The organism is Mesorhizobium sp. M0626 (assembly GCF_040320665.1).
Classification (GTDB): domain Bacteria; phylum Pseudomonadota; class Alphaproteobacteria; order Rhizobiales; family Rhizobiaceae; genus Mesorhizobium.
This window is the reverse complement of sequence record NZ_JAMYQD010000019.1, coordinates 1-166956: the sequence shown is the minus strand read 5'-3', so window position 1 is coordinate 166956 and position 166956 is coordinate 1. Positions and strand designations below refer to the sequence as shown.

The 166956-nt window shown below is 63.1% G+C and carries 158 protein-coding genes, 2 tRNA genes and 1 pseudogene; 91 read left to right on the top strand and 70 right to left on the bottom strand.

Annotation, left to right across the window (positions count from 1 at the left end; all coding sequences use genetic code 11):
* Positions 1-308: 308 nt before the first annotated feature.
* From NKI37_RS24620 to NKI37_RS24540, 17 genes are all read left to right on the top strand, one after another.
* The gene (locus NKI37_RS24620; protein WP_023683302.1) at positions 309-1193 is read left to right on the top strand and encodes a flagellin N-terminal helical domain-containing protein; all 885 of its coding nucleotides are present in this window, start codon (positions 309-311) and stop codon (positions 1191-1193) included.
* 192 nt (positions 1194-1385) lie between these two features.
* Positions 1386-3026, top strand: a complete 1641-nt coding sequence (fliF, locus tag NKI37_RS24615) for a flagellar basal-body MS-ring/collar protein FliF (protein WP_023695749.1) — start codon at positions 1386-1388, stop codon at positions 3024-3026.
* Between the two features lie 3 nt (positions 3027-3029).
* Complete coding sequence (locus NKI37_RS24610) at positions 3030-3656, top strand: hypothetical protein (RefSeq protein ID WP_023695748.1); 627 nt, start codon at positions 3030-3032, stop codon at positions 3654-3656.
* Between the two features lie 31 nt (positions 3657-3687).
* The gene (locus NKI37_RS24605) at positions 3688-5034 is read left to right on the top strand and encodes a MotB family protein (protein WP_023683299.1); all 1347 of its coding nucleotides are present in this window, start codon (positions 3688-3690) and stop codon (positions 5032-5034) included.
* Positions 5031-6461, top strand: a complete 1431-nt coding sequence (locus NKI37_RS24600) for a MotC family chemotaxis protein (RefSeq protein WP_023695747.1) — start codon at positions 5031-5033, stop codon at positions 6459-6461. Before NKI37_RS24605 ends, NKI37_RS24600 begins: the two co-directional genes overlap by 4 nt.
* Positions 6458-7840 carry a flagellar hook-length control protein FliK gene (gene fliK, locus NKI37_RS24595; protein ID WP_352788575.1) on the top strand — a complete coding sequence of 461 codons (1383 nt, stop codon included), beginning with the start codon at positions 6458-6460 and terminating at the stop codon, positions 7838-7840. Before NKI37_RS24600 ends, fliK begins: the two co-directional genes overlap by 4 nt.
* The gene (locus tag NKI37_RS24590) at positions 7773-8360 is read left to right on the top strand and encodes a transglycosylase SLT domain-containing protein (RefSeq protein WP_444848970.1); all 588 of its coding nucleotides are present in this window, start codon (positions 7773-7775) and stop codon (positions 8358-8360) included. Before fliK ends, NKI37_RS24590 begins: the two co-directional genes overlap by 68 nt.
* A gap of 220 nt (positions 8361-8580) precedes the next feature.
* Positions 8581-9249 (top strand): response regulator transcription factor, encoded by a 669-nt coding sequence (locus NKI37_RS24585; RefSeq protein ID WP_023683295.1) that lies wholly within the window; start codon positions 8581-8583, stop codon positions 9247-9249.
* A gap of 91 nt (positions 9250-9340) precedes the next feature.
* Positions 9341-10594 (top strand): flagellar hook protein FlgE, encoded by a 1254-nt coding sequence (locus tag NKI37_RS24580; RefSeq protein WP_023691731.1) that lies wholly within the window; start codon positions 9341-9343, stop codon positions 10592-10594.
* Positions 10595-10770: 176 nt separating this feature from the next.
* The gene (gene flgK, locus NKI37_RS24575) at positions 10771-12225 is read left to right on the top strand and encodes a flagellar hook-associated protein FlgK (protein ID WP_023686357.1); all 1455 of its coding nucleotides are present in this window, start codon (positions 10771-10773) and stop codon (positions 12223-12225) included.
* 3 nt (positions 12226-12228) lie between these two features.
* Positions 12229-13272 carry a flagellar hook-associated family protein gene (locus tag NKI37_RS24570; RefSeq protein ID WP_023671892.1) on the top strand — a complete coding sequence of 348 codons (1044 nt, stop codon included), beginning with the start codon at positions 12229-12231 and terminating at the stop codon, positions 13270-13272.
* Positions 13273-13302: 30 nt separating this feature from the next.
* On the top strand, positions 13303-13650 hold the full coding sequence (gene flaF, locus NKI37_RS24565; protein ID WP_352788570.1) for a flagellar biosynthesis regulator FlaF: 348 nt from the start codon (positions 13303-13305) through the stop codon (positions 13648-13650).
* The gene (flbT, locus tag NKI37_RS24560; protein WP_023671894.1) at positions 13647-14090 is read left to right on the top strand and encodes a flagellar biosynthesis repressor FlbT; all 444 of its coding nucleotides are present in this window, start codon (positions 13647-13649) and stop codon (positions 14088-14090) included. Before flaF ends, flbT begins: the two co-directional genes overlap by 4 nt.
* The gene (flgD, locus tag NKI37_RS24555; RefSeq protein ID WP_023671895.1) at positions 14090-14497 is read left to right on the top strand and encodes a flagellar hook assembly protein FlgD; all 408 of its coding nucleotides are present in this window, start codon (positions 14090-14092) and stop codon (positions 14495-14497) included. Before flbT ends, flgD begins: the two co-directional genes overlap by 1 nt.
* A 24-nt stretch (positions 14498-14521) precedes the next feature.
* Entirely contained in the window at positions 14522-14788 is a 267-nt protein-coding gene (gene fliQ, locus NKI37_RS24550; RefSeq protein WP_023671896.1) for a flagellar biosynthesis protein FliQ, read from the top strand.
* A gap of 71 nt (positions 14789-14859) precedes the next feature.
* Positions 14860-16728, top strand: coding sequence for an asparagine synthase (glutamine-hydrolyzing) (asnB, locus tag NKI37_RS24545; RefSeq protein ID WP_023691732.1), 1869 nt, complete (start codon positions 14860-14862; stop codon positions 16726-16728).
* Positions 16729-16951: 223 nt separating this feature from the next.
* On the top strand, positions 16952-18595 hold the full coding sequence (locus NKI37_RS24540; RefSeq protein ID WP_023671898.1) for an MFS transporter: 1644 nt from the start codon (positions 16952-16954) through the stop codon (positions 18593-18595).
* 23 nt (positions 18596-18618) lie between these two features.
* Here NKI37_RS24540 and NKI37_RS24535 read toward each other — a convergent pair whose 3' ends face one another.
* From NKI37_RS24535 to NKI37_RS24500, 8 genes are all read right to left on the bottom strand, one after another.
* Positions 18619-18987, bottom strand: coding sequence for a cupin domain-containing protein (locus NKI37_RS24535; protein ID WP_081725355.1), 369 nt, complete (start codon positions 18985-18987; stop codon positions 18619-18621).
* Positions 18988-19045: 58 nt separating this feature from the next.
* Positions 19046-20431 (bottom strand): NAD(P)/FAD-dependent oxidoreductase, encoded by a 1386-nt coding sequence (locus NKI37_RS24530; protein WP_023695740.1) that lies wholly within the window; start codon positions 20429-20431, stop codon positions 19046-19048.
* Positions 20432-20481: 50 nt separating this feature from the next.
* The gene (locus NKI37_RS24525; protein WP_023683285.1) at positions 20482-21597 is read right to left on the bottom strand and encodes an ABC transporter ATP-binding protein; all 1116 of its coding nucleotides are present in this window, start codon (positions 21595-21597) and stop codon (positions 20482-20484) included.
* Entirely contained in the window at positions 21594-22391 is a 798-nt protein-coding gene (locus NKI37_RS24520; RefSeq protein ID WP_023683284.1) for an ABC transporter permease, read from the bottom strand. The genes NKI37_RS24525 and NKI37_RS24520 overlap by 4 nt, the downstream gene beginning before the upstream one ends.
* A complete protein-coding gene (locus NKI37_RS24515; RefSeq protein WP_352666925.1) occupies positions 22391-23260 on the bottom strand; it encodes an ABC transporter permease in 870 nt (289 codons plus the stop codon). Before NKI37_RS24515 ends, NKI37_RS24520 begins: the two co-directional genes overlap by 1 nt.
* A 22-nt stretch (positions 23261-23282) precedes the next feature.
* Positions 23283-24359, bottom strand: a complete 1077-nt coding sequence (locus NKI37_RS24510; protein ID WP_023686368.1) for an extracellular solute-binding protein — start codon at positions 24357-24359, stop codon at positions 23283-23285.
* A 37-nt stretch (positions 24360-24396) separates the two neighbouring features.
* Positions 24397-25050, bottom strand: a complete 654-nt coding sequence (locus NKI37_RS24505; RefSeq protein ID WP_027049833.1) for a helix-turn-helix domain-containing protein — start codon at positions 25048-25050, stop codon at positions 24397-24399.
* 90 nt (positions 25051-25140) lie between these two features.
* Positions 25141-25410 carry a hypothetical protein gene (locus NKI37_RS24500; protein WP_023683280.1) on the bottom strand — a complete coding sequence of 90 codons (270 nt, stop codon included), beginning with the start codon at positions 25408-25410 and terminating at the stop codon, positions 25141-25143.
* 170 nt (positions 25411-25580) lie between these two features.
* Here NKI37_RS24500 and NKI37_RS24495 point away from each other — a divergent pair, with 170 nt between their 5' ends.
* Positions 25581-25895, top strand: coding sequence for a hypothetical protein (locus NKI37_RS24495; RefSeq protein WP_156941226.1), 315 nt, complete (start codon positions 25581-25583; stop codon positions 25893-25895).
* A 39-nt stretch (positions 25896-25934) separates the two neighbouring features.
* Here the strand turns inward: NKI37_RS24495 and NKI37_RS24490 are convergent, their stop codons facing one another.
* Positions 25935-26234 (bottom strand): putative quinol monooxygenase, encoded by a 300-nt coding sequence (locus NKI37_RS24490; protein WP_023683279.1) that lies wholly within the window; start codon positions 26232-26234, stop codon positions 25935-25937.
* Between the two features lie 123 nt (positions 26235-26357).
* Here NKI37_RS24490 and flhA point away from each other — a divergent pair, with 123 nt between their 5' ends.
* The 3 genes from flhA to NKI37_RS24475 are packed head-to-tail and all read left to right on the top strand — an operon-like array spanning position 26358 to position 29579.
* Entirely contained in the window at positions 26358-28445 is a 2088-nt protein-coding gene (flhA, locus tag NKI37_RS24485; protein ID WP_023671908.1) for a flagellar biosynthesis protein FlhA, read from the top strand.
* Positions 28442-29194: a flagellar biosynthetic protein FliR gene (gene fliR, locus NKI37_RS24480; RefSeq protein ID WP_023714022.1), complete on the top strand. Its 753-nt coding sequence runs from the start codon at positions 28442-28444 to the stop codon at positions 29192-29194. The genes flhA and fliR overlap by 4 nt, the downstream gene beginning before the upstream one ends.
* A gap of 1 nt (position 29195) precedes the next feature.
* Entirely contained in the window at positions 29196-29579 is a 384-nt protein-coding gene (locus NKI37_RS24475; RefSeq protein ID WP_023671910.1) for a hypothetical protein, read from the top strand.
* Between the two features lie 141 nt (positions 29580-29720).
* Here NKI37_RS24475 and NKI37_RS24470 read toward each other — a convergent pair whose 3' ends face one another.
* Positions 29721-30485 carry a Stf0 family sulfotransferase gene (locus tag NKI37_RS24470; RefSeq protein ID WP_023671911.1) on the bottom strand — a complete coding sequence of 255 codons (765 nt, stop codon included), beginning with the start codon at positions 30483-30485 and terminating at the stop codon, positions 29721-29723.
* Between the two features lie 230 nt (positions 30486-30715).
* Between NKI37_RS24470 and NKI37_RS24465 the strand changes: the two genes are divergently transcribed.
* Positions 30716-31675, top strand: a complete 960-nt coding sequence (locus tag NKI37_RS24465; RefSeq protein WP_023686377.1) for a glycosyltransferase family 2 protein — start codon at positions 30716-30718, stop codon at positions 31673-31675.
* Here NKI37_RS24465 and NKI37_RS24460 read toward each other — a convergent pair.
* From NKI37_RS24460 to NKI37_RS24450, 3 genes are all read right to left on the bottom strand, one after another.
* On the bottom strand, positions 31605-32282 hold the full coding sequence (locus NKI37_RS24460; protein WP_352788565.1) for a polysaccharide deacetylase family protein: 678 nt from the start codon (positions 32280-32282) through the stop codon (positions 31605-31607). The two genes, NKI37_RS24465 and NKI37_RS24460, sit on opposite strands and share 71 nt — an antisense overlap.
* An 82-nt stretch (positions 32283-32364) precedes the next feature.
* Complete coding sequence (locus NKI37_RS24455; RefSeq protein WP_023823309.1) at positions 32365-33468, bottom strand: glycosyltransferase family 4 protein; 1104 nt, start codon at positions 33466-33468, stop codon at positions 32365-32367.
* Positions 33469-33671: 203 nt separating this feature from the next.
* Complete coding sequence (locus tag NKI37_RS24450; protein WP_023671915.1) at positions 33672-35012, bottom strand: glycosyltransferase; 1341 nt, start codon at positions 35010-35012, stop codon at positions 33672-33674.
* 236 nt (positions 35013-35248) lie between these two features.
* Between NKI37_RS24450 and NKI37_RS24445 the strand changes: the two genes are divergently transcribed.
* A complete protein-coding gene (locus tag NKI37_RS24445) occupies positions 35249-36334 on the top strand; it encodes a glycosyltransferase (RefSeq protein ID WP_023804730.1) in 1086 nt (361 codons plus the stop codon).
* Here NKI37_RS24445 and NKI37_RS24440 read toward each other — a convergent pair.
* On the bottom strand, positions 36276-37526 hold the full coding sequence (locus NKI37_RS24440; protein ID WP_352788562.1) for a glycosyltransferase family 4 protein: 1251 nt from the start codon (positions 37524-37526) through the stop codon (positions 36276-36278). The genes NKI37_RS24445 and NKI37_RS24440 overlap by 59 nt on opposite strands.
* Positions 37527-37807: 281 nt before the next feature.
* Here NKI37_RS24440 and NKI37_RS24435 point away from each other — a divergent pair, with 281 nt between their 5' ends.
* From NKI37_RS24435 to NKI37_RS24420, 4 genes are all read left to right on the top strand, one after another.
* Positions 37808-38380 (top strand): rod-binding protein, encoded by a 573-nt coding sequence (locus NKI37_RS24435; protein WP_023671918.1) that lies wholly within the window; start codon positions 37808-37810, stop codon positions 38378-38380.
* A 13-nt stretch (positions 38381-38393) separates the two neighbouring features.
* Positions 38394-38810 carry a hypothetical protein gene (locus tag NKI37_RS24430; protein ID WP_023671919.1) on the top strand — a complete coding sequence of 139 codons (417 nt, stop codon included), beginning with the start codon at positions 38394-38396 and terminating at the stop codon, positions 38808-38810.
* A gap of 28 nt (positions 38811-38838) precedes the next feature.
* A complete protein-coding gene (locus NKI37_RS24425; protein ID WP_023703995.1) occupies positions 38839-39387 on the top strand; it encodes a hypothetical protein in 549 nt (182 codons plus the stop codon).
* A 195-nt stretch (positions 39388-39582) separates the two neighbouring features.
* Positions 39583-39867: an SCP2 sterol-binding domain-containing protein gene (locus tag NKI37_RS24420; protein ID WP_023683274.1), complete on the top strand. Its 285-nt coding sequence runs from the start codon at positions 39583-39585 to the stop codon at positions 39865-39867.
* A gap of 72 nt (positions 39868-39939) precedes the next feature.
* On the opposite strand, the gene NKI37_RS24415 is transcribed toward NKI37_RS24420, so the two are convergent.
* Both NKI37_RS24415 and odc2 read right to left on the bottom strand, forming a co-directional pair.
* The gene (locus NKI37_RS24415) at positions 39940-40482 is read right to left on the bottom strand and encodes a GNAT family N-acetyltransferase (RefSeq protein ID WP_023804728.1); all 543 of its coding nucleotides are present in this window, start codon (positions 40480-40482) and stop codon (positions 39940-39942) included.
* 144 nt (positions 40483-40626) lie between these two features.
* Positions 40627-41760: an ornithine/lysine decarboxylase gene (odc2, locus tag NKI37_RS24410; RefSeq protein WP_023703997.1), complete on the bottom strand. Its 1134-nt coding sequence runs from the start codon at positions 41758-41760 to the stop codon at positions 40627-40629.
* A 539-nt stretch (positions 41761-42299) separates the two neighbouring features.
* Between odc2 and NKI37_RS24405 the strand changes: the two genes are divergently transcribed.
* From NKI37_RS24405 to NKI37_RS24390, 4 genes are all read left to right on the top strand, one after another.
* On the top strand, positions 42300-43499 hold the full coding sequence (locus tag NKI37_RS24405; RefSeq protein ID WP_023820666.1) for an amidase: 1200 nt from the start codon (positions 42300-42302) through the stop codon (positions 43497-43499).
* A gap of 2 nt (positions 43500-43501) precedes the next feature.
* The gene (locus NKI37_RS24400) at positions 43502-44401 is read left to right on the top strand and encodes a LysR family transcriptional regulator (protein WP_023671925.1); all 900 of its coding nucleotides are present in this window, start codon (positions 43502-43504) and stop codon (positions 44399-44401) included.
* 89 nt (positions 44402-44490) lie between these two features.
* Positions 44491-45159: a DUF1007 family protein gene (locus NKI37_RS24395; RefSeq protein WP_023804726.1), complete on the top strand. Its 669-nt coding sequence runs from the start codon at positions 44491-44493 to the stop codon at positions 45157-45159.
* 8 nt (positions 45160-45167) lie between these two features.
* Positions 45168-46334 carry a nickel/cobalt transporter gene (locus tag NKI37_RS24390; protein WP_502896334.1) on the top strand — a complete coding sequence of 389 codons (1167 nt, stop codon included), beginning with the start codon at positions 45168-45170 and terminating at the stop codon, positions 46332-46334.
* Positions 46335-46344: 10 nt separating this feature from the next.
* Here NKI37_RS24390 and denD read toward each other — a convergent pair whose 3' ends face one another.
* The 4 genes from denD to NKI37_RS24370 are packed head-to-tail and all read right to left on the bottom strand — an operon-like array spanning position 46345 to position 49278.
* Positions 46345-47328, bottom strand: a complete 984-nt coding sequence (gene denD, locus NKI37_RS24385; RefSeq protein WP_023683269.1) for a D-erythronate dehydrogenase — start codon at positions 47326-47328, stop codon at positions 46345-46347.
* A gap of 11 nt (positions 47329-47339) precedes the next feature.
* On the bottom strand, positions 47340-47546 hold the full coding sequence (locus NKI37_RS24380; RefSeq protein ID WP_352788581.1) for a hypothetical protein: 207 nt from the start codon (positions 47544-47546) through the stop codon (positions 47340-47342).
* A gap of 58 nt (positions 47547-47604) precedes the next feature.
* Positions 47605-48576, bottom strand: a complete 972-nt coding sequence (locus NKI37_RS24375) for a cation diffusion facilitator family transporter (protein ID WP_023683267.1) — start codon at positions 48574-48576, stop codon at positions 47605-47607.
* Between the two features lie 15 nt (positions 48577-48591).
* Positions 48592-49278 carry a GNAT family N-acetyltransferase gene (locus tag NKI37_RS24370; protein ID WP_023683266.1) on the bottom strand — a complete coding sequence of 229 codons (687 nt, stop codon included), beginning with the start codon at positions 49276-49278 and terminating at the stop codon, positions 48592-48594.
* Between the two features lie 83 nt (positions 49279-49361).
* Here NKI37_RS24370 and NKI37_RS24365 point away from each other — a divergent pair, with 83 nt between their 5' ends.
* Positions 49362-50546, top strand: a complete 1185-nt coding sequence (locus tag NKI37_RS24365; RefSeq protein ID WP_352788555.1) for a pyridoxal phosphate-dependent aminotransferase — start codon at positions 49362-49364, stop codon at positions 50544-50546.
* A 12-nt stretch (positions 50547-50558) separates the two neighbouring features.
* On the opposite strand, the gene NKI37_RS24360 is transcribed toward NKI37_RS24365, so the two are convergent.
* Positions 50559-51320, bottom strand: a complete 762-nt coding sequence (locus NKI37_RS24360; RefSeq protein WP_352536553.1) for an SDR family oxidoreductase — start codon at positions 51318-51320, stop codon at positions 50559-50561.
* A gap of 144 nt (positions 51321-51464) precedes the next feature.
* Here NKI37_RS24360 and NKI37_RS24355 point away from each other — a divergent pair, with 144 nt between their 5' ends.
* The gene (locus NKI37_RS24355) at positions 51465-51680 is read left to right on the top strand and encodes a hypothetical protein (RefSeq protein ID WP_352536552.1); all 216 of its coding nucleotides are present in this window, start codon (positions 51465-51467) and stop codon (positions 51678-51680) included.
* Here NKI37_RS24355 and NKI37_RS24350 read toward each other — a convergent pair.
* Positions 51651-52388 carry a tellurite resistance TerB family protein gene (locus NKI37_RS24350; RefSeq protein WP_352788552.1) on the bottom strand — a complete coding sequence of 246 codons (738 nt, stop codon included), beginning with the start codon at positions 52386-52388 and terminating at the stop codon, positions 51651-51653. The two genes, NKI37_RS24355 and NKI37_RS24350, sit on opposite strands and share 30 nt — an antisense overlap.
* A gap of 205 nt (positions 52389-52593) precedes the next feature.
* On the opposite strand from NKI37_RS24350, the gene NKI37_RS24345 reads away from it, so the two are divergent.
* Positions 52594-52956 carry a YybH family protein gene (locus NKI37_RS24345; protein WP_023817278.1) on the top strand — a complete coding sequence of 121 codons (363 nt, stop codon included), beginning with the start codon at positions 52594-52596 and terminating at the stop codon, positions 52954-52956.
* Positions 52957-52979: 23 nt separating this feature from the next.
* On the opposite strand, the pseudogene trhO reads toward NKI37_RS24345, so the two are convergent.
* A pseudogene (gene trhO / locus NKI37_RS24340) lies at positions 52980-53904 on the bottom strand (oxygen-dependent tRNA uridine(34) hydroxylase TrhO).
* A gap of 174 nt (positions 53905-54078) precedes the next feature.
* Here trhO and NKI37_RS24335 point away from each other — a divergent pair.
* Positions 54079-54717 (top strand): 2-dehydro-3-deoxy-phosphogluconate aldolase, encoded by a 639-nt coding sequence (locus NKI37_RS24335; protein ID WP_023817276.1) that lies wholly within the window; start codon positions 54079-54081, stop codon positions 54715-54717.
* Between the two features lie 138 nt (positions 54718-54855).
* Here NKI37_RS24335 and NKI37_RS24330 read toward each other — a convergent pair.
* The 3 genes from NKI37_RS24330 to NKI37_RS24320 form a co-directional block, all read right to left on the bottom strand.
* Positions 54856-54929: transfer RNA gene (locus tag NKI37_RS24330), tRNA-Gln, on the bottom strand.
* A 120-nt stretch (positions 54930-55049) separates the two neighbouring features.
* Complete coding sequence (gene mepK, locus NKI37_RS24325) at positions 55050-56876, bottom strand: peptidoglycan L,D-endopeptidase MepK (RefSeq protein WP_023817275.1); 1827 nt, start codon at positions 56874-56876, stop codon at positions 55050-55052.
* Between the two features lie 389 nt (positions 56877-57265).
* Positions 57266-58804: a sigma-54-dependent transcriptional regulator gene (locus NKI37_RS24320; RefSeq protein WP_352788549.1), complete on the bottom strand. Its 1539-nt coding sequence runs from the start codon at positions 58802-58804 to the stop codon at positions 57266-57268.
* Between the two features lie 145 nt (positions 58805-58949).
* On the opposite strand from NKI37_RS24320, the gene NKI37_RS24315 reads away from it, so the two are divergent.
* From NKI37_RS24315 to NKI37_RS24260, 12 genes are all read left to right on the top strand, one after another.
* On the top strand, positions 58950-60788 hold the full coding sequence (locus tag NKI37_RS24315; protein ID WP_023823295.1) for a M3 family oligoendopeptidase: 1839 nt from the start codon (positions 58950-58952) through the stop codon (positions 60786-60788).
* A 412-nt stretch (positions 60789-61200) separates the two neighbouring features.
* Positions 61201-61917, top strand: coding sequence for a helix-hairpin-helix domain-containing protein (locus tag NKI37_RS24310; protein WP_023671943.1), 717 nt, complete (start codon positions 61201-61203; stop codon positions 61915-61917).
* A 163-nt stretch (positions 61918-62080) separates the two neighbouring features.
* A complete protein-coding gene (locus NKI37_RS24305) occupies positions 62081-63226 on the top strand; it encodes an aminodeoxychorismate synthase component I (RefSeq protein ID WP_023671944.1) in 1146 nt (381 codons plus the stop codon).
* Positions 63175-63837 (top strand): aminotransferase class IV family protein, encoded by a 663-nt coding sequence (locus NKI37_RS24300; protein WP_031201292.1) that lies wholly within the window; start codon positions 63175-63177, stop codon positions 63835-63837. The genes NKI37_RS24305 and NKI37_RS24300 overlap by 52 nt, the downstream gene beginning before the upstream one ends.
* A 52-nt stretch (positions 63838-63889) precedes the next feature.
* Positions 63890-64813, top strand: a complete 924-nt coding sequence (locus tag NKI37_RS24295) for a heme-dependent oxidative N-demethylase family protein (RefSeq protein WP_023671946.1) — start codon at positions 63890-63892, stop codon at positions 64811-64813.
* A gap of 2 nt (positions 64814-64815) precedes the next feature.
* Complete coding sequence (locus NKI37_RS24290; protein WP_352788544.1) at positions 64816-66054, top strand: hypothetical protein; 1239 nt, start codon at positions 64816-64818, stop codon at positions 66052-66054.
* A gap of 127 nt (positions 66055-66181) precedes the next feature.
* A complete protein-coding gene (locus NKI37_RS24285; RefSeq protein ID WP_023691759.1) occupies positions 66182-67627 on the top strand; it encodes a homospermidine synthase in 1446 nt (481 codons plus the stop codon).
* 188 nt (positions 67628-67815) lie between these two features.
* Positions 67816-68193 (top strand): Omp10 family outer membrane lipoprotein, encoded by a 378-nt coding sequence (locus NKI37_RS24280; RefSeq protein ID WP_023671949.1) that lies wholly within the window; start codon positions 67816-67818, stop codon positions 68191-68193.
* Positions 68194-68390: 197 nt separating this feature from the next.
* Positions 68391-70418 (top strand): bifunctional metallophosphatase/5'-nucleotidase, encoded by a 2028-nt coding sequence (locus NKI37_RS24275; RefSeq protein ID WP_023832932.1) that lies wholly within the window; start codon positions 68391-68393, stop codon positions 70416-70418.
* A 156-nt stretch (positions 70419-70574) separates the two neighbouring features.
* The gene (gene hemH, locus NKI37_RS24270; protein ID WP_352788542.1) at positions 70575-71639 is read left to right on the top strand and encodes a ferrochelatase; all 1065 of its coding nucleotides are present in this window, start codon (positions 70575-70577) and stop codon (positions 71637-71639) included.
* Between the two features lie 158 nt (positions 71640-71797).
* Positions 71798-72748, top strand: a complete 951-nt coding sequence (locus NKI37_RS24265; protein WP_023686408.1) for an SPFH domain-containing protein — start codon at positions 71798-71800, stop codon at positions 72746-72748.
* Positions 72749-72844: 96 nt separating this feature from the next.
* Positions 72845-73309: an NfeD family protein gene (locus NKI37_RS24260; protein WP_023686409.1), complete on the top strand. Its 465-nt coding sequence runs from the start codon at positions 72845-72847 to the stop codon at positions 73307-73309.
* Positions 73310-73391: 82 nt separating this feature from the next.
* On the opposite strand, the gene NKI37_RS24255 is transcribed toward NKI37_RS24260, so the two are convergent.
* Positions 73392-74387 (bottom strand): KpsF/GutQ family sugar-phosphate isomerase, encoded by a 996-nt coding sequence (locus tag NKI37_RS24255; protein ID WP_023828225.1) that lies wholly within the window; start codon positions 74385-74387, stop codon positions 73392-73394.
* A 150-nt stretch (positions 74388-74537) separates the two neighbouring features.
* Between NKI37_RS24255 and NKI37_RS24250 the strand changes: the two genes are divergently transcribed.
* Positions 74538-76322, top strand: a complete 1785-nt coding sequence (locus NKI37_RS24250; protein ID WP_352788537.1) for an outer membrane beta-barrel protein — start codon at positions 74538-74540, stop codon at positions 76320-76322.
* On the opposite strand, the gene galU is transcribed toward NKI37_RS24250, so the two are convergent.
* Positions 76323-77228, bottom strand: a complete 906-nt coding sequence (gene galU, locus NKI37_RS24245; protein WP_023671956.1) for a UTP--glucose-1-phosphate uridylyltransferase GalU — start codon at positions 77226-77228, stop codon at positions 76323-76325. It abuts the gene before it with no gap.
* Positions 77229-77427: 199 nt separating this feature from the next.
* Here galU and NKI37_RS24240 point away from each other — a divergent pair, with 199 nt between their 5' ends.
* A complete protein-coding gene (locus NKI37_RS24240; protein ID WP_023691763.1) occupies positions 77428-78651 on the top strand; it encodes a lytic murein transglycosylase in 1224 nt (407 codons plus the stop codon).
* Positions 78652-78755: 104 nt separating this feature from the next.
* Positions 78756-79961 (top strand): SGNH/GDSL hydrolase family protein, encoded by a 1206-nt coding sequence (locus tag NKI37_RS24235; protein WP_023691764.1) that lies wholly within the window; start codon positions 78756-78758, stop codon positions 79959-79961.
* On the opposite strand, the gene NKI37_RS24230 is transcribed toward NKI37_RS24235, so the two are convergent.
* Positions 79958-81412 carry a glutamate synthase subunit beta gene (locus NKI37_RS24230; RefSeq protein WP_352788535.1) on the bottom strand — a complete coding sequence of 485 codons (1455 nt, stop codon included), beginning with the start codon at positions 81410-81412 and terminating at the stop codon, positions 79958-79960. The genes NKI37_RS24235 and NKI37_RS24230 overlap by 4 nt on opposite strands.
* A 140-nt stretch (positions 81413-81552) precedes the next feature.
* Complete coding sequence (gltB, locus tag NKI37_RS24225) at positions 81553-86304, bottom strand: glutamate synthase large subunit (RefSeq protein ID WP_352788532.1); 4752 nt, start codon at positions 86302-86304, stop codon at positions 81553-81555.
* Between the two features lie 508 nt (positions 86305-86812).
* On the opposite strand from gltB, the gene NKI37_RS24220 reads away from it, so the two are divergent.
* Positions 86813-87862 carry a threonine aldolase family protein gene (locus NKI37_RS24220; protein ID WP_023823287.1) on the top strand — a complete coding sequence of 350 codons (1050 nt, stop codon included), beginning with the start codon at positions 86813-86815 and terminating at the stop codon, positions 87860-87862.
* Positions 87863-87880: 18 nt separating this feature from the next.
* Positions 87881-88777 (top strand): MBL fold metallo-hydrolase, encoded by an 897-nt coding sequence (locus NKI37_RS24215; RefSeq protein WP_352794578.1) that lies wholly within the window; start codon positions 87881-87883, stop codon positions 88775-88777.
* Here the strand turns inward: NKI37_RS24215 and NKI37_RS24210 are convergent.
* Both NKI37_RS24210 and NKI37_RS24205 read right to left on the bottom strand, forming a co-directional pair.
* Positions 88774-89538, bottom strand: a complete 765-nt coding sequence (locus NKI37_RS24210) for a sulfite exporter TauE/SafE family protein (RefSeq protein ID WP_023695702.1) — start codon at positions 89536-89538, stop codon at positions 88774-88776. The genes NKI37_RS24215 and NKI37_RS24210 overlap by 4 nt on opposite strands.
* Before the next feature lie 157 nt (positions 89539-89695).
* Positions 89696-90163, bottom strand: coding sequence for an Hsp20 family protein (locus NKI37_RS24205; protein ID WP_023671202.1), 468 nt, complete (start codon positions 90161-90163; stop codon positions 89696-89698).
* Between the two features lie 458 nt (positions 90164-90621).
* On the opposite strand from NKI37_RS24205, the gene NKI37_RS24200 reads away from it, so the two are divergent.
* The 4 genes from NKI37_RS24200 (at position 90622) to NKI37_RS24185 (ending at position 93115) form a co-directional block, all read left to right on the top strand.
* A complete protein-coding gene (locus tag NKI37_RS24200; protein ID WP_023683237.1) occupies positions 90622-91581 on the top strand; it encodes an alpha/beta fold hydrolase in 960 nt (319 codons plus the stop codon).
* Positions 91582-91745: 164 nt separating this feature from the next.
* On the top strand, positions 91746-91916 hold the full coding sequence (locus NKI37_RS24195; RefSeq protein ID WP_023683236.1) for a hypothetical protein: 171 nt from the start codon (positions 91746-91748) through the stop codon (positions 91914-91916).
* A gap of 3 nt (positions 91917-91919) precedes the next feature.
* Positions 91920-92159 carry a DUF1127 domain-containing protein gene (locus NKI37_RS24190; protein ID WP_023683235.1) on the top strand — a complete coding sequence of 80 codons (240 nt, stop codon included), beginning with the start codon at positions 91920-91922 and terminating at the stop codon, positions 92157-92159.
* 125 nt (positions 92160-92284) lie between these two features.
* On the top strand, positions 92285-93115 hold the full coding sequence (locus tag NKI37_RS24185) for a helix-turn-helix domain-containing protein (protein ID WP_023683234.1): 831 nt from the start codon (positions 92285-92287) through the stop codon (positions 93113-93115).
* Positions 93116-93127: 12 nt separating this feature from the next.
* Here NKI37_RS24185 and hisN read toward each other — a convergent pair whose 3' ends face one another.
* On the bottom strand, positions 93128-93901 hold the full coding sequence (gene hisN, locus NKI37_RS24180) for a histidinol-phosphatase (RefSeq protein WP_023683233.1): 774 nt from the start codon (positions 93899-93901) through the stop codon (positions 93128-93130).
* Positions 93902-94238: 337 nt separating this feature from the next.
* Positions 94239-95180 (bottom strand): N-formylglutamate amidohydrolase, encoded by a 942-nt coding sequence (locus NKI37_RS24175; protein ID WP_023683232.1) that lies wholly within the window; start codon positions 95178-95180, stop codon positions 94239-94241.
* 164 nt (positions 95181-95344) lie between these two features.
* On the opposite strand from NKI37_RS24175, the gene cpdR reads away from it, so the two are divergent.
* Together cpdR and NKI37_RS24165 are read left to right on the top strand one after the other, a co-directional pair.
* On the top strand, positions 95345-95707 hold the full coding sequence (cpdR, locus tag NKI37_RS24170; RefSeq protein ID WP_023671195.1) for a cell cycle two-component system response regulator CpdR: 363 nt from the start codon (positions 95345-95347) through the stop codon (positions 95705-95707).
* Between the two features lie 114 nt (positions 95708-95821).
* Positions 95822-95896: transfer RNA gene (locus tag NKI37_RS24165), tRNA-Val, on the top strand.
* Between the two features lie 207 nt (positions 95897-96103).
* Here NKI37_RS24165 and NKI37_RS24160 read toward each other — a convergent pair.
* From NKI37_RS24160 to NKI37_RS24130, 7 genes are all read right to left on the bottom strand, one after another.
* Positions 96104-96391, bottom strand: coding sequence for a DUF982 domain-containing protein (locus NKI37_RS24160; protein ID WP_245260022.1), 288 nt, complete (start codon positions 96389-96391; stop codon positions 96104-96106).
* Positions 96392-96503: 112 nt separating this feature from the next.
* On the bottom strand, positions 96504-96926 hold the full coding sequence (locus tag NKI37_RS24155) for a DUF982 domain-containing protein (RefSeq protein WP_306413578.1): 423 nt from the start codon (positions 96924-96926) through the stop codon (positions 96504-96506).
* A 64-nt stretch (positions 96927-96990) separates the two neighbouring features.
* A complete protein-coding gene (locus NKI37_RS24150; protein WP_023671192.1) occupies positions 96991-97455 on the bottom strand; it encodes an Hsp20 family protein in 465 nt (154 codons plus the stop codon).
* A 407-nt stretch (positions 97456-97862) separates the two neighbouring features.
* Positions 97863-98069, bottom strand: coding sequence for a hypothetical protein (locus tag NKI37_RS24145; RefSeq protein ID WP_023686425.1), 207 nt, complete (start codon positions 98067-98069; stop codon positions 97863-97865).
* 81 nt (positions 98070-98150) lie between these two features.
* Positions 98151-99119 (bottom strand): GDP-L-fucose synthase, encoded by a 969-nt coding sequence (gene fcl / locus NKI37_RS24140; RefSeq protein WP_023686426.1) that lies wholly within the window; start codon positions 99117-99119, stop codon positions 98151-98153.
* Positions 99120-99128: 9 nt separating this feature from the next.
* Positions 99129-100199, bottom strand: coding sequence for a GDP-mannose 4,6-dehydratase (gene gmd / locus NKI37_RS24135; RefSeq protein ID WP_023701025.1), 1071 nt, complete (start codon positions 100197-100199; stop codon positions 99129-99131).
* Between the two features lie 104 nt (positions 100200-100303).
* Positions 100304-101458, bottom strand: a complete 1155-nt coding sequence (locus NKI37_RS24130; RefSeq protein ID WP_352788523.1) for a dihydrodipicolinate synthase family protein — start codon at positions 101456-101458, stop codon at positions 100304-100306.
* 230 nt (positions 101459-101688) lie between these two features.
* Here NKI37_RS24130 and NKI37_RS24125 point away from each other — a divergent pair, with 230 nt between their 5' ends.
* The 14 genes from NKI37_RS24125 (at position 101689) to NKI37_RS24060 (ending at position 117804) form a co-directional block, all read left to right on the top strand.
* On the top strand, positions 101689-102747 hold the full coding sequence (locus tag NKI37_RS24125) for a LacI family DNA-binding transcriptional regulator (protein ID WP_023686429.1): 1059 nt from the start codon (positions 101689-101691) through the stop codon (positions 102745-102747).
* The gene (locus tag NKI37_RS24120; protein ID WP_023686430.1) at positions 102744-103754 is read left to right on the top strand and encodes a Gfo/Idh/MocA family protein; all 1011 of its coding nucleotides are present in this window, start codon (positions 102744-102746) and stop codon (positions 103752-103754) included. The genes NKI37_RS24125 and NKI37_RS24120 overlap by 4 nt, the downstream gene beginning before the upstream one ends.
* Positions 103751-105352 carry an acyl CoA:acetate/3-ketoacid CoA transferase gene (locus tag NKI37_RS24115; RefSeq protein WP_352788521.1) on the top strand — a complete coding sequence of 534 codons (1602 nt, stop codon included), beginning with the start codon at positions 103751-103753 and terminating at the stop codon, positions 105350-105352. The genes NKI37_RS24120 and NKI37_RS24115 overlap by 4 nt, the downstream gene beginning before the upstream one ends.
* Positions 105345-106121 carry an enoyl-CoA hydratase/isomerase family protein gene (locus tag NKI37_RS24110; RefSeq protein ID WP_023828237.1) on the top strand — a complete coding sequence of 259 codons (777 nt, stop codon included), beginning with the start codon at positions 105345-105347 and terminating at the stop codon, positions 106119-106121. Before NKI37_RS24115 ends, NKI37_RS24110 begins: the two co-directional genes overlap by 8 nt.
* A gap of 11 nt (positions 106122-106132) precedes the next feature.
* Positions 106133-107644 carry an aldehyde dehydrogenase family protein gene (locus NKI37_RS24105; protein WP_023740947.1) on the top strand — a complete coding sequence of 504 codons (1512 nt, stop codon included), beginning with the start codon at positions 106133-106135 and terminating at the stop codon, positions 107642-107644.
* A 58-nt stretch (positions 107645-107702) separates the two neighbouring features.
* The gene (locus NKI37_RS24100; RefSeq protein WP_027049809.1) at positions 107703-108956 is read left to right on the top strand and encodes an ABC transporter substrate-binding protein; all 1254 of its coding nucleotides are present in this window, start codon (positions 107703-107705) and stop codon (positions 108954-108956) included.
* Positions 108957-109209: 253 nt separating this feature from the next.
* Positions 109210-110160, top strand: coding sequence for a carbohydrate ABC transporter permease (locus NKI37_RS24095; protein WP_023683220.1), 951 nt, complete (start codon positions 109210-109212; stop codon positions 110158-110160).
* A complete protein-coding gene (locus NKI37_RS24090) occupies positions 110157-111116 on the top strand; it encodes a carbohydrate ABC transporter permease (RefSeq protein WP_023671181.1) in 960 nt (319 codons plus the stop codon). The genes NKI37_RS24095 and NKI37_RS24090 overlap by 4 nt, the downstream gene beginning before the upstream one ends.
* A gap of 20 nt (positions 111117-111136) precedes the next feature.
* A complete protein-coding gene (locus tag NKI37_RS24085) occupies positions 111137-112252 on the top strand; it encodes an ABC transporter ATP-binding protein (protein ID WP_023671180.1) in 1116 nt (371 codons plus the stop codon).
* Positions 112253-112257: 5 nt separating this feature from the next.
* Positions 112258-113760, top strand: a complete 1503-nt coding sequence (locus tag NKI37_RS24080; protein WP_023671179.1) for a GMC oxidoreductase — start codon at positions 112258-112260, stop codon at positions 113758-113760.
* Positions 113757-114518: a 3-ketoacyl-ACP reductase gene (locus tag NKI37_RS24075; protein WP_023671178.1), complete on the top strand. Its 762-nt coding sequence runs from the start codon at positions 113757-113759 to the stop codon at positions 114516-114518. Before NKI37_RS24080 ends, NKI37_RS24075 begins: the two co-directional genes overlap by 4 nt.
* A gap of 12 nt (positions 114519-114530) precedes the next feature.
* A complete protein-coding gene (locus tag NKI37_RS24070) occupies positions 114531-116159 on the top strand; it encodes a GMC family oxidoreductase (protein WP_023671177.1) in 1629 nt (542 codons plus the stop codon).
* A gap of 20 nt (positions 116160-116179) precedes the next feature.
* Entirely contained in the window at positions 116180-116497 is a 318-nt protein-coding gene (locus tag NKI37_RS24065; RefSeq protein WP_023683219.1) for a Dabb family protein, read from the top strand.
* 89 nt (positions 116498-116586) lie between these two features.
* The gene (locus tag NKI37_RS24060; RefSeq protein WP_023725203.1) at positions 116587-117804 is read left to right on the top strand and encodes an MFS transporter; all 1218 of its coding nucleotides are present in this window, start codon (positions 116587-116589) and stop codon (positions 117802-117804) included.
* Positions 117805-117816: 12 nt separating this feature from the next.
* Here NKI37_RS24060 and NKI37_RS24055 read toward each other — a convergent pair whose 3' ends face one another.
* The 15 genes from NKI37_RS24055 to NKI37_RS23985 form a co-directional block, all read right to left on the bottom strand.
* Entirely contained in the window at positions 117817-118662 is an 846-nt protein-coding gene (locus NKI37_RS24055) for an EamA family transporter (protein WP_023683217.1), read from the bottom strand.
* Positions 118663-118669: 7 nt separating this feature from the next.
* On the bottom strand, positions 118670-119578 hold the full coding sequence (locus NKI37_RS24050; protein ID WP_352788517.1) for an endonuclease/exonuclease/phosphatase family protein: 909 nt from the start codon (positions 119576-119578) through the stop codon (positions 118670-118672).
* 88 nt (positions 119579-119666) lie between these two features.
* Positions 119667-121220, bottom strand: a complete 1554-nt coding sequence (locus NKI37_RS24045) for a cation:proton antiporter (RefSeq protein ID WP_023704038.1) — start codon at positions 121218-121220, stop codon at positions 119667-119669.
* 152 nt (positions 121221-121372) lie between these two features.
* Positions 121373-122437, bottom strand: a complete 1065-nt coding sequence (locus tag NKI37_RS24040) for an ABC transporter ATP-binding protein (protein WP_023683214.1) — start codon at positions 122435-122437, stop codon at positions 121373-121375.
* A gap of 30 nt (positions 122438-122467) precedes the next feature.
* Positions 122468-123259 (bottom strand): ABC transporter permease, encoded by a 792-nt coding sequence (locus NKI37_RS24035; protein WP_023671171.1) that lies wholly within the window; start codon positions 123257-123259, stop codon positions 122468-122470.
* Positions 123256-124170, bottom strand: a complete 915-nt coding sequence (locus NKI37_RS24030) for an ABC transporter permease (protein ID WP_352788514.1) — start codon at positions 124168-124170, stop codon at positions 123256-123258. Before NKI37_RS24030 ends, NKI37_RS24035 begins: the two co-directional genes overlap by 4 nt.
* 63 nt (positions 124171-124233) lie before the next feature.
* Complete coding sequence (locus NKI37_RS24025; RefSeq protein WP_352794576.1) at positions 124234-125340, bottom strand: ABC transporter substrate-binding protein; 1107 nt, start codon at positions 125338-125340, stop codon at positions 124234-124236.
* A gap of 239 nt (positions 125341-125579) precedes the next feature.
* Entirely contained in the window at positions 125580-126752 is a 1173-nt protein-coding gene (locus tag NKI37_RS24020) for an iron-containing alcohol dehydrogenase (protein ID WP_023683212.1), read from the bottom strand.
* 18 nt (positions 126753-126770) lie between these two features.
* A complete protein-coding gene (locus tag NKI37_RS24015; protein ID WP_023817251.1) occupies positions 126771-128156 on the bottom strand; it encodes an aldehyde dehydrogenase family protein in 1386 nt (461 codons plus the stop codon).
* Between the two features lie 13 nt (positions 128157-128169).
* Entirely contained in the window at positions 128170-128589 is a 420-nt protein-coding gene (locus NKI37_RS24010) for a type II toxin-antitoxin system VapC family toxin (protein WP_031244335.1), read from the bottom strand.
* Entirely contained in the window at positions 128586-129041 is a 456-nt protein-coding gene (locus tag NKI37_RS24005; RefSeq protein ID WP_023695631.1) for a DUF7662 domain-containing protein, read from the bottom strand. The genes NKI37_RS24010 and NKI37_RS24005 overlap by 4 nt, the downstream gene beginning before the upstream one ends.
* An 88-nt stretch (positions 129042-129129) precedes the next feature.
* Positions 129130-130500 (bottom strand): glutamine synthetase family protein, encoded by a 1371-nt coding sequence (locus NKI37_RS24000; RefSeq protein WP_352788510.1) that lies wholly within the window; start codon positions 130498-130500, stop codon positions 129130-129132.
* 79 nt (positions 130501-130579) lie between these two features.
* Positions 130580-132136, bottom strand: a complete 1557-nt coding sequence (locus NKI37_RS23995) for an amino acid permease (RefSeq protein WP_023671163.1) — start codon at positions 132134-132136, stop codon at positions 130580-130582.
* A 78-nt stretch (positions 132137-132214) separates the two neighbouring features.
* Complete coding sequence (locus NKI37_RS23990) at positions 132215-133759, bottom strand: amino acid permease (RefSeq protein WP_352788509.1); 1545 nt, start codon at positions 133757-133759, stop codon at positions 132215-132217.
* A 17-nt stretch (positions 133760-133776) separates the two neighbouring features.
* Complete coding sequence (locus NKI37_RS23985; RefSeq protein ID WP_023671161.1) at positions 133777-134595, bottom strand: N-formylglutamate amidohydrolase; 819 nt, start codon at positions 134593-134595, stop codon at positions 133777-133779.
* A gap of 147 nt (positions 134596-134742) precedes the next feature.
* Between NKI37_RS23985 and NKI37_RS23980 the strand changes: the two genes are divergently transcribed.
* The 3 genes from NKI37_RS23980 (at position 134743) to NKI37_RS23970 (ending at position 140030) form a co-directional block, all read left to right on the top strand.
* Entirely contained in the window at positions 134743-135567 is an 825-nt protein-coding gene (locus tag NKI37_RS23980) for a MurR/RpiR family transcriptional regulator (protein ID WP_023671160.1), read from the top strand.
* A 171-nt stretch (positions 135568-135738) separates the two neighbouring features.
* On the top strand, positions 135739-136902 hold the full coding sequence (locus tag NKI37_RS23975; protein ID WP_023691844.1) for an efflux RND transporter periplasmic adaptor subunit: 1164 nt from the start codon (positions 135739-135741) through the stop codon (positions 136900-136902).
* Positions 136899-140030 (top strand): efflux RND transporter permease subunit, encoded by a 3132-nt coding sequence (locus tag NKI37_RS23970; protein WP_023704042.1) that lies wholly within the window; start codon positions 136899-136901, stop codon positions 140028-140030. Before NKI37_RS23975 ends, NKI37_RS23970 begins: the two co-directional genes overlap by 4 nt.
* Positions 140031-140211: 181 nt before the next feature.
* Here the strand turns inward: NKI37_RS23970 and NKI37_RS23965 are convergent, their stop codons facing one another.
* From NKI37_RS23965 to NKI37_RS23955, 3 genes are read right to left on the bottom strand one after another with little or no spacing between them, the layout of a single operon-like run.
* Entirely contained in the window at positions 140212-141249 is a 1038-nt protein-coding gene (locus tag NKI37_RS23965; protein ID WP_023755046.1) for a zinc-binding dehydrogenase, read from the bottom strand.
* Positions 141250-141260: 11 nt separating this feature from the next.
* Complete coding sequence (locus NKI37_RS23960) at positions 141261-141563, bottom strand: zinc-binding dehydrogenase (RefSeq protein ID WP_084558271.1); 303 nt, start codon at positions 141561-141563, stop codon at positions 141261-141263.
* Positions 141466-142704: an acyl-CoA dehydrogenase family protein gene (locus NKI37_RS23955; RefSeq protein WP_023686451.1), complete on the bottom strand. Its 1239-nt coding sequence runs from the start codon at positions 142702-142704 to the stop codon at positions 141466-141468. The genes NKI37_RS23960 and NKI37_RS23955 overlap by 98 nt, the downstream gene beginning before the upstream one ends.
* Before the next feature lie 126 nt (positions 142705-142830).
* On the opposite strand from NKI37_RS23955, the gene NKI37_RS23950 reads away from it, so the two are divergent.
* The 3 genes from NKI37_RS23950 to NKI37_RS23940 are packed head-to-tail and all read left to right on the top strand — an operon-like array spanning position 142831 to position 145186.
* Entirely contained in the window at positions 142831-143646 is an 816-nt protein-coding gene (locus NKI37_RS23950; protein ID WP_023695624.1) for an SDR family oxidoreductase, read from the top strand.
* The gene (locus NKI37_RS23945; RefSeq protein WP_280790513.1) at positions 143643-144158 is read left to right on the top strand and encodes a MaoC family dehydratase; all 516 of its coding nucleotides are present in this window, start codon (positions 143643-143645) and stop codon (positions 144156-144158) included. Before NKI37_RS23950 ends, NKI37_RS23945 begins: the two co-directional genes overlap by 4 nt.
* Entirely contained in the window at positions 144155-145186 is a 1032-nt protein-coding gene (locus tag NKI37_RS23940) for a phosphotransferase family protein (RefSeq protein ID WP_023728438.1), read from the top strand. The genes NKI37_RS23945 and NKI37_RS23940 overlap by 4 nt, the downstream gene beginning before the upstream one ends.
* A 250-nt stretch (positions 145187-145436) precedes the next feature.
* Here NKI37_RS23940 and NKI37_RS23935 read toward each other — a convergent pair whose 3' ends face one another.
* Positions 145437-146138 carry a hypothetical protein gene (locus tag NKI37_RS23935; protein WP_023691850.1) on the bottom strand — a complete coding sequence of 234 codons (702 nt, stop codon included), beginning with the start codon at positions 146136-146138 and terminating at the stop codon, positions 145437-145439.
* Positions 146139-146385: 247 nt separating this feature from the next.
* Between NKI37_RS23935 and NKI37_RS23930 the strand changes: the two genes are divergently transcribed.
* Positions 146386-147030 carry a TetR/AcrR family transcriptional regulator gene (locus tag NKI37_RS23930; RefSeq protein ID WP_023671149.1) on the top strand — a complete coding sequence of 215 codons (645 nt, stop codon included), beginning with the start codon at positions 146386-146388 and terminating at the stop codon, positions 147028-147030.
* A gap of 186 nt (positions 147031-147216) precedes the next feature.
* Positions 147217-147450, top strand: a complete 234-nt coding sequence (locus NKI37_RS23925) for a DUF680 domain-containing protein (protein ID WP_023671148.1) — start codon at positions 147217-147219, stop codon at positions 147448-147450.
* Between the two features lie 140 nt (positions 147451-147590).
* Here NKI37_RS23925 and NKI37_RS23920 read toward each other — a convergent pair whose 3' ends face one another.
* From NKI37_RS23920 to NKI37_RS23895, 6 genes are read right to left on the bottom strand one after another with little or no spacing between them, the layout of a single operon-like run.
* The gene (locus NKI37_RS23920) at positions 147591-147821 is read right to left on the bottom strand and encodes a hypothetical protein (RefSeq protein WP_023691851.1); all 231 of its coding nucleotides are present in this window, start codon (positions 147819-147821) and stop codon (positions 147591-147593) included.
* 52 nt (positions 147822-147873) lie between these two features.
* Entirely contained in the window at positions 147874-148458 is a 585-nt protein-coding gene (locus NKI37_RS23915) for a sarcosine oxidase subunit gamma (RefSeq protein ID WP_023820628.1), read from the bottom strand.
* Entirely contained in the window at positions 148451-151444 is a 2994-nt protein-coding gene (locus NKI37_RS23910; protein WP_352788502.1) for a sarcosine oxidase subunit alpha, read from the bottom strand. Before NKI37_RS23910 ends, NKI37_RS23915 begins: the two co-directional genes overlap by 8 nt.
* Positions 151441-151752: a sarcosine oxidase subunit delta gene (locus NKI37_RS23905; RefSeq protein ID WP_023683197.1), complete on the bottom strand. Its 312-nt coding sequence runs from the start codon at positions 151750-151752 to the stop codon at positions 151441-151443. The genes NKI37_RS23910 and NKI37_RS23905 overlap by 4 nt, the downstream gene beginning before the upstream one ends.
* Before the next feature lie 12 nt (positions 151753-151764).
* Positions 151765-152187: a hypothetical protein gene (locus NKI37_RS23900; RefSeq protein ID WP_023710913.1), complete on the bottom strand. Its 423-nt coding sequence runs from the start codon at positions 152185-152187 to the stop codon at positions 151765-151767.
* Entirely contained in the window at positions 152187-153440 is a 1254-nt protein-coding gene (locus tag NKI37_RS23895) for a sarcosine oxidase subunit beta (RefSeq protein ID WP_352744509.1), read from the bottom strand. Before NKI37_RS23895 ends, NKI37_RS23900 begins: the two co-directional genes overlap by 1 nt.
* Positions 153441-153642: 202 nt before the next feature.
* On the opposite strand from NKI37_RS23895, the gene NKI37_RS23890 reads away from it, so the two are divergent.
* From NKI37_RS23890 to NKI37_RS23855, 8 genes are all read left to right on the top strand, one after another.
* Positions 153643-154011, top strand: coding sequence for a YrdB family protein (locus NKI37_RS23890; RefSeq protein WP_023683195.1), 369 nt, complete (start codon positions 153643-153645; stop codon positions 154009-154011).
* A 133-nt stretch (positions 154012-154144) separates the two neighbouring features.
* A complete protein-coding gene (locus NKI37_RS23885) occupies positions 154145-154903 on the top strand; it encodes an SDR family oxidoreductase (protein ID WP_352788498.1) in 759 nt (252 codons plus the stop codon).
* 105 nt (positions 154904-155008) lie between these two features.
* Positions 155009-155395, top strand: a complete 387-nt coding sequence (locus tag NKI37_RS23880; RefSeq protein WP_352443514.1) for an SET domain-containing protein — start codon at positions 155009-155011, stop codon at positions 155393-155395.
* Between the two features lie 176 nt (positions 155396-155571).
* A complete protein-coding gene (gene rpsU, locus NKI37_RS23875; protein WP_023671138.1) occupies positions 155572-155850 on the top strand; it encodes a 30S ribosomal protein S21 in 279 nt (92 codons plus the stop codon).
* Positions 155851-156053: 203 nt separating this feature from the next.
* The gene (locus NKI37_RS23870; protein ID WP_352788495.1) at positions 156054-156908 is read left to right on the top strand and encodes a tetratricopeptide repeat protein; all 855 of its coding nucleotides are present in this window, start codon (positions 156054-156056) and stop codon (positions 156906-156908) included.
* Positions 156909-157167: 259 nt separating this feature from the next.
* Positions 157168-157641: a DUF992 domain-containing protein gene (locus NKI37_RS23865; protein ID WP_023671136.1), complete on the top strand. Its 474-nt coding sequence runs from the start codon at positions 157168-157170 to the stop codon at positions 157639-157641.
* 89 nt (positions 157642-157730) lie between these two features.
* A complete protein-coding gene (locus NKI37_RS23860; RefSeq protein WP_023671135.1) occupies positions 157731-158210 on the top strand; it encodes a DUF992 domain-containing protein in 480 nt (159 codons plus the stop codon).
* 193 nt (positions 158211-158403) lie between these two features.
* Positions 158404-159840, top strand: a complete 1437-nt coding sequence (locus NKI37_RS23855) for an MFS transporter (protein ID WP_023735050.1) — start codon at positions 158404-158406, stop codon at positions 159838-159840.
* 121 nt (positions 159841-159961) lie between these two features.
* Here the strand turns inward: NKI37_RS23855 and coaBC are convergent, their stop codons facing one another.
* From coaBC to ubiE, 3 genes are all read right to left on the bottom strand, one after another.
* Entirely contained in the window at positions 159962-161428 is a 1467-nt protein-coding gene (gene coaBC / locus NKI37_RS23850; RefSeq protein ID WP_352788491.1) for a bifunctional phosphopantothenoylcysteine decarboxylase/phosphopantothenate--cysteine ligase CoaBC, read from the bottom strand.
* Between the two features lie 67 nt (positions 161429-161495).
* Complete coding sequence (gene ubiB / locus NKI37_RS23845) at positions 161496-163070, bottom strand: 2-polyprenylphenol 6-hydroxylase (RefSeq protein ID WP_023683189.1); 1575 nt, start codon at positions 163068-163070, stop codon at positions 161496-161498.
* A gap of 31 nt (positions 163071-163101) precedes the next feature.
* On the bottom strand, positions 163102-163878 hold the full coding sequence (gene ubiE, locus NKI37_RS23840; protein ID WP_352788488.1) for a bifunctional demethylmenaquinone methyltransferase/2-methoxy-6-polyprenyl-1,4-benzoquinol methylase UbiE: 777 nt from the start codon (positions 163876-163878) through the stop codon (positions 163102-163104).
* A gap of 134 nt (positions 163879-164012) precedes the next feature.
* Here ubiE and NKI37_RS23835 point away from each other — a divergent pair, with 134 nt between their 5' ends.
* The 3 genes from NKI37_RS23835 (at position 164013) to NKI37_RS23825 (ending at position 166429) form a co-directional block, all read left to right on the top strand.
* Positions 164013-164984 carry an adenosine deaminase gene (locus NKI37_RS23835; RefSeq protein ID WP_023704052.1) on the top strand — a complete coding sequence of 324 codons (972 nt, stop codon included), beginning with the start codon at positions 164013-164015 and terminating at the stop codon, positions 164982-164984.
* A gap of 128 nt (positions 164985-165112) precedes the next feature.
* Positions 165113-165742, top strand: coding sequence for a uracil phosphoribosyltransferase (gene upp / locus NKI37_RS23830; RefSeq protein WP_023671129.1), 630 nt, complete (start codon positions 165113-165115; stop codon positions 165740-165742).
* A 129-nt stretch (positions 165743-165871) separates the two neighbouring features.
* Complete coding sequence (locus NKI37_RS23825; protein ID WP_023740923.1) at positions 165872-166429, top strand: TIGR02281 family clan AA aspartic protease; 558 nt, start codon at positions 165872-165874, stop codon at positions 166427-166429.
* A 9-nt stretch (positions 166430-166438) separates the two neighbouring features.
* On the opposite strand, the gene NKI37_RS23820 is transcribed toward NKI37_RS23825, so the two are convergent.
* Positions 166439-166891, bottom strand: coding sequence for a hypothetical protein (locus NKI37_RS23820; RefSeq protein ID WP_502897521.1), 453 nt, complete (start codon positions 166889-166891; stop codon positions 166439-166441).
* Positions 166892-166956: the final 65 nt, after the last annotated feature.

Below are 166956 nucleotides of genomic sequence, written 5' to 3'. Positions count from 1 at the left end.
TTTTATCTATGTCTTGGTCTCTCTTAACTACTTCTATTACCCCCATACCCACTGGGGGCGGCCCACCCAACCGCGCGCCCCGATTCTTTTTGCGGCTGTTGATTTTCTTCCTAAATGGCGGCCGATTTTTGCTTCTGGCCAGCGCCCTGAATGGCTTGGTTTAACAGGCCATTAACCATATCCCGGTAGTCATGGTTAACCATTCCATGGCGGGCAGACCATACGGTCGATGGGCTTATGCCTACCCCCTTGATGAAGTTGATCCGGCGTGTGCGGGACACGCCAGTGTTTGAAAAGGGGTAAATATCTTGGCTAGCATCATGACGAACGCTTCGGCTCTGACCGCGCTGCAGAGCCTGAACAACACCAACAAGCAGCTTGAAACCACTCAGTCGCGCATTTCGACCGGCTACCGCGTCGCCACCGCCAGCGACAACGCCGCCTACTGGTCGATCGCCACCACGATGAAGTCCGACAACAAGGCGCTTTCGGCCGTTCAGGACGCGCTTGGCCTCGGCGCCGGCAAGGTCGACACCGCCTACACCGCCATCACCGACATCAAGGACCAGGTCGACCTGATCAAGGCCAAGCTGGTCACTGCACGCAGCGCCAGCAAGGACGACCAGCAGAAGATCGCCACTGAGATCAAGGCTATCCAGGACCAGATCAAGTCGTCGGTCACCAACGCCTCCTATGCCGGCTCGAACCTGCTGCAGAACGACGCTGCCGCGACCTCCGACCTGAAGATCGTCGCGTCCTATAACCGCACCGGCACGACCGTCGCCATCGACACCATCGACGTCAAGGCGGCCGACACGCAGGTCCTCGATCTTCCCGGCACCGGCGGCATCGTCGGCGCTCTGCTGGCGACGACCTTCTTCGATCCCAGCACAACCCAGGTCCTTCCGGCAGCCATCGACACCGCACTTGGCGCCGTTGAAACGGCGCTTGCCAAGCTGTCCACGGGCGCTGCCTATCTCGGCGCCGCCAAGTCGCGCATCGATACCCAGAAGAGCTTCCTGTCGAACCTGTCGGACTCGATCGACAAGGGCGTCGGCGCGCTGGTCGACGCCGACATGAACAAGGAATCGACGCGGCTGCAGGCCCTACAGGTCCAGCAGCAGCTCGGCATCCAGTCGCTGTCGATCGCCAACGGCAACTCGCAGTCGATCCTGGCGCTGTTCAAGCAGTAAGCCTGACCCGGCTTTCTCCTTCTTGAATTGAAGGGCCGCGCCGACAGCGCGGCCCTTTCGCTTTGTGGCTGTGTTTTGACGCATGTCGTTGACACGGAACCGCTGCACTTCCGGGCGACATGCTCTATCATCTTCGCACAAGCTTCGCGGTCTAGTGTTCCCACGGAATATCATGCTGGGAGCGCTTGAATCGTGCCGCAACAGATCCAGAGCATCATCTCGAATCTCAGGGCATTTGGCGTCAGGCGCCTTGCCATGCTGGCCGGCATTGCCGCATTGGTGATGGCCGTCATCGGCATCGGCTCGGTCTATCTCAACCGCCCTGCCTATGAGACGCTCTATGTCGGGCTCGATCGCTCCGACGTGAACCAGATCGGCCTGGTGCTCGGCGAGGCCGGCATCGGCTTCGACGTCGGCTCCGACGGCACCTCCGTGCTGGTGCCGGCCGGCACCACCGCGCAGGCGCGCATGCTGCTCGCCGAAAAGGGCCTGCCGACCAGCGCCAATGCCGGCTACGAACTGTTCGACAATGTCGGCTCGCTCGGGCTGACCTCCTTCATGCAGCAGATCACCCGCGTGCGCGCGCTGGAAGGCGAGATCGCCCGCACCATCCAGTCGATATCCGGCATCAAGGCGGCCCGCGTTCACATCGTCATGTCCGAGCGCGCCAATTTCCGCCGCGACGAACAGCAGCCCTCCGCCTCGGTGGTCATCCGCTACTCCGGCATCGATGCTGAAAAGAGCGCCATGTCGATCCGCCATCTCGTCGCCGCCGCCGTGCCGGGCCTGTCGGCCGACAAGGTTACCGTGCTCGATTCCAACGGCAATCTTCTCGCCGCCGGCGACGATCCCTCCAACACAAGTGCTGCCCGCACGCTCGGCGTCGAGCAGACCGTCGAGGCGCAGATCGGCGACAACATCCGCCGCGCGCTGACGCCTTATCTCGGCCCCGACAATTTCCGCGCCAGCGTCAAAGCCGACGTCAATACCGACACCCGCCAGACCGAAGAGACAATCTTCGATCCGGAGTCGCGCGTCGAGCGTTCCGTGCAGTCGGTGCGCGCCAACGAAAACAGCAATCAGAGGCAGGCCTCGACCCCGGCCACCGTCGAGCAGAACCTGCCCGAGACCCAGGCGACCAGCACCGATGGTCCGCAGACGTCATCGGCGAACGACCGCAAGGAGGAGATCACCAATTACGAGATCAACTCCAAGAAGATCGCCACAGTATCGAACGGCTATTCCGTTACCAAGATGTCGATCGCCGTCGTCGTCAATCAGCAGCGGCTGATGACCATCCTCGGCAAGGACGCAACGCCCGAGCAGATCGCCAAGCGCGTTGCCGACATCCAGAAGATGGTGGCTTCGGCCACCGGCTTCGACGACAAGCGCGGCGATATCATCGATGTCTCGGCGGTCGAGTTCATCGACGGGCTCGACGGCGAGGCGGTCGAGCAGCCGGGCATAATGGCGTCGATCGGAACCCATGCCGGTACGATGATCAATGCCGGCGCGTTCATCGTCGTGGTGTTCCTGGTCGCCTTCTTCGGCCTGAGGCCAATGGCCACCGCGCTGAGCGCGCGGCCGACGCCGGCACTTGCCGGTCCGAGCTTCGACGACGTCCAGCGTTCACTGCCGACACCCGAAGCCGCCAGCGCCGAACCGGCGCCGGCTGCCTTGCCCGGCAGCCGCCCCGGCCCGACTCCACTCGACGATCTTCGCCAGAAGATCAGGCCGGCGCCGCAGGAGCGGCTTGCCCGCATGGTGGACATCAATGAGGAGCGCACCGCGCAGATCCTGCGCAAATGGGCGGCCCAGGAAGCAGCGGTATAGACCATGGCCTCGGCAGCGCTTTTCGACCTTTTGCCGGATTTCGGCGCACGCAGCCAGCGTGCCGGCCAGCCCTCGCTCGCGGCCATGGCCGAGCCAAGGCCGGAGACGTCGGCGCCGCAGGCCGACATCGGCGCGCTGATCGCCGAAGCGGTCATCGATGCCGAAGCCGCCCTTGAAGCCCGCCTTGCCATCGCCCACCAGGCAGCGCTCGAGGCGCAGAGACAGGCCAATGCCGATGAAGCAAAGGCCTTTCTGGAAAGTTTCGGCGGCGATCTCGGCGCGGTCGTCACTGCCCGTATCGAGATCATGGAGGCCAAGGTCAGCGACCTCGTCGGCGCCACCATTGCGCGCATCATTGGCGGCCTTGTCAGCGACGATCTGCAGAAGCGTTCGCTGGAAGCCCTTGCCGGCACGATCCGCGAAGCCGTCGGCGACAGCGAGGCGGTGCGCATCGCCGTGCGCGGACCGCTGTCATTGTTCGAGGCACTGAAGGCTTCGCTCGGCCCACGCGCGGCCAATCTCGATTTCATCGAGGCGCCCGGCTTCGACCTTACCGTCTCCATTGACGAGGCGGTGTTCGAAACCCGCATTGCCGAATGGTCGGCCGCCTTGTCGGAGGCCCTATCATGAGCGGGGGCCCTATTATGAACGAGTGGACGTCATGAGCGTTGTCGAGGCCGCAGACGCCAGGCACGAGATCATCATCGTGCGGCGCAATCACGACGACCACGACGACGCCCACCATGGCGGCGTCTGGAAGATTGCCTTTGCCGATTTCATGACCGCCATGATGTGCTTCTTCCTCGTCATGTGGCTGATCAACGCCGCCAACGAGCAGACCAAGGCGGCCGTTGCCAGCTACTTCAATCCGGTCAAGCTGGTCGATCGCAACGCCAGCCGCAAGGGCCTCGAAGACCTCGGCGATGGCCCGAGCAAGGTCGGGCTGACGGCCGACGACCCGCGGGACAAGACCAGCAAGGCCGGACAGGACGGCATCGGCGGCGCCGGCACCTCGGACAAGAAGCAATCGAAGGAATCGGCGCCGAAGACCGATCTTTCCGACGAGCATCTGTTTGCCGATCCCTATGCTGTGCTGTCGGAAATCGCCACCGACACCGGCGTCATGCAAAATGTCAGCGAGAAGGGCGATGGCGGCGCGCAGGCGTCCGGCCCGGCTACCGGCGCATCCGGCGGCCAATCCTACCGCGACCCGTTCGCGCCGGATTTCTGGTCGCAGCAGGTGGCTGCACCAGGCGCCGAAGCCACCGCCGAACGCACCAAGATCGAAGGCGATCCCCTGAAGCCGGGTGACAAGGCGGCACAGACGCAAGTGGCGGAGGTGAAGGCCGTGCCGGCCGCGCCGCCAGTGGCCGCGGCGCCGCTCGAGCCGCTGGCGAAATCCGTTTCCGATAAGCCGCTGACCAAGGCTGAAGCCAAAGCAGAGGCCAAGGCTGAAGCAGCGAAGGCCGAAATTGCAAAGGCCGAAGCCGCCGAAGCACAACCCGCACCCAAACCCGAAGCCGCAGAAAAAGCGCCGACGGCCGCCACTGTTAGAGCCGCGGCGCAGGTCAAGCAGGAACTGGCCGAGGCCTTCAAGCCAGGCGACAAATTGCATGATGGCGTCTCCGTCGAAGCCACCGACAAGGGTGTCGTCATTTCGATCACGGACCAGTTCGATTTCGGCATGTTCGAGATCGGATCGGCTGTGCCTAGGCGTGAACTGGTGCTGGCGATGGAAAAGATCGGCCGCATCGTCAACGAGCAGAAAGGCACGATCAGCATCAACGGCCACACCGACGCGCGGCCGTTCCGCAGCGACACTTACGACAATTGGCGGCTGTCCACGGCGCGCGCCCATTCCGCCTATTACATGCTGGTGCGCGGCGGCGTCGACGAGCGCCGCATCACCGAGGTCGCCGGCTTCGCCGATCGCGAGCCGAAAATTGCAGCCGACCCGATGGCGGCCGCGAACCGCCGCATCGAAATCCTGATGGCGACCGACGGATGAGGCGCGCCGCGATCATCGGCCGCGCCGTCGGGCTGCTGCTGCTGAGCGCTGTCCATCCGCCATCGGCCTTCGCCGAGGACGGCTTGCAGCCCTATCAGCTGGTGCGCTCGCTGCAGCTTGTGCAGGACCGCATCGCCGCCGGCGATCACGCCGCGCTGCCGATGCAGGCCAAGCTGCTCGAAATGGCCGACACAAGGCTGCGCGCGGCGGACGCAGATGATTTCAGCGACCCGAAGAATTTTCGCGCCTTGCTGGTCTATGGCATGAGTGGCGGCAACCCCGTCACCGTCGAGGCGGCGGTGTCGCGCGCCAAGACCGACCCGCAAAGCCTGACCATCGCCAAGGGCATTGTCGATTATCTGAACGGCCGGCAGGCGGCTGCGATCGAGGCGCTGAAGCCGATCGATCCGATGACCCTGCCCCCCGATGTCGGTGCCTTTCTGGCGCTGGTCAAGGGCTCGCTTCTCGCCACCGAGCAACCGGTCAGCGCGCTTGCGCTGCTCGACGATGCTCGCCTGCTCAGCCCCGGCACGCTGGTCGAGGAAGCAGCGCTGCGCCGCTCGGTCGGCATCGCCGCCGCGCAAGGCGACGGTGCGCGTTTCGCGCTTGCCTCAACCCAATACGTCGAAGACTACCTCTATTCGCCCTATGCCAGCCAGTTCGCCGACGCCTTCGTCTCCGGCGTCATCACGCTGCACATGGCGATCAGCCAGGACAAGCTCGCCGACATCACCGCAATGATGGATCCAGAACGCGAGAAGGTGATCTATCTGCGCATCGCCCGCCGCGCCGCGATCGACGGCTTTGCCGATCTCTCCGCCTTTGCCTCGGCAAGGGCTGAACGGGGCCGCGACGGCATCCACAATCAGGACGATCCGCGCGCCCAGCTCTATTCCAGCCTGTCCACGGTAACGTCCGGCACCATCGGCGAGGTCCGCGCCAAGCTGGACAAGATCGATCGCAACCAGCTTTCGCAAAGCGACCGCGACCTGCTCGATGCCGCGCAGGCCGTGGCGGGTGAAGTCATCGCCCCGCCGGCGCCGCTGCCTGCCGAAAAGCCCGCACCTGCCGCGGCCAGGCAGGAGCCGGTCAAGACCGCGGCCGTGGAAAGACCCGACGAGCCAGAGCTGCCGCCGGTCGAAGGCGCGATGCCGGAACAGCCAGCCGCCACAACGTCGAGTGAACAGCCCGCAACCGACCAACCGAAGGCGGCAAGTGAGCCGGCCGCGCAGGCACCGAGCACGCCAGAGGCAAAGGCGGCGGAAACGCCTGCAGTCGCCTCGGCCAGCGATGCGGCTCCGGTCGTGCCGGCATCGGTGCCGGCCCCCGCCGCAGTAGAGCCTACCGATCCCACCGACGCCGCCATGGCGAGGACGCGTCACCAGCTCGATTTGATCGACCAGATGCTTGGAGCAGCCCCGAAATGACCACCAATGTTGGCCAGGCCCTGCCGGCTCCCGCGCACGCCGGATCGAAGCAGTCGGCCTCAAACGCCAAAGGTGGCGACAAAAGCTTCGGCGACATGGTGCGCGGCGACGACGATGCGCCGACACCGATAGGCCAGGGAGCAATTGAGGCCGCGTCGCACGAGCTGCATTGGGCCAAACGCAGCCCTGCCGGTCCCGGCAAAAGCGAAATCCCACACACCCAGTCTGGCAAGACGGGGACGAAATCCGCTGCCGGCAAGGCCGCAAAAGAACATGCCGATAGTCGCCCGGACAAACCATCCAACGACGCTGAAGTGGCCGGACGAGACGCGGATGCAGGACCGCTGCAGGATCATTTGCCATTGGTGCTGGCGCTGCACGATATCAGGCATTTCTCAACGGTCCGGACAAGCGGGAACGGCATCGCGACGAATGGACAGACTGGGCAACCGGCGCCCGCTGGCGAGGCCATTTCTGCACAGACGTCGCCTCTGAAGAGACACCGCGCAGCTTCCGGCATTGACGACAGACTCGACACGACGACGCGATCCGAACGGGCCAAGACCGGTACCAGCGTATCAGCACGGGATCAGGGGCAAAAGCTGCCCGCGATCGGGCTCCAGTCCGGCAAACTGCCGCATCAGGATGGTCCGACGCCTCCTCTACTGGCGGACCAGACGGCAAGCGACGTTTCGGCACCCGAGGCAAAACGGTCCGCGCCGTCGGCGAAGTCCGTCGATGGAGCCCATTCCGCGGCATCGTCCACACAGGGAAAACAGCCGCCATTCGCTGCGCGCGTCGACATTGTCGCCGAGCAGAGTTTCCCGGCCCCGGCGCAAAGCCCGATGAACCAGACGACTTCGGCGCTTATCGACGCGCTGGCTTCGGATAGCGGCCTGCGGCAAGCGGTTTCGACGCCGTCGACGACCGCCCAGACGGCCGGTTCTGTTGCCGTTCCGACACATATATTGAAGATCGAGCTTCACCCGGCAGAGCTCGGCATGGTCACCGCCAGTCTCAGGCTTTCCGGAGAACAACTTTCGATAGAATTGAAGCCCGAAACCCATGAGGCTTACCGCCGTCTCGCCACCGACAGCGACGCCATCGTGAAGTCGTTGCGCGGGCTCGGCTTCGATGTCGACAAGGTCACCATCCTGCAACCCTCGATAGCGATCCACGCAGCGGCCCGCAGCGATGCAGCGAACTCGCATATGCCGCAAGGCCGCGACCAGTCCGCTTTTCAGCCCGGAAACTCGAGCGGCAACAATACGGGTTCGGGCGGCCAGCAGTCGGGAAGAAGCCGCAATGATGATGCCCAGGAATTCGGCCGCGCTGGCGCGCCTGCTCGCGAGCGCGCTGGCGACGATATGTTTATCTAGCCTCGCCACCAAGCCGGCCACCGCCGCCACCAACCCTTGCGAGCCCGAGATCTTGCGTGCCGCCGACCGCTATGGCGTGCCCGCCGGCATCCTCTATGCGGTCGGGCTGACCGAGACCGGCAAGAAGGGTAGCTTGCAACCTAACGCCATGAATATAGAGGGAAAAGCGGTATTTCCAAGGAGCCGCACTGAGGCCCTAGCCGCCTTCGAAGCAGCCCGACGTGAGGGCAAGACGCTGATCGACCTCGGCTGCATGCAGATCAACCATCACTATCACGCCGCGCATTTCCGCAGCGTCGACGACATGCTCGACCCGCGCCAGAATGTCGACTATGCCGCGCGCTTCCTGGCCAGCCTGCATGCGCGTCATGTCAGCTGGTCGATGGCCGTCGCCCGCTACCACGCCGGCCCCGACAATGACCCCGCGCAGAAATTCTATGTCTGCCGCGTCATCGCCAATATGGTCGCCACCGGCTTCGGCAAATGGACCCCGAACGCCCGCAACTTTTGCAACCCTTAGGTGAATCATCTCTTGCGAACGGCTGCAAATCCACGCCCGGCGGGTGACGTGCCACGTCACCCGTTCGGCAACCAACGATACAACCTCCTGATTGCGGTTATTTCGAAACTCGAAATAACTCCCAAGAAAATAGCTACAAGAAATGATGGTTGTTCAGGATTCCCGGCACCGGTTACGGCTCTTCCCACGGGGCAGATGATCTGATTCGGGGGCGGGGCCGATGATTGTAATCGTTGACGAGCGAGAGCTCGTAACTGAAGGCTACAATTCACTTTTCGATCGTGAGGGCGTTGCCTGTGCAGGCTTCGCGTCCGGTGAATTCGGCGAGTGGGTGACATCGGCCGCCGACACGGATTTGCGATCGGTCCGAGCCTTCCTCATTGGCGACTGCCGCGAAGGCGCCATCTCGCCACGCCAGATCCGCGACCGCACCGGCGCTCCGGTCATTGCGCTGAGCGAACAGCACTCGCTCGAGAATACGCTGCGGCTGTTCGAGAGCGGTGTCGACGACGTCATACGCAAGCCGGTCCATATCCGGGAGATCCTGGCCCGCATCACCGCCATCCGCCGCCGCGCCCATGAGGACGTCAGCTACACCGAGATCGGCGCCATGCGCATCTTCATGGACGGCCGCGATCCCGAGATCGATGGCCAGCCGTTGCCTCTGCCGCGCCGCGAACGCCGCATCCTCGAATATCTGGCGAGCAACCGCGGACGCCGCGTCACCAAGACCCAGGTCTTCAACGCCATCTACGGCATCTTCGACGAAGAGGTCGAGGAGAACGTCGTCGAGAGCCACATCTCCAAATTGCGCAAGAAGCTGCGCGAAAAGCTCGGCCAGGACCCGATAGATTCCAAGCGCTTCCTTGGCTACCGGCTGGTGTTCTGATGGCGGTCTGCGCCAGCCTCGCGCAAGACAGAAATTATATCCTCGCGACCACAGATGGGCCCAACGATGTTGGGCATTGAGGAGACGTTCGATGAGCCTTTACGGAATGATGCGGACCGGCGTTTCCGGCATGAACGCGCAGGCCAACCGCCTTTCGGCCACAGCCGACAACATCGCCAATTCCGACACCACCGGCTACAAGCGATCCTCGGCCGAGTTTTCGACGCTGATCATGCCGCAGGTCGGCGGCGCCTATAATTCCGGCGGCGTCAACACCACCATCCGCTCGGCCATCAGCGCCCAGGGCGTGCTGCAGTACACGACCTCGGTTTCCGACCTTGCGGTCAACGGCAACGGTTTCTTCGTCGTCCAGGACCCCAGCGGAACGCCTTTCCTCACCCGCGCCGGCGCATTCGTTCCCGACGCTCAGGGCAGACTGGTCAACGCCGCCGGCTACCAGCTGATGGCCTACAGCTACGCCAACGGCACACCGGCTGCCACCGCCAACGGTTTCGAAGGGCTGGTGCCGGTCCAGATCTCCGACCAGGAAATGACCGCGACGCCCAGCACCGCGGGCAACTTCAACGCCAATCTGCCGGCCGGCGCCACGCCGCCCGCCGGTCCGCTGCCGTCCACCAACAGCCCGACGGCGGAATACACGTCGAAATCCTCGATGGTCACCTACGACAATCTCGGCAACAAGAAGCTGCTCGACCTCTATTTCACCAACACCGGGACCGGCACCTGGTCGGTCTCTGTGTTCGACCAGTCCCAGGCGACGCCGGGCACATCCTTTCCCTATACGGGCGGCGCGCTGGCCACGGCCAACCTGACCTTCGACACCACCACCGGCAAACTCACCGGCGCCGTCGATTCGATTACCATCCCCGTACCGGGCGGTGCGTCGCTCGACCTCGATTTGTCCAAGCTGACTCAGCTCGGCACCGGCTTCACGGTCTCCGAAGCCAAGGTCAACGGCAACGCGCCCAGCACGATCGAAAAGATCCAGATCGGCGAGGACGGAGTCATTTACGCCCAGTATCAGGACGGCTCGACCAAGCCGCTGTTCAAGATCCCACTGGCCGACGTCCAGAGCGCCGACAACCTCACCGCACTGCCTGGCAATGTCTATGCGCAGTCCACCGACTCCGGCACCGTGCGCATCGGCTTCGCCAATGAAGGCAAGCTCGGCAGCATCATCTCCGGCGCGTTGGAAAATTCCAACGTCGATATCGCCGAGGAATTGACCAACATGATCGCGGCGCAGCGCAGCTACACCGCTAACTCGAAAGTGTTCCAGACCGGTTCCGACCTCATGGATGTCCTTGTCAACCTGAAGAGATAAACGACGGGCGCCAGGGGAATGAACCCAAACCAGAGCAGCGCGGTGCGCGGATTTCGAATTCAAGGCCACACCGGCAAACCGGCCGGGGTGGTCTGGAATTGCAGGTTTCCGAACGCCGACGCCGCCGACAGGGCAGAGACGTCATCCCCTCCCCACTGGCCTCGTGAAAGACCCGCATGTCGCTGACTTCCGCATTGACCATAGCCCAACAGTCGCTTCAGACCACATCGAAGCAGACCAGCGTCCTTTCCCGCAATATTGCCGACGCCAGCAACCCCGACTATGCCCGCCGCACGGCGGTCGTCGTCAGCAGCGCGCCCGGCGCCCGCTCGGTCGAGATCCAGCGCGCCACCAACGCCCTGCTGTTTCGCCAGAACCTTAGCGCGCAATCGGCATGGAGCGGCCAGAGCACGCTTTACAGCGGAATTGACCGCCTCGCCGTTGCCGTCAACGGCGTCGACAACGCCTCCTCTGCCTCGACCGCGATCGGCAAGCTGCAGAACGCGCTGCAGCTTTACGCCGCTACGCCATCCAACCAGAACCTCGGCTCCAGCGTCATCGACGCGGCCCAGCAGGTGGTGCGCGCTCTGAACGACGGCACCAACGCGATCCAGGATTTCCGCACCCAGGCCGATGGCGAGATATCAACGGCGGTTAACGATCTCAACTCGCTGCTTAGTCAGTTCCAGGACGCCAACAAGGCGGTCATCTCCGCAACCCGTTCGGGTACCGACGCATCCGACGCGCTCGACCAGCGCGACGCTTTGCTGAAGAAGATCGCGGACTATGTGCCGGTGTCGACCTTCACGCGTGGCGACAACGACATGGTCATCACCACCAAGGATGGCACGACACTGTTCGAGACCATTCCGCGCTCGGTAAGTTTCACCCCGTCGGCGGGCTACACGGCCGGCACACCAGGCAACACCATCTACATCGACAATGTGCCGGTCAGCGCCGGGGCTGGCGGCAACACCAGCGCCGACGGCAAGCTCGCCGGGCTCATCACCTTGCGCGACGGCGTCGCGGCGACGATGCAGAGCCAGCTCGACGAAGTGGCGCGCGGCCTCATCACCGCCTTTGCCGAAACAGCACCTTCGCAGCCCGACCGAACCGGCCTGTTCACCTGGTCGGGTGCGCCCGCCATTCCGGCCGCCGGCACGCTGATCGACGGGCTTGCCGGCTCGATCAAGGTCAACGCCGCAATGGACTCGAGCGTCGGCGGCAATCCGGTGCTGCTGCGCGACGGCGGCGCCAATGGTGCGGCCTATATCGCCAACACTGCCGGCAACGCCTCCTATTCGCAGCTCTTGATCGGCTATGGCGACAAGCTCGACAAGCCGATGCCTTTCGACGCTGCGGCCGGCATCACCGTCACGTCCAGCGTGTCCGACTACGCCGCCAATGCCATTGGCTGGTTCGAAGGCCAGCGCCAGCAGGCCTCGAGCAACGCCGACGCCAAGGAAGCGCTGGCATCGCGCACCGCCGAGGCGCTGTCCAACGACACCGGCGTCAATGTCGACCAGGAGATGTCGCTGCTGCTCGACCTCGAACACACCTATCAGGCCTCGGCGCGCATGATGAAAACCGTCGACGACATGCTGTCGGCCCTGCTCGATGCCGTAGGATAAGCCATGAAAGCCACATCCGTCTCATCAGCCGCCCTCTCCAACGCCGCGCGCTATCAGCAGATGCGCATGCAGGCCGAACTGGTCAAAGCCACCAAGGAATCGACGACCGGCACCGTCGCCGATGTCGGTCTGGCGCTCGGCGCGCGCACCTCGCAGGCGGTCACCTTCTCGCGCGACCTCGACCGGTTGAACGTCATCATCGATTCCAATTCGCTGGTCACCGCGCGGCTGTCCTCGACGCAGGCTGCGCTTGGCCAGCTTTCCGACACTGCGCAGAATTTGCTGACCGCGCTGACCGCCGCCGGCAATTCCTCGAGCACCATCACGCAGCAAGCCGGCAAGGCCGCCGTGCAGCAGATGACCTCTATCCTCAACGCCAGCGTCAACGGCGAATATCTGTTTGCCGGCACCAACACCGACGTCAAGCCGATCGACGATTTCACCGCCGCGGGCTCGCCGGCCAAGGCGGCGTTCGACGCTTCCTTCTCGTCGTATTTCGGCTTCACGCAGGCCGATCCGCTCGCTGCCAACATCACCGCCGCCCAGATGGACGGCTTCATCACCAGCAATGTCTTGCCGCAGTTCATGGGCTCCGGCTGGCAGGCCAACTGGTCGAACGCCACCGACCAGCAGATCGTCAGCCGCATTTCGCTGGGCGAAACCACCCAAACCTCGGCCAGCGCCAATGACGACAGCATCCGCAAGCTCGCCATGGCTTCCGCCCTGATCACCGGCCTGCTGTCCGGCAATATCAGCCAGGCGGCGAAGACCACCGTTGTCGGCCGCGCCCAGGCGATGGTCGGCGAGGCGCTGGGCGGGCTAGGGCAACTGCAGGCCGAGACCGGCCTTGCCGAGAAGCGGGTCTCCGACGCCAGCGACCGCATGAAGACGCAGGTCGACCTGTTCGAGCGCCATATCCTTGATCTGGAAGGCGTCGACCCCGCCGAGGCAGCCACCCGCGTCGCGGATCTGACGCAGCATATCGAGACGTCCTTCGCGCTGACCGCGCGCCTGCAGCAGATGAGCCTGCTGAACTACCTGACCTGACAATCTCAACCGCAACGGTAGAGCCAAACGATGTACCAATTCTCCTACGCCGACATCCAGACCGACTCCGTTGCCGATGCGAAAGATCGCGAGCGGCAGCTTTTGACCCGCTCGATCGAAATGCTGGCGGCGGCGGCGGCGGTCGGCCACACCTCGATGGAGGCGGTCGAAGCGCTGCACTTCACCAACCGGGTCTGGACCACCTTCGTCGAGGATCTCGGTTCCAGCGACAATGTCCTGCCCAAGGAACTGCGCGCCAACCTCATCTCCATCGGCCTGTGGCTGCTGCGCGAGGCCGAGGACATCCGCCAGGGCCGCACCGACAATTTCGAAGGGCTGATCAAAGTGTCCCAGATCATCCGGGACGGCATTCAATGACCAACACGCTGAAGATATCGCTGAAGCCGAACGAGAAGATCTACATCAACGGCGCCGTCATCCGCGTCGACCGCAAGGTCACCGTCGAGCTGATGAACGACGTACAGTTCCTGCTCGAGAACCATGTCATCCAGGCCGACGATGCCTTGACGCCGCTCAAGCAGCTCTATTTCATCCTGCAGGTGATGCTGATGAACCCGGCCGGCGCCATCGAGGCGCGCGCCATGTTCCGCCGCTCGCTGCCCTTGCTTTTGGCAAGCTTCGAGGATGAGCAGATCAGTGGCGCGCTGAAGCAGATCGACCGCATGGTCGGCGAAGACCATATCTATGAAGCGCTGAAGGCTATCCGTGCGCTTTATCCGCTCGAACGCCGCGCACTTGGCGGCAATGACGATGTTCAGGGTGCGAAGCGCCCGCTGGCCGTGGGAGCACAATACTGATGAATGTGGACATGACGACGACGATCCCCACGGGCGCCAACCAGGGCACCCAGCAGACGTCGAAGACAGCGGTCGACTACCAGTCGTTCCTGAAGCTGTTGATCGCCGAGATGAAGAACCAGGATCCGACGAAACCGATGGATTCGACGCAGTATGTCGCCCAGCTCGCCACCTTCTCGCAGGTAGAGCAATCGGTGCAGACCAACACCAAGCTCGACCAGATCATGCAGTCCTCGGCGCTGTCGCAGGCCGATGCCTTGATCGGCCGCTCGATCACCTCGGCCGACGGCAAGACGACCGGCGTCGTGGCCTCGGTCAAGCTTGCAAGCAACGGCGTGATCGCCGTGTTGCAGAACGGCACCGAAGTGCCGGTCGGCGCGGGCGTTTCGATAAAGCCGGCCAGCTAGACAGTTCCATAGAGGCGCGCTCACATGAACGAGGCCGACGCACTCGACATCGTCCAGTACGCGGTATGGACGGTGCTTGTTGCTTCCGCGCCGGTGGTGCTGGTCGCCATGGTGGTCGGCATCGGCATTGCCCTGATCCAGGCCCTGACCCAGATCCAGGAAATCACCCTGACCTTCGTGCCCAAGATCGTCGCCATCATGCTGGTCGTGGCGCTGACCGGTCCGTTCATCGGCAGCCAGATCTCGGCCTTCACCAACGTCATTTTCGAGCGCATTGAAAACGGGTTCTAGGCAGCGCTTGCAGGCGGCTGTGTTCCGGCTAGATTGCAGGCCATGACTCAGGCAGAACTCACCGGCAGGCCATGTGCGGAATAGCCGGCGTCTGGCGCAAACGAAACCCGATCGACGCCAACGACCTGTCGGATGTCGCCAGCATGATGCAGGCGTTGGTACATCGCGGCCCCGACGATCATGACAGCTGGCACAACAATCGGCTGGCGCTCGGTCACCGCCGACTTACCATCATCGATCCCTCGCCCGCCGCCCGTGAGCCGATGCTGACTTCTTCCGGCGATGGCGTTCTCGTCTACAATGGCGAGGTCTACAATTACCGCTCGCTGCGCGAAACGCTGCAGGCGCAAGGCGTCGTCTTTCGAACCATCTGCGATGCCGAAGTGGTTCTCGAAGCCTTGCATCACTGGGGCCCCGAAAAAGCCGTGCCGCTGTTCGACGGGATGTTTTCCTTCGCCTATTTCGACGCTCGCAGCAGTGCGCTGTGGCTTGCGCGTGACCGTCTTGGAATCAAGCCGATGTCGGTGGCCGACACGCCGGAGCGAATCCTGTTCGCCTCGGAGGACAAGGCGATCCTCGCCTGCGACGGTTTTCCGCGCGACATCGACAGCCGCGAGATCACCTTGCGGCTTGCCTGGCAGAGCCGCGATTCCAGCTACAGCCTGTTCGACCGCATCGAGCGCCTGCCGCCCGCCGGCCTGTGGAAGATCACCGATGGCGTTATCGAGAAGCGCCGCTTCTGGCATGTGCTGGACGTGCTGGAGACCGCGCGCATTACCGGCGATGCATCCGCTGATGCTGAACACATGGCGACGCTCGAGGCGTTGCTCAAGGACAGCGTCGGACTTCACTGCATCGCCGATACCAGCGTTGCCACCGCCTGCAGCAGCGGTGTCGATTCCGGCCTGATAACGGCGCTGGCAAAGCGGTTCAGGCCGGAAGTCCACGGTTATGTCGTCGACCCGCAGCTCGGCAACAGCGAGGCCGAAGACGCCGAACGCACCGGCCGCCATGTCGGCGTGCCCTTGCGCCGGGTGCCGGTCGACAGGAACCGGTTTTTCGAACTTTGGCCAAGGGTAATCTGGCATCTTGAAAGCGATGGCTGGCACGCCAGCCATGTCGCACTGCTGGCGCTTGCCGAACGATGCCGGGCCGATGGCGTCAAGGTGCTGCTCACCGGCGAAGGCGCAGACGAATTGTTTGGCGGCTACCCCTTGCAGGCCTTGAGCATGAAGAAGTGGCGTTCCTGGTCGTGGCCCCGGCGCCTGGTCCATTCGAAGCGCTCGCTCGACCGGAGATTCGAGCAACAGCGTCATGCCCCCTACAAGGTCTCGGCTGGAAGCCACTCACAAATGGATCGCAGCATGGTCCTGCGTGCTTTGTCGCCGGAGCTGAATTTTCTGCAAACCGAGATCTTCGACCGCCTGGAGCCGGTTATGCCGCCCGCGGATCGCGCCTTTCTCGGTAGTTGCCTCTACGACCTCTATTCGCATCTGCAGGACATCCTGCACCGGCACGACCGGCTGAGCATGGCGGCGTCCGTGGAACTGCGGGTCCCGTTCCTGGAAAACCGCCTGATCGACTTCGCCATCCATTTGCCGAGGCGGCAGAAATACCGCGACAAAACAGGAAAATGGCTTTTGCGAAAGGTCGCTGAAAAGCATATTCCGCGCCAGAACGTCCAGGCGCGCAAGATCGGCTTCGAGATGTCGTCGCAATTTTCGGCCGGCACGGAGACTTTGCTACGCGGCGGTTTCCTGCGCGATGCCTTGAAATGGCCCGCCGCGAATTTGGAGGACATGGTCCAGTTGGCGCGGCGCGAGCAACCGTCCAGGCTGCGGCTTGTCGGCATGGAGCTTTTCCTGCGCCTTCACGCCGGCGGCGAGACGACAGGCACGCTGACCGAAGCCTTGCATACCGCTGCCCGGGACAGAAGCTGACTTCGCGCGCGGCCGACAGCCCCGCGCAGTGGACCAATGAGAACATCGCTCTGGGTAGCGGACCATTCCCGGCTGACGTATTTTCGCCTTGCTATCCTGTTGTTGGACCATGATCTTTTTCGAAGACGCGTTCGCCCTTTTGGATGTCGTGCTCTATTTCAAACGGATGCCATGATTGTCGTCCCCGCGGACGAAACCAGCACGTTAAGGTGGGACAGGTCTGATGATCGATGACGAGCCGGACAGCGAACGCGTTTCGGCGCTGGCGCCGTTCCGGCACGGCATCTTCCGCGCCGTCTGGTCGGCCAGCCTGGTGTCGAATTTCGGTGGCCTGATCCAGGGCGTCGGCGCCGCCTGGATGATGACCACCATCGCCACGTCGCCCTATCAGGTGGCGCTGGTCCAGGCCTCGGCCACTCTGCCGATCATGCTGTTTGCACTCGTCGCCGGCGCCATCGCCGACAGCTTCAACCGGCGCAAGGTGATGCTGATCGCCCAAATCTTCATGCTGGTCGTCTCTGCACTTCTAACGCTGTTCACCTGGAACGGCTGGATGACGCCGTGGACGCTGCTTGCCTTCACCTTCCTAATCGACAGCGGCACGGCGCTCAACAACCCGTCCTGGCAGGCATCGGTCGGCGACATGGTGCCGCGCAACAAGCTGCCGGCCGCGGTTGCACTCAATTCACTGGGCTTCAACCTGACACGCAGCGTCGGCCCGGCGATCGGCGGCATCATCGTTGCCGCCGCTGGTGCGGCTGCTGCGTTCGCCGCCAATGCGCTGAGCTATATAGGTCTCATCATCGTGCTCTTCCGCTGGAAGCCGGAGCTGCCGGTCTCGACGCTGCCGCGCGAGACGCTGGGCGCCGCCATGGGCGCCGGCCTGCGCTATGTCGCCATGTCGCCCAACATCGGCAAGGTGCTGGTCAGGGGCTCCGCCTTCGGCTTCAGCGCCGGCGCGGTTTTGGCGCTGCTGCCGCTGGTGGCGCGCGACGTCGTCAAGGGCGATGCCTTGACCTACGGCATCATGCTCGGCGCCTTCGGCATCGGCGCCGTCGGCGGCGCGCTGATAAGCGTGCGTCTCAGACAATTGCTGTCCAGCGAGACGATGGTGCGGATGGCCTTCGCCGGCTTTGCCGTCTGCGCCTTCAATGCCGCCATCAGCCTCAATGCCTGGCAGACTGCGGCGGGTTTGCTCATCGGCGGCGCCTGCTGGGTGATCGCGCTGTCGCATTTCAACGTCACGGTGCAGATGTCGACGCCGCGCTGGGTCGTCGGCCGGGTGCTGTCGGTCTACCAGACGGCGACCTTCGGCGGCATTGCGCTGGGCAGCTGGATCTGGGGCGTCGTTGCCGATGCGCATGGCGCCGAAACCGCGCTGATTGCGGCGGCCATCGCGATGCTTGTTGGCGGCGCCATCGGCCTGTTCCTGCCGCTGCCGCAGCAGACGACTCTCAACCTCGACCCGCTCAACCGCTTCAAGGAGCCGCATCTCGGCCTCGACCTGAAGCCGCGCAGCGGCCCCATCGCCATCATGATAGAGTACATTATCCGCGACGAAGATGTACCCGAATTCCTCGCCACCATGGCCGAGCGCGGGCGCATCCGCCGCCGCGACGGCGCCCGCAACTGGACGCTGGCTCGGGACCTAGAAAATCCCGCAGTCTGGATCGAACACTACCACACGCCGACCTGGCTGGAATACATCCGCCACAACCGGCGCGCCACCCATGCCGACGCCGTCGTCGGCGAGCGGGTGCGGGCGCTGCACAGCGGCGACGAACCGCCGCGCGTGCGCCGCCTGATCGAGCGCCCGACGACCGCCGGCACCGCGCTGGTCTCGCCGAAGGGGCCGATCGATCACTGAGCTCGCCATAGCCGTAGCGCCGGTCAGCCGGCGCTCTGGATCATGTAGAGCTTGCGCGTGGTCTCGCGTATCAGCCACTCGCCCTTCCAGCCCTGCGGCAGGACGAGGAGATCGCCCGGACCGAGTTCCCGCACCTCGCCATCGATGCGGCTCAGTTCCACGCGCCCCGAAATGATGTGGCAGATCTCCGACGAGTCCGAACGATCGGCGGTGAAGCGGCCGGGCGTGCATTCCCAGATGCCGACATCGACAGTCCCGTCAGGCGATTGAAAGAACGAGCGCACGGCCTCGACCTGATCGCCTTCAATCGAGCTTGGCTTAGGAGAGAACGCGCCGATCTCGGCCTTGGCGAGATCGTGGAAGGTCGAAAGATCGATCAAGTCTAGCTCCATGGATAAGAGCAATTCCAGGAAAGGGGTCTGCCCCGGAATTGCGTGAGAACAAATGGCTTTAGTGGCCGGTGATGCTGTCGGCCAACGCGGCCAGCTTCGAGGTGCGCGCAAGCCCTGCCGCCTCGCGGCCATCGGCAATGCGATAAAGCTGGTACATCGAATGCACGCCCAGCCAGCGGAAGGGCTCCGGTTCCCATGGCCTGACCTTGCGGTTGACCCAGGGCAGCTTCGTCAGCTCGGTGTTTGCCCCGAGAACAAGGTCAGCCAGCGTGCGCCCCGAAAGGTTGGAGCTGGACACGCCGAGGCCGACATAGCCGCCGGCCCAGCCGATGCGGGTCGCGGGATCGAGGCCGACCGTGGTGCACCAGTCGCGCGGCACGCCGAGCACGCCGCACCAGGCGTGATCGATGCGGCATCCCTTGGTCTGCGGCAAGAGCGTCGTCAGGATCGTGTGCAGCTGGTCGATCGTGGCCTGCTGCGTCTGGCCGTTGACGTCGGTGCGCGAGCCGTAGCGATAAGGCACGCCGCGTCCGCCCATCGTGATGCGTCCCTCACGCGTGCGCTGGGCATAGCAATAGGCATGCGCCGCATTGCCGAGCAGTTCGTGCCCTTCCCAACCGATGTCGCGCCACAGGTCGGCAGGCAGCGGCTCAGTCACGATCTGCGCGCTGTTGAGCGCCAGCCAGGTCCGCTCCTCGCCGGGGATGCCTGATGTAAAACCCTCGGTCGCGCGGATGATCGTCTCCGCCTGCACCGTACCGCGGTCCGTCGTCACGCTGCCCTTGGCGATGCTTGTCACCGTCGTCTTCTCATAGATCGGCACGCCCAGCCGCTCGACGGCATCGGCAAGCCCGCGCACCAGCTTGGCCGGCTGCACCCGCGCCTGGCCATGGACGACGAAGCCGCCCATGACGTTACGGATGTTGATGCGCGTGCGCGTTGAGGCGGCGTCCAGCATCTCGACGCGGTTCGGGTCGACATCCCAGGAACGGATCGTCTCGCATTCTTCGCGCACGCGCTCCAACTGCGCTGCGTTGGTGGCCACCGTCAGATTGTCGACGCGGCGAATGTCGGCGTCGATGCCTTCCTCGGTCGCGACCCGGATCACTTCATCAACGCAGCCTGCCATCGCCGCCTGCATCGCCATCACGCCTTGGCGGCTCGATGTCTTGAGATATTTTTCGCGCGACCAGCTGAAGCCGCCCGACAGCCAGCCGCCATTGCGCCCCGAAGCGCCGAAGCCGGCAAATTCGCGCTCGACGATCACGACGCGCAGCGATGGCTTCGCCTTTTTCAGATAGTAGGCGGTCCACAGGCCGGTATAGCCGGCGCCGACAATGGCGACATCGGCCTCGATGTTTCCAGGCAAGGACGGGCGCGGAACGGGAACCGCCCCCAGATCCGCATACCAGAACGATATGTCGCCGTTGCGCTTGGCTTGCATGGAATGACTTTCAGATGAGATCAGGCCAGATGGGATCAGGCCAGATGGAATCAGGTGAGTGTGGTGTCGGCGCTTGCGTCGTCCGCCAGCAGCTTGGCGTCGCTGCCGTCGAAGCAGAGCTCGACCTTGTCGCCGAGGCCAAAACTCTCGCCGGTCAGCGGTGAGCGCACGATCGCGGCCGAGCCGTCGGCGAGCTTAACTTCGTATTTCGATTCCGAGCCGAGATAGATGGCTTCCGCGATCGTCCCCGACAGGCGGTTGGCGCCATTGGCAGCACTTTGGCCGGCTCTTCGGATCGCGAGCTTTTCGGGACGCAGCAGCATCACCGGGCTGGCTTCTCCCGACAGCTTACGCGGTACCGTCACCGTCTCGCCGGCGATGCTCAGCGCGGTGCTGTTGCCATCGCTGCGCGCCTCGCCGCGCAGCACGGTGGAATCGCCGATGAAGCGGCCGACGAACAGCGTTGCCGGCTCGTCATAGAGCTGGCGGCCGGTGCCGACCTGCTCGATGTGCCCGCGGTTAAACACGGCGACGCGGTCGGACAGCACCAGCGCCTCTTCCTGGTCGTGCGTGACATAGACGAAGGTGGTGCCGAGCTCGCGGTGGATGCGCTTGATCTCGAGCTGCAGCCATTCGCGCAGCTTCTTGTCGAGCGCGCCGAGCGGCTCGTCCATCAGGAGCAGCGGCGGGTCGAAGACGATGGCGCGCGCCAGCGCCACGCGCTGCTGCTGGCCGCCCGACAATTCGCTGGGATAGCGATGCGCGAAATCGCCCATCTTGACCATGTCGAGCGCCCTTGCCACGCGTGTCTGCCGCGTCGCCTGGTCGACGCCGCGCAGCGTCAGCGGATAGGCGACGTTGCGGCCGACGCTCATATGCGGGAACAGCGCGTAATGCTGGAAGACGACGCCGATGTTGCGCTTGTGCGCCGGCACGCCGACGACGCTTTTTTCCCCGACCAGAAGCTTGCCGCTGGTGACATCGGTGAAACCGGCAATCACGTTGAGCGTCGTCGTCTTGCCCGAGCCGCTGGGGCCGAGCAGCGTCATGAACTCGCCGGGCTCGATGCGCAGCGACACGCCGTCCAGCGCCTTGAAGCCGCCATAGGCCTTGCTGATCGCTTCGAGATCGATCGCCGCGCCCTTGCTTGTCGGCTTCGGATTCATTGGCGTCCTTTCCGCTCGCGGCCAAGAAGGAGCATGCCGCCGCCGATCAGGATCGTGGTCGCGAAAAGCAGGATCGTGCCGACAGCCGCCACCGTCGGATCTGCGTCGCGCGTGATCGAGGCAAAAATCTGCACCGGCAATGTCTTGAGATAGGGGTTGGTGATGAACAGCGACACGACAATCTCGTCGAACGAGGTGGCGAAAGCGAACAGCAGGCCGGAGAGCACGCCCGGCGCGATCAGCGGCAGCGTCACCGTGCGAAACGTGGTCAGTGCGCCGGCGCCCAGGCTGGCTGCGGCTGTCTCCAGCCGGCGGTCGAACACTTCGAGACTGGCCGAGACCGCGATCAGCACGAAGGGCAGCGCAAGGATGGTGTGGGCCAGCACGAAGCCGAGCAGCGTCCCGACGAGCTGCGTGTCGAGATAGACGGCATAGATGCCGATCGCCAGCACCACGCCCGGCACCACCATCGGCGTCAGCATCAGCATACGCAAAAGGTTCGCCGGCCGCGCCTTCATGCGGTCGAGGCCGAAGGCGGCAAGCGTGCCGAGCACCGTTGCCACGACGGCAACGATGGAGGCGACTTTCAGCGAGTTCAGGAAGCTGTTCGACCAGTCCGGATTGGTGGCGAAATTCTGGTACCACTGCCAGGAAAAGCCTTGCGGCGGAAACGCCAGCGATTTGTTTTCGTTGAACGACATCGGCACCACGACCAGCGTCGGCGCCACCAGCCATATCGCCACCAGCAGGCAGACGAGCCCGAGAAGAACGCGGGTGAGCGGCTTCATCTCCATTAGCGCCGCCCCGCTTCCCGATGCCTGGACCGCATCACGGGTGCTGCCAGCGCCAGCAGCACGAAGGTGGTGACCAGCAGAACGACGCCCATGGCGCCGCCCCTGCCCCATTGCAGCAGGCTCAGCACCTGCGTCTGCACCAGCGTCGACAGCATGGTCGAGCGCGGGCCGCCGAGCAAAGCAGGCGTGATGTAGAAGCCGAGCGACAGGATGAAGACGATGATCGCGCCGGCATAGACGCCGGGCAGCGACAGCGGCAGATAGACGGTGAAGAACGCGCGCGACGGCCGCGCACCGAGGCTTTGCGCCGCACGCATCAGCCTGAGGTCGATGCCTTGCATCACGGAATAGAGCGGCAGGATCATGAACGGCAACAGCACCTGCGCCATGCCGATGACAACGCCGGTCTGGGTGCGGATCAGCTTGACGCCGCCGAACCCGACCGAGCGCAGCAACGAATTGATGACGCCCGAATCCTGCAGCAGGATCACCCATGACAGCGTTCGCACCACACCACTCACCCAGAACGGGATCAGCACGCAAAGCACAAGCACCAGCCGGACGCGCGGCCCGACCGCGGTCATCAGATAGGCATAGGGATAGGCCGCGATGACGCAGACCAGCGTCACCCAGGCCGAAATGACGAAAGTCCGCTGCAGCACTGTCAGGTTGACCGGCGCGCCGAAGAACCAGGCATAGTTCCGCAGCCCCCACTCAGGTTCCGACAGGCTGCGCAGTACGATGGTGAGCAGCGGGTAGCCGATCACCGCGACAAGCAGGATGAGCGCCGGCGCCGTGAGCGCGAACGGCCATGCCCGACCCGGCCGCGCATGGGCGGCGGGTTGGGCGATGGGTTCGGACGCGCTCACGGCCTGGCTCTCACTTGGCTGTTCAGTTGCCTGCCATCAGCGCCGACCACTTCTCCTGCGCCACCGGGAAGTTCTCGACCCAGAACTTGATGTTCTGCTTGTAACCCTGCTTCTGGCGCTCGGGCGTGTTGGTCAGGAAGGCGGCGACCGACGCATCGACCTTGGGCTGCGCGTCATTGTTGATCGGCGTATAGGAGGTCTGCTGCGCCAGGATCTCCTGCGCCCCCTTGCCGAGATAGGCATTGAGCAGCGCATAAGCCGCATCCGTATCCTTGACGCCGACCGGAATGGTCATCTGGTCCATCACCACCAGCCAGTCCTGCCAGGCCGGCGCATATTTGGCGCCGTTCTTCACCGCCGTCATGGCACGTCCGGTCCACATCATCAGCATGTCGGCTTCGCCAGATTCGGCAAGCTGCTGCGATTCAGCGCCGGTCTTCCAATAGATCGTGTCGGGACCGAGCTTGCGGATGACATCGATGGCCTTGTCGATGTCGGCCACCGTCATCGCCTTCGGGTCGCCGCCAGACGCCTTCAACGCCTGCTCCAGCAGGCCGCCCGTCGGGTCGCCCGAACCGTCGAGCGCGCGCGTGCCGGGGAATTTTGCCGTGTCGAAGAAATCGGCCCAGTTCTTGGGCGGGTTATCCCCATACTTCTCCTTGTTGTACATCAGCACGACGCCGTAGTTCATGGCCGGCACCGAGCATTCGCCGACCTGGCCCTCGGGCACCTTGGAGACGTCGAGCTTGCTGAAATCAAGCTTCTGGAACAGCTTGCCGCAATAGACGTAAGGCGGCAGGTCGGCGGTGTCGACGACGTCCCACGTGACGTTGCCGGATTCGACCTGCGCCTGCAGCTTGGCGATCTCTGTCGGCCCGTCATTGAGCAGCGTGGCGCCGGACTTTTCGACGAACTCCTTGAGCGCGGCGGCCTGGCCGTCCTGGTAGATGCCGCCATAGGAGACGAGCGTCAGCGTCTTGCCCTTGAGCGAGCCTTCCTTGACCTCACCCGCGACAGGCTTTTCCTGCGCGAACGCTGCGGTTGCCAGAACGCCGAGCGCCAGCACGGCGCCAAGGCCAAGATGTCTTGTTTTCAGCATGATTATTGTTCTCCCATTTGACCCGCATGGATTGAACCTACCTGGCTGCGAGCGGTTTCCAGGCCCTGTATTGATCGAGTTCGGCGCGCACCGAAGTCGGTGGCGCAATGATCCACATCACCTCGGCTCGGCCACTGCCGATGTTCTCTGAGCGATGTGCTGTCGATGTCGCGTATTCGATGCTGTCGCCCTCTTCCAGCACATGCCTGACATCGCCGAGCGAAACCTCGACGATGCCGCGCAGCACGACGAGCATCTCGTGCGCGTCGCCATGGGTGTAGAGCGCTGGGCCGGTCGAGCCGCCGATTTCGAACTCGCCGACATAGACTTCCATGTCGCTTAAAGGGGGACGCGAGAGCAGCATCTTGCGGCAGCCGTCGCTGGGCGGCAGGCTCGGCCGCTCGCTGCGCAGCAAGACCCCGCGCTGCCCGGCGGCACTATCCTCGAACAGCATCGCCACGCTCACCCCAAGCGCCGAGGCCATCTGGTTGAGCGAGGCGGTGCTGGCGCCGGTCAGGCCGCGCTCGAGCTGGCTGATGAAGCTGGCGCTGGTCCCGGTCAGCTCGGCGAGTTCGCGCAGCGAAAGCCGCCGGCCGAGACGCAGGCTCTTCAGCCGCTGGCCCAGCATCTGATGGGCATGCGTCGCCGTCGAGGCGACGCCATTCTTGACCGGAGCCTGGTCGGTGCTCATCCCGTCTTTTTCTCCCACTGAACAATTTGTACAGTGACACTGTACACGTGGCAAGCGCCGAGTAGGGACATTTAAGATGCCGGCCGAGGCCTAGTCTTCGCCCGACAGGTCGCGCCGCGCCTTGTCGAGTTCCTCGGCGTAGCGCCGTATCAGATGGCCCTCGGTCAAAAGCCCGACAACGGCCCGGTTGTCGAAATTCTCGACCACCGCCAGTTCCTCCGCGACGGCGCGCTGGATGGTTTCGGCGGTGGACTGGACGTTCATGGTCGGCACCAGCACCGCATGCCGGAATTTGGCCGGCGCCAGCACCGGCGTCTCACCATCGGACGGATCGCTGTGCAGTTCGGCGACGATCAGCACGCCGACATAATGCCGGCTGCTTGCGGCGCCATTCTGGCGCTGAGGAGCAGTCAGGCTTGCCGCCCCGCTTCAATTCCCCGCGAGCGTGTCGAGGTATATGAGCGATCGCTTACGCAATCGACGCAGCTGTGTTATTTTTGCCCGTCTCTATTTCCCTCAAGGAGGAGAACATGAGTGCGCGGGGATTTTTTTCATTAGCTGTTGGCATGATTTTTTTGAGCTCGTCTGCGGTGAGCAATTCAAGCATGGATATGCCGGTTAGGTCTGTTGTGTCACACCCGATGTCTCTTTTGTTGGCGGGAGGCAATCCGGAAAGCCAAAGCCGGCCGGCAAAGGAATTTATCCAGACTGCACAACAAGATGTTTGCTGTCCTGGCGGCTACCCTTGGTATCGCAATTCGACGAACACCTGCTACGGCAGCTATGAAGACTGCCACGATACCGATGGCGGCGGATGGTCCTGCAGACAGGTCAACGCCTGCTAGACTTTCTTGGGCCCACGCCTTCTTGACTGTGCCCGGTCCTCAGATCGGCTTCGGCTCGCCGGCCTCATAGAGCATGAGGTTGCGCTCGCCTATGCCGAGCGATGCCCAACTCGCCCGCCAATCGGCGATGTGAGGCGAGCGGAAATGCGCGTCGAGCGCGGCCCTGTCGCTCCACACCTCGGTTACATGGATGAGCCCGACGTCGAGCACGTCCTGCGCGTAGGAGTATTCGATGCAGCCGGGCTCCGCACGGCTGCCCAGTATCATGCGCCGCATGGCCGGCCTTGCCTCGTCGAGCCGTTGCGCAGGCAGGCGAATGGTGCCGATGATCACCAGCATGATCTCTCTCCTCAAGGCCTCTGTCGTCCTGGCAAGTAACCAGTCCTCCCACCCTCGCGCAAGCTTGACCGGTTAGGCTCGAAGGGCTGTCGCGTGCTCGGCAGGCTTGTGATTGGGGACGATATGGCCGTCAGCGAAAGCTTAGCGACAGGAACAGTGGCCAAGAACGGCCGCGATGTCTTCTTCGCCATCGGCATCGTCATCATCCTGGCCGTGCTGTTCCTCCCGATCCCGGCCTTCCTCATCGACATCGGCCTCGCCTTCTCGATCGCACTGTCGGTGCTGATCCTGATGGTGGCGCTGTGGATCCAGCGGCCGCTCGATTTCTCGTCCTTCCCGACCGTGCTGCTGATCGCCACCATGCTACGGCTATCGCTCAACATCGCCACCACGCGCATGATCCTGTCGCACGGCAATGAGGGCACGCACGCCGCCGGCTATGTCATCGCCGGCTTCTCCAAACTTGTGATGGCCAGCGATTTCGTCATCGGCCTGATCGTCTTCATGATCCTGATTGTGGTCAACTTCATCGTCATCACCAAAGGCGCCACCCGTATTGCCGAAGTCGGCGCCCGCTTCACCCTCGACGCCATCCCCGGCAAGCAGATGTCGATCGACGCCGACCTGTCCGCCGGCATGATCGACGACAAGACAGCGCAACTGCGCCGCCGCGAGCTGGAAGAGGAATCCTCCTTCTTCGGCTCGATGGACGGTGCCTCGAAATTCGTGCGCGGCGATGCCATTGCCGGCCTCATCATCACCGCAATCAACATCGTCGGCGGCATCGCCATCGGCTACATCAGGCACGGCATGGGCATGGGCGAAGCCGCCGATGTCTTCATCAAACTGTCGGTCGGCGACGGCCTCGTCACCCAGATCCCGGCGCTGATCGTTTCGCTCGCCGCCGGCCTGCTTGTGTCCAAGGGCGGCACGCGCGGCTCGACCAACCAGGCGGTGTTCGGCCAGCTCGGCGCGCATCCGCGCGCGCTCTATGTCGCGGCCTCGCTGCTCGTCCTGCTCGGCCTGATGCCCGGCCTGCCGTTCTTCCCGTTCTTCACGCTGGCTGCAGGCATGGCCGGCCTTGGCTACGTCATCCCGATGCGCGCCAACCGCGAGGCTGCCGCCGCCGAAGCGATCAAGGATCTGGAGAAGGCGAACAAAGTCGAGGAAGAGAAGAACTCGGTCAAGGCTTCGCTGACCACCGCCGAGATCGAGCTTCTGATCGGCAAGCAGCTGTCGACGCGGCTGCTGGTGTCGCATCAGGAACTGGTGTTCCGCATGGCCAAGATGCGCAAGAAATTTGCCACGCAATACGGCTTCGTTGTGCCGGAAGTGCGCGTCGCCGACGATTTCGGCATTCCGCCGAAAAGTTATCAGATCAAGGTCCACGGCACCGTCGTCGCCGAATACCAGATGCGCGTCGGCGAGATCATGGTGCTGCTCGGCAACCGGGATTTGCCCGACGTTCCCGGCGAGGAAATCCGCGAGCCGGCCTTCGGCATGCGCGCCTTCTCGGTGCTGGAAACCTTCGCCGAGGATCTGAAGCGCGAGAACTATACCTTTGCCGACAACATGTCGGTGCTGCTCACGCATTTGTCCGAGGTGATCCGCAACAACCTGCCGCAGCTTCTGTCCTACAAGGACATGAAGGCGCTGCTCGAGCGCCAGGATCCGGAATACCGCAAGCTCGCCGACGAGATCTGCACCTCGCACATCTCCTATCCCGGCCTGCAGGCGGTGCTGAAACTGCTGCTGGCCGAACGCGTATCGATCCGCAACCTGCATTTGATCATCGAGGCTATCGCCGAGATCGCACCGCATGTGCGCCGCACCGAGCAGATCGTCGAGCATGTCCGCATCCGCATGGCCCAGCAGATCTGCGGCGATCTCTCCGAGGGCGGCATGCTCAAGGTGCTGCGGCTCGGCAACCGCTGGGATCTCGCCTTCCACCAGAGCCTCAAGCGCGACGCCAAGGGCGAGGTGCGCGAATTCGACATCGACCCGCGCCAGTTGGAGGAATTCGGCCAGGACGCGACCAAGGCGATCCGCAAGCATCTCGAGGCCGGCGAGCGTTTTGTCCTCGTCACCGCGCCCGATGCTCGCCCCTATGTGCGCATGATCATCGAGCGCCTGTTCACGACGCTTCCCGTTCTCTCCCATGTCGAAATCGCCAAGGGCGTCGAGATCAAGGTGCTCGGGACGATCTCGTGAACATACTGTCGCAAGGCGTCGTCATCGCCGCCTTCCTCGCCTTCTGTCGCATCGGCGCCTGCTTCATGCTGATGCCGGGCCTGTCCAGCGCCCGCGTGCCGGTCCAGGTCCGGCTGTTCGCGTCGATCGCCGCCACCGGTGGCCTGCTCGCCTTCCTGTGGGACAAGATCTTTCCCTTCGTCGATGCGCGTCCGCAGGTGCTGGCACCGATGATCATCTCCGAACTTTTGGTCGGCGGGCTGATCGGCGCGATGACGAGGCTCTACATGGAGGCGCTGCGCTTCATGGGTTCGGCCATCGCCATGCTGATCGGCTATGGCGGCACCGGCGGCCCCGCCATCGAGGAGCCAGAGCCGCAGGCGGCCCTCGCCGCCATCATCTCGTTTTCAGCGTTGCTGCTGCTCTTCGTCTTCGATTTCGACCACGAGATCATCCGCGCTCTGGTCGCCTCCTACACGGTGGCGCCGGTCAACGTCTTCTTCAACCCGCAGGCCGCACTGGTCGATCTCACCGACACGGTGTCGGACGCCTTCTTCCTGGTCATCCGGCTCGGCAGCCCGTTCATCGCCTATGCCATCCTCGTCAATTTGACCATCGGCTTCGTCAACAAGCTGACGCCGCAGATTCCGGTCTACTTCATCTCGCTGCCTTTCGTCATCGCCGGCGGCATGATCATCTTCTACTTCGCCATCGGCACCATGCTGTCGCTGTTCGTCGACGGCTTTGTCGATCTGACGCTGGCGAGGTGAGATGAGCACGCGCAAGGAACGGCTGAAGAAACTGGTCAAGGTGCAGGAGCAGCTGAAGGCCCTGCACGAGACGCGCCATGCGGCCTTCCTGGCGGCAGCCGCAACCGCCGAAACCGAGGCCAAGGAACTTGTCCAGCATTTCGACGCCGACCAGTCGATGGCGGTGCTGTTCCCTGACCTCTACCATCGCCGCATCGCCAATGCGCTGGTCCGGCAGGAAGCGAGCCTGGAAAGCGCCAGGCAGGAGGTCACGCTCATCGCCACTGCGACGGCGCGCACCAACATGGTCGAACGTGCCTACAAGGACGTGCGAAGCCGCGACGAACGCGAACGCTCCGACCGCGACCGGCTCGATCTGATCGCGCAGAGGCGAGGCGGCGAGTAGCTGCGGTTCCAGTAAATGCAAGCATTTCCGGCGGCCTGTCGACAGGCTGGCTTGCGCGCATTGGACGTTCCGCGGTTTACCGCGATCTTAAACGCGTCAGCTTCGAGCGAGATGACCTCTGCATCTGCGCAGCCCGATATCCTACGAATAGGCTTTGGTTAGTGGCCGCTTTTTGAAGAACCGCCGAAGATTGGACAACGTCCTTACAGCTGGTCTCTCCTCAAGCAGCAGATCAATAATCCCGTTGGCTGCGGCATCCGATCGAAAACGCTCTGCCCATTCTTCTGTCAGGCCATCGCGCTGGATCTGAATCGAAGAAGCCGGTCTCTCGGCGGGAGCTCCAACACCCATATGCTCAGCGACCGCTTCCAAAAAAGGTGTCGGATCCTCAAACATCTCCTCATAGACGACATGCTTGTGGGGCAGCCCAAGCATGTCGAGATATTTCGACCAGAACGAGTACCCATCTTCAAGAGAAATGCAGGCTCGGGAGATCTCCGCGAAATCGTAGGCGGCTTTCGCTCCCGTTCCCCTTGCTCTGTTGGTCCATTGCCTGGAAACACTGGCGCGATAGTACGAAATGGCCTGTCGGAGCCGGTCTCGCCGTTCAAGGAAAATCAACCCGATTTCGTGCTTCTTCAGCGTTTCAAACAGAAAGTCTTTCTCAAACGTTTCTCGCGTTTCACGCAGATGGCCAGGGAACAGCTTGATGGCGAAACGCCCGTTTTCTGACAATCCGGCCTTGAGGACGGCGCTTTCCAGCTCGTCATAAGAGCGGGCCACGAATTTGAGATGGTCTGGATCCAGCCATTCCCCGAAACACCCCATGGAACCTGTGGCATTCGCAAGGCTTCCAAGCCATTCGGAGCCGCTTCTCGGTACGGTTAAAAGCGCAACGCCCTTCAAAGAGTATCTCCTCCAACAGCAATGGGTTTATAACGGCGTTCCTCGCAGAACAAATCTCAATTTGCCGCTAGGCAAAGCCGAACGCCCGAAAAACAGTCGCCGGCCGGCGAGCAAGCGAACCGGCGCGCTCCTGTTCACCGGAAAGTTGCCGCAAGAAGGCGCCCGCGCCAAACTGCGGCTTGACCCGAACCTGCAAATCGCAACTGCTGATGTCGGGTGGGGGCATACGGATGAAAGACATTTCAGTGATCATCCCTGCACACAATGCAGGGCGTTCGATCGCTTCGACGATCCGGTCGCTGGCTTCGGAAGCCGACCTCATCGAGGAAATCCTGATCGTCGACGACGGATCGACGGACGGCACCGCTGAAATCGCCGAACAGACCGGCCGGCAAAGCGGGCTTCCGGTGTTGGTCAAACGGGTGGACCGATTTCAGGCGGGCGCCGCCCGCAATGTCGGCATAAAGACGGCCGTCTCGCCATGGCTCTACTTCATCGACGCCGACGACATCCATCTGAAGGATGGGCTGCGCAACTTGCTGCGCAAGGGCACCGAGCATGGGAGCACCGGAATAGTGGTCGGCTCGTATATCAGGCGCACAGATGGCGTTGACCGGCTCATAGACGCGCCAGCCGGATATGGTCCATCAAAGCTCGAAAACGCAGGCAATTATCTCATTGACAAATGCGAGACGATCAACGTCGGCGCTGCCCTGATCAGAAGCCTGGCGATCGGCACAGTCCGCTTTCCCGAAGGCGTCGCCTACGAGGAGGACACACTGTTCTGGGCAAGGCTGTTGACCCAGGCCGGCGTCGACAAGGTGCCCAACCCGGTGCTGACCTACCAAATATCGACTGCACGGGCCGACAATCGGCTTTTGGTCCAGCCCGCTACGCAGTTTTTCATTTGGCGCAAGGCATTGCGCGAGCTTGGCACTGTTCGGATCGACGAGGATACATTGCGCAGGCGGGAAGCTCTTCTGGCCATCAAGATTGCCCGCGTCCATTACCTCCACGGCAGTTTCCGCACAGCTGAACGATTTCTCATGATCGCCAGGCCTTTGCCGAAGACCGCAAGGACGCAATGGCGGTTCTGGCGGTATCGGCTCAAGCTATGGCTCAATCGGTCGACGAGAACGCCTGAAGGGCCAGGTGGGTCGCACAAAGAGTCGCTGGATCTTCGAACGTAATCGGGCCGGCTTTCTTCAGGAGCGTGATGAACAGGTCGAAATTCTCAGCGGTTGTGGGCAGGCTATCGTGGGTGAGGATAACGCAATCCCGCTTCGCTCGAACTTCGCGAAGCGCGCTCCTGATCCACCCCTTCGGCTGGCGGTGAGGATCCCAATCGTTTGGATCCACATCCCACAGAAGGGTGCGATGCCCGAGTTCATCCGCAATCTCTGAAACGACCCGGCTCAAAGCCCCGAAAGGCGGACGAAAAATCTTCCCTCCCGGCGTGAATGCGGAAATCAGACTACCGGTGCTCTCGATCTCCTGGCGAACTTCCGCTGGTTTAAGCTCGGTCAGACGGCGATGCGAAAACGTATGGTTTCCGATCCGGTGTCCCGCATCGAAGACGCGCTGGACGATGGCCGGATGAGCGGCCACCTTTTCTCCAATCACGAAGAACGTAGCCTTGATCCGATGAAGGTCGAGCACCTTCAAAATCTGCTCGGTATGACCGGGCTCCGGACCATCGTCGAGCGTAAGCCAGACGCGCTTCGGCAATTTCTCGGCGTCACGCTTCCGGGCGTCAAACGGTGATGAGAAGCGTGGGATTTTCATCTTGCCGGCCATGCACCCCGAAATAGTCAGGTTTCTGCTCCAATGCCCAGCCCCCCTGAAAGCAACAGCCTCGGCTCGGCGCATGTGGCCGTGTCTACCAAAGCTCTCCGACAAACAGGCGCGCCGCTTCCTCGTGCCCATCGGATAAGGAGGGATCGCCGCCGAAAGCTTTGGCATGTGACGACCATGCTGCTTGCTGGCCCGGTGCTCGTGCCATGGCGATGGCTTCGACGAGCGCCCGAAAAGAGTACGCGCCGGCGATGACGACGCCGGCATCGGCCTTTTCGACCAAGGGAGCAAACCCGCACGTATCGGTGGTGATCACCGGAAGTCCATTGGCAAGGGCTTCGACGATGACCGTTCCCGTGGTTTCGATTCGGGCAGGATGAATGAGGAGATCCGCCGCCGCCATAACAGCCGGTATGTCGTCTCGGACTCCAATGATCTTTGTTCGGCCCCGGGCGTGTATTGTCACCTTCTGGATCAGGCGGCTGCCCATGCCGCTGACAGGCACGACGCCCACCACCACCCAGACCGAGTCGGGAAATGCCTCCAGCGCGGCCGCCACCCTGTCGAAGCCCTTTACCCAAGCCGAGGAGCCGATCGACAGCCATACCTTGCTGTTTGCCGCAATGCCCAATTCAGCCCGGATGCGTTCACGCGTTCCGTCAGTGCGTAGATGCGGCATTCGCCTCGCCGGATCGAGATTGGGCGAAATGCGTCGAAACCGACTCTCCGGCGTTTTCCAGACGCTCTGATACTCATTTTGCTGGCGCTCGGTCAGCATGATGAGGCTGGTACGCGAACTTGGCGAAAAGCAAAGCTGCTCCAGCCGCATCTGGGTTCGGTGGCGTGGTGAAAAAGGGCGCCACGCGCCTGTCTTGATCTTCGCGTAAGAGCGATCGCCGGAATAATAGATGTCGAGCATCGGAAGCTTGTTGAAACCGATGATCCGGTCAAACCCCTGGCGATGCGCCTTCAGCGCGGCGCCAAGCGCGATATCCCTTCCGGGATTGGTGCGATTGTTGGCTTCTACAATCTGGATCGAACAGCCGGGGTCTGCGATCGACCCGCGTATTTCCGTGGTCAGGATCGTAACCTCATGCCCCGCCGCCACGATATTCCTGGCGATAGAGAGGCAATCCCGTTGCAGCCCGCCGAAAGTCGACAGGTTGCTGATCGCTATCCCGAAGCGCATTCACCAGCCCTCGGAACGGAAGTAATCCCGGCAAAACACTATATTTGGCCCCCACAGTCGAAACGCTTTGAAAACAAAGGAATGCGACAAAAACAAGAATGTAGCGTTCACGCTTTGGTGAAAAAACCTCGGAGTTTTCGAGGCTTGTGAGGGGCTCCGGTATGCAATGGTGGATCGCGACCAACTGCGTGAAACACGTTGGCTTATAGGTACGCTATCGGCGTGTTCACTGTTGCATCGGCGTCCAGTTCGGATTTCGATGTCTGCGCAGTGTCCGGATCGACCATCGACCTTGCCAACGCTGCCAGATTGGAACGCACCTGTTCCGCGCCGTAAAGTTGGCGTGCCCGTTCCTCCGCTGCAGCGCCGATGCTGGCCGACCTTTCATCGCTGCTCATCAACTCGACCATCGCTTCGGCAAAGGCCCCTTCCTCATTGGCAAGGACCACTTCCTTGCCATCGATGAAACCGAGCCCTTCCGCTCCGATGGAAGTTGAAACGACCGGTCGGCCGTACAGCGCAGCCTCAATGATCTTGATCCGTGTGCCGCCGCCACGCTTGACCGGACAGACAACAACCCTTGCCCTCGCATAGGCAGATGAAAGATCCGTAACGAATCCTAGCGTCTCTACCCCTGCGCCGGCGTCATCTATTCCAAGTTCGCGGCCGCCATCACCGGCGATGAGGAGCCGCGCTCGCGGCAGCCGTGCCCGGACCAGCGGAAAAACCTTTCCAACAAGCCAGAGGATAGCCTCGGCATTCGGTGGATATCGGGTGTAGCCGACAAAAAGAGCCGTTGGCTCGGAAGGCATCGGGGAACGGCCGGTCATCACGGCAGCATTGGGTGCGACTTCGATGCGGGCGCCCGGCGAAAGCTCTTCGACGATTTTGCGATCATGCTCGGAACACACGAGGCCCACCGTCGCAAACCCCGCGACGAGTCTTTCTGTTCGGCGTGCGACCGCGGACACCAGGCTCAGTTTAAGGCGTTTCGCGGGAGAGCGCTCCATCTGGCGAGACCTGCCAAGGGCGACATGTTCGAGGTCATCGAAGTCGACGAGCACCGGAGGCAAATCCATCACCGTGCGGATCAGAGCCGCTGTCGACGCCAATCGATGCGCCAGGATGAGGTCGGGCTTCAACTCGCTGATCGCCTGCTCAAGCCGGGAAACTTCCGCCATACGGCTGGAACGCATCGTGACCCGGCCCTCCGTGAAACTGACTGCGCCGCGCGTCGCGGCGATCACGTCGCGGATGCCAAGATCGCGCGGCCAGCGCCGGAACCAAGACGGCAGAGCGGGCGGTGAAATCAGTATGATCCGCCCGGCAACAGACCATGACCGCCGAAAATCCTCGACGGATTGACGTTGCCGGTCTTCGTTTTCGGACCAGTGCAACGGCCACATGAAAACGAAATCGACGGAACCGACACTACCCAGCGCATCGGCGTGACGCCGGAGCCTCTGGAAGACGCCATGGACCATCTGGTCCGGCAGGTGGGGAAAATACTCCGACACGATCAGGGTTTTGATTGATTGCGTCACTTCGAATTGCCCGGTTGCGGAACTGAGGTTTACGGGCTCTTTGCCGAGTAAAGGCGACGCTTGTCCCTGCCGTCCAGCCACCCTGTGAAGCGCCACCATGAAAGGCGATTGTCTCGTAAAGATGGCGCTGGGAGCGGTCCCCCGTTTCCGCCGCCGTTGCAACGTGGTTTCGCAGCAGGCGGAAGAAGCGCTGCGGTCCCTAGGCAGGCGCTGCGGCTTGCAAAGCGGCGGGAGGAGTGACAAGCCTGCCGGTGAACCTGCTGTCCAGGGCCTGCAAGGCGCAACAGCTGCGCGTCGTGGCACCGGCTTTCAACGCAAGAGCCCTTATGTCAGAGCGAGCCTGTACGGTCATCATTCCAACCTACAATCGCCTGCCCTATCTGCTGAAGGCGGTCGCCTCGGTTACGGCTCAGACGTTCGGCGACTGGGAGTTGCTCATTGTCGACGACGGAAGCACGGACGACACCTTGGCCGCTATCACTGCGCTCTCTCTGGCCGAGCCACGTCTGCGCATTCTGCGAAACCCCGGCACGAGCGGACCGGCCGGCGCGCGCAACGCCGCGATTCGCGAGGCGCGCGGACGGTATATCGCGTTTCTGGACAGCGATGATCGGTGGGACGACGACAAGCTGGCGCAATTCATTGCGGCGGCCAACACCCGGCCCGACGCGATCCTGATTGGCAGCGACTATCGCATGGTCGACGAGCTTGCCGACACGTCCATGACCGCCTGCGACATGATCTTCGGTACCATGATGCCGTGGTGGGAAACCTATGATCGGACCGCATCTCTTCTGCCATGCCGGGAACTCAAGGCGGACCGTTCCCTGCTGGCCCGCTCTGATGTCGTGCTGACCACGACCATCGCCGGATACCTTTGGATTCACACCTCCTCGACGATGGTTCGGCGCGACGCGATATTGGCGGCGGGAGGGTTCGATGAAAGCCTCGCCCGCACCGAGGACATCGACCTTTGGCTGCGGCTCAACACGCGCGGACCCTTCGTCTATATCGACCGGCAATTGGCGACCTATGACGTCACTGGGCGCGATACGGCAGAAGGCGAACGCTACCAGACGCATTCAGAATCACGACATCATGACGAATACACGGAGTGGAAGCACCATCTCGCGCTCATGCTGCGCATTCGAAAACAATACCGGCTTTCTCCAGCGCTTAACGCTCTGATGGAAGACCGGCTCGACTATTTTGACAAAAATTGTGCCAGGGCCGCCTGGCGGACAGGCCGGAAAACCCTCTGGCTCAAGCACTGGATTTCGAGCCTGCGGCGGGCGATCGGGCTTGTGCGTTCCGATAGGTGAGAACGCGCGGAAATGGCTGCGGCAGGCCTGAGCCATCGAGCGGGATGTCAAGTGCCCTAAGGACCGCGGGCAAGCGTGCGCTGCGTGAGAAGCTGGTCGCCACGGTCTGCGCGGCAGCCTGACCAAGACGGCTCACCGTCGCTGCTTCGGCGTCCAGAAATTCCTTCAGCTTTTCGCCCAACAAGCTCGCCGTCGATATGTCGGACACAAAGCCGTTACTGCCGTCCTTGATCAGCTCCAGCGCGCTCGCCATGGGATGGGCGACACAGGGTAGGCCTGTGGCCATCGCCTCCAGCAGGCTGAGGGAAAAACCCTCGACTGAGCTGGCCAGGACGAAGAGGTCAAGCGCATGGTAGATCGCACGCGGATCGTTTTGCCAGCCGAGCAATTTGATCCGGTCAGCAGCTCCGGACGAGCGCACTTTGTTTTCCACTTCGGAGCGAAACCAGCCATCCCCGGCGATGATCAGAGCGACGTTGGCGGCGGGCCGACTCGCGCGAAGAGCCGAGAAAGCATCAATCAGCACGTCGATATTTTTTTCCGGCCCGAACCGGCCGACATAGCCGATCGTCCGCACATCGTCTGACAGTCCAAGCCGTTCGCGCGCTTGGCGCCTTTCATTGGCAGTCGGAGGTGCGAAGTTGGGGTCTACCCAATTGGCACAGACACGGACCTTATGGGGAGCCATGTCAAACTCTTTCGTCGCGATCTCTGACAATTCGCTCGACACGCCGATGGCGCGTTGGACGCAGGCGTTCATGACCGCGCCATATCTGCGCTTCGAAAACATGGATCGCCACGCGGCCTCGCGCGGCCTGTGTTCGATGGTGTAAATTCGCCGGCCCGCGGCCTTGGCCATGAGCAACTCGACGACAGGCGTTTCCGCGAAAGCACCACGGCAGAAAATGATATCGTGGCCGGGATGCCTGACCAGCACAGACCCCCAAAGGATGTATCTTGAGATCGGGAACCGTCTCGGTTTGACGATGAGCCTTTGATAAGAAAGGCCCTCGACAAGTTCTACATCGATTGTCTCAGGGGGAAGGAGCTCGGAAAAATAGTCGGTGTTGACGGAAATGATCTTGACGGGAAACCCAAGCGAAGCGGCGGTGTGGGCCACGTCGGCGGTATGGATATGAAGACCGCCAGGATCCCCGCTCCCGCCGACAAACAAGAGGCGTCTTCTTTTCACTTTGGGATCTCACTGAATCCGCCACTCTGGCGGTGATAAACCGCACAACGGGTGCGGTAAAGGATTGGGCCGGGATTACAAGTGGGATAGCCGCCTCGTCGAACAGGCTTCGGTAAGCAGGCCTTCACCGTCGGGGTCATTGAAGACCACCCGTGTGGACGGCCGCTATTGGCGCGTAGCAGACGAGCTGACAGCATTCCGCCTCCCCTCTCCCTCGCAAGCCTGCCACAAGCTTGTTGCGGCATGGTCGCTCAGGAAACCCGGCAAAGAGGCGGACTTTCTTGGCGATTTCTCCACCCAGTGACATCGTTCTCGATGTTGCCCGAGCCGTCGACCCGGCGGATATCGAGGCTGCCCGTGCCGCGCTGGCCAAGCGGGCCAACGGCGTTGGCGGTAATTTTTCTGTCGACATGGCTGCTTCGGTCGATGCCGGCTCGATCCTGTCGCGCGCTACCGCCGACAAGGCCGCCGCAAATGCCGATCCCGCCAGCAAGTTCAAGAAGTTCGAGGCGATGGTCTTGCAGACCTTCATCCAAAACATGCTGCCCAAGGACACCGAGGGCGTCTACGGCAAGGGGCTGGCCGGCGACATGTGGAAATCGCAGCTTGCCGAGCGTGTCGCCGACGTCATGGCCGAGCGCGGCGGGATCGGCATCGCCAAATCGCTGCTCGCCGACCACTACAAGGACGGCAAGCGCACCGTGCCGATCGGCCCGGTGTCAACCGGGCCGCACAAGACCGAGATCGACCAGCAGACCCGGCTGTCCACCTCGCTGGTCGAGGAATTGCAGCGCAAGGCCGCACGGTCGATGACCGGCGACGAGACGACCATCAAAACCGAAATCAAGATCTAGACCAGGATTTTCAATGGCCGATTTTTCAAAATACTCTTCCAACCTGCCGGCGCGTACGTCCGAAGCGCCGATCCCGTTTGCACGGCCGGGCAACCTTGCCGCCATCATCGGCCGCATCGAGGAAGCGGTCGAGGAAGAGACGGCCGGTTTGAAGAACGACACCAGCTATGATCTCAAGGCCTCCAACGCCCGCAAGAGCCGCTACCTCTATGAGCTGACCCGCGCCATGAAGGGCGCCAACGAGATCGAATTCCTGGAACAGCATCGCGACAGTCTGGCGCGGCTGCGCCAGAAGCTCGCGAAAAACGAGGCTGCAATCCTCGCCCACCTCAACGCGGTCAACGAAGTCGCCACGCTGTTGAAGAACGCCATTCAGCGCGCCGAAGCCGACGGCACCTATTCGGCCGGCGAATTCGGTTGGGCGAGCTGATGATTTCGGCAACAGGCGGGAACAACCGGTGATCAAATTCATCGCCGCCGCGATCTGGATCTGCGCCGCCACGCTTGGCGCGGTGTTCTATTCGTTCCAGGCGGCCGGTGAGCGCGGCGTCGGCGAGACGCCGAAACCGATGCTGGGTGGCCTCGACTACGTCAAGACCGACATCATCTCGGTGCCGCTGGTCCGCGATTCCAAGATCGACGGCTATTTCCTCACCAAGCTCGTCTACACGGTCGAGCCGGCCGAGATAAAGAAGATGTCGATCCCGGCCGAAGCGCTGATGACCGATCAGGTCTATTCCTATCTCTACTCCAATCCGCAGATCGACTTCACCAAGAAGGAAACCATCGATCTCGATGCCTTCCGCAAGGCCATACGCGACACCGTCAACGCCCGCGTCGGCGCCGACCTGGTGCATGAAGTGCTGATCGACCAGGTCAACTTCCTGACCAAGGACGAAATCCGCGACAACGCCATGCGCCGCCGCAAGGATCCGGCCACGCCGACCGAACCGGCCCCGGCGGAATCGGCCCAGGCCGAGGCGGCGAAGCCCGCTGCTGAACACTAACCTTCGTCGCAGGGCGAATGTTCTCTGCCGCATTCCTTCCGACTGAAACGAGATGACGCATCGCGCGTTGACGTTTACGTCAACTCGAAGCTATATGCGCCAAGCGACCAGGATCGCGGTACGCGCGAGACAGCGACTTCGGCGGAGGCCGGTCACTGAAGCGCGGCAAAACGCAACGAGACCAGGAGAACAGTCATGAGCGTTCAGGATATTGCCGAGAAGATGAGGTCGCGCGTGGCGAGCGCCGGGTTCGAACATTCCGTGAAGTTCGATACCGGCAGCAACGGCGTCATCGTCATCGACGGCGCAACCGTCTCGACCACCGACGCGCCGACCGACTGCACCATAAAGCTGTCGCTCGACGATCTGGATTCGCTGATCGCCGGCGACCTCAACCCGACCATGGCGTTCATGTCCGGCAAGATAAAGGTCGAAGGCGATATGTCGGTCGCCATGGCGCTCAGCCAACTGATCGGCTGAGCCCTTCGCAAAAACAAAACGCCGCCCTCGCTGAAATGCAAAGGACCGGCGGCGGCGTTTGTTTTTGGACAATCAGGCGGCCAGCGACAGCCTCTGTGCCTTGAGCTTGCGACCTGCAGCCTTCAGCGTGCCATGCGCGCCGTCGAGCGCACCATCGATCAGTTCCAGCGCCAGCAGGCGGTGCCGCTCGTACGGACCAGGCATGGCGAGCGCGCCGGTCTTCTCCGCCGAGAAGCCGAAGCGGCCATAGTAAGGCACATCGCCGACCAGCAGCACCGCGGCATGGCCGAGACGCGCGGCCTCGGCCAAAGCATGGCGCATCAGCGCCGAGCCGATGCCGGCGTTCTTCAGCGCCGGATCGACGGCGAGCGGTCCGAGCAGAAGTGCTCCCGGGCCACCCTCGCCCAGACGCACGTCCCACAGCCGCACCGTACCAGCAACCGCGCCGGCTGCATCGCGCACGATAAAAGCGAGGCCTTCGGAAGGCCGGCGGCCACGCCGCAGCTTCTCCGACGATTTCTTGCGCCGCATCGGCCCCATGGCGCGATCGAGCAACGCTTCACGCGATGCAATGTCTGCCGCAGTTTCGGCGACGATGGGAATGGCGCCGGCCATCTCCCCCTCGAGGGGGGAGAATCCAATGCCGTCAATGTAATTTACAATGTCCATTTCCGCGATCCTTCACGAGCGGAGCTTGTTCCACAGGCGAACCCGGGCGGACGCAAACGTCCGCCTGGGGTGATCTGAAGGCCGAAGCCGTCAGATCACGTAGGATCGGAGAGGCTCGAAGCCGTTGAAGGCGACCGCCGAGTAGGTGGTCGTGTAGGCGCCGGTGCCTTCGATCAGCACATCGTCGCCGATGGTCAGCGACAGAGGCAGCGGATACGGCGTCTTCTCGTACATCACGTCGGCCGAATCGCAGGTCGGGCCGGCGAGCACGCAAGGTGCGGTCTCCGAACCGTCATGGCGGGTGACGATCGGATAGCGGATCGCCTCGTCCATCGTCTCGGCCAGACCGCCGAACTTGCCGATGTCGAGGAACACCCAGCGCACATTGTCGTTTTCGGCCTTCTTCGAGATCAGCACGACTTCCGACTTGATGACGCCGGCATTGCCGACCATGCCGCGACCCGGCTCGATGATGGTCTCAGGGATCGCATTGCCGAAATGCTTGCGCAGCGCCGAGAAGATGGCCTGGCCATAGGCCTGGGCCGCCGGCACGTCACGCAGATAGCGCGTCGGGAAACCGCCGCCCATATTGACCATCTTGAGGACGATGCCTTCATCGGCGAGCGTGGCGAACACCTTCTTGGCGTCGGCCAGCGCACGGTCCCACGCCGTCAGGTCGGTCTGCTGCGAGCCGACATGGAACGACACGCCATAGGCGTCGAGGCCGAGCGTCCTGGCATGGCGCAGCACGTCGACGGCCATCGCCGGCACGCAGCCGAACTTGCGCGACAGCGGCCACTCGGCGCCTTCGCCGTCGGTCAAAACGCGGCAGAACACGCGCGCGCCGGGAGCGACGCGGGCGATCTTGTCGACTTCCTCGACGCAGTCGACGGCGAACAGCCGAATGCCGAGCTGGTAGGCGCGTGCAATATCACGCTCCTTCTTGATGGTGTTGCCGAAGGAGATGCGGTCCGCCGGCGCACCGGCATCCATCGCCATCTCGACTTCGGCAACGGAAGCGGTGTCGAAGGACGAGCCCATCGCAGCAAGCAGGCGCAGGATTTCCTGCGCCGGGTTTGCTTTCACCGCATAGTAGATCCGGGAATCGGGCAGCGCCTTTTCGAAGGCGCGGAAATTGTCGCGCACGACATCGAGGTCGACGACGAGGCAGGGGCCGGACGGACGTCGGGTGGCGAGGAAGTCGAGGATGCGCTGAGTGGCCATCGGGGTCTCTCCATTAACGCCTTGCGGCGCGCAATAAGGCTGCGGACGCGGGCTCTCGGCCTCGCGACGCGCGGTCAAACAAAGGCGGGACGGAAATTCATGGAACCAGCCGGTGGAGACCCCGGAACCATGAAACGCCGTCTCGCGGCGGTGAACCTTGGCCTTGCCCGGCCTCGGTTCGCTTTGTCTGCCTTGGCTTGGATGGGAGACCCGTCCGCACTGCCGGCAATGAAGGTGTGCCTCTTCAGTAACCCCGGTCTTTGGACGACCGGCAGAACACCAGAAAGGCCCGCACCGTCGTTGCTTCAAGGTGTCCTCGGGCTGGCGGTTGGCCGCTAGACCGACTGGAGGGGTTAGCTCCAGTTACCTTACCGATTTCCCTCACCATTCGAGGATCGGCGGACACCCACAGGCACGTGCGACTTTGGGCAAGCGCGATATAAGATCGAAAGATTTCACAATCAATAAAAATCGTATCCCAGGTTGTAAAATTTCCGGCATCGAACAATGCTGGGCCTACTGTGTACGGATATCGAACGATGCCAGGCACGCACGGCCCGCTCAACGCCTTTCTCGACCTGCGCCGCATGCCGGTCGCCAATGCGGAACTGGGGCCGCTGGCCGGGCTCAGGCTGGCGGTAAAGGACATTTACGACGTCGCCGGCTACCGCACCGGTTGCGGCAATCCGGTGAAGTTCGACGAGGCGCATGCCGCGTCCAGCACGGCACCGGCCGTGCAGATGATTCTCGACGCCGGCGCGCGCTTCATCGGCAAGACGCAGACCGACGAGTTCGCTTTCTCGCTGATGGGCCAGAACGCGCATTTTCCGTTTCCGGTGAACCCGGCCGCTCCCGATCGCGTCACCGGCGGCTCGTCCTCCGGATCGGCGGCGGCGGTGGCCGGCAAGCTTGCCGATATCGCCACCGGCTCCGACACCGGCGGCTCGATCCGTGCCCCGGCGAGCTTTTGCGGGTTGATCGGGCTGCGCACCACGCATGGCCGCATTTCGCTTGAAGGCACGATGAAGCTGGCGCCGAGCTTCGACACATTCGGCTGGTTCGCCGACGACATCGAGACCTATGAGACGATCGGCAAATTGCTGCTCGGCCGCGACCCGCATCCGTATCCGCTCACCCGGCCGCTTTCGATCCGCTGGCTGGACGCTTTCGTGGCCGGCCCCGCCGAGGCAGCCGAATATGCCAGGATGAGAGCGCTGGCCGCCAGTCTTGTCGGTGAGCCGGCGCCGGTGGAGTACAGCTTCGCTTCCTTCCCCGACGAGCTCTACTGGTGCTTTCGCCGCCTCCAGGCCGCCGAGGCCTGGCAGCAGCATGGCGCCTGGATCATTTCTGGCGAGCGCGATCTCGGGCCGGGCGTCGAGGAGCGCTTTGGTTTTGGCCGCACGATCGACGAAAAGACCGCGCGGGCCGAGGCGGTGCGCCGCCTGACCTTCCGCTCCGAGCTAGCCGCGCTGCTCGGCCAGGACGGGTTTCTTGTCCTGCCCACCGTTCCAGGCCCCGCACCTCTGGTCAAAAGCGAGCCGCAGCAGCTCCAGGCCTACCGCGAAAGGGCCTTGCATCTTTTGTGCCTTTCGGGTCTTTCAGGCTTTCCGCAAATCACCCTGCCGCTGGGCTCGGTTGACGGTGCCCCTTTCGGCCTCTCGCTGCTCGGCCCTCCCGGCAGCGACATTGCCCTGATACGGCTCGGCCGGCGAATTCTCGATGCGGCACGAAAGGCCTGATGATGGATACACTGACCCGCATGCGCGCCTTCATCGACGTCGTCGAGGCCGAAGGCTTTTCGGCGGCCGCGCGCAAGATCGGTCGCTCCAAGGCGCTGCTGTCGAAATATGTGCGCGAACTCGAGGACGAACTCGGCGCGCTGCTGCTCAACCGCACCACGCGGCAGTTCTCGTTAACCGAGGCCGGCCATACCTATTACAGCCGCGCTTCGGAAATCGTGCGCGAGGTCGACAGCCTGGCTGACGCCGTGCGCGAATCCTCCGGCGACGTGCGCGGCAGGATCAAGCTGTCGGCGGCGCGCACCTTCGCCGATGCGCCGATTGGCCAGTCGCTCATCGACTTCGCCAAGCAGCATCCCGACATCGTCCTCGACATCCATCTCGACGACCGCTTTGTCGATCTGGTCGAGGAAGGTTTCGATCTTGCCGTGCGCATCTCGCGGCTGGAGAACTCATCGCTGATCGCCCGCCGCCTGGGGCCGTTTTCGATCAAGCTTTGCGCCTCGCCGGAGCTGATCGCCAAGCACGGCAAGCCGACGCGCCCGCAGGATCTCGCCAACTTGCCCTGCATCGTCGACACCAATGGCCGCTCGCTCGCCAACTGGCGCTTCAGGGGCGATGGCGAGGAGTCAGTCAGTGTCAACGTATCGGGTCCCATCGAGGTCAACAGCCCGATGGCAGCGCGAGCCGCCGCCGTGTCCGGCCTGGGCTTCACCATCCTGCCCGATTTCATCGCCGCCCCCGACCTCGCATCCGGGCTGCTGGTGTCGTTGCTCGACGACCGCATCCAGTCGGGCAGCGGGATTTTCGCCGTCTACCCGCACCGTCGCTATCTGCCGGCCAAGGTCCGTGTCTTCGTCGATTTTCTGGTGCAGTGGTTCAAGAACCGCGAGAGCGCCTGACCCGGTCTTGCCGTGCCGCGGTCCCAATTTCGCCCCGTTTCTGGTAACCTCTCGAAATCTCTCCGAGGCCGATGGAACAGCGACCGAGAATGCATCTGAAACGGCACGCAATCATGCTGGCTTCGGCCTTGGCGGCGCCTTTTGCCGCCGTTGGAGCGGCTGGCGCGCATCCTCATGTCTTCGCCGAGGCCCGCCTCGACGTGATCCTCTCTCCGGATCACCAAAGTGTGAAAGCGCTGCGTCACCTCTGGCGTTTCGATGATCTGTTTTCGAGTACGGTGATGATGGAGTTCGACAAGAACTCCGACCTGAAGCTTGACGACAAGGAGCTGAAGGATGTCGCCGACACCGTTCATGCCTCGCTGGCCGAGTTCAATTATTTCCAGCTCGTCACCGTCGACGGCAAGGACGTGCCGATGACGCCGCCACCGCATCTTATGGCCAATTTCGAAAACGACCAGCTGATCATCCTGTTCGAATCCGAACCCAAGGTGCCGATCAAGCTCGCCGGCAAGATCGATTTCGGCGTCTACGATCCAACCTTCTATACGGCGATCGACTTCACCGAGGATAGCAACATCACGGTGGAAGGCCTGCCCTCGAACTGCACCAAGAGCGTCATCCGGCCTGATCCGGACGAGGCGATCAAGGAAAACCAGAAGACCTTGACGGACGCGTTCTTCAACGACCCGACAGGCACCGACATGAGCAAGATCTTCGCCACCAAGCTCGAACTGAATTGCCCGCCAGAAGGATAGATCCGGTGATGAAACCGTCCCTGCGTTTGGCATTCGGCCTCGTGGCCGCTGCCCTGCTGATGACGCACTTTCTCGGGCAGGCCCATGCCCAGAGTTCACTCGGCATCGGTGTCAATGACGGCATGGCGCCCACCACCGGCCCGTTCGCCCACATCCTGATGTGGATCAATCTGCGCCAGCAGGAATTCTACCGCGCACTGGCCACCGCGATGAAGGCGATGCGCGAGGACGGCAGCAAGATGTGGCTGCTGATCGGCCTGTCCTTCGCCTATGGTATTTTCCACGCCGCGGGCCCCGGCCACGGCAAGGCGGTCATCTCGTCCTACATGGTGGCCAATGAAGTGGCGCTCAGGCGCGGTATCCTGCTGTCCTTCGTCTCGGCGCTGCTGCAGGGCCTGACCGCGATCCTGGTGATGCTGCTTGCCTATTTCGTCCTGCGCGGCACCGCGATCTCGATGACCGACGCAGCCTGGTTCATGGAGATCATGAGCTATGTCTTCGTCACTTTGTTCGGCGCCTGGCTGCTGTGGCGCAAGCTCGGGCCTACGGTCCTGCGCTGGTTCGGCAAGGCGCCCGCCTACAGCCTGTCGGCAGCCCACGCCGGTCATTCCCATAGCGGCCATTCGCATGCCGCTCACAGCCACGCGGCGCATGCGCATGCCTTGCATGTGCATCACGACCATTCGCATGATCATCACGATCACGCCGCGCACGACCACGACACGCACGATCATTCCCATCACGACCACGCTCATCACAATCACGCCGCTCACGATCAACCGGCCGGCGAGGTCTGCGACACGTGCGGCCATTCGCATGCGCCTGATCCGGCGCTGCTGTCGGGCGACCGCTTCGACTGGCGCACGGCCTGGTCGGCTGTAGCCGCCGTCGGCATCCGCCCCTGCTCCGGCGCGCTGATTGTGCTCAGCTTCGCGCTGCTCAACGGCCTGTGGCTCGGCGGCCTGCTGTCGGTGCTGGCGATGTCTATCGGCACCGCCATCACAGTCTCGGCGTTGGCGACGATCGCTGTGACAGCCAAGAACTGGGCGGTCTATTTCGCCGGCGATGGCCGCATGGGCAACCGTATCCACACATTCGTCGAAATCGGCGGCGCCGCGTTCGTCTTCCTGTTCGGGCTGTTGCTGTTGTCGGCGAGCCTGTCCGGAACTGTATGACCTCGGCGGGTCAGGCCTGACCCGCGATCTTTCCGCCCAACTCATCCTCGATATGAGCGCGGATGATTTCATCGAAACTGTTTTCGGCGCTGAAGCCGAGGTCCCTTGCACGGCGCGCCTCGAAGCGCGTCGGCCAACCCTTGACGATCGCCCAGATGGTCTCATCCGGCTGTTCGCGGATCAGCTTCACGACGTCGGCGCCTGCAATGCGCTCCAGCGCCTCGATCTGCTCGCCGACGGTGACGGCAACGCCGGGCATTGTGAGGTTGCGGCGCGGCCCGACAGCGGCACCGTCGAGCCCGGCGGCATGGATCAGGAAGTTCACCGCCGAACGCGGGCTGGCATGGGTGTGCAGCACCGAGCGCGGCACCGGCAGGATCGCCTCGTGGCCGCTCAGCGGCTCGCGGATGATGCCGGAGAAGAAACCTGACGCCGCCTTGTTCGGCTTGCCGGGCCGCACGCAGATGGTCGGCAGCCTTATGCCGATGCCGTCGAAGAAGCCGCGCCTGGAATAGTCGGCCAGCAGCGCCTCGCTCATCTGCTTCTGGGTGCCGTAGGAGGTCAGCGGCGTCGGATGAAAGTCGTCCGGGATCACATCGGGGAACGGCGCGCCAAACACCGCGATCGACGAGGTGAAGACGAGGCGCGGCGAAAAGCCCGCCAGCCGGACCGCATCGAACAGAGCCCGTGTGCCGTCGAGATTGACGCGGTAGCCGAGATCGAAATTGGCTTCCGCCTCACCCGACACGATGCCGGCGAGATGGAACATGACGTCGGGGCGTGACGCCACCAGGCTCTCGGCAGCACCGGCGTCGGCAAGGTCGCCGGTATGCGTGGCGATGCTGACGCCGTCCATCGCCGGCGCCTGCGGCGGCACGATGTCGTGCAGGTCGAGCCCGGTGATCTTGCGGCCGTTGAGCGTGCCGTCCTTGGCCAGCCGGTCGACAAGTTTGCGGCCGACCATGCCGGCGGCGCCAGTAATCAGGATGCGCATTTCAAAGCCTCTTATTTGCCCTTGTTCTGGCTGCGACCCCGCAACCAGAACACCAGAAAGAATGCCAGCACGAAGGCGATGCCGATGATGCCGGCAAGTACGGTCGAGATATTGCCGACAGCCAGCATCACCGTCGGCAGATAGAACGCCGCGATGCCGAACAGCAGCATGATCCAGGCTGCGGCAATCAGCGCGTTTCGCGTGTCGCGATCCATCATGCCGTCCCGCCACAGCGGGAACTCGTCAACTCGGATGCCAATGCCATGAAATTCCCTGTCAGTGATAATGGCCGTGATGCGGTGGCGCACCATGGTCGTGGTCATGATCGTGCTCGTCATGGCTGTCGGCGCACTGGCCGAATTCCGGTTCGACCGTCGCGTGGCTGATGCCGTGTTCGGCGGCGAGCCGCTTCTTGATGGCGCTGACCGCCTGGTGCGGATCGACGCCATCGTTGAGGCAGGCATGCAGCGTCGCCATGTTGCTGGAGCCGTCCAGCGACCAGACATGCATATGGTGCACTTCGCGCACGCCCTTGACGGTGCCGGCAATGTCCTTGGCGATGATGTCGCGGTCGAGGCTTGCCGGTACGCCTTCGAGAAGGACGTGGGCGGCTTCGCGCATCAGCGACCATGCGGTGGACAGGATCAACACCGAGACCAGCACCGACAGAATCGGGTCGATCGGCGTCCAGCCGGTGGCCAGGATGACCAGCGCCGCCACGATCGCCGCCGCCGAACCGAGCAGGTCGCCCAGCACATGCAGGATGGCGCCGCGCATGTTGAGGCTGTCGTGGTCGCCGCCATGCAGCACGAAGAACGAGGCGAAGTTTACCAGAAGGCCGGCGATCGCCACCACCAGCATCGGCCCGCCCAGCACCGGCGCCGGCGTCATCAGCCGGCCCCAGGCTTCGTAGACGATCCACAAAGCAATGGCGAAGATGGCGATGCCGTTGGTGTAGGCGACCAGCGTCTTGACCCGGCCGAAACCATAGGTCAGGCGCACTGTCGCCGGCCGTCCGCCAAGATGGAAGGCGTACCAGGCAAGGCCAAGCGCGATCGAGTCGGCGAGCATGTGGCCGGCGTCGGCCAGCAGCGCCAGTGATCCCGTCAAAAGGCCGCCAAGCACTTCGGCCACCATGAAGCCGGCGGTCAGGCAGGCTGCGATCAGCACACGCTTCTTGTCGGTCGAGCCATGCAGGTGGCTGGCGCCATGCCCAGCAAGCGAACCATGATCATGGCTGTGCGCCATCGGAAAAAACTCCTGTTACGCGCCGAACTCGGCGCGGAAATCCTCGAGCCGCCGCTTCTGCCGGCCTTCGCCATCGAAATTGGCGGGATCGAGCCATGCCTCATAGGCTTTGCGCAGCGCCGGCCATTGCTTGTCGATGATCGAGTACCATGCGGTATCGCGGTTTTCACCCTTGACCACAAGATGCTGGCGGAAAATGCCCTCGAACTTGAAGCCGAACCGTTCCGCCGCGCGCTTTGACGGCTCGTTGCGGTTGTTGCATTTCCACTCGTAGCGGCGATAGCCGAGCCCGTCGAAAATATACTTCATGAACAGGAACTGCGCCTCGGTCGCTGCCGGCTTGCGCGAGATCAGCGGCCCCCAATAGATGTTGCCGATCTCGATGACGCCATAGGTGGGATCGATGCGCATCAGCGTCTGTCGCCCGGCGACCTTGCCGCTGGCCTTGTCGATGACGGTGAAGAACAGCGGGTCCTCGCTCGCCTCGACCTTGTCCAGCCATGGCTGGAAATCGGCGCGGGTTTGCGGCGGGTAGTCGGGCAGCCAGGCAAAGCGTCCATCGATGTCGGGCACGGACGACGCCTCGTACAACCCATCGCCGTGCTTTTCGGCGCTCAGCGGTTCGAGCCGGACATAGCGGCCGTCAATGGGCTTGCGCTCGGGCCGCGGACGCGCTTGCCAATCTTTGAGATTTTCCGACACGCAAAACTCCAATCCGTTTGACTTTTGTGAGCAGACGCTCACAAAAACGCGACCTAACAGCAAGAACCACACGGACGGGAAAAATGCTCCACACGATTTCGGCCTTCGACCGTCTCGGCGAGGAAAACGCCTTTGCCGTGTTGGCGCGCGCGACTGCACTGGCTCAACAGGGCCGCGACATCGTCAACCTCGGCATCGGCCAGCCCGACTTCAAAACGCCGCAGCACATTGTCGAGGCCGCGATCAAGGCGCTGCGCGACGGCCACCATGGCTACACCCCGGCCAATGGCCTGCTGGCGACGCGCGAAGCGGTGGTGCGGCGCACGCTGACCACTACCGGCGTCGAAGTCTCGCCCGAGAATGTAATGATCCTGCCCGGCGGCAAGCCGACCATGTTCGCGGCCATCTTGATGTTCGGCGAACCCGGCGCCGAGATCCTCTATCCAGACCCAGGCTTTCCGATCTACCGCTCGATGATCGAGTTCACCGGCGCCGCGCCCATTCCGGTGCCGATCCGCGAGGAGAACGGCTTTGCCTTCTCGGCAGAAGAGACGCTGGCGCTGATCACGTCGAAGACCAGACTGCTAATCCTCAACTCACCGGCCAACCCGACCGGCGGCGTCACGCCGCGCGCCGAGATCGAGAAGCTGGTAAAGGGACTGCAAGCGCATCCGCAGGTCGCTATCCTCTCCGACGAAATCTACGACGTCATGACCTATGACGGCGAGACGCATTTTTCGCTGCTCAATTTTCCGGAAATTCGCGACCGGCTGATCGTGCTCAACGGCTGGTCGAAGACATGGGCGATGACCGGCTGGCGCATGGGCTGGTCGATCTGGCCGAATGGCGACAAGGGCGCGCATCTCTACGACAAGGTGCGCAAGCTGGCGGTCAATTGCTGGTCCTGCGTCAACGCGCCGAGCCAGTTCGCCGGCATCGCCGCGATCGACGGCCCGCAGGACGATGTCGACAAGATGATGCGCGCCTTCGACAACCGCAGGAAGATCGTGGTCGAGGGGCTGAACGCGCTGCCCGGCGTCTCCTGCATAACGCCGAAGGGCGCCTTCTATGCCTTTCCGAATGTCTCGAAGACCGGCTGGAAGGCCAAGAAGCTCGCCTCGGCACTGCTCGAGGAGGCCGGCGTGGCGCTGATCGGCGGCCCCGATTTCGGCATTCTCGGCGAAGGCTACATCAGGCTTTCCTACGCCAATTCCGAAGAGAACATCTTGCGAGCGCTGGAGCGGATCGAGGCGTTTTTGAAGAAGTAGGCCTTCGGCTGCTCACCCACGCCCCACGAACGGCATCTTGGTCGCCATCACGGTCATGAACAGCACGTTGGCGTCGAGCGGCAGGCTGGCCATGTGGACGACGGCGTCGGCGACGCGTTGGACGTCCATCACCGCCTCGGCGGCGATGGTGCCATTGGCCTGCGGCACGCCGACCGTCATTGCGTGCGCCATATCGGTCAGCGCGTTGCCTATGTCGATCTGGCCGCAGGCGATGTCATAGGGCCGGCCGTCGAGCGCCAGCGTCTTGGTCAGCCCCGATATGGCGTGCTTGGTCGCGGTGTAGGGCACCGAGCCCGGCCGTGGCGCATAGGCCGACACAGAGCCATTGTTGATGATGCGGCCGCCCATTGGCTTTTGCTTGCGCATGACGCCGAAGGCGGCGCGAGCGCATAGGAACGATCCGGTGAGATTGACGCCGACAATATCGTTCCAGACCTCGACCGGGATCTCGTCGATGGGCGTCGACTTGTAGCTCATGCCGGCATTGTTGAAGAGCAGATCGACGCGGCCGAAGGCTGCGGCCACCGTCTCGAACAGATCATCGACTTCGCCGGCCTTGCTGATGTCGCAGGCAACCGCCAGCGCCTTGGCATCCGTTTTCCCGGCCTCGGCAATGGCGGCATCGAGCACCGCTTTGCGGCGGCCGCAAAACACCGTGTTCCAACCCGCCTTGAGCAGCGCCGTGGCGACGCTCTTGCCGATGCCGGTGCCGGCACCCGTGACGATGACGGTTTTCTCTGTGAGGGCTGTCATGGATTTTGCTCCTGCGCGCCGCGCATCCCCGGCACAGATCGGGGTGCATCCGAATGCACCGACCCATCGCAAATGAAGGCGATCATGGCAAGCCGGACACTAATGCATGTCGCTCAAAAGTGGCCCCGGTTTTGAGCGAACGACATGCATCAGGACAAAAACATGAAGCGCGACGCGCTTTATGTGATCGGTCCGACAAAAAGGGCGGTCATTGGCGACCGCCCTGATCTGAACCGGGCTTGGGAGGAGGAAAAGCCGATCCGACTGACTAAAATCATGCGCTTCCTCGGTAAACGAGAAGTTAACGCTTTTCCCGCGCGGCTGCGTTGTCTACCAGCGCGGGTTCGGCGCCGTGCCTGACGGAACCGGCACCTTGGCCGCCGACACCGTCGCCTCGACATGATCGACGAGCGCATCCGGCAGGCCGAGCCGGCCGGCGAGCAGGTCGAGATAGCCGCGTTCGGCGCGCGTATCGGGGTCGATCGTCAGTCGGGACGCCGTGTAGAGCTCGAGCCTCTGCTCATCGGTCTTGGCGCCTGCGACCAGCGTATCGAGGTCGAGCGGGCTGTCCAGCTCGGCCATCAGAAACTTTTCCGCTTCCGTGCCGATGCCGGCCAGACTGAGCTTGCCGGCGATCTTTTGGCGTTCCGCGTCATCGACATGGCCATCGGCCTTGGCCGCCGAGATCATCGCCCGCACCAGGGTCAGCGTGAACTCGTCCTCCCCCTGTGGCGCCTGTGAAGGATGAAAGCCGGTGTCGGCGGGCGGCGGCAGCAATTCCGGCTGGCCGGCCGCCGGCGCCTGCGCGGGTGCATTGCCGGCCTTGTAATTCTGGTAGGCCTTGTAGGCGAGACCGCCGATCGCAGCCAGTCCGCCGAGCTTCACGGCCGTGCCGGTGACCTGCCGTCCCGTGCCGGTTCCAAGCAGCACCGCGGCCAGCGCACCGGCGGCCAGCGGATTGTCCTTGGCCATCTGCACAGCCTGCCCGGCCTTGTCGCGAACGGTGCCGGTTGTGCCGGGAACTTGCGAGCCGAGCAGATCGTCGAGAAGCTTCTTGGGGTCGAACATGGTGCCTCCAGAAAAGGGCCCGCGCCAAACGTGAACGGGCAGGTTTTGGACGTTGCAGAGGTAGGTCCCGCACACTGGCATTACAATGACGGAGACGCGCTTTACTATCGGCGCCGGCAATGCCGCAAATCGGTGATCGGTGTGTCGATACCGGCCTCGGCTTGCGCTAATGTCGCCGCCGCATTGCCGAGGGAGGAACCTTGCCGTGACCGATCAACCTGGCCGGGAACCGGCGCGCGATCCGCAGGATCTGGAACGTTTGTTGATCGACCGGCAGTGGGCCGGAGACATTGACGGCATGGTGGCGCTGTTCCAACCCGATGCCGCCATCGACACCGGAGCAGCCGAATTGACGCGTGGCCACGAGGCGATCCGCGCTTTGCTCGAAGCCTTTGCCGCGAGCGGACGAAAGTTCCAGCGCGGCGAGCAGCGCCCGGCGGCCATTAACGGCGACCTCGCGTTGACGTCGACCAGGCTTGCCGACGGCTCGATAACCTCAGAGGTCGCGCGCCGGCAGGCCGACGGCACATGGCTGTGGGTGATCGACCGCTATTCTGTCGTGTGGTGATCCAGTCAGGGCGTCGGCGGCACTTAACTGCCGATATGTCCCCTGCCCCGCCTGCGCAAGTTCGACCTGGCGCTGGCGCTCGGCATAGCGGGTGCGATCCTCATCCGAGCGTGCCTCGTAACAATGCGGGCATGACACGCCGGTGGAAAAATGCGGCGACAGCCGGTCCTCCGGCGTCAGCGGATGCCGGCAGGCGCGGCAGAGTTCGGCCTCGCCTTCGGTCAACCCATGCGACACCGAGACCCGCTCGTCGAAGACGAAACACTCGCCCTGCCACAGGCTGTCTTCGGCCGGGACCTCTTCAAGATATCTGAGGATGCCGCCCTTGAGATGGAACACATCCTCGAAGCCGAGCGACTTCACATAGGCCGTCGCCTTTTCGCAGCGGATGCCGCCGGTGCAGAACATCGCGACCTTGCGGCCGTCGAGTTGGTCGCGGTGTTTTTCCACCCAGGCCGGGAATTCGCGAAAGCTCGACGTGCGTGGATCCACCGCACCCTCGAACGTGCCTATCGACACTTCGTACGCGTTGCGTGTGTCGATGACGATGGTGCCGGGGTCCGAGATCAGCGCGTTCCAGTCGGCCGGCGCGACATAGGTCCCCGCACCCGTCGCCGGGTCGAGGTCTTCGACGCCCATGGTGACGATCTCGCGCTTCAGCCGCACCTTCATGCGATGGAACGGCATTTCGGCGGCAGTGCTGTATTTGACCTCGAGATCGGCAAGACCCTCGATGGCCTCGAGATAAGCGATCAGGTCGGCTATGTCGGTTTCGCTGCCGGCGACCGTGCCGTTGATACCTTCCTGCGCCAGAAGCAATGTGCCCTTGATGCCGCGCCCGCAGCAGAAGGCGGCAAGCGGCGTGCGCAATTCTCGCAGCGCGTCGAAGTCGCCCAGCCTCGCAAATTTGTAGAGCGCAGCGACGCGCACGGGTTCACGGTTGGTCATCGCCAAGCCACTAAACCGTGGTCAAAGCGGATTCAAGGCAGAGCTAAAGACACCTTGTCGGTATTCGCCAGCAGGCTCGTTGGCCGACATGTGACATCGCGGCAGGCCGGGTTTCGTGGACTCGGAATCGGCCTTCTGCTAATCGGTTGAAATCACCTAGGGAGAGACAAGCCAATGCCCAGCAAGACCGAAAAGCTCCTGTCGCTGCTCAATGGCCAGCCGGTCATTCCGGTGCTGAAGATCGCCAATGTCGCGGACGCCGTCCCGCTCGCCCGGGCGCTCGCCGCCGGCGGCCTGCCGGCGATCGAGATCACGCTGAGAACCGCCGATGCGCTGGAAGCGATCCGCCGCGTCGCCGGTGAGGTCGAGGGCGCCATTGTCGGCGCCGGCACAATTCTCGATGCCAAGCAGTTCGACGAGGCAGCGGCCGCCGGATCGAAATTCATCGTCAGCCCCGGCATCACGCGAGAGTTGCTGGCGGCGACCAAGGACAGCGACGTTCCCTTGCTGCCCGGCGCCATCACGCCCGGCGAGATCATGGCTGCCCGCGAGGCCGGCCTGCGGTTCCTGAAATTCTTCCCGGCCGAACAATCCGGCGGCATCGCCTCGCTGAAGGCCTTTGCCTCGCCGCTGGCCGACGTGAAATTCTGCCCGACCGGCGGCATCTCGGCCAAGAACGCCGCCGACTATCTCAGCCTGTCCAACGTTATCTGCGTCGGCGGCTCGTGGGTGGCGCCGGACGAGTTGGTCAAGGCCGGCAAGTGGGATGAGATCGAGGCGCTCGCACAGACCGCGAGCAAGCTCGGAAAATAACCTCCGCTACTTTGTCTTTGCGCAATTCCCAAGGGAAGCGCTCCGCGCTTTTCCGGGAAAATCACAGTGTTCCCGGAATTGCACTCGGCACAAAAACCCGCCAGCTGCGCCGACCGGGTTTGCTACGCGTTGAGATTTTGGTTCCCGCTCATGGGCTCGAACCACGATTCACGCCTTCAAAGGGCGCTGTCCTACCATTAGACGAAGCGGGAATGCAGCTTGGTGGTTAGCATTCTGTGGCGATGGAAGCCAGTGCTCGAGATCTCGCTAAAAACAAAAGCCGCACAGGTTGCCCAGCGCGGCTTCGAGTCGATAACGCCCCGGTCACGCCCTTACTTCGTCTGGAAGCGGGCGACCGAAAGGAATTTTACGGCATTGCCGGTGAAGCGGTTGGCATCGGCCATCTGGTTGTCCGCCTGAAAGCCTGCGGTGTAGACCTCGCTCGGCGGCGTATGCACGATGTTGTAGGCATAGCGCGGCGCTGTCGTCGGGCTGGAAACGGTGGCGATGTTGTCGCCGCTGCTCAGCGCCCAGCGGGCCGCCTGCGGTTCGGCCGCCATCACCACTGCCTTCGGTCCTGGCTTCAGGTCGCGGGCCGAAGCCCTGGCTTCCTTGCGTGTCGTCTTGACGCCGGCGCCGATCACCGAGGCTGGATCGGTACCGGCGGGACGGGCAGCAATAGCGCCGCGCGGCGATGCGGCATCGACACCTGACGGATCGTTGAACGCCGAGCGCGGCTCAAGCGACGCAACCTGATAGTCGTCGGTAGCACCGGCTGTATCGGCGGCGCTGGCCTGTTCGAGAACCGCCTTGACCTCGTCCGGACGCTGCGACGGCAGCACCGAGAACGCGTCGGTTGCGGTCTGCTTGTGGGCAGCCGTATCGGCCAGCGCCAGCAGAACGCCCTTGTCCTGCGGCGCAAGCTCAGCCGGCGGCGAAGAGCGGTCGGGACGCCAGGTCGGCAACGGGACGTTGACCGCGACCTGCGCCGGAGCGGCAGCTTGATCGGCCCCCTGGTCGGCATTGCTCGCATCGGCCGTGCCGAACGGCACATTGGCCGGCGCCTGCGCCGTCGCCACCGTCTGTTCGGTGGTGGCATCGGCCACGCCGAACGGCACGGTCTCAGGTTGTTGCGCGCCGACATCGGCCTTCGGCCGCGGTGCGAAAGCGGGCAGCGGCACTTCCTTGGCGGGCAGCGCGGCGATGATCGTCTCCGGCGTGTCCTGCGGCTCCGCATCGTCAGCGCTGTCGTCGGCAAGCTGCGGAATGTTGGCGCGCTTGGCGTTCTGCGGCGACACGATCGCGATGCCAGGCAGATTGCTGTTGTTGTTGCTCGTGGCAGCCAGCACCGGCTTCACGCTTCTCGGCGGCGGCGCGGCGGTAGCGACATCGGCGCTGTCGTCGGCTTCGTCTTCACCGCCACCGCCAAAGAAAGCGGACAGGAAGCCACCGGATTTCTTGGTGCTGCCGCCTGCGCTGGCCATCATGATGGCAGGAGAACCGGCGCCCTTGCGCGCCTTGTAGGAGGCGAGCGCCTGGTCATAACCCGGCAACGGCCTGCCGTCGCTCGGCACATGCAGCGTCTTGCCATTGGGAAACAGGCTGACCAGTTCCTGGCGGCTGATGCCTGGCCAGTGCCGCACATTGCCGACGTCCATGTGGACGAAGGGCGAACCCGACGACGGATAGTAGCCGACGCCGCCGCCCTGCATCTTCAGGCCGATGTTGCGCAGCTTCTTCAGCGGCACACCCGGAATGTAGAAGTCCATCGCCTTGCCCAGCATATGCTGGCTTTCCTTGGCGACACCGCGGCTGCGGCTGCGCAGCATCGAATTGGTCGACGGCGAGCGATAGCCGCAAACGACCTGGATATAGTCGGTGGCGCCGGCCTGCCGATAAGCTTCCCACACCAGATCGAGCAGGCGCGGATCCATCTTGGTCGGTTCGTTGCGACGCCAGTCGCGCAGGATGATGTTGATCTTCCTGAGGCCTGCCGGATCGTAGCGGCCATTGCGCTTGTAGACGATCTCGGCCTTTTCGTGCGTGTGGAGGTGATAGAGCTTGAGCGAGCGCGTTTCAGCGCTGGCGCCGGCAGCAGTAGCGGCAAGGAAAGCGAACGCAACGATCACCGCTGCCAGCCATCTCGGCCAGACGCCCATGTGATCGCGCCGCCCGTTTCTGTGTCGTTCGACTTTGTTCAAATCAAAAGGCCTTGCAGGCTGCCGTTTGTCCCCGGATTTGTCCAAACGGATGCGTGGTTCTTACATCCGAATATCGATCCTAATGGTTAATCATCGCTTATTGAAGCCGAAATGCGGTAACACCGTGGCGATATCCCGTCAAAAATAATACACAGGATTTCTTGGTAAACTGCTGGTTTAGATCAAGATTCAGCCTTTTCCCGCTACACGATCTGTTACCGCTGGCCTTAATGCGTGAACAACGCTGTCCGCATCAGTCATATTCCCGCCCCAACCCTTATGCAGCGCCGGATTTGGCATGGCAAGCTGGTCCCGGCCTTGCGTTGGCAAGCTGTGGAATTCGGCGTTCAGGAGGCAAGGCGGTCGAGGCGGCCGGTTTCCGGGTCGATGCCGTATTCCTTGAGCTTGCGGTAGAGCGTCGAGCGGCCGATGCCGAGACGCCGCGCGACCTCGCTCATCTGGCCGTTATAATGGTCGATGGCGAGCTTGATCATTTCGAGTTCGACATCGGCCAGCGCACGCACATTGCCACGCTCGTCCAGCGCCCGCAGCGTGCCGAAACGCTGAAGCAGCCTCGCCGGAGGGGCGGGCTCGGCAGTTGCAGTACCGGCGTCGTCAGTCTGCGCGCCATCGCCTTGCGATCCGGTGCTCAAGGCCATGCCGGGGTCCGACAAGGACGCATCGGCGTCGAGATTGACGGTGCCGTCGACCTGCGCCCGGATCTGCGGAAATTCGTCAGTCGTGAGCACATCGCCTTCGGCAAGCACCGAGGCCCTGAACACGGCGTTTTCCAGCTGCCTGATGTTTCCCGGCCAATCATAGGCCTGCAGCATGGCCAGTGCGGCATCCGAGATGCCGTGCAGGCGATTGCCCGCCGGCGCCACCTTGTCCATGAAATGCTTGACCAGATAGGGGATGTCGTCGCGGCGGTCGCGCAGCGGCGGCACGACGATCGGGTAAACGTTGAGCCGGTAGAACAGGTCCTCGCGAAACTTGCCGTCCTTGACCTGCTGCAGAAGGTTGCGGTGCGTGGCCGAGATCAGCCTGATGTCGACCCTGACGGTGGAACGGCCGCCGACCGGATCGACCTCGCCATCCTGCACGGCGCGCAACAGCTTGACCTGCACGTCGAGCGGCAGGTCGCCGATCTCGTCCAGGAACAGCGTGCCCGAATGCGCCTCGACGAACTTGCCGGTGTGCTTTTCGGTGGCGCCGGTGAACGAACCTTTCTCGTGACCGAACAGGATCGATTCGACCAGATTGTCGGGGATGGCGCCGCAATTGACGGTGACGAACGGTTTTGTGCGGCGTTCGCCGCTGCCCTGGATGGCGCGCGCCACCAATTCCTTGCCGACGCCCGATTCGCCCTCGATCAGGATCGGGATGTTGGAGGCCGCAGCCTTCTGGCCGAGGCGGATCACCCGGTCCATCGCCGGGCTATGCGTGATCATGTCCTTGAATGTCAGGTGGCCGCCCCGACGCCGCGACGTGCGCTTGACCTCGTCCTCGACCGCCTCGACCTTGAGCGCGTTGCCGATCGCGGTCTGCAGCCGGTCGGGAGACGCCGGCTTGACGACAAAATCGAAGGCGCCGTGGCGCATCGCCGAGACCACCGTTTCTATGCCGCCCTGCGCAGTCTGCACAATGACGGGAACAGTGATGCCGCGCTCGCGCATCGCCTTCAGCACGCCGATGCCGTCGAGGCCCGGCATGACAAGGTCGAGGATGACTGCCGAAATATCCCTCGCATTGGGTCCGTCAAGCGCGCTCAGACCGGCCTCGCCGCCATCGGCAACGATGGCGCTGTGGCCGAATTTCGTCACCGCCGCTTCGAGCAGCCGGCGCTGCACGGGATCGTCATCGACTATAAGAATGGAACCTGTCATGACTGATTTGAGTTGCCCGCCTGGGAAATTCCCATGGATCATCTTGGCACAGGGTTCTAAACAAGGTTTCAAAAAACCCGGTGAACGAATTCCTTAGGATTTGACCGGCTTGTCCTTTCCCCTTGATTCCAGAAGGTAATTGTTGATGAGCAGGATTCTCGGTCGGCAGCTTGCGGCGGTAGCGTCCGGTCAGGGCGCGGCGGAACTTGGCGACCTGCCGGAATGGAATCTCGCCGATCTTTATTCCGGCATGGAGGCGCCCGAACTGAAGCGCGACCTTGCCAAGGCGGCGGCCGACGCCGTCGCCTTCGAGAACCGCTGGAAGGGCACACTGGCTGCGGAGGCCGGGCGCGGAAGCGCCGGCAGGCTTGGCGAGGCGCTGACAGCCTATGAGGCGCTGGAGGAACTGATCGGCCGCATCGTCTCCTATGCCGGCCTGATCTATGCCGGCAACACCGCCGATCCGCAGCGCGCAAAGCTCTATGGCGACATCCAGGAAAAGATGACCGACGCCAGCGCGCATCTTCTGTTCTTCGCGCTGGAACTGAACCTGATCGATGACAAGGCGCTCGAATCCGCCCTCGCCGCCGACGCCGGCTTTGCCCATTACCGGCCCTGGGTGCTCGACCTCAGAATGGACAAGCCCTACCAGCTCGAGGACCGGGTCGAGCAGCTGTTCCATGAGAAGTCGATCACCGGGCGCGGTGCCTGGAACCGGCTGTTCGACGAGACGATGACCGATCTGCGCTTCGACATAGACGGCGAGGAACTGACGCTGGAGCCGGCGCTGAACCGCCTGCAGGACGCCGATGGGGAGGTCCGCCGCCGCGCCTCCGAAGCGCTGGCCACAACCTTCCGCAAGAGCCTGCGCACCTTCACGCTGATCACCAACACGCTGGCCAAGGACAAGGAGATTTCCGACCGCTGGCGCGGCTTCGAGGACATCGCCGACTCACGCCATCTCGCCAACCGTGTCGAGCGCAGCGTGGTCGACGCGCTGGCATCGGCCGTGCGCGAGGCCTATCCGCGCCTGTCTCATCGCTACTACGCGATGAAGGCGCGCTGGCTGGGCATGGAGGTGATGAACCACTGGGACCGCAACGCGCCCTTGCCCGAAACGCCGCAAGCGGTGATTCCTTGGGATGATGCCAGGAACACTGTGCTATCGGCCTATCAGCGCTTTTCCCCCGATATGGCGGAGATCGCCCGCACCTTCTTCGACCGCAACTGGATCGACGCGCCGGTCAGGCCCGGCAAATCGCCCGGCGCCTTCGCCCATCCGACCGTGCCTTCGGCGCACCCTTACGTGCTGCTCAACTACATGGGCAAGCCGCGCGATGTGATGACACTGGCGCATGAACTCGGCCACGGCGTGCATCAGGTGCTGGCCGGCGGCCAGGGCGCGCTGATGGCTTCGACGCCGCTGACTTTGGCCGAGACGGCCTCGGTGTTCGGCGAGATGCTGACCTTCCGTTCGCTGCTCGACCAGACCACCGACAAGCGCGAGCGCAAGGCGATGCTCGCCCAGAAGGTCGAGGACATGATCAACACGGTCGTGCGCCAGATCGCCTTCTACGAATTCGAACGCAAGGTGCATGCAGAGCGCAAGAACGGCGAACTGACCTCCGACAAGCTCGGCCAGTTCTGGCTCGAGGTGCAGGCCGAAAGCCTGGGGCCGGCGATCAAGCTGCGCGAGGGCTATGAGGTCTTCTGGACCTACATCCCGCACTTCGTCCACTCCCCCTTCTACGTCTACGCCTATGCCTTTGGCGACTGCCTGGTGAACTCGCTCTACGCGGTCTACCAGAACGCTGAGCATGGCTTCCAGGATAAGTATTTCGAGATGTTGCGCGCCGGCGGCACCAAGCATCACTCGGAGCTTCTCGCGCCCTTCGGCCTCGACGCCACCGACCCCGCCTTCTGGCAGATCGGGCTTGGCGTGATCGGCGGCCTGATCGACGAGTTGGAAGCGCTCGACAGTTAATGCGCGCACCCATTGGACCGATGGCGCAGAGTGGCAGGTTCAGCAGCGGCCTCGACTTTGCAGAATCGCAGAACAGTTTAGCCGGAATGCATGTGACGGCAGCTCTGTTCTTGTTCTAAATATCTGTTCTTGAATAACTCTCCGGCGAAAATTCCGTTAGCTTTCCCGAAACCGTATGATAGCTTTCCGACTGAAGCTCAGCCGGGCGCGCGGCTTAAGGCCGGACAGTATCCCGGCCCATGGCAGCGGTCTGACGAATGCGACAGCGACGGTTGGCAATGGGCGGAAAGCCGAACGCCGACACTCGACGACAGACCGGCTGTTCCCTGAGCCGCCGAACCACATTGGATGATCCGATCTGCCAAGGTCATGACTTGGGACGGCGGCGGACGGATCCGACTGGAGAGAGACGATGACCTTCTTTTACATTGTCCTGGCGTTCCTTGTAGGTGTGTTGGTTGGCTGGTTTATCTGGGGCCGGCTGCGCGGCGAACTCGACAGCCTGCGCGGCGATCTCGACCGCACCCGCAGCGAGCGTGACAGACTGCGCGCCGACGCCGATCGCCTGACTGGCGAACTCGACGCCTGCGGCAAGACCCGCGCCGATCTCGAACGGCGGCTGCGTGAAACATCAGCTCCATCCGCCAAGCCTTCAAGTTCGGCGCCGGCCGCCCTGGTATCGACAGCGGCAACGGCCAAGTCCGCCCCGGCCGCGAAACCGACCCCCGCCAAACCCGCCGCGGCCAAACCAGCTGCGGCCAAATCCGCGGCCGCAAAACCAGCGGCCAGCAAACCTGCCGCCGCCAAGGCCGCGCCCAAAGCCGCGGCTTCAAAGCCCGCCGCCGTCCCGAAGAAGGCCGCCCCGGCAGCTGGAAAGGCCGACAATCTGCGTCGCCTGATCGGTATCGGCCCGGTCAACGACAAACTGCTCAAGGGCCTTGGCGTCACGACCTACGCGCAGATCGCCGGCTGGACCGCGGCCGACGTCAAGCGCATCGAGGACACGCTGAATTTCGACGGCCGCATCGCTCGCGAAAAGTGGGTCGAGCAGGCCAAGCTGCTTGCCGCCGGCGACGAAAAGGAGTTCGCACGCCAATTCCCGAGCGCCGGGACCGCCAACAACAGCTGATCTGTCATCGGCAACATAAGCAGAAGGCGGCGCTCTCGGGCGCCGTCTTTGTTTTTGCATTCGCCACTGTCTTTGCGCCCTGCGACGCCGCTCCCTCGATTGCACGCCGCCCGGCCCCCATATAGAGCGGTTCTGGCGTCATCGACCGCAGTACCCGAGCCCCATGCCCCTGCCCTCTGCCATTTTCCGCAACGATGAAAGCGGCCGTCAGTTGGTCTTCGACCACCCGGCCGACATCATCATTGCCTATGATGCCAAGGATTTTCTGCCGGCGCTGGCGGCTGCGCAGGCGGCGAGCGATGCCGGCAAATGGCTGGCCGGCTATTTCTCCTACGAAGCGGGCTATCTGCTCGAACCGAAACTCGTGCCGCTGCTGCCTGAAGGCCGGCGCGCGCCATTGGTTTGTCTGGGTGTCTTCAATGCTCCGGCCGAAGAGGCCGTGCCGCGCAACGATGCGCCGGCCACCAATGGCCCCATCTTCGACGCCAGGGCCAGTTGGTCCGCTCAGGACTACGCCAAACGCTTCGCGCGCCTTCACGACCACATCCGCAAGGGCGACTGCTACCAAGGCAACCTGACCTTTCCGGTCCGTGCCCAATGGTCGGGCGATCCGGTTGCTGCCTTCGACGCACTGACAGGACGCCAGCCGGTCAAGTATGGCGCACTGATTTCGCTCGGCGATCCCATCATCTTATCGCGTTCGCCCGAGCTGTTCTTCGAGATCAATGCCTTAGGCATGATCGAAACCCATCCGATGAAGGGCACCGCACCGCGCGGCGCGACCAAGGCCGAGGACGCGCGGTTGAAGTCCTTCTTGCGCAGCGACGAAAAGAACCAGGCCGAGAACCGGATGATCGTCGATCTCCTGCGCAACGACATCTCCCTGATCAGCGAGATCGGCACGCTGGAAGTGCCGGAACTGTTCCGCATCGAGAGCTACCCGACCGTCCATCAGATGGTGAGCCGTGTGCGGGCGAAGCTTCTGCCTGATCTCGGCATCCGCCAAATCTTTGGCGCGCTGTTTCCCTGTGGCTCGATTACCGGCGCACCGAAAATCCGCGCCATGGAAATCCTGCACGAGCTGGAAGAGACACCGCGCGACGTCTATTGCGGCGCCATCGGCTGGATCGCGCCTGGCGGCATGATGCGCTTTTCGGTGGCGATCCGCACCATATCGCTCTTTTCCAGTGGCGAGGCCGTTTACAATGTCGGCGGCGGCGTCGTCTTCGATTCGACGGCGCAAGAGGAGTATCAGGAGTGTCTGCTGAAGGCGCGCTTCGCGACGGGGACACCGCCGATTTCGAGCTGATCGAGACGATGCGCTGGGAGCCCGGCCAGGGCTTTCTGCGCTTCGAACGCCATCTCGCGCGCCTTTACGGCTCGGCGGAAGAACTCGGCTTTGCCTGCGATCCGCAGCCGATCGGCGAGGTGCTGGCGAATACTATCGGGGCGCAGCAGACGGCGCTGCGCACCCGGCTCGCCCTGCAGCGCAATGGCGAAGTGACCGCCTCGGTCCAGCCCTATGAGCCGTTCGCCGCCGACAAGGTCTGGCGGCTGCGACTGGCGCGGGTGCGGCTCTCTTCCTCGGACGCGCTGCTGCGCCACAAGACCAGCCGGCGACAGATCTACACCCACGCCCGCTCCGAATATCTGATCACCCAGGCCGACGAAGTGTTGCTCGCAAATGAGCGCAGCGAAATCTGCGAAGGCACCATCACCAACGTCTTCGCCGATTTCGGTGATGGCATGCTGATGACACCCAGGCTCGACTGCGGCCTGCTGCCTGGCGTATTGCGCGCCGAGCTGCTGGACGAAGGCCGCGCCCAAGAGGCGATCTACAGCTATGACGAGTTGAAATCCGCCAAAACACTGTTCGTCGGCAATTCTCTGCGCGGCTTGATCCCGGCAACATTGGCCTGATACGAAGCGGCTGCGAGAATAACCGCCGGCATTGGACACTTTCTAGCGAAGCATGAATTCTCGTCAGCCCACGCACACGCCCTATGATGGCTCCTCAAAGCTCTTCACCATCGGGCTGAAGCCGCTCGAACTCGACAAGTGGATCGAGGTCGACCGGTATCTCTTCGACCATCTCGCCGAAAAGCGCCGGCTGTATGCCGAAATTCCCGACAAGGTGTTTGTCGAGGAAGACGGCACGCGCGACGCCCAGCGCGAAGTGCGCGGCCTCCTCGAAGCACATCTGCTGTCGAGATTTCCCGGGATGTACCGGCGCACCAATGCCGGGGTTGAGGTCATTGGCGCCAAAGCCGACTCTGACGCCACCTTCCCCGATGCCCCGCTGGTCGCAGCGTCGCTGCTCGTCCAGGAAGACCTGATCCTGATGCGCCGTGACGACACCGGCTGGCGGCTCGCCGCCGGCTCGCTGTGTTTCCCGTCATCCTGGTCGCTGGTCGAGAAATTCGGCCGGCCGCTGCAGCAGATCCACGCACCGGTGCCGGGCTTCGGTCCGGGCACCAGGCCGGCCGAGCTCATCAACCGCATGTTCGACGGCCTGCAGGGTCAGGCTGTCGAACGCTTCAACTGGTCGATCCAGGCCGACGACGCGCTCTATCATCCGCTCTCCAATGTCGAGCGCATCGACCGTGCCACCAGGCGCCCCTCGCGATTTCCCGACGGCGACGTAAACGCCCACGCCTTCATCCGCGTGGAGCGCCAGACGCTGCGCAAACTGTCCGTCTCGCGCGACATCCTGTTCACCATCCGCATCCATCTCGACCCGTTGAAAGTGCTGGCGCGGCATCCCGACCGGGCAACGCTTGCCGCCTCTTTCGCGGCGCAATTGCAGGCGCTGGATGAGGCTCAACTCGACTACAAGGGGATGACATCAGACCGTGACCGGCTGGTGCAACGCCTGCAAACCATGGCTCAGGAGTGACGATGGTCCGACATGTTCTGAAGCTAGCCGTCCTGCTCGGTGCATTCCTGGCGTTGCCGGCAACAGCGCATGCGGAACCGGTGACCTATGCGGGGAAGCTCGGCAACATCGACATCGTCGTCGAGTTTACCGGTGATCCGGCGACGGCTGGAGAGGCACTGGCGGCGCGCTATTTCTACCGTTCCAAGGGCGTCGATATTCCTCTGCAGGCGAAGTCGAGCAAGGGCGCCACCTTTCAATTGGCCGAGGAAGAAGCCTGCGATGCCAAGAAGTGCGGCGACGGCCAGGCTCCACCCATCGGCGCCGTCTGGCGGTTGAGTTCCGCCGACAAGGGCAAGACGCTGGAAGGCACCTGGACGGCCAAAAAGACCCTGCCGCTGAAGCTGACAAGGATCGCCAGCCGTGCCCAGACGGAGACGCCGGCGACGACGCCACGCGATCTCTATGATTTCACCGACATGACATTCTCGGGCGACGATGCGCCGATCACCATGGCGGCATCGCCCTACGACTATCTCAAGCTGGATTTCGCGCCCAAGGCAGACGCCAAGGAAGGTTGGCCGGATGCAGCCTACAACTATGTCACCGATCCGCGCACCAAATTCGCCAGGCCGCGCCTCGTCGATCTCGCCGGCAGTGCGCCGATCGAAGCCGCCAATGCCTTGCTGCAGAACCGCCATTGGCATGACAGCCTCAGCGCCTTGACATGCGCGGCGCTGCAATATGCCGGTTTCCACGACGGGCCGCCGATGGAGGGCATGGACGACGATTCGCTTGGCGGCTATGAAGACACGACGTCCAAAGTTACGTCATTGACGCCGAAGCTGATGAGCTGGTCGGAATCCGGCAGCCTCTATTGCGGCGGTGCGCATCCGAACAACTATTCCGACGCCTATGTCATGGACGTGCGCCGTGGCGCCTTGCTTACCCTTCAGGACATGTTTTCCGATACGGTCGACGGCAAGCCAGGCCCCTCGCTGGCCACCTTCGTCAAGGAGAAGCGCAAGAAGCCAAGCGACCAGACCGAGGTGGATTACGAGGCCGAATGCGGCACCGACGATTTGATCGGCGACTATCTCGGCGCCAGCCTGAAGCGCGATGGCGACAGGCAGGTTCTGGTCTTCGGCCTGCAAGGTTTGCCCAACGTCATCCAGGCTTGCGGCGGCGATCTCGTTGAAATCCCGGACTCCGAAGCACAAGCGCTGCTCACGCCGGAATTCGCGAAACTGCTCGAACCGTAGGCGCATCTGCGCCGTCGGGAACTAACCTTATCCCTGCTTTTCGCTTTATTGTGACAATGATCTATGGTTTGTCGCGCGGCGGTCGAACGGCCGTTTTGGCGCGTTGCTTGAAGGAGTGCTCGATAAAATGGCGAATGAAAACTGGCCCGTTTACGGTGAAATCACCGGCCCTGTCGTGATGATCGGCTTTGGTTCGATCGGACGGGGAACGCTGCCTCTGATCGAGCGCCATTTCAAATTCGACAAGTCGCGCATGACGGTCATCGACCCGCTCGACACCGACCGCAAGCTGCTCGACGAGCGCGGCATCGCCTTCGTGCAGGAGCACGTGACCGAGAAAAACTACAAGAAACTGCTGACGCCGCTTTTGACCAATGGTGGCGGCCAGGGCTTTTGCATCAATCTGTCGGTCGATACCGGCTCGGTCGACCTGATGCGGCTCTGCCGCAAGCTCGGCGTGCTCTACATCGACACCGTCGTCGAGCCGTGGCTCGGCTTCTATTTCGACGCCAAGGCCGACAATGCCAGCCGCACCAACTACGCGCTGCGCGAAGCCTTGATCAAGGAGAAGCACGACAAGCCCGGCGGCGCTACCGCGGTTTCGACCTGTGGCGCCAATCCGGGCATGGTCTCGTGGTTCGTCAAGCAGGCGCTGCTGAACCTTGCCGGCGACCTCGGCCTCGAGTTTTCCGAACCCGCGCAGGACGACCGTGACGGCTGGGCGAAGCTGATGAAGAAGGCCGGCGTCAAGGGCATCCACATCGCCGAGCGCGACACCCAGCGCACCAAGAAGCCGAAGCCGATGAACGTGTTCTGGAACACCTGGTCGGTCGAAGGTTTCATCTCGGAAGGGCTGCAGCCGGCCGAGCTCGGCTGGGGCACGCATGAGAGATGGATGCCGAAGAACGGCAAGGAGCACAAGCATGGCTCCAAGGCTGCGATCTATCTCGAACAGCCCGGCGCCAACACCCGCGTGCGCTCCTGGTGCCCGACGCCGGGCGCGCAATACGGTTTCCTGGTGACGCATAATGAGGCGATCTCGATCGCCGACTTCTTCACCGTGCGCGGTAAGAAGGGCAAGGTCCAATACCGCCCGACCTGCCACTATGCCTATCACCCCTGCAACGACGCCGTGTTGTCACTCCACGAAATGTTCGGCGCTGCCGGCAAGCCGCAGCCGGTCCACCATGTGCTCGACGAAAACGAGCTGGTCGACGGCGTCGACGAGCTTGGCGTGCTGCTCTACGGCCATGCCAAGAACGCCTACTGGTACGGTTCGCAGCTGTCGCTGGCCGAAGCCCGCAAGCTGGCGCCCTACCAGAACGCTACCGGCATGCAGGTCACCTCGGCCGTGCTCGCCGGCATGGTCTGGGCGCTGGAAAACCCGGAAGCCGGCATCGTCGAGGCCGACGAGATGGACTACAAGCGCTGCCTAGAAGTGCAGTCCCAGTATCTCGGACCGGTCAAGGGCTACTACACCGACTGGACGCCGCTCGATAACCGTCCGGGCCTGTTTCCCGAAGACCTCGACAAAAGCGACCCGTGGCAATTCCGCAACATCCTCGTTCGATAGCGGTTCCATACCCCTGCATCACTGCCTTGCAATCGCCCGGAAATCGGGCGATTGAAGGGATGCGGACGAGCGCAGTGTGCATCCATTTGGACGCACGAGGGACGGCTCTGGAAACTTGAGGCCACGCACATCGTGTTCCCCAAAACGTCGTTTGACGATTGGGCCGATGCGTCAGGAGAGGATTTGATATGACGATTGCGCGCAAAATTCTTTCTGCGGGCGCGGCGGGCGTTCTTGCGACGATGCTTGCCGCCTGCACCACCGGCGGCTCCGACGGGCCACCGATCTCATCGCAGGCGCGAGGCGTCGAAGGCTCATGGCTGAACGCCGAAGGCAAGGCGGTCTCGACATTGAACGGCGGCGTCTTCACCACCGTTTCGGCGGAGACCGGTGAGAAATTCGCTGACGGCAGCTACACCAAGACCGGCGCCACCTCGGTCGAGATCAACGGAACCTCGCTGATCCGACAGCAGCCAATCGCTTTCAACTGCCTGCTGGTGTCCATAAACCAGCTGAATTGCACCAGCTCCGCCGGGCAGAACTTCGTGCTGACCAGGCGCGGCTGAACCTTTCCCATGCGGCTTTGCGGATGGCGGCGGCGCGATGCCGCCGCCTTTTTTATGCCGGCAAACCGATGCCGGTTATCCGCCCTGATTCTTCTTGCATCGCCACAACCGCGATGTGAACATACCCGAAATGCTGGCTGTTATCCTGCAGTCGGGCAAGAGCGTTAAACGCCTTTGATCATATCCGGGAGACGAAGATGAAGAAGCTCGCCGCCATTGCCGCCCTCTCTGCCTCGACACTCGGCCTGTCGGCCGCACCATCCTTTGCCGATTACACGTTGAACATCCTGCATTTCAACGATTGGCACAGCCGCATCGAAGGCAACAACAAATACGAGTCAACCTGCTCGGCCGAGGAAGAGACCAAGGGTGAGTGCATCGGCGGCGCCGGCCGGCTGGTCACCGCGATCGCACAGGAGCGCAAGAAGCTCGAAGGCCAGAACGTGCTGCTGCTCAATGCCGGCGACAGCTTTCAGGGATCGCTGTTCTACATCACCTACAAGGGCACGGCGGAGGAGGAATTCCTCAATCAGATCAAGCCCGACGCGGTGACGCTCGGCAACCACGAATTCGACGATGGCGAGAGCGCGCTGGTGCCTTATCTCGACAAGGCGAAGTTCCCGATCGTCAGCGCCAATGTCGTGCCCAACGACAAGTCCGGCGCCGCAGGCAAGATCAAGCCGTCGATTGTGCTTGAGGTCGGCGGCCAGAAGATCGGCATTGTCGGCGCCGTGACCAACGACACGCCGGAACTCGCCTCTCCCGGCCCCAACATTACCATCGAGGACGACGTCAAGTCGATCACCGCCGAGGTCGAGAAGCTGAAGGCGCAAGGCGTCAACAAGATCATTGCCGTCACCCATATCGGCTACAGGCGCGAGCGCGATGTCATCGCCAAGATCCCGGGCATCGATGTGGTGGTCGGCGGCCACAGCCATTCGCTTCTGTCCAACACCGACCCGAAGGCTGAAGGCCCCTACCCGACGATGGTCGACAACCCCGACGGCTCCAAGGTGCCTGTGGTGCAGGCCGCGTCCTATTCGAAATATCTCGGCGAATTCAAGGTCGTGTTCGACGACAATGGCAACGTCAAGGAAGCCAGCGGCGACCCGATCTTCCTCGACAAGTCGATCACTCCCGATCCGGCCGTTCTTGCCCGCATCAAGGAGCTTGGCGCGCCGATCGAGGCGCTGAAGAACAAGGAAGTGGCCGAGACCACCGAGGCCATCGACGGCAGCCGCGAAAGCTGCCGCACCAAGGAATGCGCGATGGGCAACCTCGTCTCCGACGCCATCCTCGACCGCGTCAAGGGACAGGGCGTCGAGATCGTCGTCTCGAATGGCGGCGGCCTGCGTGCTTCGATCGACAAGGGCACCGTCACCATGGGCGAGGTGCTGACCGTGCTGCCGTTCCAGAACACGCTGGCGACCTTCCAGATTTCCGGCAAGGATCTGGTTGCCGGGCTGGAAAACGGCGTCAGCCAGGTCGAGGACGGCGGCGGCCGCTTCCCGCAGGTGGCAGGTCTTAAATACTCCTTCGACAAGTCGGTCGCGCCCAATGCCGGCCGAGTCAAGTCGGTCGAGGTGATGCAGAACGGTGCCTGGGCGGCGATCAATCCGGACAAGGACTATCTGGTCGCCACCAACAATTACGTCCGCCAGGGCGGCGACGGCTACAAGGTCTTCGCCGAGAAGGCCAAGAACGCCTATGATTACGGCCCGGGCCTCGAACAGGTGGTCGCCGACTATCTCGCCGCGCACCGGCCCTACACGCCCAAGCTCGACGGCCGCATCACCGAGGTTGCCGCAACCGTAGCGGCTGCCCCGGCCGCCGAGCCGGCAAAACCAGCCGAACCGGCACCTGCTCCAGCGGAACCGGCAAAACCGGCCGAGGCTGCACCGGCGGAGCCGGCGATGCCCGCATTGCCGGCAGGCTCCGGCGACATCACCACCACGCCGCCGACTGTCCCGGCGGAAACCGCCCCGGCAACGCCGGCTCCGGCCGAACCGGCAAAACCGGCCGAAGCCGCACCTGCTCCGGCAAAGCCGGCTGACGCCGCCCCGGCCGAAGCCAGCCATGTCATCGTCGCCGGCGATACCTATTGGGATCTCGCCAAAAAGGCCTACGGCGACGGCGCCAAGTGGAAGGTGATCTCCGAGGCCAACAAAGGCTACGAACCACGCCGGCTTCCTGTCGGCGCGACCTTGACCATTCCGGCGAAGTAACCTCGCTTCGCACTTGCGACCAGCAAAACCCGTCCGGGTAACCGGACGGGTTTTTGGCTTTCAAGGTAAGGTGCGGCCAGACGCAGCATTGAAAACTTGCTCCGCATCGCTAGTTTCGCCCGACATCGTCGGTTTTCGCGGTGTCGGGAGACCTTCATGACGCTTTCCACGCCTGTCGACCCCAAAGCCGCGAAAGCGCTCGACCCGCTACCGGCCGGACATCCGCCGGTAAAGGCAGGCAAGATCGGCGTCATGTTGGTCAATCTCGGCACGCCCGACGGTACCGATTTCAAGCCGATGTGGCGCTATCTCCGCGAATTCCTGTCCGATCCGCGCGTCATCGAACTCAACAAGGCGATCTGGTATCCGATCCTCTACGGCTTGGTGCTGACCACCAGACCGAAGAAGTCCGGCGCCAATTACGCCAGGATATGGAACCGCGAGAGGAACGACTCGCCGCTGCGCACCTACACCCGGGCGCAGGGCGAAAAGCTGGCCGCAGCGCTCATCGACCTACCCGATGTCGTGGTCGACTGGGCGATGCGCTACGGCAACCCCTCGACCGCGAGCGTCGCTCAAAGGCTGGTCGAGCAAGGCTGCGACCGCATCCTGTCGTTCCCACTCTACCCGCAATATTCGGCGACCACGACCGCCACCGCCAATGACCAGCTTTTTCGCGCGCTGATGAAAATGCGTCGCGCACCGGCGGTCCGCAGCGTGCCGCCCTACTATGACGAGCCGGTCTACATCGAGGCGCTCGCCCATTCGATCGAACGGCATCTGGCAACGCTCGACTTCGAGCCGGAGGTGGTCATCACCTCCTATCACGGCATCCCGAAGCCCTACTTCGAAAAGGGCGATCCCTATCACTGCCACTGCCAGAAGACGACACGACTGTTGCGTGAACGACTGGGGTGGGATGAAAAGAAGCTGATCATCACCTTCCAGTCGCGCTTCGGCGTCCAGGAATGGCTGCAGCCCTACACCGACAAGACGATCGAGAAACTGGCGAAGGACGGCGTCAAATCGATCGCCATCGTCAATCCAGGCTTTTCCGTCGACTGCATCGAGACGTTGGACGAAATCGGCCGCGAGGCGGCCGAGACCTTCCATCACGCCGGCGGCGAGAAATTCGCCCACATCCCGTGCCTCAACGACAGTGCAGAAGGCATGGCGGTGATCGAGGCGATGGTGCGGCGCGAGCTGTCGGGCTGGGTCTGAGGCCGCCACGTTGCGGCGATCGACCGCCGCAGTTGCGCTATTCCATGCACTAATAATCAACGATCACCTGATTGTAACATTATTGAAACACACCTAAGTGTTTGGTGAAGTCGGTTGCATGGAATCAACGCCATGGCCGGCATCTGAGGGAGATTCAAATGGACTTCAGTGGTTTCGGTATTGCGATTGGTGCGCTTGCCTTTCTGGTATTGGTGCTTCTTATCAAAGGCATCCGGACAATCCCGCAAGGCTATAATTATACGGTGGAGCGCTTTGGTCGTTACACCAAAACACTAAGCCCCGGCCTCAACCTCATCGTGCCGTTCGTCGACCGCATCGGCGCCAAGATGAACATGATGGAGCAGGTGCTCGACGTTCCGAGCCAGGAAATCATAACGCGCGACAACGCCATTGTCGGCGTCGACGGCATCGCCTTCTACCAGATCCTCAATGCGGCGCAGGCCGCCTACCAGGTCGCCGGCCTGGAGAACGCCATCCTCAATTTGACGATGACCAACATCCGTACCGTCATGGGCTCGATGGACCTCGACGAATTGCTGTCGAACCGCGACGCCATCAACGAACGGCTGCTGCGCGTGGTCGACGAAGCGGCCCATCCGTGGGGCATCAAGATCACCCGCGTCGAGATCAAGGATATCAATCCGCCGGCCAACCTCATCGAATCGATGGGTCGTCAGATGACGGCTGAACGTAACAAGCGTGCGCAGATCCTCGCCGCCGAAGGCCTCAAGCAGTCGCAGATCCTCGAGGCCGAAGGCCGCAAGGAAGCCGCCTTCCGCGACGCCGAGGCGCGCGAACGCTCGGCCGAAGCCGAAGCGCGAGCCACCCAGGTTGTATCGGAAGCCATCTCCAAGGGCGACGTGCAGGCACTCAACTACTTCGTGGCGCTCAAATACACCGAAGCGATGGGCAAGATCGGTACCGCCAACAACAGCAAGGTCGTGCTGATGCCGATGGAAGCGTCGGCACTGATCGGCACGCTCGGCGGCATAAGCGAGATCGCCAGGGAGGTGTTCCGCAGCGAAGGCACCGCCGGCGCCGCCAGGCAGGCCGCCCGCCCTCCGGTGGTTCGCCCGAATGAGAACTGAGACCTGACGAGAACTGAGGTCGCGAGCATGATCCCGAAAAGTGGGAACCGGTTTTCGGAAAAGATCATGCTCCACAGGAAGTAGGAGCGCACTCCCATGTTCGACCGCATCATTTCCGAACTTGGTCCGTGGAACTGGATGGTTCTGGGCTTCGTCCTCCTGGTGATGGAGGTCATCGCGCCAGGAATATTCATGCTGTGGATCGGCATCGCCGCATTGGTGATCGGTGTGATTTCCCTGCTCGTCTGGGACGCAAGCTTCTGGGCCTGGGAAGTCCAGGTCCTCGCCTTCCTGGCCCTGTCGCTGGTCTCGGCCCTTGCCGGAAAGAAGCTGGTTGGTGGGCGTAATACCCCTAGCGACCAGCCGCTGCTCAACCGGCGCGGCGCGCAGTTGGTCGGCAGGATGGCAACGCTGGCCGAGCCGATCAAGGACGGTCGCGGCCGCATCAAACTCGGCGACACACTGTGGCGCGTCTCCGGTCCCGACCTGCCGGCCGGCACGCAGGTGCGCGTCGTCAGTTCGGCCGACACCGATCTGGAACTGACCGTCGAGGCCGTCTGAGCGCCCGAAGGCCCGCAGCGCATTTGGCAGCAATCGAAGCGCGCCGCGTAGGTCACCCCAACGCAATGCGGTTTTAGTTTCCTCAGGCTGCGCCGATACGCAGCAAATCGTGGAAGTGAACCACCCCAACGGGCATCCTGTTTTCCGTCACTACCAGCGCACCGATATTGTATTCGTTGAGAAGCGCGATCGCCGTTCCGGCCAGCGTCTGCGGATCGACCGTCTTCGGCGTGCGGGTCATGATGTCGTCCACGGCGATATCGGCCAGGTTTCGATGCAGATTGCGCGCGACATCACCGTCAGTGATGATCCCGACCAGCTCGCCCTTCCCGTCGACGACACAGACACAACCGACTTTCTTGTTCGACAACGTCATGACCGCTTCCGGCATCTTGGTACCGAGCGCCGCTAGCGGAATCTGATCGCCGACCCGCATGATCTCGGAGACGAGAGTCAGATTGGCGCCGAGCTGGCCGCCGGGGTGGAATGTGCGGAAATGGTCGGGCGTGAAGCCGCGCGCTTCGAGCAGCGCTATGGCCAGCGCATCGCCGACCACCAGTTGCAGCAGGGTCGATGTCGTCGGCGCCAAACCGTGCGGGCAGGCTTCCGGCGCGGACGGCAGGAGCAGCACCACGTCGGCCGCGCGCGCCAGCGCCGAGGCCGCGCCCGCGGTAATCGCAATCAGCGGGATCGAGAAGCGCCTGGAATAGGCGACGATGCCCATCAATTCTTTGCTCTCGCCGGACCATGACATGGCGATGATGGCATCGTCTCTGGCGATCATGCCAAGGTCGCCATGATTGGCCTCCGCCGGATGGACGAAGAAGGCAGGCGTGCCGGTCGAAGCCAGACTGGCCGCGATCTTAGTGCCGATATGGCCGCTTTTGCCGACGCCGGTGACTATGACGCGGCCATTGATGCGCGACACCATGTCGACGGCGCGGGCGAAAGGTTCGGCCAGTTCGTTCTCCAGCGCGGCGGCCAATGCCGCCACGCCGGCCTGTTCCGTGGCTACCGTTCTCAGCGCCGAGGCGATCGAAGCCTCCAAAGGCTTCTTTTCTTGGGATCCCGCATGCATGGCTGATGCGATTAGCGCTTTGCCGTTCGCCTGTCCAACAGAATTGCCGTCCAGCCATGTCCGACAGGCCGCCCTTCAACCCTCCGTTAACCATCCCCGTTTACGGTTCGGTAAGTATGGCGCGCTTGCGCCGCGCAAGCAGTGGTGACGATGTCGCGGGCCCAGCCTCAAGAGAAAAAAGGTCGAACGGGCAGAGCCTTTTGCGCTCTGCTTCTGGCGACGAGCGTGCTCGCTTTGCTGCGGCCAACTGCGCTTCATGCCCAGGAGACCGAGCTGCGCGGCGAGGTTTCGGAATCGGCGATCCTGTCCGACCAGCAGCGCCGGGCCAGGCAATTGAGCAAGGCCAACACGCAGGTCAAGCCCGCCCCTGCCGACACCGCCCCCACGGGAAACACGCCAACGGCCTATGTGCCGGCCAGCGATGGCGCCTTGCCTGACGACACCGACCCGTCACAGGCCGGCGCGAACAGCATTTTCGACCCGCCGGCGACCATCGACGATTCGTTCGCCGACAAGCCGGCAACCGTCCAGCCACGCCGTCCGTCGACGGCAAAGCAACGCGCCGCCGCGGATGCAGACAAGGCCAAGGACAAAACCAAGGCTGCCGACAAGAAGAAGCCTGGCAAAGCCACGGACCAGACCACCACCGGAACGACTCCGGACGGCACTGCGGCAGACGACGCCGATCAGGACACAGCCAACCGCCGTGTCCTCACCGTCGACGGCGTCGACCGACGAAAGCTCGACCCTGGCGCCGAGCGCGCCGACGCCATCGAGGGCCAGAAGAAGAAGCTCGAGGACGACCCGTACGCGGCAACCGGCATCAAGGTCGGCTCGTTCCTGCTGCGGCCGGCGCTCGAGCAGGGCGTTGCCGTCACGTCGAACGCCGATTCCAGCGCTGGCGGCAAGTCGGCGGTGCTGTCCGAAACGGCGCTGCGTTTCTCCGCCGCCTCCGATTGGCGCGAGAATTCGGCGGTCATCGACGGCTACGGTAATTTCCGCAACACCATTTCGGGCCAGAAGATCAATGAGGCACGCGGCCGTATCCAAGGCACGTACAATGTCGACCTCGACAATGAACTGCGCGCCATCGCCAAGCTCGGCTACGAGATTGCACCGGAATCGGCCTCCGCGCCCGACGCCATTGCCGGCGTCAAATCGCAGCCGATCCGCCAGACGGTCGACGGCAGCCTCGGCGTCGAGAAGGACGTCGGCAAGATGCGCTTTGCGCTGACCGGCGCCGTCTCCCACGACATCTATGGCGATGCCGAACTTACCGATGGCACCTCGCTGTCGCAGAAGGACCAGGACAACACGCTCTACACCGCAACGTTGCGGACCGGCTATGAAATTTCCCCGGCTCTGACGCCCTTTGCTGAGATTGAGCTCGGCCGCCGGGTATATGACCAACGGATCGACAACAAGGGCTTCGAGCGCTCTTCGACCCGGCTTGGCGCACGCGCCGGTATCGAAGTCGACATGGGCGAGAAGCTCAAGGGTGAGTTCTCGGCCGGCTGGCTGAGGGAGGCGATCGACGACAAGAACCTGGAGGCGATTTCGGGAGCCACCATCAATGCCGACCTCAAATGGTCGCCCGAGCGCGGTACCATCATCGGCCTCACCGGGCGAACCACGGTCGAAGGCACAACGAATGCCGGTGAGAGCGGCGACATCCTCTATTCCGGCCGCCTCACCGGCGAGCGGCAGATCCGCGCCGACCTGACCGGCAACGCAGCCCTTGGGCTCGACTGGCGCAATTACACCGGCTCCGACGGCCATGACATGACGCTGAGTGCAGAGGCCGGGCTGACCTGGTGGCTGAACCGCTATGTCGGCCTCACCAGCCGCGCCCGCACCGAAAAGCTGACCAGCAATCTGCCCGGGCGCAACTACACCGCCAACAGCATCTATTTGGGGCTGAAGCTGCAGCGGTAGCTAAAAAGCAGCGCCGCGACGCTCGGACGGCTTCATCTCATCGAGCAGCGTGCGGATGACGCCGGCCATGTTCTCGTTCATGTCGCTGCGCCACAGCGCGAAGGCGACATTGGCCTCGACGAAGCCTTCCGGCGAGCCGCAATCGAAGGTGCGGCCCTGAAAGTGGTAGCCAAAGAAGGGCTGCTGCTTTTCCAGCTTCAGCATCGCGTCGGTGAGCTGGATCTCGTTGCCGGCGCCCTTTTCCTGGCTTTCGAGGATCTTGAAAATCTCGGGCTGCAGGATGTAGCGGCCGTTGATGTAGAGATTGGACGGCGCGGTGCCGGTCTTCGGCTTTTCGACCATCTCGGTGATGCGGAAGCCGTGATGCGTGTCCTCGCCGCGGCCGACAATGCCATATTTGTGGGTCTCGGCCGGATCGCATTCCTGTACGGCGATGATGTTGTTGCCCGTCTCCTCGTAGAGCTCGACCATGGCCTTCGTGCAGCTCTTCTCCGACTGCATGATCATGTCGGGCAGCAACAGCGCGAAGGGTTCATCGCCGACCAGTTCGCGGGCGCACCAGACGGCGTGGCCGAGCCCCATCGGCACCTGCTGGCGGGTGAACGAGGTCTGCCCCGGCGCCGGCTGCAGCCGCTGCAAGCGGGCCAGCTGATCGTCCTTGCCGCGCTGTGCCAGCGTATCATAGAGCTCGAACTGGATATCGAAATGGTCTTCTATGACCGCCTTGTTGCGGCCGGTGACGAAGATGAAATGTTCGATGCCGGCCTCGCGCGCCTCATCGACGACATACTGGATGACCGGCCGGTCGACGACGGTCAGCATCTCCTTGGGAATGGCCTTGGTGGCCGGGAGAAACCGTGTGCCGAGACCGGCGACCGGGAAAACTGCCTTGCGAACTCGCTTCATGCGTCAATTATCCGTTTGAGGGCGTGCCCGGCCTCGCGACATTTTCGCGCCGGAATTGTGGATTATCGGGCCATTGAGGGAAACATCAACCGGTAAAGCATCCAGGTGTCTTTTCGTTCCAGGCGCCGCCTATGGTAAACCAATTGCTAACCCGGTTCGGCGATGAATGGTCTTTCCTGAGATAGAGAAAGGGGAAAATATGTCCGTTCGCAGTGCCGCAAAACTCTTTACCAGCGTGCTGACGGCGGCCAGCCTCTCGCTCGCCTTGCTGATGCCGGCCGGACCGGCCTTCGCCGATGCCGGTTTTCGGCAATGGGTCGCCGGCTTCCGCGCCACGGCCGTGGCGGGCGGCGTTTCCGGCGGGGTCTACGACCGAGCGTTCCGGGGCATCAATGAGCCCGACCCGGTGGTGCTGGAAAAGGCACGCACCCAGCCCGAATTCACCGCACCTGCCTGGGACTATTTCGACAACCGCGTCCACGACCAGTCCGTTGCCGTCGGCCAGCAGATGGCCAAAAAATGGAAGCCGTGGCTGGAACGGATCGAGGCGAGGTTCGGCGTCGACCGCTACATCCTGCTCGCCATCTGGTCGATGGAATCGAATTATGGCGAGATCCTCAAGCGCGACGACATCATGCGCAATGTCATCCGCTCGCTGGCAACCCTCGCCTATGGCGACCCGAAGCGTTCGAAATTCGCCCGCACCCAATTGGTCGCCGCGCTGAAAATCCTGCAGACCGGCGACATCGACGAAAGCCACCTGATGGGCTCCTGGGCCGGCGCCATGGGCCAGACCCAGTTCATCCCGACCAGCTACCAGCATTATGCCGTCGACATGGACGGCAACGGCAAGCGCGACATCTGGAATTCGATCCCCGATGCGTTGGCGACATCAGCCAATCTGCTGAAGAAGAATGGCTGGCAGGGCGGCAAGACCTGGGGCTACGAGGTCACCATTCCGGCGGGCAAACTGCCGGCCGGCTCGAAGACATTGGCGCAGTGGCAGGCGCTCGGCGTCGCCAGGGCCAATGGCAAGCCGTTCAAGAACGCAACCGACAAGGCGACGCTGAAAGTGCCGGACGGCCGCGGCGGACCGGCCTTCCTGATGATCAAGAACTTCTCCGTCATCAAGGCCTACAACAACGCCGACAAATATGCCCTGGCCGTCGGCCTTCTTGCCGACGAAATCGCCGGCTCTAATGGTCTGGTGCAGGACTGGAAGCGGCCTTTCACCAAACTGTCCTTCGAGGAAAGGCAGGAGTTGCAGAAGCGGCTTTCGCAGCACGGACTTTACGACGGCAAGTTCGACGGCAAGATCGGTGACGGCACAAAAACCGCCATCATGACCTATCAGGCAACGGTCGGCTTGACCCAGGACGGGTATCCGAGCATGGAAGTGCTCAAATGGCTCAGAAAGAAATAGAGCCGGCGACGGCAGCGCGCATCTGTGACGCGCAAGGGATGCCGTAGCATCGGTCTGTGCATGATCCCCTGCGAGGGCCATGCACCAAGGGATGGAGAGGGTGCTTGGTTTCGGCAACGCGTATCCGTGTGATCGTTTTCCGCTTGCCGATCCTCGTTCTGGCCATCGTTGTCCTGGCGACGGGACTCGCCGGCAGTTTCCACACACCGGCTTTGGCGCAGGAACAACCGCAGAACCGCGGCTGGTCGCTGCGCGACCTTCTGTTCCCGCGCCGCAGCGAACGCATCGAGCCGCCGCTCGACGTCCGCAAGGCAAAGCCGAAGGTCAAGAAGAAGCCCCGTGCACCCATTGAACCTTCCGCTCCGATTGTCGAGAAGACACCGGATGCCCGCGTCGTTCTGGTGATCGGCGATTTCATGGCCAACGGCCTGGCCGAGGGCCTCGAAACAGCCTTTGCCGACAATGCCAACGTCAGGATCGTCGAGCGCGCCAACGGTTCTTCGGGTTTCGTGCGCGATGATGTCTACAATTGGCCCGAACAGGTCAAATCGCTGGTCGAGACCGAAAAACCCTCCGTGGTCGTCGTCATGCTCGGCTCCAACGACCGCCAGCAGATGCGCGTCAACGATGTGCGCGAGCAGCCGCGCTCCGAGAACTGGACCAAGGAATACGAACGCCGGACCGAAGCCTTGGGAAAGGCACTGGCGGCGACCAAGGTGCCTTATCTGTGGGTCGGCATGCCAGCCTTCAAGACGCCGAAGATGACCTCCGACATGCTGGCATTCAACGACATCTACCACTCGGCAGCCGAGAAGAACGGCGGCGAATTCGTCGATGTCTGGGATGGGTTCGTCGACGAGAACGGCGCCTTTGTCTCGACCGGCCCCGACATTAACGGCCAGGCCGTGCGGCTGCGCTCCGACGACGGCATCAACGTCTCGAAAGCCGGCAAGCGAAAGCTCGCCTTCTACACCGAAAAGCCGCTGGCCAAGATCCTCGGCCTGGCAGCGCCGGGAAGCGTGGTGACGGCTGCCGCGCCGGCCGGCGCCCCGGTCGAGGCGCCGTCGCTGCCCGCCGCCCCGATCGTGGTCGACCGCACCGTTCCAATGCTGCTCAACGATCCGGCGCTCGACGGCGGGACCGAGCTTCTCGGTGCGGCGGCGGCGCCGAAAGCCAATCCGGATCTGCCCGGCGAAAAACTAATCCTCGAAGGCAAGGCGCCCGAGGCCTCGCCCGGCCGCGCCGACGACTTCTCCTGGCCGCCCAAGGCCGCTGCCGCGACGGATACGACGACGGCGATCAACCGTTAACGGGGGAGTACCGTCGACCCCATCAGCGCTTCATCGATCGAGCGCGCGGCCTGGCGGCCTTCGCGGATCGCCCACACAACCAGCGACTGGCCGCGGCGCACATCACCTGCGGCGTAGAGCTTGTCGACGCTGGTCTTGTAGTCGCGATCGTTGGCTTCGACATTGCGGGAACGGCGGCTGTCGGTGGTGATTTTCATCTCACCGTCCAGCTCTTTCGCGACGCCGGCGGCAGCCGGTCCGGCAAAGCCGATGGCGATGAAGGCGAGGTCTGCACGGATGACGAATTCGGTGCCGGCGGTCGGCTTGCGCTTCTCGTCGACTTCGCAGCATTTGACGCCGGTCAGTTGGCCGTCCTCGCCGATGAATTCGAGCGTCGCCACCTGGAATTCGCGCTCCGCACCTTCGGCCTGTGAGGACGAGGTGCGCATCTTGGTCGCCCAGTAAGGCCAGACCGAAAGCTTGTCTTCCTTCTCCGGCGGCTGCGGGCGGATGTCGAGCTGGGTGACGCGCACCGCGCCCTGGCGGAAGGCGGTGCCGACGCAGTCGGACGCGGTATCGCCGCCGCCGACGACGACGACATGCTGGCCGCCGGCGATGATCGGATGCGACGGCCAGGCCACCGACTGGATCGGCTCGCCGCCGACGCGACGGTTCTGCTGCACCAGATAGGGCATGGCGTCATAGACGCCGCCGAGATCGTCGCCCGGAATGTTGGCCGGACGCGGCGATTCCGAACCGCCGCAATAGAGCACCGCATCGTATCCGGCGAGCAACTCTGCCACCGGCTTGTCGACGCCGACATTGACGCCGCAATGGAAGGTCACGCCCTCGCCCTGCATCTGCTCGATGCGGCGGTCGATATAGTGCTTCTCGATCTTGAAGTCGGGAATGCCGTAGCGCATCAGCCCGCCGGGACGGCTCTCACGCTCATAAACGCTGACCTCGTGGCCGGCGCGGCCAAGCTGCTGCGCCGCCGCCATCCCTGCCGGGCCGGAGCCGATGACAGCGACCCGCTTGCCCGTCTTCTTCTCTGGCGGATAAGGCCGGATATGGCCGGTTTCATAAGCCTTGTCGGCGATTGCCTGTTCGACAGTCTTGATGGCAACCGGAATGTCCTCGAGGTTCAGCGTGCAGGCTTCCTCGCAGGGCGCGGGGCAGATGCGGCCGGTGAACTCGGGGAAATTGTTGGTCGAATGCAGGTTGCGGATCGCATTGTCCCAGTCGCCATTGTAGACGAGGTCGTTCCAGTCCGGGATCTGGTTGTGGATCGGGCAACCGGTCGGCCCGTGGCAGAACGGGATGCCGCAATCCATGCAGCGCGCCGCCTGTTTCTCGACCTCCTTGTCCGACATCGGCAGCGTGAATTCACGAAAATGCCGGATGCGGTCGGAGGCCGGCTGGTACTTGTGCACCTGCCGGTCGATTTCGAGAAAGCCTGTTACCTTGCCCATAGTCCAGTTCCTGCTGTCCAGATGGTGCGGTTTTCGCACCCGTTAACCCCTTGAGGCAGCCGTGGCAACCTTGCATCCGAGGTCAAACTGTCGCTGAAAGTTCCGCCGGGAAGCCTGCGCCTCCCGGCAAGTCGAAAAACCTATTCCGCCGCCACGCCCATGCGCATGCGTTCCATCTCGATCAGCGCGCGGCGGTATTCGACCGGCATGATCTTGCGGAATTTCGGCCGGAAGGTCGTCCAGTCGTCGAGTATCTCGCGGCCGCGTACCGAACCGGTGAAATGGACGTGGTTCGAGATAAGCTGGTAAAGCCGTTCCTCGTCATGGGTGGTCATGTCGCCCGAGACGTCGACGCGACCCTTGTGGTCGAGGTCACCGCCATGATGCAGCAGCCTTTCCATCAGATCGTCTTCTTCCGGAACCGGCTCCAACTCGACCATCGCCATGTTGCAGCGCGCGGCGAAATCGCCGGCCTCATCCAGAACATAGGCCACGCCGCCCGACATGCCGGCAGCGAAGTTGCGACCGGTCTGGCCGATGACGACGACGATGCCGCCGGTCATGTATTCGCAGCCATGATCGCCGACGCCTTCAACGACGGCGGCGACGCCCGAATTGCGCACCGCGAAGCGCTCGCCGGCGACACCTGCGAAATAGGCCTCGCCCTCGGTCGCGCCATAGAGGACGGTGTTGCCGACGATGATCGATTCCGCCGCGACGATCCTGGACTCCTCCGGCGGCCGGATGACGATGCGTCCGCCCGACAGGCCTTTGCCGACATAGTCGTTGGCCGCACCGACGAGATCGAACGAGATGCCGCGCGCCAGGAAGGCGCCGAACGACTGGCCGGCGGTGCCGGTCAGCTTCACCTGGATCGTGTCCTCGCGCAGGCCCTTGTGCCTGAAGCGCTTGGCGACTTCGCCCGACAGCATGGCGCCCGTGGAGCGATCGACATTGCGGATGTCGACCTCGATCTTGACCGGCTGCTTGCTTTCGAGCGCGGGCTTCGCCAGTTCGATTAGCTTGCGATCGAGTACATCGTCGATCGGGTGTTTCTGCCGTTCGGTCCAGTGCACCGCCTCATGCGGCGCGTCCGGCTTGAAGAACATCTTGCCGAAATCGAGCCCGCGCGCCTTCCAATGCTGGATCATCTCGCGCTTTTCCAGCAGGTCGCTGTCGCCGATGATCTGGTCGATATGGGTGTAGCCCATCTCGGCCAGCAGCCCCCTCACCTCTTCCGCAACATAGAAGAAGAAGTTGATGACATGCTCGGGCGTGCCCTTGAAACGCTTGCGCAGAACCGGGTCCTGCGTCGCGACGCCGACCGGGCAGGTGTTCAAGTGGCACTTGCGCATCATGATGCAGCCGGCCGCGATCAGCGGCGCGGTCGAGAAGCCGAACTCGTCGGCACCGAGCAGCGCACCGATGATGACGTCGCGCCCCGTGCGCAAGCCACCATCGACCTGCAGCGCAACGCGCGAGCGCAGCCCGTTCAGTACCAGCGTCTGGTGCGTCTCGGCAAGGCCCATTTCCCATGGACTGCCGGCATGCTTGAGCGAGGTCAGCGGCGACGCGCCGGTGCCGCCATCATAGCCGGAGATGGTGATGTGGTCGGCGCGCGCCTTGGCGACGCCCGCCGCAACCGTACCGACACCGACTTCCGACACCAGCTTTACCGAGACGTCGGCCGCCGGGTTGACGTTCTTCAGATCGTAAATCAGCTGCGCCAGATCCTCGATCGAATAGATGTCGTGATGCGGCGGCGGCGAGATCAGGCCGACGCCAGGCGTCGAGTGCCGGACCTTGGCGATGGTGGCGTCGACCTTGTGGCCGGGCAGCTGGCCGCCCTCACCGGGCTTGGCGCCCTGCGCGACCTTGATCTGCATGACATCGGAATTGACGAGATACTCGGCGGTGACGCCAAACCGCCCCGAGGCGACCTGCTTGATCGCCGAACGTTCGGGGTTCTTGCCGCCGCCCGGCAGCGGCAGATAGCGGTCGGCCTCTTCGCCGCCCTCGCCGGTGTTCGACTTGCCGCCGATCTGGTTCATGGCGCGCGCCAGCGTCGTGTGTGCCTCGCGCGAGATCGAGCCGAACGACATCGCCCCTGTCGAGAAGCGCTTGACGATATCGGCCGCCGACATCACGTCCTCTATCGCCACCTTCTTGCGGCCGGTCTCTTCCGCAAGCTTGATCCTGAACAGGCCGCGTATGGTCTGGGCACGGGCCGTCTCGCTGTCGATCTGCGCGGAATACTCCTTGAACGTCTCCCACGAGCCCTGGCGCACGGCGTGCTGCAAGGTGGCGACGGCGTCGGGCGACCACATATGGGCTTCGCCGCGCATGCGGTACATGTACTCGCCGCCGACCTCGAGGCTGTTGCGCAGCACCGGATCGTTGCCGAAACCGTCGGTGTGGCGGCTGAGCGTCTCGGCCGCGACCTCGTCCAGACCGACACCTTCGATCAGCGTCGCTGTGCCGGTGAAGTACTTCTCGACGAAATCCGACTTCAGCCCGATGGCGTCGAATATCTGCGCGCCGCAATAGGACTGGTAGGTGGAGATGCCCATCTTCGACATCACCTTGAGGATGCCCTTGCCGATCGACTTGATGTAGCGCGAGACCACCTCGTAGGCGTCAACCTCAGCCGGCAGTTCGCCACGCTTGTGCATGTCGAGCAGCGTATCGAAGGCAAGGTAGGGGTTGATCGCCTCGGCGCCGTAGCCGGCGAGACAGCAGAAATGATGCACTTCGCGCGGCTCGCCGGATTCCACGACCAGGCCGACCGCGGTGCGCAGACCCTTGCGGATCAGATGGTGGTGCACGGCAGCCGTCGCCAGCAGTGCCGGAATGGCGATACGGTCGGGACCGACCTGGCGGTCGGACAGGATGATGATGTTGTAGCCGCCGGCGACAGCGGCTTCCGCCCGCTCGCACAGACGCTCGACGGCGCCCTGCATGCCGGCCGCGCCCTCGCTCGACCCGTAGGTGATGTCGATGGTCTTGGTGTCGAAACGGTCCTCGGTGTGGCCGATCGAGCGGATCTTTTCCAGATCGCCATTGGTCAGGATCGGCTGGCGCACTTCGAGCCGCTTGCGGCGCGAATTGCCGACCAGGTCGAAGATGTTCGGCCGCGGCCCGATGAACGAGACAAGGCTCATCACCAGTTCCTCGCGGATCGGGTCGATCGGCGGGTTGGTGACCTGGGCAAAATTCTGTTTGAAGTAGGTGTAGAGCAGCTTCGACTTGTCCGACATCGCCGAGATCGGCGTGTCCGTGCCCATCGAACCCACCGCTTCCTGGCCGGTGGTCGCCATCGGCGACATCAACAGCTTGGTGTCTTCCTGCGTGTAGCCGAAAGCCTGCTGGCGATCGAGCAGGCTGACATCCTTGCGCAGCGCGCGCGGCTCGACCGGCTTCAGATCCTCGAGGATCAGCTGCGTGTTGTTGAGCCAGGTCTTGTAGGGATGCCTGGTGGCGATCTCCGACTTGATCTCCTCGTCGGAAATGATGCGGCCCTTGGCGAGGTCGATCAGAAGCATGCGGCCGGGCTGCAGCCGCCACTTCTTGACGATCCTCTCCTCCGGCACCGGCAGCACGCCGGCCTCTGACGCCATGATGACGCGGTCGTCGTCGGTGACGATGTAGCGCGCCGGCCGCAGCCCGTTGCGGTCGAGCGTGGCGCCGATCTGGCGGCCGTCGGTGAAGGCGACCGCGGCCGGCCCGTCCCACGGCTCCATAAGCGCTGCATGGTATTCGTAGAAAGCCTTGCGATCGGCATCCATCAGCTTGTTGCCGGCCCAGGCTTCCGGGATCAGCATCATCATGGCGTGGCTGAGGCTGTAGCCGCCCTGGAACAGGAATTCGAGCGCATTGTCGAAGCACGCCGTGTCGGACTGGCCGTCATAGGAGATCGGCCACAGCTTGGAGATGTTGTTGCCGAACAGTTCGGAATCGACCGAGGCCTGGCGCGCCGCCATCCAGTTGTTGTTGCCGCGCACCGTGTTGATCTCGCCATTATGCGCGACCATGCGGTAGGGGTGCGCGAGCTTCCATGACGGGAAGGTGTTGGTCGAGAAGCGCTGGTGGACGAGGATCAGCGCGGTCTCGAAACGCGGATCCGACAAATCCTTGTAATAGGCGCCGACCTGGTAGGCCAGGAACATGCCCTTGTAGACAATGGTGCGCGCCGATAGCGACACACAGTAGGCGCCGATATCCTTGTTGTTGTTCTCGGCGTAGATGCGGCCGGAAATCACCTTGCGCAGCAGGTACAGCCTGGCCTCGTATTCCTCGTCATCTGGAATGTCCGATGTGCGGCCGATGAAGACCTGGCGATGGAACGGTTCGGAGGCCGCAATATCGGGCGCCTTCGACAGCGATGAATTGTCGACCGGCACGTCGCGAAAGCCGAGCAGCGGCAGCCCTTCTGACTGCGCCGACTCGGCGATGATCTCTTCGATATGGGCGCGCAGTGCCGCATCCTGCGGCATGAACCAGTGGCCGACGCCGTATTGGCCTGCCGCCGGCAGTTCGACGCCCTGGGCCGCCATCTCTTCGCGGAAGAAATGATCGGGAACCTGCACCAGCACGCCGGCGCCGTCGCCCATCAGCGGATCGGCGCCGACAGCGCCGCGATGCGTCAGGTTTTCGAGCACGAAGAGCCCGTCCTTGACGATCTGGTGCGACTTCACGTTCTTCATGTTGACGATGAAGCCGACGCCACACGCGTCATGCTCGTTGCGCGGATCATAGAGACCCTGCGCGGCCATGCCATTGGTGGTCAGGCCGTTGGTGGTCTGGCCTTCTTTGGTCAGAACGATATTTTTAACGGCTGCCGCTTTCGTCTGCGCGGCCTGGCCGATAATCGCAGATGGCGTCAGTTCCGTCATCGTCCTGTCCTCCGTTCCGGCCCCTTGCACGTCTAGCATTTGGGGCGCTGGTCTACCTTGGGAAGCGACTGGCTTCCGCTCTCATTCTTGCGGCACGTCTTTTCGAAATCCTTGGCGGACCGTGCGGTGCACCGCCGGTTCGTATCCGGTATCGTACAGGCCACAGCCGAGCCGTCTACCCGTCGCTCGCGGCAACGGCCGGAGTGGCCCAAATATACGCCAATCCAGCCTGACTTGTGCGACAAAATAAGACAGCACTACTGTCCTAAATTTTTATGGCAGAAATCCTGGGCGCACACAAGACCGATTCACCAAATTCTTGGATGTTTGGCGACTGAAAATTACGTCAGGCGACGTCGAAACGAAATTTCGGTCCCGGCACTCCTTCGTGATCGCCTTTGGCTTTACCGCTTTTTCAGCCCTTGGCCCTTGCGCGTCAAACCCCGAAACGGCCATGGTCGCGCTCTTGTCGCAACCAGACTTTCTCAACCAGACAGGGACTTTCCTGATGTTCTTTGCATCCGACAACTGGGCGGGCGTCCATTCCAACATTGCCGCCGGGCTGTCAGCCAATGCTGGCGGCTTTTCGACCGCCTATAGCGATGGCGATCTCGACCGGGCCGTCTACCAGCGTTTCAGCGAGATCTTCGAACGCGAGGTCGCGGTGTTCTTCGTCGCTACCGGCACGGCGGCCAACTCGCTGTCCCTGGCCGCTTACAACAAGCCCGGCGGCATTTCCTTTGCGCACCGCGAATCGCACATCATCGAGGACGAATGCGGCGCGCCGGAATATTTCAGCGGCGGCTCGCGTCTCCATGCTGTCGACGGCGCCCTGGGCAAGATCGATCCGCACAATCTTGAACGCGCCGTCGCCCGTTTCGCACCCGAAATCGTCCATTGGGGACGCCCGACGGCCGTCTCGATCACCCAATCGACCGAAGTCGGCACAGTGTACGGGCTCGACGACATTTCCACCATTTCGGAGATCGCCAAACGCTTTTCCCTGCCGCTGCATATGGACGGCGCCCGTTTTGCCAACGCATTGGTCGCGCTTGAGACGACGCCGGCCGAAATGACCTGGAAGCGCGGCGTCGATATCGTCTCGTTCGGCGGCACCAAGAACGGCTGCTGGTGCGCCGAAGCGGTGGTGCTGTTCGATCTAGACCGCGCCAAGGAGCTGTCCTTCCTGCGCAAGCGCGCCGCACAGCTGTTCTCCAAGTCGCGCTTCATCGCAGCGCAGTTCGACGCCTACTTCACGGACGGCCTGTGGCTGGACATGGCCCGTCATGCCAATGCCATGGCCGCGCGCCTGGCGGCTGCGATCGAGGATTCGGCAACGGCTAAGCTCGCCTGGTTGCCGCAGGCCAACGAGGTGTTCGCGGTGATGAAAAAGGCGGAAGCCGAAAGGCTGCAATCCGTCGGCGCCGCCTTTTACGACTGGCACAGGCCGCGCGGCTTCGACGGCCATGTCGGCGACGACGAGTTGCTCTATCGCTTCGTCACGAGCTTTGCCACGACTTCAGATGAGGTCGATCGCTTCGGCCAGATGATCGCCTGAACCCGCGAGACCGCGCCAATGACAAAGCCACCTCTCGGCTCAACCATGCGGCTGGTTCGCCCGGCGCCAAACGTGCTCGGCTTCTACGATGGCCGCGTTGACGGCGTTCGCGCCTGGTCGGACGAGCCGAACTGGCTGGACGACGGCGCCTATGCCCTCGGCATCTGCACCTATGAGATCGTCGATGGTTCGCAGGCGCTTGTCTACGACACGCATATTTCGCTGCCTCACGCGCGCTTCATCAGGCAGACGCTCGAAGCCATGGGCGCAACATCGATCCGGCTCGTGCTCAGCCACTGGCATGACGATCATATTGCCGGCAATGAGGTGTTTCAGGATTGCGAGATTATCGCCAACACGCTCACCGCCTCGGCGCTCGCGAACAACCGGGCTGAGATCGAAAGCGGTGTTCCACCGATCAAGCCTCTCGTGCTGCCGAACAGGACCTTCGCAGGCAGTCTTGACCTCGCCGTTGGATCGATCGCCGTCGAACTGCGTCAGGTCGAAATCCACAGCCATGACGGCACGGTGCTGTTCATGCCCGAAACCGGCCTGCTCCTGGCGGGCGACACGCTCGAGGATCCGATCACCTATGTCAGCGAGGCGGATCGGCTGGCGCAACATCTGGTCGATCTCGAACGCATGGCCGGCTGGTCGATAGACCGCATCTTGCCCAATCACGGCTCGCTCGAAGCGATTGAGCGAGGCGGCTACGACAAAGGCCTCATCGCCGCGACGCAAGCCTACGTTCAAAAACTGCTTCGCTGCCGGCGTGAGCCTGATCTTGCGAAGCAGGATCTGAAAACCTGCGGCGCCGACATATTCGCCACGGGCGCGGTCGAGTACTTCGCGCTGTACGAGCCCGTCCACCGGCAAAACGTCGAGGCCGTTCTCGCAACCGGCACCGATCGCTAAGCAAGGAAAGGCCGCGCCAAAAGCTCGAGGCCAAGCAAGATCAGGAAAACAAGAAACCAGCGCCGGAAGGTCGCCGGGCTGATCCGCTGCCGGAGCAACTGTCCGAGCCACATGCCGAGCAAGGCCGGCGCAACCGCCAGCGACGACATGGCGACATGCCCGACCTGGAACGCGCCGTGCGAGGCAAGGCCGGCAGCGAGCGCGATCGTCGACACGGTGAAGGACAGGCCGAGCGCCTGGATCAGATCGCCACGGCTCAAGCCCAGCGCCTGAATGTAAGGTACAGCGGGCACGACGAACACGCCGGTGCCGCCGGTGACGATGCCGGTAAGGAAACCGACGATGGGCGACGACCAGCGCTCGGCTGACGCGGGAACCGTCAACTGCCGCGCCAGCAGCGTATAGACGGCATAGACGATCAGCGCCGCCCCGAGGCCGGCCGTCGTCCATTTGACATTGTCGCTGGCCAGCAGCCATGAGCCGGCCAGCGTGCCGGCGACGATGCCGACCATCATCAGCCACAGCCGCCTGAGGATCCATCCGAAGCTCGGGCCGGCAAACAGCTGCCAGATATTGGTGACGAAGGACGGCACGATCAGCAGCGAAGCCGCGGCGACCGGCGGCATGATTGTGCCCAGCAGCCCCATCGCCAACGTCGGCAGTCCCATACCGGTAACGCCCTTGACGATGCCGGCCAGCAGGAAGGTCACCGCAATGGTTGCCGTTAGGGCCAGGGAAAAATCAGCCGAAAGATCAGACATCGCCCTTCATGGGAAGACGGCGCCCGCCGCAAAAGAGCCAGAACTCTTCGGTTGGGGTGACAGAGGCTGCGGCGAAAAAAAGCGGCGCCTCGCGGCGCCGCTTTCGTCTCGGGAGGAGACGCTTTCAACCTTGGGCGTTGTGACGCCGCCGTCTTGATCACGCGGCGTTCTTGGCCTCGATCTGCTTGGCGTTGGCCGAAGAGGCGGTAATCGCGATCTTGCGCGGCTTCAGCTCCTCGGGGATGTTGCGCTTAAGGTCGACGAAAAGCAGGCCGTTCTTCAGGGTGGCGCCGACGACCTCGACATGGTCGGCAAGCTGGAAGCGGCGCTCGAACGAACGCGAGGCAATGCCGCGGTAGAGCAGCTCGGAGCCTTCGCCATTGCCCTCTTCCTTGCGCTCACCCTTGACGGTCAGCACGTTGCGGTGGGCTTCGATCGAAATCTCTTCGTCCGAGAAGCCGGCAACCGCCATCGAGATGCGATAGGCGTCCTCGCCGGTGCGCTCGATGTTGTAGGGCGGATAGGTCTGCGCGCCATCGGGCTGGGCCAGCGAGTCGAGCATGGTGAACAGGCGGTCGAAGCCGACGGTCGAGCGATAGAGCGGGGAAAAATCAACGTGACGCATGAGGTGTTCTCCTGTTGAGCAACATGTTTGCGTGTGGCCGGTGCGAAACCCTGGAAAGGCGTTTCGGGTGGACCAGCAGCCCCGACATCGGCGGCTGCATCCGACATTTGGGGAGCGCAAAAGCGCATTTCAAGGATTTTTGAAGAGCGCCAATCGAGGCGTCGATGAACGGCAGATGAACCGCTGCTTCGGCGCCCGTTCAGCCGGCCGGCGCTAGAGTGCCCCCAGGATAAAGAACCAGGCGGCGCCGGATGAAAGCGCCGCGACGAGGCCGACCGGGTGTAACGTCCCTTCCTCCCGGATCGACAGAGGCCGGAAGCACGCCGCCGCAGGCTGCTTCCGGCCTTGCTTGTCGTTCGTCCGCCCCCTTGGCGTCCTCCCTTTGCTTTTCATCCATTGGCGTCTATCACCATGCCGACGCCCTGCCGGGTGAGACACCACGAAGACGCAAGCGCCTAATGACGGATCTCTTCCATCCCACGCCAGGCAATCCGCCGCCGCAAAATGTCGCCGGCGGCTTTTTCACCACGCGCGACGGCAAGAAGATCCGCTACGGCCTGTTTGCCGCGGTCACCCGGCCGCTGAAAGGCACCGTCGTGCTGCTGCCCGGCCGCAACGAGTGCATCGAGAAGTATTTCGAAACCATCCGCAACCTGACCGACCGCGGCCTCGGCGTCGCCACGCTCGACTGGCGCGGCCAGGGCGATTCCGACCGGCTGATCGCCGACCCGCAACGCGGCTATGTCCGCTCCTTCTACGATTACACCGGCGACCTCGAACAGTTCTTCGAGGACATCGTGCTGCCCGACTGCCGCGGCCCGTATTACATCCTCGCCCATTCGATGGGCGCCGTGATCGCGCTGCTCGCGGCGCCGTCGATGGTCAACCGGGTGCGTCGAATGGTGCTGATTGCGCCTTTCCTGACGGTGCCCGACTCGCCCGTGTCGGCAAAAATGGCGCGCCGCGTCTGCTCGGTATTGTGCTTTCTCGGCTTCGGTCGGCTCTACGCCGCCTGGGGTCCGCGTCCCAGGGAAACCCTGCCCTTCGCCCTCAACAAGGTGACATCGGACCCCGGGCGCTATCAGCGCAACACGAAAATCTACGAGCACTATCCGCAACTGGCGCTCGGCGGGCCGACGATCCGCTGGCTGCAGGCGGCAATCAAGGCAGGCGAAGCCATCAGCGAGCCCGACTTCATGGCCAGGATCCAGGTGCCGCTGCTGATGATCGCCGCCGGCGCCGATCAGGTCGTCTCGACCAAGGCCGTGGAAGCCTACGCCAGGCGTCTGCGCCTCGGCTCGCTGCTGATGATCGATGGCTCGAAACACGAGATCCTGCAGGAGGCCGATGTCTATCGCGAGCAGTTGCTCGCCGCCTTCGACGCCTTCATACCCGGCAACGACGACCCCACAGCCTGATGCCACCGGCGCTGCATGTTGCGGCGCCTTGAGCTTGCGCCTGCTGACAGCCTTCTGTCAGGAGCAGCGTCGGCAGCACACAAAGAGCTAAAGATTCTGACAGCCGGTGCCGCCCCGGAATGCTCATCTCTCCGTGTCGAACCGAACGCCAAGGAGATGACGTCATGACCGAGAAAACCTGCGCTGCCTGCGATTGCCAGCTGGACGCCAATCCGATCCGCGTCAAGGTCGGCGGCAAGACCGTCGAGGTCTGCTGTGAGGAATGCGCGATTGCGCTGAACGAAGCCGGCGCATCAGTGGCCGGCGCATCAGTGGCCGGCAACGGGGAAGCCTGAGCGATGCGCCCCGATCATGCAGCGGCGGCGCAATGCCTCGCACATCAGCCGACAACTCAAACCGCGACGTTCCGGCGGTCCTTGCGGACACAAGGCATCGCGGCGGCCAACTGGATCGGCCGTCAACTGGAAAGGCGCCGAAGCCGCCTTGCCTTGCTCGAAATGACCGACGAACAGCTCAAGGACATCGGCCTGTCGCGCAGCCAAGCTCACTGCGAATACATGCGCCGTTTGTGGGACTGAGCCATGGCCGTACGAAGGGCCCGACAGGTGAAGTCTCCTGACAGGTTTGGACAAGCCAATCGCCTAATGTGCCGGAGCAGCTTTCGGCGCAAGGGTAGAACGCAACGGCCATGTCTCAGCTCACCATGTCGCAGTTCACGGTACAGACGCTTCTGGACACCGGCACCGTCAGGGTGAGGGATGTCCTCTGCAGCGGCGAATGCCGGCACAAGAGCGAAGAAGAGTGCACCGCTGCCACGCATCTTGTGTTTCCCTATCGCGGCGTCTTCGTGCGCCATGTCGGCCGCAACGATGCGGTCGCCGAAGCCAACCAGTTGTTGTTCTTCAACAACGCCGAAGGCTACCGGATCAGCCATCCCGTCGAGGGTGGCGATTCCTGCCTCGATCTCGTTGTCGAGGAGGCGCAACTGCAGGAGCTGACGCCGAAGGAGCAGTTGCGCTCGGGCAGCGCCGTGGCGTTTCGTCGTCAGCGCCGCCGCATCGACCCGCGGGCTCAGGCGCTGGTGGCGGTGCTGCGCTACAGCCTGAGCCGCAACATTGCCGAAACGCTGGAGGCCGAAACCCTGGCGCTGACGCTGGTGCGGCGCTCCCTCGGCGAGAGCACCTCGCATGCCGCCGGCGCCAGCGCTGGCCGGCAGAAGCTGGTCGATCGCGCCAAGCTCGTCCTGTCCTCGGATCTTTCGCGGCGCTGGACGCTGGCCGAGATCGCCGCTGAAGTCGGGGTATCACCGGTTTATCTCACGCAGGTTTTCCAGCAGGTCGAGGCGATGCCGCTCTATCGCTACCATCTGCGCCTGCGGCTGGCGCGCGCGCTCGACCTGCTTGGCCGCTACGACAATCTGACCACGCTCGGCCTGGACCTCGGCTTCTCCAGCCACAGCCATTTCAGCTCCGCGTTCAGGCAGGTCTACGGGCGAACGCCGGCGGAATTCCAGCGCTCGATCAAGCCGCGCTGATCGGGTCGACTATCAGCCCCGCAGGGCTGCCATTGCAGCCGCATGAAGCTCCGGCGTTGCGGCGGCCAGGATGTCGCCGCCCTTTTCCGCCGGACCGCCCTCGAATGTGGTGACGACGCCGCCGGCCTTTTCGATGATCGGGATCAGCGCCACGATGTCGTAGGGTTTCAATCCGGGATCGGCGACGATGTCGACGCTGCCCGAGGCAATCATGGCAAAGGCGTAGCAATCGGCGCCGTAGCGGGCGAGCTGGATCTGTTCCTCGAACGCGTCGTAGCGGGTGCGCGCCTCGCCCTTGAAAAGCGCCGGCGTGGTGGTGAACAAGGTCGCCTCGTCAAGCTTCGTCCTCTTGCGGGTCGACAGCTTCCGCGGCCCACCGGGGCCTTCGTAGTGGGAGCCGGAAGCGTTGGCGTAGAACAGCTCGCCGGTGAACGGCTGCGCCATCATGCCGGCGACGGCGTCACCGTCGACCGTCAACCCGACCAGCGTTCCCCACACCGGCAGGCCTGAGATGAAGGCGCGGGTACCATCGATCGGATCGATCACCCAGACATGCCTTGAGGAGATGTTTTCGCTGCCATGTTCTTCGCCAAGGATACCGTGATCGGGATACTCAGCCGAGATCAGCGCCCGAATGGCGCGCTCGGCCTCGCGGTCGGCCTCGGTGACCGGGTCGAAACTGCCTTTTTCCTTGTTGGCCACGGCGCCCTGTGCGCGGAAACGCGGCAAGGTTTCAGCCGCCGCCGCTTGCGCGATCCGGCGCATGAAATCGATGCTGATGTCCACGTGATTCTCCCGCATTACAGAGTGCCAACCCGGTCTGCCGGCACTTTCCCGCCAAAACAAGCCGGTTTATCGATTTATCAGAGACATCAGCGTTGCTGAAATGTCACACATCGGGACCATCGAAACGCATTTTCACATCAGAGTGAATTAAAAAAGCGTGGGATCGATTGACATTTGTGCATCGCACAATAAATTTGTTCTCGGACAGGTTTTCCTGTCCATGCCCTCCTTGGGCGTTTCCTCCCTAGACTTCGACCGTGTCGTGCAAACGATGCGGTCTTTTTTTACGCTGCGGGATGGCCAGCGCGGGATTGCATGAACAGCCGCCGCTCCGGCGTCATTCGGCGGCCAGCGGCAGGTCGACGAAGTGGTGGTCGGGCATCGCCATCAGGTCGGCCGAAAAGCGCGCCATATCGTCGGCCAGCGCATCGAAGCCGGCCGATTTCTGGAACGTCCGCTCATTCATGTAGAGGCCGCGATTGACCTCGATCTGCAGCGCATGCAGATGGCGCGCCGGCCGGCCGTAATGCTCGGTGATGAAGCCGCCTGCATAGGGTTTGTTGTGCGCGACGGTGTAGCCCATGCCGATGAGCAGGCCGATCGCCGTCTCGGTCAGGGCCGCCGTGGCCGAGATGCCGAAACGGTCGCCGACGATGAAATCCGGCCGCAGGCCGCTGTCGCCCACCCTGATGCTCGCCGGCATCGAATGGCAGTCGATCAGCACGGCATAGCCGAACCTGGCATGGGTTCTGGTCAAAAGCCGCTTCAGCGTCTCGTGATAGGGTTTGTAGACCACCTCTATGCGCTGGACGGCCTCCGCCAGCGGCAGACGGCCGGAATAGATGTCGAGCCCCTCGCCCACCAGCTTGGGCACGGTGCCGAGCCCGCCGGCGACGCGCGCCGAGCGGATGTTGCAGAAGGACGGCACCGGCTCGGCGAACATGCGCGGGTCGAGTTCCCAGGGTTCGCGGTTGACGTCGAGATAGGCGCGCGGAAAATTCGCCGCCAGCATCGGCGCGCCCAGCGCCACCGCGCTGCCGAACAGCTCGTCGACATAGCAATCCTCGGAGCGGCGGATGGCGTTCCGGTCGAGCCGCGCCATGGCCAGGAAGCGGTCTGGATAATAGCGGCCGCTATGCGGTGAGTTGAAGACGAAGGGAACGCGCTGCTCGGCGCCCGATCGGATTTCGAAGGGTGGAACGACCGAAAAATCTTCGGCTGCCGTCGTCAATTTGAACGAACCCGGAAACAGCAATGCATCATGATGGGAAACTGCCACCTCATCGGCCGCATGTCCAGCATTTCGGCATGTCAGGAACCCCGTCAAATCAGGATTAATGCCGCCAACGTTCACTTGATGTTTACCGTCAGCTCCTCATATACAGGATGGTTAACGGGCTTGCCGGACGGCAGGCTTGGCTGGGGTGATTCGGACGGGACAAGATGGCACGCATTCTGCTGGCGGAAGACGACGACGACATGCGCCGGTTCCTGGTCAAGGCACTGGAGCGGGCCGGCTACCACGTCAGCGATTTTGACAATGGCGCCAGCGCCTACGAGCGGCTGCGCGAAGAACCTTTCTCCCTGCTGCTGACCGATATCGTCATGCCGGAGATGGACGGCATCGAACTCGCCCGCCGCGCCACCGAGATCGATCCCGACCTGAAGGTGATGTTCATCACCGGTTTCGCGGCCGTCGCGCTCAACCCCGATTCCAAGGCGCCGAAAGACGCCAAGGTGCTGTCCAAGCCCTTCCACCTGCGCGATCTCGTCAACGAGGTCGAAAAAATGCTGCAGGCCGCCTGAAGCACGCACAGTGTGATCTCGCCGCTTCGTCGGCGGCGCGACAAAACGAGCCTTTCTTTCCCTTTCCGGCTATTGACGCGCTGGACCAAAAATGGTGTATGCGCGGCTTCGGATGGGCGTGTAGCTCAGCGGGAGAGCACTGCATTGACATTGCAGGGGTCACAGGTTCAATCCCTGTCACGCCCACCATCCTTTCAATAACTTAGCCAAGCCCGTTTTTGGCGCACCCCTTCGACGACTTAGCCGGTAAGGCGGCCACCGCTTGTGGCAGCCGCCTCGTGTTTGTGGACATTCTAATGCATGGCGCTCAAAAGTGGCCCCGGTTTTGAGACGACGACATGCATAAAAACAAAGACCTAAAGCGCGTCGTCTGAGTCCGTTCAAACGCGACGCGCTTTAGACGTGGTGCGGGCTTAGCGTCCTTGAAGGCGCAGGCTCGATGCCGTCCTCCATAAGAATATCCTTCTTGCGAGCGAACGCGACGAAGACGCCTCGTGCTGTCTCGGGTTCCACATCACCAATCAGAGCGGCTTTGCAAGCGCGAATAGCAGCTCTCTGCTCCGGGCTGTTGCCACACCATTCGGCTGCGAATTGATAGGCATCTGCGACCGTGTTGAGTTGGCGGGGAAAGCCCAATCCCACCCACACCCGGACTGGCTTTTCAAAAGGTTTCGATAGCATCATGACCTCCTTTCCTAATGCATGTCACCCAGAAGTATGCCGCCGTTCTGGGACAACGACATGCATCAAAACAAAGACTTAAAGCGTGTCGCATGAATCCGTTTCGCGACGCGCTTTAGGCAGTCACTCCTCCGCCTTCGCCACCTCTGCCCATCATCCACGGCATTGTCGTGGATACTTCCTCAAGGATTCTGGCTGCTTTCGCAAAACCGCTGAACGCGTCTCTGGCTGCGGAAAGCGGATAATCGCTATCGAAAGCTCGCTGGCAGGCCCGCAATGCGGTTTGGTGAATGGGGCCGCGCCTGTCCTTCGGCCATTCATAGAGGAACTCCAGAGCGTCCTCGAGACACGTGATTTCCTGAACAAGGTTGTCGCCGCTTTTCACGAAAACGGCGCTGTCAAACATCCGATCGTTCATATGATCCTCCAAATTGAACGAACCATTGAGTTTCATGGTTTGCGCGGTCCAGGCCAACTGCAGGCGCGCGACAGAGGCGCGCCAGTAGGTCCTGCAGTGATCATCTTCGTTTCTCCGCAATCACAGCCTCCCGGCCGGAACCGGGAGGCGGACCCGCAGTTCAAAGTGTGACAGATCGACAGGATTACGCGGCTTTACGCGCGCGGTCCGTGTCTTGCGTGATCTGAGTGGCGGCCGTTGGCGTGTCGCCCACGCCGATGCTGATGCGGCGCGGCTTCAGCTCTTCGGGAATCTCGCGGACAATGTCGATCGAGAGGAGGCCATTCTCCAGTTTGGCTGCCTTGATCTTCATGTGGTCGGCAAGCTTGAACGTCTGCCTGAAACTGCGGTAGGCAATGCCCTGGTGCAGCAGCTGGCGTCCGCTCTGATCATCAGCTTTCTGGCCTACCACGACCAGTTCGGGTCCATGCTGGGTCAGCTCAACCTCATCTTGGCTGAAGCCTGCGATGGCCATCGAGATACGGTAATCGTTCTCGTCGACCTTCTCGATGTTATAGGGCGGCCAGTCCGGACGCGTGCCGCTGTCGAGCATGTCGAAAAGCCGGTCGAAACCGACGGTGGTCCGATAGAGGGTATCAAAGGTTCTCATAGCCACATCCTCCTTGAAGCAACATGGGTACAAGGACGCCGCCCCGTGCGGCGCCGCCATTTTTTGCCGAGCCTTATGGCCTTGGCGGAAATCGAATTAGGAGGCGCCCCAAATGAGTTCAAGAGCATCTCGAATTTTTTTTAGTAGCATCCTTCGCATCGACGGAAAGCGAAATCTGAGTTTCTCCGGGACCTTCCCTTCGAACAGTCGAACAGCCCCTTGAAGTACAGATCCGGCGGGAAGTTTTCGCGCGATCTGCGCGACCGCATCGTCTACTGCCCCGCCGTCCCGTTTCGTATTAAAATGCCGGCCAGCAAGGAACCGGGTAGCGGCCTTCCGATCCGTAAATCCACCCTGTCGGGGGACGAAACGTCCCGGCACGTGCCGGGACGTTTCTGGCTCGCGGATCACTGTGGCCGCGGATCGGGCCTGTCGGGCTTGTCATGAGGGGTGTTGTTGCCTTCACGGCACGGTGTGCCGATGCCGCAGCATTTGCCGTTGTAGGTGACACCGGGCTTGGTCTTCTCGCATTCCCTCGGCGGTGCCGTCTGACACCCTGCCAGCACCGAAACCGCGATGGCGGCGAGAAAGACGTTTCTTGAAGTGATAAACATTGACGTTCTCCTTGATGGACCGTGTTTGCTACACACCGCTTGGTCGCCAGCGGCAGCGAAATGGTTCAAGGAAAATTGGAATCAGGCCGCGCCGAGGCGGACACCACCCTTCCCAATATGGTTGAGAAACCACGCATATGTCTGTTCCAATCCGCCGCGAAGCGCGTAGCGCGGGCGCCATCCAGTCGCAAACAGCCGCGAAACATCCATCAACTTGCGCGGCGTGCCATCTGGCTTGGTCGTATCGAAGGCGATATCAGCCTCGACGCCGGCGACCGATGCGACGGTCTGGGCAAGCTCGGCAATGGTGACATCCTCGCCCGAACCGACATTGACGTGGCTGTCGCCGGCATAATTCTTCAACAGCCAGACCAAGGCATCGGCGGCGTCGTCGACATGCAGGAATTCACGCCGTGGCGTGCCCGAGCCCCAGACCTCGAGGCTGTTGCCGCCGCTCAGCGCCAGCGCATGCGCCTTTCGCATCAGGGCCGGCACGACATGGCTGGACTGGAGATCGAAATTGTCGCCAGGACCGTAAAGGTTGGCCGGCATCGCCGAGATGTAGTCGACGCCATGCTGGCGCCGATAGGCCTGGCACAGTTTGAGCCCGGCGATCTTGGCGATCGCATACCATTCATTGGTGGGTTCGAGCGGACCGGTCAGCAGGGCGTCTTCCCTGATCGGCTGCGGCGCGAGCTTTGGATAGATGCAGGACGAGCCGAGAAACAAAAGCTTGCCGACCTCGCTGCGAAAGGCGCCGTCAATGACATTGCCCTGCATAACCAGGTTTTGCTGCAGGAAATCGACAGGGAACCGGTCATTGGCCAGGATACCGCCGACTTTGGCGGCCGCCATCACCACCGCATCCGGCCTGTGCTCGGCCATCCAGCGCCGCACCCCTGCCTGGTCAAGCAGGTCGAGCCCGTCGCGCGATACGGTGAGTATCTCGCAGTCCTCGCTCGCCAGCCGGCGCACGACGGCCGAACCGACCATGCCGCGATGCCCGGCGACGAAGACACGCTTGCCTTTCAGATCAAATGTCGCGTCCATGAACCTGCCTCACGCAGAACGGCTGTTCTGCCGCGTGCCGCCGGCGGTGCGCGCCAGATCGGCCTGCACCATTTCCGCCACCAGATCCCTGAAGCCGGTAGTGTGCGACCACCCCAGCCTGGCTTTGGCCTTGGCGGGGTCGCCGAGCAGCAGGTCGACCTCGGTCGGCCGGAAATAGCGCGGATCGATGCGCACCAGGACAGTGCCCGAACCGGCATCGACACCGACTTCATCGACACCCTCGCCTTGCCAGCGGATGGTGCGTCCGGTCTCGGCAAAAGCCAGTTCGACGAATTCGCGCACCGAATGCGCCTCACCGGTCGCCAGCACGAAATCGTCGGCTTCACTGTGCTGCAGAATGCGCCACATGCCCTCCACATAGTCGCGCGCATGGCCCCAATCACGCTTGGCGTCGAGATTGCCGAGATAGAGCGTGTCCTGCAGGCCATGATGGATCGAGGCGACGGCCCGCGTAATCTTGCGGGTGACGAAGGTCTCGCCGCGTGTCGGGCTTTCGTGGTTGAACAGGATGCCGTTGGCGGCGAACATGCCGTAAGCCTCGCGGTAGTTGACCGTGATCCAGTAGGCGTAAAGCTTGGCCGCGGCATAGGGCGAGCGCGGATGGAAGGGCGTCGCCTCGCTTTGCGGGACCTCGCGCGCCTTGCCGTAAAGCTCCGACGTCGATGCCTGATAGAAGCGCACCGACTTCTCCAGGCGCAGGATGCGGATCGCCTCGAGCAGCCTGAGTGTTCCCAGCGCATCGGCATTGCCGGTGTATTCCGGCGTCTCGAAACTCACCTGGACATGACTCTGGGCGCCGAGATTGTAGATCTCGCCGGGCTGTGTCTCCTGCACCAGGCGAATAAGGTTGGTCGCGTCGGTCAGGTCGCCATAATGCAGGAAGAAACGCGCACCGCGCTCGTGCGGATCGACATAGATGTCGTCAACGCGCTCGGTGTTGAACGAGGACGAGCGGCGTTTGACGCCATGGACAATATAGCCCTTCTGCAGAAGCAATTCTGCGAGATAGGCCCCGTCCTGCCCGGTAACCCCGGTGATGAGCGCCACTTTTTCCGTCATTGCCGCTCCGTCCGCATCCAATCCCGGCAACCGAATACAGATTTGGCGCGAGAACGCAAATCCCCCATACGGGGGACAGGTTTCAGCCAGCGATTGTGTCGTTCTCAGGCACCTGCAACCGCGCAGAAATGCTTCATCCTGGCCAGCGCAAGCTCGGGATCGGCGAGCAACCCTGCCTGGTCGGCAAGGCGGAAGATGTCGGCATAATGCAGGATGCCGCGCGCCGACTGCATGCCGCCGACCATGGCGAAATGGTCCTGATGGCCGTTGAGCCAGGCCATGAAGACGATGCCGGCCTTGTAATACTCCGTCGGCGCCTCGAAGATCTTGCGCGACAACGGCACTGTCGGCGCCATCAGCGCGTCAAATCCGGCGCGGTCGCCGTCAGCCAGTTTCGCGAGCGCCGCACTGGCGACTGGCGCGATGGCGCCGAATATGCCGAGCAAGGCGTGCGAGTGCCGCTTCCCGTCGCCGGCAATCAGTTCGGGATAGTTGAAATCGTCGCCGGTGAACATGACGACGCCTTCCGGCAACCGGTTGCGCAAGGCAACTTCCTTGCCGGCATCGAGCAGGGAAATCTTTATCCCCTCGACCTTGCCGGCATGGCGCTCGATGATGGCGACGACGGTGTCGAGCGCGGCCTCGAAATTGCCGCTGCCCCAATAACCTTTCAGTGCAGGATCGAACATGTCGCCCAGCCAGTGCAGGATGACCTTGCCGGATGCCTGGCTGAGGATGCGATCGTAGACCCTGATATAGTCGTCCGGACCCTTTGCGACCGCTGCCAGCGCCCGGCTGGCCATCATGATCGCCTTGCCGCCCTCGCCTTCAATGAAAGCGAACTGCTCCTCATAGGCGGCGATCACATCTTCGAGTGATCTCGAATTGGCCGGCGCCAGATGATCGGTGCCGGCGCCCGAGGAGAGGTCTGCGCCTTCGACGCTGCGCGCCTCGGCGATCGAGCGGCGGATCAATTCCTGCGCATTCGCCCAGTCGAAACCCATGCCGCGCTGGGAGGTGTCCATCGCCTCGGCGATGCGGAAGCCAAGCCGCCACAAATGATGCCGAAACGCCATCGTCTTGTCCCAATCGACCGCAGGCTTCGACCAGGGGTCGGTCATCGCGAAAGGATCGGCGACGACGTGGGCCGCGGCATAGGCGATGCGCGGGAAAACCGCACCGATTACGGGCTCGACCGGACTGCCCGCGAGCTTGTAGCTGACGCGGTCGCCATTCTGCGTAGGCAGGGTGATATCCATGGCAACCTCCGTTTTCGGCATCCTATAAATGGAACGTTCCAATAAATCAAGAACCTTTATGATTGCGGCGATTGAACCGGTCCAAATGCCGAAGAAGGCTAAGAGTCCTTGCTAGGAAACCACATTCATCACCTTTTCGATCTCCGCAAGAATCCCGATTGACTCTCGGTTGGCAGAGTGATTAGAACGTTCCAATAGATTTGCCCATTTAAGCGGAGGAAACCACCGACATGGCCAGCCGGGCCAAGGCAACGATCCTGGACATCGCCCGCGAGGCTGGTGTGTCCAAATCGACGGTGTCGCTTGTGCTGCAAGGCTCAGGGCTGATCCGGCCTGAAACCGCGGTCAAGGTTCGCAAGGCGATCGAGGATGTCGGCTATGTCTACAACCGCGGCGCCGCCAATCTGCGCAAAGCCCATTCCAACGTCATCGGCATGGTCATCAACGATCTCACCAACCCCTTTTTCGCCGAGCTGGCGGTCGGCATGGAGCGCGTCTTCCAGTCGGCCGGCATCGTGCCCTTCATCGCCAACACGGCGGAGAACCCGGTGCGCCAGGAAGAAGTGCTGAAATCGCTGATGGAACAGGGCGTCGCAGGCCTGATCGTGTCACCGGCACGCGGCACCACGCCGGGCGCCTTCCGTCGCCTCGAGATGGCGGGCGTGCCGGTCGTCTTCGCCATGCGCCGCCTGCCGGACAGCCGCATCCCGGTGATCGCTCCTGACAACCATCGCGGCGCGTATCTCGCCGCCGCCCATCTGATCGGCAAGGGCCATCGCCGGCTGGCCTTCTTCGGCGGCACCTCCGACCTGGTCGTCTATCAGGAGCGCCTGGGCGGTTTTCGTGAAGCTTGCCAAACATTGGGCATTGCCAGGCGCGACGTGCTTGTCGTCGAAGGCGAGACCAGCCGCAGGGGCGGCATCGCGTGCCTGGAAACCGCCCTTGCCATGGCCGAGCCGCCGACGGCGGCACTGTGCTTCAACGATGCCGTCGCCTTCGGCGTCATGCTGGCGCTGCGCAAGCGCGGGCTGGAGCCCGGCGCGGACTTTGCTGTCGTCGGCTTCGACGACGTGGTCGAAGCCGAGCATTATATGCCGGCGCTGACCAGCGTCTCGGTGGACACACCCGGCCTCGGTGAACGCGCCGCTCACGTCATGCTGAAGATGATCCAGTCGCGCATCACGCATGCCGAGGACCATATCGGCGCCGTCAATCTGGTCGTCAGGGACAGCTGCGGTCCCGATCGCGGCGCCCAGGACACATCAGCAGGAATGGGAGACGCGGCATGAGCGTCAAATGGGGACTGATCGGCGCCAGCACGATCGCCAAACAGTTCATGATCAACGCCATCCGCGCGCAAGAGGGTGGCGAGATCGCGGCGGTGATGAGCTCCAGTCCGCAGCGCGCCAAGACTTATGCCGCGGAACAGAATATTCCGCTTGCCGTCTCGAGGCTGGACGACCTGCTCGGCGCCGAAATCGACGCCGTCTACATCTCGACCACCAATGAACTGCATCTCGAACAGGCATTGGCTGCGATCAAGGCGGGAAAGCATGTTCTGTGCGAAAAGCCGCTGGCGCTGAACAGCGCCGACGCGCGCACAATGGTCGCCGCCGCCAAGGAAGCCGGTGTCGTGCTTGGCACCAATCATCATCTGCGCAATGCCGGCGCCCACCGCGCCATGCGCGACGCCATATCAGCCGGCCATATCGGCAAGCCGATTGCCGCGCGCGTCTTCCATTCCGTCTATTTGCCGGAAAACCTGCAGGGCTGGCGCATTACCAAGCCTGAGGCCGGCGGCGGCGTGGTGCTCGACATCACCGTGCATGATGCCGACACGCTGCGCTTCGTGCTCGGCGACGACCCGGTCGAGATTTCGGCCTTCACCCAGTTGGCCGGCATGGCCAGCAGCGGGCTGGAAGACGGCGCCATGTGCATCTGGCGCTTCGGGTCGGGCATCATCGCCCAGTCGCATGAAGGCTTCACAACCAAGTTCGCCGATACCGGCTTTGAGGTGCATGGTTCCGAAGGTTCGCTGATCGCAAAAAATGTGATGACGCAGAAGCCGGTCGGCTCGGTGCTGCTACGCACCGCCAAAGGCGAGGAGGAACTGAGCTTCGACCGAGAAGACCTCTACGCCAGGTCGCTGCGCCAGTTCCATGCCGCCATGCGTGGAGAAGGCCAGCCCTCCGCCACCGGCGAGGACGGCGTCTGGTCGCTGGCCTCAGCCGAAGCAGCGTTGCAGTCGGCAAAGTCCGGCAAGGCCGTCACTATCGATCCGAAAGGTGTTGTGTGAGCAAGCTCGTCTCCGCCGCTGAAGCAGCAAGCCTCATCAAGGACGGCATGACCGTCTCCGTCTCGTCGTCGAGCGGCCTTGGCTGCCCTGACGCCGTCCTGGCTGCCATCGGCGAGCGCTTCGACGCCGAAGGCCATCCGAAAGACATCACCACGCTGCATCCGATCGCCGCCGGCGACATGTATGGCATCAAGGGCATCGACCATCTGGCCAAGCCCGGCTTGTTGAAGCGCACGCTCTGCGGCTCCTATCCCTCAGGCCCCTCCTCGTCCGAGCCGCCGCAGATATGGAAGATGATCGGCGACAATTCGGTCGCCGCCTACAACGTGCCCTCCGGCATCCTTTTCGACATGCACCGCGAGGCCGCCGCCAAGCGGCCGGGCGTGCTGACCAAGGTCGGCCTCGACACTTTTGCCGACCCGCGCCACCAGGGCTGCGCCATGAATGAGGCTGCAAGCGAGCCGATCGTCTCGGTGCAGCAGTTCGACGGCGAGGAATGGCTCTATTTCCGCTCGATCGTGCCCAACGTTTCGATCATCCGCGCCACCACCGCCGACGAGCGCGGCAACCTCACTTACGAGCATGAAGGCGCCTATTTGGGCGGCCTCGAACAGGCGCTCGCCGCGCGCAACAATGGCGGCATCGTCATTGCGCAGGTCAAGCGCGTCGTCGAGAACGGCACGCTGAAGCCGCATGACGTGCGCGTGCCCGGCGTGCTGGTAGACCACATCGTGGTGGCGCCGGACCAGTTGCAGACGACGTTGACGCCTTACGACCCGGCGATTTCGGGCGAGATCTTCCGGCCGTTGTCCAGCTTCCGCAACGCTGAGATGAACGTCCAGAAAGTAATCGCGCGCCGCGTCGCCATGGAATTGCGCGACGGCATGGCGGTCAATATCGGCTTCGGCATCTCGGCAAACGTGCCGCGTATCCTTCTCGAGGAAGACCAGCACCGCAAAGTCACCTGGGTGATCGAGCAGGGCGCCGTCGGCGGCGTGCCGCTGCTCGACTTCAAGTTCGGCTGCGCTTCCAATGCCGAGGCGATCATGCCCTCGCCGCACCAGTTCATCTATTTCCAGGCCGGCGGCTTCGATGCCTCGCTGCTCTCCTTCTTGCAGATCGACCGCCATGGCTCCGTCAACGTGTCGAAACTCTCGGCCCGGCCACATGTCACCGCCGGGGCCGGCGGCTTTGTCGACATCACGGCACGGGCGAAAAAGATCGTCTTCTCCGGCTTCTTCAATGCCGGCGCAAAACTGTCGCTCGCCGATGGCGGCATTCGCATCGATGCAGAAGGCAAGGTGAAGAAGGTGGTCAACGAGGTCGAGCACATCTCCTTCTCCGGCAAGCGCGCCGTCGCACAAGGCCAGGACATCACCTACGTCACCGAGCGCTGCGTGATGAAGCTGACGCCGGACGGTCTGATGGTGACGGAACTGGCGCCTGGCATCGACCTCGAACGCGATGTGCTGGCGCAGTCCGAAACACCGCTCGGCGTCGCCAACGACCTCAAGGTGACACCGGCGGCGCTGTACCAGGATCGGCCGATCGGCCTATCGCTGAATGGCGGCGCTTCTCTCGGAGGCGCGCATGGCTGAGCGCCTCGTCACCTTCGAGCAGGACGGCGCCATCGGTATCGTCACGCTGCGCCGGCCGGAGAAGTTCAACGCGCTGGACATTCCAATGCTGCGCGCGCTCGAGACAGCGCTCGACGAAGCCGAAATGGCTGAAGGCGTGCGCGTCGCGCTGATCCGCGGCGAAGGCAAGGGCTTTTGCGCCGGCGGCGATGTCGAGGCCTGGGGCGAGATGAGCGCTGCCGACTTTCAGGTGCAATGGGTGCGCTACGGCCACCGCGTCTTCGACCGACTGGCGCGGCTGCGGCAGCCGACCATCGCGGTGCTTTCCGGCCATGCGTTGGGTGGCGGGCTGGAGCTGGCAGTCGCCTGCGACTTCCGTGTCGCCGAAACGCAGGTGAAGCTCGGCTTTCCCGAGACATCGATCGGCGTCGTCCCCGGTTGGTCCGGCACGCAGCGCGCCGTGCGCCGCTTTGGGGCCCAGATCGTGCGCCGCATGGCGCTCGGCGGCGAGCTCTTTGCCGCCTCCGACGCGCTTGCACTCGGCGTCGTTGACCGCGTGGTCGAGACCGGCCAGGCGCTGGCAGAGGCCAGGACTTGGGCCGAAAAAATCGCCGGGCGCGGGCCGCTCGCAACCGAAGCCGCCAAGCTGATGATCGCAGTCGCCGAAGGCGAGGAAAGTGCGGCCGCCACCGAGGCGCTCGCCAGCGGCTTCGTTGCGCTGACCGGCGACCTCAAAGCCGGCGTGAGCGCCTTCAAGGCCAAGCAGAAGCCGGCCTTTTCGAGATCCTAGAGAAAAGCATGATGAACGCACCGCTCAACATTTCGATGCCAGCCGAGGCGTCCAAGGCGCCGAAGGCTTACAAGCTCCTGATCGACGGCAAGCATGTCGATGCCCGTGACGGCCGCACGATTGCGCGCAACAGCCCCGGCCATGGCTTCACCGTTTCGCGCTATGCGCAGGCCGGCGAGGCCGAGGTGGAGGCGGCCATGCAGGCCGCGCACAAGGCATTCGAGACCGGCCCGTGGCCGCGCACGAAGGCGGCCGAGCGCGCCGCGATCCTGCTCAAGACGGCTGACCTGATCGAGGCCCAGCTCGAAGACATCGCCCGCCTCGATGCGCTGGAATCCGGCAAGCCGATCGCCCAGGCGCGCGGCGAGATCGGCGGCGCCGTCGACATCTGGCGCTATGCCGCCTCGCTCGCCCGCACGCTGCACGGCGAGAGTTACGCCAATCTCGGCGACGCCATGCTGGGCGTGGTGCTGCGCGAGCCGATCGGCGTCGTCTCGATCATCACCCCGTGGAATTTCCCGTTCTTGATCGTCAGCCAGAAACTGCCCTTCGCGCTCGCCGCCGGCTGCACCGCGGTGGTCAAGCCGAGCGAAATGACCTCGGCCTCGACCTTCGTGCTCGGCGACATCCTGATGCAGGCCGGCCTGCCCGCCGGCGTCGTCAACATCCTGGCCGGCCTCGGCGCCGATGTCGGGGGGCCGATGGTCAGCCATCCGCTGGTCGAGATGGTGTCGTTCACCGGCTCTACCCGCGTCGGCAAGATGACCATGGCTTCTGCCGCGCAGTCGCTGAAGAAAGTCTCGATGGAGCTCGGCGGCAAGAACGGCCAGATCGTCTTCCCCGATGCCGATCTCGAGGCGGCCGCTGACGCAGCAGTGTTCGGCGGCTTCTTCAACGCCGGCGAATGCTGCAATGCCGGCAGTCGGCTGATCGTGCATGAAGCCATCGCCGACGATTTCCTCGCCACTGTCAAGGCCCTGACCGCCAAGGTAACGGTCGGCGACCCACTCGACGACCGAACCAAGGTTGGCGCGATGATATCAGCCGACCATCTGACCAAGGTCGCAGATTACGTTGCGGCAGCAGCAAAAGACGGCAGCAATGTCTATAGCGGTGGCGGCCAATTGGCGTCCAATGCCGGCCAGTACCTCGATCCGACCATCATTCGCGGCGTTACCGAAGACATGGCTATTGCGCGCGAGGAAGTGTTTGGCCCGGTGCTCTCCGTGCTGACTTTTGGATCGATTGAAAAGGCGTTGCACATCGCCAACAACACGCCCTATGGTCTGTCTGCAGGGGTGTGGAGCGCCAGAATCGACACTTGTATGTCGGTGGCGCGTGGTGTGCGTTCGGGGACCGTTTGGGTGAACACATTCATGGAAGGCTTTCCCGAGTTGCCATTCGGGGGCTACAAGCAGTCCGGCATCGGACGCGAACTCGGCAAACGCGCTGTCGAGGATTATACCGAGGAAAAGACAATCCAGTTTCATCGCGGCCAGCGCACCGGTTGGTGGGTCGGCTGAGTTTGGAAGAACCCGGTGGGCTTCCACCGGTCGTGTAATGCAACAAGGGAGGTAGAACATGTTGCGCAAACTGCTTATCGGAACGGCTCTGGCGACGGCCTTTGCTTTCTCGGCCCATGCCGAAGACGTCAAGGAAGTGCAGATGCTGCATTGGTGGACGTCGGGCGGCGAAGCGGCTGCTCTCAACGTCCTCAAGGGCGACCTTGCCAAGGAAGGCTATGCCTGGAAGGACGTGCCGGTGGCCGGTGGTGGCGGCGACGCCGCCATGACTGCGCTGAAGGCGATGGTCGCGGCCGGCAATTACCCGACCGCGTCGCAGATGCTCGGCTACACCGTGCTCGACTATGCGGCGGCCGGCGTCATGGGCGACCTGACCGAGACGGCGAAGAAGGAAGGCTGGGACAAGTCGGTTCCGGCAGCCCTGCAGAAGTTCTCCGTCTATGATGGCAAGTGGGTCGCTGCTCCAGTCAACGTCCACTCCGTCAACTGGCTGTGGATCAACAAGGCGGTGATGGACAAGATCGGCGGCACCGAGCCAAAGACCTTCGACGACTTCGTCGCCCTGCTCGACAAAGCCAAGGCGGCTGGCGTTATTCCGCTCGCCCTTGGCGGCCAGAACTGGCAGGAAGCCACCATGTTCGACTCGGTTGTGCTGTCGACCGGCGGACCTGAGTTCTACAAGAAGGCCTTCAACGACCTCGACGACGAGTCCCTCAAGTCGGACACGATGAAGAAGTCGTTCGACAACCTCGCCAAGCTCGTCACCTATGTCGACCCGAACTTCTCGGGCCGCGACTGGAACCTTGCCACCGCCATGGTCATCAAGGGCGATGCCCTGGTGCAGGTGATGGGTGACTGGGCCAAGGGCGAGTTCAACGCCGCCAAGAAAACGCCGGGCACCGACTTCCTGTGCTATCGCTTCCCGGGCACGGAAGGCTCGGTGGTCTACAACTCCGACATGTTCGGCATGTTCAACGTTCCGGACGACCGCAAGGCCGCCCAGGTCGCGTTGGCCACCGCCACCCTGTCGAAGAGCTTCCAGTCGGCCTTCAACGTCGTCAAGGGTTCGGTTCCCGCCCGTACCGACGTTCCGGACACCGACTTCGACGCGTGCGGCAAGAAGGGCATCGCCGACCTGAAGGCTGCCAACGAAGGCGGCACACTGTTCGGCTCGCTTGCCCAGGGCTATGGCGCGCCTCCGGCGGTCGCCAATGCCTACAAGGACGTCGTTTCGAAGTTCGTCCACGGTCAGATCAAGACCTCGGACGAAGCCGTGACCGAACTGGTCAAGGCAATCGACGACGCCAAGTAAGCCCTGGCCGGCAAGACACCTTTCCCGCTTCGGCGGGGAAGGTTCGCCTCAGGATTGGCCGGCTGGCGCAATTCCAGGAAAAGTGTGAGCGGTTTTCCGGCCGGAATTGCGTAAAAGAAAGAGTTAGAGAGGTTCGCCGTTTCCGTGAAACGGTGAAACCCTCTTGAACACCATGCCGACCAGAGACCCGTATGCACGGGGCCGCCTTGCCTCCTGACGGCAGAGCACGGACGACCCTAACGGGAGGAGCCTCATGAGCAGTGTAGCGACGACCCAGATCAAGCTGACACCCGAGCGGTCTCGCCCCTCCGTGCGCGCGCGATTGCAGGACGCGCTGCCGAAGATCGTGCTGGCGCCGAGCTTCGCCATCACCATCGTCTTCGTCTATGGCTTTATCATGTGGACTGTCTATCTGTCCTTCACTAATTCCAAGACCTTCCCGTCCTATGTCATTACCGGACCACGCGCGTATCTACGGCTGTGGGGCTGGACGTTCGACTCCGACCCGCCATCGAGCTGGTACACGTCGATCGTCAATATGGGCATTTTTGGCTTTCTCTACATCGCCATCTGCCTGGCGCTCGGCCTGTTCCTGGCCATCCTGCTCGACCAGAAGATTCGCGGCGAAGGCGTGTTGCGGCCGATCTATCTCTACCCGATGGCGCTGTCCTTCATCGTCACCGGCGTCGCCTGGAAATGGTTCCTCGACCCCGGCCTCGGTCTTGAGCAGACCTTGCATCAGTGGGGCTGGACGAGCTTCCATTTCGACTGGATCAAGAACAAGGATTTCGTCATCTACACGGTGGTCATTGCCGGCGTCTGGCAGGCCTCCGGCTTCATCATGGCGATGTTCCTGGCCGGCCTGCGTGGCATTGACGGCGAGATCATGAAGGCGGCGCAGATCGACGGTGCCACCACCTTTCAGCTCTACCGCCGCATCGTCATTCCGCTGCTGCGGCCAATCTTCCTGTCGGCCTTCATCGTGCTCGCGCACCTTGCCATCAAGTCCTACGATCTCGTCGTGGCGCTGACCAGCGGCGGCCCCGGTGGCTCGGCCTGGCTGCCGTCCAACTTCATGTATGAGTACACCTTCAAGCGCAACGAAATGGCCGTCGGCTCGGCCAGTGCCGTGATCATGCTGATGACCATCGTCGCCATCATCGTGCCCTATCTCTATTCCGAACTGCGGGAGAAGCCGCGATGAGCGCTGTCGCCACCCCTGCCCGCCCCGCTGCTTCCCAAAAGGCCTCCGGCGGCATGAGCACCAAGACCCTCAACCGCATCGTCATTTACGGGCTTCTGGCGCTGTTTGCGCTGTTTTATCTGATGCCGCTGTTCGTCATGCTGGTGACCTCGTTCAAGACCATGGACGAGATCCAGAACGGCAACATGCTGGCGTTGCCCACGGCGCCGACCTTCGACCCGTGGCTGAAGGCCTGGGGCGAGACCTGCGTCGGCCTCACCTGCGCCGGCATCAAGGGCTATTTCTGGAACTCGATCAAGATGGTGGTTCCAGCCGTACTGATCTCGACCATGCTCGGCGCGCTCAACGGCTACGTCTTGACCAAATGGCGTTTTCGCGGCGCCACGCTGGTGTTCGGGCTGATGCTGTTTGCCTGCTTCATTCCGTTCCAGTCGGTGCTGCTGCCGATGGCGACCATTCTCGGCAGCTTGGGACGTTTCGGCGTGAAGCTGCAGAATGCGACGGGTACGAGTTTCGGTCTCGGCAATCCGACGGTCAACCTGGTCTTCGTCCATGTCGTCTACGGCATCGGCTTCACCACGCTGTTTTTCCGCAACTATTACGAGGCGTTCCCGAACGAACTGATCAAGGCGGCGCAGGTCGACGGCGCCTCCTTCTTCCAGATCTTCCGCCGCATCATGCTGCCGAACTCGATGCCGATCTTCGTCGTCACCGTCATCTACCAGTTCACCAACATCTGGAACGACTTCCTGTTCGCTTCGGCTTACGCCGGCACAGGCGACTCCATGCCGATGACGGTGGCGCTCAACAACGTCGTCAACACCTCGACCGGCGTCGTCGAATACAACGTCAACATGGCGGCCGCGATGATCGCGGCTCTGCCCACTCTGATCGTCTATGTCGTCGCCGGCCGCTATTTCGTGCGCGGGCTGATGGCTGGCGCGGTCAAGGGCTGATCAATTCGGAAGGAACGACCATGGCTTTTCTGGAAATTGATGGGCTGAAGAAGCGCTTCGGGAATGTCGAGATCCTGAAGGGCATCGATGTCGAGCTCGAAAAGGGCGGCTTCCTGGTGCTGGTCGGCCCGTCCGGCTGCGGCAAGTCCACCTTGCTCAACACGATTGCCGGCCTGGAGCAGATCACCGAGGGCGAAATCCGCGTCGACGGCCGCGCCATCAACGATCTGCACCCATCCAAGCGCGACATCGCCATGGTGTTCCAGAGCTATGCGCTCTATCCGAACATGACGGTGGCCGGAAACATCTCCTTCGGCATGGAGATGCGCGGCGTGCCGGCCGACGAACGCCAAAAGGCGATCGACAAGGTGGCCAAGGTCCTGCAGATCGGCCACCTCCTGCAGCGCAAGCCGAGCCAGCTTTCCGGCGGCCAGCGCCAGCGCGTCGCCATGGGCCGGGCGCTGGTGCGCGACCCCAAGCTGTTCCTGTTCGACGAGCCTTTGTCCAACCTCGACGCCAAATTGCGCGTTGACATGCGCATCGAGATCAAGCGCCTGCATGCCACCACCGGCACAACCATCGTCTACGTCACCCACGACCAGATCGAGGCGATGACGCTGGCTACCAAGATCGCCGTCATGCGCGACGGCGAGGTGCAGCAGTTCGGCACCCCGGCCGAGATCTACAACAACCCGACCAATTTGTTCGTCGCCGACTTCATGGGTTCGCCAGCGATGAACCTGATCCCGGCGACCATTGCCACGTCGGGCAATGCGCTGTCCGTCGTGTTGGAGCGCGAGGCGCGCGAGCCGATCACGCTGCCGATGGCCAACGCGCCAGCGGGTCTTTCGGCATTCCAGGGCAAGCCGATCATCTTCGGCGTGCGCCCGGAAGCGCTGACCGATCCGGAAGGTGCGGAACGCAACGCCTCCAACATTGCCACTGCCGACCTGCACATCGAAGTGGTCGAGCCGGCAGGGTCCGACACGTTCGCGGTGACCAACCTCGGCGGCAAGGGCGTGGTGGCGCGGTTGCGGGCCGACGCCAACATCCAGCCGGGCACCAGCACGCCGCTCGCCTTCAACCTGACCAAGGCCGTGTTCTTCGATCCGGCGACCGAACACCGCATCCGCTGATCGAGATGGTCAGCCCCGATATCGTCATCATCGGCTCCGGTATCGGCGGCGCTACGATCGCCTCCGGTCTGGCGGGCAGCGGTGCCTCGATCCTGATGCTGGAGCGCGGTGAGCCCTTGACGGCAACGCCGCATGCCCGCGACACGCGCTCCATCTTCGTCGACGGCCACTACCGTCCGAAGGAGATGTGGCGCGAGGCCGGCGGTGCGGCCTTCAACCCCGGCAATTACTACTATGTCGGCGGCAATTCGAAATTCTACGGCGCGGTGCTGATCCGCTACCGCAAAGAGGATTTCGCCGCCATGGAGCACTTCGGTGGCGTCTCGCCGGCATGGCCGTTTTCCTACGATGAATTCGAGCCTTGGTATTCGAAAGCCGAGCAGCTGTTTCGCGTCCGCGGCTCGCTCGGCGAGGACCCGACCGAACCGTTCCACTCGATCCCCTATGCTTTCAAGCCGGTGCCCGACGAAGCGCCGATTGCCCGCGCCCGCGCTGAGTTGAAAGCCCTCGGCCTGCATCCGGCCTCGCTGCCGCTCGGCGTCGACATCGACAACTGGCTGAAAGAGGGCAAGACCGGCTGGGACGCATTCCCCAATACCGCCCAGGGCAAGGTCGATGCGCAGACCGGACCGCTGACGGCTGCACTCAAGGACAGCAATATCCGACTCGAAACCGGCTGCCATGTCGAATATCTCGAAGCGTCGTCCGACGGCAAAAGCATCGCTGCCGTTCACTACCGTCAGAATGGCGAGCTGAAGAAAGTCGCGCCGAAGCTGGTCATCCTGTCCGCCGGCGCGGTCAATTCCGCCGTCATCCTGCTGCGCTCGCCTTCATCAGACGGTAAAGGCCTCGCCAACAGCTCCGACCAGGTCGGCCGCAATTTCATGAACCATAATTCGAGCGCCATGCTGGCGATCGATCCGCGCCGCAGGAACGACAGCGTCTACCAGAAGACGCTGATGCTGAATGACTACTATCTCTCCGACGGCAAAGGCGGCAAGCCGCTCGGCAACGTCCAGCTGCTCGGCAAGATCGACGGCAACATGTTGAAGGCCAACGTCAAACGCGTGCCGAAATTCGCGCTCGATTACATGGCCGGTCACGCCGTCGACTGGTATCTGATGTGCGAGGATCTACCCGATCCGGAAAGCCGCATCATGGTCGACGGCAAGGACATCGTCATGCAATGGCGGCGCTCCAACATGCAGTCGCTGGACGGGCTGACCAGGGTGATGCGTGAGAACTTCCGCGCCTGCGGTTATCCCATCGTGCTGTCGCGTCCCTTCGACAAGCGCACGCCCTCGCACCAGTGCGGCACGGTGAAAATGGGCGACCATCCGGCGACGTCGCCGCTCGACCCTTTCTGCCGCGCCTTCGACCACCCGAACCTGTTCGTTGTCGACGCCAGTTTTTTGCCGAACTCGGCCGCCGTGAATCCGGCGCTGTCGATTGCGGCACAGGCGCTGCGCGTGGCCGAGCATATTCGCCGAACGGACCTCGCGGCATGACCCGCCCCGCAGCAATCGTCACCGGCGGTGCGCGCGGCATTGGGCTCGCCTGCGCCGAGGCGCTGGCCGGGGACGGCTTCGACATTTTGATCGCCGACCTTGCCGAACAAGCGCCGGACGAACTGGCCGCCAACATCACCGCACGGGGTGCGGAGTTCGCCTATGTCCGTTGTGATATCGCCAACCTCGAGGATCACACGGCCCTCGTCGACGCCGCCATACGTGCCTTCAGCCGCATCGACTGCCTCGTCAACAATGCCGGCATCGGCGCCGTGGTGCGCGGCGATCTGCTGGAGCTGAAGCCCGAGAATTTCGACCGTGCGCTGGACGTCAATTTGCGCGGCACAGTCTTCCTTAGCCAGGCCGTCGCCAAGGCGATGCTGGCGGCTCCCAGCAATCATCCGCGCTCGATCATCACCATCACCTCGGTCAGCGCCGATATGGCCTCGCCGGAACGCGCCGACTACTGCATCTCGAAAGCCGGCCTTTCGATGTGGGTGAAGAACCTGGCGCTACGGCTTGCGCCGGAAAACATCGGCGTGTTCGAACTGCGGCCGGGCATCATTCGCACCGACATGACCGCGAGCGTATCAGCCAAATACGACGCGCTTATCGACAGCGGCCTGGTGCCGGCAAAACGCTGGGGCGAAGCATCGGACATCGGCGCCGTGGTGGCGACGCTTGCCGCCGGCAAGCTCGGCTTTTCCACAGGCTCGATTATCAATGTCGACGGCGCGCTCTCCGTGCCTCGACTGTAGGTGGATAGGGTTATGACCGACTACATCATCGTAGGTGCCGGCCCGGCCGGCTGCGTTCTGGCCAACCGGCTGAGCGAGGATCCAGCGAACTCCGTGCTGCTGCTCGAGGCCGGCGGCAAGGACTGGCACCCCTACATCCACATGCCGGCGGGCTTTGCCAAGATGACCAAGGGCATCGCTTCCTGGGGCTGGTCGACCGTGCCGCAGAGGCACATGCAGGACCGCGTCTTCTGGTATACGCAGGCGAAGGTGGTCGGCGGCGGCTCGTCCATCAATGCCCAGATATACACGCGCGGCAACGCTCGCGACTACGACGCATGGGAGAAGGAAGAGGGCCTCGCGGGCTGGGGCTATCGCGACGTGCTGCCTTATTTCAAGCGCGCCGAGAACAACCAGCGCTTCGCCAACGATTTTCACGGCGACCAGGGGCCGCTCGGCGTGTCGAACCCTATTTCGCCGCTGCCGATTTGCGAAGCCTATTTCCGCGCCGGCCAAGAGATGGGCATCCCCTTCAACCCGGATTTCAACGGCGCTAGCCAGGAAGGCGTCGGCTACTACCAGCTGACCCAGAAGGACGCCCGGCGCTCATCCGCTTCGGTCGCCTATTTGAAGCCCATCCGCGCCCGCAAGAACCTGACGGTCCGAACCGATGTGCTGGTCACCCGCATCGTCGTCGAGAAAGGCCGCGCCACCGGCGTCGAGATCGTCGACAAACCCGGCGGCGAGAAGACCATCATGCGCGCCGAGCGCGAAGTGATCGTCTCGTCCGGCGCCATCGGTTCGCCGAAGCTGTTGATGCAGTCGGGCATCGGCCCGGCTGATCACCTGAAATCGGTCGGCGTGACGCCGGTGCATGATCTGCCCGGTGTCGGCTCCAACATGCAGGACCATCTCGATTTGTTCGTCATCGCCGAATGCACCGGCGACCACACCTATGACAACTACGCCAAGCTGCACCGCACCGCGTGGGCCGGCTTGCAGTATCTGCTGCTGAAGAAAGGGCCGGTCGCCTCCAGCCTGTTCGAGACCGGCGGCTTCTGGTACGCCGATCCTACCGCCGCCTCGCCCGACATCCAGTTCCATCTGGGACTCGGCTCCGGCATCGAGGCCGGCGTCGAGAGGTTGAAGAACCCCGGCGTGACCTTGAACTCGGCCTTCCTGCGCCCGCGCTCGCGCGGCACGGTGCGGCTGAGCAGCGCCGACCCGGCCGACCACCCGCTGATCGATCCCAACTATTGGTCGGACCCTTATGACCGCGCCATGTCGATCAAGGGCCTCAGGCTTGCGCGCGAGATCATGCGGCAGAAGGCGCTTGCACCTTACGTGTTGCGCGAGGTGCTGCCCGGACCATCGCTCGCCAGCGACGACGAGCTGATCGACTATGCCTGCCGCACCGCCAAGACCGACCATCACCCCGTGGGCACCTGCCGCATGGGCCATGACGATATGGCGGTGGTCACACCGGACCTGCGCCTGCGCGGCATCGAGGGCCTGCGCGTCTGCGATGCCTCGGTGATGCCGCGCGTGCCTTCCTCCAACACCAATGCGCCGACCATCATGGTCGGCGAAAAAGGCGCCGACATCATCCTCGGCCGCGAGCCGCTTCCGCCGGCGGTGTTCTCCGGCAATCGGGCCGCATAGCCACTTAGGAGAACGAACCAATGATCAGACACTGCGTCTTCGTACGCTTCCGCAGCGATGTGCCCGCCACCGAGCGCACGGCAATCCACGCCGATCTCGAAGCACTGCGCTCTGTTGTCGACGGCATGGACACGGTCCATTTCAGCACCAATGTCAGCCCGGAGCCGTTCGCGCGCGGCTTCAGCCATGCCTTCACCATCGACTTCCGCGATGCCGCCGCCCGCGACGCCTATCTCGTGCATGAAGCGCATCAGCGCGCCGGCGCCCGATTGGTCGCAGCGCTTGAAGGCGGCACCGACGGGCTGATGGTGTTCGATCTCGACATTACGAAAAAGTGACCGCGCTTCTTTCGAAAGCCGGCTGACGCCTGTTCTCTTTTGCGCCCCAAGGAACATATCGTTCTCCGGGGGCGCTTAGGAGGAACGTCGTGGCTCTCACCGCGCAGCAGAAGAAAACCGTCCTCGCCTCCTTCCTCGGCTGGACGCTCGACGCTTTTGATTTCTTCCTTCTGACCTTCCTGCTCACCGATATCGCAGCCGAATTCAACACCGACGTCCCGGCAGTCTCCAAGGCGTTGTTCCTGACGCTGGCGACACGCTTCATCGGCGCCTTCTTCTTCGGCAGGCTGGCCGACAAATATGGGCGCAAGCCCATTCTGATGCTCAACATCGTCAGCTATTCGGTGATCGGCGCGCTGGCTGCCTTCTCGCCCAATCTCGGCATTTTCCTCGCGCTGCGCGCTCTGTTCGGCATCGCCATGGGCGGCGAATGGGGGTTGGGCAGTTCGCTCGCCATGGAGTCCATTCCGCCCAGTGCCCGCGGCATGGTCTCGGGCATCCTGCAATGCGGCTATCCCACCGGCTACCTTCTGGCGGCAGTGGTTTACGGCGTGCTCTACCAGCAGACGATCGGTGGTTACACGATCGGCTGGCGCGCCATGTTCCTGCTCTCCTTCCTGCCGGCACTGATCGTGCTCTTCATCCGCTCGCATGTGCCGGAATCGCCGGCCTTCGTCGAGGCGCAGAAATCCGTCAGACCTGGCCTTCTTGAAACGCTGCAGAAGCACTGGGGCGTCGCCGTCTATGCGGTCGTGCTGATGATGTTCTTCAATTTCTTCAGCCACGGCACGCAGGACCTCTACCCGACCTTCCTCAAGAAGCAGCATGGCTTCGACCCGCACACGGTGAGCTGGATCACCATCGTCGCCAATATCGGCGCCATCGTCGGCGGGTTGGCGTTCGGCGCACTGTCGGAGAAGATCGGCCGCGTCAACGCGATAACGCTCGCCTGCCTGATTGCCTTGCCCTCGATTCCGCTCTGGGCCTTCAGCTCGACACCGTTCATGCTGGCCATCGGCGCCTTCGTCATGCAGGTCGCGGTGCAGGGCGCCTGGGGAGTCATCCCGGTGCATCTTAACGAGCTGTCGCCCGGCGCCGTGCGGGCAACCTTGCCCGGCTTCATCTACCAGGCCGGCAATCTCGCGGCGTCCTATGGCGGTCCCTACCAGGCCGGCATCGCCGAGGCGTCTGGAGGCAGCTATGGCTACGCGCTGGCGCTGTTTGCCGGCGTGGTCGCCGTCTGCATCATCCTCGTCATCCGCTTCAGTCCGGAACGGCGCGGACAGGTGATGACGGTGCTCGGCTGAAGTATCAGAATCTCAGCCCAGCCTGAGGGCCACGACACCGGCGACGATGCTGAGCGCGGCGGCGCCGCGCCAGCCTGTCATCTTCTCGCCGAGCGCGAAAACCGAGATCATCATGGCAAACAGGATCGACGTCTCGCGCAACGACGCCACCGAGGCGATCGGCGCCTTGGTCATCGCCCACATGACGATCCAGTAGGCCGCGCCGCTGAGCACGCCGGTGAACAGGCCTGCCTTCCAGTCACGCGCCAGCACGGGCAGCGCCTTGGGCCCGCGAAAGATGAGGCACAGCACCAGCGCCCACGTGGCATCGCAGATGAACAGCCATGCGGCATAGCTCGTTGCCGTTGCGGCCAGCCGCGCGCCGCTGCCGTCGGAGAGCGTATAGCTGGATATGAAGATCGAAGTGCCGAGCGCAAAGCCGACCGCCCGCACATTGATCCGCTCCAGATGCGCGCCGCCGCGAAACGACATCACCAGCGTGCCGGCCGACAGCAGCAGGATGCCGAGGATGGCGAACGGCGCCGGCATCTCCTGCACCACGACAACGCCGCCGAGGGCGGTCAAAAGCGGCGCCGTGCCGCGCGCCAGCGGATAGGTCTGGGCGAAATCGCCGGCCTTGTAGGCGCCGATCAGGAAGGTCCGGTAGCCCATGTGAAAGAGCACCGAGGCGATGATAAAGGGCCATACCGCGGCCTTTGGAAACTCGACGAAGGGCAGCACGAACAGTGCGGCAAAACCCATGCCCAGCGTCATCAGCGTGATCGACAGGAAGCGATCGAGATGCACCTTGACCAGCGCGTTCCAGATCGCGTGCATGGCGGCGGCGGCAAGCACCGCGAAAAAGACGAAAAGCGTCATCGAGGGCTCACCGATCTCCCGAGCTCAAAGGCGTTTCGAGATCGATATCGATCCGGACCGGAAAATGGTCTGAAGCGATCTCGCCTATATCGGCACTGACCGAGCGCACACGGTCCGCGAACATACCGCCGACGAAGCAATGGTCGAGCCGGCGTTTTGCCACTTTCCCGTCGATCGTTTTCACATGGGTGTGGAAATCGGCAGCCGGCTCGCTAGCGACGGCAGCGGCATCAACAAAGCCGTCGAGATAAGCTGCCCCGCGATGATAGGGCGTGCTGCCGACGATGCGGCTGTATTCGGCGCTGCCCGGCTCCATGTTGAAATCGCCCATCCAGATCGCAGCTGTCGGGTTTTCCGGCTCTGCCTCGCCACTGGTCCAGTTGCGCGAAGGCTCATCGTCCGCGCCGCTCCACGGGCCGCCCTCGGACGGCGCGCGGCGATGCTCGGCCAAGAGATAGTCGATCTGCTCCAGACGCTCCTCCGCCGCGATATGGGCGAGATGCAGCGACACGACCCTTACCGGTCCGGCCGGCGTGCGGATCATGCATTCGAGCGCGGCGTTGCGCGTGTTGAGCGGCCGCAGCGTGCGGCGCATCGGCAGCGCGTGCAGCCGCGACCAGGCGATCGGCAATTTCGACAGAAGCATTGTGCCAAACTGCCGGCGGCGGTTGACGAGCCGGCCGTCGCGGCGCTCGCTGGCATCCATGTCGAAGGCCGGGCCATAGACCCAGTGGTAACCGGGTAGCAGGCGGGAAAGCAGCTCCGGCTGGTCGTCCTCATTGGTGCGCTGCCAATGCCGCTCGACCTCCTGCAGCGCGATGATATCGGCGCCGTCGACCAGCTTGGTGCAGCGCGAAAGATCGTAACGGCCATCGCCGCCGAACCCGTACTGGATGTTGTAGCTGACCAGCTTCATTGCTTATCCGGCTCAATTTCGCTTTGGCAGTAGCGGTTCGGCAGACGGGTTGCAATGTACCGGCACGACGGCGGAACTGGGCCAGCGTCTATGATGTGGTCAGCGGCTGGAACCGGCCCGCCGGCGATGCCGCCAGTTCGGCCCAGTCGATCTCTTCCTCCAGCCGGTGGTAGGCTTCGTCGCCGATCGTGCCGTTGCTGCGCAACTCCTCGAGCGTGTCGCGCTGGCGGTTGATGGCATAGAGGCGCAGCCGGTCGTATTCGGTCGCGGCCTGAGCGTCCTCCGGGTTTTCCGCAATCAGGCGCTGCGCTTCATACTGTTCGCGCACGACGGCGGCGGCCGCAGATGTCTTGCGGCTCAGCACGTCCAGTGCTGCCTGCATGATGGCGACGCGCGCCTGCGCCACCTCATTGTCGACGGTTCTATCGGGGTCGAAGTTGATCCAGCGCAGCAGCGGCTTCAGCGTCATGCCTTGCAGCACCAGCGTGCCCAGCACCACCGCGAAGGCGGCAAGCACGATCGGGTCGCGGCCGGGAAAATCGGCCGGCAGCGCAATGGCCACCACCAGCGTCACCAACCCACGCATGCCGCACCAGCCGACAATGACGGCGCCGCCGAACGTCGGCAATTCCCGCCTTGCCTCTTGGCTGCCGAAGCGGGCAAGCCACCGGATGATCGCGACGTAACTCGCCACCCAGACAAGGCGCGCGACGATAACGACGACCAGCACCGTTGCGGCGAAAAGGAATGCTTCGCCTTGCCCGTCGCCGGCCAGCCTGCCAACGATCGTGCGTGCCTGCAGGCCCATCAGCACGAAAGCCAGCACGTTGAGCACGAACACCGCCGACTCCCAGACCGAATAGGTGCTGACGCGGCGTCTCGCCGACGACTGGCGCGGCGCCCTGCGCGCAATGGTCATGGCATAGACGACGATGGTGATGATGGCGGAAAGGCCGAGCCTGTCGGCGATGATCCACACGGCGAAGGTTCCGGCAAACTGCACCACCGTGCTGCTCGCCGCATCCTCGATGCGGCCGAGCGCCAGCAGCGAGACGCGGCCAAACAGATAGCCCGCGATCACACTGCCGATCGTTGCCAGCAGGATCACCGGAACGGCGTTGCTGAGCATGATCGTGCCAAGCGCCGCCGAAACCGCCAGCCGGTAGATCAGCAGCGCCGTGGCATCGTTGAGCAGGCTCTCGCCCTGCAGGATGGCGGTGATGCGGTGCGGTACCTTGAACTGGCTGAGCACGGCGGATGCGGCCACCGCATCCGGTGGCGCGACGATGGCGCCAAGCGCGATTGCCGCCGCGATCGGCAGGCCGGCCATCTTCCAGCCGACCAAGGCAACCACCACGGTGGTGAAGACCACGGCGCCTAGCGCGAGCAACGCGAGCGACAGCCGGTAGCGCTTGAGGTCGCGCAGCGACGTGTCATAGGCGGCGTCGAGAAGCACCGGCGCGATGAACAGGGCAAGCGCCAGCTCCGGATCGATCTCGATCGTCGGCGCACCGGGTACGAAGGCAATCGCGACGCCGGCCAGAGCCAGCAGGGACGGATAGGGAATTTCCAGCCGCCGCGACAGCGCCGTCAGCGCGACGGCAGCCAGAAGCAGGATGAGGGTAAGTTCGAATAGCGCCATGGCCCATCGTAGCGGCGAAGCGGCATCATGGGCAGTGGCTGGATGGCAAGATGCTGTTGATTGTCCAGCAAACGCCCGACCTTGGCAGGATACGGCCGTTCATCGCGCTGGCCTGATTCGACCGTCTCGGTTCCCTTGGGATGCTGCTTTTACTAGTGCAGCACCAGCATGTCGCTCGATGAAAACGATATCTCCGCCTTCTCGCCAACAGCCGGCGGTGGTGTGGCCGGGCTGTTGAAGGTGTCGAGCGACACCGTGTTGCCGCCGATGCCGACGCGAACGCGGATCACCGAGCCGAGGAAGTGCACTTCGGAGATTTCGCCCGACAGGCTTGAATCGCGACCGGGCTGGCGCCCTAGCGAAATCGCCTCGGGACGCAGCGCCAGCGACAGGGTGTCACCGGACTTCGAGCCGTTGAGCTTGCCCTTGAGCGAGACTTCCTGCGTGTTGACTTGCACCGTGCCGGCCGCGGCGTCAGTGACCTTGCCTTCGAGCACGTTCAGCGTGCCGACGAAATTGGCGACGAACTTGGTCGCCGGCCGGTTGTAGATCTCGAACGGCGTGCCGACCTGCTCGGCCTTGCCGCCATACATCACCGCGATGCGGTCGGAGATCGACAGCGCCTCTTCCTGGTCATGGGTGACGAAGATGGTGGTGATGCCGAGCTTCTTCTGGATCGAGCGGATTTCCTCGCGCAACGACACACGTACTTTGGCATCGAGCGCCGACAGCGGCTCGTCGAGAAGAAGCAGCTTCGGCTTCGGCGCAATGGCACGCGCCAGCGCGATACGCTGCTGCTGGCCGCCCGAGAGCTGATAGGGATAGCGGTCTGCCATCTGCGGCAACTTGATGATGTCGAGCATCTCGGCCACGCGTCTGTCGATGTCCGCCTTGGGCATGCCGGCGACCTTCAGGCCAAAGCCGATGTTTTGCGCCACCGTCAGGTTGGGGAACAGCGCATAGGCTTGGAACACCATGCCGACATTGCGCTGGTTGGGCTTTAGCCTCGTGATGTCCTTGCCTGCGACGACGATCTTGCCCGCCGACGGCTCTTCGAAACCGGCGACCATGCGCAGCACGGTGGTCTTGCCGCAACCCGATGGCCCAAGGAAGGAAACGAACTCGCCCGGCTCGACATCAAGATTGAAATCTTCGACCACGGTGGTGGCGCCGAAGGATTTTCGCACATGCTGGATGGAGAGGAATGGTTCGGCCATGGCTTTTTCTTTCGATCAGTACTTTGTCGATCAGTTCGGGCGGTTCGCCGATCTCGGCGCGAAACGGGACAGGATCTGGATCAGCGACATACAGCCCCAGGTGATGGCGAAGGCGATGATGGCAAGCGCCGCCGGCTCATAGGCGCGGTTGGCGCCAACGTTTTGCAGATAGGGGCCGAAGGCGGGCCGGTTGAGCAAGCTGGCCATGGTGAATTCGCCAATGACGATGGCGAAGGTAAGGAAGGCGCCCGACAGCACGGCGATCAGCACATTGGGCAGGATCACACGACCAATGATCGTGCCCCAACCGGCGCCAAGGATCTGCGCCGCTTCGGTCAGCGTCCTGACGTCGATGGTGCGCAGTCCGGTATCGACCGCGCGATACATGTAGGGCAGCGCCAACATTGCATAGCCGATGACCAGCAAGGCATTTGTGCCCATGTCGGTCGCCAGGAACGGCAGCGGCGAATTCGAACCGTACATCCTGATATAGCCGAAGACGATGACGATGGCGGGAATGACCAGCGGCAGCAGCGTGATGAACTCTACGATCGGCCGCAGTTGCGGCAGGCGCAGTCGAATCCAGTAGGCGGCGGGCACCACGATCAACACGCCCAGAATGATGGTGAAGATGGCGGCAAGCACTGAGTAGCCAAAGGTCGCCTGAAAACGAGGGTCGCCAAGCACGATCTGATAGGCGTCGAAGGAATAAGCGCCGCGCCGCATGCGCAAGGAAAATTCCACCGTCGCGATCAGCGGAATGAAGAAATAGGCCGCGCCCAGCCCGAAGACGACCCAGGCCCAGAATTTTCCGGACTTCATTTCAGCCACCTCTCCGAGCGCGTCCGGAACCAAATGTAGAAGACATTGGCCAGCCCGGTGATGACGATCATGCCGAAGGCGATCGCATAGCCGAGATGGGCATTGTGCAGCACGTCACCGCGTATCTGCGCATAGAGCAGGATCGGCACGATGTTGAGTGAAGAGCCGGTCAGCGCATAGGCGGTGGCGATGGCGCCGAAGGCATTGGCGAAGAGCAGGATGACCGTGCCGAGGAAACTCGGCCAGATCACCGGGATGACCACCATGCGCCAGTATTGCGTCTGGGTGGCGCCAAGCGTCGCCGCAGCCTCGCCCCACTCCTTCTTCAAGCCGTCGATCGCCGGCGTGATGATGACCACCATTAGGGGAATCTGGAAATAGACATAGGTCAGCGTCAGGCCCCAGAACGATAGGATGTTGAAGCCGTGCGCATAAATGTTGAGGCCGAACACGGTGTTGAGCAGCACCGTGGCAAGGCCCAGCCGGCCGAGCGTGGCGATAAAGGCGAAAGCCAGCGGTACGCCGGCGAAATTGGAAGCCACGCCGGAGAATGTCAGCGTCGCCGAACGTATCCAATCCGGCAGGCCGCCGCGCACGATGGCGATGGCGATGCCGAGACCTGCGAAGGCGCCGATCAGCGACGAGGAAAGGCTGACCTTGAGCGAGATCCAGTAGGCGGCGACAATCGATGGCTGCGCCAGTGCTGCTATGTTTTCGAACGTGAATTCGCCGGCATCGTTCTGGAATGCACCCAGCATCAGATAAAGCGTGGGTAGGATCAGGAACATGATGGCGAAGATGAAGAATGGCGCAACGCCGAGCCATTGCGTCGGCAGTCGCATTGCACGCGCCTCGCTGGGGGGCGCGGTCTTCCCGGCAACTGCGTGATCGGAAAGCGAGATATCTGTCATGCGCCGGCTACCGTCTCCGAGGAACACCGGGCGGCCGCGAGGCCGCCCGGTTGGTTTCAAGCCTTACTTGAAGTTGGCGCCGACGACGGCATCCCAGTTCTTGGTGACGGCTTCCTTTGCCTTGCCCTGCTCGTCCAGCGTCGGGAACACCGCGGCAGCGTAAGCCTCGGCCGGCGGCAGCTTGGCCATCACGTCCGCCGGGAGCTTGCCGTTCTTGGCAAGATCGTTGAAGCGGATCGGGTGGCAATAGCCCTTCAGCCAGCCGATCTGGCCTTCGTCGGAGTAGAGATACTCCAGCCAGAGCTTGGCAGCGTTCGGATGCGGTGCGAAAGCACTGATCGCCTGCACATAGACGCCGGCAACGACACCGGTCTTGGGCACGACGACGTCGACGGGCGGATTGCCCTTCAGCGTGTCGCGACCGGCAAGTGCATTGTAATCCCAGGTCACCAGGATCGGCGTCTGGCCTTGTGCCAGGGTCGCCGGTTTGCCGATGACCGGCACGAAATTGCCGGCGGCGTTAAGCTTCTTGAAGAAGTCGAGACCAGCAGTGCCAGCAGCTTCGCCGGCAGCCGCACCACCGGAAATGCCGGCCGCGTAGACGGCCTGGATGGCCTGGTTCGAGGCGCGCGGGTCGCCGGCAAGCGCCACGGTGTTGGCGAATTCCGGCTTCAGCAGGTCAGCCCAGTCAGCAGGCGCTTCCTTGACGAGGTCCTTGTTCACCAGGAAGGATAGCACGCCATAGTAGTCGCCGGTCCAGTAACCATCGGCATCCTTGGCGCTGTCGGGGATCGAGTCCCAGGTCGACACTTTGTAGGGCTGGATCAGGCCGTCAGCCTTGGCGGTCGGGCCGAAGGACAGGCCAACGTCGATGACGTCGGGCGCCTGCGGGCCCTTGTTGTCCTTGTTGGCCTTGATCGCCTCGACCTCGTCGCCGGAGCCGGCATCGGGGTTGAGTTCGTTGATGGTGATCTCAGGATACTTTGCCTTGAAGCCGTCGATGACGGCGCCGTAGCCGCACCAGTCATGCGGCAGCGCGATGGTCGTGAGCTGGCCTTCCTTCTTCGCAGCGGCAACCAGTTCATCCATGGACTGGGCCGACGAGATAGCAGAGGTCGCCATGAGGGCGACGGCCGAAAGGGAAAGCACTTTCCCTGTGAACTTGAACATGTGTTCTCTCCGTTGAACTGGCGTCCTGGACGCCTGCGATGCGGTATCGGTTTCATATGACAGCCAGATGAAAGCTTTTTGAAACTGGCCCCCGGCGGTACGAAAAGTTAACTCTTTTTAACCGGCTGTAGCAATTAGCCTCGACTTAATTTCCCGGCTAATGGTTTATTGCCTTGCTTTTTGCCCCCTTGCCCTTCCTTTCCCTTCGTTTTTAGATCACGTCCGGCGCAGAAACCGCCTCAGACAGTGCCGGCGATAGTGTTCTCGAGCAGCGTCAGCGCCGCCTTTTTGGTCAGCCTGACCGGGTTGCCGCCGGCGGTCGGATCGACCACCGCCATGTCGGCGATCAGCCCTTTGCGCTTCTTGTCCATGTCGAGCCCCTTGATCAGATCGGGCAGCGCATGCGGCACCTTCAATTCCTTGCGCAGCTTGATGATCGCTTTGGCAAAGCCGTCGAAGCCACCCTTGATGCCGCAATAGGCAGCGAGCCGGGCAATCCGCTCCTCGATGGAGTCGCGATTGAAGGCCAAGACATAGGGCATGAACACCGCATTCGTCATGCCGTGATGGGTGTCGTAGAGCGCGCCGATCGGATGCGACAGCGAGTGGATGGCGCCAAGACCCTTCTGGAAGGCGGCAGCACCCATGGCGGCCGCACTCATCATGTGGGCGCGCGCGACAAGGTCCTTGCCGTTGGCGTAGGCCTTGGGCAGGTTCTCGAACACCAGGCGCACACCTTCCACCGCAATGCCGTCGGCCATCGGGTGATAGCCCGGCGCGCAATAGGCTTCGAGGCAGTGCGCCAGCGCATCCATACCGGTGCCGGCGGTGATGAAGCCGGGCATGCCGACCGACAGTTCCGGATCGGCAATGACGATTGCCGGCAAAAGCTTCGGATGGAAGATCACCTTCTTAGTGTGCGTCGCCTCATTGGTGATGACGCCGGCACGCCCGACTTCCGAGCCTGTGCCGGCAGTGGTCGGCACGGCTATGATCGGCGCGATGGCATCCGAATTGGCGCGCGTCCACCAGTCGCCGACATCCTCAAAGTCCCAGATCGGCCGCGTCTGGCCAGCCTGGAACGCGATCAGCTTGCCGAGATCGAGCGCTGAACCGCCGCCGAAGGCGATGACGCCGTCATGCTTGCCCTTCTTGAACACGGCGATCCCGGCGGTGAGGTTGGAATCGACCGGGTTCGGCTTCACCTCGGAGAACACGCCATAGGATACCTTGGCGTCGTCGAGGATTTTCAGCGTCGAAGCGACGACCGGCAGTTTCGCCAACCCCGGATCGGTGACGAAAAGCGGCCGCTTAATGCCGGTGGCCGCGAGCACCTCAGGCAGTTCCTTGATGCGCCCGGCACCGAAGCGGACGGTGGTCGGGTAGTTCCATTTGGAGATCAGCTTGGACATGTCTTGTCTTTCAAAAAATCAGATGGCTTCGCGCAGATGGAAGGATTTCGGCCGGGTCAGATTGTCGTAGCCGAGCGCCGAAAGGGCGACGCCTTTGCCGGTGTCCTTGACGCCGGTCCAGACCAGCGCCGGATCGAGGTAGTCGCAGCGGTTCATGAACACGGTGCCGGTCTCGACGCGGTCGCCGATCGCCACCGCATGCTCGATATCGCCGGTCCAGATCGAAGCGGTCAGCCCGTAGGGGCTGTCGTTCATCAGCGCGATCGCCTCCTCGTCGTTACGCACCTTCATGATGCCGACGATCGGGCCAAAACTTTCCTCGCGCATGACGCTCATCTGGTGGTCGACGCCGGTCAGCACTTCCGGCGCCAGATAGGGCGAGCCGGCCTTGTCGTTAGCCACCTTCATACTGATGTGTGCGATTGCACCCTTGCGCAGCGCCTCGGCCTTCTGCTCGCGGATCAGGTCGGCAAAGCGCGCCTGCGCCATCGGCCCCATTGTCGTCGCCTGTTCCAGCGGATTGCCGACGACATAATTCTTCGTCTCGGCGATGAAACCTTCGACGAACTGGTCGTAGACCTTCTCATGCACATAGACGCGCTCGATGCCGCAGCAGCACTGGCCGGAATTGTAGAAGGCGCCGTCGACCAGATTGGCCACCGCATGGTCGAGCTTGGCGTCGGGCAGCACATAGGCCGGATCCTTGCCGCCGAGTTCGAGCCCGAGCGTCATGAAGGTGCCGACCGCCGCCTTCTCGATGGCGCGGCCGCCGCCGACCGAACCGGTGAAATTGACATGGTCGATCTTGCCCGAGCCGAGCAGCTTTTCGGTCTGGGAATGGTTCAGCACGACATTCTGGAACACGCCCTTGGGCAGCCCAATTTTGTCGAACGCCTGCTGGAACCGTTCGCCGACCAGCAGCGTCTGCGCCGCATGTTTGAGGATAACGGTATTGCCGGCCATCAGTGCCGGCACGATGGTGTTGACGGCGGTCAGATAGGGATAGTTCCACGGCGCGATCACCATGACGACGCCGAGCGGATCCTTCTTCACATAGCGTCGGAAGCCGTCCTTCGGGTTGGATGCCGGCACGGATTTCAGCGCGGCTTCAGCGATCTCGACCATGTAATTGGTGCGTTCCCTGACGCCGCCGAACTCGCCGCCATAGCGCACCGGTCGCCCCATCTGCCAGGCGATCTCCGGCACGATCTCGTCGGTCATCGCGACCAGCGCTTCGAGCATCGCCAGCATAAATTTGCCGCGCTCGACGATCGGCGTCAGCGCCCACTTCTCCTGCGCCGCCTTGGCGCGCTCGACCGCGGCATTGATCGCCTGGTCGGTCGCGATTGGCCGCTCGGCGTAAATGGAACCATCGATGGGCGACTTGAGTTTTACGGTTTCCAAAGGATACTCCAAGTTAGCAGGCTAGGGTGCGCAGATGGCCATTGCGGCCATAGCGAAGGATGGGCTCGTCACGCGTCACCAGAACCATGTCCAACGCTCTCGCACTTGCCATCAGTATCCGATCCATGGGATCACTATGGGGCGGACCGGGCAGGTTGGATGACGCAATCAGAATGGCTGGTGAGATAGCGCTGAGCTTTGCCGACATTCGCTCGATGAATCTCTCCACGAAGTCGAGTGGCGCCAATGGCAGATTGAGCCGGCCCTTGGCTACGCCAATTCCGATCTCCCATGCCGACATCGGCGAAAGATACAGACGGCCGTCATAGGCCGCTTCCGAAATCTCCCGGCTTGCGTGCGGATCGATCAGACTATCGTTGGCGACAAAGATCATCGCACATGTATCCAGAAGCAGGTTTGGCTCTTCGCTCATTTACGCACCGCAAGTTTGCCGTCACGCGCGTCAGCCTCACCGCCCAGATAGCCCCGGTCCCATGGCTCGTCATCGAAAGGTTTGGTGATATCAAATCCGGCTTCGATTGTTATCAGGCCCTTCATGAAACCAAAACCGGGGTGGCGATCCGCGCGCGCCTCCTTTGGCGCGGCAGGCACGCTACCACTGGGCGGCGCCGAAATGGGTACTTTGCGAACGCGGCGAAATACCAGTTTCCCACTCCCTATATTGACGGATTCGGTTTCGAACCCAGCCTCAAGCCACTCCCTTGTCATGGGATTGTTGCTCGGATTGTTGCTCCACCATGCAGGGTATTGCTTCGATGCGGGCAGCGGCAGATTGAGCACTCTCTCGATTTCGGCGAATGACATCGGAACGCGATCGACATTTTGGGCAATGAGAAAGTCCTTGAGCGGCGCATATTTGGACATTGCAAACTCCTCAATGTAGCGCACTGCAGTTACAGGTACCATATGGTACTAACTTCACTACAGTGTCAACATTAAAGCTGTATAAAGTTTAATACCTCTCGAACCCCCTGTGCAGTTCCCAATCCGTAATGCGGCGGTCGTATTCGAATTGCTCCCACTTTGCGGTGTGGACATAATGTTCGAGCACATCGTCGCCGAGCGCCTGCTTCAGCATCTTCGACTTGGCCAGCGTCTCGGTGGCGTCGCGCAGCGTCTTCGGGATCTCCGGCAGGCGCGAGGCCTGGTAGGCATCGCCGACGAATGGCTTCTGCAGTTCGAGCTTCTCGTCGATGCCGGCAAGGCCGGCGGCGATCAGCGCCGCGAAAGCGAGATAGGGGTTCAGGTCGGCGCCGCCGATGCGGCATTCCATGCGGATGCCCTTGGTGCCCTCACCGCACAGGCGGAAGCCGGCGGTGCGGTTGTCCTCGCTCCACATGATCTTGGTCGGTGCGAAGGTGCCGGCCTGGAAGCGCTTGTAGGAGTTGATGTAGGGCGCCAGGAACCAGGTAAACTCCCTGGCATATTTCAGTTGCCCAGCCGCCCATTGCTGGCCAAGCGTGGACAAAGTCCAGTCCGCCTTCTTGTCGAAGAACAATGGCGTGTTGCCATCGGCGCTCCACAGCGAATTGTGGATGTGGCTGGAATTACCGGCGAGCCCGTAATTGTATTTCGACATGAAGGAAATCGACTTGCCTTCGGACTCGGCAATCTCCTTGGCGCCGTTCTTCAGGATGACGTGGCGGTCCGCCATGTCGAGCGCCTCGGCATAGCGCACATTGATCTCTTCCTGGCCCGGGCCCCATTCGCCCTTGGAGTTTTCGATCGGAATGCCCGCCGCTTCCATCTCGTTGCGAAGCCGGCGCATGACACCTTCTTCCTTGGTGGTGATGCCGATCTGGTAGTCGCCAATATAGGGCGACGCGGTGTCGAGCCCCTGCCAGTGCTTCTTGCGGGCGGAATCGTAGGTCTCGTTGAACAGGTAGAATTCGAGCTCGGAGGCGAAGTAGCCGATATAGCCGCGTTCGGTGAGCCGCTTGACCTGCTTTTTCAGCATCGCGCGCGGCGAATGCGGAAGGTCGTCATGGGTGTGGTGGTCGAGCACGTCGCAGATCACCAGCGCGGTCTTTTCCAGCCACGGAATCCGCCGCAGCGTGGCAAGGTCCGGCTTCATGACGAAGTCGCCATAGCCCTTCGACCAGCTCGCCGCCTTGTAGCCCGGCACCGGCTCCATATCGATGTCGGCGGCGAGCAGATAGTTGCAGCCATGCGTCTCGTCATGGGCGGAATCGACAAAGTACTGCGCCAGGAAACGCTTTCCCGCCAGCCGCCCCTGCATGTCGACGATGCAGGCCAGCACCGTGTCGATCTCGCCACTGGAGACCGCTTTCTTCAACTGATCGAACGAGAAATTTCCGGCCATTCCTTTGGCACTCCAGTGCTTGGTCGTTGAGGACGAAACCATAGCCGGCTGCACGCCGGCCATGGCCATGATGGTGACGTCAGTGGCCGGTTTCGCCGACAGCCTGTTCGGCAGCCTTGATCGCTGCCTGACGCGCCGCGATGATGTCGCCCAGCGGCGGGCCCTGGAAGCGATTGCGCTCGAAGGCGAACCAGACAATCGCCGTCAGGATGAAGAAGCCAACGGTGATGTACAGCGCCCAGTCGTTCGGCGGCTGGATGCCGATGATGAAGATCAGGATCATCGACACTATGGAAAGGACCCCGAACAGCATGAAGATGCCACGGCCCAGGTTCCACGGTCCCATCTTGTCCCACTTCGGCGTGCCCCAGGCCAGCATGCCGAGCACGATCGGCACGGTGAAGGACAGGAACAGGAAGATGACGGTGCAGGACACGACGATGGTGTAGGCCGAAGTACCGGCGACCGAAACCAGCGTCGAACCCCAGACGAACAGCACCGACAGGACCGACGCCGTCCAGATCGCCGCCACCGGCGTGCGATAGGTCGGGCTGACCTTGGCCAGTGCCGACGAGCCCGGCAGGCCGCCGTCACGCGAGAAGGCAAAGATCATGCGCGAAGCCGAGGTGACGGTTGCGAGGCCGCACAACAGCTGGGCGATGAACACGACGAGGTAGACGAACTCCTTGAGGCCGGGACTGACGCGCTGGTCGAAGGCCCAGAAGAACACGTTCCAACCCTGCTTGGCGGCGTCGTCCATGTTGGGGATCATCAGCACGAAGGCGGCCAGGAACAAATAGCCGAAGACCGCCGACCAGATAACCGACATCACCATCGCACGCGGCACCGATGAGGCCGCCTTGATGGTTTCCTCGGAAGTGTGTGCCGAAGCATCGTAGCCGGTGATGGTGTAGATCGGCAGCAGAAGGCCGAGAGCGAACACCCAGGCGTTCGAGACGGACGGCCAGACGCTGGCGCCGGCCTCACCCGAGTAGTTGTGGAAGGTGAAGAGCCGGCTGAAATCCCAGGTCTCGGCGGAGAACAGGCAGACGACAGCAATCAGGATCGAGCCGAAGAAGATCAGGTAGCCCGAAAAGTCGGTCAACTTCGCAGTCAGCTTGATGCCGAGATGGTTGATCAGCGCCTGGGCGCCAGTGATGATGACCAGGAAGATCATCTGATTGGTCAGCGTACCCTCGATGCCGAGCGTCGGCCCGAAGGCGCCGATGAAGAACGTCCAGGTGCCGACATTGATGGCGCCGAGCACGGTGATCAGGCCGAGCAGGTTGAGCCAGGCCGTCACCCAGCCGGTGCCGCGATTGCCAAGGATCGAACCCCAGTGATAGAGGCCGCCGGCCGTCGGATAGGCCGAGCTGATCTGCGACATGGCGACCGCGAAGGTGAGCGAAACGAAGCAGCCGACCAGCCAGCCGATGCCGATACCGATACCGCCGGCGCCCGACGTTGCCTGCGCCAGCGAATTGATGCCGCCCGACAGGATGCAGATGATGGAGAAGGAAACGGCGAAGTTGGAGAAGCGGCTTAGCCGCCGCTCAAGTTCCTGGGCGTAGCCCATGGAATGGAGGTGCTTTACGTCTTCCGCCTTGTCTGTGTCTGAATAACCCGGTGCTGCCATTGTAGTCCCCTTTGCATTCTTAGCTGGCCGGCCCTGCCCCGGTCGGCTTGCGCCGGCCGGAGCATCTAGTCTTTGCTGTTAGCCTGCCGTCTGGCCGACGGCTGCTTCCGCGGCCGCGATCTCCGAAGCGCGGCGAGCAATGTCGGCGCCGATCGGCGGGCCCTTGAAGCGGCGCGATTCGATGCCGAACCACAGCACCATGAGCAGAACGATCAGGCCGATGGCATAGTTGATCAGGATGTCGAAGGGCGGCTGGATGCCGGCATACATCAGCACCAGAACGCCAAGCACCGTAATGACGGCGAACGGCTTGGACCAGATGCCGAGGCGGAACGGGCCGAATTCGGTCCAGCTCTTGCCCTCGGCAAGCAGGCCGGCGGCCACGGGCATGGCGTAGGACACGTAGAGGAACAATGCACAGCCGGCCGCCAGTGCGGCAAAAGCCGGCGAGTACAATGTCGCTGCGACCGCGAGCACCGCTCCGAGCCAGATTGCCGCCACCGGCGTGCGCCATGTCGGGCTGACGGTTTTCCACACCGACGAACCGGGCAGGCCGCCGTCACGCGCGAAGGCAAAGATCATGCGCGAGGTCGACGTCAGTCCGGCGAGAGCGCAGATGAAGTTCGCCAGCACGATTGCGATGGCAATGATGCTCTTCAGCAGGAATGGTGCCGGCAGCTTGTTGAAGAGATTGAACCAGGCATTGGCGCCATCCTTGGCCGTCGCTGCCAGATCGGGGCTGGCCAGTACGAACGAAACGGCCATGACGAAGCCGAACACCAGCGACCACAGGACCGAATGGATCATGCCGCGCGGCACCGCCACGCGGGCATTGTGGGTCTCTTCGGACGTGTGGGCCGAAGCGTCGAAGCCGGTGATGGTGTAGAGTGGGTAGAGCAGGCCGATCAGGAAGGCGACGAGTGCCGTCCGTGCGGTCGGAACGTAGCCTGCGCCTGGATCACCGGTGTTGTTGACGAAGGTGGTGAGCCGCGAGAAATCCCAGCTTGCGCCCCAGATCAGGAACATCGCGGTCAACACGACGGCGACGACCAGAATGAGGTAGCCCGAGAAATCCGTCAGCATGGTGGTGAGCCTGATACCGAAATGGTTGATCAGCGCCTGTGCGACCGTGATGATCACAACGCCGATCACCTGCTCCTGATAGCCCCACGCGGAGACGTCGTTGCCGAACACGCCGGACCAGACAAGGTCCTTCAACAGCGCGTAGACGCCGACATTGACCGAGGCGACGACGAAGACCAGGCCGAGCAAGTTGATCCAGGCCGTGGCCCAGCCCCAGCCGCGCCCGCCGAGAATTGACGACCAGTGGTAGAGACCGCCGGCCGTTGGGTAGGCCGAGCCGATCTGGCCAAGGGACGCGGCAACGACAAGTGCAAAGACGCCGCCGATGACCCAGCCGACAGTCGCCTCGAAGCCGCTGCCGGTCGCCATGGCCAGCGGGAAGGACGTGATGCCGCCCGCCAGAATACAAATGATCGAAAAGGAAATTGCGAAATTCGAGAAGCCGCTCATGCGGCGAGCCAACTCCTGGGCATAGCCCATGCTATGGAGGGTTTTTACATCCTCCGATCTTTCAGCGTCTGATTTGTCCGGTCCTGCCATTTTCGTCCCCTGTTTTTCTAGCTGGCCGATTGAACTGACTTTCCCATTGCGTGTCGCCGGGAACCCTTGGCCTCCTCGGGTTCCAGGTCAGAAAAAATGCCCGTGAGCAGATCCGCCCATTTCCGCTGCCCGGTCTCGCCGGAGATCTCGTCGTTGCGGATTTCGATCATTGCGCAGGCAAGGCCGCGCGAGCGTGCATGGCGCTCCAAAGTGAAATATACGCGGTCGGCCGGCGAATAGGGCTCGTTGATGCCGACAGTGACGCCGGAGAGCCGCTGCAGCGCCGCTATCAGCGGCGACGCCAGCCGGCGGTCGTCATCATGGATGATGCCGATATGCCAGGGCCGGTTCTTGCCCTTGTAGACCGGCGTGAAGGAATGCACCGACACCAGCCGGGTGTCCTGCCCACGCGCCTGCCGGTCGTCGATGATCGATGCGATCGTGTCGTGGAACGGCCGCCACGACAAAGCGATGCGCTCGGCGCGCTCACTGTCCGACAGGCCGGCATTGCCCGGAATGGCCGTCGTCTCGCTGACCGGCGGCACCAGGTCCGGTGCGTCGAGCGGACGGTTGCAGTCGATTATCAGGCGCGAGATGCGGGTTTCGATGAGCGTCGCATCGAGGGCGGTCGCGATGCGGCGCGCCACCGGCAGCGCGCCGGGGTCCCAGGCGATGTGGCGGGAGAGGTCCTCGGCCGGCAGGCCAAGCGTGCCGAATTCGGACGGCAGGAAGTTGGAAGCGTGGTCGCAGGTCAGCACGAAAGGGCTGGACCCGCCGGGGTTCGTCACCCCTACGGTATCAGACGATGCAAGGCTGGCGGGCCGTGCTCTCTCCATAGTCTGCCGTCCCCTGGGGAGCGCTGTATCTTATGTTACGTATTTTGCCTCATTGCGTCCCTGTGGATGATTTCATACAGTTTGTCCGGCTTTGTCAAATGCGATTTCGGGGAAGCGGTCTGGACGGGCTCAGGGGTGGGGAAAACGATGATTTCCAGCATTGCCGAACTGATTTCGGACCGCATCGGCACGATGCCGGCCGGCGAGCGCCGCGCCGCGCAGACACTGATTGCGAACTATCCGCTGATCGGGCTGAAGACGGTCGCCGAGTTCTCGACCGCCGCCGGCGTATCGTCGCCGACCATCCTGCGCTTTGTCTCCAGGCTGGGGTTCCAGAACTATCCCGAATTCCAGTCGGCGCTGCAGGACGAACTGGCGGCGCAATTGCAGTCGCCGGCATCGCGCACGCTCAACCCGGCCTCCCCAAGCGGTGCAGTATCGCCAATGCTGGAGGCGACGCTGGACAATATGCGCGAGACCTTCAGGCATCTCTCCGACAGACAGCTTGCCGACATCGCCGCAAGGCTTGCCGACCGGCGCGGCAAGACATTCCTGATCGGCGGCCGCTTCACCGATCCGTTGGCACGCTACATGGCCGCCCATCTCGCCATCATCCAGCCCGATGTCTATCACCTTGCCGGCCAGGAGAGCATCTGGCGCGACCGGCTGATCGACATGGGCAAGCGCGACGTGCTGGTGATCTTCGACATCAGGCGCTATCAGGACAGTCTGGTCCGCTTTGCCCAGACCGCGCATCAGCGCGGCGTTCAGATCGTGCTGTTCACCGACCAGTGGCTATCGCCGATCGCCCGCTTCGCCCGCCATGTCATTGCCGGACGCACCGCCGTGCCTTCGGCGTGGGACTCTTCCGCCGCTCTGTTCGTTGTCGCCGAGACGCTGATCGGCGCCGTCACCAGGCAGCTCGAGGCCGACAGCGCCAGGCGCATCCGCGACCTCGAAAGCCTGCGCTGACACGCTCAATCCCCGCCGCAAGTGCGCAAAATTACGCAGATTTAATGTGCATGGAAGCGGCAGAATTGCCATAAAGCCATGATATTGCGGCGGCTTCGCACATACCGGGTGCGTCGCTGCGCGTTTTTTTGCTTGGCGAAACCGGTAGACGTTTTGCCAACCGGAGTGTCGATGGCCGCCTGGAAACAGATCGTTTTTGCGCTTGTGATCCTGGTCGCGGCTGTCCTCGCCTGGGCGCGATTCTTCCCGGGCGCGCCGGAGGTTCTAGCACGCTGGGGCATCGACTGGACCTATGCTTCGGCGCCCGCCACAACCGGTGCGGTCGACACGACAAAACAGGCAGGCGGCCGCAACGCTGCCGGCCGCCCGGCAAATGTCGTCGCCTTGCCGGCGACCACCGCCACCATCAACGATCGCCTGCAGGCGATCGGCACCGGCCGCGCCAACGCCTCGGTGACGGTCAACCCATACAGCTCTGGGCGCCTCGTTGAATTTCTCGTCCAATCCGGCACCCGCGTCGACAAGGGGCAGATCATCGCTGTTCTCGATTCCGAGACCGAGGTGATCTCGCAAGATCGTGCCAAGCTTGCCTTGCAGGATGCCCAGGACAAGCTCGAGCGGGTGAAATCATTGAGGGCCTCCAACGCCGCGACCCCGGTCGCCGTCGCCGATGCCCAAGTGGTGCTGGCCGGCGCCAAACTGGCGCTGCAGGATGCCGAACTCGCCTTGCAGCGTCGTTCGATCGTCGCCCCTATCGCCGGCACGGTCGGCATCCTGCCGATATCGGCCGGCAATTACGTCACCAGCCAGTCGGCGATCGCCACGCTTGACGACCGCTCCTCCATCCTGGTCGATTTCCTGGTGCCCGAGCGCTTCGCCGCCGCCGTCAAGGTCGGCGCGCAACTGTCGGCGACGCCGATCGCCAATCCGAGCAAGGCCTATACCGGCACTGTGTCGGCCATCGACAACCACATCGACGAAAAGAGCCGCACCCTGCTGGTCAAGGCTGCAATCGCCAATCCGGCGGATTCGCTGCGCGCCGGCATGTCGTTCGGCATCACCATGCGCTTCCCCGGCGACACCTATCCGGCCGTCAGCCCGCTGGCAATCCTGTGGGGTTCCGACGGCGCCTATGTCTGGCAGGTCGAGGACGGCAAGGCCAGGCGCGTTCCCGTGCGCATCATCCAGCGCAACACTGAGACGGTGCTGATCGACGCTGAGATCGAGGATGGCGACATGGTCGTCACCGAAGGCACCCAGAGCGTCAGCGAAGGCGGCGCGGTCCGCATCGCCGGCCAGGATCAGCGCGCCGCGGAAGCTGCCGAAGGCTCATGACTGCACCCGTCAGCACCGCCAGCGAAACCGGCTTCACCGCACTCTTCATCCGCAGGCCGGTTATGGCCTTCGTGCTGAACACGCTGATCGCAGTGGCCGGCCTTGCCGCTTTCTATGGCGTCGAAATCCGCGAACTGCCCGATGTCGACCGCGCCGTGGTCACCGTGTCGACGGCCTTCGAGGGTGCCGCCGCCGAAACCGTCGACCGTGAACTGACCGACACCATCGAGGGCGCGGTCGCCCGCGTCTCCGGCGTCAAGTCGATCTCGTCGACCTCTTCCTTCGGCCAGAGCCGCGTCACCATCGAGTTCAACGACGGCGTCGATTTGAACGTCGCCGCCTCCGACGTGCGCGACGCGGTCGGCCGTGTCGCCAACATGATACCGGAGACCGCCGACCCGCCGCGCATCGTCAAGGCCGATGCCAATTCCGATGCCGTGATGCGACTGGCCGTCACCTCCGACACCATGTCGGTGCAGGACATGACGGTGATCGTCCAGGACCAGATCGAGGACGAACTGGCTGCCGTGCCTGGCGTCGCCGACGTTCAGGTCTATGGCGACCGCGACAAGATCTTCCGCATCGATGTCGACCAGAACAAGCTCGCCAGCCTCGGCTTCACTGTCGCCGATCTGAGGGCAGCGCTTGCCTCGGTCGCTTTCGATTCACCAGCCGGTTCGATCACCACCACCAACCAGGATCTCATCGTCCGCACCACGGCCGATGTGACGACGCCGGAAGAATTCGAAAACATCATCATCGGCGGCACGACGCGCATCCGCGACGTCGCCACCGTCACGCTCGGTCCCGACATCGGCCAGACCTCGTTGCGCTCCGACGGCAAGACCGGCATTGGCCTTGGCATCATCCGTCAGGCGGAATCGAACACGCTGGATATTTCCACCGGAGTGAAAGCAGCCGTCGCCAAGCTGCAGGAAAACCTGCCCAAGGGCATGTCGATCAAGATCACCAGCGACGACGCAGTCTTCGTCAACGGCGCCGTGCACGAGGTCGAGATCGCGCTCGGCCTGTCGATCTCCATGGTGCTGATCGTCATCTACATCTTCCTGCTCGACTGGCGCGCGACGCTGATCCCTGGTCTGTCAATGCCGGTCGCCATGATCGGCACCATCGCCGCCATCTATCTCGCAGGCTTCTCCATCAACATTCTGACGCTTCTGGCGCTGGTGCTGGCGACCGGCCTTGTCGTCGACGACGCCATCGTCGTTTTGGAAAACATCGTGCGACGGCGCAACGAAGGCATGGGGCCTCGTGCCGCCGCCGTGCTCGGCGCCCAAGAAGTGTTCTTCGCAGTCATCGCCACGACGCTGACGCTCGTTGCCGTTTTCGTGCCGATCTCCTTCCTGCCGGGACAGACCGGCGGCCTGTTTCGCGAATTCGGCTTCGTCCTCGCCATGTCGGTGCTGCTCTCCTGCGTGGTGGCGCTGACGCTGTGCCCGATGCTGGCCTCGCGCATGTTGACCGGCGCATCGCTCCACCATGAAGGCGGTCACGGCATTGGCGCGCGCGTCGGTGGCGCGCTGAACGCGGCCTACAAGCGCGCCTTGCATGCCTGCCTCGGCGCGCCGTGGATCGTGCTGCTGGTTGCGGTGCTGTTTGCGGGCGTCGCCTTCAGCCTGTTCGGCACCATCCGCCAGGAACTGACGCCGAGCGAGGACCGCGCCGTCGTGCTGTTGCGCATCAACGCGCCGCAAGGCGTCAGCCTCGATTACACCACGCAGCAGATGCAGAAGATCGAGCGGCTGATCCAGCCGCTGCGCGATTCCGGCGAGATCGTCTCGACCTTCGAAAACGCCGGCCAGAACGGCGCCTACAATTCCGGCTTCATGGTGATGACGCTGGCGCCGTGGGACGAGCGCACGCGCAGCCAGCAGGAGATCATGGCGCAGATAAGCCAGCTGACCCGGCAGGTGCCATCCGTGCGCATCTTCCCGGTGCAGGCCAATAGCCTCGGCATTCGCGGCGCCGGCAACGGCCTGCAATTCGCGCTGGTCGGCAACGACCGCAAGGCGCTCGGCGACGCGGCGGTGAAGATCATCGCCCGGATGCAGGCCGATCCGCGCTTCCAGACGCCGCGGCTTTCCATCGACCCGACGCAGCCGCAGCTGGCGGTGGCCATAGACCGCGAGCGCGCCTCCGATCTCGGCATCGACATATCAGGGCTCGCCAACACCTTGCAGGCGATGCTCGACGGCAACGATGTCGTCGATGTCTACATCGCCGACCGCAGCTATGGCGTGAAGCTGGTCTCGACCACCAACCCGATCAATGATCCGACCGATCTGGAAAACATCTTCCTGAAGACCGCCGACGGCCGCTTCGTGCCAATGTCGACCATCGCCACGCTGACCGAGCGCGCCGTGCCGCCGTCGCTGACCCGCGAACAGCAGCAGCCTTCGGTGGCGATCACCTCGAACCTGAACGGCAATTTCGCACTGGGTGACGCGCTCGGCGTTGCCGAGCAGATCGCCGCCCCGCTGCTGCCGCCGGGCAGCCGCGTCCTGCCGCTGGCCGAAGCCGCGACGCTCGGCGAGACCAACAGCGCCATGATCACCATTTTCGGCTTCGCGCTGGTCATCATCCTCCTGGTGCTTGCCGCCCAGTTCGAAAGCTTCGTCAGCGCCGTCATCATCATGGCGACGGTCCCGCTCGGCCTTGCCTGCGCAATCTTTGCGCTGCTTTTGTCAGGCACCAGCCTCAATGCCTACAGCCAGATCGGCCTCGTGCTTCTGGTCGGCGTCATGGCCAAGAACGGCATCCTCATCGTCGAATTCGCCAACCAGCTGCGCGACCGCGGCCTCGGCGTGCGCGAGGCGATCGAGCAGGCCTCGATCATCCGCCTGCGGCCGGTGATGATGACGATGATCTGCACCATCCTCGGCGGGGTCCCGCTGGTGCTGGCCGCCGGCGCCGGTGCCGAAGCGCGCATCGCGCTCGGCTGGGTCATCGTCGGCGGGCTGGGTCTCGCCACCGTCTCGACGCTTTTCCTGACCCCGGTCGCCTACCTCCTGCTCGGCCGCTTCGTCACGCCGAAGACGCATGAGGAAGCGAGGCTGAAGCGGGAGCTTGAGGAAGCGGCGTACGCCAATGTCGAGCCGGCGGAGTAGCTCCGCTTACCCTCCCCCTTGTGGGGAGGGTCGGACCGCAGGTCCGGGGTGGGGGTGCAGCGCCAACTAACGTCGGTCCAGCGCTCCCGCGAATAACAGAGGTAGGAGCCAAGACCCCCACCCCGACGAAAGAGCAAAATTGCTCTTCGTCGACCCTCCCCACAAGGGGGAGGGTAGAAAGTCACGGCCTGATAAACACCTTCCCGTTCGGCTTGGCCAGCTCCGCCGGGACCTTCGCCATCGCCTCATCCAGCGGTAGCACCGCCGTCACGTCGGTTGACCAGCGCCCATCCGAAAAGCGCTTCTGTGCTTCCATGATCGCCGGGCCGCGCTTGTCGCGGAACTGGCGCATCCATTCGACCAGCCAGAAGCCTTCAATGTGCTTGTGTTGGAAGATCATCTGGCCGGGCTCACGGATGACAGTGGTGTCCGGATCGAGCCGTCCATAGATGATCCAGCGCGAGCGCTTCGGCATGGCGTCGAAGATCGCCGAGGCCAGCGGCCCGGTCACGGCATCGAGGAAGATGCGCGGCTGCTCGGCCTTGACCACATCGCGTAGTGCTGCCTTGAAATCCGGCGCCTTCTCGTTGAGCACATGGGCAGCCCCGATCTCCTTCAACAGCGGAATCTGCTCGTCGCGGCGCACGGTGACGATCGGCCGGAACCCAGCCTCCTTGGCGAGACCCGCGATCAGCTTGCAAAGCTGGCTGGCGCCGGCGGTCATGATGAAGGCTTTTTCGCCCGTCTGCTTGACGATGTCGAACATGGCGAGCGCCGTGAGCGGGTTGACGATCATCGCCGCGCCATCCTCGTCGCGGACCGTGTCGAGCAGCGGAATGCAGCCGGCAGCTTCGGCAACTGCATAGTCCGCCCACGCGCCCCAATTGGTGACGCCGGTGGTGAAGGCGATGCGCTTGCCGATCAGGCTTTTCGCATAGGGCTCGTCGCCGCTGGCAACGACCGTGCCGACACCCTCGAAGCCGGCCGGCTGGCCCTTGGCGCGCGGCTGACCGTACTGGCCCTTGATGAACATGACGTCGGACGGGTTGATCGAGGCGAGGCTGACCTTGATCAGCACCTGGCTCGGTCCGGGCGTCGGCACGCCGATGCTGCCCAGCGTGAGATACGGCTCCATCGCCTCCAGCACGCTGCCGGAGGGCGTCCTGGTGTAGCCGTCGCCGATCAGCAGCAGTGCTCTCATGTCTGAAGGTATCGCCATGGCGGGGCTCCTTAACGTTTGAGGATGAGCTTGCCGGATGCGCCACGGCCAAGCACGCGCGTCAGCACGGCGGCGGCATCGGCCAGCGGATAAGTGCCTTCGATGACCGGCCAAACCTTGCCGGCGAGATGCCAGCCGACCAGTTCCTTCAGATTGTCGGCATGGACGAGCTGGCCGAGCGGCGCGAAATCGCGGGCGATAATGGCCTTCATCCGCTCAGACCTTTTCCTGCGTGTATTTCCTGAGCTCCGTACGCGCCACCTGCCGGCGGTGCACGGCGTCCGGCCCGTCGGCGAGGCGCAGGGTTCGCAGATGCGTCCATGAGCGTGCCAGCGGCGTGTCCTGGCTGATGCCTTGCGCCCCGAACATCTGCACGGCCTCGTCGGTGACCTTGAGCGCGACGCGCGGTGCGATGACCTTGATCTGGCTGATCCAGGGCGCGGCTGCGCGCGCATCGCCTTGGTCGATCATCCACGCCGCCTTGAGGCAGAGCAGCCGCGCCATCTCGATCTCCATGCGGCATTCGGCGATGATGTCGAAATTGGCGCCGAGCTTGGCCAAGGGCTGGCCGAAGGCCTCGCGGCGCACCGAGCGCTGGCACAGCAGCTCCAGCGCCATTTCGGCCTGGCCGATGGCGCGCATGCAATGGTGGATGCGGCCGGGGCCAAGCCGCCCCTGGGCGATCTCGAACCCCCTGCCCTCGCCGAGGATCAGGTTTCCGGCCGGCACCCTGACATTGTCGAAGCGAAGATGCATGTGGCCATGCGGCGCGTCGTCGTCGCCATAGACCTGCATCGGCCGCAGCTTGGTCACGCCCTTGGTGCCGGACGGCACCAGGATCATCGAATGGCGGCGGTGCTGCGTCTCGGCTTCGCCGGTGCGAACCATGACAATGTAGATGGCGCAGCGCGGGTCCCCGGCCCCCGACGCCCACCATTTCTCGCCGTTGAGTACATAGTCGCCGCCTTGCTTTTCGCAGCGCATGGCGATGTTGGTGGCGTCGGAGGAGGCGACATCCGGCTCCGTCATCAGATAGGCCGAGCGGATTTTCCCCTCGAGCAGCGGCGCCAGCCATGCCTGCTTGTGGTCCTCCGAGCCATAGCGCTCCAGCACCTCCATATTGCCGGTGTCGGGCGCTGAGCAATTGAAGGTCTCCGCGCCGAGATGCGCCTTGCCCATCTCCTCGGCCAGATAGGCATATTCGACGGTTGACAGCCCATAGCCGCGCTCGGAGCCGGTCAGCCAGAAATTCCACAGGCCGCGATCCTTGGCCGTTTTCTTCAACCCTTCGAGGATTTCGGTCTGCCGCGCGGTATAGACCCAGCGGTCGCCGCCCTTGCCGACCTCGCTCAAAAACTCATGATCGAGCGGCATGATCTCGTCGCGCACCATAGCGGCGACGCGGGCGTGGATCGGCTTCAGCCGCTCGGTCATGCCGAGATTGATGTCCGCCATCGGTCTCCAACCCTTTCACGCATCCAGGCACTTTACCCGTGGCAAGGATGACCGTACTTCGGTTAGCCTTGTCAACGCGAGCCCTTTCGCCCCGGACCGTGAGCAGAAAGGCGCGGAGGAATTGCGATGAGCTATCTGGAAGAACTGTTCTCAGTCGCGGGTAAGACCGCGCTGGTAACGGGAGCCGCGACCGGCATCGGCCGCATGGTTGCGACCGCTTTGGTCCAGGCCGGCGCTACCGTGATGATCGCCTCGCGCAAGGGCAAGGATTGCATCAAGGTCGCCGCTGAGTTGAACGGGCTCGGCGGCTCCGGCAGTGCCGAAGGTTTCGCCGGTGACGTCTCGAGCGAAGCCGGCATTGCCGCGCTGGTCAGCGAGGTCAAGGCGCGCACCGAGAAGCTGCACATTCTGGTCAACAATGCCGGCATATCCTGGGGTGCCTCCCTGGAGGATTTTCCCTATAGCGGCTGGGCCAAGGTGTTCGCCGTCAACGTCACCGCCGTCTTCCATCTGACGCGCGAATTGCTGCCGCTGCTGGAAGCCGCCGCGAGCGATGCCGATCCGGCCCGCGTCATCAATCTGGGCTCGGTGATGGGCACGCAGCCGCTGGCCGACGACGCCTATTCCTATACCGCGTCCAAAGGCGCCGTTCACCACCTGACGCGCACGCTGGCGATCGAGCTCGCGGCGCGGCGCATCACCGTCAACGCCTTCGCGCCCGGCCCCTTCCAGAGCCGGATGACCGCCTTTGCCACCGGCACCGAAGAAAAGGCCAGACATGTCGGCAGCCATGTGCCGATCGGACGTATCGGCGTGGCGGATGACATCGGCGGCGCAACGCTCTATTTGTGCAGCCGCGCCGGCTCCTATGTCACCGGCGCCATCCTGCCGATCGACGGCGGGCAGTCGGTGCAGCATGGGCTGACACTGTTCAAGGAATGAGCCGCGGTCGGCGGCAAGGGGAGGACACCGCAGTGGAACCGATCAGTCTCGATGTGCTTCTGGCCAGCGTCGGCAAGGAAGTCGGCGTCTCGCCATGGCGCGAGGTCACACAGACCATGATCGACCAGTTCGCCGACGCCACCGACGACCACCAGTTCATCCATTGCGACCCCGAGCGGGCCAAAAACGAGACGCCGTTCGGCGGCACCATCGCGCATGGCTTCCTGTCGTTGTCGCTGCTCTCGGCGATGACCTTCGAGACCATGCCGCCGCTGGAAAAGGGCAAGATGGGCGTCAACCACGGTTTCGATTCGCTGCGCTTCCTGGCGCCGGTGAAGACCGGCGCGCGCATCCGCACCCGCTTCGTGCTGGCCGACGTCAAGGTCAGGCCGTCGGGCTGGGTGCAGACGGCGCATGACGTGACCATCGAGATCGAAGGCTCGAAGAAGCCGGCGCTGACCGCGCGCTGGCTGACGCTGACGCTGATCGAGCGTGAGCCGGAGACCGCATGAGCGACGCCAATACGCTCGACCAGACAGCGCTAGCCCCTTACCTCGAGGCGCACATCCCTGGTTTTGCACGGCTTTCCGCAATCGAAAAATTCAAATCCGGCCAGTCGAACCCGACCTATCTGCTGACCGCGGCCAGCGGCCGCTATGTCCTGCGCGCCAAGCCGCCGGGCCAGTTGCTGAAATCGGCGCATCAGGTCGACCGCGAATTCACGGTCATGAAGGCGCTGGCCGGCACCGCCGTGCCGGTGCCGGCGATGCTGCATCTGTCGGCGGAGGCGACGCCGATCGGCCGCATGTTCTACGTCATGGATTTTCTCGACGGCCGCATCTTCTGGGATCCGGCAGTGCCGGAGGCCGCTGGCAACGATGAGCGCGCCGCCCTCTACGATGCCATGAACGCCACCCTGGCCGCCCTGCACGACGTCGATGTCGAGGCGGTCGGGCTCGGCGATTTCGGCAAACCCGGCAATTACTTCGAACGCCAGCTGGCACGCTGGACCAGCCAGTACCGCGCCTCGGAGACCGGCACGGTCGCCGACATGGACCTGCTGATCGCGTGGCTGGAGACGCATATTCCGGCCGATGACGGCCGAAAATCTCTCGTGCATGGCGACTACCGGCTGGACAACATGATCTTCGCGCACAATGAGCCGAAAGTGCTGGCCGTGCTCGACTGGGAACTGTCGACACTCGGCGATCCCTTCGCCGACATCGCCTATCAATGCATGCAATGGCGCCTGCCGCACGCCTCGGGCTTTCGCGGTCTTGGCGGCGTCGACCGCGCCGCCCTCGGCCTTCCTTCCGAGGACGCGTACGTCGCCGCCTATTGCCGGCGGCGCGGGCTGGGCGGCATCGACAATTGGAGCTTCTTCCTCGCCTTCTCCTTCTTCCGCTTGGCGGCCATCTGTCAGGGCGTCTACAAACGGGCGCTCGACGGCAACGCCTCCAATCCCGAAAAGGCCAGGACCTATGGCGAAGCGGTGAAGCTGCTGTCGCACCTTGCCGCCAAGCTGATCGACCGAACCTGAGTAGACAATGAGATAGTGTGGTCGGCGCGATTTGATGACAGATCGGATCAGTTCCGTTCCCCGACCGGGGAGCAAGCCCACACGGAGGCGGTGGCAACCGGCCTGGAAACAGGACGCAAACCGATCACCGTCTGTAGACAGAGCATGATGCCGAAAAGTGTGAAGCGGTTTTCGGACGACATCATGCTCTATCTATTTGATTTAGAGCCGGATTCAGATTCAGGTCAATTCGACCTGAAATCATCCGGCTCTAGCGCGCATCGCTGGAAATGAACTTCATGTGCCGGCTGACTTGCAGGGCGATGTAGACGACCAGCGAGCATCCGATCGGAAACACGATCTCAATGAGGCCGGTGGCGACAGCCTGCGGCAATGCCAGCGCAATGTCCTTGGCTGCGGCGGTCTCGATCGTCAGCGCCGTGATCCCGCCGCCGAACACCGCGCCGGCCAAGGCACCCGCCAGCATGAAATGCAGCGAGCGAGGTTTTTCCTTGGATGCCAGCGAAGCCAGCATCCAGCCCAGCAAGCCATACTCGATCGCCCGCAACATACCGAGCGTGGTGAGCGACAGGATCACGGGCTTTGCCGATACATCAAGCGCGCTCACCATCACCTTTTGCGTACCTTTGGCGATGCCCATGGCCAGCGGCCCCGAGATCATGGCGATAAGGCCGCCAAGCGAGGCTCGCACCTTGGTGATCGCCGTGCCGAGGCTGACGCCGGCGCAGACGAAGAATGACCAGGTCACGCCTTGCGCCAAGTCGATCAGAACCTGGGTCGGGGCCGGGTGCGAACCTGCCGCAAATCCGGCAGTCAGAATAAGCGCTTCCATGGCGAAGCCGATTGCGATCGCCAGCCATGCGACTATCACGACTCGCCTGAGCGCCAGCCTTGCGCCATGAGAAAGTGGATGTGCGCCCGGCAGCCCGGACGAAAGCTCTATCGCAGCCATAGAGGCCCCCGAAAACCGAAATTTCTTGCAGAGCCGCCAAATAGGCTTTGTTTGTAACGGTCCGATGTTGCCTGCGTGCGCCCAGGTTACACATGCTGTGACATAGATGCCGGCGAAATGGACCAGACGGGCACGACTATTCGAGAGAAAGCTTGAGGTCGCTTTTTGATGTCCCTGACAGCGCCCTTGCCCGTTTCCGTACAGCGTATATATTCAGTCATGCACAACCAACCAAAGGCACCGGATCTTGCCACTGAGCGTTCAGAAACGCCGCGAGAAACAAAAGGCCGAACTGCGTTCCGAACTGCTCGACGCAGCCCACAAGCTCGTCAAGGAAGAGGGCTATGAAGGCCTGACCATCCGCAAGTTGGCCAAGCGGGTCGGCTATGCTCCGATGTCGGTCTATTCCTACTTCGCCGACAAGCAAGACATCCTGTTTGCGCTGGCCGAGGATGCCTTCGAAACACTTGCCCGCCGCATCGAGGAGCATCCTTCCGACGATCCGATCGAGGCCTTGCGTGCGGTGATGACCGAATATGCCGCCTTCGGGCTCGGCAACCCCAACGAATACCGCACCGTGTTCATGACCGAAAAGACCAAGCTGCCGGAAGGCAGAAGCTATGAGGACATGGAAGAGGCCAACCCGGCGATGAAAGCGCTGATATCCAGGGTCGAGGCCTGCGTTGCTGCAGGCAAGCTGCAGGGCGATCCGCGCGCCATCGCCACCATGCTTTGGGCAGTCGGCCACGGCACCATCTCGCTTTTGATCACGTTCCCGTTCTACCCCTTCGGGGATCCGCAGGCTTTCGTGACGCGGATGTGCGATTTCACACTCGCCACGCTCAGCACTCAGAATGTGCCGCCGCTGACCGAGACCCCGGTCGACTGCTGAGCATCCCCGCCCCTCCAATTCAACGTCCGGCCTGACAGCTTCGGCTGTGTCAGTGCGCCGCAATTTTCGGCATTCAAAAAAATTTGTCGTACGCGTACGCTTTTCGACTTGAAAACCCATCTCGGTGGGCGTATGTGTACGTTGTATCGTACATGTACGAAAAGAATTTAACCGATGGAGACAGACATGAACAAGACCCTTCTCGCTCTCGCCACCGTGCTGGCTCTCTCCGGCTCGGCTTTCGCCGCCAACAACACACACTCGACCAAGCAGGCCCCCGCCGCCACCTGCGTCGACACCACGACCAATGCCAAGCTCGATTGCGCCGTGACCGGCTCGGTCGAAAAGTCCGACGTCAAGGCCAAGAGCCCGCGTCTCGGCATCGAGATCAACCCATGGATCGTGCCGAGCACGTTCTAAGTTGATCGGGCTCGACCACAGCACAACGATTAATTTAAGGGCGGCAGGATAATCCCGGCCGCCCGTTTTTTCCTCAGCGCCCCCATTTCCTCAGCGCAAGCCGGCTTTTCCTGAGTTCAAACCTGGCGTAGCCGAACGGGTTATTTCTTGCGCGGTTTGCGACCCGGCACCGTCTTGGCCTTGCCGGGTCTTGCCGGCGCGCCTGGGATGGCGGTCGAGGTGATCGACACCGGATCGCTGGCCGGAAACGTGTCCTCGAGGCCTTCCTCGAGTTCCTCTTCTTCGGCAGTCACCTCGTGATGCTGCTCATGTTCGAGTGAGCGCACGGCGGACGTCTTGCCAGCTGACTTCGGCGGCGCTTTCGACGGCATCGTATGTTCTCCCTGATGGGGGAAGCAGAACGGCTTGACCCGTCAAACGTTCCTACGCCGCCGCGTCGCTGGCTGCTTCCGACAGGAAAGTAAAGACATAGTCCGAGAAGGAACGCCAGCACTCGACCCGGAAAGCGTCGGCTGCCGTGCGCAACAGCAGGATTTCGCACTTGCCGAGAATGGTGCGCGACGCCGCGCCCACCGGAAAAGCCTCGAGCGACAAATCCTGCGGGCAGCCTGCATTGATCGCGGCGGCAGCCGCCGGGCCGGTGACGGCGAAGGCGACGTTGCGGTGCGAGATGCCGACCGCCGAATGCAATGCGGCAACCCCAGCACGATCGGCCAGCGGATCCTTGCCAGCCTCATCGATAACCAGCCACTCGTCAGGGCCAAGCCACAGCGCCGTGCGCCCTGTCTTCGACGCCGAAGTTTTCGGCTGCTTCGGCAAGGTCAGGCCGAGCGCCTTCGACAGCGCCGCGACGGAAGCCTCCGGCGCGCGCAGCGACATGCGCTCCGCCGGCGGCAGCACCTCGACCTTGACATCCGTTGCGGAAACGACGCGTCCAGCCAGGGCCGGGCGGCGCTCGATGGACGGCGCTGCAGCTGGGGCCGTCTTCTTTGCAGCAGCCTTAGCCATTGAGGCGCCCTCCCGTCTCGTCGAAGAACACCATGCCGGTAACCTCCACTTCGATCACCCCGTTCGGCATCGGCACATAGAGCGTGTCGCCCATCCGGTCGCGGCCGCCGGCAACCAGCGCCAGCGCGATCGAGCGACCGCAATTTTCCGACCAGTAGCTGGATGTGACGTGACCGATCATCTTCATCGGGATCGCCTGCTTCGGATCAGCGACGATCTGCGCGCCTTCCTCAAGCACCACTTTCGGGTCCTTGGTCTTCAAGCCGACCAGCTGCTTGCGGCCCTTGGCGACCAGATCGGGCCGCGTCAGGCCGCGGATGCCGACGAAGTCGGTCTTCTTCTTGCCGACCGCCCAGTCGAGCCCGGCATCGTTCGGCGTCACCGTGCCGTCCGTGTCCTGGCCGACGATGATGTAGCCCTTTTCGGCGCGCAGCACGTGCATCGCCTCGGTGCCGTAAGCGGCGGCGCCATGCTTTTGGCCTTCGGCCCACAGCGCTTCCCAGACGGCCTGGCCGTGATCGGCCGGCACGTTGACTTCAAAACCGCGCTCGCCGGTGAACGACATGCGAAACAGCCTGGTCGGCACGCCGCAGATCTTGCCTTCGCGCACCGACATATGCGGCAGCGCCTCGTCCGACATGTCGACGCCTTCGACCAGCGGCGCGATGATGTCGCGCGACTTCGGCCCCTGCACGGCGATGACCGCCCACTGTTCGGTGATCGAGGTCAGCCAGACGTTCAGATGCGGGAACTCGGTCTGGAGATAATCCTCCATGTGGTTCATGACGCGCGGCGCGCCGCCGGTTGTCGTCGTCACATGGAAACGATCCGGCGCCAGTCGGCCGACGACGCCGTCATCATAGATGAAGCCGTCCTCGCGCAGCATGATGCCATAGCGGCAGCGGCCGGGCTCAAGCTTCTCCCATGGATTGGTGTAGAGCAGTTCCATGAACCTGGCCGCATCCGGTCCGACCACTTCGATCTTGCCCAGCGTCGAGGCATCGAACAGGCCGGCATTGCTGCGCACAGCGACGCATTCGCGGTCGACCGCCTTGTGCATGTCCTCGCCGGGTTTGGGGAAATACCAGGCGCGCTTCCACTGGCCGACATCTTCGAACACGGCGCCTTGCGCTTCGGCCCAGGGATGGATCGCGGTCTTGCGTGTCGGGTCGAACAGCGGACCGCGCGAATGGCTGACGATCGCGCCGAAAGTAACAGGCGTATAGGGCGCGCGGAATGTGGTCAGCCCGACCTCGGGGATCGGCTTGCCAAGCGTCTCGGCGGCAATCGCCAGGCCGTGCATGTTGGACGTCTTGCCCTGGTCGGTCGCCATGCCGTTGGTGGTGAAGCGCTTGACGTGCTCGATCGAGCGCATGCCTTCATGCACCGCCTGGCGGATGTCCTTGGCGGTGACGTCGTTCTGGAAATCGACGAAGGCCTTGACCGTCTTGTCCGACCCGGCGCCGGGCGCCGCGCCCAGCATGCCGCGCGACCAGCTTTCCGACGCGTCGACCTTCGGCTTAACGCCCTTGGCCACTTTGCCGCCCGCATCCTTCGCCGCCTTGGCGCCGGCCGCATAGGCTTCGTCGATCGACGCCGAGAGCCCATCCGTACCGTTGCAGGCGCCGACCGAAACGCAGTCCTGCGCATAGATGCCCGGCACGAAGCGCTTGGTCTCGTCATTGAAGGCGACCTTGCCGCGCGACTGTGAGAACAAATGCACCGACGGCGTCCAGCCGGCCGACATCAGGATGGCGTCGACCGGAATGGTGCGCTCGCCGCCCCCATTCTTCGGCTGCACCGTCATCGAGGTCACGCGCAACTTGCCGCCGGCGCGGATCACCGCGCGGCCGAAATTGACCTCGATCCCGAGCGCCCTCGCCTCCTCGATCACAGGTCCGGTCGGATGGTCGCGCAGGTCGACGATCGCCGCCACGTTGACGCCGGCCTTCTTCAGGTCGATCACGGCGGAGTAGGCCGAGTCATTTGCGGTGTAGACGCCGACATTTTTGCCGACCGCGACACCGTACTGGTTGAGATAAGTCCGCGCCGCCGAGGCCAGCATGATGCCGGGCCGGTCATTGTCGGCAAACACCATATGGCGTTCGATGGCGCCGGTCGCCAGCACCACGCGCTTGGCGCGTACCTGCCATAGGCGCTCGCGCGGCAAATCGTGGCCGGGGTTTTGCAGATGGTCGCTGACCCGCTCGACCAGGCCGACGAAGTTCTGCGCGTAGTAGCCGAACGCCGTCGTGCGCGACAAAACGCGGACATTGTCCATGGCGGTGAGCTTGGCCACCGCGCCTTGCGCCCAGGCATAACCGTCCTGGCCGTCGATCTTCGCACCGCTCTCGAAACGCAGGCTGCCGCCGAAGCCGGCCTGTTCATCGGCGAGGATGACACGCGCGCCGGTTTCGGCAGCGGCAAGCGCTGCCGCAATGCCGGCCGCACCGCCGCCCAGCACCAGTACGTCGCAATGCGCATAGCGCGACGAATAATGGTCGGGATCCGGCTTGTCAGGCGAAACGCCGAGGCCGGCCGCGGCGCGGATCTTCGGCTCGTAGAGGCTCTTCCAGGCCGCCTTCGGCCACATGAAGGTCTTGTAGTAGAAACCGGCCGAAAACAGCGGCGATGCAATGTCGTTGACCGCGCCGACGTCGAAGGCGAGCGACGGCCAGCGGTTTTGCGAGTTGGCGACGAGCCCGTCATAGAGCTCCTGCACCGTGGCGCGGATGTTGGGCGCCTTGCGTGCCGCGTCGCGCTTGACCTCGACCAGCGCGTTGGGCTCTTCCGCTCCGGCCGACAGGAAGCCGCGCGGACGGTGATACTTGAACGAACGTCCCACCAAATGCACGCCATTGGCAAGCAGCGCCGAGGCCAGCGTGTCGCCTTCGATGCCGGTGTAAGACTGGCCGTCGAAAGAGAACCGCGCGGTCTTCGCCTGGCTGAGACGGCCGGCGCTCGGAATGCGGAACGCGCCGCTCATTTGGAAGCCATTTCGTTGGAGTTTTTGGGCAGCTTGGACGGTTTCGGCTCGCCGGCTTTGTAAGTCATGACGAACTTGTCGGTGACGGTGTCGCGCACCGCATTGAAGAAGCGTGCGCAGCCATGGATGTGGCGCCAGCGCTCATAGATGATGCCCTTGGGGTTCGAGCGGATGAAGAAGAACTTTTCAAAATCGTCGTCGCTCTCGCCCGCCATGTTGGCCGAACGCGCAATATGCGCCTCGCCGGCGTTACGGAACTCGAGCTCCGGGCGCTCTTCCTCGCAATAGGGGCAGCGGATGAGAAGCATTATCGTTCGTTCCTACAATTCGCCGTGGCCGACATGCGCGCCGGCCGGTTGGTTGCAAAGCCTCTGGCCCATCGCCGCAAAAGGCGCGACGAGCCGAATGCGCTCCTCCACGCTTGCGGCGGGGCGAAACAGCTCGCGATACGCCATGTTGCCGATCGTGAGCTGAAACGGATCGGTCGTCACGATGACGCTGCGCGGCTCGAATGTGTCGTCCTCGCCGAGATCGGAGGGCCTGTTCTCCATGAAGATGACCACCTTCTGGCCACCACTCCACACGCATGCCAGAATGCCGGCGTCGATCGAAAACGGCCAATTGGCTTCGTTGCCGGCGCGGCTGATCGGCTGCGTCCGCACCTCGTCCGGTGACGGAAAATGGAACAGGTCCTGCTCCCCCGCCAGCACCAGCGGCACCGCTACAGCCAACTCCACCATCATCAGTGCGCCACCGCCGCCGCCGCTGCCTCGTCGATGAGGCGGCCGGTACGGAAGCGCTCGATGGTGAAGGGCGCGTTGATAGGATGCGGATCGTCCTTGGCAATCGTGTGGGCAAAGACATGGCCTGAGCCGGGCGTTGCCTTGAAGCCGCCCGTGCCCCAGCCGCAATTGACGTAGAGGCCTGATACCGGCGTCTTGGCCAGGATCGGCGAACGGTCGGGCGTCACGTCGACGATGCCGCCCCACGAGCGCAGCATCTTCATGCGGGTGAAGATCGGGAACATCTCGCAGATGGCGTCCAGCGTATGCTGCAAAATGTGCAGGCCGCCGGTCTGCGAATAGGAGACATACTGGTCGGTGCCGGCGCCGATCACCAGCTCGCCCTTGTCGGACTGCGAGATGTAGGCGTGCACCGTGTTCGACATCACCACGCAAGGCACCACCGGCTTGACCGGCTCCGACACCAGCGCCTGCAGCGGATAGCTTTCCAGCGGCATGCGCACGCCCGCCATGTTCATGATCACCGAGGAGTGGCCTGCAGCCACCACGCCGACCTTCTTGGCGCCGATGAAGCCGCGCGTCGTGTCGACGCCCATGACCGCGCCATTGGCCGCCCGCTTGACGCCGGTGACCTCGCAATTCTGGATGATGTGCACGCCGCGCGCCGAAGCGCCGCGCGCATAGCCCCAGGCCACCGCATCGTGACGCGCCGTGCCGCCTCGCCGCTGCAAGGCGGCGCCGACGACGGGATAGCGCGCCTGCCTGGAAATGTTGAGCGGCGGGCAGAATACCTTCGCCTGCTCAGGCGTCAGCCATTCATTGTCGATGCCGTTGAGACGGTTGGCATGGACATGGCGCTTCAGCACCTGGATGTCGTGCACATTGTGCGCCAGCATCATGACGCCGCGCGCCGAATACATGACGTTGTAGTTGAGTTCCTGGGAGAGCCCATCCCACAGCTTCAGCGCATGGTCGTAAATGCCGGCGCTCTCGTCGTAAAGGTAGTTGGAGCGGATGATGGTGGTGTTGCGCCCGGTGTTGCCGCCGCCTAGCCAGCCCTTTTCCAGCACCGCGACATTGGTGATGCCGTGCACGGTGGCGAGATAGTAGGCGGTGGCCAGGCCATGACCGCCGGCGCCGACGATGATGACGTCATATTCCTTCTTCGGTTCCGGCGAGGACCATTGTTCCTCCCAGCCCTTGTGGCCGCGCATGGCCTCGCGGGCGATGGCGAATACCGAATATTTTTTCAACGTTCCAGCCTCGCAAATGGCGGTGGGGTATTTTACGCAGCCCCGGCGCGCGAGGTGTATCACTAGCGAAACGGCGCTTCCACCCTTGCGCTGTTTGCGACGGCGCTTGCCGTTTTGCGCCGCGGTGGAAAAGACCTGCTCGGGCTGGCAGGCATGGCTGCGTTCGGACACACTGGCGATCGCGAGACTCTGGAGGACGAATATGGGCAACGCCTGGTGGAATCTGACGTTGCGTTTCCTGCTGGAACTTGCCGCCTTGCTTGGCCTCGGCTTTGCCGGCTGGAGCCTCTCCGGCGGCTGGTGGCGCTGGGTCCTCGCCTTGGCCTTGCCGTTCATTGCAGCTGCGCTGTGGGGAACCTTTGCGGTGCGCGGCGACCCAAGCCGATCCGGACGCGCGCCGGTTCCTGTACCAGGCGCAGTCAGGCTGGTGCTTGAACTGGCCATCCTGTTTGGCGGTGCAGCCGGATTCTATGCCGCCGGTCACACGACCACGGGCGTTGTCATCACGCTGCTCATCGCCATCAGCTACGCATTTTCGCTCGATCGCCTCGGCTGGCTGCTGAAGCAATAGTCCGGCGCGCGGCGCTTGTGCCGCTGCGAAGCCATTCAGCAAGTCGAGCACGTATCGGGTGGCTAGCACCGTCCCGAACTGCGATCAACATCCCGGGTGCCGGCACAGCCGGCGCGATGAAAGGATGCAAAAAATGTTCGCACTCACCAATAAAATAGCGATCGTCACCGGCGCCAGTTCCGGCATCGGCCGCGCCACCGCAAAACTCTTCGCCGAAGAAGGCGCCAGGGTCGTCATCGCCGCCCGCCGCCAGGCCGAACTCGATGCGCTGGTCGTCGAAATCGAGGACGCCGACGGCACGGCAGTCGCGCTTGCCGGCGATGTCCGCGACGAAGCCTATGCAAAAGCCCTCGTCGATCTCGCCGTCGAAAAATTCGGCGGGCTCGATATCGCCTTCAACAATGTCGGCTCCGTCGGAACGATGGGTCCGATTTCGGAACTGTCGCTGGACGGATGGCGCGAGACGCTCGACGCCAATCTGACCAGCGCCTTTCTCGGCGCGAAATACCAGGTGCCGGCGATGGTCGAACGCGGTGGCGGATCGCTGATCTTCACCTCGACCTTCGTCGGTCACACAGTCGGCATGCCGGGCATGACCAGCTATGCCGCGAGCAAAGCCGGACTGATCGGCCTGACGCAGGTGCTGGCGGCCGAATACGGCCCCAGGGGGGTGCGGGTCAACGCGCTGATGCCGGGTGGCACCGACACGCCGTCGGCAACATTCAAGACGCCGGAATCACGCGCTTTCGTGGAAAACCTGCATGCCTTGAAACGTGTCGCTGTGCCTGAAGAGATCGCCCGCGCTGCGCTCTTCCTGGCATCGGATGCGTCGAGCTTCACCACAGGAGCGGCGCTGTTTGCCGATGGCGGCGTCTCGATCACCCGGACGTGAAGCATTTCGCGGGTCATCGCCCGCGCCGATCAGCCATAGAACCCGAAACCGGACTTGCTTTTTCCACGCGATTTGGCGATTCGGTTTCGGGTGAGGAGGACGGACATGCTGCTGATCAGGACCTATGTCGCCCAGAGCGCAATCGAAGGCGTCGGCGTGTTCGCCGCCGAGCCGATCAGGAAGGGCGCCTCGATATGGCGGCTCGATCCGGATTTCGACCGGCTGATCCCGATGGACAAATACGAGGCGGCGCCGCCGCACCTCAAGGAATTGCTCGACCGCTATGCCTATCCGAGCCCCGACCGTCCCGGCTTCATGGTCTATGAAGTCGATAATGGCCGCTTCATGAACCACGCCGAGCGGCCGAACACGGATTTTTCGCATTATGGCGGCGCCACCGCCACTCGAGATATATCAGCCGGCGAGGAAATTACCTGCGATTACGGCGAATTCTTCGAGGATTTCGCACGGCTCCATCTGGCCAGCGCCTAGTTGGCGCCCTATCTCGGGGCTGCCGTGGCAAATTGGCGGTTGTCCTTCATTTCCAGTGTGGACAGCGCGGCCTGATTCTGCTATCAGCCGCCACAATTCGTGGTGTAAAGCGCCGCGGAGGCATGTGGCTATGGCCACTTGCCTGTTGATATCAAACCCGAAAGACAGGATTGCCCGTGCAGGTACTCGTCCGCGACAATAACGTTGATCAGGCGCTTCGCGCTCTCAAGAAGAAGATGCAGCGCGAAGGCATTTTCCGCGAAATGAAGATGCGCGGCCATTACGAGAAGCCTTCCGAGAAGCGCGCCCGTGAAAAGGCCGAAGCCGTTCGCCGCGCCCGCAAGCTGGCCCGCAAGCGCGCCCAGCGCGAAGGCCTGCTGCCGATGACGCCGCGCCCGGTTGCTGCCGGCGCCGCCGGTGGTCCTGGTGGTGCTCCGCGTCCGCCGCGGTTCTGACGCCAATTTTTCGTCCTTTTCGAAGGATACTCAGAGGTGGCGCGATGCGGAATCGCCGCCACCTTTTTGTTTGGAGCGCCGCCATTCTGTTGGAGGCCGTTCCCTTGAACGCGCAAACGGCGTTCTAGATTGCGTTACGAGAATCTGTGACCCGGCCCGGAGGGGGACCTGGACGGCGCGGCTGAAGTGAGGACAGGGCAGACATGAACGCAATCGGCGTAGAGTGCAGAACCACAATGCGCGGTTTGGCCCTGGCGGCAGCCCTGATGTCCGGCCTGGTGCTTGCCGGTTGCCAGAGCGTTCCGACCGGCGAATTCAACAACATTGACAAGGCGCAAGGCTCGAGCGAGAACATCTCCTCGCTGTCGGCGGTGATCCAGCGCAATCCGCAGGATCCGGAAGGCTACAATGTGCGCGGCTCGGCCTATGGCCGTGGCGGCCAGTACCAGGCGGCGCTGAAGGATTTCGACACCGCCATCCAGCTCAACCCGAATTTCTACCAGGCCTATTCGAACCGGGCACTGATCCAGCGCTTCCTCGGCAACCAGGCGGCCGCCCTTGCCGACTACAACCGCTCGATCCAGATCAATGCAAATTATGACGCCGCCTATATCGGCCGCGGCAACCTCTATCGCAAGGCCGGCCAGACCCAGCAGGCCTTCAACGATTTCCAGAAGGCGATCCAGCTCGACACCACGGATGCCCGCGCCTATCACAATCGCGGCCTGATCTATCAAAGCCAGGGCCAGCACAAGTTTGCCATCGAGGATTTCTCGACCGCCATCTCCCTGGCGCCGGACGCGGCCGAACCCTATAACGGCCGCGGCCTCTCCTATCTCGCCATGAATGACGAGGACAACGCCTTCTCCGACTTCAACATGGCCATCAAGCTCGACGGCAAGAACGCCGAAGCCTGGTCCAACCAGGCGCTGATCTACGAGCGCCGCGGCGACAAGGTCAAGGCCTCGAAGGCCTACCGCGAAGCCGTCCATCTCGACCCGACCTACCAGCCGGCCAAGGACGGCCTGTCGCGCACATCGGGCGCCACCGCCGGCTGAGATGCAGCCGCCGCGCCGCCATCGGCGGCCTTTTATAACAACGTTCTATTCCTGATGCAGTGCGCCGCGTGAGCGGTTTCTCCCAAGGGAAAGCGCAGAGCGCTTCCCCTTGAGATTGCGTATCCAGAAAACCCCACTATCACCCAATCTTAACCACCAGGGGCAAAGCGTTAACCCCTGCCTTGATCGCGCCAAGTTTTCAGCGGAACGCTCCGGGCCATTCAACCGTTGTTGAAGGCATTTTCGAAAGGACTGACCCATGATCAAGAAAATCATCTGTGCCGCGGCACTTGCCACGACGCTGCTTGCCGTTCCCGCCAGCGCCGGCAAGCTTCAGCTCGGCACGCTCGATTGCACCATCGACGGCGGCGTCGGTTACGTCATCACGTCGAACAAGGGCGTCGACTGCACGTTCCGCCCTTATCACCATGGGCCGTCCGAGAAATACACGGGGATGATCTCCAAGCTCGGCGTCGATCTCGGCCAGACGCATCAGGGCCAGCTGGTGTGGGCGGTTCTGGCCGCCACCCGCGGCCATGACGAGGGCGACCTTGCCGGCCATTATTACGGCGTCAACGCCGAGGCGAGCGTGGTGACCGGCGGCGGCGCCAATCTGCTGGTCGGCGGGCTGGACGGCGCCTTTGTGCTGGAGCCGCTCAGCGTCCAGGCGCAGACCGGCGTCAATGTAGCGGTCGCCGTGACCTCCCTGGAGCTGATCCACTCGTTCAAATAAGCATGGGCAAATAAGGATCGACTGATCCCTCTACGCGCGGCGCGGAACAGGTTACTGTTTCGCGCCGCATGCTTTTTGGGGGATCCGCCGTGCTGAAACCAGCCATCGCCGCCGCTATCACCATCATCTGTACCGCCCAGGCCCAAGCGCAAGGCCAGGGTATCGAACTCGGTGTGCTCGATTGCGCCATCGGCGGCGGCACCGGCTTCATCTTCGGCTCCAGCAAGGATCTGAGCTGCACCTTCACGCCGGCCGACAAGAGCTTTTCGCCGGAAGCCTATTTCGGCGCCGTCAACAAATACGGGCTCGACATCGGCACCACCAAGCAGACCGTCATGCAATGGCTGGTGCTGACGCCGCTGAGGAACATCTATGCGCCCGGCGCGTTGGCCGGCGACTATATCGGCGCCAGCGCCGAAGTGACCGCGGCGGTCGGCGCCGGCGCCAATCTCCTGGTCGGCGGCTCCTCGCAGGCCTTCACCCTGCAGCCGCTCAGCCTGCAGACGCAGACCGGTATCAACATTGCGATCGGCGTCAGCCAGTTTCAGCTGCGCAGCATTGAGAACTGACCGGCGCATCAAGCGGAGAGGCTTCCGGCCAATCTCGACCGTTTGCACTTCGATAAAAAGCCACTTGAGCTCAACTGCGCTTGAGGTTTTACAACTCGCCTGACTGAAACAGCGCGCATGGCCCCGCCGGAAAGCCTGACTGGCTTCTGGCGCCATGCGCCGGCATCGAGATATGCAAAGGCAGGGTAAAAGAATGACTGGAATCACCAGCAACAAGGTCGACTGGCGGGCATTGTGGGCAAGCGGCGACCTCGCGCGCTTCTGCTTCATCAGCCTCGGCATCCTGCTGCACGCCACCAACGAGACGATGGTGGCGACGGTCATGCCGGCCATGGTCGGGGACCTCGCCGGTGTGCAGTTCGTCGGCTGGTCGCTGGCCGTCTACGAGCTCGGCGCCATTGTCGCCGGCGCAGCGGCCGGGCGGCTGGTCAGCTATGTCGCTCTACGCTCCAACGTCACGGTCGCCGCCCTGCTCTATGCCGTGGGCGCACTGATCTGCGCCACCGCGCCGTCCATGCCGGTGTTTCTTGGCGGCCGTCTGGTCGAGGGTCTCGGCGGCGGTGCGCTGGTGTCGCTGGCCTTCGTCTCGGTCGAGCGGCTGTTTAACCGCAGCATCTGGCCACAGCTGTTCGGCATAATGTCGGCGATCTGGGGCGTCGCCGCATTCAGCGGCCCGATGCTCGGCGCGATCATGGTCGAACTCCTGTCCTGGCGCTGGGCCTTCGGCGTCTTCGTGCTGGGTGGCATCGCCATGGCATCGGCAAGCTTCATCGTCCTGAACACGCCGGAAGCGACGAAGCCGCAAGCCGCCGCCGGCACCTCGCCGCCCTTCCCCTTTGCAGCACTTGGCTGCCTCGCCATCGCCGTCGTGCTGATCGCCACCGCAGGCGTCGACGTCGCCTTGCTTCGATCGTCGCTGCTGCTGGTCCTCGGCCTCGCCGGCCTGGCGCTGTTCGTTTTCGTCGACGCCATGAAGCCGCAATCGCGACTGTTCCCGTCGGGCCTGTTCTCATGGCGCTCGCCGGTCGGCAGCGGCATGAGCATGGTTGCCGCCTTCTCGGTGGCGACAGTCTCTTTTTCCATCTACGGGCCGCTTCTGCTTACCACGCTGCACGGCATCCCGATCCTGACCACAGGCTACATCATCGCCGCCGAATCGATCGCCTGGTCAATCCTGTCGATCGCCGTCGCCAATGCGCCGCTGCAGCGCGAACGGCAGATCCTCGTCATCGGCGCGCTGATGATTGCAGCCGGCCTCGCCGGTTTCGCCTATGCCATCCCCGCCGGCTCGATCCCGGTGATCCTGCTCTGCGCTTTGTTGCAAGGCGGTGGCTTCGGCGTGTCATGGCCCTTCCTGACCCGCATCATCGTCGCCTCGGCCCGCGACGGCGAGCAGACGATCGCCTCGGCCGCCGTGCCGACCATGCAGCGCATCGGCTACGCCGTGGGCGCCGCCATGGCCGGCATCATCGCCAATGCCAGCGGCTTTTCGGACGGGCTGAACCGCGAGGCAGCAGCGCACGTCGCCGGCTGGCTGTACCTGGCCTTCGTGCCACTTGGCATTGTCGGTTGCCTGGCGGCGTTGAAGATGGCTTTGGCGGCACGCCGGCCGCAATTGGCGACAGGCTGAGGGCACGGCGGATGGAGAATTTGGCGACAGCATTCCGCCGGCGCTGTTGGCGTCAAATGCCCTCGACCACAAGGCTGCTTGCAAGACCATGGCCCGTGCCTGATTGCGGACCGGCGGCCGCTCAGGCTTGCAAACGCTCGGCGATGAGCGCGGCGAGCCGCGCCGCCACCTCGTCCTTGCCCATCTCAGGCCATTCCTCGACGCCGTCCTCCGAGACGATGCGCACCTTGTTGCGGTCGCCGCCCATGACGCCGGTGGGGCCGACGCCGCTTTCATGCGAGACATCGTTGACGACAATGAAATCGGCGCCCTTCTTCTTCAGCTTGGCCTCGGCATTGGCAATCAGGTCCTGCGTCTCGGCGGCGAAGCCGACAACCAGCCCCGGCCGTTGCCCGTGATGACCGACGCCGGCGAGAATGTCGGGGTTTTCGACCATTTGCAGCGCCGGTGGGCCCTGGCCCGCCACCTTCTTGATCTTCTCGCCGGCCGTGCCAGCGGTGCGCCAGTCGGCGACGGCAGCTACGAAGACCGCGGCGTTCGCCGGCAACAACTGTTCGACGGCCGCTTTCATCTCGGCCGCGGTCTCCACATGCGTCGTCACAACGCCGGCCGGATCGGCAATGCCAACCGGACCGGAGACCAGGCGTACATCCGCGCCCAGTCTTGCCAGCGCTGCCGCAATCGCATGGCCCTGCTTGCCCGAAGAGCGGTTGGCGATGTAGCGCACCGGGTCGATCGGCTCATGCGTCGGCCCCGAGGTGACGATGATCCTGCGGCCGGCCAGCGGCTTCGGCCTGCTGTCGAGCAGTGCCTCGATCACTGCCACGATCTCCAGCGGCTCGGCCATGCGGCCCTCGCCCGCCTCGTTGCTTTCCGCCATCTCGCCCTTGGCCGGGCCGACGAAGGCGATGCCATCCTTGGCGAGCGTCGCCCGGTTGCGGCTCGTCGCGGCATGCGACCACATTTTCGGGTTCATCGCCGGCGCCATCAGCACCTTCTTGTCGGTGGCGAGCAGCACCGTCGAGGCCAGATCGTTGGCATGGCCGTTGGCGAGCTTGGCCATCAGGTCGGCGGTGGCCGGCGCCACCACCAAGAGGTCGGCCTCGCGCGACAGGCGGATATGGCCGACATCGTGCTCGTCACTGCGGTCGAACAGTTCGGTGAAGACATGGTCGGCCGAAAGCGCGCCGACCGAAAGCGTGGTGACGAACTCCTGCGCCGCCGATGTCATCACGACGCGCACCGCCGCACCGCGCTCGCGCAGCCGGCGGATCAGGTCCAGCGCCTTGTAGGCGGCGATGCCGCCGCCGATGATCAGCAGGATGCGCTTGCCGTCGAGGGTGCTGTGCGTTTTTGTGGATTGACCTCGCTGGGACAGATCGTTGTCAAAACCTCCATGAGGCTCAACCAGGCGGCGGATTGTTGCATGGAGGGTTTCGCTCTCGGGCATGCCGGCTTCCGCCGACAGCACGCTTTTGGCAAGCGCATCACGCGCCTCTTCCTCCATCGACACCCCGCGCGCCGCAGCGCGCTCACGCAATTTCTGCTTCACGTCGTCAGCTAGATTGCGGACAGTAATGGTGCCCATGACTTGCTCCGCGACATCAATAGCGCGACTGCAACGCTAGCACCACAGTTGCTAGCGTTGCAAGCGATCAGAGCAGCTTCCACGCGATATACACCAGCGTCAGCGCGATGACCCACAGCGCCATGCGGCCGGAGCGGGTGTAGCGCGCTTCGGCCTTACCGATGGCGCGCGATGTCGCTTCGTCGAAGCGCAGGCCGTGTTCGGCCATAAAATCGATCTCGCGCGACAGCCGTTCGGTGCGGGCGGCAAGATCGGGCGCTTGGCGGGCCAGCGCCAGCAGCGCCTTGGCGCCGTCGCGCGCGTCCATCAGCAGGCCGCTCGGGCCGAGATTGCCGGCGATCCACTGGCCGACCACCGGCTCGGCCGTCTTCCACATGTTGAAGGCCGGGTCGAGCGTGCGCGCGACGCCTTCGACCACCACCATGGTCTTCTGCAACAGGATCAGTTCCGACCGCGTGGCCATATCGAACAGTTCGGTGACCTCGAAGAGCAGCGTCAGAAGCTTCGCCATCGAGATGGTTTCAGCCGGCTGGCCATGGATCGGCTCGCCGATCGCGCGAATGGCCTGCGCGAAAGCCGCGACATTGTGCTGACGCGGCACGTAGCCGGCCTCGAAATGCACCTCGGCGACGCGCAGATAGTCGCGCGTGATGAAGCCGTAGAGGATTTCGGCGAGGAACCGGCGCTCCTTCTTGCCGAGCCGTCCGGCAATGCCGAGATCGACGGCGACGATATTGCCATTGGCCTCGACGAACAGATTGCCTGGATGCATGTCGGCATGGAAGAAGCCGTCGCGCAGCGTGTGACGCAGGAACGACTGGATCAGGTTGGTGGCGATCGCCTTCAGATCGTGCCCCGCCGCCGCGAGGCCGGCGATGTCGTTCATCTTGACGCCGTCGACCCATTCCATGGTCAGCACATCGCGCCCGGTGCGCTCCCAGTCGACCGACGGCACGCGGAAGCCCGGATCGTCCTTGGTGTTTTCGCCCAGTTCCGAAAGTGCGGCCGCCTCGAGGCGAAGATCCATCTCGATCTTGGTGGTCTGCGCCAGCGTCTCGGTCACCTCGACCGGCCGCAGCCGGCGCGACGACGGGATGTATTTCTCCTGCAGCCGAGCGGCGAGGAAATAGCTTTCGAGATCCTGGAAGAAGCGGCGGCGCACGCCAGGCCGGATCACCTTCACCGCCACCTTGGTATCGACACCGTCATGCATGGCTTGCGCGGGATGAACCTGGGCGATGGAGGCCGCCGCGACCGGCCCGCCGAACTGCGTATAGAGTTCGCCGATCTTGCGCCCGAGCGAGCCCTCGATCGCCGCCACCGCTTCCGCCTGCGAAAAAGTGTGCATCTTGTCCTGCAGCATGGCGAGGTCGAGCGCCATGTCGTTGCCGACGACATCGGGCCGCGTCGCCAGGAACTGGCCGAGCTTGACGTAGGAGGGTCCGAGCCGGACCACCGCCTTGGCCAGCCGGTCGCTGCGCTCATAAGCGAGCGCGCGGCGGCGGGTGAAGAGCCGGGCCATGCGCCAGCCGAATTTCGGCAGGCCGCCGAGTTCGTCGCCAGGCAATGCTGCGATCACGCCTTCGCGAACCAGCACCCAGCCGGCCCGTGCGAGCCGAAAGGCGGCGCCGACGCTGCTCATCGCCTACCCTGCTGCTGCAAACTGTGGTGCCTCAAAGCTTCCAGCCCGAATGCAGGGCGGCAATGCCGCCGGAATAGTTGCGGAACGACACGCGCTCGAAGCCCGCGCGGGTGATCATGGCAGCAAAGTTCTGCTGATTGGGAAATTTGCGGATCGATTCGACCAGGTAGGAATAGGGTTCGCCCTCGCCCGTCACCATCTTGCCGATCTGCGGAATGGCGTTGAACGACCAGGCTTCGTAGACCTTGTCCAGCAGCGGCATCTCGACCTCGGAAAACTCCAGGCACAGGAACCGTCCGCCGGGCTTCAGCACGCGAAAGGCTTCCGTCAGCGCGACATCGATGCGCGGCACGTTGCGGATGCCGAATGCGATGGTGTAGGCGTCAAAGGTGCTATCGGTGAAAGGCAGTTCCTCGGCATTGGCCTCGACGAAATCGGTGTTGCCGGACAGGCGCTTTTTCTCCGCGCGGTCACGGCCGACGCTGAGCATCGAGCCGTTGATGTCGAGCACCGTGGCATGCGCGTTGCCTTGGCTGGCGTCTACAATGCGGAAGGCGATGTCGCCGGTGCCGCCCGCCACGTCAAGCACTTTCCAGCCCGGACGTTTCGGCGGATTGAGCCATGTCACCATGGCATCCTTCCACAGCCGGTGCAGCCCGGCCGACATCAGGTCGTTCATCAGGTCGTAGCGGTTCGCCACCTTGTGGAAAACATCGTTGACCAGAGGCTGCTTGTCGCCTGGCCCTACCTTCTTGAAACCATAGGAGGTTTCCATGCCGCCCGCGGCCGTGGTTCTCTCAACTGACATTATTTTGATCCGTCATAAAACCGGCGGGACCATAGCCGATCGATGGTGCGGGCGCTATTGTTTAAGGCGCGGTGTTCGGCCGCGCTTCCAGGTGGTGGGCTTTACGGCCTGGACTGATGAGACGGGATAACTGCATGCCTTTGAAAGCAGAACTGCACTGCCACATCGAGGGGGCAGCGGCGCCCGAACTCGTCATCCGTCAGGCGCAGAAATACGGCAAGGACACCTCGCTTTATATCCAGAACGGCTCCTTCGTCTGGCATGATTTCACCTCGTTCCTGGCGGCTTATGATTTTTCCGCCGACCTGTTCCGCACCGAGGAGGATTATGCCCGCCTCGCCGACCATTATCTGACCAGCCTTGCCCGCGACGGCGCCATCTATTCCGAGGTCTTCACCTCGCCCGACCATGCCGTCAGGGCCGGCCTGTCGCCCAAGGCCTATACCGATGCGCTCGGCGAAGGCATGCTGCGCGCCAAAGCCAAGACCGGCATCGAGGGCCGCATGATCGTCACCGGCGTACGCCATGTCGGCGTCGAGTCGATCGAGCAGGCGGCGCGCTTTGCGGCGCGCTGCGGAAATCCGCTGGTCACCGGCTTCGGCGTCGCCGGCGACGAGCGCATGGGCGAGATGGAGGATTATGTCAGGGCCTTCGAGATCGCCCGCGAAGCCGGCCTTGGCATCACCATCCATGCCGGCGAGTTGACCGGGTGGGAGACGGTGCAGGCCGCACTCGACCACATCCGCCCCTCGCGCATCGGCCATGGCGTGCGCGCCATCGAAAATCCCGACCTGGTGCGCCGCATCGCCGATGAGGGCATCGTGCTCGAATGCTGCCCCGGCTCCAACATCGCGCTCAAAGTCTACGACAGTTTCGCCGATCACCCTTTGCCTGCCCTGCAGGCGGCCGGCTGCAAGGTGACGCTGAACTCCGACGACCCACCCTATTTCTGGACCTCGCTGAAGCGCGAATACGACATCGCCGCCGAGCATTTCTCCATGAATGAAAAAGCTTTGACCGCCGTCACCAGGACGGCGATCGAAGCGGCTTTCGTCGACAGGAAGACGAAAAGCGCGCTGCTTGCCCGGCTCGATGCGAAGAGGTGACTGGTGATTGGTGATTGGTGATTGGTTTGCCGGCGGTTCGGCCTGTCAACGGCAATGATCGATCCATCGGGACTCGCAAACCTGCTCACTATTCACTATTCACTATTCACCATTCACTGGAGCAACCCATGCAGGGCGTCACCGTCGTCGACCACCCGCTTGTCCAGCACAAGCTGACCATCATGCGCAAGAAGGAGACGTCGACCGCCGGCTTCCGGCGACTGCTCCGCGAGATCTCGCTCCTGCTCGGCTACGAGGTCACCCGCAACCTCGAACTGACGACGACGACCATCGAAACGCCGATGGAAACCATGGAAGCGCCGACGCTGGAGGGCAAGAAGCTGGTCTTCGCCTCGGTGCTGCGCGCCGGCAATGGCCTGCTCGAAGGCCTGCTCGACCTGGTCCCGGCGGCCCGCGTCGCGCATGTCGGCCTCTACCGCGATCACGAAACGCTGGAGGCGGTGGAATATTTCTTCAAGGCGCCGAGCGATCTCGCCGACCGGCTGGTGATCGTCGTCGATCCGATGCTGGCGACCGCGAACTCGGCCATCGCGGCCATCGACAAGCTGAAGGAGCGCGGAGCCACCAACATCCGTTTCCTTTGCCTGCTGGCGGCGCCAGAAGGCATCGAGCGCTTCACCAAGGCGCATCCGGATGTCCCGGTCTTTACCGCTTCCATCGACCGCCAGCTCAACGAGAAGGGCTACATCATGCCCGGCCTCGGCGATGCCGGCGACCGCATGTACGGAACCAAATGACGGCGGCTGGCAAGGCCAGCTGGCATCCAGTCGTTTACCGCCCGTTTACGCAAAGCCGCGGTTTCGGGTTGGCGTTAAAGCGGCACACACCATACGTGGGCAAAAATGGGCCTTCACGAAGGTCCATTCATGCTGCGCAAGCTTCTCATTCTGGGCGTGTTCGCCGGAACGTCGGCATCGATCCCGATCGTCTATCAGTCGAACCCGCAGATTCTCGACAACCTGTTGAAGTCGACCGTCGCCGGCAAGCCGCAACCGCAGCCCGAGCTGAGCCTCGCCTCGGTTCCCGACAAGCCGGCCGCACCGCTGCCCACCGGTCGCAAGGTCCTGGTGGCGGCCGACGAGCGCGGCCATTTCACCTCCGCCTTCAAGCTCAACGGCCGCCAGGTCGACGGCATGATCGACACCGGCGCCACTTTGGTCGCCATCAACACCTCGACGGCGCGCCGCATCGGCATCTCGCTCAACCCGTCGGATTTCAGCCATCAGGTCAACACCGCCAATGGCGCGATCAGGGCCGCTGTGGTCAACATCGACCGCCTGCAGATCGGCAAGATCAGCGTCGACAACATCCAGGCCGTGGTCCTCGACGACAAGGCGCTGCGCACCAACCTGATCGGCATGAGCTTTTTGCAGCGGCTGGCAAAATACCAGGTCGAAAACGGCACACTGTTGCTGGTGCAGTAGCGCCTTCCGCTACCCGCGCGGCAGCACGCGCCGGATGACAGTCTTGTCGGCGGCTGGTTTCGACGCCCCGATCGTATAGGCCGAAAGCACGGCGGCTGCGGCCGCTTCGGCCTCCGCTTGCGTGCGGGCGTGGACGAGCGCCAGCGGCTCGCCGGTCCGCACCTCGGCGCCGAGCGGCAGCAGCCTGGTGATGCCGACCGCATGGTCGATCCTGTCGTCCGGCCGCGTACGCCCGCCACCGAGCCCGACCACGGCAAGGCCGATATCGCGGGTGGCAATGCCGGTGGCAAAGCCGTTGCCTGCCGCCTTGACCGCAAACTCCACCGCCGCTTTCGGCAGGTATTTTTCCGGCTTCTCGACGAAATCGGCGGGACCGCCAAGGGCTGCGACCATACGTGCGAAGGCGGCCGCCGCGCCGCCGCCCGCCACCCTCTCGGCCGCCCGCCAGAGACCCGCCAGCATGGAAGACGCCCCCCCAGCCCCAGGCTGGTTTAAACATATTACGCGGCCGACGCTAGCATAAGTGT

Excerpts from the sequence above, each read along its gene's own strand:
- NKI37_RS24610 (WP_023695748.1), top strand. The coding sequence starts at position 3,030 with ATGGCCTCGGCAGCGCTTTTCGACCTTTTGCCGGATTTCGGCGCACGC.
- NKI37_RS24605 (WP_023683299.1), top strand. The coding sequence starts at position 3,688 with ATGAGCGTTGTCGAGGCCGCAGACGCCAGGCACGAGATCATCATCGTG.
- NKI37_RS24600 (WP_023695747.1), top strand. The coding sequence starts at position 5,031 with ATGAGGCGCGCCGCGATCATCGGCCGCGCCGTCGGGCTGCTGCTGCTG.
- fliK (WP_352788575.1), top strand. The coding sequence starts at position 6,458 with ATGACCACCAATGTTGGCCAGGCCCTGCCGGCTCCCGCGCACGCCGGA.
- NKI37_RS24590 (WP_444848970.1), top strand. The coding sequence starts at position 7,773 with ATGCCCAGGAATTCGGCCGCGCTGGCGCGCCTGCTCGCGAGCGCGCTG.
- NKI37_RS24585 (WP_023683295.1), top strand. The coding sequence starts at position 8,581 with ATGATTGTAATCGTTGACGAGCGAGAGCTCGTAACTGAAGGCTACAAT.
- NKI37_RS24580 (WP_023691731.1), top strand. The coding sequence starts at position 9,341 with ATGAGCCTTTACGGAATGATGCGGACCGGCGTTTCCGGCATGAACGCG.
- flgK (WP_023686357.1), top strand. The coding sequence starts at position 10,771 with ATGTCGCTGACTTCCGCATTGACCATAGCCCAACAGTCGCTTCAGACC.
- NKI37_RS24570 (WP_023671892.1), top strand. The coding sequence starts at position 12,229 with ATGAAAGCCACATCCGTCTCATCAGCCGCCCTCTCCAACGCCGCGCGC.
- flaF (WP_352788570.1), top strand. The coding sequence starts at position 13,303 with ATGTACCAATTCTCCTACGCCGACATCCAGACCGACTCCGTTGCCGAT.
- flbT (WP_023671894.1), top strand. The coding sequence starts at position 13,647 with ATGACCAACACGCTGAAGATATCGCTGAAGCCGAACGAGAAGATCTAC.
- flgD (WP_023671895.1), top strand. The coding sequence starts at position 14,090 with ATGAATGTGGACATGACGACGACGATCCCCACGGGCGCCAACCAGGGC.
- fliQ (WP_023671896.1), top strand. The coding sequence starts at position 14,522 with ATGAACGAGGCCGACGCACTCGACATCGTCCAGTACGCGGTATGGACG.
- asnB (WP_023691732.1), top strand. The coding sequence starts at position 14,860 with ATGTGCGGAATAGCCGGCGTCTGGCGCAAACGAAACCCGATCGACGCC.
- NKI37_RS24540 (WP_023671898.1), top strand. The coding sequence starts at position 16,952 with ATGATCGATGACGAGCCGGACAGCGAACGCGTTTCGGCGCTGGCGCCG.
- NKI37_RS24535 (WP_081725355.1), bottom strand. The coding sequence starts at position 18,987 with ATGGAGCTAGACTTGATCGATCTTTCGACCTTCCACGATCTCGCCAAG.
- NKI37_RS24530 (WP_023695740.1), bottom strand. The coding sequence starts at position 20,431 with ATGCAAGCCAAGCGCAACGGCGACATATCGTTCTGGTATGCGGATCTG.
- NKI37_RS24525 (WP_023683285.1), bottom strand. The coding sequence starts at position 21,597 with ATGAATCCGAAGCCGACAAGCAAGGGCGCGGCGATCGATCTCGAAGCG.
- NKI37_RS24520 (WP_023683284.1), bottom strand. The coding sequence starts at position 22,391 with ATGGAGATGAAGCCGCTCACCCGCGTTCTTCTCGGGCTCGTCTGCCTG.
- NKI37_RS24510 (WP_023686368.1), bottom strand. The coding sequence starts at position 24,359 with ATGCTGAAAACAAGACATCTTGGCCTTGGCGCCGTGCTGGCGCTCGGC.
- NKI37_RS24505 (WP_027049833.1), bottom strand. The coding sequence starts at position 25,050 with ATGAGCACCGACCAGGCTCCGGTCAAGAATGGCGTCGCCTCGACGGCG.
- NKI37_RS24495 (WP_156941226.1), top strand. The coding sequence starts at position 25,581 with ATGAGTGCGCGGGGATTTTTTTCATTAGCTGTTGGCATGATTTTTTTG.
- NKI37_RS24490 (WP_023683279.1), bottom strand. The coding sequence starts at position 26,234 with ATGCTGGTGATCATCGGCACCATTCGCCTGCCTGCGCAACGGCTCGAC.
- flhA (WP_023671908.1), top strand. The coding sequence starts at position 26,358 with ATGGCCGTCAGCGAAAGCTTAGCGACAGGAACAGTGGCCAAGAACGGC.
- NKI37_RS24475 (WP_023671910.1), top strand. The coding sequence starts at position 29,196 with ATGAGCACGCGCAAGGAACGGCTGAAGAAACTGGTCAAGGTGCAGGAG.
- NKI37_RS24465 (WP_023686377.1), top strand. The coding sequence starts at position 30,716 with ATGAAAGACATTTCAGTGATCATCCCTGCACACAATGCAGGGCGTTCG.
- NKI37_RS24460 (WP_352788565.1), bottom strand. The coding sequence starts at position 32,282 with ATGGCCGGCAAGATGAAAATCCCACGCTTCTCATCACCGTTTGACGCC.
- NKI37_RS24455 (WP_023823309.1), bottom strand. The coding sequence starts at position 33,468 with ATGCGCTTCGGGATAGCGATCAGCAACCTGTCGACTTTCGGCGGGCTG.
- NKI37_RS24430 (WP_023671919.1), top strand. The coding sequence starts at position 38,394 with ATGGCCGATTTTTCAAAATACTCTTCCAACCTGCCGGCGCGTACGTCC.
- NKI37_RS24420 (WP_023683274.1), top strand. The coding sequence starts at position 39,583 with ATGAGCGTTCAGGATATTGCCGAGAAGATGAGGTCGCGCGTGGCGAGC.
- NKI37_RS24415 (WP_023804728.1), bottom strand. The coding sequence starts at position 40,482 with ATGGCCGGCGCCATTCCCATCGTCGCCGAAACTGCGGCAGACATTGCA.
- odc2 (WP_023703997.1), bottom strand. The coding sequence starts at position 41,760 with ATGGCCACTCAGCGCATCCTCGACTTCCTCGCCACCCGACGTCCGTCC.
- NKI37_RS24405 (WP_023820666.1), top strand. The coding sequence starts at position 42,300 with ATGCCAGGCACGCACGGCCCGCTCAACGCCTTTCTCGACCTGCGCCGC.
- NKI37_RS24400 (WP_023671925.1), top strand. The coding sequence starts at position 43,502 with ATGGATACACTGACCCGCATGCGCGCCTTCATCGACGTCGTCGAGGCC.
- NKI37_RS24395 (WP_023804726.1), top strand. The coding sequence starts at position 44,491 with ATGCATCTGAAACGGCACGCAATCATGCTGGCTTCGGCCTTGGCGGCG.
- NKI37_RS24390 (WP_502896334.1), top strand. The coding sequence starts at position 45,168 with ATGAAACCGTCCCTGCGTTTGGCATTCGGCCTCGTGGCCGCTGCCCTG.
- denD (WP_023683269.1), bottom strand. The coding sequence starts at position 47,328 with ATGCGCATCCTGATTACTGGCGCCGCCGGCATGGTCGGCCGCAAACTT.
- NKI37_RS24380 (WP_352788581.1), bottom strand. The coding sequence starts at position 47,546 with ATGATGGATCGCGACACGCGAAACGCGCTGATTGCCGCAGCCTGGATC.
- NKI37_RS24375 (WP_023683267.1), bottom strand. The coding sequence starts at position 48,576 with ATGGCGCACAGCCATGATCATGGTTCGCTTGCTGGGCATGGCGCCAGC.
- NKI37_RS24365 (WP_352788555.1), top strand. The coding sequence starts at position 49,362 with ATGCTCCACACGATTTCGGCCTTCGACCGTCTCGGCGAGGAAAACGCC.
- NKI37_RS24360 (WP_352536553.1), bottom strand. The coding sequence starts at position 51,320 with ATGACAGCCCTCACAGAGAAAACCGTCATCGTCACGGGTGCCGGCACC.
- NKI37_RS24355 (WP_352536552.1), top strand. The coding sequence starts at position 51,465 with ATGCATCAGGACAAAAACATGAAGCGCGACGCGCTTTATGTGATCGGT.
- NKI37_RS24350 (WP_352788552.1), bottom strand. The coding sequence starts at position 52,388 with ATGTTCGACCCCAAGAAGCTTCTCGACGATCTGCTCGGCTCGCAAGTT.
- NKI37_RS24335 (WP_023817276.1), top strand. The coding sequence starts at position 54,079 with ATGCCCAGCAAGACCGAAAAGCTCCTGTCGCTGCTCAATGGCCAGCCG.
- mepK (WP_023817275.1), bottom strand. The coding sequence starts at position 56,876 with ATGGGCGTCTGGCCGAGATGGCTGGCAGCGGTGATCGTTGCGTTCGCT.
- NKI37_RS24320 (WP_352788549.1), bottom strand. The coding sequence starts at position 58,804 with ATGACAGGTTCCATTCTTATAGTCGATGACGATCCCGTGCAGCGCCGG.
- NKI37_RS24315 (WP_023823295.1), top strand. The coding sequence starts at position 58,950 with ATGAGCAGGATTCTCGGTCGGCAGCTTGCGGCGGTAGCGTCCGGTCAG.
- NKI37_RS24310 (WP_023671943.1), top strand. The coding sequence starts at position 61,201 with ATGACCTTCTTTTACATTGTCCTGGCGTTCCTTGTAGGTGTGTTGGTT.
- NKI37_RS24305 (WP_023671944.1), top strand. The coding sequence starts at position 62,081 with ATGCCCCTGCCCTCTGCCATTTTCCGCAACGATGAAAGCGGCCGTCAG.
- NKI37_RS24295 (WP_023671946.1), top strand. The coding sequence starts at position 63,890 with ATGAATTCTCGTCAGCCCACGCACACGCCCTATGATGGCTCCTCAAAG.
- NKI37_RS24290 (WP_352788544.1), top strand. The coding sequence starts at position 64,816 with ATGGTCCGACATGTTCTGAAGCTAGCCGTCCTGCTCGGTGCATTCCTG.
- NKI37_RS24285 (WP_023691759.1), top strand. The coding sequence starts at position 66,182 with ATGGCGAATGAAAACTGGCCCGTTTACGGTGAAATCACCGGCCCTGTC.
- NKI37_RS24280 (WP_023671949.1), top strand. The coding sequence starts at position 67,816 with ATGACGATTGCGCGCAAAATTCTTTCTGCGGGCGCGGCGGGCGTTCTT.
- NKI37_RS24275 (WP_023832932.1), top strand. The coding sequence starts at position 68,391 with ATGAAGAAGCTCGCCGCCATTGCCGCCCTCTCTGCCTCGACACTCGGC.
- hemH (WP_352788542.1), top strand. The coding sequence starts at position 70,575 with ATGACGCTTTCCACGCCTGTCGACCCCAAAGCCGCGAAAGCGCTCGAC.
- NKI37_RS24265 (WP_023686408.1), top strand. The coding sequence starts at position 71,798 with ATGGACTTCAGTGGTTTCGGTATTGCGATTGGTGCGCTTGCCTTTCTG.
- NKI37_RS24260 (WP_023686409.1), top strand. The coding sequence starts at position 72,845 with ATGTTCGACCGCATCATTTCCGAACTTGGTCCGTGGAACTGGATGGTT.
- NKI37_RS24255 (WP_023828225.1), bottom strand. The coding sequence starts at position 74,387 with ATGCATGCGGGATCCCAAGAAAAGAAGCCTTTGGAGGCTTCGATCGCC.
- NKI37_RS24250 (WP_352788537.1), top strand. The coding sequence starts at position 74,538 with ATGTCGCGGGCCCAGCCTCAAGAGAAAAAAGGTCGAACGGGCAGAGCC.
- galU (WP_023671956.1), bottom strand. The coding sequence starts at position 77,228 with ATGAAGCGAGTTCGCAAGGCAGTTTTCCCGGTCGCCGGTCTCGGCACA.
- NKI37_RS24240 (WP_023691763.1), top strand. The coding sequence starts at position 77,428 with ATGTCCGTTCGCAGTGCCGCAAAACTCTTTACCAGCGTGCTGACGGCG.
- NKI37_RS24230 (WP_352788535.1), bottom strand. The coding sequence starts at position 81,412 with ATGGGCAAGGTAACAGGCTTTCTCGAAATCGACCGGCAGGTGCACAAG.
- gltB (WP_352788532.1), bottom strand. The coding sequence starts at position 86,304 with ATGACGGAACTGACGCCATCTGCGATTATCGGCCAGGCCGCGCAGACG.
- NKI37_RS24220 (WP_023823287.1), top strand. The coding sequence starts at position 86,813 with ATGTTCTTTGCATCCGACAACTGGGCGGGCGTCCATTCCAACATTGCC.
- NKI37_RS24215 (WP_352794578.1), top strand. The coding sequence starts at position 87,881 with ATGACAAAGCCACCTCTCGGCTCAACCATGCGGCTGGTTCGCCCGGCG.
- NKI37_RS24210 (WP_023695702.1), bottom strand. The coding sequence starts at position 89,538 with ATGTCTGATCTTTCGGCTGATTTTTCCCTGGCCCTAACGGCAACCATT.
- NKI37_RS24205 (WP_023671202.1), bottom strand. The coding sequence starts at position 90,163 with ATGCGTCACGTTGATTTTTCCCCGCTCTATCGCTCGACCGTCGGCTTC.
- NKI37_RS24200 (WP_023683237.1), top strand. The coding sequence starts at position 90,622 with ATGACGGATCTCTTCCATCCCACGCCAGGCAATCCGCCGCCGCAAAAT.
- NKI37_RS24195 (WP_023683236.1), top strand. The coding sequence starts at position 91,746 with ATGACCGAGAAAACCTGCGCTGCCTGCGATTGCCAGCTGGACGCCAAT.
- NKI37_RS24190 (WP_023683235.1), top strand. The coding sequence starts at position 91,920 with ATGCGCCCCGATCATGCAGCGGCGGCGCAATGCCTCGCACATCAGCCG.
- NKI37_RS24185 (WP_023683234.1), top strand. The coding sequence starts at position 92,285 with ATGTCGCAGTTCACGGTACAGACGCTTCTGGACACCGGCACCGTCAGG.
- cpdR (WP_023671195.1), top strand. The coding sequence starts at position 95,345 with ATGGCACGCATTCTGCTGGCGGAAGACGACGACGACATGCGCCGGTTC.
- NKI37_RS24160 (WP_245260022.1), bottom strand. The coding sequence starts at position 96,391 with ATGATGCTATCGAAACCTTTTGAAAAGCCAGTCCGGGTGTGGGTGGGA.
- NKI37_RS24150 (WP_023671192.1), bottom strand. The coding sequence starts at position 97,455 with ATGAGAACCTTTGATACCCTCTATCGGACCACCGTCGGTTTCGACCGG.
- NKI37_RS24145 (WP_023686425.1), bottom strand. The coding sequence starts at position 98,069 with ATGTTTATCACTTCAAGAAACGTCTTTCTCGCCGCCATCGCGGTTTCG.
- fcl (WP_023686426.1), bottom strand. The coding sequence starts at position 99,119 with ATGGACGCGACATTTGATCTGAAAGGCAAGCGTGTCTTCGTCGCCGGG.
- gmd (WP_023701025.1), bottom strand. The coding sequence starts at position 100,199 with ATGACGGAAAAAGTGGCGCTCATCACCGGGGTTACCGGGCAGGACGGG.
- NKI37_RS24130 (WP_352788523.1), bottom strand. The coding sequence starts at position 101,458 with ATGGATATCACCCTGCCTACGCAGAATGGCGACCGCGTCAGCTACAAG.
- NKI37_RS24125 (WP_023686429.1), top strand. The coding sequence starts at position 101,689 with ATGGCCAGCCGGGCCAAGGCAACGATCCTGGACATCGCCCGCGAGGCT.
- NKI37_RS24120 (WP_023686430.1), top strand. The coding sequence starts at position 102,744 with ATGAGCGTCAAATGGGGACTGATCGGCGCCAGCACGATCGCCAAACAG.
- NKI37_RS24110 (WP_023828237.1), top strand. The coding sequence starts at position 105,345 with ATGGCTGAGCGCCTCGTCACCTTCGAGCAGGACGGCGCCATCGGTATC.
- NKI37_RS24105 (WP_023740947.1), top strand. The coding sequence starts at position 106,133 with ATGAACGCACCGCTCAACATTTCGATGCCAGCCGAGGCGTCCAAGGCG.
- NKI37_RS24100 (WP_027049809.1), top strand. The coding sequence starts at position 107,703 with ATGTTGCGCAAACTGCTTATCGGAACGGCTCTGGCGACGGCCTTTGCT.
- NKI37_RS24095 (WP_023683220.1), top strand. The coding sequence starts at position 109,210 with ATGAGCAGTGTAGCGACGACCCAGATCAAGCTGACACCCGAGCGGTCT.
- NKI37_RS24090 (WP_023671181.1), top strand. The coding sequence starts at position 110,157 with ATGAGCGCTGTCGCCACCCCTGCCCGCCCCGCTGCTTCCCAAAAGGCC.
- NKI37_RS24085 (WP_023671180.1), top strand. The coding sequence starts at position 111,137 with ATGGCTTTTCTGGAAATTGATGGGCTGAAGAAGCGCTTCGGGAATGTC.
- NKI37_RS24080 (WP_023671179.1), top strand. The coding sequence starts at position 112,258 with ATGGTCAGCCCCGATATCGTCATCATCGGCTCCGGTATCGGCGGCGCT.
- NKI37_RS24075 (WP_023671178.1), top strand. The coding sequence starts at position 113,757 with ATGACCCGCCCCGCAGCAATCGTCACCGGCGGTGCGCGCGGCATTGGG.
- NKI37_RS24070 (WP_023671177.1), top strand. The coding sequence starts at position 114,531 with ATGACCGACTACATCATCGTAGGTGCCGGCCCGGCCGGCTGCGTTCTG.
- NKI37_RS24065 (WP_023683219.1), top strand. The coding sequence starts at position 116,180 with ATGATCAGACACTGCGTCTTCGTACGCTTCCGCAGCGATGTGCCCGCC.
- NKI37_RS24055 (WP_023683217.1), bottom strand. The coding sequence starts at position 118,662 with ATGACGCTTTTCGTCTTTTTCGCGGTGCTTGCCGCCGCCGCCATGCAC.
- NKI37_RS24050 (WP_352788517.1), bottom strand. The coding sequence starts at position 119,578 with ATGAAGCTGGTCAGCTACAACATCCAGTACGGGTTCGGCGGCGATGGC.
- NKI37_RS24045 (WP_023704038.1), bottom strand. The coding sequence starts at position 121,220 with ATGGCGCTATTCGAACTTACCCTCATCCTGCTTCTGGCTGCCGTCGCG.
- NKI37_RS24040 (WP_023683214.1), bottom strand. The coding sequence starts at position 122,437 with ATGGCCGAACCATTCCTCTCCATCCAGCATGTGCGAAAATCCTTCGGC.
- NKI37_RS24035 (WP_023671171.1), bottom strand. The coding sequence starts at position 123,259 with ATGAAGTCCGGAAAATTCTGGGCCTGGGTCGTCTTCGGGCTGGGCGCG.
- NKI37_RS24030 (WP_352788514.1), bottom strand. The coding sequence starts at position 124,170 with ATGACAGATATCTCGCTTTCCGATCACGCAGTTGCCGGGAAGACCGCG.
- NKI37_RS24025 (WP_352794576.1), bottom strand. The coding sequence starts at position 125,340 with ATGTTCAAGTTCACAGGGAAAGTGCTTTCCCTTTCGGCCGTCGCCCTC.
- NKI37_RS24020 (WP_023683212.1), bottom strand. The coding sequence starts at position 126,752 with ATGTCCAAGCTGATCTCCAAATGGAACTACCCGACCACCGTCCGCTTC.
- NKI37_RS24010 (WP_031244335.1), bottom strand. The coding sequence starts at position 128,589 with ATGAGCGAAGAGCCAAACCTGCTTCTGGATACATGTGCGATGATCTTT.
- NKI37_RS24005 (WP_023695631.1), bottom strand. The coding sequence starts at position 129,041 with ATGTCCAAATATGCGCCGCTCAAGGACTTTCTCATTGCCCAAAATGTC.
- NKI37_RS24000 (WP_352788510.1), bottom strand. The coding sequence starts at position 130,500 with ATGGCCGGAAATTTCTCGTTCGATCAGTTGAAGAAAGCGGTCTCCAGT.
- NKI37_RS23995 (WP_023671163.1), bottom strand. The coding sequence starts at position 132,136 with ATGGCAGCACCGGGTTATTCAGACACAGACAAGGCGGAAGACGTAAAG.
- NKI37_RS23990 (WP_352788509.1), bottom strand. The coding sequence starts at position 133,759 with ATGGCAGGACCGGACAAATCAGACGCTGAAAGATCGGAGGATGTAAAA.
- NKI37_RS23985 (WP_023671161.1), bottom strand. The coding sequence starts at position 134,595 with ATGGAGAGAGCACGGCCCGCCAGCCTTGCATCGTCTGATACCGTAGGG.
- NKI37_RS23980 (WP_023671160.1), top strand. The coding sequence starts at position 134,743 with ATGATTTCCAGCATTGCCGAACTGATTTCGGACCGCATCGGCACGATG.
- NKI37_RS23975 (WP_023691844.1), top strand. The coding sequence starts at position 135,739 with ATGGCCGCCTGGAAACAGATCGTTTTTGCGCTTGTGATCCTGGTCGCG.
- NKI37_RS23970 (WP_023704042.1), top strand. The coding sequence starts at position 136,899 with ATGACTGCACCCGTCAGCACCGCCAGCGAAACCGGCTTCACCGCACTC.
- NKI37_RS23965 (WP_023755046.1), bottom strand. The coding sequence starts at position 141,249 with ATGGCGATACCTTCAGACATGAGAGCACTGCTGCTGATCGGCGACGGC.
- NKI37_RS23955 (WP_023686451.1), bottom strand. The coding sequence starts at position 142,704 with ATGGCGGACATCAATCTCGGCATGACCGAGCGGCTGAAGCCGATCCAC.
- NKI37_RS23950 (WP_023695624.1), top strand. The coding sequence starts at position 142,831 with ATGAGCTATCTGGAAGAACTGTTCTCAGTCGCGGGTAAGACCGCGCTG.
- NKI37_RS23945 (WP_280790513.1), top strand. The coding sequence starts at position 143,643 with ATGAGCCGCGGTCGGCGGCAAGGGGAGGACACCGCAGTGGAACCGATC.
- NKI37_RS23940 (WP_023728438.1), top strand. The coding sequence starts at position 144,155 with ATGAGCGACGCCAATACGCTCGACCAGACAGCGCTAGCCCCTTACCTC.
- NKI37_RS23935 (WP_023691850.1), bottom strand. The coding sequence starts at position 146,138 with ATGGCTGCGATAGAGCTTTCGTCCGGGCTGCCGGGCGCACATCCACTT.
- NKI37_RS23925 (WP_023671148.1), top strand. The coding sequence starts at position 147,217 with ATGAACAAGACCCTTCTCGCTCTCGCCACCGTGCTGGCTCTCTCCGGC.
- NKI37_RS23920 (WP_023691851.1), bottom strand. The coding sequence starts at position 147,821 with ATGCCGTCGAAAGCGCCGCCGAAGTCAGCTGGCAAGACGTCCGCCGTG.
- NKI37_RS23915 (WP_023820628.1), bottom strand. The coding sequence starts at position 148,458 with ATGGCTAAGGCTGCTGCAAAGAAGACGGCCCCAGCTGCAGCGCCGTCC.
- NKI37_RS23910 (WP_352788502.1), bottom strand. The coding sequence starts at position 151,444 with ATGAGCGGCGCGTTCCGCATTCCGAGCGCCGGCCGTCTCAGCCAGGCG.
- NKI37_RS23905 (WP_023683197.1), bottom strand. The coding sequence starts at position 151,752 with ATGCTTCTCATCCGCTGCCCCTATTGCGAGGAAGAGCGCCCGGAGCTC.
- NKI37_RS23900 (WP_023710913.1), bottom strand. The coding sequence starts at position 152,187 with ATGATGGTGGAGTTGGCTGTAGCGGTGCCGCTGGTGCTGGCGGGGGAG.
- NKI37_RS23890 (WP_023683195.1), top strand. The coding sequence starts at position 153,643 with ATGGGCAACGCCTGGTGGAATCTGACGTTGCGTTTCCTGCTGGAACTT.
- NKI37_RS23885 (WP_352788498.1), top strand. The coding sequence starts at position 154,145 with ATGTTCGCACTCACCAATAAAATAGCGATCGTCACCGGCGCCAGTTCC.
- NKI37_RS23880 (WP_352443514.1), top strand. The coding sequence starts at position 155,009 with ATGCTGCTGATCAGGACCTATGTCGCCCAGAGCGCAATCGAAGGCGTC.
- NKI37_RS23870 (WP_352788495.1), top strand. The coding sequence starts at position 156,054 with ATGAACGCAATCGGCGTAGAGTGCAGAACCACAATGCGCGGTTTGGCC.
- NKI37_RS23865 (WP_023671136.1), top strand. The coding sequence starts at position 157,168 with ATGATCAAGAAAATCATCTGTGCCGCGGCACTTGCCACGACGCTGCTT.
- NKI37_RS23855 (WP_023735050.1), top strand. The coding sequence starts at position 158,404 with ATGACTGGAATCACCAGCAACAAGGTCGACTGGCGGGCATTGTGGGCA.
- coaBC (WP_352788491.1), bottom strand. The coding sequence starts at position 161,428 with ATGGGCACCATTACTGTCCGCAATCTAGCTGACGACGTGAAGCAGAAA.
- ubiB (WP_023683189.1), bottom strand. The coding sequence starts at position 163,070 with ATGAGCAGCGTCGGCGCCGCCTTTCGGCTCGCACGGGCCGGCTGGGTG.
- ubiE (WP_352788488.1), bottom strand. The coding sequence starts at position 163,878 with ATGTCAGTTGAGAGAACCACGGCCGCGGGCGGCATGGAAACCTCCTAT.
- NKI37_RS23835 (WP_023704052.1), top strand. The coding sequence starts at position 164,013 with ATGCCTTTGAAAGCAGAACTGCACTGCCACATCGAGGGGGCAGCGGCG.
- upp (WP_023671129.1), top strand. The coding sequence starts at position 165,113 with ATGCAGGGCGTCACCGTCGTCGACCACCCGCTTGTCCAGCACAAGCTG.
- NKI37_RS23825 (WP_023740923.1), top strand. The coding sequence starts at position 165,872 with ATGCTGCGCAAGCTTCTCATTCTGGGCGTGTTCGCCGGAACGTCGGCA.
- NKI37_RS23820 (WP_502897521.1), bottom strand. The coding sequence starts at position 166,891 with ATGCTGGCGGGTCTCTGGCGGGCGGCCGAGAGGGTGGCGGGCGGCGGC.